Genomic DNA, 191,278 nt, shown 5'->3' with positions numbered 1-191,278 from the left:
ATCTGGCGTTGATTTTTGGCACGCTGTTGAGTTCTCAAGGAACGGACGCTTCCTTTGTACTCACCCTCTCGGGCTTTCCTCCGGGCTTCCCTTCGTGTTTCCAACCTTACCAGATCCTTTTCCGTACCGTTTCCGGTTCGGATTTTGTTTCTGGTGGCCCGTTGGCTGCCTTTCGCCTCTCGGCGTGGTCACTACTTTAGCTGATTTCCTCGGTGGCTCATAATCGAGCCATTCGAATGCGAATTCCGGGCATGCCGAAATAAGCCCCTGCTGGGGATTCATCTTGAGTAGTGGGTGGCAGCTGCGGGGTGCTTGAACAAGCAGGCCCGTGTCCAACTGCTCGGGCTACGTTAGGCGGTCGATCGCCCTGAGTCAAGGGGACGTTTCCGAGGCGTGTGGGGTCGGTAGGGACTGACCGTCGGATCGTCCGTGATCCAGAAGCGCCAGGGGTGCGGGGCGCCGTCGCCGCTCACCCCCGTACGAGGGCCGCTACTGATCCGTTCCTGGGCGGGTGGGGTGCCGGTGAGGACGGCGAGCGGGGCCTCGGGGCCGGCGCAGGTGTCGGTGCCGTTCAGGGAGCGGCCGATGTCGAGGGCCGTGGCCAGCCGGGCCGGGCCCTTGGCCAGCTCGTGGTCGGAGCGGGCCGAGCGGCGGCGGGGGCGGGCGTGGTCGGCGCCCCGGAGGATCTCCCCCGCGCGGAGCAGGACCCCGCTCGCCTCGCCCTCGGGGCCGCACACCAGGTTGAGGCAGTGCCACATGCCGTAGGTGAAGTAGACGTACGCGTGTCCCGGCGGGCCGAACATGACGGCGTTGCGTGCCGTCCGCCCCCGGAAGGCGTGGGAACCGGGGTCGATGGCCCCGGCGTACGCCTCCACCTCCGTGAGGCGCAGTTCCATCAGTCCTTCGGGTGAACGACGTACAAGCGTGCGGCCCAGCAGATCGGGGGCGACCTCCAGGACCGGGCGGTCGAAGAAGGCGCGCGGGAGCGGCGTACGGTCGGGGGTCTCGATCATGGCGCCCGAGCGTAGTGGGGTCCGGTGGGGAACCGGCTACGGTCGTCGCGCGTATGTAGGGGTCAGGACTGAGAAGGAGTGAAGGTCATGGGATTCAAGAAGCTGCTCGCGAGCCTGGGTGCCGGCGGGGCCACCGTGGAGACGGTGCTCACCGAGGAGAACGTGGTCCCGGGCGGGGTCGTCCAGGGCGAGGTGCGGATCCAGGGCGGCAGCGTCGACCAGCAGATCGAGGGGCTCTCCGTCGGGCTGCAGGCGCGGGTCGAGGTCGAGGGCGGTGACCAGGAGCACAAGCAGGACATCGAGTTCGTCAAGGTCCGTCTCGGCGGTGCGTTCGAGGTGAAGGCCGGCGCGGTGCACGTGGTGCCGTTCGGTCTGGAGATCCCGTGGGAGACGCCGGTGACCTCGGTCGCCGGGCAGCAGCTGCGTGGCATGAACATCGGGGTGACGACCGAGCTGGAGATCGCGCGCGCGGTGGACTCCGGGGACCTTGACCCGATCAACGTGCACCCGCTGCCGGCGCAGCAGGCGATCCTGGACGCCTTCCTCCAGCTGGGCTTCCGCTTCAAGAGCGCGGACATGGAGCGCGGGCACATCCGGGGGACGCGGCAGAAGCTGCCCTTCTACCAGGAGATCGAGTTCTTCGCGCCGCAGCAGTACCGGGGCCTGAACCAGGTCGAGGTCAGCTTCGTCGCAGACGACCGTGAGATGGACGTCGTGCTGGAGATGGACAAGAAGCCGGGTCTGTTCGGTGAGGGCAGCGACTCGTTCCGCGCGTTCAAGGTGGGGCTGCACGACTTCCACGCCACCGACTGGGCGGCATATCTGAACCAGTGGCTCGCCGAGGTCGGCGGCCGTCGCAACTGGCTCTAGGCTCGGCCCCGTAAAGGCTGCTGAGGCAGTACGGGCGATCCGGAGGTTTCGACGTGTCCGAGGGCAAGAGGGCGCCGCTCCCCCACGACTTCCATCCGCCGGTGGCGGCGTTCACCGTGGTGAGCGACGACATCGCGCCGGGCGGGGTCCTGAAGGACGCGCAGGTGTACGCGGCGGGGAACACCTCGCCGCAGCTGCGCTGGGAGGGGTTCCCGGCGGAGACGAAGAGCTTCGCCGTGACCTGCTTCGATCCGGACGCCCCCACGGGCAGCGGGTTCTGGCACTGGGTGCTGTTCGACATCCCGGCCTCGGTGACGGAGCTTCCCACCGGTGCCGGGTCGGGGTCGTTCGAGGGGCTGCCGGCCGGGGCCGTGCACGTCCGGAACGACTACGGCTCCCGGGACTTCGGTGGTGCCGCTCCCCCGGCGGGGGACCCGGCGCACCGCTATGTGTTCACGGTGTACGCGGTGGACAGCGAGAAGCTCGGTCCCGACGGTGACGCGTCGCCGGCGGCGATCGGTTTCAATCTGCGCTTCCACACGCTGGGACGTGCCCAGTTGATCGGCGAGTACGCGGCTCCCGCGACCGGCTGATCGTTCGTTTGTTGTTTGCCCGCTTCTGGTCTTGGAGAGATCAGAAGCGGGCATCTTTTGTTGCGCGGGAAAATTGCGTTGTCCGACCCGGGCCGGTCCGGCCATCGTTGGTCCAGGCTCCATCGCCCCGTCCGGGGCCGGGCCTGCACACGGGAGGTGGGCACAATGCGGGACACGCTGGTACTCAACGCGAGCTTCGAGCCGCTTTCGACGGTCACTCTCAACCGTGCGGTGGTGCTGGTCCTGACGGACAAGGCCGTCGTCGAGCACGCCCATCCCGATCTTCGTGTGCGGGGCGCCGCCGTCGACCTCCCGGTGCCGCGGGTGATCAGACTCTGCCGGTACGTACGGGTGCCGTTCCGAAGACAGGCGCCGTGGTCGAGACGGGGGGTGCTGGTGCGGGACCAGCACCGGTGCGCGTACTGCGGGCGGCGGGCGACGACCGTCGACCACGTGGTGCCGCGCGCCCAGGGCGGCGGGGACAGCTGGCTGAACACGGTGGCCTCCTGCGCCGAGGACAACCACCACAAGGCCGACCGGACGCCGGAGCAGGCGGGGATGCCACTGCTGCACCAGCCGTTCGAGCCGACGCCGGCGGACGCGATGCTGCTCGCGATGCGGGCGAGCGAGCGGTCCGCGCTGCCGGAGTGGCTGGCGAAGGCTGCCGCGTAACGTCGTTCCGTAGGTGAGGGCCCGTCTCCCCCGTGTGGGGAGGCGGGCCCTCGCGGTCGTACGGGCGCACGTGCCTGCCCGCGTACCCGCTACTTGAGGGTCAGCTGGAGGATCGCGACGACGCCGACCGCGATGATCACTCCGCGCAGCACCGAGGGCGGCAGCCTGCGGCCGACCTTGGCGCCGATCTGGCCGCCGATGGTGGAGCCGACGGCGATCAGCAGGACGGCCGTCCAGTCGAAGTCGGCGACGAAGAGGAAGAAGACGGCCGCGACGCCGTTGACGAGGGCGCCGAGGACGTTCTTGACGGCGTTGATCCGCTGCAGGCTGTCGTGGAGCAGCAGCCCCATCAGCGACAGATAGAGCACGCCCTGCGCGGCGCCGAAGTACCCGCCGTACATGCTGGCGAGGAAGAGGCCGACGAGGAGGACGGGGCCTCCGTCGGGGTGGGCCTCGGTGCCGGTCTGCTCGCGGCGGCGCTTGACGGCGGCGGCGATGCGGGGCTGGAGGAGGACCAGGACGAGCGCGAGGCCGATGAGCACGGGGACGATCGCGTCGAAGGCGTCCGACGGCAGGGCCAGGAGCAGGATCGCGCCGATCAGGCCGCCGAGGAGGGCCACCCCGCCGAGGCGGATGATGCGCGACTTCTGCCCCTTGAGCTCGCGGCGGTAGCCGATGGCTCCGCTGACGGAACCGGGGACCAGTCCCAGGGCGTTGGAGACGTTCGCGGTGATCGGCGGAAGTCCGGTCGCCAGAAGGACCGGGAACGTGATGAGCGTTCCCGATCCGACGATGGTGTTGATGGTGCCGGCGCCGATGCCGGCGGCGAAGACCGCCAGGGCTTCCCAGATGGACAACGCCATCTCCTTACATGGCCAGTGAGTCGCCTCCCCGCCCTGAGATCATCAGGGTCGAGGGGCTCGCACCGATCATGCACGAGGCTTACGTGTACGTGTCAGTCGACCGGCGGTTCGTCTCGCCTTTCGGTCCCGCCGCCCTTGGTGTTGAAGCCGGGGGCTCCGGAGCCGTTGTTCCCGAAGGCTCCCGAGAGGCCCTTGAGGGCGTCGCCGATCTCGCTCGGCACGATCCAGAGCTTGTTGGCGTCGCCCTCGGCGATCTTCGGGAGCATCTGGAGGTACTGGTACGAGAGCAGCTTCTGGTCGGGGTCGCCGGCGTGGATGGCCTCGAAGACCGTACGGACGGCCTGGGCCTCGCCCTCGGCGCGCAGCGCGGCGGCCTTGGACTCGCCCTCGGCGCGCAGGATCGCCGACTGCTTCTCGCCCTCGGCGGTGAGGATGGCGGACTGGCGGGTGCCCTCCGCGGTGAGGATCGCGGCGCGCTTGTCCCGCTCGGCGCGCATCTGCTTCTCCATCGAGTCCTGGATGGAGGTCGGCGGCTCGATCGCCTTGAGCTCGACGCGGTTGACGCGGATGCCCCACTTGCCGGTGGCCTCGTCGAGGACGCCGCGCAGGGCCGCGTTGATCTCCTCGCGGGAGGTCAGGGTCCGCTCCAGGTCCATGCCACCGATGATGTTGCGGAGGGTGGTGACGGTGAGCTGCTCAATGGCCTGGATGTAGCTGGCGACCTCGTAGGTCGCGGCACGCGCGTCGGTCACCTGGTAGTAGATGACCGTGTCGATGTTGACGACGAGGTTGTCCTGCGTGATCACCGGCTGCGGCGGGAACGGGACGACCTGCTCGCGGAGGTCGATCCGGTTGCGGATCGAGTCGATGAACGGCACGACGATGTTCAGTCCGGCGTTGAGCGTCCGGGTGTAGCGGCCGAACCGCTCCACGATCGCCGCGCTCGCCTGCGGAATGACCTGGATCGTCTTGATCAGGGCGATGAAGACGAGCACCACCAGAATGATCAGGACGATGATGACTGCTGACATCGTGTTCCCCGTGCCCTTCGCTGCCGGTTGACTGCCGGGTGGCCTTCGATGATCGATTTTCGCAGACGCCGGAACCTCATGGGCGAGGTTCGGTCACATGACGACTGCGGTTGCCCCGTCGATGTCGACGACGTCGACCTGTTCGCCCGGTTCGAAGGTCTGTCCCGTGTCGAGTGCGCGAGCCGACCAGATCTCCCCCGCGAGCTTGATACGGCCCGCGCCGCTGCCGTCGACCCGTTCCAGGACGACGGCCTGACGCCCCCTGAGGGCGTCGACGCCGCTGGCCAGCTGCGGTCTGCCGTCGCGGTGGCGGGCCGCGATCGGGCGGACCACCGCCACCAGGCCCACCGAGACGACCACGAAGACGATCACCTGAGGGACGATGCCGAAGCCCAGGGCCGCGGTCACCGCCCCCGCGACCGCTCCGACCGAGAACATGCCGAACTCGGGCATCGCGGTCAGGACCAGCGGAATGCCGAGCCCCACCGCGCCGATCAGCCACCAGACCCACGCGTCGATGTCCACATGGTCATGGTAGGGGCGGTGGGGTGCTCGGGGACAGTGCGCGGGCGGCTGTGCGGGACGCCGGCGCTCCGTTCCGCTACTTCAGGGGCAGGCCGTGGGCGGTCCAGCGGTCTCCGACGCGCTCGACGACGAGCGGCAGTCCGAAGCAGCGGGAGAGGTTGCGGGAGGTCAGCTCCATCTCCACGGGGCCCGCGGCGAGGACCTTGCCCTGACGGATCATCAGGACGTGGGTGAAGCCGGGGGCGATCTCCTCGACGTGGTGCGTGACCATGATCATGGAGGGGGCGTACGGGTCGCGGGCCAGGCGGCCGAGACGCCGGACGAGGTCCTCGCGGCCGCCGAGGTCGAGGCCGGCGGCGGGCTCGTCGAGGAGGAGGAGCTCGGGGTCGGTCATCATCGCGCGGGCGATCAGGGTGCGCTTGCGCTCGCCCTCGGAGAGGGTGCCGAACTTCCGGTCCAGGTAGTCGTTCATGCCGAGGCGGTCGAGGAAGGCCCTCGCGCGCTCCTCGTCGACCGGGTCGTAGTCCTCGTGCCAGGTGGCGGTCATGCCGTACGCGGCGGTGAGGACGGTCTGCAGCACGGTCTGGCGCTTGGGGAGCTTCTCCGCCATGGCGATGCCGGCCATACCGATGCGGGGGCGGAGCTCGAACACGTCGGTGCCGACGCCGCCGAGCCGCTCGCCCAGGATGTCGGCGGTGCCCTTGGTGGGGAAGAGGTAGCTGGAGGCGATGTTCAGAAGGGTGGTCTTGCCGGCGCCGTTGGGTCCGAGGATCACCCAGCGCTCGCCCTCCTTGACCGACCAGGAGACCTCGTCCACCAGAGCCCGTCCGTCGCGGACCACGGATACGTCCACCAGCTCCAGTACATCGCTCATGAGCGCGTTGTCTCCCCTTGCGGTCGAGTCGTCGCCTTGCGCCGGTGGGCGCGGCGTCCAGGGGAAAACCTACGTTATCGACGGACCGGGCCGGTCCCTAGGGCTTCCTTCGCGCCACCCTAGGCGCCCTAGTCTTGGGGGATGCTTTCGGAACCACGCTCAGGACGCCTGGCCGCCTGGGGCAATGCCCTGCTGGCCGGGGCGGTGTCGCCGGACGAGGCGGCGCTGGCCATTGTCGGGGAGGACGCGGTGCACCGCGTGGAGGGGCTGCCGGGTGAGGCGCGGCCGGTGGGGCTGACGCTGGCGCTCGGCCGGCTGCGGCGGCTCGGGGTGACCGGGTGGCGGGTGGCGCTGCCCGCGCCGGGTCATCCGCTGGGGCTGAGCGGGCCGCCGGACTTCAACGCGCGCGCGTTGGACGCGGAGGAGGCGGTGGTGGGCTTCGGCGCGCCGTACGGCCTCGTGCCCGAGGTCTCGGAGGCGGGGCCCGCGGGTGATGTGCGCGTGGAGGTGGTCTGGCGCTGTCTGGCGGTCCGGGAGGCGCCGCCGGCGGACGTGCCCTCGCTCGGGGAGGCGGAGCGGGAGCTCGCGGAGGCGCTGCGGGACGCGACGTCGGTGCTGACCCGGCTGGATGTCGCGGCCTCGGGCCCGGCGGCGGACGCGGCGCGGGAGGCGTACCGGGCGCGGGCGGAGGTGGGGCGTGAGGTCCTGGCCCCCGGGTATCCGCCGCGGGCGGTGCGGGTCCTGGAGCTGGCGCAGCGGGTGGGGCTCCTGGTGGACCTGGCGTACGACCACGGCCACGGGGGCGCGGTGAGCGCGTCGGAGATGGCGGCGCGGGGGGATGCGCTGCGGCCGGTGGAGCGGGTGGCCAGGCGGGCCCAGGTCGCCGCGTACAACGCGTATGTGGAGGAGAGGGAGCGGGAGCGGGGGTTCTGACCCCCCCCTGGCTCCGACACGCCCGTACCGGACTCCGTCCGCCGGATCCGGCGGACGGAGTCCGGTACGGCGGGCCGAAGGCCGGGAGGCGCCCCCGGCGCCGCGCGGTGCGGGGGCCGCGTCGAGAGAGGAGACCGGCCCCCGGGGGGATCGTCCTGGGGACCGGTCGGTCTCGGGGTGGCTCAGCCGTTGGAGGCGCCGTTGCCGAAGGCCGGGTTGAGCAGGCCGATCACGTTGACCGTGTTGCCGGAGACGTTCACGGGGACGTGGACCGGGACCTGCACCAGGTTGCCGGAGGCGACGCCCGGCGAGTTGAGGGCCTTGCCCGTGGCCTCGGCGCCGTGCGCGGAGGCGGCACCCGCACCGGCGGCGAGGATGCCGCCCGCGACGATGGTGACGGCGGCGGCCTTCTTGAGGTTCTTCACTTGGTACATCCTCCTGGTCATCGCTGCGGCCGGTCAGCCGCAGCACGCCCTGGAGAACGCCCCCCCGTCCGGCAGGTTGCGCCGAACGGGGGACATCCACACGACGGTATGAAGGACTGAACGGTCGTGCGCCCCGGCGCATGGGGGGCGCGCGTCAGTCGGTGAGGCCGTGGCGGACGGCCCAGAGGGCTGCCTGGGTGCGGTCCGCGAGGTCGAGTTTCATCAGGATGTTCGAGACGTGCGTCTTGACCGTCTTCTCCGACAGGACGAGCGCGCGGGCGATCTCCCGGTTGGAGCGGCCGTCCGCGATCAGGCCGAGGACCTCGCGCTCCCGCTCCGTGAGGGTCGAGCCGCGTCCCGTACCTCCCGGGGAGTCCTCCTGGGCGAGGAGCGCGCCCGCCACCTCGGGCTGGAGCAGCACGTGCCCGGCGTGGACGGAGCGGATCGCACCGGCCAGTGCGTCGGGATCGATGTCCTTGTAGACGTACCCGGCGGCGCCGGCGCGGAGCGCGGGGACCACCGTGCGCTGTTCGGTGAAGCTGGTGACGACGAGGACCCTGGCGGGGTTGTCGAGGGCGCGGAGCCGCTTCAGCGCCTCGATGCCGTCGGTACCGGGCATCTTCACGTCCATGAGGACCACGTCCGGCCGGAGCTCCTCGGCCCTGGCGACGCCCTCGGCGCCGTCGGAGGCCTCTCCCACCACCTCGATGTCGTCCTGGATCTCCAGGAAGGTGCGCAGCCCTCTGCGCACGACCTGGTGGTCGTCGACCAGCAGGACACGGATCTGCTTGTCAGCCACCGGGAACCTCCATCTCGATCGTGGTGCCCTCGCCCCGGGCCGAGGTCACGGTGAGCGATCCGCCGACGCCGCCGGCCCGGTCCCGCATGGAGACGAGGCCGAGGTGGCGGCCGGCGCTGCGGACCGTACCGGGGTCGAAGCCCTTGCCGTCGTCGGTGACGGTCAGCCGCGCGCCCTGGCCGGCGCGGGCGAGGGAGACGGTGACGAGTCCGGCGTCCGCGTGCCTGAGGGCGTTGTGCAGGGCCTCCTGGGCGACCCGGAGGACGGCTTCCTCCTGGGCGGCGGGCAGGGCGCGGGCCCCGGCGCTCTCGAAGGTGACCCGGGCGCTGTGGGCACGGTCCAGGACCTGGATCTGGGTACGGAGGGTGTGGACGAGGCCGTCCTCGTCGAGGGCCGCGGGGCGGAGCTCGACGACGGCGGCGCGCAGTTCGTCGGCGGCTTCCGCGGCGAGCGCGGCGACCTGCTGGAGCTCTCCCTTGGCGCGGGCGGGGTCGCGGTCGACGAGGGCGGCGGCGGCCTGGGCGGTGAGCCGGAGGGAGAAGAGCTTCTGGCTGACGGCGTCGTGCAGCTCGTGGGCGAGGCGGGAGCGCTCCTCGGCGATGGTGAGCTCGCGGCTGCGCTCGTACAGGCGGGCGTTGGTGAGGGCGATGGCGGCGTGCTGGGCGAGGATCGAGAGGAGTTCCTCGTCCTCGGCGGTGAAGCCGCAGCCGCCGGTCTCCTTCGGGCAGCGCTTGTTGGCGAGGAAGAGGGCGCCGAGGGTCTCGTCGCCGTCCCTGACGGGGAGGCCGAGGAAGTCGGACATCTCGGGGTGGGCGTCGGGCCAGCCCTCGAAGCGGGGGTCCTCGCGGACGTCGGCGAGCCGTTCGGGCTCGGCCTTGTGGAGCATCGCGGCCAGGATGCCGTGCTGCCGGGGCAGCGGGCCGATCGCCTTCCACTGTTCGTCGCTGACGCCGTCGACGACGAACTGGGCGAAGCCACCGTGGTCGTCGGGGACGCCCAGGGCGGCGTACTCGGCGTCGAGGAGCTCGCGGGCGGAGGCCACGATCGTCTTGAGGACGTCGCGGACCTCCAGATGGCGGCTCATCGCCAGGAGTGCGGTGCTCACGGCGGCCAGGCCGGAGCTCGGTCGATGGCTCATGTGTTCACCGTACCGGCGGGCCGTGACGGTGCGTATCCGTCCGTGGACCGCGGTGGAGGGGACCGGGGACCTAGGTCGTAGTGCCCGGGGGCCGCGCTCATCCCCGAGGAGTACGGGGCTCACTGTGAGCGTTGCTCACGCAACGGGCGGTGAGTTCGCCGGGGGGCCTGTGTGAGCCCGCGCATAGGACCCACATCACTTACGAAGCTCGCTAGTGGACCTCCAGATGGGGGGTCAGAGTGGGGTGAGCCAGACATCAGGGGCTTCTGTGGTCCCTACACGGGCCCCTGATCCACTACCCGGGATCGTACGTCACACCTTTGCCACGGGATTTTGCTGCCGCTAAGAATTGCCCCCGTCGCCGCCGAGTTGGCGAGACACCGCCCCGGTGGAGCGACCCCACTGCGATTCGAAGAGGTAGTCCGTTATGTCTGCGAACACCCCTGGCCACAGTCGTGGTCTGAAGAAGACCCACAAGGCCACGATCGCCGGCGTCGCCGCTCTGGGCGTCGCAGCCATCACCCTCTCCCTCGTGCCGGGCCACGGCAGCACCGAGACCGAGCCGCAGGCTCTCTCCGGTACGCAGCAGGTGGCCTGGTCGTACGACGCGAACAGCCCTCAGGCGAAGGCGCTGGCCGCCAGCATCGACAACCAGCAGACCACCATCGGCCTGAAGGCCAAGCAGGAGGCCGACGCGAAGGCCAAGGCCGCCGCGAAGGCGAAGGCGGACGCGAAGGCCAAGGCCGACGCCAAGGCGAAGGCCGCCGCGAAGGCCAAGGCCGACGCCAGGGCCAAGGCCGCCGCGAAGGCCAAGGCGAGCAAGCGCGCAGCCGAGAAGGCCGCCGCGAGCCGTTCCGTCGCCCGTACCCCGGTCTTCGCGAACAACCTCGACGGCTGGATCCGCGAGGCGCTGTTCATCATGGACAAGCACGACATCCCGGGCAGCTACAACGGCCTGCACAAGAACATCATGCGCGAGTCCAGCGGCAACCCGCGGGCCATCAACAACTGGGACATCAACGCCATCAACGGCATCCCGTCCAAGGGTCTGCTCCAGGTCATCTACCCGACCTTCAAGACCTACCACGTGCCCGGCACCGCGTTCGACCAGTACGACCCGGTCGCCAACATCGTCGCCGCCGCCAACTACGCGGCCGACCGCTACGGCTCCATCGACAACGTCAACAGCGCGTACTGATCCCGGTACCCGGTCCGCTGTCGTACGCCGAAGGGCGGCACCCCCTGTGTGGGGTGCCGCCCTTCGGCGTACCGGTGCGTCCCATGGCTACTTGCGCATGACCTCGGGCTCGTGGCGGCGGAGCAGCCGCGCCACGACGACGCAGCAGACGACCGCCATGAGGAGCTGGATGCCGAGGTCCAGGCCCCACTGGCCGACCGAGTGCTCCCAGAGCGGGTCGGTGTTGGTGGGGTTCTTCGGGTCCCACGGCGGCATGAGGCGGGCCAGGTCCAGGGTGGTGCCGGCGCCGGCGATGCCCCAGCGGGAGGGCATCAGCCAGGCGAACTGCTCCAGGCCCGGCGAGCCGTACACCTGGAAGAGGATGCCGGTGAACACGACCTGGATGATCGCGAACATGACCAGCAGGGGCATGGTCTTCTCGGCGGTCTTCACGAGCGCGGAGATGACCAGGCCGAACATCATCGAGGTCAGGCCGAGGGCGATGACCTGGACGCACAGCTCGACCGCCGGCGGCATGAACAGGCCCTCCTCGGGCAGCGCCCGGGTGGAGAAGCCGATGCCGCAGATGATGACGCCCTGGAAGGCCGTGATCACGCCGAGCACGATGACCTTGGACATCAGGTACGCCGAGCGGGACAGGCCGGTGGCCCGCTCCCGTTCGTAGATGACCCGTTCCTTGATCAGTTCACGGACCGAGTTGGCCGCGCCGCTGAAGCACATGCCGACCGCGAGGATGAGCATGATCGTGCCTGCGTCGCCGTTGAAGCGGGACGGCGCCTTCGGCGAGCCGAGGCCGAAGTCGGCCGGGATGACCACCGAGACCGCGCCGAGGACGGCGGGCAGGATGACCATCAGGCCCAGGAAGCCCTTGTCGGAGGCGATGACGGAGACGTAGCGGCGGATCAGGGTCCACAGCTGGGAGCCCCAGCCCTGCGGCTTCGGCGGCCTGGACATCGCCTGCTGCGGCATCTGGACCGGCTGCGCGGCGACGGAGTCGATGTCCGCGGCGTACATCTGGTAGTGCTGCGAGCCCTTCCAGCGGCCCGCCCAGTCGTAGTCGCGGTAGTTCTCGAAGGCGGAGAAGACATCGGCCCAGGTGGAGTAGCCGAAGAAGTTCAGCGCCTCCTCCGGCGGGCCGAAGTACGCCACCGAACCACCGGGGGCCATCACCAGGAGCTTGTCGCAGAGACCCAGCTCGGCCACCGAGTGGGTGACGACGAGGACCGTGCGGCCGTCGTCGGCGAGGCCGCGGAGCAGCTGCATGACATCGCGGTCCATGCCCGGGTCGAGACCGGAGGTCGGCTCGTCCAGGAAGATCAGCGAGGGCTTGGTGAGGAGCTCCAGGGCGACCGAGACGCGCTTGCGCTGACCACCGGAGAGGGAGGTGACCTTCTTCTCCTTGTGGATGTCGAGCTTCAGCTCGCGCAGCACCTCGTCGATCCGGGCCTCACGCTCGGCCGGGGCGGTGTCGCCGGGGAAGCGGAGCTTGGCCGCGTAGCGCAGCGCCTTCTGGACGGTCAGCTCCTTGTGCAGGATGTCGTCCTGCGGGACCAGACCGATGCGCTGGCGCAGCTCGGCGAACTGCTTGTAGAGGCTTCGGTTGTCGTAGAGGACGTCGCCCTCGTTGGCCGGGCGGTAACCGGTCAGCGCCTTGAGCAGCGTGGACTTTCCGGAGCCGGACGGGCCGATGACACCGATCAGCGACTTCTCCGGGACGCCGAAGGAGACGTCCTTGAGGATCTGCTTGCCGCCGTCGACCGTGACCGTGAGGTGGCGGGCCGAGAAGGAGACCGAGCCGGTGTCGACGAACTCTTCGAGCTGGCCGCCGACGATCCGGAACGTCGAGTGGCCGACGCCGACGATGTCGTTGGGGCCGAGCAGGGCGCTGCCGCCCTTGGTGATCGGCTGGCCGTTGACGTACGTGCCGTTGTGCGAGCCGAGGTCACGGATCTCCATGCGGCCGTCGGGCGTCGCGTGGAACTCGGCGTGGTGCCGCGAGACCTGGAGGTCGGAGACGACCAGCTGGTTCTCTAGGGCACGGCCGATCCGCATGACGTGACCGAGGGCCAGCTGGTGGAACGTGGTGGGGCTGCGGTCGGCATAGGCCGACGACGCCCCCGCGGCGGCGCCGGGCTGACCGTGTCCCTGCTGCGCGGGCACGTGCGGCTGCGCCGGGGGCTGCTGCCAGCCGTCGTTCGGCTGCGGGGCCTGGTGCTGCGGCGGGGCCTGGTGCTGCGGGGGCTGGTGAGTGATCCACTCGGCCTGCTCGGCGCTCTGGTGGGCCGGGACGGGCTGGGCCACCGGGGCCTGGGCCGACGGCTGGTGGGCCTGCGGGGCCTGGGCGTGCGGGGCCTGGGCCTGCGGGGCTCCCTGGGCTCCGGCGGCGAGATTCAGCCGCGGGCCGTCGGTCGCGTTGCCCAGGTGGACGGCCGAACCCGGGCCGATCTCCATCTGGTGGATCCGCTGCCCCTGCAGGAACGTGCCGTTGGTGGAGCCGTGGTCCTCGATGACCCAACTCCGGCCGCCCCAGCTGATGGTGGCGTGGCGCCACGAGACCCTGGCGTCGTCGATGACCAGGTCACCCTGCGGGTCGCGGCCCAGGGTGTACGACCTGGACGGATCGAGCGTCCAGGTCCTTCCGTTCAATTCCAGTACGAGTTCTGGCACTCCATGCCCCACTACTTGTCCCCCGATGTACCCCCGTCGCGGGGAGTCCAGGGATGGCGAATCATCCGGGGGGAACTATTTCAGGCCCGGTCCCCTCTCCGAAAGTCGGGCCGCGTGAAGACCCGGCAGAGGCTCCGCCCGGACCACCCGGGAGACTCCCCCGGGCTCCCCCCGACTCCTACCGGAGGCGCCCGCGTGTACCGTACGGGCCGCTTCGCGGCATGTGCGCGACCACTCGGGTGTCCGCAGGGCGGGACGGGGGGCCGGGTGGCACGCGGTGCCCGATACGGTGGAAGCACCATGAGCGCATCGCAGACCTCAGACGTTCCCACCCTTCTCGTCAAGATCTTCGGGAAGGACCGTCCCGGGATCACCGCCGGACTCTTCGACACCCTCGCCGCCTACTCCGTCGACGTCGTGGACATCGAGCAGGTCGTCTCCCGCGGCCGCCTCGTCCTGTGCGCGCTCGTCACCGAGCCGACCGTCGCCTCCCAGGGCGAGCTCCGGGCCACCGTGCACAGCTGGGCCGAGTCGCTGAGGCTCCAGGCCGAGATCATCTCCGGCACGGGCGACAACCGTCCCCGGGGCGAGGGGCGCTCGCACGTCACCGTCCTGGGCAACCCGCTGACCGCGGAGCGGACGGCGGCCATAGCGGCCAGGATCGCCGAGTCCGGCGGCAACATCGACCGTATCTTCCGGCTGGCGAAGTACCCCGTCACGGCGGTCGAGTTCGCCGTCTCCGGCTGCGAGACCGAGCCGCTGCGGACCGCGCTCGCCACCGAGGCCCACTCCATCGGCGTCGACGTGGCCGTGGTCTCGGCCGGGCTGCACCGGCGGGCCCAGCGGCTGGTCGTCATGGACGTCGACTCGACGCTGATCCAGGACGAGGTGATCGAGCTCTTCGCGGCGCACGCCGGCTGCGAGGACGAGGTCGCCGAGGTGACGGCGGCGGCGATGCGCGGCGAGCTGGACTTCGAGCAGTCGCTGCACGCGCGCGTGGAGCTGCTCGCCGGTCTCGACGCCTCGGTGGTGGACAAGGTCCGCGCCGAGGTGCGGCTGACGCCCGGGGCGCGGACCCTGATCCGTACGCTCAAGCGGCTCGGCTACCAGGTGGGTGTCGTCTCCGGCGGGTTCACGCAGGTCACGGACGATCTGAAGGAGCGGCTGGGGCTGGACTTCGCCTCCGCCAACACCCTGGAGATCGTGGACGGCAAGCTGACCGGGCGGGTCACCGGCGAGATCGTGGACAGGGCGGGCAAGGCGCGGCTGCTGCGCCGGTTCGCGCGGGAGGCGGGTGTGCCGCTGGCGCAGACCGTGGCGATCGGTGACGGGGCGAACGACCTGGACATGCTGAACGCGGCCGGGCTCGGCGTCGCGTTCAACGCGAAGCCGGTGGTGCGCCGGGCCGCGGACACGGCGGTGAACGTGCCCTTCCTGGACACCGTGCTGTACCTGCTGGGAATCACCCGCGAAGAGGTCGAGGCCGCGGACGGCGACGAGGATCTGCTGCACTGACCGGTACGCGAAGGGGCCCGGCCGTCGTCCGACGGCCGGGCCCCTTCGCGTACCGGTTCGGGCGGGTGGATCAGGCGTGCGGGGTCCAGAAGTCGACGAGCCGGGCGGTGCCGAGCTCCAGGGACTTCCAGGAGCCGTTGAAGACGAGGACGGCGAAGGCGGAGGTCGGGAAGCCGCTCCGGTTCATCCGGGCCGGGGCGTCGCCCTCGGCCTCGCCCGCCAGGGCGTCGGCGAGTGCGTGCATCCCGGGGTTGTGGCCGATGACCAGCAGGTCGGAGACGTCGTCCGAGGTCTCGTTGAGCAGGGCGATGAGCTCGCCGAGGGAGGCCTCGTACAGCCGGTCCTCGTACACGGTCCTGGGGCGCTCCGGCAGTTCCTGCACGGCCAGCTTCCAGGTCTCGCGGGTCCTGGTGGCGGTCGAGCAGAGGGCCACGTCGAAGGTGAGGCCGCTCGCGGCGAGCCTGCGGCCGGCGACGGGGGCGTCCGCGCGGCCTCGCTCGGCGAGGGGGCGCTCGTGGTCGGACTCCTGGTTCCAGTCCGCCTTAGCGTGTCGGAGCAGCACGATCCTGCGGGGTGTGTCGACGCTCATGGTCCTCAGCTTCGCACGAAACGGCTCACGCCGACTCAGAGAGAGAGCGTTTGCTGGATCCTCTCCAGGACCCCGCCGATCCCGGCGGCACCGAGGGGCTCGTGCACCTCGCCCGGCCCTGCCATCAGCAGCAGGAGGGCGACGAAGGCGGCTGCCGGGAGGGCGAGGGCCCACCAGGGCAGCCGGGTGTCGACGCCGCTCGTCGTGGGCCGGACCCGGGTGTACGTGTGGGCCGACATGACCGCCTCCGTGAGTGAGTGCTCCGCTTTCCCTGTTGTCTCCAACCTAGGGATCGCGGGCCCCTCGGCCCATCCGGTGATCCACCCACTTCACCCTGACACCCACCCCCTAGGGGATGCGGGGGTTACCCCCACCTCCGGGCGGGACGAACCGGTCTCACGGGGAGGCGACCGAGGCGATGACGGCGATCACGACCGTGATGCCGAGCATCGCGCCGAGCACGATGAGCAGCTTCTTCTGGCCGTTCTTGGGGTTGGGTTCGAGGACTGGCATGCGAACAGTCTCGCATCTCAGCCTTCGTCCTCGACCGTCCGGTCCCTGCCCGCCAGGGTTCCGACGATCATCTGCGGGATCATCAGTCCGCCCATGAGGACGATCGGCAGTCCCCAGCCGCCGCTGTGCTGGTAGAGCACGCCGACGAGGAGGGGGCCGGGGATCGAGATGAGGTAGCCGACGCTCTGTGCGAAGGCGGAGAGGCGGACGACGCCCGCCCCGGTGCGCGAGCGGAGGCCGATCATGGTGAGGGCCAGCGGGAACGAGCAGTTGGAGATGCCGAGCAGTACCGCCCAGACCCAGGCCCCGGCGGACGGGGCGAGGAAGAGGCCGGTGTAGCCGGTGAGGCCGCAGAGGCCGAGCGCGACGACGACCGGACCCTGGTTCTTCATCCGGGTCGCGAGCCGCGGGATGACGAAGGCGAGCGGCACGCCCATGACCATGGTGACGGCGAGGAGCACGCCCGCGGTGGAGGCGGAGACGCCGGCGTCGCGGAAGATCTGCGGCATCCAGCCCATGGTGATGTAGGCGCCGGTCGCCTGGAGGCCGAAGAACACGCCGAGGGCCCAGGCGGTACGGCTGCGGGTGATGCGCGAGCCGGAGGCGGTGGCGGCGGTCGCCGTCGGGGCCGCGGCGGCCGTCGCCTTCCCGGGACCGCTCTCCACGGGCGTGCCGGTACGGTTCCGGTCGCGCAGGAGCGGTATCCAGGGCAGGACGGCGAGGGCGGCGACGGCCGCCCAGACGCCGAGTCCGAGGCGCCAGTCCCCGCCGAGGGCCTCGGTCATCGGGACGGTCGCGGCGGCCGCGACGGAGGTGCCGAGGGCCAGCGCCATGGAGTAGAGGCCGGTCACGCTGCCGATGCGGTCGGGGAAGTACCGCTTGACGATGACGGGCATCAGGACGTTGCTGACGGCGATGCCCATGAGGGCGAGGGCGCTGGCGGCGAGGAAGCCGGCGGTGCCGGTGGCGAAGGGGCGCAGGAGGAGGCCCGCGAAGATCGCGGCCATGCCGGCGCAGACGACGGCGGCGGGGCCGAAGCGGCGGGCGAGGCGCGGGGCCGTGATGCCGAAGACCGCGAAGCAGAGCGGCGGTACGGAGGTGAGGACGCCGGCGACGCTGCCGCTCATGTGGAGGCCTTCGCTGACCTCTTCGAGGAGGGCGCCGAGGCTGGTGATGGCGGGGCGCAGGTTCAACGCGGCGAGGACGAGGCCGACGGTGACGAGGCCGAGGGTCCAGCGGTGCGCCGGGGCGGGTGCGGAAGAATCCGCGGCAGTGGTGGCCGCTCCGGACGCCGTCGTGAAAGCGCCCGGTGTGCCGGTGGCCGTCGTCGCGGCTCCGCCCTGAGCGGTGGTTCCGGCCGGTCGTGCGGCGGGGGCGAGGGTCTTCGGCTCGTCAGGCATGAGGTCATCATAGAATCATGGGATGATTGATTGTCCAATCTCGAACGAATGGGACGGTGCTCCATGGCCCTCGGCCACCCGCGGCGCGCAGGCCTCTCCGATCAGGTGATCGCCGAGCTGCGGAACCAGATCACCTCCGGCGAGTGGCCGGTGGGTTCACGCATCCCGACCGAACCCGAGCTGGTCGAGCAGCTGGGAGTGGCCCGCAACACCGTGCGCGAGGCCGTCCGGGCGCTCGCCCACAACGGTCTGCTCGACATCCGCCAGGGCTCGGGAACGTATGTCATCGCCACCAGCGAACTGGCGGGTGTGATGCACCGGCGCTTCGCCGGCTCCGACCCCCGGCACGTCGCCGAACTGCGCTCGACCCTGGAGTCCGCCGCGGCGCGGTTCGCAGCCGGGCGGCGCACCGAGCGCGACCTGAAGCAGCTCGACGCACTCCTCGTACGACGCGAGGAGGCCTGGGAGTCCGGGGACGCGGAGCGGTTCGTGACCGTCGACGCGGCCTTCCACCACGCGGTCGTCGCCGCCTCGGGCAACGAGGTGCTCACCGAGCTGTACGCGGACCTGGGCGATCTGCTGCGGGACTGGCTGCGCGGTGACGTGGGGCAGGTGCTGCGGCCGGAGAACCACATGGACCACGGGCGCCTGGTGGACGCGATCCGGGACGGTGAGGCCGAGCTGGCCGGCACGGAGGCGGCCGGCTACCCCTTCATGTGCCTCAGGAGCCCCGTACCGGAGCCGGCTCCGGAGCCCGGTCCGCCGGCTGGTGCGTGACCCAGGCCGACCGGACCTCCTTCCAGCACCGGCCGCTGACCTGCGCGTAGTCGGCGGGTCCGACCTCCACGGGGGCGCTGTCGGTGTCGACGTCCCACCAGCGGTCGCACTCGACGTGGAGGCGGACCCGGTCGGTACGGGGGTACGGGTTCTGACAGTGGGCGGTGACGCGGGAGCCCTGGACGACGGTGTGGCAGGAGGCGCCGAAGTCCTCCGGCTCCTCGGCCGCCGGAGTGGTGACGGCGATGTCCTCGGCCGGGGCGGGAGCGGCCCGCACCTCGGCGGCGAGGGCTGTCCCGGCGATCAGTACGGCGACGGTGGCGAACGCGCCGAACCCGTGACCTGTCGCGCGCATGCCCGCACCTCCTCCCCGTCAGCAGCAGGAACCTCACGCTCTGCCCCAGTCTGGGGTGATTCGCGCTACTTTTCGAGTCGGGCAGGAGTTGCACGACGAGAAGGGCCGTGCGTTCGCCCCGGAGGGCGGGCACACGGCCCTTCTGCTGCTGTACGAAGCGGTTAGGCGCCGATCGCGTGCAGACCGCCGTCGACGTGGATGATCTCGCCGGTGGTCTTCGGGAACCAGTCGGAGAGCAGTGCCACGATGCCGCGGCCCGCGGGCTCCGGGTCGGCCAGGTTCCACTCCAGCGGGGAGCGGCTGTCCCAGACGGCGGCCAGCTCGCTGAAGCCCGGGATGGACTTGGCGGCCATGGAGCCCAGCGGACCCGCCGAGACCAGGTTGCAGCGGATGTTCTGCTTGCCCAGGTCACGGGCCATGTAACGGCTGGTGGCCTCCAGCGCGGCCTTGGTCGGGCCCATCCAGTCGTACTGCGGCCAGGCGAACTGCGCGTCGAAGGTGAGGCCCACGACCGAGCCGCCCTCGGACATCAGCGGCAGCAGCGCCATCGTCAGCGACTTCAGGGAGAAGGCGGAGACGTGCATGGCGGTGGCCACGGACTCGAACGGCGTGTTCAGGAAGTTGCCGCCGAGCGCGTCCTGCGGCGCGAAGCCGATGGAGTGCACGACGCCGTCGAGACGGTCGCCGAACTGCTCGCGGACCTGGCCCTCGAGACGGGCGAGGTGCTCGTCGTTGGAGACGTCGAGCTCAAGGACCTTGACGTCCTCGGGCCGGGGCAGCTTCTTGGCGATGCGCTCGGTCAGCGTCGGCCGCGGCCAGGCGGTGAGGATGATCTCCGCACCCTGCTCCTGGGCCAGCTTCGCGGCGTGGAAGGCGATGGAGGACTCCATCAGCACACCCGTGATCAGGATGCGCTTGCCCTCGAGAATTCCGCTCATGGTGATCAGTGACCCATGCCCAATCCGCCGTCAACCGGGATGACGGCTCCAGTGATGTACGAGGCGTCGTCGGAGGCGAGGAACTTCACCGCGGCGGCGATCTCCTCCGGCTGGGCGTAGCGACCCAGCGGCACCTGGGACACGATGCCCGCGCGCTGCTCGTCGGTGAGCACCGCCGTCATGTCGGTGTCGACGAAACCAGGGGCGACGACGTTGAAAGTGAGGTTGCGGGAGCCCAGCTCACGCGCGAGGGAGCGGGCGAAGCCGACCAGGCCCGCCTTGGAGGCGGCGTAGTTGGCCTGACCCGCCGAGCCCAGCAGACCGACGACCGAGGAGATCAGGACGACGCGGCCCTTCTTGGCGCGCAGCATCCCGCGGTTGGCACGCTTGACGACCCGGAAGGTGCCGGTGAGGTTGGTGTCGACGACGGACGTGAAGTCCTCCTCCGACATGCGCATCAGGAGCTGGTCCTTCGTCACGCCGGCGTTGGCCACGAGGACCTCCACCGGACCGTGCTTCTCCTCGATCTCCTTGTACGCCTGCTCCACCTGCTCGCCATCGGTGATGTCGCACTTCACCGCGAGGCAGCCCAGTTCGGTGAGCGCCGCCGGCGGCTCGCCGGAGCGGTACGTGATCGCGACCTTGTCGCCGGCTTCGGCGAACGCGCGGGCGATGGCGAGGCCGATGCCCCGGTTTCCTCCGGTGACGAGAACCGAGCGGCTCAACGGATCACCCTTTCGATAGCGGTCTGGTAGCCGAAAACCTATCGGTATCGCCCCCGACATGAGGAATCGACCTCCGACAGTGGCGTACCGGTGTCACTGTCGGGTCCCTACAGCTCGGGGGCCCCCGGTCGGTAATGCGCCAACCCGGCGGTCCGTCCCGTGATTGACTTCCCGGACAGCTCAACACCGCCGTCCGATCACCGAGAGCGAGGCCGCTCGTGGTCCATCAGATCGACCCTTCGTTCGTCGCGTTGCCCCTGCGGGCACTCGCCGACGCGGCGCTCGCCCGAGCGCGTGCGCTCGGCGCCGAGCACGCCGACTTCCGTCTGGAGCGGGTGCGCAGCGCCTCCTGGCGGCTGCGCGACGCCAAACCGTCCGGTTCCTCGGACACCACCGACCTCGGATACGCGGTGCGGGTGGTGCACGGCGGGTCCTGGGGGTTCGCGTCCGGTGTCGACCTGACCATGGACGGGGCCGCGCGGGTCGCCTCGCAGGCGGTCGCCATGGCGAAGCTGTCGGCGAAGGTGATCGCGGCGGCGGGTTCGGACGAGCGGGTGGAGCTGGCCGCCGAGCCGGTGCACGAGGAGCGGACCTGGATCTCCTCGTACGAGATCGACCCCTTCTCCGTCCCCGCCGAGGAGAAGAGCGCGCTGCTCGCCGACTGGAGCGCGCGGCTGCTGCGGGCGGAGGGTGTGGCGCACGTGGATGCCTCACTGCTCACCGTCCACGAGAACAAGTTCTACGCGGACACCGCCGGCACCGTCACCACCCAGCAGCGGGTCCGGCTGCACCCGCAGCTCACGGCGGTCGCCGTCGACGAGACGACCGGTGAGTTCGACTCGATGCGGACGATCGCGCCGCCGGCCGGGCGGGGCTGGGAGTACCTGACGGGCACCGGCTGGGACTGGGACAAGGAGCTCGACGAGATCCCGGGGCTGCTCGCCGAGAAGATGCGGGCGCCGAGCGTGGAGGCGGGCCGGTACGACCTGGTCGTGGACCCGTCGAACCTGTGGCTGACGATCCACGAGTCGATCGGGCACGCCACCGAGCTGGACCGGGCGCTCGGCTACGAGGCGGCGTACGCGGGCACCTCCTTCGCCACGTTCGACCAGCTGGGCAAGCTGGCGTACGGCTCCTCGATCATGAACGTGACGGGTGACCGGACCACCGAGCACGGGCTCGCGACGATCGGGTACGACGACGAGGGTGTCCAGGCCCAGAGCTGGGACCTGGTCAAGGACGGCACGCTCGTCGGCTACCAGATGGACCGGCGGATCGCGAAGCTCACCGGCCAGGGCCGGTCCAACGGCTGCGCCTTCGCCGACTCCCCCGCGCACGTGCCGGTGCAGCGGATGGCGAACGTCTCGCTGCGGCCGGACCCGGGCGGTCTGTCCACCGAGGACCTGATCGGCGGCGTGGAGCGCGGGATCTACGTGGTCGGCGACCGGTCCTGGTCGATCGACATGCAGCGCTACAACTTCCAGTTCACCGGGCAGCGCTTCTTCCGCATCGAGAACGGACGGCTCGCCGGGCAGCTGCGGGACGTGGCCTACCAGGCGACGACCACCGACTTCTGGGGCTCGATGGAGCAGGTCGGCGGCCCGCAGACATACGTCCTCGGCGGCGCCTTCAACTGCGGCAAGGCCCAGCCGGGCCAGGTCGCCGCGGTCTCCCACGGCTGCCCCTCCGCCCTCTTCCGGGGCGTCAACATTCTGAACACGACGCAGGAGGCCGGACGATGAGCCGCGTCAGCAAGCCGTACGAGATCGTCGAGCGGGCCCTTGAGCTGTCCCGTGCCGACGGGTGTGTCGTCATCGCCGACGAGGAGTCCTCGGCCAATCTGCGCTGGGCGGGCAACACGCTCACGACCAACGGCGTCACCCGCGGCCGTACGCTCACGGTGATCGCGACCGTCGACGGCTCCCAGGGCACCGCCTCCGGTGTCGTCTCCCGCTCCGCGGTGACCGCCGACGACCTGGAGCCCCTGGTCCGGGCCGCCGAGGCCGCCGCCCGTGCCGCGGGGCCCGCCGAGGACGCCCAGCCGCTGGTACGGGACGTGCCCTCGTCGCCCGACTTCACGGACGCGCCGGCGGAGACCTCCTCCGGCGTGTTCGCCGACTTCGCCCCGGCGCTCGGCGAGGCCTTCGCCCGTGCCCGATCCGGCGGCCGTGAGCTGTACGGCTTCGCCAACCACGAGCTGACCTCCACCTACCTGGGTGCGTCGACGGGCCTGCGGCTCCGCCACGACCAGCCCAACGGGACCCTGGAGCTGAACGCCAAGTCCCCCGACCGCTCGCGCTCCGCCTGGGCCGGGCGCTCGACGCGGGACTTCAAGGACGTCGATCCGGCGGCGCTCGACGCCGAGCTGGCGACCCGGCTCGGCTGGGCGGAGCGGCGGATCGAGCTGCCCGCCGGGCGGTACGAGACGCTGCTGCCGCCGACGGCGGTGGCCGACCTGCTGATCTACCAGCTGTGGTCGTCCACGGCCCGGGACGCGGTGGAGGGCCGTACGGTCTTCTCCAAGCCCGGCGGCGGCACCCGGATCGGCGAGACCCTGTCGCCGCTGCCCCTGACACTGCGCAGCGACCCGAACGAGCCGGGCCTGGAGTCCGCGCCGTTCGTGATCGCGCACTCCTCGGGCGACGACTCGTCGGTCTTCGACAACGGTCTGCCGATCGCGGCGACGGACTGGGTGCGGGACGGGAAGCTGGACCGGCTGATCACCACCCGGCACACGGCGGGACTTACTCAGTTGCCCGTGGCGCCCGGAGCCGGGAACCTGATCCTGGACGGCGGCGGCGAGCGCTCCCTGGAGGAGATGGTCGCCTCGACCGAGCGCGGTCTGCTGCTGACCTGCCTCTGGTACATCCGCGAGGTCGATCCGGCGACGCTGCTGCTCACCGGTCTGACCCGGGACGGCGTCTACCTCGTCGAGAACGGCGAGGTGGTCGGCGAGGTGAACAACTTCCGGTTCAACGAGTCGCCGGTGGACCTGCTGTCGCGGGCCTCGGAGGCGGGCCGGACGGAGAAGACGCTGCCGCGCGAGTGGAGCGACTGGTTCACCCGGGCCGCGATGCCCGCCCTGCGGGTGCCCGACTTCAACATGAGCTCGGTCAGCAAGGGGGTCTGACCCACCTAGACTGGGCCGTGGCACCACCCCAATCGATCAAGGAGACGGACGACCGTGACGGACATCGTCGACGAGCTGAAGTGGCGTGGGCTCTTCGCCCAGTCCACCGATGAGGACGCACTGCGCAAGGCTCTCGCGGACGGTCCCGTCACGTTCTATTGCGGGTTCGACCCGACCGCGGCCAGTCTCCACGTCGGCCATCTGGTCCAGGTCCTCACCGTCCGCCGGCTCCAGCAGGCCGGGCACCGGCCGCTGGCGCTGGTCGGCGGGGCCACCGGCCAGATCGGTGACCCGCGGCCGACGGCCGAGCGCACCCTGAACGACCCCGAGACGGTCGCGAACTGGGTGAACCGGCTGCGCACCCAGATCGAGCCCTTCCTCTCCTTCGAGGGGGAGAACGCGGCGGTCATGGTGAACAACCTGGACTGGACCGCCGGCCTGTCGGCGATCGAGTTCCTGCGGGACATCGGCAAGCACTTCCGGGTCAACAAGATGCTGACCAAGGACTCCGTCGCCCGCCGTCTGGAGTCCGAGCAGGGCATCAGCTACACGGAGTTCAGCTACCAGCTGCTCCAGGGCATGGACTTCCTGGAGCTGTACCGCCGCTACGGCTGCACGCTCCAGCAGGGCGGCTCGGACCAGTGGGGCAACCTGGTGGCCGGACTCGACCTGATCCACCGCCTGGAGCCGGGGGCGCAGGCGCACGCGCTGGCGACCCCGCTGATGGTCAAGGCGGACGGCACCAAGTTCGGCAAGTCCGAGAGCGGGGCCGTCTGGCTGGACGCGGAGATGACCACGCCGTACGCGTTCTACCAGTTCTGGCTGAACGTGGACGACCGGGACATCTCGACGTACATGCGCATCCTGTCCTTCAAGTCCCGCGCGGAGCTGGAGGAGCTGGAGGCGCAGACCGCCGAGCGGCCGCAGGCGCGGGCCGCGCAGCGCGCGCTGGCCGAGGAGCTCACCACCCTGGTGCACGGCGCCGACCAGTGCGCGGCTGTCATCAACGCCTCCAAGGCGCTGTTCGGGCAGGGCGACCTGGCCGAGCTGGACGAGGCGACGCTCGCCGCCGCCCTGTCCGAGCTGCCGCACGCGCGGGTGACCGAACTGGGCCAGGTCGTGGACCTGTTCACCGAGGTCGGGCTCGCGGCGAGCAAGTCGGCGGCGCGGCGCACGGTGAAGGAGGGCGGGGCCTACGTGAACAACGTGAAGGTGACCGCCGAGGACGCCGAGGTGGCGGCGGACGAGCTGCTGCACGGCCGCTGGCTGGTGCTGCGGCGCGGCAAGAAGAACCTGGCGGCGATCGAGTTCGCCGGCTGAGCGGCGTACGACCGAGCTGCGTAGAACCGGGAGGCCCGGGTACGGCATGTGGTGTGCCGTACCCGGGCCTCCCGGTCTTCGTGTCTCCGGAGGGGCGCGCTAGGTGCGCTGCCGGGTTCCCTTCATGGAGGTCCAGAGCATGTCGCCGACCCCGACCACGGCGACGGCGCCGATCAGCTGGAGCAGGTGGCGGGTCCAGTCGATGCCCTTGGTGTCGTTGACGCCGATCCAGGTCGCGACCGCGTTGCCGAGCACGCTGCCGAGAATCCCGAACACGGTCGTCAGCCAGAGCGGGATCTGCTGCTTCCCCGGCAGGATCGCCTTCGCGATCAGGCCGAGGACGAATCCCACGATGATCGCCCACAACCAACTCATCGTCGCCTCCTTGTACGCATGTGCGCCCAGTCTCGGTCCCTCGGCCATACGGCGCATGTCGGACAGCGCCATCCGTGCCCCGGTCTCGTCGGCGCGGAAGGGCGGGCGTACGGTGGAAAGAGGTCCGGACCGGGGAGGGTCCGGCGCGACCGGTGGGTGGTGGACGGCGATGCCGAAGAGTGGCGGATCCGAGGTCTTCCGGATCACAGGAGCCCGGCAGGGGCTCGCCGACGACGTCCGGGGACGGCAGCGGCGCTACATCATCTCGATGACGGTCCGGACGCTCTCCGTGATCGCGGCGGCGGTGCTGTGGAACGTCGAGCGGCACGTGGCCGTCGTCGCGCTCGCCCTGGGCATCCTGCTCCCCTATATCGCCGTGGTCATCGCGAACGCGGGCCGCGAGTCGACTCCGCCCCTTCCCTCCACCTTCGTACCGACTCCGGCGCGGCCCGCACTGGATGCCAGGGAGGCTTCCGGCGACACGGACGGGGAGCAACCGTACGGCCAGAAGTGATCACGGAGAGTGGCCGGAAACCTCAGGAAAAGCTCAGATCAATCATGTGGTTCCAGTGCACCCGACCCCACGTGCCGTGACATACTGCCTACGCGCTCCGCATCCCCCGTCGGAGCGACAGACCGATGCCGGGCAGCTCCCCCCGTGGCTGCTCGGCATCGCCTTTGCTGGACAATGATCGGGTGAACGAAGAGAAGCCGATCTGTTCCGCCAAGGCCTGCCGCGCCGACGCCGTCTGGGTCCTCGCGTGGAACAACCCCAAGCTGCACACGCCCGAGCGTCGCAAGACCTGGCTCGCGTGCGAGGAGCACCGCGAACACCTCTCGCAGTTCCTGGGCGTACGGGGCTTCCTCAAGGACGTCGTCCCCCTCGTGGACTGGGAGTCCGAGTCCGGTTCCGAGGGCAGTCCCTAGGGACTCCGGCCGGCGTCAGCCGCCGATCGCCGACATCGGGCGCTCGGGCTGGAGGAAGCCGGGGTCGTCGAGGCCGGAGCCGGCCTTCTTGCCCCACATCGCCTTCTTCCACAGCTCGGCGACCTCCCCGTCCCCGGCGTCCGACCGGAGGGCGGCCCGCAGGTCCGTCTCCTCGGTGGCGAACAGACAGGTCCGCACCTGTCCGTCGGCGGTGAGCCGGGTCCGGTCGCAGGCCCGGCAGAACGGGCGGGTGACGGAGGCGATGACGCCGACCGTGTGCGGTCCGCCGTCGACGGTCCACCGCTCGGCGGGGGCCGAGCCGCGCTCGTCGGCGCCCTCGGCGGTCAGCGTGAAGCGCGTGCGCAGGGACTCCAGGATGTCCCCGGCGGTGATCATGCCGTCGCGCTTCCAGCCGTGCTGGGCGTCCAGCGGCATCTGCTCGATGAAGCGGAGCTCGTAACCCTCGGTGATCGCCCAGGCGAGGAGGTCGGGGGCCTCGTCGGCGTTGAGCCCAGGCATCAGGACGGCGTTGACCTTGACCGGAGTGAGTCCGGCGTCCCGGGCGGCGGCCATGCCGTCGAGGACGTCCCGGTGGCGGTCACGCCGGGTGAGGGTCTTGAAGACCTCGGGGCGCAGGGTGTCCAGGGAGACGTTGACCCGGTCGAGGCCCGCGGCCTCAAGGGCGGCGGCGGTGCGCTTCAGCCCGATGCCGTTGGTGGTGAGGGACATCCGGGGGCGGGGCTCCAGGGCCGCGCAGCGCTCGACGATGCCCACGATGCCGGGGCGGAGCAGCGGCTCGCCGCCGGTGAAGCGGACCTCGGTGACGCCGAGGTCGGTGACCGCGATACGGATCAGCCGGACGATCTCGTCATCGGTGAGGAGATCCGGCTTGGCGAGCCACTGGAGGCCCTCCTCCGGCATGCAGTACGTGCAGCGCAGGTTGCACCGGTCCGTCAGCGAGACTCGCAGGTCGGTGGCGACTCGGCCAAAGGTGTCGATGAGCACTGTCGGCCCCCTCCCCGTCTTGTGGTTGCGTGTGTTCCGAGCCTACGTGAGCACACCGGCGACGAGCAGGGCAGATTGTCACGAGGACCGGCGCGGTCGCGTCGTAGAACTCTACGACGCGGCCGTCCGATCACTGCGGAACGTATACGACCGGTCGCGTTCCGGTCAGTGCTTGACCGCCGCGGCGACCCCGACCCCGGTGAGGGACTTGACCTCCAGCTCCGCGTACTTGCCGGCATCCGGCTCCTCCTTGGAGAGAAGCGAGCCGAGCCAGCCGAGGAGGAAGCCGAGCGGGATCGAGACGAGGCCGGGGTTCTCCAGCGGGAACCAGTGGAAGTCCACGCCCTTGAACATCGAGGCCGGTCCGCCGGAGACCACCGGCGAGAAGAGGACGAGGACCACGGAGGAGATCAGTCCGCCGTAGATCGACCAGAGGGCGCCCCGGGTGGTGAACCTCTTCCAGAAGAGCGAGTAGAGGATCGTCGGCAGGTTGGCCGAGGCGGCGACCGCGAAGGCGAGGGCGACCAGGCCGGCGACGTTGAGGTCGCGGGCGAGGGCGCCGAGCGCGATCGACACGATGCCGATGAGGACGGTGGACCAGCGGGCGGCCCGCATCTCCTCCTTCTCGGTGGCTTTGCCGCGCTTGATCACGTTCGCGTAGATGTCGTGCGCGAAGGACGAGGACGAGGCCAGGGTCAGACCGGCGACCACCGCGAGGATGGTGGCGAAGGCGACGGCGGAGATGACGGCGAGGAGGATCGCGCCGCCGGTGGATCCGGCGCCGCCGCCGACCTCCAGGGCGGTGAGCGGGGCCGCCGTGTTGCCCGCCTTGTTGGACGCCTTGATGGTGTCGCCGCTGAGCAGGGCGGCGGCGCCGAAGCCGAGGACGATCGTCATCAGGTAGAAGGCGCCGATGATGCCGATGGCCCAGTTGACCGACTTCCGGGCGGCCTTGGCGGTCGGCACCGTGTAGAAGCGGATCAGGATGTGCGGGAGGCCTGCCGTGCCGAGGACGAGCGCGATGCCGAGCGAGAGGAAGTCCAGCTTCGACAGGGCGGTGGCGCCGTACTTGAGGCCGGGCTCCAGGAAGGCGTCGCCCTTGCCGCTGTTGGTGGCGGCGGCGCCGAGCAGGTCCGAGATGTTGAAGTCGAACTTGAGCAGGATGAGGAAGGTGATCAGGAGCGTGCCCGCGATGAGCAGGACCGCCTTGACCATCTGCACCCAGGTGGTGCCCTTCATGCCGCCGATGGTCACGTACACGATCATCAGGAGGCCGACGAGGGCGACGATCGCGATCTTGCCACCGTCGCTGGTGATGCCGAGCAGCAGCGAGACGAGGACACCCGCGCCCGCCATCTGCGCGAGCAGGTAGAAGATCGAGACGACGATGGTGGAGGTGCCGGCGGCGGTCCTGACGGGCCGCTGGCGCATCCGGTAGGCGAGGACGTCGCCCATCGTGAACCGGCCGGAGTTGCGCAGCGGTTCGGCGACCAGGAGCAGGGCGACGAGCCATGCGACCAGGAAGCCGATCGAGTAGAGGAAGCCGTCGTAGCCGTAGAGGGCGATGGCGCCGCTGATGCCGAGGAAGGACGCGGCGGACATGTAGTCGCCGGAGATCGCGAGGCCGTTCTGGAAGCCGGTGAACTGGCCTCCGCCGGCGTAGAAGTCGGCGGCGCTGCGGGTCTGGCGGCCTGCCCAGACGGTGATGACCAGGGTCGCGAGGACGAAGGCGCCGAAGAGGGCGATGATCAGCGGCCGGTGCTCGCTGGTGGCGTTGCCCGCCGCGAGCAGGACGGGGGTGCTCATACGTCGCCCTCCATACGGGTTCTGATGGCCTCGGCCTTGGGGTCGAGCCGGTTCGCCGCGTGCCGCGAGTAGAGCCAGGCGATGAGGAAGGTGGTGAGGAACTGGCCGAGGCCCAGGACCAGCGCCACGTTGATGTTGCCGAAGACCTTGGTGCCCATGAAGCCGCCCGCGTAGTTGGAGAGCAGCACGTACAGCAGGTACCAGGCGATGAAGGCCAGGGTGAGCGGGAAGGCGAACGAGCGGTACGTGCGGCGCAGTTCGCCGAACTCCTCGCCCTGCTGCACCTCGACGAACTCCTCCGTCGTGGGCTGTACGGGACCGGCGACGGTCGCCGTCCCGTCTCTGGGCGGCGGCGGTGCTTCGGTAGCCACGGATTCTCCTCGTGACGCGGGGGCGGGCGGCATGGTCAAAGGGGGCCTCACCTGGAGGGCGGACGCGGGACTCCGAGCGGAGCTCCTCCCCTGTCCAACGGCACGGAGCGGGAAGCGAAGCGGTTCACGCCGTGGATTTCTTTGAACAGATCTTCATGAAAACTTCTCAACTCATTGAAGCTTCGGGAAGATCAGCGATAGCTTCACTCGTCATGCACCTGTCCGCGCGTAAACCCGCGCGTGGACAGTACATACGGATGATGTGGAGAACCCATGGCTCATCTGGGATCGAGGCGCGGTCGAGCTCTCGCTCTGCCGGTTGGTCTCGCGCTCACGGCCTCGCTCGGCTTCCTTGCGCCCGGCGCCGCCTCCGCCGCGGAACTGAGTGACGCTCCGGCCGCCGTCGCGACGAACGGCCCGAAGCTCTCGTACGTCGTCAACGTCGACGGTGGCCGCTGGACCGCCGCCTCGGTGAAGAAGGCCATCGCCGCCGCCGGTGGCGAGGTCGTCGTCTCGTACGACCAGATAGGCGTCATAGTCGTCCACTCGCAGAACCCCGAGTTCGCGAAGACGATCCGTCAGGCGCGTGGTGTGGTGTCGGCCGGTTCGACCCGCACCGCCCCGCTGACCGTCCAGTCCGACGACGCCGTCGACGAGGGCGCGCAGACGCTGTCCGCCGCCGAGGCGAAGGCCGCCGCCGAGCGCGCGACGGACGAGCAGGACCCGCTGGAGCCCCTGCAGTGGGACCTCCCGGCGATCAAGGCCGACAAGGCCCACCAGAAGACCCTCGGCAGCAAGCGGGTCACGGTCGGCATCATCGACACCGGTGTCGACGACACCCACCCGGACCTGGCGCCGAACTTCGACGCCGCCAAGTCCGCCAACTGCGTGTCCGGCAAGCCGGACACCACCGCCGGCTCGTGGCGTCCGAACGTGGGCGAGAGCGACCACGGCACGCACGTCGCCGGCACCATCGGCGCCGCCAAGAACGGCATCGGCGTCACCGGTGTCGCGCCGGGCGTGAAGCTCGCCGGCATCAAGGTGTCCACCCCGGACGGCTTCTTCTACACCGAGGCCGTGGTCTGTGGCTTCGTGTGGGCGGCCGAGCACGGCGTCGACATCACGAACAACAGCTACTACACCGACCCGTGGATGTTCGCGTGCAAGAACGACGCGGACCAGAAGGCCCTGATCGAGGCCGTCACCCGCGCGACCCGCTACGCGGAGCGCCGGGGCACGGTCAACGTCGCGGCGGCGGGCAACTCGAAGTTCGACCTCGCGGCCGACTCGATCCTCGACAACAGCAGCCCGAACGACACCACTCCGGGTGACCGGGTCATCGACCCGAAGGAGTGCTTCGACTACCCGGCGATGCTGCCGGGCGTCGTGACGGTCTCCGCGACCGGAGCCAAGGGCCTCAAGGCGTCCTACTCCAACTACGGTCTCGGTGTCATCGACGTCTCCGCCCCCGGTGGCGACAGCACCGTCTACCAGGCCCCGGACGCCCCGGCGGTCAACGGCCGCATCCTGTCGACCACGGTCAACGGCGGCTACAACTACAAGGCCGGTACGTCGATGGCCTCGCCGCACGTGGCGGGTGTCCTGGCGCTCATCAAGTCGACGCACCCCCACGCGAGCCCGGCGGCGCTGAAGGCGCTGCTGTACGCGCAGGCCGACGACCGCGCCTGCACCAACCCGTACGACATCGACAACGACGGCAAGATCGACGCCGTCTGCGAGGGTGGCAAGAACAAGAACGGCTTCTACGGGGCCGGTCTGATCGACGCGCTGGACGCCGTCCGCCGCTAAGGCCGGACAGCTTCTCCTGGTCGCGGAGACCGAGTGAGGAAGGGGCCCTGGTGTGGTGAGCCACACCGGGGCCCTTTCGCGTGGCACCGAGTGCCATAGTGCCGCCATGGACAACACAGTGCGTTCCGGTACGGAGTTGCTGTGGTCGGCCCTCGGCGGCGATCCCGCCCTGGTCGACCTGGTGGAGTACGGCGGGGTGTCCGGGCTGCTGCCCGCGCGGCTGCCGGTGATGGATCTGGCGCGGGCGACGGTCGCCGTCGCCGGGCTCGCCGCGGTGGAACACGCGGGGAGTGCGGGTCCGGTGCGGGTGGACGACGGGGCCGTCGCCACCGCCTTCGTCAGTGAGCGTCATCTGCGGGTCGACGGGCGGGCCCCGGTGAACTTCGCGCCGCTGTCGCGGTTCTGGCGGGCGGCCGACGGCTGGGTCCGCACCCACGCCAACTACCCGCACCACCGGGCGGCGTTGCTCACCGCGCTCGGTGTGCGGGGGGAGTCGGTGGAGGCCGTCGCCGCGGCGGTCGGCGAGCGGAGGGCCGTCGAGGTCGAGACGGCGGTGTACGCGGCCGGAGGCCTGGCCGTCGCCCTGCGCCCGCCCGGGGAGTGGGTGGCGCATCCGCAGGGCCGGGAGGTGGCGGCAAGGCCGCTGCTGACCCGGGAGCGGCTCGACGAGGCTCCGCCCCGGCGCCGTTCGGGGCCGCTGCGGGTCCTGGATCTGACCCGGGTGATCGCCGGGCCGGTCGCGACCAGGACGCTGGCGCTGCTGGGGGCGGACGTGCTGCGGATCGACCCGCCGGGCAACCCCGAACTGCCGGACCAGCACGCGGAGACGGACGTCGGGAAGCGGACCGCCGCGCTCGATCTGGACCGTCCTTCGGACCGGCGTACCTTCGGTGAACTCCTCGACTCCGCCGATGTGTTGGTGACCGGTTACCGGCCGGGTGCGCTCGACCGGTTCGACCTGGGGCGGCCGGGGCTGGTGACCGCCCGGCTCTCCGCCTGGGGTGACTACGGGCCGTGGTGCGGGCGGCGCGGCTTCGACAGCCTGGTCCAGGTGGCGACCGGGATCGCGGTCGCCGAAGGCTCGGCGGAGGAGCCGGGGGCGCTGCCGGCGCAGGCCCTGGACCACGGCACGGGCTATCTGTTGGCGGCGGCGGTGCTGCGGTCGCTGACCGAGCAGCGCGCGGAGGGCGGCAGCCGTCTCGTCCGGCTCGCGCTGGCGCAGACGGGGCACTGGCTGACGGGAACGCTGCCTCGGTACGAGCCGGAGCGGTATCTCGCTGAGTCGGAGGGGCCGTTGGGGCGGCTGCGGCACGCGCTGTCGCCGGTGTCGTACGAGGGCGGTCCGGCGGGGTGGTCCCGGCCACCGGGCGTCGCGGGGGCGGACGCGCCGGAATGGCTGCGGGACTGACGGGGTGCGGTCCGGCCGGGTTGGTCGGGCCCGGCCGGACCGTAAGGTCCGGGGGCGCCGTTACGGCTTGACCAGGACCTTCAGGGACGTGCGCTCGTCCATCGCCTTGTAGCCGCCGGGGACGCCGTCCAGGCCGACGGTGAGGTCGAAGACCGGGGACGGGTCGATGGTGCCGTCGAGGACGTCGGGGAGCAGTTCCGGGATGTACGCGCGCACGGGGGCGACGCCGCCGCGCAGCGCGATGTTCCGGTCGAACATGACGGACAGGTCGAGGCCGGTGCCGCTGCCGTGCGGGACGCCGACGTAGCCGATGGAGCCGCCGTCGCGGGCGATGGCGACGGCGGTCCGCATGGACTGCTCGGTGCCGACGGCCTCGATGACGCCGTGGGCGCCCTGGCCGCCGGTGAGCTCGCGGACGGCGGCCTCGGCGGCCTCGCCGCGCTCGGCGACGACGTCGGTGGCGCCGAAGAGCCGGGCGATGTCGGTACGGGCGGTGTGGCGGCCCAGCGCGATGATCCGCTCGGCGCCGAGCCGCTTGGCGGCGAGGACACCGCAGAGGCCGACCGCGCCGTCACCGACGACGGCGACGGTGGAGCCGGGCTTCACGCCCGCGCCGAGGGCGGCGTGGTGGCCGGTGCCCATGACGTCGGAGAGCGCGAGGAGCGCGGTCAGCAGGTGGTCGTCGGAGGCGGCGTCGGCGGGCAGCTTGACGAGGGTGCCGTCGGCGAAGGGCACCCGGACGGCCTCGCCCTGGCCGCCGTCGGAGCCGGCCGAGCCCCAGAAGCCGCCCCGCGGGCAGGAGGTCTGGAGGCCCTCGGCGCAGTAGTCGCAGGTGCCGTCGGACCAGACGAAGGGGGCGACGACGAGGTCGCCGGCGGTGAAGCCGGTGACCTCGGAGCCGGCCGCCTCGACGATGCCGAGGAACTCGTGGCCGATGCGCTGGCCGGGCTGCCGGGCGGACTCGCCGCGGTAGGCCCAGAGGTCGCTGCCGCAGATGCAGGCGCGCAGGACCCGCAGGACGACGTCCGTGGGGTCCTGGACCACCGGGTCGGGCACGTCCTCCACGCGCATGTCGAACGGGGCATGGATGGTGGTGGCGCGCATGACGGACGGTCCTTGCTGTCAGACAGTTGTACGACGTTCACCGTACATCGCGCCGAGTGCTCCCGTCGTCAGCAGGTACTGCGCCGCGATGTAGGTCAGCATGACCCAGAAGTCGGGCGCGGGCAGCTGGGGCCATTCGGCGACGCCGGTGGCGATGAGGGTGTCGGACAGCAGGAACAGCGCGCCGCCGACCCCCGCGAGCAGCCCGAGGGCGCTCGCGCGGTAGGCCATGGCGGCGAGGAGCAGGGAGTACGCGGCGACCGGGATCCGCAGGTCGGCGGGGAGGTCGGGCCACAGGAGCACGAGGGTGCCGGCGAGGGCGACCGCGTACAGGACACCGAGCTGCGGGGACGTACGCCGGCGTCCGAAGAGGACCAGGTAGCAGACGTGCCCAGCGGCGAAGGAGCCCATGCCGACGAGGAAGGCCCAGTCGGCGTCGGAGAGCAGGAAGAGGTCGCCGCCCCAGCCGAAGAGGAGTGCGGCGGTCAGCAGCTTCGGGGCGCCCAGGGTGACGGCGTACGCGGCGAGCAGCGGCATCAGGAGGGGCTTGGCGATCTGGTGGCCGAGCTCGGCGCCGGCGAGCAGGGAGACCAGGTCGACGGCTGCGGCGAGCCCGAAGGCGGCGAGCAGGACGTGGGAGGAGGTCTTCACGCGGTCACCTCGGGGGCGGTGGTGGGGGCGGTCGTGTCCGCCGGAGCGGGGGTGGCCGTGCCCGCGGTGGTGGCGGCCGGCTGCCAGCCGGGGCCCCGGAAGACCCGGCCCGCCCGTTCGCGCCAGTCGTTCGCGGCGCGGAGGTCGCGGGCGATGGCGGCGTACTCGTGGGTGGCGACGCGGAGCGGGTTGTAGGTCTCGATGTTCTTGGTGAGCCCGTACACGGGCCGGTCGGTCTCGGGGACCCAGGAGCCGAACATCCGGTCCCAGACGATGAGGATGCCGCCGAAGTTCCGGTCGAGGTAGCCGCCCTGGGAGGCGTGGTGGACGCGGTGGTGCGAGGGCGTGTTGAGGACGTACTCGAAGGGCCGGGGCAGCTTGTCGACCCGCTCGGTGTGGATCCAGAACTGGTAGACGAGGTTGATCGAGTAGCAGAACGCGACGGCCGCCGGGTGCACGCCGAGGGCGATCATCGGCAGGTAGAACGGCCAGCCCGTCACGCTGGTCCACGGCTGGCGCAGGGCGGTGGTGAGGTTGAACTTGCGGCTGCTGTGGTGGACGACGTGACAGGCCCAGAGGACCCGGATGACGTGGTGTCCCCGGTGCTGCCAGTAGTACAGGAAGTCCTGCGCGAGCAGCATGAGCGGGATCGTCCACCAGAGGACGGGGACGCGGAGCGGGGTCAGCTCGTAGACGGCGGTGTAGATCGCGACGACCGGGATCTTCCACAGCGCGTCGAAGGCGAGGCTCCCGATCCCCATGCCGAGGCTGGTGGCGGCGTCCTTGGTCTCGTACCCGGCGGCGTCCTCGTCGGGGTGGATCCGGTGGCTGACCATCTCCAGGACGGTGAGCAGGACGAACGCCGGTATGGACCAGAGAACGACATCGGGCAGGTTCGGCATGCCGTCGACGGTAGAGGCGTGGGCGGGGGTGCGGCTAGACGTGGTTACCAACAAGTATGCGAGACGGCTTGTCAGCAAGCTTTGGCACCTTCTGACAAGTTCTGATCAGGGCCTTACGGTGAAGGGCTGCCCGCGCCCCCGTCAGACCCCCGAGACGTCCAGCAGGGAGCCCGCTCCGTAGGTGACCGCCATCGCCAGGGCGCCGCCCGCCACGTTGCGCAGGACCGCGCGGCCCGCGGGGGCGTCGCCGAGACGGGCGCTCCCCCAGCCGGTGAGGGTCAGGGCCGCCAGGACGGAGACGACCGTGATCCAGAGCCGCACGGAGGCCGGCGGCAGGACGATCGCGAGGAGCGGCAGCAGGGCTCCGACGGTGAAGGCGAGGAAGCTGGCGCCCGCCGCGTGCCAGGGGTTGGTGAGGTCGTCGGGGTCGATGCCCAGCTCCACGCGCGCGTGGGCCCGCAGGGCGTCGCGGGCGGTGAGCTGTTCGGCGGCCTCGCGGGCCACCTCGCGGGAGAGGCCGTGGGTGGCCAGGAGGCCGGTCAGTTCGTCGAGCTCGGCCTCCGGCCGCTCGCGCAGTTCGCGCTTCTCCTGGGCGAGCGCCGCCCGCTCGGAGTCGCGCTGGGTGGAGACCGAGACGTACTCCCCCGCCGCCATCGACATCGACCCGGCGAGCAGCCCGGCCAGGCCTGCCGTGAGCAGCGCGGCCTGGGACCCGGTGGCGCCGGCCACGCCGACGACGAGGCCGGCGGTGGAGACGACTCCGTCGTTGGCTCCGAGCACGGCGGCCCGGAGCCAGTTGAGGCGGGAGCCGAGGACGCCGTGGGCCTCGACGTGTGCGTCGTCCGGTACTAGGGGTGCGGTCACGTCAGGAGGGTCGCACCCGGCGGCTCACCAGACGCGGACCGACCCGCCGGGGGCGAAGGCGGGGCTGGTGACGCCCGCCGGGATCTCCTTCAGGGGTTCGGCGATCTCCTCGACGGTCGGGCCGTGGACGGCGGCCACGGCGTCGAGCAGGTCGAGGTCGAAGCCGTAGACGCGGGCCGCGTTGCCGCCGACCATCGCCGCGACCTCCTCCTGGGGCAGTCCCGCGTAGGCGATCCGGAGGCCTTCCCGGGAGTACGGGGTGGTGCCCTCGTCGTGCGGGTAGTCGCTGCCCCACATGATCTTGTCGAGGCCGATCCGCTCGCGCAGCGGCACCTCGTGGGGGCGCATGAAGCTCGCCCCGACGAAGCAGTTCTCCCGCCAGACCTCGCTGGGCCCCCGGCCCATCGACTCCGCGAGCCCGGCACCGAACTTCGACTCGGCGGTGCTCGCCCGGGTCGAGGCCGCGACCAGCCGGCCGTGGTAGTAGTCCAGCATGTCGAGCACGCCCGGGATCCAGCCGGAGCCCTGCTCGGTGAGGACCAGCTTGAGCCCCGGGTGGCGCCGGAAGGCGCCGCCGAAGACCAGGTGCCACAGCGCCCGGTGCGAGAACCAGGTGGTCTCCACCATGAAGACGGCCCGCGCGGCCGGTTCGTCGCCCAGCGGCGGCGAGGCCGAGCCGCCGTGGTGGTTGACGGGGACGTCGAGCTCGGCGCAGACGGCCCAGATCGGGTCGTACGCCTCCGAGTACAGCTCGGGCACGGGCGAACCCGGCGGCACCCCGGGGAGCAGGATGCCGCCGGTGAGCCCCGCCTCGCGGGTGCGGCGGATCTCCGCCACCGCCGCGTCCACGTCGTTGAGGAGGATCTGCGCCACGCCCGCCCTGCGCCCCGGCGCGTCCGCGCAGAAGTCGGCCAGCCAGCGGTTGTGCGCCTGGAGCCCGGCCCAGCGCCGCTCGTACTCGGCGGCGGTGGGCGGCTGGGCCATCAGGGAGGCCTTGGGGAAGAACGGCGGGATGGTGTTCGGGAAGACGACCTCGGCGACGATGCCGTCCGCCTCCAGCTCGCGCAGCCGGCGCTGCGAGTTCCAGTTGCGGTCGGCGGTGTCGGCGAGCAGGTCCTCGTACGGGTTGACGTAGGCCGCCGCCCAGGCGTCGAAGTCCTCGTGGTGCTTCTTCTCCAGGTACGGCCGGTAGTCGAGGAGGTCCCCGCCCGCGTGGCAGTCGGCGGAGATCACCGTGTAGCGGTCGGTCATGGCGTGGCTCCCAGCGTCGGGAAGTCGTGGTCCGTGAGCCAGTGGCGGCCGACCTCGCGGGAGCGTGCCCAGGAGGCCTCCACGGCGGCCTGGTCGGCGGGCTGGCCGAGGTCGGCCGGGGTGGGGCCGATGCGTCGGGCGATCGGATCCAATATGCGAATATCGAATCCGAAGACCTCCGCCGCCGCGAGCCCCAGCATCCGGCGGGTCTCCGTCACCGGGATGTCGTGGAAGGTCTTCCGGAGCCACGCGCGCGTGTCGGGCCAGGTGCCTTCGGGGTGCGGGAAGTCCGAGCCCCACAGGATGTTGTCGACGCCGATCTCGTACCGCTGGGCGAGTTCCCGCCGTTTGGTGTTGGTGGCGCAGACGAAGACCTGCCGGTCCAGGTACTCGCTGGGCGGGCGCTTCAGCTCGGCGAACGGGGACAGCTTCTTGCCGCCGTGCGCGCCGAGGTAGAGCCGGTCCATGAACCACAGCAGGTTGGGCAGCCACCAGCAGCCGGACTCCGCGATGCCGAACCGCAGGCCGGGGTGGCGCTCGAAGACCCCGGACCAGAGCAGGAACCAGAGCGGCCTGGCCGGCCAGAAGGTGACCTCGGAGACGTAGATGCCGAGGTGGTCGCCGTACTCCTCGCGCGGCGCGGCCCCCGAGTGGGTGACCAGCGGCATCCCGGTCTCGGCGGCGGCGGCCCAGACCGGGTCGTAGCGCCGGTCGTGGTACGGCGCCTTGTCGACCCACATGGAGGGGATCATCAGCGCGCCGAGCCCGGACTCCTTGGCGCGGTGTATCTCGGCGACGACCTTCGACGGCTCGGCGGTGATCGGCAGCAGCGCCACCCCGCAGTGCCGCTCGGGGTTCTGTCCGACGAACTCGGCGAGCCACCGGTTGTGCGCCTGCGCCCCCGCCATGCCCAGCTCGGGGTCCTGGTCGCCGGAGAGCCCCAGGCCGACGCCGAAGGGGGCGGCGGTCTGGCTGTCGACGGCGTCCGCGTCGGGGAAGACGACCTCCGCCGCCACCCCGTCGCCGTCGAGCTCCTTGAGCCGCTGCACGGGGTCCCAGCCGCCGCGCAGCCCCTCCTCGTTGTCGTGGAACCAGCGGTCGGCGAAGGCCTCGTTGCGCACCCCGAGCCGGGTCATGGCTTCCCGGCGGGCCTCCCGGCCGGCCAGGAAGTCGTCGAACTCGCGGTGGAAGCGGGGGTCGAGATAGGGCCGGTACTCCTCGGTGGGCAGCCCGGCGTGGCAGTCGGAGGAGATGATCAGGTACGGGTCTTCAGGACTCATCGGGTACCCCTCAGTCGAGGATGAAGCTCTCCAGGTACGACGGGTTGGCGCGGTCGAGCATCGAGGTCGAGCGCGCACGGATCTGCCGGTCGCTGTGCTCGCTCTCCGGGAGCATCCAGAAGCGGTCGGCGCGGATGCCGTCGACGACGTGCTCGGCGACCTCCTCCACCGGGGTGAAGGCCACCTCGTGCCCGGCCTCCTTCATCGCGGCCTCCCACTGGTCGAGGCTGCGGTAGGGGGTCCGGCGGGGCCGCTGCTTGGCGTATCGGTCGGGCCGGTTGCGGTGCGACTCCCAGAGCCCGGTGCGGAGCATGTGCGGTCCGGGGAAGAGCACGGAGGCGCCCACGCGCGCGTGCTCCGCCTTGAGGTGGGCGTAGAGCGACTCGGTCATGGTGACGACGGCCGCCTTGGTGACCGCGTACACGGAGGCGGTGGGCAGCGGGGCGATGCCGCCGTCGCCGGAGGAGGTGTTGACGACATGGCCGGGTTCGCCGCCCGCGATCATGCGCGGGACGAAGGCCTGGATGCCGTGGAAGACGCCCCAGACGTTGACGGAGAAGGCCCACTTCCAGTCGTTGGGCTCGTGCTCCCACATGCGGCCCTCGGCTCCCGAGCCGACGCCCGCGTTGTTGCAGAGGACGTGGACGGCGCCGAAGGTGTCGTACGCGGCGTCCGCGAACGCCCGGACGTCGTCGGGGTCGGAGACGTCGACGGTCCGGGCGAGCACCTGGGCGCCGCCCTCCATCAGCTCGTCGGTGGCCTCCGCGAGCGCGCCCGCCTCGACGTCGCCGAGGACGACGGCCATGCCCTCGGCGGCGAAGCGGCGGGCCATGGCGAGCCCGATGCCGCTCGCCGCGCCGGTGACGACGGCGACCTGCCCCTCGCGCAGTTCCATCAGACGCTTCCTTCCGGGGGGCCGTCGAGGATGTGCAGCGGGTCGTCGTAGCGCTGGTGCACGTAGGGCAGCAGGGCGCGCGCGGAGACGCGTTCGGCGACCGTGCCCTTCTGGTCGGTGGTCTTCTCGCCGAGGGTGATCTCGACGAGCCGGCGGACGGGCAGGTCGGCGATCGGGTCGTACATGGACTCGCGCAGGATCACGTCGCCGGTGACCCGCTCCAGCTTCCGCACCTTCTCGTTGCGGACGCAGTGGACGAGGACGGGGTCGGCGTCGAAGCCCGTGCCGTCCACGCCGGGCAGGAACTTGAAGTAGAAGTCGGTCTTCTCGACGGGCGCCGGCAGCGGAAGCGGTCCGGAGACGGCGCCGCGGACCTCCACGAACGCGATGCCGTGCCGGGCGAGGGCCGCGCGGACGACGAGCCCCTCGCGCTCGACCGTGACCTCGCCCAGCTTCTTGGGTTCGCCGAAGACCTCGCGTCCGCCGACCAGGGCCCGTTCATGGGTCATCGGCATGACCAGCGGGTACCAGCCCTCCTTGTCGCCGTGGGCGGCGGCGACCGCCACCGAGCCGGCGCCGAGCGGATAGCCGGGCAGGTCGACCTTGCTGATGTTGGCGCGCACCAGGGGACGCGCGGTGGGTTTCAGCGGGGGCGGCAGGACCGCCGCGACGACGTCCGGGTCGGTCTCCCAGACGGCGACCACTCCGGTGGACCAGATGTCGGGGAGCTTGGCGCTCCGTTCGCGTGCCGCCGCCGCCTCGGCGTCGGTGCGCGCCCCGTACCGTACTCGTGCCATGACGTACCACCTCTCGGGATCGTCAGCCTGTAACACAGTTACACCGAGGCCCCCGAAGGGTAAAGAGCCGTGCACGCAGAGGAATTGGGGGAACGGATGACACGCTCCGCGAGGAGGTGGGGAAACCGGTGGCACGCACCGCGCTGACCCGCGACGAAGTCCTGGACACCGCCGCCGCCCTGGTCCGGGAGCACGGCCCCGCCGCCCTGACCATGCGCAGGCTCGCAGCCGAACTCTCCACCGCGGTCACCTCGATCTACTGGCACGTCGGCAACCGCGAGTCGCTGCTCGACGCGCTCGTCGCACGCACGGTCGCCGACCTCGGCACGATCCACCCCCGGGGCACGACCCCCGCCGAGCGGATCGTGTCGGTCGCCCGCGCGCTGCGCCGCGCCCTGCGCGAGCGCCCGCACCTGGTGGCGATGGTCCATGAACGGGGCCTGACGGAGAGCATGTTCCTGCCGGCCCAGCGCGCCCTGGTGCACGAGGCGCACGCCGCCGGGCTGCGCGGGGCGCACGCGGCGCGCGCCGTCCGCGCGGTGCAGTTCCAGGTCGTCGGGTACGTGCTCGTGGAGCGCAACCGCGAGCGCTCGCCCGCCCAGTCGCCCGCCGAGGAGGAGCTGTGGAGCGGTGAGGACGCGGAGGCCGACGGGCCGCTGGCGCGCGCCCTGGCCGCCCCGGTCGACACCGAGCGCCTGTTCGTCGACTCCGTACGCGCCCTGGTCGAGGGACTGCTCGCCGGGGTGTCCGGGGACACCGGGGACGGAGTTGTCGGTCGCGGGCCGTATTCTCAGTGACCGTGCTTGACGACCGTACGACCGCAGAGACGTGGCCGGCCGCCTACCCGCAGGGGTACGCGGTCGTCGACGTGGAGACCACCGGACTCGCCCGCGACGACCGGATAGTCTCCGCTGCCGTCTACCGGCTGGACGCCCGGGGGAACGTCGAGGACCACTGGTACACCCTCGTCAACCCCGAGCGCGATCCGGGCCCGGTCTGGATCCACGGGCTGACCACCGACGTCCTGGAGGGCGCGCCGCTCTTCCCGGAGATCGCGGCGGAGTTCGCCGCCCGGCTCGACGGGCGGGTGCTCGTCGCGCACAACGCGATGTTCGACTGGCAGATGATCGCCCGGGAGTACGCGCGCGCGGAGTCCGCCGCGCCCGTGCGCCAGCGGCTGTGCACGATCGCGCTCGCCAAGGAGCTGGCGCTGCCGCTGCCCAACCACAAGCTGGAGTCGCTGGCCGCGCACTTCGGCGTGGTGCAGCAGCGCGCGCACAACGCGCTCGACGACGCCCGGGTGCTGGCCGAGGCCTTCCGTCCGAGCCTGCACGCGGCGGCCGGGCGGAACGTACGGCTGCCGCTCCTGGAGTGCCGGCCGCTGACCGAGTGGGCCGCGTCCCCGGCGCAGCCCCGGATCGGCCAGCAGGCCTCGGCCTCCCCGTACCCGTCCTCGTACCGGGCGGGCAGCTGGCGCCCCTCGCGGAAGCGACCGCCGTGCCCGTACCCCAACCCGGGCCGATACGAGACGGACAAACCTCTCAAGCAGGGCATGCGGATCGCCTTCTCGGGTGACACCTCCGTCGACCGGGAACTCCTGGAGGACCGCACCGTCGACGCCGGGCTCCATGTCGCCGGCAGCGTCTCCCGGCTGACCAGCCTGCTGGTCACCAACGACCCGGACGCCGCCACCTCCAAGACGGTCAAGGCCAAGTCCTTCGGCACGCCGATCGTCGACGAGGCCGCGTACACCCAGCTGCTGCGGGATGTGACCCCGGCAGACGGGTGACACCCCCGCCCCTGCGGGCGTGCCGTGCCGGGCGCGCCCGCAGGGAGACTCCACCCTGTGGCGCATGGCACGTTGTGAGGTCTGCGGAAACGATTACGGAATGTCGTTCGAGGTGCACGCACAGGGCGCGGTGCACGTCTTCGACTGCTTCGCCTGCGCCATTCACCGCATGGCGCCCATCTGCGAGCACTGCCGGGTCCAGGTCATCGGACAGGGCGTCGAGGTCGACGGCAACTGGTACTGCGGCGGCCACTGCGCCCGCGCGGAGGGAAAGGTGGGCATCGTCGACAGGGTCTGAGCAGAAACGATCCTCGGCCCGCCCCCGGGCGAGCCGAACCCCCCTGCGTGCACCCCGTGACCCCCGCTGTACGGTCATGGGGTGTACCGCTTCCTGTTGTCCCGGCAGTGGGTGATCCTCACCCTCGTCGCCCTCGTCCTCATCCCCACGATGATCGAGCTGGGCTTCTGGCAGTTCCACCGCCACGAACGGCGGGTCGCCCAGAACACCCTGATCGCGGACAACGTCGCGGCGAAGCCGGCGGCCGTCGAGGACCTCACCTCCCCCGGCCACACCGTGCCCCGCGAGGACTACTGGCGGACCGTCACCGCCACCGGCACCTTCGACACCGCCCACGAGGTGGTGGTCCGCCGCCGCACCTCCTCCGACGACCGGGTCGGCGTGCACGTCCTCACCCCGCTGGTCCTCCGGGACGGCGCGGTCGTCCTGGTCAACCGCGGCTGGATCCCGGCCGCCGCCGACCAGCACTCCTTCCCGCCGGTGCCGCCCGCCCCCAAGGGCGAGGTCACCGTCACCGGCCGGCTCAAGGCCGACGAGACGACCGGCGCCAGCGGCATCAAGGACCTGAAGGGCCTGCCCGACCGGCAGGTCATGCTCATCAGCAGCCGGCAGCAGGCCGAACTCATCGGCCGCGAGGTGCTCGGCGGCTACCTCGAACAGGTCACGCCCGCCCCCGCCGGGAACACCCCCGAACTCATCGCCGAACCCGACCACGACTCGATCGGCCCCCATATGGCGTACGCCGTGCAGTGGTGGCTCTTCGCGGGCGGGGTACCCGTCGGCTGGGTGATCCTGGTCCGCCGGGAGAAGCGCGACCGGGAGGCCGCGGCCGTCACCGGCACCGCCGTGGACCCGGAACTCGACACCGACGCGATCCAGGCCACGCCGTCCCGCTGATTGGCCGCCGCCGCTTCCGGGAACAGCCCAAAGCGTGACGCAACGTATCGACGACTACGCCCTCATCGGCGATCTCCAGACGGCCGCGCTCGTCGGCCGCGACGGATCGGTCGACTGGCTGTGTCTGCCCCGCTTCGACTCGGCCGCCTGCTTCGCCGCGATCCTCGGCGACGAGGAGAACGGCCAATGGCGGATCGCCCCCAAGGGCGCCACGACCTGCACCACCCGGCGCTACGCCGAGGACTCCCTCGTCCTGGAGACCTACTGGGAGACCCGTACCGGCACCGTCAAGGTCATCGACTTCATGCCGCAGCGGGACAGGGCCCCCGACCTGATGCGGATCGTGGAGGGCGTCAGCGGCACCGTCGAGATGAGCGCCGTCCTGCGGCTGCGCTTCGACTACGGCTCGATCGTGCCCTGGATGCGCCGCGCCGACGGCCACCGGGTCGCCGTCGCGGGACCCGACGCGGTCTGGCTGCGCAGTGAGCCGCAGGTGAAGACCTGGGGCCACCAGTTCTCCACCTGCTCCTCCTTCACCGTGGCCGCCGGGGAGCAGGTCGCGTTCGTCCTCACCTGGCACCCCTCCCACGAGCCGCGGCCCGAGCTGGTCGACCCCCACGAGGCCCTGGAGCAGTCCCTCGCGGACTGGCGCGACTGGGCGGCCCGCTGCACCTACCGGGGCCCGTACCGGGACGCGGTACTGCGCTCACTGATCACCCTCAAGGCACTCACCTACGCCCCGACCGGCGGGATCGTGGCCGCCCCCACCACCTCCCTGCCCGAGGAGCTCGGCGGCGTACGGAACTGGGACTACCGCGCCTGCTGGCTGCGCGACTCCTCCCTCACCCTCGGCGCGCTGCTCGCCAGCGGATACGTCGACGAGGCCGCCGCCTGGCGGGACTGGCTCCTGCGCTCGGTCGCCGGCGACCCGGCCGACCTTCAGATCATGTACGGGCCCGCGGGCGAGCGCCGGCTCCCCGAGACGACGCTGCCGTGGCTGCGGGGCTACGGCGACTCGGCGCCGGTGCGCACCGGGAACGCGGCCGTCGACCAGTTCCAGCTCGATGTGTACGGCGAGGTCATGGACTCCCTCCACCTCGCGCGCGAGGCGGGCATCCCGGCGGTGCGGCACGCCTGGAACCTCCAGCTGAGCCTGCTCGGCTTCCTGGAGTCGACCTGGCGGGAACCCGATGAGGGGCTGTGGGAGGTCCGCGGGCCGCGCCGCCACTTCACCCATTCCAAGGTGATGGCCTGGGTGGCCGCGGACCGCGCCGTCCGCACCCTGGAGGCGGACCCCTCGCTGCCCGGCGACGTGGCGCGCTGGCGGACCATGCGGGACGAGATCCACGCCCAGGTGTGCTCCCGGGGCTACGACCCCGCCAGGAACACCTTCACCCAGTCCTACGGCTCCCTCGAACTGGACGCCGCGACGCTGCTCATCCCCCGGGTCGGCTTCCTGCCGCCGGACGACCCCCGGGTGGTGGGGACGGTCGACGCGGTACGGGCGGAGCTGCTGCACGGCGGGTACGTACGCCGCTACAGCACCGGCTCCGGGGCGATCGACGGGCTGCCCGGCCAGGAGGGCACCTTCCTGGTCTGCTCGTTCTGGCTGGCGGACGCCCTCCGGCTGACCGGCAGGACGGAGGAGGCCCGCGAACTCTTCGAACGGCTCGTGGCGCTCGCCAACGACGTCGGCCTCCTCGCGGAGGAGTACGACCCCGTGTCCGAACGCCAGCTGGGCAACTTCCCGCAGGCCTTCAGCCACATCGGCCTGGTGGGCACGGCGCTCGCGCTGGCCGGGGACGATCTGGACCCGGCAGGATAGGCCGCATGGATCTGGGACTGAAGGACCGTGTGTACGTGGTGACCGGGGCGACGCGGGGGCTCGGGCGGGCCTCCGCCGAGGCGCTGCTCGCCGAGGGCGCCAAGGTGCTGATCACCGGGCGCGAGGAGAAGAACGTCGCCGAGGCCGTGGCCGAGCTGGGGGCGGGTGCGGCGGGCGTCGCCGCCGACAACACCGACGCGGGGACCCCAGCGCGGCTGATCGCCGAGGCACGGGCCCGGTTCGGCGGCTTCGACGGCATCCTGATCAGCGTGGGCGGCCCCGCGCCCGGCTTCGCCGCGGACAACACCGACGAGCAGTGGGCGGCGGCCTTCGACACCGTCTTCCTCGGGGCGGTCCGGCTGGCCCGCGCCGCCGCCGAGACGCTCGGCGAGGGCGGGGTCATCGGCTTCGTGCTGTCCGGTTCCGTCCACGAGCCGATCCCCGGCCTCACCATCTCCAACGGACTGCGCCCGGGGCTCGCCGGCTTCGCGAAGTCCCTCTCCAACGACCTGGGCCCGCGCGGGGTGCGGGTCGTCGGGCTGCTGCCGAGCCGTATCGACACGGACCGGGTGCGGTCCCTGGACGCGCTCTCCGGCGACGCGGACGCGGCCCGCACGGCCAACGAGGCCACCATCCCGCTGCGCCGCTACGGCACCCCGGAGGAGTTCGGCCGGACGGCCGCCTTCCTCCTGTCACCGGCCGCCTCCTATCTGACGGGCCTGATGATCCCGGTGGACGGCGGGGCCCGCGGCGGGTTCTGAGCACCGCGCCCCGGGCCCGCCGGTCAGGACACCCGGCGGGCCCGGTGCTTGACGGCCCGCAGGCGCGCCTCGGTGGGCAGTGCGGCGAGGCCCGCGGACGTACGGGCGTGGGCGAGCGCCTCGGTGCTGAGGGTGGTCAGGGTGTCCCCCGGGGAGGCGTACGGCTCCAGGAGCAGGGCGACCCGGGTGCGGGGGGCGCCCCGGCGGCCCGTGAGGGACACCTTGGCCCGTGCCACACCCTCCTGGGCCCCGGCGTCCGCCTCCAGGACGCCTTCCAGGGCCCGGCCGCGCAGCACCGCCTCCTCGCCGTCGCCGCTGTCGACGAGCACCTCGGCGAGCCGCGCCCGCCGGAACTGGACGAGCAGCCACCACAGGGCGAGCAGGACGATCAGTCCGAGGATGGCGATGACCACGGGCCACCACCAGCCCTCGTTCCGCCAGCGCTGCCGTGCGGCGGTGGAGAGCAGCACGTCGGAGGAGCCCGACCAGGGCCACCAGGACGGTACGGACAGGTCGAGGGCGGCGGCGAGGACCGCGCCGCCGACGACGACGAGGAGCAGCCCGGCGAGGCCGAGCAGGGCGCGGTTGACGCGCCGGAGGACGACCGTCACCGGGTCACCCCTTCCTGGGCGGCCTGGCCACCCGTACCGTCAGCGCGGGCGGGTGGGCGAGGCCCAGTTCGGCGATGCCGGCGGTGAGCGTCTGCTCCACCTCGGCCCGTACCTCGTCGAGCGCGCGGAAGTGCGAGGCCGCCCGGACGCCCACCTTGGCGCGGCCGACGCGGACCCGTACGGACTGCACCCCGGAGACCTCCATGGCCCGGTCCCGCAGGGCGAGGGCCGCCGCCTTCCGGTCGAGTCCGGCCCGTACGTCGGCGTGCTCGCGGCGCATGGGCAGGACGGCGCGCAGACCGGGGGTCGCGGCCAGGACGATCAGCCAGACGCCGAGGGCACAGGCGAGCGCGGCGCCGAGGACGACCGCGGTGTCGTCGAGCGGCCGGGTCGCGAGGCCGTCGGCGAGCTTCCGCCGCCAGGCCATGGCGGAGCGGTCGGCCCGGACGGCGGCCACGTCGTAGAGGAGCAGCCCGGCCCCGCCGAGGACGACGGCGGCGAGCAGGGCGGCGGGGATGCGGCGCACGGACCAGAAGCGGCGGACGCGGGACGCGGTGGCGTCACCGAGCACGGGGGCGGCGTCGGGGGCGGGGGGCGCCCCGGAGGCGGCTCCGGAGCCGGAGGCCGCGCCGCCGTCGACGTGGCCGCGGTCCGGAGCGTCCTCGTCCCGCCGGGATGGTGGCGTCGTCATGACACGCGGTCCCTCCGTGTGGCCTGCCGGGTCAGGGGCGAGTGGAGCCGCTCCACGTGGACGGTGACCTCGTGGACCTCCATGCCCACCAGGTCCTCCACGCGGGAGCGGACCCGGCCCCGTACGGCCCCGCAGCGGCGGCCGACGTCCGAGGGGTAGGCGAGTTCGAGGCTCACCGCGACCCGGGCGACGTCCCGGTGGACGACGACCGAGGCATGGGGCCTGGAGCCCCCCTCGGGGACCGGGCCCGCCGCCTCCCGTGCCGCCTGGGCGGCGATCTTCGCGACGACCCGGTCGGCGATCCTGGTCGCTCCCCGGCCACGGACCGGGGAGCGAGCCGGCTCGACTGCCACCCCGCGTCACCTCCGCCGGTCGCCGCGGTCGCGGCCCCGGAACAGATCGCCCGGTTCGAGGTCGCCGTCGAGGAAGCGGCCGACCACGAAGCCGACCGCCCCCAAGGCCGCGACCAGCAGAAACGCTCCGAAGCCGCCGAAGTATCCGGCGAATCCGAGTGCCATGCCGGCCACCAGGCCGACCACCGCCATGCTCATTCCTGACCCCTTTCCGAGTCCTCCTGAGCCCCCTGTACGCAACCGTCAGCGCTCACTGGAGCCGGGGTTCCGACTCGTCCTCCTCCTCGTCGGGCAGCTTCACGTCGCTGACGGCGATGTTGACCTCGACGACCTCGAGACCGGTCATCCGCTCCACGGCGGCGATGACGTTCTCGCGGACGTCGCCCGCCACGTCGGCGATGGAGACGCCGTAGTCGACCACGATCTCCAGGTCGAGCGCGGTCTGCACCTCGCCGACCTCGGCCTTCACCCCTCGGGTGACGGCCGACTTGCCGCCGCCCCCGCCGGGCACCCGGTCGCGCACGGCGCCGAAGGTGCGGGAGAGGCCGCTGCCCATCGCGTGGACGCCGTCGACGTCACGGGCGGCGAGTCCGGCGATCTTCTCGACGACGCCGTCCGCGATCGTCGTCCGGCCGCGGGTGGCGGGAGCGCCGCCGCCCCGCTTGGTCACCGAGGTGCGGCGCGGGTCGTCGCCCGTCGGCTCGTTGGAATGCGTGGTGTCCGTCATCACGTTTCGCCCCTTCTGGGATATTTCGGGGTTCTTCGCCCACATTAAGGGCGCTTACCCGCTACCGCCCCGGGAATACGGCAGGCTGGGGCAATGACGACGGCTGAGGGTTGGACGGCTGCGGTACGGGACCGGCTCGCCCCGGGCAGGCTGCTGCCGCTCGGAACGGCGGCGGACGGCGCCTGGATCACCGAGCGGACGGTACGTGACCTTCTCGGCGCGGCCGGAGCGGCCGTACGGGGGGTGGTGCCCGGTGTTCTGCGGATCGGCCCGGCCCACGAGGACGAGGAGGACGGGCCGACCGCGGCGCCGGGGTCCGTACGGATCACGGCGGCGTTCGCGGCGGTGACCGGTCGGCCACTGCCCGAGCTGGCCGAGGGGCTGCGCGCGGTCCTGCTCGCGGCGGCCGAGGACGCGATCGGTCTGGTGGTGGCGTCCGTGGACCTGCGCGTGACGGAGCTGCTCGACGCCCACCCACCGGCGGCGGCACCCGCCGCTCCCCCGCCGGGCCGGACCTCTCCGGCGACGGACGATCCCCTGGCGCTGGTGGCGCTCGGGGTGCCGGGAGTCGCCGGGGTGACGGACGCGCTGGGCCCGCCGGTGCGCCGGCACGGGGACGACGTACGGCTGGAGCTGGCGGTGACGGCCGGCCGCCGGCCCCTGGACGTGGCACGTTCGGTGCGTACGGCCGTGACCGCGGCCGCCCCGGAGGGCGCCGCGGTCACGGTGGTGGTGTCGGAGCTGCGCTAGCGCGCGGGCGGGACGTCAGTCGCCGAGACCCGCGAGGTCGCGCAGCCGGCGGGCCTGGGCGGCGCGCTCGGCGGCGCGCTGCTCCTCGTACGAGCGGCCGGAGACGCCCTGGAGGAGCGCCTTGGTCTCGGTGAGGGCGTCGCGGGGCGCCGCGAGCAGGGCGGCGCCGAGGTCCCGTACCGCCGCATCGAGTTCGCCTGCGGGCACGGACAGGTTGGCGAGACCGATGCGCTCGGCCTCCTCGGCGTGGACGAAGCGGCCGGTGGCGCAGATCTCCAGCGCGCGGGCGTAGCCGACGAGCGAGACGAGCGGGTGGGTCCCGGTCAGGTCCGGGACGAGACCCAGGCTGGTCTCGCGCATGGCGAACTGCACATCCTCGGTGACGACCCGCAGGTCACAGGCGAGGGCGAGCTGGAAGCCCGCGCCGATGGCATGGCCCTGGACGGCCGCGATCGACACGAGGTCGCTCCGGCGCCACCAGGTGAACGCCTCCTGGTACTCGGCGATGACCGCGTCGAGTTCCTGGTCGGAACCGCGCGCGAGATCGATGAAGGACGGCTCTCCGTCGAAGCCCTCGGGCGTGAACGCCTGCCGGTCGAGTCCGGCGGAGAAGGACGTGCCCTCGCCGCGCAGAACGACGACCCGCACGCTGCCGGGCAATGACCGGCCGGCCTCTGTCAACGCCCGCCACAGAGCGGGAGACTGAGCGTTGCGCTTCGCCGGATTGGTCAGGGTCACCGTGGCAACGGCGTCCTCGACGGTGAGCCGTACACCGTCCTTGTCGAATACGAGCTCAGAGTCGTCGAGCGTAGTCATGGGGCGCCTCCGGTTCCGGTGCAGCACTGCATCCGATGCTAAGTGACTGCACAGTAACCACCGGGTCGGTCCGGGGACCGACCGGGTGGCCACCGGGAGACCCGGTGGCCCGGTCGAGCCGCCCCGATGTCAGGCCGAGGCCGCCTTCTTGCCCCGGGTCGCTCCGCCGCGTCCACGCAGCGTGACTCCGGACTCGCTGAGCATCCGGTGGACGAATCCGTAGGAGCGGCCCGTTTCCTCGGCCAGCGCCCGGATGCTCGCACCGGAGTCGTACTTCTTCTTCAGGTCTGCCGCGAGCTTGTCGCGCGCGGCGCCGGTCACCCGGCTGCCCTTCTTCAGAGTCTCGGCCACCCGTGCCTCCTCATGGGAAGTGCGCTCTGGACTTCTCATGATCACCCCTCCCGTCCGTCCTGGCCACCCATTCGACAAGGTCCGTGCCGCCGGATTTGTGGACGAGCGCTCCGTCGTCACAATCGGAGGCTCGAATTCCGATGGGCCGGAAACCACCGCTCGCGCCACGGGGCGCGGGAAGTGCCAGGTCAAGGACGCGGGGGGAACACGCGTACGGCGCGGGCCCGCCGGAAGGATCCGACAGAGCACCGCGCCGGGAGGTACGAGACGCCCTCACTCAGATGAAGGATCTCCCATGAGCCGAATGATCCAGCCCGGGATGATCACTCCCGGCCGCTCCGGCCCGTTTCCGGGCCGCTCGCGGCCGTCGTGGGTCAGGCCAGGGTGACCAGGTCCGCGTAGTCCGGGCCCCACAGGTCCTCGACGCCGTCCGGGAGCAGGATGATCCGCTCCGGCTCCAGCGCGTCCACCGCGCCCTCGTCGTGGGTGACCAGGACGACGGCGCCCTTGTAGGTGCGCAGGGCCCCGAGGATCTCCTCGCGGCTGGCCGGGTCCAGGTTGTTGGTCGGCTCGTCCAGGAGCAGCACGTTCGCCGAGGAGACGACCAGGGTGGCCAGGGCCAGCCGGGTCTTCTCGCCGCCGGAGAGGACCCCGGCCGGCTTGTCGACGTCGTCGCCGGAGAACAGGAAGGAGCCGAGCGTCTTGCGGACCTGGACGAGGTCGAGGTCGGGCGCGGCCGAGCGCATGTTCTCCAGGACGCTGCGCTCGGGGTCGAGCGTCTCGTGCTCCTGGGCGTAGTAGCCGAGCTTGAGGCCGTGGCCCGGAGTGACCTCGCCGGTGTCGGGCTTCTCCGCCCCGGCGAGGAGCCGCAGCAGCGTGGTCTTGCCCGCGCCGTTGAGGCCGAGGATGACGACGCGGGAGCCCTTGTCGATGGCGAGGTCCACATCGGTGAAGATCTCCAGCGAACCGTAGGACTTGGAGAGTCCCTCGGCCGTCAGCGGGGTCTTGCCGCAGGGCGCCGGCTCGGGGAAGCGGAGCTTGGCGACCTTGTCGGAGGCGCGCACCGCCTCCAGGCCGGAGAGCAGCCGCTCGGCGCGCTTCGCCATGTTCTGCGCGGCCACGGTCTTGGTGGCCTTGGCGCGCATCTTGTCGGCCTGCGAGTTGAGCGCGGCGGCCTTCTTCTCGGCGTTCTGGCGCTCGCGCTTGCGGCGCTTCTCGTCGGCCTCGCGCTGCTGCTGGTAGAGCTTCCAGCCCATGTTGTAGACGTCGATCGTGGAGCGGTTGGCGTCCAGGTAGAAGACCTTGTTGACCACGGTCTCGACGAGGTCGACGTCGTGGGAGATGACGATGAAGCCGCCGCGGTAGGTCTTCAGGTAGTCGCGCAGCCAGACGATGGAGTCGGCGTCGAGGTGGTTCGTGGGCTCGTCGAGGAGGAGGGTGTCGGCGTCCGAGAAGAGGATCCGGGCCAGCTCGACGCGGCGGCGCTGACCACCGGAGAGGGTGTGCAGCGGCTGACCCATGACGCGGTCGGGCAGACCGAGGGCGGCGGCGATGGTGGAGGCCTCGGCCTCGGCCGCGTAGCCGCCCTTGGTGAGGAACTCGGTCTCCTGGCGCTCGTACTGCCGCATCGCCTTGTCGCGGGTGCCGCCGGAGCCGGTGGCGATGCGCTCCTCGTTCATCCGCATCTTCTTGATGAGGACGTCGAGGCCGCGGGCGGAAAGGATGCGGTCGCGGGCCAGGACGTCGAGGTCACCGGTGCGCGGGTCCTGCGGCAGATAGCCGACCTCGCCGGAGCGGGCGATGGCGCCGGCGGCCGGCTGGCCCTCGCCCGCGAGGCACTTGGTGAGGGTGGTCTTGCCCGCTCCGTTGCGGCCGACGAGGCCGATGCGGTCGCCCTTGGCGACACGGAAGGAAGCGGATTCGATGAGGACACGGGCGCCGGCGCGCAGCTCGACGCCGGATGCGGTGATCACGGACAGACTCCAGGGCGATGGGGAAAAGGGCGGAAGGACGACTGGTGGCGGGCTTCGACGCCGCTAATGCACCCAAAGGAGAATGGCCATACAGCCAGTCTAACGGGCATCTGCAACTGCTTTTCGGCCATGCGGGGTCCGGAGTACGCACACGAATTCTTCTCACATTCCCGCCTGCGAGCCGCAAAAGAAGCGACATATCGGAGATCGTCTGATACTCGGCACAGGGCGGCGGCCACCGCCGCGGCAGTGACGCGGAGGGTGGTGGACCGTGCGGTTCGACGACGACGCCGACCTGGACACCTCGGAGGTGCGGGACGTCCGGGGCAGCCGCATCCCCGGGGGCAAGGCGACCGTCGGCGGCGGTGTCATCGGCCTCATCGCCCTGATCCTGGGCGTGCTCTTCGGGGTGGGACCGGACCAGCTCGGGCTCTCCGGGGGCGGCGACGAGCCGGTGGCCGGCGCCTCGTCGGTGGCCCGGGTCGACCAGAGCTGCACGAAGGGGTCCGACGCGAACGCCCGCGAGGACTGCCGGATCGTCGCCGTCGTCAACAGCCTCCAGGACTACTGGCGGACCGAGTACGCCCGCAGGGGCGGCACCTACGGACCCGCGAAGACGGTGATGTTCAGCCGGCGGGTGGGGACCGCGTGCGGCTCCGCGACCTCGGCGGTGGGGCCGTTCTACTGCCCCGGCGACCGGCAGGTCTATCTGGACCTGGGCTTCTTCGACGAGCTGCGGACCACGTTCGGGTCGAGCGGCGGACCCTTCGCACAGGCGTACGTGGTGGCGCACGAGTACGGCCATCACATCCAGAACCTGATGGGGACGCTGAGCCGCGCCCAGGACGGGCGGACCGGCGCGAACTCCAACGCCGTACGGGTCGAGCTCCAGGCCGACTGCTACGCGGGCGTCTGGGCGCGGCACGCGACGAGCAGTCCCGACGACCGGACGGGCCGGCCGCTCCTGACCACGCTCACCGACGCGGACATCCGGAACGGCCTGGACGCGGCGGCGGCGGTGGGCGACGACCGGATCCAGGAGAAGTTCCAGGGCCGGGTGACCCCGGAGACCTGGACGCACGGCTCGGCGGCCCAGCGGCAGCAGTGGTTCCACGAGGGCTACCGGACCGGCGACATGGCCCGCTGCAACACCTTCCGCTGAGTTGTCGGTGGGGGCTGCCAGACTGAGACTCAGGTCACATTCGACGGCATCGAGAGGGAGTGATCGGGATGGCCGAGGCACCCCAGGTCTGTCCGACACTGACGTACGACGACGCCAAGGCGGCGATCAAGCAGCTCACGGAGGGCTTCGGTTTCACCGCGACCGCGGTGTACGAGGCCGAGGACGGGCGGGTCGCGCACGCCGAGCTGGCGTACGGGAACGGCATGGTGATGCTGGGCAGCAAGGGCACCGGCAGCGAGTTCGACAAGCTGATGGCCCGCGGCGGCCCGGTGGGCGTCTTCGTCCACGTGGCCGACGTCGACGAGCACCACGCGCGCGCCGCCGCCCACGGCATCGAGATCGTGATGCCGCCCAAGGACCAGGACTACGGCTCCCGGGACTACATGGCCCGGGACGCCGAGGGGAACATCTGGAGCTTCGGGACGTACACCCCCGGCGCCGCGGAGTAGCCGGACGCCGGGGACGCGGTCCTCGTCACGCTCCCCCGGTGTGGACCTGGAAGGCGGCCCTGCGGACCGCCTTCGCCAGGGCCGGGTCGGGGTGGGCGGCGGCGAGGGCGACCAGGACCTGGACGGTACGCGGGTGGCCGACGGCCCGGACCTCGTCGAGCAGTGCCGGGACGGTGCCCTGCACGGCGGATTCGAGGTGCCGGACGAGCAGCGCGCTCTCGCCGTGGTCGGCGACGGCCGCCGCCGTGTCCACCCACAGCCAGGTGGCTTCCTCGCGGGTGAGGACCTCCTGGGCGTCGTCGGGGTCGGCGCCCTCGTACTCGGCGATCCAGAGCAGGGCGTACGGCCGGAGCGACGGTTCGGCGACGGTGGCGCGCACCTCGGCCTCGGCGGGGGCGCCGACGACCCGGAGCGCCTCGAAGGCGAGGCCGCGCAGCAGGGCGTCCTCGCCCCGGGCGACGGCGAGGAGCTCGGCCACCGCGCTGGAGAGCGTGCGGGCCGCGAGCCAGGCGCGGTACTCGGCGCGGGCCGGTCCCGGGGTGAGCCGGGCACAGCCGCGGAGCATGTCCTCGGCGGACTGCTCGATGTTGCCCGCGGGGCTCTGCGCGGCGACGCAGATCTGTTCCAGCTTGACCCAGACCGCCCAGTTGCCGAGCGGAGTCAGGGTGGCGTGACGCCCTTCCGCACCGGGGTCGAGGGTGAGCGCGCCGACGGCCGCGAGGCCTTCGAGGGCCCAGTCGAGGAGGGCCGGGAGTCCGACGGCGGCGTGGTTCGCGGCCGGGGTGCCCGCGGTCTCGGCGGCGGGGCCCGCGGCCGGGACCTCGCAGCGTTCCTCGCGCAGTTCCTCGACGCGCTGGCCGAGGAGGTCGAGGAGGGCGGGGACGAGGACCGGGCCCTGGGAGAGCTGGAGCAGCGAGAGGACCTGGGGGACGGCCTCGACGACCTCGGCGACGGCGCTCGGCGCGACCCCCTCGGAGGCCGGGTGCACCAGGGACCAGGCGTCGAAGAGCGCGACCCAGCCGCGCAGGACGGCGGAGTCGTCCCGGTCCCAGGCGTGCAGCCGCCAGCCGGGGCGGACGGTGCCGCCGTGGAGTTCGACGAGTCCGGCGAGCCGCGCGCGGTCCCAGCCGGCCCGGATCTGGCCGGGCGTCAGGTCCAGTGCGGCGGCGGCCCTTTCCTCGGCGAGGACCGCGGCGGGGACGGTGGCCGGGGCCGTGCCGGGACCGGGACGGGGGGGCGTGTCGGCGCCGCGCTCGACCGCGGCCCAGCGGGCGATCCGTACGGCGTCGGCGAGGACCTGCCGGGCCTGGCGGGCGAGTTCCGCGCGGGGCGGAGTGCCCTCGGGCGGCCGTGGCGCCGGCCGGGTGCGCCGGGTCGTCACGGCCCGTCGGGCGGTGGCCAGCGCCCGGGGGCGGACGAGTCGGAGTCTGGAGTTGCGCGCCAATGGTTCATCGGGCTTTCGAGACGTCACGGGGGCAGTCTTCCCGCTGACGGCCCGAAAGCCCAATCGGAATCGGCCACCCCGTCATGACGGGCGCGCGGACGGGCCCGGGAACAGGCGCGGCAGGCCCGGGCAGAACAGGCGCGGACGGCCTCGGCGGAACGGGTGCGGCGGCCTCAGACGAGGGGAGTGAGGAAGCGCCGGAGGGCTTCCTCGTAGCGGACCGGGTCGGCGTTCCACATCGCGGCGTGCGGGGCGTGCCGCACGGTCTTGAGGGTGACCAGGTCGGGACGGCGCGCGGCCAGCTCGACGGAGGGCTCCCAGGGGGCGACGGTGTCGTCGGGGCCGTGCATGAGGAGGACCGGGACGCGCAGGGCCTCGGGCTGGGAGGCGGCCATGAGCAGGTCGCCGTGGACTCCGGTCCTGCTCCGGGCGGAGCGGACGGCGAGCGGGAGCAGCGGTCCGGGGAGGTGGTGGGCCGAGACGAGGTTGCGGAGGGTGGCCTCCCAGTCGAGGACCGGGGAGTCGAGGACGAGGCCGCCGATCCGGTCGCGCATCCCGGACTCGGCGGCGGCGCGCAGCGCCATCGAGGCCCCGGTCCCCCAGCCGTGCAGGACGACCTTGCGGGCGCCGCGGCGGACGGCGTACCGGATGGCGGCGTCGACGTCGCGCCATTCGGAGTCGCCGAGGTGGGCGAGGCCGTCGGGGGAGGCGGGTGCTCCCTCGTCGCCCCGGTAGGCGGGGACGAGGACGGGGATCTTGCGCCGGTTGAAGAAGGGGACGAGGTTGAGCGGGTGCTCGCGCGTGGTGCCGAGGCCGTGCAGGGCGATGACCCAGGTGGTGCGGGGGGCGGCGACCAGCCAGGCGGGCAGCGGGCCGAGTTCGCCGGGGATCTCGACGTCCTCCTGGGCGAGCCCGAGGGCGGTGATCGGTGTGCCTCGGTGCAGCTGGGGGGTGAACCGGACGCGGGCGCCGGGGCCGAACACCCCGAGTTCGACCCGTTCCAGGCGCCGGACGACGGTGTCCGCGGTGTGCGGGACCCGGTCGAGGACGGGGCCGACGACGGCGTGCAGGCCGTGGCCCTCGATCCCGTAGGTGCCGGGGCGCAGCGAGGCGAGGCTGCGGGTGAGGGTGATCCGTTCGGGGTCCGTGGCGTGCACGGTCAGTCTGGGGTCCCCGGGCAGGGGTCGTCCGGACGGCGCCCTGAGGGCGACGTCGCTGGCGTACCGGCCGGCCGCGATCGCGACCGCGCCGACACCGATCAGAGTGGTGACGGCCGCTGCCGTCGCTGTAGCCGGGCGCACGCTCCCAGTCTCGGCACGGTGGGGGCGGGCTGCCACCGGACGGACCCGGCCGGGGGGTGGGGCGGGGGCCGGGGCGTCCCGGGGAGGCCCCCCGGGGAGTGACATGGGTCTCCTCGGTCGGGGTCCCCCGTCCGGATGACGCGGTCCGGGGAGCGGAACCGGGTGGCGGGGGGCGAACCGGGTCAGGTCGCATGTGCCCGGTGTCCGCCCGGATTACCCGGGGTTGCGGGGTGCCCGCATCGTGGACGGCCGGTACGCCGGAGCCGTAAGCGGAATGCCTTGACACCGGATGGAGACACCGCAGCGCCCGACCCAGTTCACCTTCCGTTCACCCAGGTTGCCTACGTTCGACTGGCCACTGACGCCAAACGATTGCCTGGGTAAATGGAACACATCACGCTGCTGCTCGCCATTGTGGTCGTGACAGCTCTCGTGTTCGATTTCACGAACGGTTTCCACGACACCGCCAACGCGATGGCCACGACCATCTCGACCGGTGCGCTGAAGCCCAAGACGGCGGTGGCCATGTCCGCCGTGCTCAACCTCGTCGGCGCGTTCCTGTCCGTGGAGGTCGCCAAGACGATCTCCGGCGGGATCATCAACGAAGAGGGCATCCGCACAGAGGTGATCTTCGCCGCGCTGGTCGGCGCCATCCTGTGGAACCTGCTGACCTGGCTGCTCGGACTGCCGTCCAGCTCCTCCCACGCCCTCTTCGGCGGTCTCATCGGCGCCGCGGTCATGTCGGCCGGCTGGTCGGCCGTGAACGGCCCGACGATCGTCACCAAGGTCCTCATCCCGGCCGTCGCCGCGCCGATCGTGGCCGGTCTCGCCGCGATGCTGGCCACCCGGCTGACGTACCGGATCGGCGCGAAGACCGACGAGAAGCACACCGCCAAGGGCTACCGGGTCGGCCAGATCGCCTCCGCCGGTCTCGTCTCCCTCGCCCACGGCACCAACGACGCCCAGAAGACGATGGGCATCATCACCCTGGCCCTGGTCACCCAGGGCGTCGTCGCCCCCGGCGCCAACCCGCCGCTCTGGGTCGTCGTCTCCGCCGGCATCGCGATCGCCCTCGGCACCTACCTCGGTGGCTGGCGCATCATCCGCACCATGGGCAAGGGCCTCACCGACCTCCGGCCGCAGCAGGGCTTCGCCGCCCAGACCAGCGCCGCGACGGTCATCCTGGCCTCCTCGCACCTCGGCTTCTCCCTCTCCACCACCCAGTCCTGCTCGGGTGCCGTGATGGGCGCCGGTCTCGGCCGCAAGGGCGGTGTCGTCCGCTGGTCGACCGCGACCCGGATGTTCGTCGCCTGGGGTCTGACCCTGCCCGCCGCGGCCCTGGTCGGCGCCGGTGCCGAGTTCCTCACCAAGCAGGGCCCCTGGGGCATCGCCGCCGTCGCGGTCCTGCTGATCGCCGGCTCCGGCGTCATCTGGTCGCTGTCCCGCCGCAAGCCGGTCGACCAGCACAACGTCACCGCCGACGACCTCGACGCCGAGACCGAGCCCGCGGGTGTGGTGACCACCGCCATCGCGGCCGTCATCCCGCCGCCGCCGGCCGGTTCCGTCGCCGCCGTCAGCGACGAGGACCTCAAGACCACCATCCCCGCGCCGGCCCCGACCGACCCGAGCGCTCCCCCGGCCCCCGCCGCAGCGGTGTAAGGAACGAACGACATGAAGATCGACTGGGCAGCCCTCGGCTCCGTCTTCGGAGTCAGCCTCGTGGCGACCGTCGCCCTGGTGGGCCTCTTCACCCTCGGCATCATCGGCCTCTCCAAGCAGGAGCGGGCCGCCGCTCAGGGAGGCTCCGCCGCCCTGGCCCGCACCGGCGCCTACGCCTGCTTCGCCCTGTGCCTCGCGGCCGTGGCGTACGGCATCTACCTGATCGTCGCCTGACGGTCCGCAAAACACGACGGCCGGGCGGTCCGCACCTCGCGTGCGGGCCGCCCGGCTGTCGTGTTTGTGGCGCTTCGCACAGTGACGCGATGCAGGTCAAGGGTGAGTTGACGGCTGTTCTCGGGCCGTGGTGGACTGCCGAGGCCATTACGGAGGCAGTAGAGGAAGTCCGGTGCGAATCCGGCGCGGTCCCGCCACTGTGACCGGATCCGAAGGGTCCGGGAGTCAGGAACTCTCGCCGCCGGTCACGTCGATCCAGGGCGCGGACCCTGAGTGAGGACACAGCGCCATGCCCGGCCGCAGCCCCAGACCTTCCAGCGCCACCGCCGTCTTCGCGTACGGCGCCGCCGCGGGCCTCGCCCTCGACCTGCTCGTCGGCGACCCCCGCCGCGGCCATCCCGTCGCCGCGTTCGGCCGGGCCGCCGCCGGGGTCGAACGGGCCCTGTGGCACGACCACCGCGGCTGGGGCGCCCTGCACACCGCCGTCTGCGCCGGCTCCACCGCCGCCCTCGGCGCGCTCGCCGCCCGGACCGTACGGAACCGGCCGGCCGCTTCGATCGCCCTCACCGCCGCCTCCGTCTGGGCCGCCGTCGGCGGTACGACCCTGGGGCGGGAGGCCCGCGCGATCGGCGGCGCCCTCGCCGCCGGGGACCTGGAGGTGGCCCGGGAACGGCTGCCCCACCTGTGCGGGCGCGACCCGCACTCCCTGGACGGACCGGCGATGGCCCGCGCGGTCGTCGAGTCGGTCGCCGAGAACACCTCCGACGCCGTGGTCGGCGCCCTCTTCTGGGGCGCGGTCGCGGGCGTGCCGGGCCTCGTCGCCTTCCGGGCCGTCAACACCCTCGACGCCATGGTCGGCCACAAGTCCCCCCGCCACCGCCGCTTCGGCTGGGCCTCCGCCCGCCTCGACGACCTGGCCGGCTGGCCCGGCGCCCGGCTGACGGCCGTGGCCGCGACGCTCGCCGGAGGGGACCCGCGCGGGGCCGCACGGGCCTGGCGGGCGGACGCGGCGAAGCACCCGAGCCCCAACGCGGGCCCCGTCGAGGCCTCCTTCGCGGGCGCGCTCGGCGTACGGCTCGGCGGGACCCTCTCGTACGCCGGAAGGACCGAGCACCGGCCCGTCCTGAACGGGCGGGGGCGGCCCGTCGAGGTCACCGACATCGACCGGGCGGTCCGGCTGTCCCGCCGGGTCACCGGACTGACCCTGGCCGCCTGTGTGGGCGGCCGGATGATCGCGAGCGCGCTGAAGCGGAGGAACGCATGAGGGGTGGGGGGCTGCTCGTCGCCGGGACCACGTCCGACGCCGGCAAGAGCGTCGTGACGGCCGGCATCTGCCGCTGGCTGGTCCGGCGGGGAATCAAGGTCGCGCCGTTCAAGGGACAGAACATGTCCCTGAACTCCTTCGTGACGCGCGAGGGCGCCGAGATCGGGCGGGCGCAGGCCATGCAGGCACAGGCCGCCCGCGTCGAGCCGACCGCGCTGATGAACCCGGTGCTGCTCAAGCCGGGCGGCGACCGCTCCAGCCAGGTCGTCCTGATGGGCAAACCGGTGGGGGAGATGAGCGCCCGCGGCTACCACGGGGGACGCCAGCAGACCCTCTTCGAGCCGGTGATGGCGTGCCTGGAGGAGCTCCGGGGCACCTATGACGCAGTGATCTGCGAGGGGGCGGGCAGTCCGGCCGAGATCAATCTGCGGCGCACCGACATCGTGAACATGGGCATCGCACGGGCCGCGAAGCTGCCCGTGGTCGTCGTCGGGGACATCGACCGGGGCGGGGTCTTCGCCCAGTTCTTCGGGACGACGGCGCTGCTCTCGCCCGAGGACCAGTCGCTGGTCGCGGGCTATCTCGTGAACAAGTTCCGGGGTGACGTCACCCTCCTGGAACCGGGGCTCGACATGCTGCACGGGCTCACCGGGCGCCGGGCCCTCGGCGTCCTGCCGTACGCGCACGGGCTCGGCATCGACGAGGAGGACGGCCTGCGGGTGTCGCTGCGCGGCACCGTCCGCGAGTCGGTCGTCGCACCGCCGGTCGGTGAGGACGTGCTGCGGGTCGCCGTCTGCGCCGTTCCGCTGATGTCCAACTTCACGGACGTGGACGCGCTGGCCGCCGAGCCGGGTGTCGTCGTGCGGTTCGTGGACCGGGCGGAGGAGCTCGTCGACGCGGACCTGGTCGTCGTGCCGGGGACCCGGGGGACGGTGAAGGCGCTCGCGTGGCTGCGCGAGCGGGGGCTCGCGGACGCCCTCGTCCGGCGCGCGGCCGAGGGCCGGCCGGTGCTCGGCATCTGCGGCGGTTTCCAGGCCCTGGGCGAGCGCATCGAGGACGAGGTCGAGTCGAGGGCCGGTGTGGTCGACGGGATCGGCCTGCTTCCCGTACGGGTGCGGTTCGGGGTCGAGAAGACCCTCGCCCGGCCGGTCGGCGAGGCCCTCGGGGAGCGGGTCGAGGGGTACGAGATCCACCACGGCGTCGCGGACGTGCTGGGCGGTGAGCCGTTCCTGGACGGCTGCCGGGTCGGCTCCGTGTGGGGCACCCACTGGCACGGCTCGCTGGAGGGCGACGGGTTCCGGCGGGCGTTCCTGCGGGAGGTCGCGACGGCGGCGGGGCGGCGGTTCGTCCCGGCTCCCGACACGTCGTTCGGGACGCTGCGGGAGGAGCAGCTCGACCGGCTCGGCGACCTGATCGAGGAACACGCGGACACGGACGCGTTGCTGCGGCTGATCGAGGAGGGGGCCCCGTCGGGGCTGCCGTTCGTGCCGCCGGGTGCGCCGTGAGGACCCCAGGACCCGCAGACACACCGAGCGAAGGAGCGATCACCCGATGAGCACCCGCTATCCGTTCACCGCCGTCGTCGGCATGGACGACCTGCGGCTGGCGCTGCTGCTGAACGCCGTCAGTCCCGCGGTGGGCGGTGTCCTCGTGCGCGGCGAGAAGGGCACCGCCAAGTCCACGGCCGTCCGCGCGCTCGCCGAACTGCTGCCCGTCGTTCCGGTGGTCGCGGGCTGCCGGTTCAGCTGTGACCCGGCCTCGCCCGACCCGGCGTGCCCGGACGGGCCGCACGACGACGCGCCCGGGGCCGAGCGGCCCGCGCGGATGGTCGAGCTGCCCGTCGGCGCCTCCGAGGACCGGCTCGTCGGCGCGCTCGACATCGAGAAGGCGCTCGCCGAGGGCGTGAAGGCTTTCGAGCCGGGGCTGCTCGCCGCCGCGCACCGGGGGATCCTCTACGTCGACGAGGTCAACCTGCTCTCGGACCACCTCATCGACCATCTCCTCGACGCCGCCGCCATGGGGGCCTCCCACGTCGAGCGCGAGGGTGTCTCCGTACGGCATGCCGCCCGCTTCCTGCTCGTCGGGACCATGAACCCCGAGGAGGGCGAGCTGCGACCGCAGCTGCTCGACCGGTTCGGGCTGACCGTCGAGGTCGCCGCGTCACGCGACCCGCAGCAGCGGGTCGAGGTCGTCCGGCGGCGGCTCGCCTTCGAGGACGACGCGACCGGCTTCGCCGCCCGCTGGGCCGGCGAGGAGACCGCGCTGCGCGAACGGATCGTCGCCGCCCGGCAGTTGCTGTCCCGGGTGACCCTCGGGGACGCTGCGCTGCTCCAGATCGCCGCGACCTGCGCCGCCTTCGAGGTGGACGGCATGCGCGCCGACATCGTCATGGCCCGGACGGCGACCGCACTCGCCGCCTGGGCGGGGCGGACCGAGGTGACCTCCGAGGACGTACGGCAGGCCGCCCTCCTCGCGCTCCCCCACCGCCGCCGCCGCAACCCCTTCGACGCGCCCGGCATCGACGAGGACAAGCTCGACGAGACCCTGGAGCAGTTCAAGGGCCAGGACCAGGAGCCGGACGAGGACCCCGAGCCCGACGGTCCCGGCGACGGCGGTCCCGACGGGGACGGCCCCGGGGACGGCGGCCCTGGTGGCGGTCCGGACGGCGGGGGTGTTCCGCCGCAGAGCGACGCGCCCGCCGCCGAGAACTCCGCCGAGAACGCCCCCGCGTCCGAGGGCTCCTCCGTGCCCGAGGACTCCCCCGCACCCGAGCCCGCTCCCCAGCACGCCGGGGCGGGTGCCGGTGCCGGTGAGCGCGCCGCCGTGAAGGCCGCCGAGCCCTTCCGTACGCGGATGCTCAGCGTGCCCGGTCTCGGCGAGGGCGCGGCCGGGCGCCGCTCCCGGGCCCGTACCGAACACGGCCGTACCACCGGCTCCGTACGCCCCCGGGGCGCGCTGACCAAGCTGCACCTGGCGGCGACCGTGCAGGCCGCCGCCCCGTACCAGCGGGCGCGCGGGCGCTCCGGTCCGGGACTGGTCCTGCGCCGGGACGACCTGCGGCAGGCGACACGGGAGGGACGGGAGGGGAACCTCGTGCTCTTCGCCGTGGACGCCTCCGGTTCGATGGCCGCGCGACAGCGGATGAGCGCCGTCAAGGGCGCCGTCCTCTCCCTGCTGCTCGACGCCTACCAGCGGCGCGACAAGGTCGGCCTGGTCACCTTCCGGGGCCGGGACGCCGAGGTGGCGCTGCCGCCGACCTCGTCCGTGGACGCCGCCGCCGCCCGCCTCGAACAGCTCCCGACCGGCGGCCGTACGCCGCTGTCGGCCGGCCTCCTCAAGGCCCACGACGTGCTGCGGATCGAGCGGCTGCGGGACCCCTCGCGCCGCCCGCTGCTGGTCGTCGTGACCGACGGACGCGCCACCGGCGGGCGGTCGGCCGGCGACCCGGTGGCGCTCGCCGCCCGCGCGGCCCGGCTGCACGCCGCCGAGGGCACCGCCTCCGTCGTCGTGGACTGTGAGACCGGCCCGGTGCGGCTCGGGCTCGCCCGGGAACTCGCCCGCGAACTCGGCGGCACCGCCGTCACCTTGGACGAGCTGCGCGCCGACTCGATCGCGGGACTCGTGAAGGACGTACAGGCAGCAGCACACGTGACCAGGAGGGCCGCTTAATGCCGCAGGGACAGCCGACCGTCGTACCCGACGACGGTCTCACCACCCGTCAGCGCCGCAACCGGGCCCTGGTGATGGTGCACACGGGCGTCGGCAAGGGGAAGTCGACCGCCGCGTTCGGCATGGCGCTGCGCGCCTGGAACCAGGGCTGGCCGATCGGGGTGTTCCAGTTCGTCAAGTCCGCCAAGTGGAAGGTCGGCGAGGAGAACGCCCTCAAGGCCCTCGGCGAGACCGGCAAGGGCGGCACGGTCACCTGGAACAAGATGGGCGAGGGCTGGTCCTGGATCCAGCGCGAGGTCGCCGAGGGCGAGCAGTCCCACGAGGACAAGGCCCGGGAGGGCTGGGAGCAGGTCAAGCGGGACCTCGCGGAGGAGAAGTACCGGTTCTACGTCCTCGACGAGTTCGCCTATCTGCTGCACTGGGGCTGGATCGACGTCAAGGAGGTCGTCGAGGTGCTGCGTGACCGCCCGGGGCAGCAGCACGTCGTCATCACCGGCCGCAACGCCCCGCAGGAGCTCGTCGACTTCGCGGATCTCGTCACCGACATGTCCAAGGTCAAGCACCCGATGGACGCCGGTCAGAAGGGCCAGCGGGGCATCGAGTGGTAGCACGTCTCGTCATCGCCGCGCCCTCCTCGGGCGCGGGCAAGACCACGGTCGCGACCGGTCTGATGGCCGCGTTCGCCGGCCGTGGTCTGGCCGTCTCCCCGCACAAGGTCGGCCCCGACTACATCGACCCCGGCTACCACGCCCTCGCGACCGGCCGTCCCGGCCGCAACCTCGACGCGTACATGTGCGGTACGGGGCTGGTCGCGCCGCTCTTCGCGCACGGCGCACGCGGCTGCGACCTGGCCGTGGTCGAGGGGGTGATGGGCCTGTACGACGGCGCCGCCGACCAGGGCGAACTGGCCTCCACCGCACAGGTGTCGAAACTCCTCAAGGCGCCGGTGGTGCTCGTCGTCGACGCGTCCTCGCAGTCGCGGTCGGTGGCGGCGCTGGTGCACGGGTTCGCGTCCTGGGACCCGGAGGTGCGGATCGGGGGTGTGATCCTCAACAAGGTCGCGACCGACCGGCACGAGCATCTGCTGCGGGAGGCGCTCGGGGAGTCGGGGGTGCCGGTGCTCGGTGTGCTGCGGCGGGCGCCGGCGGTGGCTACGCCTTCTCGGCATCTGGGGCTGGTGCCGGTTGCGGAGCGGCAGGCGGCGGCGGTGGCTGCGGTTGCCGCGCAGGCGGAGCAGGTGCGCCAGGGGTGTGACCTCGAGGCACTGCTCGCGCTTGCGCGCAGTGCGCCGGAGTTGCACGCGGAGGCATGGGATCCGGGGGTTGTCGGGCGACTGCACGCCGGTGGTCCCGTGGGGCCCACCCTCCCCCGGACTCCGTCCGGGGGGACCCCCGTCGCCCTGCGGGACGATCGCCCACCAAGGCTCGCCGTCGCCGGCGGTGCCGCGTTCACGTTCTCCTACGCCGAGCACACCGAGCTGCTGCGGGCCGCCGGGGCCGAGGTCGTCGTCTTTGATCCGTTGCGGGACGAAGCGCTGCCCGAGGGGACTTCCGGGCTTGTCATCGGGGGCGGGTTTCCCGAGGTGTACGGGGCCGAGCTGTCCGCCAACGAGCCCCTGCGGAAGGCTGTGGCGGCGCTCGCCGCGTCCGGGGCGCCGATCGCCGCCGAGTGCGCCGGGCTGCTCTACCTGGCGCGGTCGCTGGACGGCAAGCCCATGTGCGGCGTGCTCGACGCGGACGCGCGGATGTCCTCGCGCCTCACCCTCGGTTACCGGGACGCCGTCGCCGTGAACGACAGCGTGCTCGCGCCCGCCGGGGCGCGGATGCGGGGCCACGAGTTCCACCGGACCGTGATCGAGCCGGGGGCCGGGGCCCTCGCCGCCTGGGGGCTGCGGCAGCCGGAGCGGCGGATGGAGGGCTTCGTGCAGGGCGGGGTGCACGCCAGTTACGTGCACACCCATTGGGCGGGCTCCCCCGAGGTCGCCGCACGGTTCGTGGAGCGCTGCGCGGGCGGTCCGGTCGCGTGAGGTCAGCTGCCGGAGAGGCCCACCACCAGCCAGATGAAGCCCACGCCGGCCACCGTGCACAGCAGGGTGGAGCGGGCGGGGTGGTCGTGGTGGGCCTCCGGCAGGATCTCGGCGGCGGCCAGGTAGAGCAGGGCGCCCCCGAAGAATCCGAGATAGCCGCCGAGCAGTTCCTCCGGAAGGGTGAACAGCAGGGTGGACGCGGCCCCGACCAGCGGGGCGAGGGCGTCCGCGACGAGCATCCCGAGGGCCTTGCGGCGCTCGTTCCCGTAGAGGCTCGTGATCGTGTACGTGTTGAAGCCGTCCGCGAAGTCATGGGTGATGACGGCGAGGGCGACGGTGGCGCCCATGCCGCCGCCGACCTGGAAGGCCGCGCCGATCGCGATGCCGTCCATGAGGCTGTGGCCGACCATCGCGGCGGCGGCCGTCAGCCCGACCTGGGGGACCCGCTCGTCGGCGCCGACGCCGTGCCCCGCCCGGCGTACGGCGAGGAGGCGTTCCACCGCGTGGGCGAGGAGGAAGCCGCCGACGAAGAGCAGCAGTGCCTCGGGGACGCCGAAGACGTCGTTCCCCGCCGCCTCCAGGGACTCCGGCAGCAGGTCGAGTCCGACGACGCCGAGCATGAGTCCGCCGGCCAGGCCGAGGACGAGGTGGCGGCGGTCGGTGACGCGCTGCGCGACCCAGCCGCCGAAGAGCGTCATGAGGAACGCGCCGAGCGCGACGACTACAGCCATGGGCCTTTGGTATCGGATGGGGTGCCGTACGCGCACCTCGGCGTCGGGGCGCGGCCGGGGGTCCCCGCGGACGAGGTGCTGGCCCTGGTCGGGGCGGTGCTGCGGGCGGCCGGGCTGACGTCCGCGCACGTCCGCTCGCTCGCCACGCTCGACGCGCGGGCGGCAGAGCCGGGGGTCGTGGGGGCGGCGGCGGCGCTGGGTGTGCCGGTGCGGGGGTACGCGGCCGAGCGGCTGGCGGCCGTCCGCGTACCGCATCCGTCGGCGCTGCCGCTGGCCGCGACGGGCACCCCGTCGGTGGCGGAGGCGGCGGCGCTGCTCGCGGCGTGCGACGACGCGGGGCTCCGTGACGTGGGGGCGGACGGCGGAGGAAGGCCTTCCGCCGTCGGGGCGGGGCTTCCCGCGGAGGGGGCGGCGCGTCCGGGGGCCGGTGGCGTCCTGCTCGTACCCAAGCGGAAATCGCGGCGCGTAACGTGCGCTCTCGCCACTTTCGTCCCGGTTCGACCGAACGAAGATGCCCCAGACGTACGGTTGTTGCCCCGGGCGTACGGGTACATCGCTGGCGAGCCTGGCTCACCCCCCACCATCCCCACCCCCCACACGACGGCGGCCATGGACACCTACACGGACAGCGACACACACGACCTGCGGCACCACGGTGACGCCGAGGTCCAGGACGAGAAGCTCATCGATCTGGCGGTGAACGTCCGGACGAACACCCCGCCGGACTGGCTGCGCGAGCGCATCGCCGACTCCCTCACCGGGCTCGCGGCCTACCCCGACGGCCGGGCCGCGCGGGCGGCCGTCGCCGAGCGGCACGATCTGCCGCCGAACCGGGCGCTGCTCACGGCGGGCGCCGCGGAGGCGTTCGTGCTGCTCGCGCGGGCGCTGCCGGTGCGCAGACCCGTCGTGGTGCATCCGCAGTTCACCGAGCCGGAGGCGGCGCTGCGCGACGCCGGGCACGAGGTGGGCCGGGTGCTGCTGCGCGAGGAGGACGGGTTCCGGCTGGATCCGTCGGCGGTCCCCGAGGACGCGGACCTGGTGGTGATCGGGAACCCCACGAACCCGACCTCCGTGCTGCATCCCGCCGCCACGATCACCGCGCTCGCGCGCCCCGGCCGGATCCTGGTGGTCGACGAGGCCTTCATGGACGCGGTGCCGGGCGAGCGCGAGTCGCTGGCCGGGCGGACGGACGTGCCGGGGCTGGTGGTGCTGCGCAGCCTCACCAAGACGTGGGGGCTCGCCGGGCTGCGGATCGGGTACGTGCTGGCGGAGCCGGAGACGGTCGCCGCGCTCGAACGGACGCAGCCGCTGTGGCCGGTGTCGACGCCGGCGCTGGTGGCGGCGGAGGCCTGCATGTCGCGCGGGGCGCTGGCGGAGGCCGAGCACGCGGCGCACCGGATCGGTGTGGAGCGGGCCCATCTGCTGGCCGGCCTGGCGGAGTTCGACGAGGTGCGGACGGTGGCGGGGGCGGAGGGCCCCTTCGTGCTGCTGCGGACCGACGGGGCGGACGCGGTGCGCGAGCGGTTGCGGTCGCTGGGCTTCGCGGTCCGCCGGGGCGACACCTTCCCCGGTCTCGACCGGAACTGGCTGCGGCTGGCGGTCCGGGACCGGGTGACGACGAACCGCTTCCTCCAGGCACTCGACCAGGCACTGCTGATCGGCGGCTGACCGGGAGCGGGCGGCTGACAGGCCGCTGGTCCGCCCTGACCCGCGGCTGATCGGCCACCTCGGGAACGCGCGCGGGTCCGGAGAGGGCGGCGTCGTCACCGCCGCCCTCCCCGGACGCGTGTTCCCCCTCCGGCCCCCCGGCGCGTCCCCCTCGGGCCGTCAGCCTCGGGAGCGGGCGCGCGAGCGGGTCAGCGCGAGGGCGCCGCCGCCGGCGACGAGGAGGGCGAGCGCCCCGCCCGCGATGTACGAGGTGGCGGAGCTGCCGCCGGTCTCCGCGAGGTTCTCGGTGGGCGTGGTGCCGCCGTTGTCGGTCTTGATGCCGCCGGCGTCGCTCGGCTTGGCCGAGGGCTGCTGCGTGGGCTGCTCGGAGGGCCGGTCCGTGGGCTGCCCGGTCGGCTGCTCGGTGGGCCGCTCCGTGGGCCGCTCGGTCGGGGCCGCGCCCTCGGGCGTCTCGCAGGTCGCCTCGGCGAGGGTGACGGTGCCGTCGACCTTGGCCACGCCGAGATCCAGCGGGTTGACCTTCACCCTGAGTTCGAGGGCGGTCGCCGCCGCCGTACGGGAGGTGGTGGAGGTACGGGAGAGGTCCAGGGTGACCTGGCCGACGCCCGGCACGGTGACCTGGGTCCGGCCGCCCGCGGAGAGGGTGGTCTTCTTGCCGAAGACCGTCACGTGACCGAGGACGTTGGAGGTGGCGACGGGCTTCTTCCCCACCTCGCACAGCGCCTTGGAGGTGACCTTCTCGACCTCGATGAGGGAGAGCAGCGGGATTCCTGGGACGTGGACCTGCGCCTTGACGAGGTTCACGTACCCCTCGGCCTTCTCCTCGTCCACGGTGGCCTTCGAGGTGGCGACGTCGGCGGCGAGGATGTCGATCGGCTTCCCCTCCTCGGCACCCTGCACCTTCACGGTGAGCGCGGTCTCGCTCTCGGTCTCCGGCGCCTTGACCTCGTTGAGGGAGGCCCGCAGCGGCACCTGGACCGTCTTGCCGAGGAGGGAGATGTCGAGACCGGTCCGCAGGACGACGGCGGTGGCGCGCCCTTCGCCGCCCGTGGCCTGCGCCGCCGGCGCCGCGAGGAGGACGGGGCCGACGGTGAGTGCGGCGACGGTCGCGGCGGCGGCGGTACGGCGTACGGGCATGCGGAAGGTGTTGCTGTTCAAGATGGTGGAACCCCCACAGGAGACATGGCGTCGCCGTGCCGCTCACCACGGGGACGGTGGGTCGGCGCGGCCTCGGCGACTTGAGACACCGGAATCTTTACGCACGGAGAGTGAACCGGCAGTCGCCTGACGTGAGTTCACTCCAAAGGGGGGTTTCCGTGTTCATTTTCGATTTTTTTCGACACAACCGTTCCCGGGCGTCCCGCGTCTTTCGCACGCGCGGGTATTCAAAGGCACGCGCGAGAAGAGTGAGAACGATCCGCTCCACACCGAAGTAACGGATCGTCAATCTGGCACCGGCTCCGCGCCGACCCCGCCCCGCCGCGATCCCACCCCCGGACTCCCTGTAGATTCACTTAGGTCAGGCTAACCTAAGAATTCGCGAACGATACGGACGGGATCGGGGTCTCCGTGAGCATCGAGGTCTACCGGGACGCCTGGGGCGTCCCCCATCTGCGCGCCGCGGACCCGGACGAACTCGCCTTCGCCCAGGGCCGGGTCACCGCCCGCGACCGGGCCTGGCAGCTGGAGGTCGAGCGGCACCGGGCCCAGGGCACCACGGCCGCGTTCCTCGGCGCCGCCGAGCTGGACTGGGACGTGTTCGCCCGGCGGTCCAGGCTCGCCGACACCGCCCGCCGCTGCTACGAACGGCTCGCCCGCGAGGACGCCCCGACGGCCGCGTGGGTGCGCGCGTACGTGGACGGGGTCAACGACGGGCTCGCGGAAGGGGCGCGGCGCGCACCCGAGTTCGCCGCGACCGGCCTCGCGGCCGGGCGGTGGGAGCCCTGGACCCCGCTCGCCGTCTGGCTGTCCACGCACATCCTGTTCGCCGGCTTCCCCACCAAGCTGTGGCGCGAGGAGGTCGCCCGGCGGCTGGGTGAGGAGTGGACCGGGCTCTTCGCGACCGACGGGCCAGGCACCGCGGGCTCCAACGGCTGGGTGGTCGCCGGCGGGCGGACCGCGAGCGGGGCGGCGCTGGTCGCCGGGGACCCGCACCGGTTCATCGAGGCGCCCGGCGTCTACCAGCAGATCCGCCTCGCCTGCCCCGCGTACGACGTGGTGGGCCTCGCCGTGCCCGGCGTCCCCGGACTCGCGCACTTCGGCCACACCGGCCCGGTGGCCTGGGCGATCACCAACGCGATGGCGGACTACCAGGACCTTTACCGGGAGCGGCTGCGACGGCTCCCCGACGGCGGGGTGGAGGCGTACGGCCCCGAGGGCTGGCGCCGGGCCACCGCCCACACGGAGACGATCGAGGTCGCGGGCGGGGAGCCGGTCGTGATCGAGGTGGTGGAGACGGACCGGGGGCCGGTGATCATCGGCGGGACGGCGGACGAGGGCGACGTCGGGGGCGGTCTCGGGGACGGTTCCGCTGCGGCCTCGGCCGTCGGGCACTCCCCCGTCCCGGAGGCCGTCAGTCTGCGGTACCCGCCCCGCGTCACCTCCGCGCTCGGTTTCGGTGTGCTGCCCGCGCTGCTCCGCGCCCGGACCGTCGGGGACGTGGACGCAGCGCTCGACGGCTGGGTCGAGCCGGTGAACGTCGTCCAGGCCGCCGACACCCGGGGCGGTCTGCTGCACCGGGTGGCCGGCCACGTACCCGTACGGCACCGGTCCAACCCCCTTCGTCTCGTGCCCGCCTGGGACCCGGCGCACGCCTGGGAGGACGCCCCCGCGCCGCTGCCCCGCGCCGAGGTCGACGGCCACGCCGTGATGGCGAACGCCCGGGGGCTTGCCGCGCCCCTCGGCGTCGAGTTCGCGCCGCCGCACCGGGCGGACCGGATCGACGCGCTGCTCGGCGCCTCGGCCGACTGGACCCCCGAGTCGACGGCAGCCGTCCACACCGACACCGACAACCCCTCGGCGGCCCGTCTCCTCGCCGCCGTGGAGCGGGCGACGTCCCTCTCCCCCGCCGCCTCGGCCGTACGGGACCGGCTGCTCGCCTGGGACCGGCGGATGGACGCCGGGAGCACCGACGCCGGTCTCTACGCCGCCGTGCGCGGGGCGGTGGTACGCCGACTCGCCGCGCACGAGGCCTTCGCGGCGCTGCGCGAACCCGCCCCGTACCCCGCCCTGTTCCGCCCCTGGCTGGCGCTCGGCCCGCGCGTCGCCTTCGCCCTGGAGACGCTGCTCGCGGCCGGCCCCGTACCCGCCGCGGACCTCGGCCGGATCGTGCGCGAGGCGCTCGCCGAGGTCGCGGCGGGAGAGCCACCCGCCGCCTGGGGCGTGACGCACCGGCTCGCGCCCTGGCAGGCGCTGCCCGACCCCGACGACGCGTACCGGCCGGGGCTCGGCGGGGACCACGACTGTGTGCTCTCCACGTCCAGCGTGCCCGGCTGGACCGACCTCAGCGCCCGCGCCTCCGCCGCCCGCTACGTCTGGGACCTCGCCGACCGGGGGCGGAGCCGCTGGATCGTGCCGTTCGGCGCGTCCGGAGTCCCCGGCGACCCGCACCACCTCGACCAACTCCCCCTGTGGCTGCGGGGCGAGCTCGCCCCGGTCACCACCGACTGGCAGTACCTCACCAAGGAGCGGGGATGACCACCGCCGTCTACGTCCACCACGTCGAGGAACTCGGCACCGTCACGGTCCGGCCGGTCGAGCCCGACCTCGACGCGCCCCTGCTGCACCGCTGGGTCAACGAGGAGCGCTCCCGCTTCTGGGGCATGCTCGGGACCACCGTCGAGCAGGTCCGGGACGTCTACGCGCACCTCGACTCGCTCACCACCCACCACGGCTTCCTGGTGAGCCTGGACGACGAGCCCGTGGCCCTCTTCCAGACGTACGACCCCGGGGCCGACCGGGTCGGCGAGTGCTACGAGGTGCTGCCCGGGGACATCGGCGTGCATCTGCTGGTCGCCCCGGGCGCGGCCCCCCGGCCCGGGTACACCGGCGGCCTGCTCTCGGCGCTGATCGCCTTCTCGCTGCGGGACCACAGCCGGATCGTGGTCGATCCGGACGCCGCCAACGAGAAGGCGGTCGCCCGCATGCTGCGGGCCGGGTTCGAGGCGGGCCCGGAGGTCGTACTGCCGGAGGTGGACCTGCCGGAGGTCTTCATCCCGGAGAAGAGGGCACGGCTCGCGTTCCTGACCCGGCGCTGAGCCGGATCCGAGCCGCCGCTGCCCCGTTGCTGAGCCGCCGACGGGACCACAAGACCCCGGCCTCGTGGGCGACCAGGGCCTGTCCGGTCGATCACGTGCGGAGCCGGATGACGAGGGCCGCGGCAGTCGCGGTTCCGAGGAAGCTCCGTGCCGCTCCTCCCGGCCGGCGGCCGGAAGGATGCGGTCGGCGGGGAACCGTTGCGCGGAAGCGAGCTCGCGCGGGGTGAGCATGCTGAGCGCGCAGTCGTCGACGCTCGGGGCCACCGACGCCGAAGCGCCGTCGACGAGCCGCCTGTTGCAGCCACACCCGCCCGCGGGCCGACGCCGTTCGTCGCCCGTACGTGGCGCAATTAGGACGAGTCTACGCGCAGAGAATTACACATGCGCCCAAAGCGGACGACATCCGCGCCAGGGGCTACCCGCCGGTATCTCCGCCCTGCTAGAAGTGTCGCGTTCAATCAACTCACCCCCCACGCTCTGGATTTGAGGCTGAACGCCATGCTCTGGCGAAGAATCGCGCTGTCCGCATCAACCGCGCTCGCAGTGGCCTCCACGGCCCTCGGAATCGCCCAGCCGGCCAGCGCCGCCGGCCACCGCTACGTGGCCCTCGGCGACTCGTACTCCGCCGGCGTGGGCGCCGGCAGCTACCTCTCGGACAGCGGCGACTGCCGTCGCAGCACCAACTCGTACCCCTACCTGTGGACGGCTGCCAACTCCCCCTCCTCGTTCTCCTTCACCGCATGCTCCGGTGCGACCACCGGATCCGTCCGCAGCGGCCAGCTCGGCCCCCTGAACTCGACCACGACCCTCGTCAGCGTCACAGCGGGCGGCAACGACGTCGGGTTCGCGGACATCATGCAGACATGCGTGCTCAACAGCGAGGCCACCTGCGTCGCGGCCGTCAACACCGCCATCACGAAGATGAACGGCACGCTTCCCGGCGGCCTCTCCGCCCTCTACGGGGACATCCGCAGCCGCGCACCCCAGGCGCGCGTGGTGGTCCTCGGGTACCCCAGGTTCTACAAGCTGTCCGGAAGCTGCGTCGCCGGACTCAGCGAGACCGAGCGAGCGGCGATCAATCGGGGTTCCGACACCCTGAACGGTGTTCTGGCGAAGCAGGCGGCGAACGCGGGATTCACCTTCTCCAGTGTCGTCGACGAGTTCACCGGCCACGAGATCTGTTCCGCGGACTCCTGGCTGCACAGCCTGTCCGTTCCGGTCTACAACTCCTACCACCCCAAGGCCGCTGGACAGTCGGGCGGATACCTGCCCGCCTTCCGTTCGGCCGTCTGACCCCTGCCCGCGGCTGCTCCCGGCGAGGTACGGCGTGCTGGCCCGGACACTCGGGGACCGGGACGATCCGTGCCGCGCGACGTCGCCGAGGCGGACCGGACCGGCGGCGCCCTGCACGAAGGGACCGGACCGGCGGCGCCCTGCACGAAGGGACCGGACCGGCGGCGCCCTGCACGAAGGGACCGGACCGGCCGCTCTGCGGCTCGGTCCGGTCCCGTGTCACATCGAGGTCGGATCAGCGCGCGGTCTCCTTCCCGGGCCGCTTCGCGGTCTTGTCGCGGCCATCGCCATAGCCGTCCTCATGTTCGCCCGCTTCGCAGCCGGCGTCGCCGTAGCCGTAACCCTTGGGCGGGCAGGCGGCGGGGATGCGGAGCCGGACCGGGGGGCTCTCGACGGTGGCGCCGTCGGGATCGGTGCCGGTGGCCTTGGCCGTGTTGGTGACGTGGCCGGCGAGGGCGTCCTCCTCGGTGACCGTGTACGTGGCGCGGCAGGTGGCGTGGGCGCCGGGTGCCAGCGTCGTCGGCTCACAGACGACGTCCGCGGCACGGTCGTCGGTGACGGCGATGTGTTCGAGGGAGGTCGAGCCCTCGTTGACCACGTTGTACGTGTAGGTGATCCGGTCACCGGGCTTGACCGGTCCGGCCGTGTCGGCCTTCTTGGTCACGGTCAGCTTCGAGACGCCGACGACGTTCAGGGTGACCTCTGCGAACGGGCTGACGACAGTCTCGTCGCGCGGGTCGGTCGCGGTGGCCCGGGCCTGGTTGGTGAGGTGGCCGAGCGCGAGGTCGGCCTCGGTCACCCGGTAGGCGGCCCGACAGGTGGTGTGCTCGCCGGCGGCCAGGGTGGTGGCTTCACAGGTGACGTCGGGGGCGTGGTCGTCCTGGACGGCGAGGTGGTCCAGGGCCGTCCGGCCGGTGTTGGTCACGGTGTACGTGTAGCTGACAGTCTGTCCGACACGGACCGGGCCCGCCGTGTCGGCCTTCTTGGTGAAGCCGAGGGAGGAGGTGCCGACGACGGTGACGGTGGCCTCGGTCGGCGGGGACTCGATCGGCCGGCCGTCGGAGGTACCGGTGGCCTTGGCCGTGTTGGTGACGTGTCCGGTCTCGGCGTCGGCGGCGGTCACCGTGTAGGTGCCGCGGCACGTGGTGCTGTCGCCGGGGCTGCCAGCCGGGGCCAGGGTGGCGGAGTCGCAGGTGATGCCCGTGACGCGGTTGTCGGTGATGGCAAGGCCGGTGATCTCGGTGCCGCCCTCGTTGGTGACCACGTAGCTGTACGGCACGGTGTCGCCGATGTCGAAGGGTCCGGCGGCGCCGACGCTCTTGACGACGGTCATGCCGGGGGCGCCTCGATGGGCACCTTGACGGTGGAGTCGGGGGAGGTGACCGGGTCGCCGCCGGAGGTGCCGGTGGCGCGCGCGGTGTTGGTGACGTGACCCCGGGCCACGTCCGCCGCGGTGATCAGGTAGGTGCCGGTGCAGGTGATCGTCCGACCCGGTTCGAGGACGGTGACCGGGCAGTCGATGTCGCCGACCGTAGGATCGTGGACCGCGATGTCGTTGATCGGCGTGTTGCCGGCGTTGGTGACGACGAAGTCGTACGCGACGGGGGTGCCGACGACGAGTTCGCCCGGCCTCGGCTCGTGGACCTGCTTGACCAGGTTGAGTTCGGGCAGCGGCTGTTCGGTGCTGACCGAGACGTTGCGGATCAGGTGCACGTCGGTGAACAGGCCCGTCGACGCGGCGAAGCCGAACTTGTAGGTCGACGGCACCGGCTCGGGGGCCTGGGTCTGGAGGACCTGGCGCATGCCCTGGCCGTCGTTGAAGTCGACCGAGACGGTGAGAACCGGGGAGGGGGCCGGGGTGAGGTGCACGTTCACCCGGCGCCGCGAGGGTTCGAGCAGGGCCTCCGCCTGCTGCGGCGTCACATCGGCCGGCAGGGTGGTGAGCGGGCCCTGGAGGGAGCCGGGCAGAGTGGACGGCCACGGCGCGGTGGTCGTGAAGTTACTGGTCGTCGCGGTCAGGAAGCAGTATCCGACGGTGCCGTCACCGGGGCCGCGGACGGTGACCATGTTCCGGCCGGGCCCGGGGACGCGGAAGCTGGTGCCGGCGGGGGAGCGGGTCGGACAGCCGTTGCCCCGCTGCTCCCAGTCGCCGAAGTAGTTCCCGAGGACGTCGAGGCCGACGCCGAGGTAGCCGCGGTCGACGCCGGGCAGGAACTCGAGGTTGGGGTTGTCGTCGGGGAGCTTCTGGGCGTAGCCGAGGCTGCCACCGAAGGCTCCGGGGTGGTCGAGGGAGACATCGCCGTTCACCAGGAAGAAGGAGATGCCGTCGGCCGGGGTGTTGGGCGTGGTGCTGCCGTACTGCCACTGGTCGAAGGTGACGTCGAGGCCGTTGCCGGCCGGGAGCGCCTGGTCGAAGAGGACGGCGCCGCTCTTGTCGTTCCCGGCGTCGGTCAGCCGCAGATAGCCGTGGGGGGCGCCGTTCTGCGGGGCACCGGGCCGGTGCCGGGGGTAGGGCAGCCGGTGAGCGGATGGTTGCCGGAGCCGCCGGGGGCGGGGGCGGCGCCGGTGAGGCAGGCGACGCCGACGGCGGTGAACCGGGAGTCCGCGGTGGCCCCGGTGAAGGTCTCGTCGAGCAGCGGGGCACCCGCACGGGGGGTGGGGGCCACAGGGCGGTCGGCGAGGCCCGAGGCGTGAGCGAGGGAGCCGGCCAGTCCGCTGCCCAGCAGCCCGAGGATCGCCGCCGCCGCCACGACCCGGGGCGTCCGGGTACGCGGCCCCGGGGGTCCGTAGTTGCTTCTAGTCATGACATGACTATGGACACCGAGCGTAGCGATCTATCACATAATGCTACTGTTTAGGCCATATTTACTTCTTGCCGACGCCCGCGGCGGCTCCCCCTCCGGGAACAGCCAGAAGTGGGGGGTGCGCTGCTCCCGCATGACCCGCGGACCGGCGCACACCGACGCGCGTCCCCGGGCCGCTGCGGCGAGGATGGGAGTTCCCGCGCGCAAGGAGCACGGAGAGATGAGCGACGCAGCCTCCGACGCCGTCACCGAGGCGCTGGAGGAACTGCGGCAACGGCTCCAGGACCTGGACCGGGGCGCGGTCGCCGGCTACATCCCGCAACTGGCCCAGGCCGACCCCGACTGCTTCGGGCTCGCCCTGGTGAGCATGGACGGGCACCGCTACCGGGCCGGCCGCTGCGACACGGAGTTCCCGCTCCAGTCGGTGGCCAAGCCCTTCGTCCTGGCCCTGGCCCTGGCCCTGGCCGAGCTGGGCCCGGAGGCGATGGACCGCCGGGTCGCCACCGAGCCCAGCGGCGAGGCCTTCAACGCCATCAGCCTGGCCCCGGCGACCGGCCGCCCGGCCGCCCGGCCGCCCGGCCAATCCGATGATCAGCGCGGGCGCCATCGCGGTCACCGCCCTGGGCCCCGCCGCCGATCCGGCCCAGCGCTTCGCCCGCATCCTGGACTGCCTGGGCCGCTTCGCCGGATGCCCGCCGACGGTGGACGGGGCGGTCTACCGCTCGGAGGCGGAGACCGGCGACCGCAACCGGGCGCCGGCCTACCTGATACGTGGGACCGGCGCCCTGGCCGGCGACCCGGCCGAGGCGGTGGAGACCTCTTTCCGCCAGTGCGCGGTGCTGGCCACCGTGGAGGACCTCGCGGTCATGGCGGCCACTCCGGCCAACGGCGGGGTGAACCCGGTGACCGGCGCGCCGGTGGTGCCCGAGCCGGTGGTGGTCCGGGTGCTGGCACTGATGGCCACCTGCGGGATGTACGACGCGTCAGGCGACTGGATGGTACGGGTCGGGCTGCCGGCCAAGAGTGGGGTCTCCGACGGCCTGGTCGCGGCCGGACCGGCCCGCTTCGGCATCGCCGCGCACAGCCCGCCGCTGGACGCCGTCGGCAACCCGGTCCGAGGCGTGGCGGCGCTGCGCGAGCTCTCCGAGCGCTTCGGCCTGCACCTGATGCACAACCCCGCCACGGCCGCCGCCACTGTGGTCCCGCTGCGCAAGGACGAGCACGGCGCGGCGGTGCAGGGCGCGCTGGACTTCACCGCGGCCGAGCGGGTGCTGTTCGCCCTGTATGAGTGCGCCCCGGACACCCCCGGCGCGGTGCTGCTCGACCTGGACCGGGTGACCGCGGTGGACGCCGCGGCCGAGGCGATGCTCCGCCGGGCCCTCGCCCTGCTGTCCGAACAGGGCCACACGGTCACCGTCACCGGCCTCCCGCGCGCGAGCTGGAAGCAACGCCGTTCGGTTTGACGACGGGCTCAGACCGCCCAGACCGCGCCCACTGCGCGTCGGTCAACGGCACGCCCAGACCAGCGATCCGATGATCGGAAGGAAACGCCCTAGCTAGGGCCTGTCGTCAACCTCCCGTCGTCGCCCGTGGGGCAGGCGGGAGTTCGACTACAAGGCCCAGCTGTTCTGTCCACGGAGGTTGGTGACAGCAATCACGGCTGGGTGATCTTGAACGAGTGAGGGCCTTCCGGGTTCGGTGTGGATTGCGACATCTGCACGAACGACCAGAAGGCCCTCATGCCCCACCGCAATGCACCCCTGACCGAGACCGGACGTCTGCGTCTGGCCCTCTGCGTCGTAGAGGACGGCTGGCCGCTGCGGCGGGCCGCTGAACGCTTCCAGGTCTCGCCAACCACGGCCCAGCGGTGGTCGGCCCGCTACCGCGAGCGGGGCGAGGCCGGGATGACCGACCGCTCCTCCCGGCCCCACCACAGCCCGCTCCGGACACCGACGCGGACCGAGCGGCGGATCATCAAGATCCGCGTCCTGCGCCGCTGGGGCCCGCCCGCATCGCCTACCTGCGCACCCGCCCTTACCGGCCGCAGACGAACGGGAAGGTGGAGCGGTTCAACCGGACCCTGCTGGAGGAGTGGACCTACGCGAAGCTCTACCGAACCGAGGCCGAGCGACGGGACGCCTACCCGCAGTGGCCGCACACCTACAATCACCACCGCGGACACACCGCGCTCAAGGGCCGACCACCCGCCAGCCGCGTCCCCAACCTCACAGGGCAGTACACCTAGCCCCAATGCCGGTGACGCGATGTGCCTGTTCTTCGGGCAGGGATACGAAGAAGTCGCCAAGTCACCGGCATTGCACCTAGCCCAGCACCCGCCCGTTCACGACGACCCTGCGCGGCGCCGCCAGGACGCGGACGTCCGCGCGCGGGTCCTCGCCGTAGACGACGAGGTCGGCCGGGGCGCCCTCCTCCAGGGAAGGACGGCCCAGCCAGGCCCTGGCCCCCCACGCGGTGGCCGCGAGCGCGTCGACCGGCGGGATGCCCGCCCGGGTCAGTTCCTCGACCTCCTCGGCGACGAGTCCGTGGGCGAGGGAGCCGCCCGCGTCGGTGCCGACGAAGACGGGGATGCCCGCGTCGAAGGCGGCGCGGACGGTGTCGTAGCGCCGCTCGTGCAGCCTGCGCATGTGCGCCGACCAGCGGGGGAACTTCTCCTCGCCGCCGTCCGCGAGGTGCGGGAAGGTCGCGATGTTCACCAGGGTGGGGACGATGGCGACGCCCCGCTCGGCGAAGAGCGGGATGGTGTCCTCGGTGAGGCCGGTGGCGTGCTCGACGCAGTCGATGCCCGCCTCGACGAGGTCGCGGAGCGAGTCCTCCGCGAAGCAGTGCGCGGTGACGCGGGCGCCGAGCCGGTGCGCCTCCGCGATGGCCGCCTCGACCTCGGCGCGCGGCCAGCAGGCCGTGAGGTCGCCCGCCTCGCGGTCGATCCAGTCGCCGACGAGCTTGACCCAGCCGTCCCCGCGCCGGGCCTCGCGGCCGACGTACGCCACGAGGTCGACGGGCTCGATCTCATGGGCGTAGTTGCGGATGTAGCGGCGGGTCCGGGCGATGTGCCGGCCGGCGCGGATGATCTTCGGCAGGTCCTCGCGGTCGTCGATCCAGCGGGTGTCGGACGGCGAGCCCGCGTCGCGGATGAGCAGGGTGCCCGCGTCCCGGTCGGTGAGGGCCTGCTTCTCGCTGGTGGTCTCGTCTACGGGGCCGTGCCGGTCGAGGCCGACGTGGCAGTGGGCGTCGACGAGTCCGGGCAGCACCCAGCCCTCGACGGTGACCGCCTCGGCGGCGGGCCGGTCGAAGGTGATCCGCCCGTCGACGCACCACAGTTCGTCCCGTACGTCCTCGGGGCCGACGAGCACCCGCCCCTTCACGTGCAGCACCGTGTGATCGCTCATGTCTGCACTGTACGAGGGCGGGTGCCGGGCCGGGACCCCCGATCGGGGGCCACTCGTCGATGGCTGCCCCGTAGCGGGCGTCGAGGGCCGGGGGCCGGGCCCGTGCCCGGTCCGGCGCCCTGTTGGACAGCTGATGTCCCAGGACGGTTGCACGGGAACGAAGATCCCTCTTGTACAGGTGGGCCAAGGGCGCCCCGGGGGTGCCTCGGTACCCTGATCCGGAGTTCCGCCCGCACCGCACCGAGTCGAAGAAGGCACCGCCGTGACCGTGACACATCCGCTCCTGGACCTGGCCCCGCTGACCGCCGCGCATTTCGCGTCGATCGAGCGGCGGGTGGCCGCGCTGCTCTCCACGGAGCAGGACGTGGTGATCACCCAGGGCGAGGCGCTGCTTCCCCTGGAGGGCTGCATCCGCAGTGGGGCGCGGGCGGGTTCGACCGCGCTGAACGTGGTCACGGGACCGTACGGGCAGACCTTCGGCAACTGGCTGCGGGACTGCGGCGCGACCGTGGTCGACCTGGAGGTGCCCTTCCACACGGCGGTGACGGCCGCGCAGGTGGAGCAGGCGCTCGCCGCGCACCCCGAGATCGACTTCGTGTCGCTGGTGCACGCGGAGGCGGCGACCGGCAACACCAACCCGGTGGCGGAGATCGGCGAGGTCGTTCGGGCGCACGGCGCGCTGTTCTACCTGGACGCGGTGGCCTCGATCGGCGCGGAGCCGGTGCTGCCGGACGCGTGGGGCGTGGACATGTGCGTCATCGGCGCGCAGAAGGCGATGGGCGGGCCCGCCGGGGTGTCGGCGGTGTCGGTGAGCGCCCGCGCCTGGGAGCGGTTCGCCGCCAACCCGGCCGCCCCGCGCCGCTCGTACCTCTCCCTCCTGGACTGGAAGGAGCGCTGGATCGACGGTGGCCGCAAGGCGCTGCTGCACGCGCCCGCGCAGTTGGAGATGCTGGCCCTCGAAGCGTGTGTGGAGCGGATCGAGGCGGAGGGTCTGGACGCGCTGATGGCGCGGCACGCCTCGGCGGCGGCGGCGACCCGGGCGGGGGCGCTGGCGCTGGGCGGCGGTCTGGAGCCGTATGTGCACGAGGCGCGGGACGCGGCCCCGGTGGCGACGACGCTGCGCGCGCCGGCCGGGGTGGACGCCTCGGAGCTGGTCGCGAAGGCGCTCTCCGCCGATCCGTCGCTGCCGCTGATCGCGGGCGGCGGTGCGCTGGCCAAGGAGATGATCCGGGTCAATCACTACGGGGTGGACGCGACGCCGGGCGCCGTGCAGTCCTCGCTGGCGGCGCTGGGCGCGGTGCTCGGCGAGACGGGCCGGTCGGTGGACCTGGAGGGGGCGCGCCGGGCGGTCACCGAGGCCTGGTAGCGGTTCGTGCGGGGAGGGGCGCGGGTCCGGTCGTCCGAGCCCCCGCCCCTCCCCGTACCCGGGGACTACAGCGCCGGGTAGTCGATGTAGCCCTCGGCGCCGCCGGAGTACATGGTGGCGGGGTTCGGGCTGGTGTAGGGGCCGTCGGCGGCCAGGCGGGCGGGCAGGTCGGGGTTGGCGATGAAGAGCCTGCCGTAGGCGACGAGGTCGGTGATGCCGTCCTCGATCAGGGCCAGGGACTCGGCGCCGGTCGGGTCGGCGCCGGTGGACGGGTTGAGGATGAAGGTGCCGGCGAACCGCTTGCGCAGGTCGAGGACGAGCGGGCGGCGCTCGGGGCCGGTCTCCAGGACGTGGAGGTAGGCGATGCCGACGGGCTCGATCGCGGTGAGGAGCCGGGTGTAGATCTCCTCGGTGTCGGTCTCGCTGATGTCGTTGAGGGTGTTGGCAGGGGAGATGCGCAGTCCGGTGCGCTCGGGGCCGATCTCGGCGGCTACGGCCTTCACGACCTCGACGGCGAGGCGGATGCGGTTCTCGACGGGGCCGCCCCACTCGTCGGTGCGGTGGTTGGAGCCGGTGGCCAGGAACTGCTGGATGAGGTAGCCGTTGGCGCCGTGGATCTCGACGCCGTCGAAGCCGGCCTCGACGGCGTTGCGGGCGGCGGAGGCGAAGCCGGCGACGGCCTCGTGCACCTGGTCGGAGGTCAGCTCGCGCGGGGTGACGAAGTCCTTGGGGCCCTCGTGGGTGTAGACCTGGCCGACGGCGGCGACGGGCGAGGGGCCGACGGGGTGGAGGTCGCCGTCGAGGAGGTCGGGGTGGCCGATCCGTCCGGAGTGCATGAGCTGGGCGAAGATCCGGCCGCCGCGCTCGTGGACGGCGGTGGTGACCTCGCGCCAGGCGGCGATCTGCTCGCGGCTGTGGAGGCCGGGGGTGTTGGGGTAGCCCTGGCCCTCGGGGACGGGCTGGACGCCCTCGCTGATGATCAGCCCGGCGGAGGCGCGCTGGGCGTAGTACTCGGCGACGATCGCCGGAGGGGTGCCGTCCTCGCCGTTGGCCCGGCTGCGGGTCATGGGGGCCATCGCGATGCGGTTGGCGAGACGTGTTCCGGCGAGGTCGATGGGGTCGAATGCAGTGGTCACGGCTGTCCCTCACATGAATATGTGGTCGGCCAACTAATCGGGCCGTCGTCACTGTAACCCATTCATTGGCCGACCAAGGTAATCTTGTGGGCAAGAGCCGTCCCGAGGAGTCCGCATGTCAGGAACCGACCCCGTCTGTACCGAGTCGGTGCCGTCCGCCTGCCCGGAGAAAGCGCCGTCGGCCGCCCGCTTCGGGCCCGTCAGCATCGCCCTGGCGACGGTGGCCCGCATGCACCGGATCGCCGCCGGGCGGCGGCTCAAGGAGCTCGGCCTCTACCCGGGCCAGGAGATGATGATGATGCGGCTCTGGGACTGCGGGCCGGTCCGCCAGTCCGAGCTGATCCAGTCCCTGGGCCTCGACGCCTCGACGGTGACGAAGATGCTCCAGCGCCTCGAACAGTGCGGCCACGTCCGCCGCGGCCCCGACCCGGCCGACCGCCGCGCGGTCCTGGTCGAGGCGACGGACGAGGGACGGGCGCTGCGCTCCGGCGTCGAGGGCGTATGGAAGGACCTGGAGGCACTGTCCCTCGACGGGCTCGGCCCGGCCGACCGGACGGAACTGGCCCGGCTCCTCGGCCTGGTGGCGGACAACCTGCGCGAGGAGGCGGGCGAGGGGGCCGAGTGCCCGACCCCGCCGGACCGCTGCTGAGACGACGGTACGGGCCCGGATCCCGGCGCGCGGCGCCGAGCGGGCGCTCCGGGGGTACGCACGCTCCGGAGCGTACGTACCCCGCAGGGCCGGTACGGGGCTCAGCCCGCCAGGACGTCCAGGGCCCGGTCCACGTCCGCGGCCGTGTTGTACAGGTGGAACGAGGCCCGCAGGTTGCCCGCGCGGGCCGAGAGCAGGACGCCGGCCTCGCGCAGCGCGTCGGCGCGGTCCCCGATACCCGGGACGGCGACGACGGTCGAGTCGTCCATGACCGGCGTGTGGCCGAGGCCGAGGAGTCCGGAGCGGAAGCGGGCCGCGAGCCCCTTGTCGTGGGCCTCGATCCGCTCGACGCCGATCTCCTCCAGGAGGGCGAGCGAGCGGGCCGCCCCGTGGTACGAGAGGAAGGCCGCGGGCTCGTCGAAGCGGCGTGCGGAGCGGGCCAGTTCACGGACCGGGCCGTAGCTGTTCACCCACAGCTCCTCCCCGGTGACCCAGTTGGCGTGGATCGCGAGCAGCGAGTCCTGCGCCTCCTCGGTGACGGTGAGGAAGGACGCCCCGCGCGGGCAGAGCAGGTACTTGTAGCCGCCGGCGACCGTGTAGTCCCAGTCCCCCGCGCGCAGCGGCAGCCAGCCGGCCGACTGTGTGGCGTCGAGGAGGGTGCGGGCGCCGTGGGCGGACGCCGCGGCCCGTACCGCAGCCAGGTCGGCCGTACGGCCGTCCGCCGACTGCACGGCCGAGAAGGCGACGAGCGCGGTCTCCGGGCGGACGGACTCGGCGAGCTGTTCCAGGGGCACGAACCGGGTCTTGAGGTCGCCGCGGATCGTGAAGGGCGTGATGACGGAGGAGAAGTCGCCCTCGGGGAAGAGGATCTCGGACCCGGCGGGCATCGACTGGGCGATCATCCCGCAGTGCACGGCGACCGAGCTGCCGACGGCGACCCGCTCGTGCGGGACGCCCACCAGGCGGCCGAAGGCGGCGCGGGCCTCCTCGACGACCGCGAAGTCCCCTGCGCCGTCGGCGCGGCCGTCGGCGGTCTCCTCCGCGAGGAGGGTGACCGCGTCGACGGTCCGGCGGGGCAGCAGCCCGCACGTGGAGGTGTTCAGGTAGGTCTTCTTGGGCGCGAACTCGGCGCCGCCGAGCGGCTGGTCAAGGGAATCCATGTCCCCCACCCTGGGTTCCCCACGATCACCCGTCAATGGCGATTCGACCGTGGGGGGACCCAAGCCGCGCTTATCCGTGCAGGTCAGACTCTGTGCAGGTCAGACGCCGCGCAGGCCGTTCGGTCAGGCCTGCGGGACCTCGCAGGCGCCGTCCGGGCCGCAGACCGCCGCGTCCTCGCCGACGGGCTGGAGGACCCGGCCCTGCCAGGCCTGTTCGAGGGCCTGGGTGAAGACCTCGGCGGGCTGGCCGCCGGAGATGCCGTAGCGGCGGTCGAGGACGAAGAACGGCACGCCGTTGGCGCCGAGTTCGGCGGCCTCGCGCTCGTCCTCGCGGACGGCCTCGGCGTAGGCGGAGGGGTCGGCGAGGACGGCCCGGACCTCGGTCTCGTCGAGACCGGCCTCGACGCCGAGCGCCACCAGGGTCTCCGCGTCGAAGACGGAGCGCTCCTCGGCGAAGTTGGCGCGGTAGGCCAGGTCGAGCAGCTCGCTCTGGCGGCCGTGCGCCTTGGCGAGGTGGAGCAGCCGGTGGATGTCGAAGGTGTTGCCGTGGTCGCGGCCGTCGGTCAGGTAGCCGAGGCCCTCGGAGTGCGCGTTGGAGGCGACGTGCGCCTCCATGGCGCGGGCCTCGTCGAGGGTGCGGCCGTACTTCTTCGCCAGCATGTCCAGGACGGGGGCGCGGTCGCCCTTGGGGCTGTTCGGGTCGAGCTCGAAGGAGCGGTGCACGACCTCGACGTCGTCGCGGTGGGCGAAGGCCGCGAGCCCCTTCTCGAAGCGTGCCTTGCCGATGTAGCACCAGGGGCAGGCGATGTCGCTCCAGATCTCGACGCGCATGTGACTTCTCTCCGGGGTTCGGCGGTGGCGGTGTACTCCGGGGCAACGCCTCCGCCGGTCCGGATCATTCCGTTTCGGGCCCCAGTGTGAGCCGGAGCACGAGGTGGTCGCCGTCGCGGGGGTTCTCCGGGTCGGGGGTCCAGCCGTGGGCCGCGTAGAAGGCCTGGGCCCGTTCGTTCTTGTCGAAGACCTCCAGGCGGGCGGTGGCGACCCCGGCGGCGCGCCAGATCCCGACGCAGGCGGTGTGCAGCTCACCGCCGACGCCGGCGCGCCAGCGGGCGGGGAGGACGTGGAGCTGGGTGAGGTGCATGACCCCCTCGCGCTCCCCGTAGGCGGCGATGCCCGCGACCTCGCCGTCCCGTACCGCGCAGAGCACGGTCCCCCGGCCGACGGCGGCGGCCCAGCCGGCCCGGGAGCGGGCGACCTCCTCGGGACCGAGGAAGTCGGCGTCGGGGAGGTGGCCCCGGTAGTAGGTGGCGCGGGCCTCGGTGTGGAGGGCGACGACGGCGTCGAGGTCGTCGGCGGTGGCGAGTCGGATCATGCATGCTCATGACGCGGGAGAGCCGGGAACGGTTGCGGGGGGGCGTTTCAGAGGGGGCGGTTGCGGGATGCGCCTCAGGGGGGGGCGGCTTCTCGGAGGCGCGACTGCGTGATTGGCAGGTTCCCCGCAAGACGGTCTTCTGTGTCTTCACGGATCAGGGCAACATCGCCCGGGTCGTGATCGTCGACTTCATCGGCGGAGAAGAAGACGAGAACGAGGCATTCGCCCTGCCTCCAGATCAGATCACTCTCAAGGTCACCCTCTGGAAGCCGAGCGCCTGACCCTCGGGTTGGGCCAGTACCGCGACCGTCCCTGACGGTCGCGGCGCTACCTCCGTTGCCCTGTTCTCGTGGCTCCGCAACTCACTCCCGGAGCCGTGGCGGAGCACCACGAAGCCGCCGTCGGCCTGGGCCTGCTCGCCGACGAGGACACCCCGGTGGACGCCTTCGGAGACACCGCCCACACCACCGGGACGCCCGCCAAGCCTCACAAGATCTTCATCAGTCTTCCAGACCAGGGTGTCTTGCCGATCAGTGCGGGCTCAGCGCCTCGGCAGGCCCAGGGGGTTGCCGTCGCGGAGTTCCGGCGGGAGGAGCCGGGCGGGGGCCGACTGGTAGGTGACCGGGCGCAGCCAGCGCTCGATCGCGGTCGCCCCGACCGAGGTGGAGGTGGAGGTGGTGGCCGGGTAGGGGCCGCCGTGGTGCTGGGCGGCGGCGACGGCGACTCCGGTGGGCCAGCCGTTGACGAGGACGCGGCCCGCGAGCGGGGTGAGCGCGGCGAGGAACGGTGCGGCGTCCTCGTCGTCGGCCGCGTCGGCGATGTGCAGGGTGGCGGTGAGGTTGCCGGGCAGCCCGGCGAGGACCTCGGTGACCTGCGCCCGGGAGTCGTAGCGGGCGACGACGGTGACGGGGCCGAAGCACTCCTCCAGGAGGAGATGGTGGTCGCCGCTCCCGCCCTCGCTGCCGCCTTCGCGGCCGGTGAGTCGCGCGGCGTCGACGGTGAGGACGCCCGCGCCGACCGTGTGGGCGTCGCCCGCGCCGGGGGTCACGGGGGTGCGTACCCCCGTGAGCGCGGCGCGTGCGGCGACCCCGGCGACGAAGGCCTCGCGCATCCGGTGGTCGAGCAGCACGGCGGGGCCGGTCGCGGCGACTCCGGCGGCGAGCGCGTCGAGGAAGCGGTCGCCCGCCTCGCCCGAGGGGGCGAGGACGAAGCCGGGCTTGGTGCAGAACTGGCCCGCGCCCAGGGTCATGGAGCCGGCCAGACCGGCGCCGATCTCCTCGGCGCGCTCCTCGACGGCGGTCGGGGTGAGCACGACCGGGTTGAGGGAACCGAGTTCGCCGTGGAAGGGGATCGGGGCGGGGCGGGCCGCCGCCGCGTCGAAGAGGGCCCGCCCGCCGCGTACCGAACCGGTGAAGCCGGCCGCCGCGACGAGCGGGTGGCGGACGAGTTCCACCCCCGCGTCGAAGCCGTGGACGAGGACGACGACGTCCTCGGGGAGGCCGGCCTTGGCGGCGGCCCCGCGCAGCAGTCCGGCGCAGAGTTCGGAGGTCGCCGGGTGGTCCGGGTGGGCCTTGATCACCACGGGGCAGCCGGCCGCGAGGGCGCTCGCGGTGTCGCCGCCGGGGACGGAGAAGGCGAGCGGGAAGTTGCTGGCGGCGTAGACGGCGACGACGCCCAGCGGGATCTTCCAGCGGCGCATGTCGGGCCGGGGCGGGGTGGCCCCGGGATCGGGAAGGTCGATCCGGATGTCGAGGAAGGAGCCCTCCTCGACCACCTCGGCGAAGGCCCGCAACTGCGCGGTGGTACGCGCGAGTTCGCCGGTGAGCCGGACCGGCCCGAGGGCGGTCTCGGCGTCGGCGGTCGCCACGATCCGCTCGCGCGCCCCGTCGAGGAGGTCGGCCGCGGTACGGAGGAAGGCGGCCCGCCCGGTCCGGTCGGCGAGGCTCTCACGGACCTCGTGGGCGGCCCGTACGGACCGGTCCACGTCCTCGGTCGTGGCCTCCACCGCGACCCGCTCACGCGGCTTCCCCGTCCGGGGGTCCACACTCCACACTGGTTCTGCCGCCACCGCTACGCCCCTGTTCGCTATTCTGAACGCTGTTCTCGTAGATGAACGCATCTGTACGGGACTCTAGGGACGGCGCGACCGTCTCCACAAGGGGCCCCTTCGGCCAGGTGGCCACGGGACGACCATACGAGCGAGCGGGCGGCCGGACGCGGGGACGACCGGACCACCGGCGACCGGACGACGAAAAGGGGCGAGGGTCATGGCGACTGCCGACGCGGGCGGAGCGCAGGTGAAGTCCGCGGTGCGGACCGTGGAGCTGCTCGAGTACTTCGCCGGGCGCCCCGGGATGCACTCGCTCGCCGCCGTCCAGGAGGCCGTCGGCTACCCCAAGTCCAGCCTGTACATGCTGCTGCGCACTCTGGTCGAGCTGGGCTGGGTGGAGACCGACGCGACCGGCACCCGGTACGGCATCGGGGTGCGGGCGCTGCTCGTCGGCACCTCGTACATCGACGGCGACGAGGTGGTGGCCGCCTCCCGGCCCACCCTGGACAGGCTCTCCGACGACACCACCGAGACCATCCACCTGGCGCGGCTCGACGGCACCAACGTGGTCTACCTGGCGACCCGTCAGTCCCAGCACTATCTGAGGCCGTTCACCCGGGTCGGGCGCCGGCTGCCCGCGCACTCGACCTCGCTCGGCAAGGCACTGCTGGCCACCCACACCGACGAGCAGGTCCGCAAGCTGCTCCCGGAGACCCTTCCGGCGCTGACCGAGCACACGATCACCGACCGCGAGGAGCTCATCGGGGAGCTGCGGGTCATCCGCGAACAGGGCCTCGCGGTGGACCGCGAGGAGAACACGCTCGGGCTGCGCTGCTTCGGTGTCGCGATCCCCTACCGGACCCCGGCGCGGGACGCCATCAGCTGCTCGGTGCCGGTGGCCCGGCTGACCCCGGCCCATGAGCAGATGATCAAGGACGCGCTCCTCGACGCGCGGGACCGGCTGACGCTGGCGACCCGCCGCCTCTGACCGCGTGATCACGCACGGTCGGCGAGGGCCTTCCGCCAGACCGGGCTGTCCACGTAGTGGTTGTCGTACCGCTCCGAGGACGCCTTGATCTCCTCGAAGCTCGCCTCGCCCCGCATGACCCGGCCGAGCAGGCGCAGGTAGTCGAAGCGGGCCATGCCCGGCGTGAAGACGAAGAGGACGTCGGCCTCGGCGCCGGGCGCCGCCGCGAAGGCGTGCGGGGTGTGCGGCGGGACGAGCAGGAAGTCGCCCTGCTCCAGGACGGTCAGCTCCTGGTCCACCAGGACCTGGAGCGAGCCGCCGAGCACGAAGAACATCTCCGAGGCCTTGGTGTGGAAGTGGGCCGGGGCCCCGACGGCGCCCTTCGCGAAGGAGGACCGGTAGCTGGTGAGCTGTCCGCCGGTGGTGCCGGAGTCGGCGAGGAGGGTCATCACGCTGCTGGGGTCGGCCGTGGTCTCGGCGGTGGCGGCGCGGGTGAGGAGCGGGGCGAAGGTCTCGATCTCGTTCATGATCACTACTTTAGAGAGTCATTGACCTGCGAGACAGGGTCAATCGATCATCTGAATGATGGGTCAATCCGGCTTCGGGTGACGGCGGGGAGGAGGGCGTCTCCCCCGTGCGGCGGAGGCGGTTCACCGCTCGGCAGGAGGTGGCGGCGGGGGCCCGCGCGGGAGCGTGGGGCCATGACACAGACCGCGCCTCCCACGGCCCCGGCTCCCGCCGCCCTCGATCACCGCCCGAGCCCCGCCCGCCGGGCGCTGCGCGCCCTCGCGATCCTCGCCTGCTTCCCGTACATCTCGCTCAAGGCCGTCTGGGTGGCGGGCGGCGAGCTCGGCATCCCGGCCGGAAGCGCACTCCTGGAGCGCCGGGAGATGATGCTGGTCGCCAACTCGGTCTCGGTGATCGCCGACGTCCTCGTCGTGGTCCTCGCCCTGCTGCTCACCCAGGCCTGGGGCAGACGCTTCCCCGCCTGGCTGCTCGCCCTCCCCATGTGGGCGGCGACCGGGCTGCTCACCCCGATCATGACCGGCTACCCGGCGCAGCTCGCGGTCGCCCTGGTCACCGGCGACGAGCAGGCCGCCGCTCCCCGCGAACCCTTCCTCGACGACTGGGTCTTCACCGTCGTCTACAGCGGGTTCATCCTCCAGGGCCTCGCCCTCGGCACCCTCTTCGTCCTCTACGCCCGGGACCGCTGGGGCGGCCTCTGGCGGGGCCGGCTCGGCGAGCTGTCCGTCCGTACGTCCGGGCCCGGTGCGCGGGCCCTCGCCCTGGCCGGCGCGGTCGCCGCGCTCGTACCCGCCGTGCTCCATCTGCTGTGGGCGGCCGGCTCGACCACGGGCCTGTCCGCCCGCCGCATCACCGAACGCGACGCCGACTTCTACGTCCTCGAGGCCGAGCGGCTCGGCTTCCTCGCCCTCGCCGTCGTCCTCACCCTCTTCCTGGTCCTGCGCCGGCCCGCCGGGCTCCGGGTCCGCACCACGCTCGCCCTGGCCTGGACGGCCTCGGCCGCCGTCGGCTGCTGGGGCGCCTACATGTCGCTCGTCGCGCTGCTGCCGGAGCCGGATCCGAGCAAGCACGTCCCCGGGCTCGTACAGCTGTCCTACGCTGGCGACATGATCACCGGGTTCCTGCTCGCCGCCTGCGTGGCGCTGTTCCTGCGGCGGCGGAGCGCCGGGGCGTGAGACGGTTCGCGACCGCCCTGCTCGGGCAGCGGGCCAGACGCCGGTGGCTCCATCTGATCGTGGGCGGCGCGCTGTTCATGCCGTACTGGATGGTCGGCACCCTGGTCATGGGGCCGCTGCTCGACGAGGGCGGGATGTTCACCGGCGGGCTCGGGGTGCAGTTCGGGGCGTACGGGGTGGCGCTGCCGCTCGTCGCGGTGACCGCGCTGTTCCCGCTGGCCCGGCCGATGTCGGTGGCGGCGGCGCGGGCGCTCTGCGGGGTGCCGGCGGACCGGTTCGCGGACGGCCCGGCGCGGGGCCGGGAGGCGAGGGCCCGGACGGCCGGCTGGTTCACGCTGCATCTGGGCGCGGGGGCGCTGATCAGCGGGGCGACCCTGGCCCTGCCGCCGTTCGCGGCGGCGGTGCTCGCGCTGCCGTTCTCGCCGTCGCTGCGGGATTCGGAGCTCGGCGCGTTCTGGGGACTCGACCGGCCCGGCTGGGGCTGGGCGGCGCTCCCGGCGGGACTCCTGATGCTGCTCGCGCTCGTCGCCGTGGTCGCCGCGACCGGGGCGCTGCTGGCCCGGCAGGCGCCCCGGCTGCTCGGGCCCAGCCCGGCGGACCGGCTCGCGGCGGCCGAGCGGCGCGCGGCGGAGGCCGAGTCCCGCAACCGGCTGGCCCGGGAGCTGCACGACTCGGTCGGTCACGCGCTGAGTGCGGTCACCCTCCAGGCGGGCGCGGCCCGCCGGGTCCTGGACGGCGGCGAAGGGGCGGACCTGGAGTTCGTACGGGAGGCGCTGACGGCGATCGAGGAGACCACCCGGCGCACGGTCGGCGAGCTGGACGGGGTGCTCGGCCTGCTGCGGCGCGGCGAGGGGGCCGAGGAGGGCGTCGGCCCGGGGCTCGACGCCCTGGCGGCGCTGGTGCGGGGCGCGGGGCCGGGGGTGGCGCTGACCGTGACCGGCGACCTCGCCCTCGTACCGGAGACGGTGTCCCGTGAGGCGTACCGGATCGTCCAGGAGGGGCTGACGAACGCGGCCCGGCACGCGGGCGGCGCGCCCGTCACCGTACGGCTCGACGCCCGTACCGAGGACTTGGAGATCACCATGGAGAACCCCCTGCCCGACCGTCCCCCGGTCACCCGGCCCGGCGGCGGGCGCGGGCTGCGCGGGATCGCGGAGCGGGCCCGGCTGCTCGGCGGCGCCGCCGGGGCGGGCCCGGCGGACGGCGTGTGGCGCCTCACGGCGAGGATCCCCCGATGAGCGCGCAGACGGCCGGGGCCGTGATCAGGGTGGTCGTCGCCGACGACGAGCGGATGGTGCGGACGGCCCTGCGGGTCATCCTGGACGCGGAGCCCGACCTGAGGGTCGTCGGCGAGGCCTCCACCGGCGCCGAGGCGGTGTCGGTGGTGCGGGCCGAGCGGCCCGACGTCGTCCTCATGGACGTACGGATGCCGGAGATCGACGGCATCCGGGCCACCGAGCAGATCCTCGCGGGAATGGCGGAGCCGCCCCGGATCGTGGTGGTGACCACCTTCGAGAACGACGCCTACGTGTACGACGCGCTGCGCGTCGGCGCGGCCGGGTTCCTGCTGAAGCGGGCGGCGGCCGAGGAGCTGGTGGGCGCGGTCCGGCTGGTCGCGCGGAGCGATTCGCTGCTCTACCCGGCGGCGGTCCGGGGCCTGGCCGCCGAGCACGCCCGCCACCGGGCGCCGGCGGCGCCCCCGTGGGTGGCGCGGCTCACCGAACGGGAGGCGGAGGTGCTGCGCCTGGTGGCGACGGGTCTGACGAACGCGGAGATCGCGGGCCGGATGGGCGTGGGCGCGGCGACGGTGAAGACGCATGTGGCGGCGGTGCTGGCGAAATCGGGCGCCAGGGACCGCACGCAGGCGGTGATCCTCGCGTACGAGTCGGGGTTCGTGCGGGCGGGGTGAGGGGGCCCTGCGACGGGGGCGGGGGTCGGGGCAGGGTCGGGGGTCGGGGCGCGGGTCGGGGCGGGGGTCGGGGCGACGGAGGCAGGAGGTGCCGGATCGGACCGGGCCGGCCGGCCGGCTCCGGGACACCGGCCGGCGGGTGTCTTCGACATGAAGATCCCCTGAGAAACCGGACACATCCGGAACGACCCCCACCGGCCCGTTCGTCCCCACAGGTGCGATGAACAAGACGATCAGGCGCACCTCTGTCTTCGTGCTGATCCTGGTGCTCGCCCTGCTGGGCCGGGCCACCTGGGTGCAGGCGTACCAGGGCAAGGCGCTCGCGGACGACCAGAAGAACCGGCGGAAGACCATCGCGCAGTACGCGCAGCCGCTCGGGAACATCGTCGTGGCCGGCTCGCCGGTCACCGGCTCGGAGAGGACGGAGGGAACGGACCTCGCGTACCGGCGCACGTACACGGACGGCGAGCTGTACGCGGCGGTCACCGGCTACAGCTCGCAGGCGTACGGTGCGACCCAGCTGGAGGGCATCTACTCCGACGTCCTCGACGGCACCGACGACCGGCTGAAGAACCCGGTCGACGCCGTCACCCGCAAGCAGCAGCAACCGGGCACGGTCGTCACCACGATCGACCCGGACGTGCAGAAGGCCGCCTACCGGGCGCTCGGGAACAAGAAGGGCGCGGCGGTCGCCGTCGACCCGGCGAGCGGGCGGATCCTCGCCCTCGCCTCCACCCCGTCCTACGACCCGTCGAAGATCACCGGCACCTCGGACGGCGCCGCCTGGCAGGCGCTGCTCGCCGACGAGGACAAGCCGATGGTCAACCGGGCGCTGCGGCAGCCGCTGCCGCCCGGCTCCACCTTCAAGCTGGTGGTCGCTGCGTCGGCCCTGGAGGACGGTCTGTACGGCTCGGTGGACACGGCGACGAAGAGCCCCGACCCGTACACCCTGCCGGGCACCCGGACCGTGCTGAAGAACGAGAACGCGTCCGCGCCCTGCGAGAACGCCACGATCCGCACCGCGCTCCGCTACTCCTGCAACAACGTCTTCGCGAAGATGGCCGCCGACCTGGGTCAGGACAAGGTGAAGGCGACGGCGGAGAAGTTCGGTTTCAACGACGCCGGGCTGGACGTGCCGGTCCGCGCCTACCCGAGCGTGTACCCCTCCGGGATGGACAAGGCGCAGACGGCGCTGACCGGCATCGGGCAGTTCGACGTGACCGCCACCCCGCTCCAGATGGCGATGGTGTCGGCGGCGATCGCCAACGACGGTGTCCTCGCCGCCCCGCACATGGTGTCGGAGGTCGTCGACTCCGACGGCGACCCGCTCACGAGCTTCGCGGACGGGGACGGGAAGCGGATCGTGTCCTCGTCGACGGCGGAGCAGCTGCGCAGCGCGATGCGGACGGTCGTGGAGGAGGGCACGGGCACCAACGCGGCGATCCCCGGGGCCGAGGTCGGCGGAAAGACGGGTACGGCGCAGCACGGCGAGAACAACAGCAAGACGCCGTACGCCTGGTTCACCTCGTACGCGAAGGACCCCTCGACCGGGAAGCAGGTCGCCGTCGCGGTGATGATCGAGGACTCGGGCGCGGCCCGCTCCGAGGTGAGCGGCAACGGTCTGGCGGCCCCGGTGGCGCAGAAGATGATGGCGGCGGCGCTGAAATGAGGTGAGGCGAGCGGGGCGACGAGGTGATCGACGCGGGGCGCTGAAGCGAGGTGCGGCGGCGTTCGAAGTGGCGTGGGCAGGGCCCCGATTGGCCGTCGGGGCCCGTCACACGATATGCAGGGTCACGCTCGTGTCGATCACGTATTCGAGCGACTGATCCTGCTCTCATCTCGCGGAGGACCGCCGTGCGCCTGCCCCGTTCCCTCTCCGGCTGGACCATCGCGGTCTTCGGGGTGCTCGCCGCCTCGCTGGGGGTCGTCGGCCTGGTCGTCCCGGACGCGCTGATCACGGTGATGGGCTTCGAGCCGGTGCCCGAAGGCGCGCGCGCGGACGGCGACCACACCCTCGTCTTCCTCACGGCCTCCTCGATGGCCGCGCTGAACATGGGCGTCTACTACGTGGGCGTCGCGCTCGCCGACTGGAAGCCCTTCTTCCGCTGGACGGTTCCCTTCCGCCTCCTCACCTGCGCGGTCTTCACCCTCGCGGTCGTCACCGGCCGCGCCCCGGCCGGCTTCCTGGGCGTGGGCCTGTGGGAGGGACTCGGCGCGGTGGTGACGGGGGCGGCGCTGCTCCACGAGAAGCGGACCGCCGCCAAGTCACTGGCGGCGTGACGGACGGCGTCACCGGCGCGGTCCGGCCGCTCGCGGCGAAAACGGGGTGCGCCGCGCCGGCGGGGGCAGCAGACTCGCGCGCATGACCGCTGAGATCACGCGTATCAACCCCCCCGAACTGCATCCGACTCCCGGGTACCACCACATCACCGTCGTGGAGGCGGGCCGGACGGCCTTCCTCGCGGGGCAGTGCCCGCTCGACCCCTCGGGGACGCTGGTGGGGGAAGGGGATCTCGACGCCCAGATCGACCAGGTGGTGGCCAACTCGATCGTCGCGCTGGAGGCGGTGGGCGCCCGGCCCGAGCATGTCGTCCGCTCGGTGATCTACGTGGCCGGCGACGACGTGAACGCGCTCGGCGCCACCTGGTGGCGGCTCACCGACTCGGCCCTCGGCCCGGCGCTGACCACCGCGAGCACGCTACTCGGTGTGACCCGGCTCGGCTTCTCCGGGCAACTGGTCGAGCTCGACCTGACGGCGGCGCTGCCGGGAGGGACCGGGGCCGACGGGCGGCGGTGACGGCGGTCCCGTCCCGATGGCCGCCGGCCGACTCCCCTCGCGAGAGCGCTCCGGTCCCGGTGACGGCCTTACCCGCCCCCGGCGGCAGCGGGCCTGACCAGGTGAATCACTAGGGCAGGTGCCCGATCCGCCCCTGCCTCCTCAGACACCAGCCTGTGGCCCATGCGCTGGTATCTGACAGGTGTCGTCGTGTCCGGGTTCGGGACGACGGCGATGTGGCTGGTCTCCGGGATCTGGGTCAAGTCCCTGACGGGGTCCGACAGTCTGGCGGCCCTGGCCGCCTTCGCCCTCTGGGCCCCGGTCCTCCTCGGACCGCTGCTCGGCACGCTCGCGGACCGGGTGCGGCGGCGGCCCCTCCTGGTCGTGCTCGACCTGGCGATGGCCGCACTGCTCCCGCTGCTCCTGTGGGTGGAGTCGGCGGACCGGGTGTGGCTGCTCTTCGCGATGCTCGTGCTGTACGGGGCGCAGGGCGCCGTGCACGACGCCGCGGAACAGGCCCTCGTCGCCACCGTCCTGGACGAGGGACGGCTCGGCGCCTTCAACGGGCTGCGGATGACCGCGAACGAGTCGACGAAGCTGATCGCCCCGCTGGTCGCCGCCGGGCTCTTCGCACGGTACGGGGGCGGGCCCGTCGCCCTCCTCGACGCGGCCAGCTTCGCGCTCGCGGCGGGCGTGTTCGCGCTGATGCGGGTCAAGGAGCCGCGCCCCGCCCGGTCCGCGTCCCGGAACTGGTGGCGGGAGACCGGCGAGGGCGTACGGCTGCTCCGGGCCTCGCCCGTACTGCGGCCACTCGTCGCGACGGGCGGGTTCACCATGCTGCTCGCCGGGGTGAACGGCGCGGCGATCTACGCCGTCGTGGACCGGGGGCTCGGGCACTCCCCCGCGTACGCCGGAGTGCTCTACGCCGTCCAGGGCGCGGGCTCGGTCCTCGCGGGCCTGGTCACCGGCCCGCTGCTCCGCCGCATGCCGGAACGCACGCTCGCGGCCGTCGGCCTCGCGCTGTTCGCGCTCGCGGTGGGCGTACGGGCGCTGCCGTACGGGCCGACGGCCCTGGCGGCGAGCGCGGTGATCGGCCTGGGCCTCCCGTGGGTCCTCGTCGCGGTGACGACTGCGGTGCAGAAGGCGGCGCCGCCGGGGGCGCTCGGCCGGGTCGCGGCGACCGCGAACACCCTGATCCTCGCACCGAACGCGCTGGCCATCGCCCTGGGCGCGGGTCTGATCGCGCTGGTCGACGTACGCGTCGTGCTCCCGCTGCTCGCCCTGGCGGGGCTGGCCTGGGCGGCGTTCCTGGCGGTACGGGGCGGCGGGAGCCCGGCGCCGACGGCTCGCGGTGCGGTGGGCCCGGGGGGCGGGGAGCATGGAAGCAAGCGTGGTCACGGTGGGAGGAGGGCAGTGTGACGGCCGGTTCCTTCCCGGGGACGACGGGGCGGGCGGGTGTCCCCCTGGACGGCACGGGGCTCCTCGACGTGCTCGGGGTCGCCGCCGTGGTCATCGACGCCCAGGGCCGGATCGTGCTGTGGAGCCCGCAGGCCGAGGCCCTCTTCGGCTTCCGCGCCGATGAGGCCCTCGGCCGGTACGTGGCCCGGCTGATCGTCGGCACGGAGCACCGGGAGGAGGCCATGCGCCTCTTCGGCCAGGTGCTGCGCGACGGCACGGCCTGGGCGGGCACCTTCCCCGTGCGGCACAAGGACGGCACCGTCCGGCAGGTGGAGTTCCGCAACATGCGGCTCACCGACGACCTGGGCGGCCTGTACGCGCTGGGGATCGCCGCCGACCGCGCCGCCGTCGAGCGGATCGAGACCGAGCTCGCCCTCTCCGACCGGCTCGTCTCCCAGTCCCCGATCGGCCTCGCCGTCCTCGACACCGAGCTGCGCTACGTCCTGGTGAACCCCGCCCTGGAGCGTATCCACGGCGTGCCCGCCCCCCTGCACCTCGGCCGGCGGATCGGCGACATGCTGTCGCAGGCCGACGCCCCCGGCCTGGAGGCCGCGCTGCGCACCGTCCTGGCCACGGGCACCCCGCTGCTCGACCATCCCCTCGTCGGCCGGACCCCGGCGGACCCCGACCACGACCACGCCTGGTCGCTGTCCTTCTACCGGCTGGAGGGCGCCGAGGACCGGGTCCTGGGCGTCGCGGCCTCCGTGATCGACGTGACCGAGCGGCACCGGGCGGACGCGGAGGCGAACCGGTCCCGGCGCCGCCTCGCGCTCATCGCGGACGCCTCCGCCCGGGTCGGCACCACCCTGGAGGTGGAGCGCACGGCCGACGAGCTGGCCTCGGTGGTGGTGCCGGTGCTCGCGGACATCGCGGCGGTCGACGTCCTCGACTCCGTCCTGACGCTCCGCCGACCGGGCGCCCCCGAGGAGGGCCCCGAACTGTTCCGGGCGCTCGCGCTGAAGACCTCGGGCCGCACGGACGCGCTGCCGGCGGCGGACCCGCCCGGGGAGGTGGCGATGTACGGGGCGGACCGGCTCGTCACCCGGTGCGTGCACACCGGTCTGCCTGTCCTCGTCGAGCACGTCGGCCCCGGTGACCTCGCCCGGATCGCCCGCAGCCCCGAGGCGGCGGAACTCCTCGCACGCGCGGGCGTGCACTCCTACCTCGCCGTGCCGCTGATCGCGCGTGGCGAGGTGCTCGGCGCGCTCGACCTCAAGCGGGACCGCAACGCGCTCCCCTTCGACGGCGACGACGTCCTGCTCGCCACCGAGCTGGCCTCCCGCGCGGCCGTGAGCATCGACAACGCCCGCTGGTACCAGAGCGTCCGGAACTCGGCGGTGACCCTCCAGCGCAGCCTGCTGCCGGGCACGCCGCCGGAGCGGGCCGGACTCGAGATCGCGGCCCGCTACCAGCCGGCGCAGGCGTCGAGCGAGGTCGGCGGCGACTGGTACGACGTGATCCCGCTGCCCGACGGCAAGACCGCCCTCGTCGTCGGGGACGTGATGGGCAGCGGCATCGACGCGGCGGCGACGATGGGCCGGCTGCGGACCGCGACCTGCGCGTTCGCGGACCTCGATCTGCCGCCCGACCAGGTCCTCACGCACCTGGACCGGATCACCGCGGGCCTGGAGCACTACATCGCGACCTGTCTCTTCGCGGTGTACGACCCGGTCCGCGGCGGGTGCCGGATCGCGAACGCCGGCCATCTGCCGCCGGTACGGGTCCCCGCGCACGGACCTGCCGAGCTGGTGGACGTGCCGCCGGGAGTGCCCCTCGGGGTCGGCGGCGGGACGTTCCGTACGACCCGGGTGCCGTTTCTTCCCGGGGACCGGCTCGTGCTCTACACGGACGGTCTGATCGAGACCCGCCACGACGCGATCGACGAGCGGATGGCCCTGCTGGTGGGCCTCCTCGACGAGGCGCGCGGCCCTCTTGAGGAGACCTGCGACCACCTGCTCCGGGCGCTGCGGCGGCCGGGCGCGGCGGACGACGTGGCGCTCCTCATCGCCCGGAGCACGGGATGACGGCCGCGGACCGGGGCGGAGCCCGGGACCGGGGCGGAGCCCGGGACCGGGGCGGAGCCCGGGACCGGGGCGGAGCCCGGGACCGGGGCGGGGGGCGGGGACGGGGCGGGGGGCGGGGACGGGGCTCGCAGCCGACGGCGGGTACGGGTCCGGGTACGGGTGCGCAGGCGGGCCCCGGCACCGGCTCCGCGAAAGGCACCGGCTCCGCGAAGAGCTCCGGCTCCGCGAAACGCTCTCGCTCCGGGGAGCGCGGGACCGGGCTCCGGAGCGTCGCCGGCCAGGTGTTCGTCCTGGAGGCGCTCATCGCGCTCCTGGTGATCGCGGCGGCCGTGTTCGTGACCTTCCACCAGGCCCAGAGTGCCGCCGACCGGGACGCCCGGGTGCGTTCGCTCGCCGTCGCGGAGGCCTTCGCGCACGCGCCCGGCATCGACGAGGCCCTGTCCTCCCCCAACCCGACGGCGGTGCTCCAGTCGCGCTCGGAGGCCACCCGCCAGGCGACGGGGGTGGACTTCATCTCCGTACTGAGCCCGGCCGGCGTGCGGTACACCGACTCCCTGCAGACGCTGATCGGCCACAAGGCGAGCGGGGACTTCACCCGCGCGACGGTGGACGGCAAATCCTTCACCGAGCACTTCCGGGGCGCTCCCCACGACGCCGTGCGGGCCGTGGTGCCGGTCGTGGACCAGCACGGCCGGACGATCGGCCTGGTCACCAGCGGCATCGAGGTGGAGAGCATCACGCACGCGGTGGAGAGCAGGCTGCCACTGCTCGCCGGTGCGGCGGCGGCCGCGCTGGTGCTGGCCGTGGGCGGTGCCGGCCTGGTGAGCCGACGGCTGCGGCGGCAGACGCACGGCCTCGGCCCCACCGAGATGACGCGGATGAAGGAGCACCACGAGGCGGTGCTGCACGCGGTCCGCGAAGGGGTGCTGATCGTGGGCGCGGACCAGCGGCTGCTGCTCGCCAACGACGAGGCGCGCCGGCTGCTCGGCCTGGACGCCGACGCGGAGCGGCGGCACGTCTCGGAGCTGGGTCTCGATCCCCGTACGGTCGAACTCCTGGTGTCGGGGCGGTCCGCGACGGACGAGGTGCACCGGGCGGGCGACCGGCTGCTCGCGGTGAGCGTGCGGCCGACGGCCCCGGACGGTTCCGAGTCCGGCAGCGTGATGACGATGCGGGACACCACCGAACTGGCCGCCGTGACGGGCCGGGCCGCGGTGGCCCGTGGCCGGCTCCAGCTGCTGTACGAGGCGGGCGTGCGGATCGGGACGACGCTGGAGGTCGTCCGGACGGCGGAGGAGCTGGCGGAGGTCGCGGTGCCGAGGTTCGCGGACTTCGCGACGGTGGAGCTGCTTGAGCCGGTGCTGCGCGGGGAGGAGCCGCCGGGGTCGGCGGCGGCGGCCACCGAGATGCGGCGGACGGCGCTGAGCGGGCTGCGGCCCGACCAGCCGCTCCAGCCGGTCGGTGACACCGTGCGGTTCGATGTGTCCGACACCCCGATGGCGAAGGCCCTGGGGGCGGGGCACGCGGTGGTGCAGGCGGAGCTGGCGGCGGCGGAGGGCTGGCGGGCGCAGGACCCCGAGGGGGCGGCGCAGGCGCTGGCGTACGGGATGCACTCGCTGCTCACGGTGCCGCTGCTGGCCCGTGGGGTGGTCCTGGGGATGGCCAACTTCTGGCGCGCGGACACCCCGGAGCCGTTCGGGGAGGAGGACCTGTCGTTCGCGGAGGAGCTGGCCGCGCGGGCGGCGGTCGCCATCGACAACGCGCGCCGGTTCACGCGGGAGCACGCGATGGCGGTGACGCTCCAGCGGAGCCTGCTGCCCCGGGTGCTGCCCGACCTGAGCGCGGTGGAGGTGGCGTACCGCTATCTCCCGGCGAAGGCGGGCGTGGGCGGCGACTGGTTCGATGTGATCCCGCTGCCCGGGGCGCGGGTGGCGCTGGTCGTCGGGGACGTGGTGGGGCACGGGCTGCACGCGGCGGCCACCATGGGGCGGCTGCGGACGGCGGTGCACAACTTCTCGACGCTGGACGTGCCGCCGGACGAGTTGCTCGGGCACCTGGACGAGCTGACGGGCCGGATCGACGACCGGGAGTCGGAGGGGCCGGACGGCGAGGCGCGTCGGCGGGACGAGGGCATCACCGGCGCGACCTGTCTGTACGCGATCTACGACCCGGCGTCCGGGCTGTGCACGGTGGCGAGCGCCGGGCATCCCGGTCCGGCCCTGGTGGGCCCGGACGGGCGGGTCGAGTTCCCGGACCTGCCACGGGGGATGCCGCTCGGGCTGGGTCTGGGCGACGTGCCGTTCGAGACGGCGGAGCTGCGGCTGCCGGAGGGCAGCAAGCTGGTGCTGTTCACTGACGGTCTCCTGGAGGACCGGGGCCGGGACCTCGACACGGGGCTCGACCTGCTGGGTTCCACGCTCGCCCAGCGGGACCGGACTCCGGAACAGACCTGTGCGGACGTGCTCGCGACGCTGCTCTCGCCGTCGCCGCGCGACGACATCGCGCTGCTGGTCGCGCGGACCCGGCTGCTCGACCAGGACCGGATCGCGGAGTGGGAGGTGGCGCGCGATCCGGCGGCGGTGTCGCCGATACGGAACGCGGCGGCGGCGAAGCTGTCGGAGTGGGGGCTCGACGGACTGGCGTTCACGGCGGAGCTGATCCTCAGCGAGCTGATCACGAACGCGGTGCGGTACGGGGCGGATCCGGTACGGGTCCGGCTGCTGCACGACCGGACGCTGATCTGCGAGGTGTCGGACGGCAGCAGCACCTCGCCGCACCTGCGGCACGCGGCGACGACGGACGAGGGCGGGCGCGGGCTGTATCTGGTGGCGCAGTACGCGGAGCGCTGGGGCACGCGGTACGCGCGGCGCGGCAAGACGATCTGGGCGGAGCTGCGGGTGGGCTCGGACGGCCCGGAGCCGGTGGCGGTGCCGGACCTGGACGCGCTGGAGGACCTGGCGTGGTGAGCCCGTTGTGGGCATGCGTTCCGCCGGGGCGGAACGGGCGGGCACGACGGACGGCGCGCTCACGCCGCGCCCAGGCTCCCGCGCCCTGACCCGCAGCGCGGGTGCGCCGCACGAAGCTCGTGGTATACCAAATAGGGCATCAGCCGACCCGTACCCGAGGAGCGCCCCGTGACCCCGCCGCCACTCCCCACCGCCACCCTCTTCCACGACGTACGGCCCTTCGGCGGGCCGGCCCGCCGAAGGGCCGTACGTCGTGGACGGACTCCTGGTGGCGGAGGCGCCGTCGGACGCCGTCGTCGAGCGGGTCGACGGCGGCGGCCGGCTGGCGCTGCCGACCCTGGTCGACGCGCACATCCACCCGGACAAGACCTCCTGGGGCGAGCCCTGGCACAGCCGTCGCCCCGCGCACGGCATCGCCGAGTACGTCGCCGGTGACGTGGAGCTGTCCCGCGCCCTGCCGGCCCCGGTGGGCGAGCGGGCGCTGCGGCTGATGTCGCACGCGGCGGCGCAGGGCACCCGGGCGATGCGCGCCCACGCGGACGTCGCCCCGGCCTACGGGCTCGCCGGGATCGAGGGGGTCGCGGAGGCGGCCCGGAAGCTCGCCGGGATCGTCGACGTGGAGCTGGTGGCCTTCCCGCAGCACGGGGTGGTCCGGACGCCGGGGGTGGCCGGGCTTCTGGCGGAGGCCGCCGAGAGCGGGCTCGTCACCCACATCGGCGGCATCGACCCGGCCGGCTTCGACGCGGACGGCGGCCACGGGGGCGACCAGCTGGGCACGGTCTTCGCGCTCGCGGAGAAGCACGGTCTGGGGCTCGACATCCACCTCCACGACCGGGGCGAGCAGGGCCTCGCGCCGCTGCGGGACATCGCGGCCCGCACCCGGGCGCTCGGTCTCCAGGGCCGGGTGAGCGTGGCGCACGCCTTCGCGGTCGCCGGTCTCCCGGACGCGGAGCTGGACGAGACGGCGGACCTGCTCGCGGACGCGGGGATCGCGCTGACGACGGTGGCCCTGTCGGTGACGACGATCCTGCCGTTCCGGCGGCTCGCCGAGCGCGGGGTCAGGGTCGGGCTCGGCTCGGACGGCGTCCGGGACAACTGGAGCCCGTTCGGCAACGCCGACATGCTGCACCGCGCCTGGCTGGCCGCCTGGGCCCTGGACCTGCGGCTCGACGAGGAGCTGGAGGCCTGCTTCCGACTGGCCGCCGACGGGGGCGCGGACCTCCTCGGCCTCCCGAAGGCGGATCTCCGCCCGGGTTCCCCGGCCGACTTCATGCTGGTCGACGGCGAGTGCCTGCCGCAGGCGGTGGTGGACCTGCCGCGCCGTGACCTGGTGGTCCGCGCCGGCCGGGTGGTGGCCCGGGACGGCCGCCTGGTCTGAGGGACGCCGTACGGGGGTGGAGCCGGGCCCCACCCCCGTACCGGATCAGTCGCGTTCGACGTCCACCGTCGTCAGGGAGGCGTACCGCTCCGGGTCCGTGCGGCGGATACGGAGGGCGACCAGTCGCCGTCCGGCGTTGCGGACGTACGGGCTCATCGCGGTGAACCCGGCGGCGAAGAGGGCGAGCAGGACGCCGGAGACGAGGTAGGCGAGCGGGGCGCCGGGGCCGCCGATGCCGATCGCGAAGGGGGCGACCCCGGCGAGGACGGTGAGCGGGGCCGCGGCGGCCACGACGAAGAAGACCAGGTCGAAGGTGCCGATGCGGCCGGCGGCGAGCTTCCCCGCCTCGGGGGCCGCCGGAGCCGTACGGGAGGTGGTGTCGGCGCTCATCCGGTTCCTCCGGCGGACGGGACGGTCACGGGGTAGGTGTCGTCGGCGAAGGGGCCGACGATCCGCCCGGCGTGCAGCACGAGCAGTCGGCGCGGGTGGGAGGCGACGGCCTCCGCGACGGACCCGGCGGCGACGGCGACGAGGTCGGCGCGGCTGCCGGGGGTGAGGCCGTGGCCGTCGAGGCCGAGGGCGGCGGCGGCCTCGTCGGTGACGAGGGAGGCGGCGGCGGCCAGTTCGGCGTCGGTCATGAGCCCCGCCCGCAGGCCGATCACGGTGGCGCGTTCGAGCATGTCGGCGGTGCCGTAGGGCCACCAGGTGTCGCGGATGTTGTCGGAGCCGGCGAAGACCCGGACGCCGTGCTCGCGCAGCCGCAGGACGGGGGGCACCGGGCCGCTGGGGCCGTTGGTCATGATGGCGACCCCGGCGGCGGCGAGGGCCGTACAGGTGCGGTCGAGTTCGCTGTCGTCGACGTCCCCGAGGGCGTAGGCGTGGCTGACGGCGACCTTGCCGCCGAGGCCGAGCGCGGCGGTGCGGGCGGCGATGTTCCGCAGCTGGGCGGTGCCGCTCTCGCCGCCGTCGTGGAGGTGCAGGTCGATGCCCTTGCCGTGGCGTTCGGCGAGGCCGAAGACGATGTCGAGCTGGCCGTCGGCGTCGCCGTCGAAGCCCACCGGGTCGAGTCCGCCGATCAGGTCGGCGCCGTCGGCGAGGGCCGCGTCGAGGAGGCCGGCGACACCGGGGGCGGTGACGACCCCGCTCTGGGGGAAGGCGACGAGCTGGATGCCGAGCCGGTCGCTGAACTCCTCGCGGACGCCGAGGAGGGCGTGCAGATGACGGAGGCCGGTGTCCGGGTCGACGTCGACGTGGGAGCGGACGTGGCCGGTGCCGAGGGAGACCATCCGGCGGGCGAGGGCGGCGGCCCGTACGGCGACGGGCACCTCCTCGGTGTGGCGGGAGGCGCGCTCGGCCTCGATCCGCTCGCGCAGGGTGGCGGTGGCGCGGTGCGGGCGCCAGGGGGCGCCGAGGAGGGTCTTGTCGAGGTGGGCGTGGCCGTCGACGAGGGCGGGCAGCAGGAGCGCGCCGCCGAGGTGGAGGGCGCCGGGCGGGGTGGGGCGGCCGGGGGCGTGGTCCTCGACGGCGCTCACGCGGCCGTCCTTCAGGTGGACGTCGGCGGTGCGGCCGTCGGGGAGCGTGACCCCGGTGAGGGCGGTGGGTTCGCCCATGACTTCTCCTTCACGGTTCGCGGGTCTCGAAGGGGCCGTGCTGGACATCCCCTGGTGAGCGCGGTGCGGCGCCAACGTAGCTGGTATACCGAATACCGATCAACGCTTTACGGGGACTGAATTCCGCGGGCCGCCGCCGCACCCGGCCGGGCGGCTCGCGCGCCGGCGGGTCTGCGAAGATCGAGGGAGTACGAGCCCGTCGCGACCGTCGGCCCGTCCGACCCGCCGCCTCACCCCTCCCGCCCGACTGGAGCCGCCCCCATGACCGTCCAGCGCCCCGCCGTCCGCGGCACCGCCATCGGGGACACCCATGTGTCCCTGCGGGAGCGGGTCTACGTGGAGCTGCGCGAACGGATCATCGAGGCGGAGTACCCGGCCGGCATGCGGCTCGTGGAGCGCGAGATCGCCGACGAGCTGCGGGTCTCACGGGTGCCGGTGCGCGAGGCGATGCAGCGCCTGGAGTCGGAGGGCTTCCTGTCGGTGCAGCCGCGCCGGGGTTCGGTGGTGGCGGACTTCGGCCCGGAGGACGCCGAGTACCTCTTCGACGTACGGGAGAACCTGGAGGGCCTGGCCGCGCGGCTGGCCGCCCGGCACGCGGACCCGGCACGGCTGCGGGACCTGGAGCGGCTGCTGGCGCGGGCCAGGAAGGCGGCGGAGTCCGGACGGCTCCGCGAGGCCGTCTCCCTCAACGCCGACTTCCACCGCCGGATCGTCGAACTCTCCGGCAACCCGCTCCTGATGGACCTGATGACCCCGCTCGACTCCCGGCTGCGCCGCCTCTTCCGGCTCACCTCGGCGCAGTCGGACGGCGAGCCGATGTGCGGGGCCCACGAGCGGCTCTACGAGGCCGTCCGCGACGGCGACGAGGACACCGCGGAGACACTGGCCCGCGCCCATGTCGCCGACACCCGCGCCTCGACCGCCCGCCTGCTGGCGGCGCTCAGGGACGCGCCGGACGGGCCCTGAGGGCCGCCCGGCGAATGATCTTCGGACCGGGTGGCCGCCCCCACGCGGAGGCGGCCGTCCCGGCATGCGCCGTCACCCCCGGCCGAGCTTCCGCAGGGCCGTGCGGACCGCCGACAGGTCTCCCTCCGCCGCCAGACCGGCGTGGTAGAGCCGTAGTTCCGTCGCGCCCGCCGCGCGCGCCGTGTCGGCGTCCTCGGCCAGCCGGTCCGGGGCTCCGCCCATACCGGTGACGACGGAGAGGTTCGCGGCGAGGACGGAGTCCGGGCCGGCGTGGGCCGCGAAGTCCGCGACCCGGGGCGGCCGGGCGACCACCCCGTCCGCGAGGCCCAGGACGTGTGCCGGGTGGGTGCCGGTGTCGGCGCCGCAGCGGTACGGGTCGGGGTCGGCGTGCAGCAGGACCCGGAAGCCGGGCGGGGCGGCGGCCCGTACGGCGGCCACCGCGGCCTCCTGGAAGGTACGGGCGGTCCCTGCGCGCCAGGCCAGGGCCGGGGCCCCCAGGGCGCCGAGTCCGCCCGCGGGTCCCGTCCCGGCCCATACGGGTGCCAGGGCGGCCCGCACGGCGGCGGCCAGCTCCTCGGGGTCGGCACCCCCGGCCCCGTACCCCTCCCGGCAGGAGGGGCAGAAGCAGAGCGACATCAGGAGCTGCTCGCGCTCGCCCAGGGCGACGCCGCCGGTCTTGTCGTGGGCGTGCAGATGAGCGAGGCCGTACCAGCCGCAGGACTCCAGTTCGGTGCCGGCCGCGCCGGGCCGTACGGCGGCCTCGGCGGCCAGACCGACGAGCAGTTCACGGACCTCGGGGCGGCCGACGCAGGGCGCCCAGGGGTAGCGGTCGCCGTAGGCGTTGACGACGGAGGTGTCCGGATGCTCGGCGCCGAGGCGGGAGTTGTGGGCGAGGACGACCCAGCTGTGCACCTCCAGGCCCGTGCCGGTGAGCGCGTCGGCGGCCCGCCCGAAGGCGTCGCCGGGGGCCCACTCCCCCGCCGGGTACGGGCGCAGCCGGCGGCCCGCCCAGCGGTCCGGGTCCGGCGGGTAGAGCACGGCGGCGTGTTCGGCGGTGACGACCCGGTGGGCCGGGTGGCGGGGGGTCAGCGCGCGGGTGGAGTGGTAGGCGGCGGCGAGGGTGACCTGCGCGAGGCCGAGGCCTGCGAGGAGTCCGGGAGCCTCGGGGTCTCCGTCGATGTCCCAGGGGTAGACGAAGGCTCCGGTCCTCACGCGCCGGCCTCCTTGAGGAGGGCGCGGGCGCGCTCGACGAGCAGGACGAGTTCCTCGATGTGCTCGGGGGCGGGTTCGCTCAGCGGCGGCCGTACCTCGCCCACCTCCAGGCCTCCCCTCCGCACCGCCGCCTTGACGAGCGAGACGGCGTATCCCCGGCCCCGGTCGCGGAGTTCGACCAGGGGCCGGTAGAAGACGTCGACGAGCAGGTTCACGGTGGTGTCGTCGCCGGCGGCGAGGGCGCGGTGGTAGGTGAGGGCGATGTCGGGGGCGAAGCAGAAGACGGCGGAGGAGTAGAGGGAGACACCGATGCCCCGGTAGGCGGCGCCGGTGAGTTCGGCGGTCGGCAGGCCGTTGAAGTAGAGGAGGTCGAGGCCTTCGGCGCGGACGGCGCTGACGATCCGCTGCATGAGGCCGAGGTCGCCGAGGCCGTCCTTGATGCCGATGACGCCGTCGGTGCGGGCGAGGGCGACGGCGGTGGCGGGGGTGAGGACCGCGTTGTCGCGCTGGTAGACGATGACGTCGAGCGAGGTGGCGGCGGCGAGTTCGGTGTAGTGGCGGAGCAGTCCGGCCTGGTCGGCGACGACGAGGTACGGGGGCATGGCGAGGAGTCCGTCGGCGCCGGCCTCCTCGGCGAGGCGGGCGTACCGGATCGCGAGCGCGGTGCCGTATCCGGCGCCGGCGACGACGGGGACGCGGCCCTCGGCCGCCTCCACGGCGGCGGCGACGCAGTCCCGGAACTCCTCGGGGGTGAGGGCGTGGAACTCTCCGGTGCCGCAGCAGGCGAAGACGGCGGCGGCGCCCGCGTCCACGCCCGCGCGTACATGGGCGCGGAGGACGTCGAGGTCGACGGAGCCGTCGGGCGCGAAGGCGGTGACGGGGAAGAACAGCAGGCCGTCGAGCCGGCCGGCGAGCGGGGCAGTGGTCACGGGCGCTCCCTGGGAAGTCCGTCGTGCACAGCCGCTGTGCACAATTATGACTGTCGTCCATATTCTTGAACGATTCCGTCACGCACGCTAGATCAGCCCGGAACAGGGGTCAAGGAGAGAACCCGTCGCGCGGCCGACCCTTGACGCTCCGTCGGACGGCTCCCTAGCGTGTCCACGGTTGTGAATGCCACTCAACGGAGGAGATGCGTTCCCATGTCCGTCCCCCGCACCGTCCTGCTCACCGGCGCCGCCGGGGGCGTCGGCACGCTGATGCGGGAGCTGCTGCCCCCGTACGGCTACGAGCTCCGCCTCCTGGACGTCGCCCCCGTGCCGGGGGCGCCCGACGCGATCGTGGCCGACCTCGCGGACCGCGCGGCGCTGCGCGAGGCGGTCCGGGGCGTCGACGCGATCGTGCATCTCGCGGGCATCTCCCTGGAGTCGACCTTCGACAAGATCATGGCCGCCAACATCGCGGGGACGTACCGCCTGTACGAGGCCGCGCGCGAGGAGGGCGTGCGGCGCGTGGTCCTCGCCTCCAGCAACCACGCCGTCGGCTTCACCCGGCGGCCCCGCGAGGGCGAGCCGCTCGTCCCGGTCGACACCCCGCACCGCCCCGACACCTTCTACGGCCTCTCCAAGTGCTTCGGGGAGGACCTGGCGCAGCTCTACTGGGACCTGCACGGCATCGAGACCGTCTCGATCCGCATCGGCTCCTGCTTCCCGGAGCCCACCTCGGTCCGGATGCTGTCGATGTGGCTCAGCCCCGCCGACTGCGCCCGGCTGCTGCACGCCACCCTCACCGCCGAGGACGTGGCCCACACGGTGGTGTACGGCTCCTCCGCCAACACGCGCGCGTGGTGGGACCTCTCCACGGCGCGGGCGCTCGGCTTCGACCCGCAGGACGACTCTGAGCCGTACGCGGAGAAGGTCGTCGCGGAGAAGGGCTTCCCCCCGGAGGGGAGCGCCGACGACCTCTACCTGGGCGGCCACTTCTGTGTGACGCCGCCTCAGTGGCCGCACTGAACCGCGGCGGACCACCGCGGTGACCGCACACAGGCCCTGGCGGTGCGAAGTACACAGGACCCGGCCGGACTGATACGGGGGAGCCGGCCGGGGCCCGGGTCGCGGGTGCGACTGGCGCACCGGACCTGCTCACCGTAGGCCCGGACGAAGATCATCGCGAGCCGCGGAACGCGGCACCTGTCCGGAATGCGCGGCGGGTTGGCTCAAAGAAGCGCCCCCGGCGCGCGTGCCCCCGACCCCCGGCTCCGGCTCCGGCTCCGACCTCCGGCCCGGCTCCGACGCCGGCTCAGCGGGAGGCGCGCAGGGTGCAGGACGGCGACTCGCCGAACTTCTCCCGGTAGCGGGCCGCGAACCGCCCCTGATGGGCGAAGCCCCAGCGCCAGGCGACCTCGCTCACGCTCACCCCGTCCGGCGCCGCCGCCCGCAGCTCCTCGCGGACCCGGTCGAGGCGGACCTCACGGACGTACGCCATCGGGGACATCCCCACGTACTCCCGGAACGACTCCTGGAGGCGGCGCACGCTCACCCGGGCCAGGACGGCGAGTTCGGTGGTCGTGAACGGGTGCTCGGGGCGCTCCCGCACCGCGTCCATCACGCGTTTGACCGGGGCCGGGCGCCGCGGCTCCCCCGGGTGGGCCAGCGCCTCGCGCCAGGGGTGCTCGGCAGCCAGCAGCAGGCCGTTGAGCAGCGCCTCCTGGAGGGGTGCGGCCACCAGCTCGTGCCGGGCCAGACCCTCCCCCGCGAGCGCCTCGGCCGCGACCTGGCGGGCGAAGCGCACCCAGCTGAGACCGGGCCCGCGCGTGATGTCCAGGACGGGGCCCAGGATCAGCGGGCCCCGGGGCGGCCGGCCGATCAGCTGTTCCAGCCGGTCGCGCAGGGCGGCGGCCCCGATCTTCACCGCGAGGGTCCGGCAGTCCCCGCTCCAGCGGTCGAGGAAGGTGTCACCGGCCGGGTCGAGCAGCACGGCCTCGCCCGGTGTCGCGACGAGTGGGGAGCCGCCCTGGCGCATCTCCATCATGCCGCTGAGCGGCGCGTTCAGGTGGTACGCGCCCAGCTCCCCGAAGGTCATCCGCACATCGGCCCCGCAGCTCAGGTCGCCGATCACCAGCGGACCGAGCGCGACGGTGTCGAAGCGGGCCACGAAGGGGCGCCGCTCGCGGTCGACGACGGCCATGCGGTTCGCGTAGTAGCGGGCGTCCAGCTCGCCGCGCGCCTCGTCCACGTCCCGTGTCCGGAAACAGCTCCCACCCACCGGGTCCGCCGCGTCCACACCGCCCCCTGCCCCCACCGGTACCACCGGCCCCTCCACCCCCACTGCACCCATGGGTCGAAAGAATATTCATATGACGGATCTGACCGGGAACGGCAGGATGCCCGGCATGCCACGACCTCATGGATTCACGTACGAGCGGCGCCGGGACGGCTCCGTCGTCCTCACCCACCTGGGGCGGGCCGCCGGCGTCCTGCGCGGCGGGCGCGCCGAGAAGTTCCTCGCGGAGGTCGGGTCGGGCGACGCCCAGCTGGTCATGGCCCGCTGGACGGGCTCGTACCGCTTCGGAAACGAGCGGCAGGCGAGGAACCACCCGCGCAACCAGGGCGGCCGGTGACCGAGCCGGCCTCTGCCGCCGGCGGCCGTTCGAGGCTGGCCGGTAATCAAGGTGGCCGAACCGGCGGAGGGTAAGGGAACGGCAAAGGCGCCCGGCTCGTTACCCCAGGCATGACCGCTATGACCCCCGGCTCGAACATCCCTCTCACCGTCGCACGCGTGGCGGTGGACGTCGCCGCCCCGGTGCGGCTCGACGTCTCGGGCCTGCTGCTCGGCGCCAACGGCAAGGTGCGCTCGGACGACGACTTCATCTTCTACAACCAGCCGTCCGGCCCCGGCGTCACCTACCGCTCCGGGGGCGGCGCCGCCCCCGACGCGATCCTGGTCGACACCGGCGCCGTCCCGGCCGGCGTCGAGAGGATCGTCGTCACCGCGAGCCCGGACGCCGCGGGCCAGACCTTCCAGGGCATCGAGCCCACGGCCACCGTGCGCAACGCCGACGACGGCACCGTCCTCGCCACCTTCACCCCGCCGCAGCTCTCCACCGAGACCGCGCTCGTCGTCGTGGAGATCTATCTGCGCAACGGCGCGTGGAAGGCCCGCGCCGTCGGCCAGGGCTATGCGAACGGGCTGGCCGGCATCGCCACGGACTTCGGCGTCTCGGTGGACGAGGAGCCCGCCGCCACCCCGGCCGCGCCCGTCGCCCCGGCCGCGCCCGTCGCCCCGGCCGCGCCCGTCGCCCCGCCCGCCCCGGTCGCGCCCCCGGCCCCGCCACTCGCCCCCGCGGTGCCGCCCGTCGATCCCCGGATCGTCGCCGCCACGCCGCCGCCCGCTCCCCCGGCCGCCCCCGTCTCCACCGGCAAGATCAACCTCGACAAGGGCCGCGTCAGCCTCCAGAAGAACCAGACGGTGTCCCTGGTCAAGGGCGGCCGTCCGCTGCTCTCCCAGGTCAAGATGGGCCTCGGCTGGGAGCCCGCGTACCGGGGCAAGGACATCGACCTGGACGCCTCCGTCATCGCGTACGGCCCGCAGCGCAACCACCAGGACAGCTGCTACTTCGGCAAGCTGTCCATCCTCAACGGCTCGGTGAAGCACTCCGGCGACAACCTCACCGGCGAGGGCGCGGGCGACGACGAGGTGATCGTCGTCGACCTCGGCCGGCTGCCGGCCGACACCACCGGTCTGGTCTTCACGGTCAACTCCTTCTCCGGCCAGAAGTTCACCGAGGTCGCCAAGGCCTACTGCCGGCTGATCGACGCGGCGACGGGCGAGGAGCTGGTCCGCTTCGACCTGACCACCGCCGAGCCGCAGACCGGCGTGATGATGGCCAAGCTGATCAAGCAGTTCTCCGGCGAGTGGGAGATGACGGCGATGGGCGAGTTCGTGAAGTCCCGGACCGTCCGGGGCATGGTGAAGCCGGCCGCCCAGGCGCTCTGAGCGGCCGGACACGGTGGAACCGGCCGCCCCGGGCACCCCGGGCGGCCGGTTCCCGCGGCCCTACGAGAACAGGGCGCTGTAGGCGTTGAGGGCGGGCTGGCCGCCGAGGTGGGCGTAGAGCACGGTCGACTCCCGGCCGATCTCTCCCCGGTCCACCAGGTCGACCAGACCCGCCATCGACTTCCCCTCGTACACCGGGTCGGTGACCATGCCCTCGGTGCGGGCGGCCAGCCGCATCGCGTCGAGGGTCGTCTCGTCCGGGAGGCCGTACACCCCGGCGTGGTAGCGCTCGTCCAGCTCGACGTCGGCCGCCGTCACCGGGCGCTCCACCCCGATCAGGGCGGCGGTGTCCCGGGCGATCCGGGTGATCTGCTCGTGCGTCGGGCCGGGCTTCGCGGAGGCGTCGATCCCGAGGATCCGGCGGGCCGGCCCGCCCTCCTCGGCCAGCGCGGCGAAGCCCGCGACCATGCCGGCCTGGGTGGAGCCGGTCACCGAGCAGACGACGATCGTGTCGAAGAGGACACCGAGCTCGCGCTCCTGCTCCGCCACCTCGTACGCCCAGTTCGCGAAGCCGAGGCCGCCGAGCCGGTGGTCGGAGGCGCCGGCCGGGATCGCGTACGGCTTGCCGCCGCCCTCCTCGACCTCCCGCAGCGCCTGCTCCCAGCTCTCCTTGAAGCCGATGCCGAAGCCGGCCTTCACCAGCCGTACGTCGGCGCCCGCGAGGCGGCTGATCAGGATGTTGCCGACCTTGTCGTAGACGGAGTCCGGCCAGTCCACCCAGCTCTCCTGGATCAGGACGCACTTGAGTCCGGCGCGGGCGGCGACGGCGGCGACCTGACGGGTGTGGTTGGACTGGACCCCGCCGATGGAGACGAGGGTGTCGCAGCCCTGCGCGAGGGCGTCCGCCACCAGGTACTCCAGCTTGCGGGTCTTGTTCCCGCCGTACGCGACACCGGAGTTGCAGTCCTCGCGCTTGGCCCACAGGGTGGCGCCGCCGAGGTGGTGGGTGAGCCGTTCGAGGGGGTGGACCGGCGAGGGCCCGAAGAGGAGCGGGTAGCGTTCGAAATCGGTGATCGGCAAAGCGGCTCCCGGTGAGTGACGGCTGCTGGTCGACGTTCCAGGACGCGCTACGGCGCGGGGGGTTCGGCGGACCGCCCGCCCGGCGCCGGGATGCCCGTGACCTCGGCGACCTCGATGGCGTCGTCCGCGAGCTGTTCGAGGGCGGCCCATATCTCCGTGGTGACCCGTACCGCCTCCGCCGGGTCCCCCGCCTCGCACGCGCCGATGAGCCGGGCGTGCAGCTCGGCCGAGCCGCAGCTTCCGGCGTCGCCGAAGAGCCGACGCTCGACGCGGCGGATCAGGGGGGTGTAGCGCGCGATGGTGGCGGCGACGGCGTGGTTGCCGCTGGCGACGACGAGCACCTGGTGCAGTGCGTCGTCGGCGGCGAGGGCGGCCTCCACGTCGGAGGCGCGGACGGCCTCCGCGAAGCGCTCGTTGGCCTCGCGCATGGCCCGGATGCCCTCGGGCCCCAGCAGCGGAACGCCGGTCCTCGCGGCGAGTTCGTGCATCACCCGCACCACGGAGGCGGCGTCCCTGACGACCCGGCTGACCGGCCGGGTGACCCGGGTGTAGCTCTGCGGCTTGGACTCGACGAGCCCCTCGTCGCCGAGCCGGACCAGGGCCTCGCGCACGGGTGCGCGCGAGAGCCCGAGCCGTTCGGCGAGGTCGGCGTCCTTGAGCGGGGCGCCGGGGGCGAGGTCGCCGCGCACGATGGCCTCGCGCAGCGCCTCGTACGCCCGGTCACGCAACAGGGTCCGGCCCACGGGCCGTAGTGCGTCCATGGGCTGACATGTTAGATGTCAGCCCATGGAACTGACCAGGGGTCAGCGGCGGGGCTGGCGGCGCCAGGGGCCGGTGATCGCGACCATGATGCCCGGGGTCTGGATGTTGGCGAACAGCGTGTCGCCGTCGGGCGAGAAGGTCACGCCGGTGAACTCGCTGTCGTTCAGGTCGTTGCGGGCGATCGGGTAGGTGCGGCCCGAGTCGGTCGCGCCGAAGAGGTGCTGGACGCCCTCGCCGTCCTCGGCGATGACGAGCCCGCCGTACGGGGAGACGGTGATGTTGTCGGGGCCGTCGAAGGCGCCGTCCGCGTCCGGGTCGGCGTTCACACCGAGCAGCACCTTGAGGGTGAGCGTGCGGCGCTTGGGGTCGTAGAACCAGACCTGGCCGTCGTGCGCGGCGCCGGGGCTCTCCTCACGGGCGTACGAGGAGACGAAGTAGGTGCCGCCGTCGGCCCACCACATGCCCTCCAGCTTGCGGGCGCGGGTGACCTGGCCGGCCGCGAACTGCTTGCGGACGGGGGTGGTGCGGCCGTCGCGGTCGGGGACGTCGACCCAGTCGACGCCGTAGACGGTGCCGATCCGGGTCGCCCGGGAGAGGTCGTCCACGAAGACCCCGGAGGAGTCGATGCACTTGAAGGCCTGGAGCACACCGGCGTCGTCGGCGAGGGTACGGAGCTTCCCGCGGCCGTGCTCGAAGCCCTGCGGCGGCACCCAGCGGAAGAGCAGCCCGTTGGGGCCGGAGGCGTCCTCGGTGAGGTAGGCGTGGCCGCGCTTGGGGTCGACGACGACGGCCTCGTGGGCGTAGCGGCCGAAGGCCTTGACGGGCTTCGGGGCGCGGTTGGCGCGGCGGTCGCGCGGGTCGACCTCGAAGATGTAGCCGTGGTCCTTGGTCATGCCGTTCTTGCCGGCCAGGTCCTCGGTCTCCTCGCCGGTCAGCCAGGTGCCCCAGGAGGTCCGGCCGCCCGCGCAGTTGGTGGAGGTGCCGGCGAGGCCGACCCACTCGGCGACGGTGCCGTCGCGGTGCACCTCGACGACCGTGCAGCCACCGGCCGCGGCGGGGTCGTAGACGAGGCCCTCGGTCAGCGGGACGGGGTGCTCCCACTTGTCGCGGGTGCCCTTGAGCTCGTGGTTGTTGACCAGGTACGTGGTGCCGCGCGGGCCGTCGAAGGCGGCGGTGCCGTCGTGGTTGGAGGGCGTGAACTCGCCGGACTCCAGGCGGGTCACACCGCTGTGGGTGACGACGCGGTACGAGAACCCGGCCGGCAGGGCCAGCATGCCCTCGGGGTCGGCGACGAGCGCGCCGTACCCGAGGCCGTGGTCGTGTCCGTGGCCGTGCCCATGGCCGTGGTCGTGCCCGGAGCCGTACGCCTCGGGCTCGTCGGAGGCGAGCGCCTCGGGCGCGGTGGCGAGAGCCCCCACGACACCGGTGAGGGCGAGCCCCGCACCGGCGACGGCGGACTGCTTGGTGAACTCTCTGCGGTTGAGGGGCATGGTGTGGCGTTCTCCCTGTGGTGGCCGGATCTCGCGGGCCACCCTCCCGTGCCGCCACGAACACCGCCTGAACACCACGGGAACACCGCTGGGCGCGCCGCGACGCGGTATGACGGACGGGGGCGTGCGCGGCGCGGCCGGAGGGCCCGGGCGCCACGCCGGTAGGGCCCGGGCGCCACGCCGGTAGGGCCCGGGCGCCACGCCGGAGGCCCGGGCGCCACGCCGGAGGGCCCGGGCGCCACGCCGACCACCGTCCGCCGCCCGGAAGGGCCCGGCCCGTCAGCCCCGGCCGACCGTCCCCCCTACCCTCAGCCCCCCGACCGCGACCGCGCCTTGAACGCCGCCTTGCGGGCTTCCTTCGCCACCGTCTTGTCCCGGTGCAGGCGGCCCATCGCCTCCAGGACCTCCCCCGTCGCCGGGTGCTCCACCCGCCACGCCGCCTCGAAGAAGCCGCTGTGGCGGCCCGTCAGGCCCTCGATCAGCTCCTGGAGCTCCTCCAGGTCGCCGTCCGCGTCGAGCTGCGCCGCGATCGTGTCGATCGCCAGCCAGAAGATCATCGACTCCGGCGGGGCGGGCACGTCCGCCGCGCCGCGCTCGGCGAGCCAGACGCGCGCCAGGCCGCCGAGTTCCGCGTCGTCCAGGACCTCCCGCACGGCGGGCTCCGCCTCGGGGCCGACCAGGGACAGGGTCTGCTGGCAGTGGAGGCGACGGAGCGGCGAGCCGGCGTCCGTGCCGCGCGCGGCGCTCAGCAGCTCCCGGGCGGCGCCGAGCGCGTCCCGCCCGGACAGCCAGGCGGCGGTCTCCTCGCGGGCCGCGGCCTCCGGGTAGCCGGAGATCCCGTCGAGGAGGGCGCCGGCGCCCTTGTCCGCGAGGTCGCCGACGGCGGGCGCGTCCAGACCGGCGTCCATCATCCGGGCCCGGATGCCGTAGAGACCGAGGGGGGTGAGCCGGACCATGCCGTAGCGGGTGACGTCCTCGTCGTCGACGGGCGGCGCGGGCTCCTCGCCCTCCTCGGCCATCAGGGCCTCGTCGACGGGCTGGTAGTCGACGAGGCCGATCGGTTCGAGCAGCCGGAACTGCTCGTCGAGGCGCATCATCGCGTCGGAGACCTGCTCGAGGACGTCGTCGGTGGGTTCGCCCATGTCGTCGGGGACGACCATCGACGCGGCGAGCGCGGGCAGCGGTACGGGGCCGTCGCCGGGCCCGGCGTCGCTGACGGTCAGGAGGTAGAGGTTGCCGAGGACGCCCTCCAGGAACTCGGCCTCCGCCTCGGGGTCCCAGTCGAGCGCCTCGATGTCGATCTCGCCGTCCTCGCCGACGATCGCGTCGAGGTCGTCGATGACGGGGGCGAGGGCGTCGCCGAAGACCGCGTCGAAGCCGTCCAGCCAGAGCGCGAGGACGTCCTGCGGCGAACCGCCGGTGACGAGCGCGAGGTTCTCGCCGGGCGCGGCCCGCCCCGCGGTGTCGCCGCCATCGTCCCCGGCACCCTCGGTGCCGTCCTGGACGTCCACCAGGCCGGTGTCGACCGCGAGCCGCCAGGCGTCGCCCGCCCACAGCTCGCCGTCCTCGTCCTCGGTGAGGCCCAGCAGCTCGACGGCCTCGGGGAGCTGCTCGTCGACGAGTTCGCCGCCCGCGTCGACCCGGGTGTCGGGCCCGGCCCAGCGGGCGAGCCGCACCGCGTGCGCGAGGAGGGGGGCGGCCAGGGCGTCCCGCGCCAGCTCCGCGTCCGCACGCAGCCGAACGGGGGGAAGGGTGGGGTGCTCCGCTGACATCTGGGGGGTCTCCTCGACGCGTGCGTGGGTGAAGGGTGATGGGGCTCGGAGAAGGCTCGAAGCGCGGCTCTCAGCGTAGACGCATCCGGGAGGGGGTCCGGCGGTTCACGCGTCCGTCAGCCTTCGTACACTCGTCGACTCTTGACAAGTCCACCGCTCTGCCAAGAGATTGACGCGCGTAGATTCATCTGCCCTTCCTCCAAGCACCCTCGGAGTCCCCTGATGCCTTCGTCCATACCGGGATCTGCCCGCCGCACCCTCGCACGGTCCGCCGCGGTCTCCGCCGTGGTCGCCTCCGCCCTCGCCGCCGGTCTGCTCGCCGGTTCGTCGAGCGCCGCCGCCGACGACGCCGCGGCCGGTGTCCGCATCCACGACATCCAGGGCACCACCCGCGTCTCCCCGCTCGTCGGCAAGCAGGTCACGGGCGTCACGGGCATCGTGACCGGCGTCCGTACCTACGGCTCGCGCGGCTTCTGGATCCAGGACCCCGAGGCGGACGCGAACCCGGCCACCAGCGAGGGCGTCTTCGTCTTCACCAGCTCCGTCCCGACGGTCGCCGTCGGCGACGCGGTCAGCCTGAACGGCACGGTCACCGAGTACGTCCCGGGCGGCCTGAACTCCGGCAACCAGTCGCTGACCCAGATCTCGAAGCCGGTCGTGACCGTGCTCTCGAAGGGCAACCCGGTCCCGGCCCCGGTGACCGTCTCCGCCTGGTCCGTGCCCGACGCGTACGCCCCCGAGGGCGACCCGGCCGCCGGCGGCTCGGTCAACGGCCTGCCCCTCGACCCGGAGACGTACGCCCTGGACTACTACGAGTCCCTGGAGGGCACCAACGTCCGCGTCGACTCCTCGCGGATCGTCGGCGCCACCGACGCGTACGCGGAGCTGTGGGTGACGGTGAAGCCCTGGGAGAACCGCAACCTGCGCGGCGGCACGGTCTACGGCTCGTACGAGTCCCAGAACACGGGCCGGCTCCAGATCCAGTCGCTGACCCCGCTCGCCCAGCAGCCCTTCCCCAAGGCGAACGTCGGCGACCGGCTGACCGGCACCACCGAGGGCCCCCTCGACTTCAACCAGTTCGGCGGCTACACGCTGACCGCCCGCACCCTGGGCACGGTCGTCGACGCGGGCCTGGAGCGCGAGACCACGGACAAGCAGCACAAGAACGAGCTGGCCGTGGCCACGTACAACGTGGAGAACCTCGACCCGAGCGACCCGCAGGAGAAGTTCGACGCGCTCGCGAAGGCGGTCGTCGAGAACCTCGCCTCGCCCGACATCCTCGCCCTGGAGGAGATCCAGGACAACACCGGCGCCAAGAACGACGGCACGGTCGCCGCCGACCTGACGGTGAAGAAGTTCACGGACGCGATCGTGGCGGCCGGCGGCCCGGCGTACGAGTGGCGCTCGGTCGACCCGGAGAACAACAAGGACGGCGGCGAGCCCGGCGGCAATATCCGTCAGGTCTTCCTCTTCAACCCCGAGCGGGTCTCCTTCACGGACCGCGCGGGCGGCGACGCGACCACCGGCACCGCCGTGACGGGCAGCGAGGGCCGCGCCGCCCTGACCCTCTCCCCCGGCCGTGTCGACCCGGCGAACACCGCCTGGGAGAGCAGCCGCAAGCCGCTCGCGGGCGAGTTCGTCTTCCGCGGCCGTACGGTCTTCGTCATCGCCAACCACTTCGGCTCGAAGGGCGGCGACGAGTCGATCGTCTCGCACCACCAGCCGCCGAACCGTTCCTCCGAGGCGAAGCGCCTGCGGCAGGCGCAGGCGGTCAACGCCTTCGTGAAGGACATCGTCGCGGTCGAGAAGCAGGCCGACGTCCTCGTCGTCGGTGACATCAACGACTTCGAGTTCTCCGGCACGACGCAGGCGCTGACCGACGGCGGCGCGCTGTACCCGGCCGTGAAGTCGCTGCCGCGCAGCGAGCGCTACTCGTACGTCTACCAGGGCAACAGCCAGGTCCTCGACCAGATCCTGACCAGCCCGGGTGTGCACCACTTCGAGTACGACAGCGTGCACATCAACGCCGAGTTCGCCGACCAGGACAGCGACCACGACCCGCAGGTCCTGCGCTTCCGCCCGTAGTTCCCTGAGCCGGACGTCCGGTCACACGCCCGCGCTCAGACTGAGCCCGGGCGTGTACCGCCGCACCCGGCTGCCGGCGAGTCCGGGGTGGTGGAGCACCCGCCCCCACGCCTTGCTCAGCGGGGCGTACTCCGCCTGCCACTCGATGTGGGCCTGCTCGCTCTCCCACTCGGCGAGGTTCAGCACGCGGGTGCCGTCGGTGGACAGATGGAAGTGCGCGCCGATCCCGCCGCGCGCCGGCCGCTTCCCCGCGTCGTCGCCCATGGCCGTGAACACGGCCTCCACCCAGGCCTCCTGGCGCCCGGCGTCCGGTCCGTCGAAGTCGACCTCGACGACCGCGACGGCCCCGGGCAGCGCCCCGGCGCTCTCCTCGCCGAGGACGGCGGAGCGGTACGGCGGAGCGTAGCGGTGGAGCACCACCCGCTCGATGCCGGGGACGGCCGCGTCGATCTCGGCGTTCCGCTCGTCGCGGTGGGTCCGGACGAAGTCCTCGTACGCCCGCTCGCCGGTCCACTGCGAGTAGTGCATCAGCGTGTCGCCGTCCGTCCCGATGTAGACGGTGTACGAGAGCAGCCCCGGGTCCGGCCATTCCCGGCTCTCCCAGGCCCCGCGGATCGCCTCGACGGCGGCGCGCTGGCGCTCGGGGGTGCCGACCCGCCAGGTACTGGCCAGGACGGCGCCGACTCCGGGGCGGTGCAGGTCGGGGCGGGCGTCGGGGTGCGCGACGGCGTTCATGGGGAGTCTCCTTCGGTCCGGTGTGCGGTACGGATGACTCCACCGTCCATCCTCAACTTTGCTTGAGGTCAAGGGCCGCGCCCGTGCGAGACTTCGCGCCATGATCCTTCGCGACCTGACCCTGCGCCCCGCGACCCGCGACGAACTCCCGGCGGTCCTCGCCCTCCTGGCCGACGAGGACAAGGTCGTGGACCCGGCCTCGGTCACCGTCACCGAGGCCTACGAACGGGCCTTCGCGGACATCGCGGCCGATCCGCGCAACGAGATGCTGGTCCTGACGGACGAAGACGGCCTGGTCCTCGGCTGCCTCCAGGCCACGTACGTCCCGGGCCTGGGCAAGGGCGGCGCCGAACGCGCCCTGATCGAGGCGGTCCGGATCAGGGCCGACCGGCGCGGCGACGGCCTAGGCCGGGAACTGATGGAGCGTGCCGTGGCACGGGCCGGGGAACGCGGCTGCGCACTGGTCCAGCTGACGAGCGACAAGCGACGGACGAACGCCCACCGCTTCTACGCCTCCCTGGGCTTCACCCGCACCCACGACGGCTTCAAGCTGCCCCTCTGAGCCCAGAACCGTTCAGCTCCTCTTATCTCTTGACCCAAGAAGATCTAAGTGGACCTTCAGCGTCCGGTGCGCCCAGACTTCCAGGATGAGCACTGCACGCCCTTTCGGCCGCGCCCTGTGCGCGATGGTCACCCCGTTCACGCCCGCCGGCGCACTCGACCTCGACGCGGCAGGTGAGCTGGCCGTCCGGCTCGTCGGCGGGGGCTGTGACGGTCTGGTCCTCAACGGCACCACCGGCGAGTCCCCCACCACCTCCGACGCCGAGAAGGCCGCGCTCGTCCGCGCCGTCCGGACCGCCGTCGGACCGGGCCCCTCGGTCGTCGCGGGGGTCGGCACCGCCGACACCCGGCACACCGCCGAACTGGGCCGGCAGGCCGAGGAGGCGGGGGCGGACGGGCTGCTCGTGGTCACCCCGTACTACAGCCGCCCGCCCCAGGCGGCCGTCGAGGCGCACTTCCTGAAGGTCGCCGACGCGACCGGGCTGCCGGTCATGGTCTACGACATCCCGGGCCGCACCGGCACCCGGGTCGAACCGGCGACGATGCTCCGGCTCGCCGGGCACCCCCGGATCGTGGCGGTCAAGGACTGCGCGTACGACCTGCTCGGCTCGGCCCGGGTGATCGCGGAGACGGGGCTCGCGTACTACTCGGGCTGCGAGGAGCTGAACCTGCCGCTGTACGCGGTCGGCGGCGCCGGGTACGTCAGCACGGTGGCCAATGTGGCACCCCGTCAGCTCCGCGCCGTCCTGGACGCCTTCGACGCGGGCGACACCGCGGAGGCGGCCCGGCTGAACGCCGCACTCCTGCCGCTCGCCGAACTCATGATGGCCTCGGGTCTGCCCGGCACGGTGACGGCCAAGGCGCTGCTCGGCGGGCCGGTGCGCGAACCGCTCCAGCCGGCCGGCCGGGAGACGGCCGACGGGCTGCGCGCGGCGCTCGAAGCGCTGGTCCGCCGGGGCCGGGCGGCGGACTCACCGGCCCGCCTCGATCAGGCGGAGTCGCTGGTGTAGGTCCGGCCGAGGATCGCCGCGTGCTCCAGGACGTCCTCCAGGGGGTCGTCGATCTGCCCGGTGGAGATCAGGGAGACGTTCGGCCCGTTGTGCGAGTGACTGTGCGTCTCGTCGGCCGCGGCCGTCCCCGTCGGCAGCAGGACCGCCGCCATCGTGAGCACCCCGGCGACCGTGGGCTTCGTCCTCATGTCGACTCCTCGCCTCGTCTGCTTCTCGGAACCTTGCGCTCCGACCTGTTAACGCAGCGTCACCTCTTCGGTTGCCGTGTGACAGGAGTTTCACGACGCTGTCCCCGTTGCGTACCGCCCCCGGGTGTCGCGCCGGTCCGCGGCTAGCCTGGGCGCGCCCCGGGCCCCGATGACGGCCCGACGGCGTGAACCGGAACGGGAAGTGGGGATCAGGCGGATGCGGATACACGGGGGACGCGTGGCCGGAACACCGGGCGCCGAGGGTGTCGAGGGGCCCGCGCCGTCCCGCAGACGACTGCTGAGGCTGGCCGGAACCGGAATCGGGCTGGCGGCCCTGGGCGCGGGCGCGTGGGGCTGCGGCCCCGTGGAGGACCCTGCCTCCTCGCCGACCCCGCCCCCGGGGAAGGGCGCCACGCCCGGCGCGGGCGGGGACGCCTTCACCACCCCTCCGCGGGGCACCGCCCCGGGCCCGCTGTGGCAGGAACCGGCCGCCTCCGGCGCGCTGGGCGCCCTGGACGCGCTCGCCGTCGCCGGTGACGTGGTCCTGGTCTCGGGCGACCCGCTGGTCGGCCGGAACGTCGTGACCGGCAAGGTGGTGTGGTCGCGCGAGGGCGTCGCCGTGCCGGGCGCGAAGCTGCTCGTGAGCGGCGGGACGCTGTATCTCGCGAGCGCCGAGTACGACGGGGACGTGGTCGGCCTGGACCCGGCGACGGGCCGGGAGACCTGGCGCAGCCGACTGGGCAAGCGCTTCTCCCAACCCCGTACGATCGCCGCCGACGAGCGTCACGTCTATGTCCTCGCGGGCATCCTGGAGAAGGACTTCAGCACCCCGAACAACGTGATCGCGGCCATCGACACCAGCTCCGGGAAGGTGGTGTGGCAGGAGCGGCGCGACGCGGGCACGGAGGAGTACGGCATCACGGCGGCGGTCGTCGGCCGGCACCTCGTCTACACCGACTACCGCGAGAACGTGACGGTCCGCGACACGGCCACCGGCCGCCAGCTCTGGACGAAGAAGGTCGGCCGGTCCAACAGCGGCCGGTTCGCCGTCCACGCGGACCTCGTGGTCGTCGCGGACGGACAGCGGCTGCGGGCCTTCGCCCTGGCGGACGGCAGGGAGCGCTGGTCGCTCGCGTCCGAGGAGTTCACCCGCTTCCACGACCCTGCGGTCCTGGACGGGGTGCTGTACGCCGCCGACTCCAGCCATGTCCTGCGCGCGGTCGACCCGGCGAAGGGCGCCACGCTCTGGCGGAACGACGACCTGCTGAAGGTGGCGTACCCCTGGCAGTTCACCAAGGTCGGCGGGACCCTCTACGCGGCGACGGAGCTGGACGACAAGGGCGGTGTCCTCGCCTTCGACGCCCGCGACGGAAAGCACCGCTGGACGTACAACGACGGCACGGGCTCGCTGGAGAAGTGGTACGTCACCTCCGCGGGGAAGCGGCTGGTCGCCCTCCACGGAAGGCGACTGACCGCCCTGCCGGCCGTCTGAGACGGGGCGGGGCGGTCAGCGGCCGGACGGACCGGCGCGGCAGGCGTCGACCTGCCGGTGGGTCAGTTGTGGCTGTGCAGGATGTCGTTCAGTCCGCCCCAGACCGCGTTGTTCGGGCGGGCCTCGACGGCGCCGGTGACCGAGTTGCGGCGGAACAGGATGTTCGAGGCGCCGGACAGCTCGCGGGCCTTCACGACCTGGCCGTCGGGCATCGTCACCCGGGTACCGGCGGTGACGTACAGACCGGCCTCGACGACGCACTCGTCGCCGAGGGCGATGCCGACGCCCGCCTCGGCGCCGATGAGGCAGCGCTCGCCGATCGCGATGACGACGTTGCCGCCGCCCGAGAGGGTGCCCATGGTGGAGGCGCCGCCGCCGATGTCGGAGCCGTCGCCGACGACGACACCGGCGGAGATCCGGCCCTCGACCATGGAGGTGCCGAGGGTCCCGGCGTTGAAGTTGACGAAGCCCTCGTGCATGACGGTGGTGCCGGCGGCGAGGTGGGCGCCGAGGCGGACCCGGTCGGCGTCGGCGACACGGATCCCGGCGGGGACGACGTAGTCGGTCATACGGGGGAACTTGTCGATCGAGGTCACCTGGAGGTGCAGGCCCTCGGCGCGGGCGTTGAGCCGCACCTTCTCGATGTCGTCGACGGCGACCGGACCGAGCGAGGTCCAGGCGACGTTGGCGAGCAGGCCGAACACGCCGTCGAGGGACTGGCCGTGCGGCCTGACCAGGCGGTGGCTGAGCAGGTGCAGCCGCAGGTAGGCGTCGTGGGCGTCGAGCGGCTTCTCGTCGAGCGAGGCGATGACGGTGCGGACGGCGACCACCTCGACGCCCCGGCGGGCGTCCACGCCGAGGGCCTTGGCGGCGCCTTCGCCGAGGACGTTGACGGCCTCGTCGGGCGTGAGCCGCTCGGTGCCGGCGGGGCCGGGCGCCTCGGTCAGCTCGGGGGCGGGGAACCAGGTGTCGAGAACGGTGCCGTCGCCGGCGATGGTGGCGAGGCCGGCGGCGACGGCGCCGGTGGTGCGAGGAGCAGTGGTCATGACGGAAAACCTAACCGGCGGGGCCCCGCGCGGGCCAACCGGTCTCAGGTGTCGGTCGAGTTCCCCGGCGGTTCCGACGAGCCGCCGACGGGCGGTTTCGGCACTTCCTTCAGGCCCCGGTGTCCAGGATCCGCGCCAGCATGAGCCGCCCGTACCCCTCGTCGTACGCGGTACCGGTCAGCAGGCACTGGAGGCAGATGCCGTCCATCAGGGCGACCAGGGCGCGCGCGGTGACCGGGTCCGTGCGGTGGGCGAGGACGGCGACGACGGTCTGCGTCCATTCGGCGGCGACCGGCCGGAGCGCGGGGCGGCGCAGCGCGGCGAGGTACAGCTCGTACTCCAGCTGCACCCGGGCGCGGTCGCCGCTCATCCACTCCCCGAGCAGCCGGGCCAGCGCGGCGGCGAGGTCGGTGTCGGGGGCGGCGAGGGCGGGGCTGTCGCGGAGCAGCCGCCCGAAGCCCTCGTTGGCCTTGCGGAGCGCCGCGACGAGGAGTTCGTCGAGGGAGGCGAAGTGGTACGTGGTCGAGCCGAGCGGTACGTCGGCCTCCGCGGCCACCGTGCGGTGGCTGAGCCCGGAGAGGCCGGAGCGTCCGACGACCCGGAGGGCGGCGTCGACGATCCGCTCCCGCCGTTCGGGGTCGTGGCGGCGGGGCCGGGCCATCAGTGGGCGCCGCCGAGGTTGAGGACGGCGACCCCCGCGATGATGAGGACGATCCCGGCGACCTTGGCGAGGTTGAGGGTCTCGCCGAGGAAGAGGATGCCGATGGTGGCGACGGCCGCGGTGCCGATGCCGGACCAGATGGCGTACGCGGTGCCGACCTGGAGGGTCTTGAGCGCCTGGGCGAGGAGCGCGAAGGCGATGAGGTAGCCCGCGCCGGTGACGACCGAGGGCCAGAGCCTGGTGAAGCCCTCGCTGTACTTCATGGAGGTGGTGGCGAGTATCTCCGCGGCGATGGCGCCGGCGAGCAGTCCGTAACCCATGTGTACGAGCGTACACAACGGGACCGCTACGGTGTCCCGCATGACGTTTCCCCCAGGGCCGCCGTACGGCTACGGCTACCCACCTCCGCCCCCGCCGCCCAAGCCCGGCGTGATACCCCTGGCGCCGCTCGGCTTCAGCGCGATCCTGACCGGCGCCTTCGCGGCCTTGGGCCGCTACTGGAAGCAACTCCTCGGGGTCGCCTCGGTCGCGCACCTCGGCGCACTGGTGTTCGTCGGGGCGGCGCTCGGCATCGCGTACGCGGCGGTCCACGACCGCTTCCCCGCCGTGTTCGACCTGCCCTCCGGCCAGGAACCGCGGTGGGACGACGTCCGGCCGCTGCTGATCGCCTTCGCCTGTGTCTGGCTGGTCGGCATGATCGCGTTCGTCTGTGCCGGCGCCGTGGTGGCGGCGGCCTGTCCGGCCGTCGTCCAGGAGGCGGTCCTCGGCCGGCCGACGACCTTCGGCGCGATCTGGCGGCAGTCCTGGGCCCGGATGCCGGCCGTCTTCGGCACGGTGCTGCTGACGAGCCTGGCGCTGCTGATCCCGCTGATCCTCTTCCTCGTGGCCTTCTTCTGGATGTTCGCGACGTTGTTCGCGGCCTCGGTCGACTCCTCGGGCGACCCGGGGAGCGGTCTGTGGGTCGTCCCCCTGGTCGCGGTGGTCGCCGCGCTGCTCGTCACCCCGTTCGCCTTCTGGATCTGGGTGAAGTTCAGCCTGGCCCCGGCGGCGGCGGTGATGGAGCGGCAGGGCGCGATGGCCTCGATGCGGCGCTCCTCGCACCTGGTCCGCGGCTCCTGGTGGCGCGTCTTCGGCGGCCTCCTGGCGGCCGGGATCATGGCGTCCGTCGTGGGCATGCTGATCCAGCAGGTCCTGTCCCTGCTGGTCTCGGCCCCGCTGGCGGCCACCGACTTCTCGGGCGACGACTCCGCCGCCGTGGTGGCCTCCCTGGTGGTCGTCGTCACCTTCGTGGCCCTCGGCCAGCTGGTCAGCCAGGTGGTCGTCTCGGTCTTCCCGCCGCTGGTCACCGCCCTGCTCTACGTCGACCAGCGCATCCGCAAGGAGAACCTGGCCCCGGACCTGGCCCGCGCGGCGGGGCTCCTCTAGACGCGCGACCGGACACACGGGAACGGCCGTGCCCCGAAGGGCACGGCCGTTCTCGCTGTCATCCGCGACCGGACCGGTCAGACGTTGAACCCGAGCGCGCGCAGCTGCTCGCGGCCGTCGTCCGTGATCTTGTCCGGGCCCCACGGGGGCATCCAGACCCAGTTGATCTTCAGTTCGTTGACGATGCCGTCCGTCGCGGACTTCGCCTGGTCCTCGATCACATCGGTCAGCGGGCAGGCCGCCGACGTCAGGGTCATGTCCAGCGTCGCGACGTTCGAGTCGTCGATGTGGATGCCGTAGATCAGGCCCAGGTTGACGACGTCGATGCCCAGCTCGGGGTCGACGACGTCGTACAGCGCCTCACGGACTTCTTCCTCGGAGGCCGGCTTCATGGTGGCCTCGGCGTTCTCGGTCATGCCGACTTCCTCACAGACTTCTGGTCGTCCCCGAGCGCCTGGGCGGTCGCGTCCTTCCACGCCATCCAGCTGAGCAGGGCGCACTTCACACGGGCCGGATACTTGGAGACCCCCGCGAACGCGACGGCGTCCTCGAGGATCTCCTCCATCGCGTCGTCCGGCTCCAGCCGGCCCTTGGACTGCATCAGTTCCAGGAAGGTGCCCTGGATCTTCTGCGCCTCGGCCAGCTCCTTGCCGACGAGCAGCTCGTTGAGCACGGACGCCGAGGCCTGGCTGATGGAGCAGCCCTGGCCCTCGTACGACACGTCCTCGATGCGCGTGCCGTCGTACTTCACACGGAGCGTGATCTCGTCGCCGCACGTCGGGTTGACGTGGTGCACCTCCGCGTCGCCGTCCCGAAGACCGCGCCCGTGCGGGTGCTTGTAGTGGTCCAGGATGACGTCCTGGTACATCGAATCCAGCTTCACGACATCCCCTAGCCGAAGAAGTTCCGTACGTGCTCCAGACCCGCGACCAGGGCGTCGACCTCGGCCGGCGTGGAGTACAGATAGAACGACGCTCGCGTGGTCGCAGGAATTCCGTAACGGAGGCAGACCGGCCGCGCGCAGTGGTGGCCGACCCGGACCGCGATGCCCTCCTCGTCGAGGACCTGGCCCACGTCGTGCGGGTGGATGTCACCGAGCGTGAAGGAGATCGCCGCGCCGCGGTCCTCGGCCGTGGTGGGGCCGATGATCCGCAGGTCCGGGACCTCCTGGAGGCGCCGGACGGCGTACTCGGTGATCGCGTGCTCGTGGCGCGCGATGTTCTCCATGCCGATCGCCGACAGGTAGTCCACGGCCGCGCCGAGGCCGACGGCCTGGGCGATCGGGGGCGTACCCGCCTCGAACTTGTGCGGGGCCGGCGCGTACGTCGAGGAGTGCATCGACACGGTCTCGATCATCTCGCCGCCGCCGAGGAACGGGGGCAGGTCCTCCAGGAGTTCCTGCCGTCCCCACAGCACGCCGATGCCGGTCGGACCGCACATCTTGTGGCCGGTGAAGGCCACGAAGTCGGCCTGGAGCGCCTGCACGTCCACGACCATGTGCGGGGCCGCCTGGGAGGCGTCGATGCAGACGAGGGCACCGACCTCCTGGGCGCGACGGATGATCGTCTCCACCGGGTTGATCGTGCCCAGCAGGTTCGAGACCAGCGTGAACGAGACGATCTTGGTCTTCTCGGTGATGACCTCCTCGATGTTCGAGAGGTCGAGACGGCCGTCGTCGGTGAGACCGAACCACTTCAGCTTCGCGCCCGTGCGCTGCGAGAGCAGCTGCCACGGCACGATGTTGGAGTGGTGCTCCATCTCCGTGATGGCGATCTCGGTCTCGTGGTCCACGCGGTAGGGCTCGTCGGCCCAGCCCAGCATGTTGGCCACGAGGTTGAGCGACTCGGAGGCGTTCTTGGTGAAGATCACCTCGTCGCGGCTCGGCGCGTTGATGAAGGCCGCGACCTTGTCACGGGCGCCCTCGTACAGCGCCGTCGCCTCCTCGGCGACCGTGTAGACGCCACGGTGCACATTGGCGTTGTGACGCTCGTAGTACGTGGTGAGCGCGTCGAGGACCTGCCGCGGCTTCTGCGAGGTCGCCGCGGAGTCGAGGTACACGATCTTCTTGCCGTCGTGGACCACGCGATCCAGGAGCGGGAAGTCCTTGCGGATCGCCTCGGTGTCGAGGAGGCCGGAGAGCCCCTGATGGGCAGAAGTCACGCGGACGCGCCACCCTTCACGTACTTGTCGTAGCCCTCGTTCTCCAGCTGGTCGGCCAGCTCGGCGCCGCCGGACTCGACGATGCGGCCGTTCGCGAAGACGTGCACGAAGTCGGGCTTGATGTAGCGGAGGATCCGCGTGTAGTGCGTGATCAGCAGGGTGCCGACCTCGCCGCCCTCGCGGACGCGGTTGACGCCCTCGGAGACGACGCGCAGGGCGTCGACGTCGAGGCCGGAGTCGGTCTCGTCGAGGATCGCGATCTTCGGCTTGAGGAGCTCCAGCTGGAGGATCTCGTGGCGCTTCTTCTCACCGCCGGAGAAGCCCTCGTTGACGTTGCGCTCGGCGAAGGCCGGGTCCATCTGGAGCTGCTCCATCGCGGACTTGACCTCCTTCACCCAGGTGCGCAGCTTGGGCGCCTCGCCGCGGACGGCGGTGGCGGAGGTGCGCAGGAAGTTGGAGACCGAGACACCGGGGACCTCGACCGGGTACTGCATGGCGAGGAAGACGCCGGCACGGGCGCGCTCGTCGACCGACATCTCCAGGACGTCCTCACCGTCGAGGGTGACGGTGCCGCCGGTGATCGAGTACTTCGGGTGACCGGCGAGGGAGTAGGCCAGGGTCGACTTGCCGGAGCCGTTGGGGCCCATGACGGCGTGGGTCTCGCCCTGCTTGATGGTCAGGTCGACGCCCTTGAGGATCTCGCGGGGGCCGTTCTCCGCCTCGACGGAGACGTGCAGGTCGTGGATTTCAAGCGTTGCCATGGGTGACTCAGGACTCCTGGGTGACGGAGACGAGCACATCGTCCCCTTCGATCTTTACGGGGTATACGGGGACGGGACGCGTCGCGGGAAGGCCGGAGGGCTTGCCGCTGCGCAGGTCGAAGCTGGAGCCGTGCAGCCAGCACTCGATCGCGCAGTCCTCGACCTCGCCCTCCGAGAGGGAGACGTTCGCGTGCGAGCAGATGTCGTTGATCGCGAACACCTCGCCCTCGGTGTGCACGACCGACACCGGCGTGCCGTCGACCTCGACCCGCTTCGGGGTGTCGGCCTCCAGCTCGCTCAGCGCGCAGACTCGGACGAAGGCCATCAGACGGAGGCCTCCAGCTCGGCCTCGATCTTGGCGAGGAGTCGCTCCTGTACGTCCGGCAGACCGATCTGCTGGACGAGTTCCGCGAAGAAGCCGCGGACGACGAGGCGGCGGGCCTCGGTCTCCGGGATGCCGCGGGACATCAGGTAGAAGAGCTGCTCGTCGTCGAAACGGCCGGTGGCCGAGGCGTGACCGGCACCGGCGATCTCGCCGGTCTCGATCTCCAGGTTCGGTACGGAGTCGACCCGGGCGCCGTCCGTGAGGACCAGGTTCCGGTTGAGCTCGTACGTGTCGGTGCCCTCGGCGGCGGCCTGGATGAGCACGTCGCCGATCCAGACGGCGTGCGCGTCCTGGCCCTGCAGCGCGCCCTTGTAGGCCACGTTGGACTTGCAGTGCGGAGTGTTGTGGTCGACCAGGAGGCGGTGCTCCTGGTGCTGGCCGGCGTCCGTGAAGTACAGGCCGAACAGCTCCGCCTCGCCGCCGGGGGCCGCGTACGACACCCGGGGGTGGAGGCGGACGACGTCGCCGCCGAAGGTGACGACGACGGACTTGAAGGAGGCGTCGCGGCCGACCAGGGCGTTGTGCTGGGCGACGTGGACGGCCTTCTCGTCCCAGTCCTGGACGGAGACGACGGTCAGCTTGGCGCCGTCGCCGAGGACGTAGTCGACGTTGGCGGCGAGCACGGCGTCACCGGTGTGGTCCATGACCACGACGGCCTCGGCGAAGGCGCCGAGCTCGATCACCTGGTGGCCGAAGGCGGTGCCGCCCTGGCCGTGCACGGTGATGCGGATCGGCTCCGCGAGGACGGCCTCCTTGGCGACGGTGACGACCGAGGCCTTCTCGAAGGAGGAGTACGCCTGCGCGGCGACGCGGTCGACGGGCGTGCCGGCCTTGCCGAGGCGCTCGTCCTCGCGGCCGACGGTCTCCACGGTGACGCCCTCGGGGGCCTCGATCTCGACCTTGACGCCCTCGCCGGAGGCGACGGCGGTGCCGTCGTGGAGGCCGCGGAGACGGGCGAGCGGGGTGAACCGCCACTCCTCCTCACGGCCGTGCGGGACGGGGAAGTCCGCGACGTCGAAGGACGGGGGCGCGCTCATGCGCGTGGCGACGGTGGACTCGGCGGCCACCGCGATCGAGCCCGCGGTGGTGGAGCCCGCGGGTGGGGGTCCCCCATGCCCGAGCGGAGTCGAGGGCTTGGGGGAGTTCTGAGCCTCAGCCATGGCTGTCGTGTTGCTCTCTTCCTGCGTACGTGTGAGTCGGTCGCTGCTGGTGCGGTGGCTGTTAGCCGACCGCGCCTTCCATCTGCAGCTCGATCAGCCGGTTGAGCTCCAGGGCGTACTCCATCGGGAGTTCCTTGGCGATGGGCTCGACGAAGCCGCGGACGATCATCGCCATGGCCTCGAACTCGGTGAGGCCGCGGCTCATCAGGTAGAAGAGCTGGTCCTCGGAGACCTTGGAGACGGTGGCCTCGTGGCCCATGGAGACGTCGTCCTCGCGCACGTCCACGTAGGGGTACGTGTCCGAGCGGGAGATCGTGTCGACGAGCAGCGCGTCGCAGAGCACGTTGGACTTGGCGCCCGGGGCACCCTCGCCGATCTCGATGAGACCGCGGTAGGAGGTGCGGCCGCCGCCTCGCGCCACCGACTTGGAGACGATGTTGGAGGAGGTGTTCGGGGCCATGTGGACCATCTTGGCGCCGGCGTCCTGGTGCTGGCCCTCGCCCGCGAAGGCGATGGACAGGGTCTCGCCCTTGGCGTGCTCGCCCATGAGGTAGACGGCCGGGTACTTCATGGTGACCTTGGAGCCGATGTTGCCGTCGACCCACTCCATGGTGGCGCCCTCGTAGGCGACGGCGCGCTTGGTCACCAGGTTGTAGACGTTGTTCGACCAGTTCTGGATGGTCGTGTAGCGGCAGCGGCCGCCCTTCTTGACGATGATCTCGACGACGGCGCTGTGCAGCGAGTCCGAGGAGTAGATCGGGGCGGTGCAGCCCTCGACGTAGTGGACGTAGGCGTCCTCGTCGACGATGATCAGCGTCCGCTCGAACTGGCCCATGTTCTCCGTGTTGATACGGAAGTAGGCCTGGAGCGGGATCTCGACGTGCACGCCCTTCGGCACGTAGATGAACGAGCCGCCGGACCAGACGGCCGTGTTCAGGGAGGCGAACTTGTTGTCGCCGACCGGGATGACCGTGCCGAAGTACTCGCGGAAGAGCTCCTCGTGCTCCTTCAGCGCGGTGTCGGTGTCGACGAAGATGACGCCCTGCTCCTCCAGGTCCTCACGGATCTGGTGGTAGACGACCTCGGATTCGTACTGGGCGGCGACACCGGCGACGAGGCGCTGCTTCTCGGCCTCGGGGATGCCGAGCCTGTCGTACGTGTTCTTGATGTCCTCCGGCAGGTCCTCCCAGGACTCGGCCTGCTTCTCGGTGGACCGCACGAAGTACTTGATGTTGTCGAAGTCGATGCCGGAGAGGTCCGAGCCCCAGGTGGGCATGGGCTTCTTGCCGAAGAGCCGCAGACCCTTGAGACGCAGCTTCAGCATCCACTCGGGCTCGTTCTTCTTCGAGGAGATGTCGCGGACGACGTCCTCGTTCAGACCGCGCTTGGCGGTGGCACCGGCGGTGTCGGAGTCGGCCCAGCCGTACTCGTACCGACCCAGGCCCTCGAGCTCGGGGTGGCTGATCTCGGTGGTCATGCGGGGTTCCTCCCGGCCGTGCTTGCGGATGCTGATTCGGTGGTCTGTGGAGCACTGTGCGGGATGAACGTGGTGCAGACGCCGTCACCATGCGCGATGGTGGCCAGACGCTGGACGTGCGTTCCCAGGAGGCGGGAGAAGAACTCCGTCTCCGCCTCGCACAGCTGTGGGTACTGCTCGGCGACGTGGGCCACCGGGCAGTGGTGCTGGCAGAGCTGCTCGCCGACCGGCGCGTTCCGCGCAGTGGCAGCGTACCCGTCCGCGCTCAGGGCCTTGGCGAGCGCCTCGGCCCGCCGCTCGGGCTCGGCCGCGTCGACGGCCTCGCGGTAGGCCTCGGACTGGGACTCGATGCGGTCGCGGGCGAAGGCGGCCACGGCCGCCTCCCCTCCGGCGTTGCGCTCGATCCAGCGCAGCGCCTCGACGGCGAGCGAGTCGTAGGACTGGTCGAAGGCGTCCCGGCCGCAGTCGGTGAGCGCGAAGACCTTGGCGGGGCGGCCACGGGTACGGGTCCCGTAGACACGCTTCTCGCGGGCCTCCACGACCGTGTCGGCGACGAGCGAGTCGAGGTGGCGGCGGACGGCGGCCTGGGTGAGGCCAAGCCGCCCGGCCAGATCGGCGACGGTCGAGGGACCGTGGTCCAGGATCGACCGCGCGACCCGGTTGCGCGTCGAACGCTCTCGGGTCGCGAGTTCCTCCACGGGAGCCGCGCCAACGTTTTTCACAACGCCATTGTTGCGTAATTAATCTCGGACTGACAAGCCGCACCACCCGGGTGGGCGGTGCCGTGCATCACTCAGGCAAGGCTTACCTGACCTGCGGAAACGATCATTCATAGGACGAATCAGCGCTCCGGACGCCCTCCCCGGCACCGGATCCGGCCGTCCCGTGAACCAGTACGCGCAGGCCACCAGGGCTCCGCCGCCCACGATGTCGCCCGGCACCGTGAAGAACGGACTCCGCCCCAGATCGCCGAAACCGGCCGTCCCGTCGAGGATCGCCAACGAGTACAGCGCCATGTTCGCCACACAGTGCTCGAAGGCCACCGCGACGAACACCAGCACCGGCAGCCACAGCACGAAGACCTTCACCCCGTCGCCCCGGGCCCGCTGGAACATCCAGATCCCGAGGCAGACCAGCATGTTGCACAGCACCGCCCGCCAGAACAGCCGACCGCCGCCCAGCGCCTCCTTGCCGGCCACCAGCTCCGCCAGCATCGCCGAGACCGCGTACCTGCCGGGCCGGGCCAGGTCATGGGCCTTGTGCTCGGCCTGCCCGATCGCCTCCCGAAGGTTCTCCGCGACGCTGATCACCCTGTCGACGCCAGGCCCGCGCGCCGGGGCGGAGCGCACGTGAAGGTCCCGAACCCAGGGACCCGGGCCCCGCGCCGGAAGGACCTCCGCCCCCTCTCTAGACTTCCCCCATGCGCGGGACCCAGCACAACGACTCCGACTCCGCCTCCGCCGTCCAGGTCCGTGGCCTGGTCAAGCGGTACGGAAGCAAGACCGCCGTCGACGGCCTCGACCTCGACGTGCGGGCGGCCACCGTCACCGCCGTCCTCGGCCCCAACGGAGCCGGCAAGACCACCACCATCGAGACCTGCGAGGGCTACCGCAGGCCCGACGCCGGCACCGTCCGCGTCCTCGGCCTCGACCCGGTCGCCGACGCGGTCGCCCTGCGCCCCCGGATCGGTGTGATGCTCCAGTCCGGCGGCGTCTACTCCGGCGCCCGCGCCGACGAGATGCTCCGCCACATGGCGAAGCTCCACGCCCACCCCCTCGATGTGGACGCCCTGATCGAGCGCCTCGGCCTCGGCTCCTGCGGGCGCACCACCTACCGGCGCCTCTCCGGCGGCCAGCAGCAGCGCCTCGCGCTCGCCATGGCCGTCGTCGGCCGCCCCGAGCTGGTCTTCCTCGACGAGCCCACCGCCGGACTCGACCCGCAGGCCCGCCGCGCCACCTGGGACCTCGTGCGCGAGCTGCGCGCCGACGGCGTGACCGTGGTCCTCACCACCCACTTCATGCAGGAGGCGGAGGAACTCGCCGACGACGTCGCCATCGTCGACGCCGGCCGGGTCGCCGCCCAGGGCAGCCCCGAGCAGCTGTGCCGGGGCGGCGCCGAGAACACCCTGCGCTTCACCGGACGCCCCGGACTCGACCTGGGCTCCCTCCTCAAGGCGCTCCCCGACGGCTCCGCCGCGGCGGAGCCGCTCCCGGGCACGTACCGGATCAGCGGCACGGTCGACCCGCAGCTGCTCGCCACGGTCACCAGCTGGTGCGCCCAGCACGGGGTCATGCCCGAAGGCATCGCCGTCGAGCGCCACACCCTCGAAGACGTTTTTCTTGAGCTCACGGGCAAGGAGTTGCGCGGATGACGCCGGTCGACATGGTGATTCGCCGGGGGTCCGGGGGTCGCCCCCCGGGTCGGCACGGCCTCGAACTGACGGGCAAGGAACTGCGGTCGTGAGCACTGGTACCTACGCGCCGAAGCCCGGCGCCGCCCCCGTCGGCCGGATGATCGCGGCGCAGACGGCGCTGGAGACCCGGATGCTGCTGCGCAACGGCGAGCAGCTGCTGCTGACCGTGATCATCCCCTCGCTGCTGCTCGTGCTGTTCTCCACGGTCGACATCGTGGACACCGGCGCCGACAAGGCCGTGGACTTCCTCGCCCCCGGCGTCCTCGCGCTCGCCGTCCTGTCGACCGCCTTCACCGGCCAGGCCATCGCCACCGGCTTCGAGCGGCGGTACGGGGTGCTCAAGCGCCTCGGCGCCTCACCGCTCCCCCGCTGGGCGCTGATGACCTCCAAGACGCTCGCGGTCCTGGTCACCGAGGTCCTCCAGATCGCCCTGCTCACGGTGATCGCCCTGGCCCTGGGCTGGTCCCCGCACGGCGACCCGTTCTCCGTAGCGCTGCTCCTGGTCCTCGGCACGGCCGCGTTCTCGGGGCTCGGCCTGCTGATGGCGGGCACGCTGAAGGCGGAGGCCACGCTGGCCGCCGCCAACCTGGTGTTCCTGCTGCTCCTGGTGGGCGGCGGGGTCATCGTCCCGCTGGACAGGTTCCCGGACGCGGCCCGCTCGGTCCTGGAGCTGCTGCCGATCTCCGCCCTCTCCGACGGCCTGCGCGCGGTCCTCCAGGACGGCGCGTCGCTGCCCTGGGGCGACGCCCTGACCCTGGCGGTCTGGGCGGTGCTGGGGCTCGGCGCGGCGGCGAAGTTCTTCCGCTGGGAGTAGCCGAGGGGTCCCAGAGGGTGACGTTTCCCGACAAGGCACCCCTCGTGAAAGCGTGCACAAGCCCCGGCCTACGATAGGGCGCGTGCTGACCCCCCTCGCCTCCATCGCCCGGCGCTGGACCCCGTCCCCCCGGACGCTCCGGCGCGCCGCGCTCTCCGCCGTCGTGATGAGCGTCCTCATCATCGTCACGGGTGGCGCGGTCCGGCTGACCGGTTCCGGTCTGGGCTGCGACACCTGGCCCAAGTGCACCGACGACAGTCTGATCGTGACGCCCGAGCAGGGCTACCGCGGCCTGATCGAGTTCGGCAACCGGATGCTGACGTACGTCCTGTCGGCCGCCGTCGGCTGGGCGATCATCGCGGCCCGGTCCACCAAGCCGTGGCGGCGCGGGCTGACGCGGCTCGGCTGGGCCCAGTTCTGGATCGTGATGAGCAACGCCGTCATCGGCGGCATCACGGTGTGGATGGGCCTCAACCCGTGGACGGTGGCCGGCCACTTCCTCGCCGCGAACTCGCTGCTCACGGTCGCCGTCATCACCTGGCACCGGACCGGCGAGGGCGACACCCCCTCCCGTCCGCGCGTGCCGCGCCCGGTGCGGAAGCTCTCCTGGGCGATCACGATCGTCTCGGCGCTGCTCATCGTGCTCGGGACGACGGTGACCGGCGCCGGCAAGCACGCCGGTGACAGCAGCGACGTCCCGCGCATGCCCTGGGACTGGACGAACGCCGCGCACGTCCACGCCATCGCCGCCTGGGTCGTCTGCGCCCTGGCGGTCGCCATGTGGCTGGTGCTGCGTGTGGTGGACGCCCCGCTCGACACCCGGGCCCGCGCACGCGACCTGCTGATCGTGCTGCTCGCGCAGGGGGCCGTGGGCTATGTGCAGTACTTCACGGGCGTGCCCGAGCTCCTGGTCGCCGCTCATATGCTCGGCTCCTCGCTGATGTGGATCGCCGTGCTGCGGCTCGCCCTGAGCCTGCGCGAGCGCCCGGTGCCCACCGCCGGCATCCCGGCCCAGGCCGACGCGGAGCTGGCGAAGGCCTGAGCCCCGGCCACCCCACCGACCCGACGGGTCTACCGGCTCCCCGCCAGCCGGTAGACCCGTCGCGCGTTCTCCGCCGCGATCATCCCCGCCACCCGCTGCGCGTCGGTACGGGACCAGGCGCCGTCCATGACCGGCGAGAGGTTCGAGGCGGACGACCTGATGGGCCTCGGCGGCGCCCGCGGCGGCCGGCTCGGCGGGGCCCGTGAGGTCGCCGGGGAGTCCGGTGGCGACCAGGTAGGTGGTGATCCCGGAGGCCCGCAGCAGCCGGCGGCCCGCCTCCGCGACCGCGAGTTCGCGCCGGCGCGCGAGGTAGCGGGCGGGCGGGCAGTGCGGTTCGAGCCCGAGGACCGGCGGGCACCAGCGGCGCACGGCGAAACCGGTCTGTGTGTCGAGGAAGGTGGTGCCCGGGGCGGGCAGCGCGCCGCTCTCGCCGAGCTGGGCGCCGAGGTGGGCCTCGAAGGTGCCGAGGCCCAGCTCCGTGCGGAGCACCCCGTGGCAGTACTGGTCCACCAGGTTCGGCGTGTCGATCATCTCGGGGGGCTCCCTGCGTGGACGTGTCACGTCTCCACGCGTCCTGACGGGTGAGCCCCGCACGAGGTGGTCGCCTCAGCTGTTGGAGGGTCCGCCGATCTGGATACCGGCCATCCGGGTCCACTCGTACGGGCCGGTGGTGACCTTGGCGGCGAACTCGCCGTCGAACTCCTCGTGGAGGGTCAGTCCGGCCTTCTCGACGGCCTGGCGGGCGATCTCCCGAGTCGGCGCGACGAGGTCGCCCCAGCCGCCGTCGGTGCCGACCAGGACGATGCGGGTGCCCGCCTGGCCGATGTGCGCGAGGTGTCCCTCGGAGCCGCCGTGCTCCTCGGAGAAGGCCTTGATCTGCTTGGCGAGCCGGGCCGCCTTGCGCTCTTCCTGCTTCGTTTCTGCCATGAAAGGGATGCTACCGAGCGGTAGATCCAACGGCGACGGCCGGGCCGTGTGGGCTGTCCCACGTGACCCGGCCGTCGGCCGTACCCCTGGTGCGAGCGGGGCTCGCTAGCGGAGGAAGGGGTCCACCGCTACCGCCACGAAGAGCAGCGACACATAGGTGATGGACCAGTGGAAGAGGCGCATCTCCTTGAGCTTCGCACCGGTCGCGCCCGCCTTGGCGCGGTTGAGCAGCGCGTGCGCCTCCCAGAGCCACCAGCCGCCGGTGACCAGCGCCACGGCGGTGTAGAGCCAGCCGGTGTAGCCCAGAGGGGTGAGCAGCAGCGAGACCGCGACCATCACCCAGCTGTAGAGGACGATCTGCTTGGCGACGACCTTGTTGGAGGCCAGCACCGGGAGCATGGGCACGCCGGCCCGGGCGTAGTCGTCCTTCACCTTCATCGACAGCGGCCAGTAGTGCGGCGGCGTCCAGAAGAAGATGACGAGGAAGAGGATGACCGCGGCCCAGGACATCGAGTTCGTCACGGCCGACCAGCCGATGAGCACCGGAAGGCAGCCGGCGATGCCGCCCCAGACGATGTTCTGCGCGGTGCGCCGCTTCAGGATCATCGTGTAGACCACGACGTAGAAGAGGAGCGCGCCGAGCGAGAGCGCGGCGGACAGCCAGTTGACGAGCAGGCCGAACCAGAGCGTGGAGACCACGGCGAGGCTGAGGCCGAAGACCAGGCCCTCGCGGGGGGTCAGCACGCCGGTGACCAGCGGACGCTGGGAGGTGCGGTCCATCAGCGCGTCGATGTCGCGGTCGATGTACATGTTCAGCGCGTTGGCGCCGCCCGCCGACAGATAGCCGCCGAAGCAGGTGGCGAGCACCAGCCACAGGTCCGGCACGCCCTGCTCGGCGAGGAACATCACCGGCACGGTGGTGATGAGCAGCAGCTCGATGATCCGCGGCTTGGTCAGCGCCACGAATGCCTTGACGCGGGCCCCGAACGGCCGATGGCCCCCCGGGCTGGGAGTCAAGACGACCCCTGCGGGTCGGGACTCGACGGCCGTCACGCACACCCCTGACAGAGAAATTCCCAGCAAGCTCCCCGGATGAAGACGGGGTAGAGCTTGCGCGTACCACGCCACTGTAGACGTTGCCCAGACGCCGATCTTCGCGGGGGTGGGGTCGTGTTGAGGCGGTGTGTCCCAAGGCGTGGACGCGCTTCGGGAGGCGAAGTCACACGGGCGGCGGCAGTCTTGCTGTGTCCGCTCATTTGAGGGGCATGCACACGAAAAGAGGGGCGTTCCGGCGGGGGTAGGCTCGACAACGCCGGTACACCCTCAGTCACCGGCCCAAGCCATGTGGAGAGGAGCCCTGACCCAGGGTGAGCACTAAGCCGACCACCACAGACCTCGAGTGGACCGAGTTGGACCAGCGGGCCGTCGACACCGCCCGCATCCTGGCCGCGGACGCCGTACAGAAGGTCGGCAACGGCCATCCCGGTACGGCGATGAGCCTGGCGCCCGCCGCGTACACCCTCTTCCAGAAGGTGATGCGGCACGACCCGGCCGACCCCGAGTGGGTCGGGCGCGACCGGTTCGTCCTCTCCGCCGGCCACTCGTCCCTGACCCTCTACACCCAGCTGTACCTGGGTGGTTTCGGGCTCGAACTGGACGACCTCAAGTCCTTCCGCACCTGGGGCTCGAAGACCCCCGGTCACCCGGAGTACGGCCACACCGCCGCCGTCGAGACGACGACGGGCCCGCTGGGCCAGGGTGTCGCCAACGCGGTGGGCATGGCGATGGCCGCCCGCTTCGAGCGCGGTCTGTTCGACCCGGAGGCCGCTGTCGGCGCTTCTCCGTTCGACCACCGGATCTACGCGATCGCCGGTGACGGCTGCCTGCAGGAGGGCATCTCCGCGGAGGCGTCCTCGCTCGCCGGCCACCAGAAGCTCGGCAACCTGATCCTGCTGTGGGACGACAACCACATCTCGATCGAGGGCGACACCGAGACGGCCGTGTCCGAGGACACGATGAAGCGGTACGAGGCGTACGGCTGGCACGTCCAGCGCGTCGAGCCGCAGGCCAACGGCGACCTGGACCCGGCCGGGCTGTACGCGGCGATCAGGGCCGCCGAGGCCGAGACCGGGCGCCCGTCGTTCATCGCGATGCGTTCGATCATCGCCTGGCCCGCGCCGAACGCGCAGAACACCGAGGCCGCGCACGGCTCGGCGCTCGGCGACGAGGAGATCGCGGCCACCAAGCGCGTCCTGGGCTTCGACCCGGAGCAGGCCTTCGAGGTCTCGGACGAGGTCATCGCGCACACCCGCTCGCTCGGCGACCGCGGCCGTGAGGCCCGCGCCGCCTGGGAGAAGCAGCTCGCGGAGTGGCGTACGGCCAGCCCGGAGCGCGCGGCCGAGTTCGACCGCATCCAGGCCAACGAGCTGCCGGCCGGCTGGGCCGAGAAGCTCCCGGTCTTCGAGCCGGGCAAGGGTGTCGCCACCCGTGCCGCCTCGGGCCAGGTCCTCAAGGCGCTCGGCGCGGTCGTCCCGGAGCTGTGGGGCGGCTCGGCCGACCTCGCCGGCTCGAACAACACGACGATCGACAAGGACTCGTCGTTCCTCCCCGAGGGCAACCCGCTCCCGGAGGCCGACAAGTACGGCCGCACGATCCACTTCGGCATCCGCGAGCACTCCATGGCCGCGGAGATGAACGGCATCGCGCTGCACGGCAACACGCGCATCTACGGCGGCACCTTCCTGGTGTTCTCCGACTACATGCGCAACGCCGTGCGTCTGTCGGCCCTGATGCACCTGCCGGTGACCTACGTCTGGACCCATGACTCGATCGGTCTGGGCGAGGACGGCCCGACGCACCAGCCGGTGGAGCACCTGGCCTCGCTGCGCGCGATCCCGGGTCTCAACGTGGTCCGTCCGGCCGACGCCAACGAGACGGCGATCGCCTGGCGCGAGATCATGCGGCGCCACACCAAGGTCTTCGGCAAGGGCGCCCCGCACGGTCTGGCGCTGACCCGCCAGGGCGTGCCGACGTACGCGCCGAACGAGGACACGGTCAAGGGCGGCTACGTGCTGTTCGAGGCCGAAGGGCCCTCCGGGCAGCACACAGAGGCCCAGGTCGTGCTGATCGGCACGGGCTCCGAGGTGCACCTGGCCGTCGAGGCCCGTGAGCAGCTCCAGGCGGCCGGTGTCCCGGCCCGGGTGGTCTCGATGCCGTCCGTGGAGTGGTTCGAGGAGCAGGACCAGGAGTACAAGGACTCGGTCCTGCCGCCGTCGGTCAAGGCCCGTGTCGCGGTCGAGGCCGGTATCGGTCTCACCTGGCACCGGTACGTCGGGGACGCCGGCCGGATCGTCTCGCTGGAGCACTTCGGTGCGTCGGCGGACGCGAAGGTCCTGTTCCGCGAGTTCGGGTTCACGCCGGAGGCCATCGTCGCCGCCGCCCGGGAATCGATCGCCGCCGCCGCGCGCTGACGCGGATACGTACGACTTAATGGAGATGCAATTCTCATGACAGACGCTCTCAAGCGCCTCTCCGACGAAGGCGTCGCGATCTGGCTGGACGACCTCTCGCGCAAGCGGATCACGTCCGGCAACCTGGCCGAGCTCATCGACCAGAGCCATGTGGTCGGTGTGACCACCAACCCGTCGATCTTCCAGAAGGCCATCTCGCACGGTGACGGTTACGAGCAGCAGCTCGCCGACCTCGCCGCCCGCAAGGTGACCGTCGACGAGGCCATCCGCATGATCACGACGGCGGACGTCCGCGACGCCGCCGACATCCTGCGGCCGGTCTTCGAGGCGACCGACGGCCAGGACGGCCGCGTCTCCATCGAGGTCGACCCCCGTCTCGCCCACGAGACGACCGCCACCGTCGCCGAGGCCAAGCAGCTGGCCTGGCTGGTGGACCGCCCGAACACGCTCATCAAGATCCCGGCCACCAAGGCGGGTCTGCCGGCGATCACCGAGGTCATCGGCCTCGGTATCAGCGTCAACGTGACGCTGATCTTCTCGCTGGAGCGCTACCGCGCGGTCATGGACGCCTACCTGGCGGGTCTGGAGAAGGCCCGCGAGCGCGGCCTCGACCTCTCCAAGATCCACTCGGTGGCCTCCTTCTTCGTGTCCCGGGTGGACTCGGAGATCGACAAGCGCCTGGACGGCATCGGCACCGACGAGGCCAAGGCCCTCAAGGGCAAGGCCGCGCTGGCCAACGCCCGCCTCGCCTACGAGGCGTACGAGGAGGTCTTCTCCTCGGAGCGCTGGGCCGCCCTCGACAAGGCGCAGGCCAACAAGCAGCGTCCGCTGTGGGCCTCGACCGGCGTCAAGGACCCGGCGTACAAGGACACCCTGTACGTCGTGGACCTGGTCGCCCCCGGCACGGTCAACACCATGCCGGAGGCCACCCTGGAGGCCACCGCCGACCACGGCGTCGTCTCCGGTGACACCGTGCGCGGCACGTACGACCAGTCGCGCGCGGAGCTGGCCGCCGTCGAGAAGCTGGGCATCGCCTACGACGACGTCGTCCAGCTCCTGGAGGACGAGGGCGTCGAGAAGTTCGAGGCGTCCTGGAACGACCTGCTCAAGTCCACCGAGGCGGAGCTCTCGCGCCTCGCACCTTCGGAGGCGTAAGCACTTTGAGCGCAGTCCACGGAGCCAACCCGCTCCGTGACGCCGCAGACCGACGGCTCCCGCGCATCGCGGGGCCGTCGGGTCTGGTGATCTTCGGCGTCACGGGCGATTTGTCCCGTAAGAAGCTGATGCCTGCCGTCTACGACCTGGCCAACCGCGGCCTGCTGCCGCCGGGCTTCTCGCTCATCGGCTTCGCCCGGCGCGAGTGGCAGGACGAGGACTTCGCGCAGGAGGTCCACGACGCCGTCGAGCAGCACGCGCGCACCCCGTTCCGCGAGGAGGTGTGGCAGCAGCTGATCCAGGGGATGCGTTTCGTCCAGGGCGACTTCGACGACGACGAGGCCTTCGAGCAGCTCAAGGCCACCATCGAGGAGCTGGACAAGGCACAGGGCACCGGGGGCAACTTCGCCTTCTACCTGTCCGTGCCGCCGAAGTTCTTCCCCAAGGTCGTCCAGCAGCTCAAGAAGCACGGGCTCGCCGACCAGAAGGACGGCTCCTGGCGCCGCGCGGTCATCGAGAAGCCCTTCGGCCACGACCTGGTCTCCGCCAAGGAGCTGAACGAGGTCGTCCACGAGGTCTTTCCGCCCGACGAGGTCTTCCGGATCGACCACTACCTCGGCAAGGAGACCGTCCAGAACATCCTGGCGCTCCGCTTCGCCAACACCCTCTTCGAGCCGATCTGGAACCGGTCGTACGTCGACCACGTGCAGATCACCATGGCCGAGGACATCGGCATCGGTGGCCGCGCCGGCTACTACGACGGTATCGGCGCCGCCCGTGACGTCATCCAGAACCACCTTCTCCAGCTGCTCGCGCTGACCGCGATGGAGGAGCCCGCCTCCTTCGACGCCGACGCGCTCGCCGCCGAGAAGACCAAGGTCCTCGGCGCGGTGAAGCTGCCCAAGGACCTGGGCGAGTCCACGGTCCGCGGCCAGTACGCGGCCGGGTGGCAGGGCGGCGCGAAGGCCGTCGGCTACCTGGAGGAGGACGGCATCGACCCCCAGTCGAAGACCGACACCTACGCGGCCGTGAAGCTGGAGATCGACAACCGCCGCTGGGCGGGCGTCCCCTTCTACCTGCGCACCGGCAAGCGGCTCGGCCGCCGCGTCACCGAGATCGCGGTGGTCTTCCAGCGCGCCCCGCACTCCATCTTCGACCACACCGCGACCGAGGAACTCGGCCGCAACGCCATCGTCATCCGGGTCCAGCCGGACGAGGGCGTGACGATGCGGTTCGGCTCCAAGGTGCCCGGCACCCAGATGGAGATCCGGGACGTGTCGATGGACTTCGCGTACGGCGAGTCCTTCACGGAGTCCAGCCCCGAGGCGTACGAGCGGCTCATCCTCGACGTCCTGCTCGGCGACTCCAACCTCTTCCCGCGCGTCGAGGAGGTCGAGCTGTCCTGGAAGATCCTCGACCCGATCGAGCAGTTCTGGGACAAGCACGGCAAGCCCGCGCAGTACCAGTCCGGGACCTGGGGTCCGGTCGAGGCGGACGAGATGCTCGCACGAGACGGACGGAGCTGGCGCCGGCCATGAAGACCGACCTGACGGACACCACGTCCTCCAAGATCAACAAGGCGCTGGTGCTCGGGCGGCGGGCGATCGGCACCCCGGCCGTCGGCATGGTGCTCACCCTCGTCATCGTCACCGACGAGGAGAACGCCTACGACGCGCTGAAGGCGGCCAACGAGGCGTCCCGCGAGCACCCCTCGCGGACCCTCGTCGTCATCAAGCGGGTCTCGCGCTCCCCGCGGGACCGTTCCCAGGCGCGGCTCGACGCCGAGGTCCGCCTCGGCGCCGACGCCAGCACCGGCGAGACGGTGGTCCTCCGGCTGTACGGCGAGGTCGGCGACCACGCCCAGTCGGTGGTCCTGCCGCTGCTCCTGCCGGACGCGCCGGTCGTCGTCTGGTGGCCGGTGAACGCGCCGAGCGACCCGGCGAAGGACCCGCTGGGCGCGCTCGCCCAGCGCCGGGTCACCGACACGTACGCCGCCGAGCAGCCGATCCACGAGCTGACCGCGCGCGCGGACGCGTACACCCCGGGCGACACGGACCTCGCGTGGACCCGGATCACCCCGTGGCGCTCCATGCTGGCCGCCGCGCTCGACCAGGTCGTGTGCGAGGTGACCTCCGCCGAGGTGGAGGGCGAGGAGTTCAACCCCAGCGTCGAGCTGCTCGCGATGTGGCTCGCGGACCGGCTGAGGATTCCCGTGCGGCGCGCGAAGTCGGCGGGCCCCGGTCTCACCTCCGTACGGATGGAGACCAGCTCCGGCCCGATCGTGCTCGACCGGCCGGACGGCTCGCTCGCGACGCTCTCCATCCAGGGGCAGCCGGACCGTGCCGTGGCGCTCAAGCGCCGCGAGACGGCCGAGCTGATCGCGGAGGAGCTGCGCCGGCTCGACCCGGACGACACCTACGCGACGGCGCTCAGGTTCGGTCTCGAACGACTGGACGAGGAGGCGGCGTTGACCGCTCCCGAGTCCGAGGCGGTCGTCGAGGCGGCCGAGGAGTCGGCCCCCGCGCCCGCCAAGCCCGCCGCGAAGAAGGCCACGGCCAAGAAGGCGGCGGCCAAGTGAGCACCCCTCAGCTGGTCGTCCACCGCGACAAGGAACTGATGGCCGAGGCCGCCGCGGCCCGGCTGATCACGAGGATCGTGGACGCCCAGGCCGTCCGCGGCTCCGCCTCGGTGGTCCTCACCGGCGGCCGCAACGGCAACGGCCTGCTCAAGGCGCTCGGTTCGACGCCCGCCAGGGACGCGATCGACTGGTCGCGGCTCGACCTCTGGTGGGGCGACGAGCGCTACCTGCCCGAGGGAGACCCCGAGCGGAACGTCACCCAGGCCCGGGAGGCGCTGCTCGACCGGGTGCCGCTCGACCCGGCCCGGGTGCACGCCATGCCGGCCTCGGACGGCCCGTACGGCGCCGATGTCGACGCCGCCGCGGCCTCGTACGCTGCGGAGCTGGCCGCCGCCGGGGACGGCGCGGTGCCGGCCTTCGACGTCCTGATGCTGGGCGTCGGCCCGGACACCCATGTGGCCTCGCTCTTCCCGGAGCTGCCCGCTGTCCGCGAGACCGAGCGGACGGTCGTCGGCGTGCGCGGCGCGCCCAAGCCGCCGCCGGTCCGGATCTCGCTGACCCTTCCGGCGATCCGGTCGGCCAAGGAGGTCTGGCTGCTCGCGGCCGGTGAGGACAAGGCGAAGGCCGCGGCCATCGCGCTCTCGGGCGCGGGCGAGGTGCAGGCCCCGGCGGCGGGCGCCTACGGCCGCTCGCGCACGCTGTGGCTGCTCGACGCGGCTGCGGCCTCGGAGCTGCCGCGGAGTCTGTACCCGCCGGCGTCGGCCTGACCCCACGCCCCGGAGGCCCGGTTCACCCCTCGGTGGACCGGGCCTTCCGCACGTATACGGGATCCGGCACGTGCTCCGACACGAGGTCCGGTACGGGTTCCAGGAAGGGCGCCAGAAGGTCCGGTACGGCCTCGGCGGCGAAGCTCAGGCCCTGGCTCCGGCCGGCGTCGAGGATGTCGTACGCCCCCGCCCCTGCCGCCGTGGTGGCGGTGAGCGTGAGGATGTCGGCGCGCCGCTGGAAGTACGACTGCTTGACGGTCCAGCCGATGACCCCGGAGCGCTGGAGGGCGACCGTGGCGCGCCGGACCGTACCCGAACGGGTCACCAGATAGCCGCCGCTGACGCCGTGTCCGAGGCCGCGGTAGGCGTCCAGGGCGAACAGCACGGCGACCGGGGTGCCGAGGAGCGCGCAGCCCGCCGCCACGTACAGCAGGACCGGGGTGAGGAGCAGTCCGAGGAGGACGAGGACCGCGACGGGCCCGAGGACGCTCCACAGCGCCCAACGCACCCTGCGGTCGCGGGCCGCCCGGGGGTGGGCGGCGAGGGGCGCCCCGGTGGGCGGTTCCGGCTCGCGCAGGACCTGGGCGGCGACCCGGTCGGCGAGGTCCCGCTCCACGGGCGGCAGCAGGTTCTTGAGGTCGGCGTGCTTGTCGCCGTCGTCCTGGGCGAGGCCGGTGGCGACGGCGTCGACGCGGGCCGCCCCGAACAGCCGGACGCCGAGCGGCTGGACCAGCTCGACCCCGCGCAGTCGGCGCTCCTCCAGGGAGACCGAGCGGGCGGTGAAGAGACCGCGCGAGACCCGGAGGGTGCCGCCGGGCTCGCGCTCCAGGCGGTAGTTCCACCACATCTCGACCCAGAGGCCGAGGGCTCCGACGGCGCCGACGAGGGTGGCGAGGAGGAGCAGGTCGACGATCGTCCAGGCGAGGGAGACGTCCTCGAAGCGGTCCCCTATCCAGTGGATGACCTTCCCCTGGGCGCCGAACCACTCGCTGACCTGCATGAGGGCGCCGACGGCCGCGCCGCCGAGGGCGGGGGCCAGGAAGGAGACGGGGGCGAAGCGGATCCAGCGCGGGTCGAGGGTGGCGAGGGCGTTGTCGTGGTCCGGTTCCCCGGTGGGTGCGGCGGCGCGGGCGAGCAGCTCGTGCCGGAGCCGCTCGCCCTCGGACCGGGTGACCAGGTCGAGTTCGAGGGTGGACTCGCCGCCGGTGTGCTCGCCGGTGCCGACCCGGACCTTGACGAGGCCGAAGACGCGCTGGAGGGGGTTGGCGCTGAGGTCGGCGCTGCGGACGCGCTCACGGGCGAGGGAGCGGCGCTGGACGACGAGGAGGCCGGTGTGCAGCTCGACCCGCTCGGGTCCGACGCGGTAGCGGGTGCGGCGGTAGCGGACCGTCTCGGCGACGGCGGTGGCGCCGAGGACGAGTGCGAAGCCCGCGGCGACCCAGGCGAAGGCCTGCCACAGCGGGCGGTGCCCGGCCAGACCGAAGGCGACGGGCAGGGCGGCGCCGCCGAGGACCCCGGCGAAGAGGGTGACCCGGACGAGGACGGTACGGGGGTCGAGGCGCAGCCAGTCCTCGGCGGCGCCCGTCCCCTCGCTCATGTGGCGTCCCCGGGGGTCGCCTGGGTGATCAGCGTCAGCCGTTCGGCGAGGCCGGCGGCCAGCTCGTGGTCGAGGCCCTCGATCCGGATGGCGCCCTTGGAGGAGGCGGTGGTCACCGTCACGGTGGCCAGCCGGAACAGCTGTTCCAGCGGCCCCCGCGATGTGTCGACGGTCTGGATCCGTGACATCGGCGCGATCCGCCACTCCTGCCAGAAGGCCCCCGTGCGGACGTAGACGGCGTCCTCGGTGATCTCCCAGCGGTGTACGCGCAACCACCAGGCGGGGAGGAACGCGGTGCAGCCGAGGCCGACGGCCGCGACGACTCCGGCCGACAGGAGCAGCCAGAACCTGGCCGGCCCGATCAGGGCGCCGAGGACGGCGAGGACCAGCACCGGTACGGCGCTGGCCGCCAGGAGCCGGCTGCGCCACCAGGTGACGGCCCGCTCGTCCACGGCGTTCCTGGGCGGCCGCAGCCGCACCGCGTTCTCCCCCGTCATGTGTCTACCGTCCGCGCAGCGAGCGGTAGGCGGCAACCAGTCCGGCGGTGGAGCTGTCGAGCTGCTCCCCGCCCTCTCCCCCGGTCAGCACCGGCTCGATCCGCTTGGCGAGGACCTTGCCGAGTTCGACGCCCCACTGGTCGAAGGAGTCGATGTTCCAGACGGCGCCCTGGACGAAGACCTTGTGTTCGTACAGGGCGATCAGCTGGCCGAGGACGGACGGGGTGAGCGCGTCGGCGAGGACGGTGGTGGTGGGATGGTTGCCCTGGAAGGTCTTGTGCGGGACCAGTTCCTCGGGGACGCCCTCGGCCCGTACCTCGTCGGCGGTCTTGCCGAAGGCCAGCGCCTGGGTCTGGGCGAAGAAGTTGGCCATGAGCAGGTCGTGCTGGCCGACCAGACCGGGCAGCAGGTCGTCGACGGGCCGGGCGAAGCCGATGAAGTCGGCGGGGATGACCTTGGTGCCCTGGTGGATCAACTGGTAGTACGCGTGCTGCCCGTTGGTGCCCGGGGTGCCCCAGACGACGGGTCCGGTCTGCCAGTCGACCGGGTTGCCCTGGCGGTCCACCGACTTGCCGTTGGACTCCATGTCCAGCTGCTGGAGGTAGGCGGTGAACTTGGACAGGTAGTGGGAGTACGGCAGCACCGCGTGCGACTGGGCGTCGAAGAAGGCGCCGTACCAGACACCGAGGAGGCCGAGCAGCAGCGGCGCGTTCTCCTCGGGCGGGGCGGTGCGGAAGTGCTCGTCGACGAGGTGGAAGCCGTCGAGCATCTCGCGGAAGCGCTCCGGTCCGATGGCGATCATCAGGGAGAGGCCGATGGCGGAGTCGTAGGAGTAGCGGCCACCGACCCAGTCCCAGAACTCGAACATGTTCGCGGTGTCGATGCCGAACTCCTCGACCTTCTCGGCGTTGGTCGAGAGGGCGACGAAGTGCTTGGCCACGGCGTCCTGGTCGGCCCGGAGGCCGGTGAGGAGCCAGTCGCGCGCGGAGGTGGCGTTGGTGATCGTCTCGATGGTGGTGAAGGTCTTCGAGGCGACGATGAACAGCGTCTCGGCGGGGTCGAGGTCACGGACGGCCTCGTGGAGGTCGGCGCCGTCGACGTTGGAGACGAAACGGAACGTCAGATCCCGCTGGGTGAAGGAGCGCAGGACCTCGTAGGCCATGGCGGGGCCGAGGTCGGAGCCGCCGATGCCGATGTTGACGACGTTCCGGATCGGGCGGCCGGTGTGGCCGGTCCACTCGCCGGAGCGGACCCCGTCGGCGAAGACGCCCATCCTGTCGAGGACGGCGTGCACGCCGGGGACGACGTTCTCCCCGTCGACCTCGATCACGGCGTCCCGGGGGGCGCGCAGCGCGGTGTGGAGGACCGCGCGGTCCTCGGTGGTGTTGATCTTCTCGCCGCGGAACATCGCGTCGCGCAGCTCGGCGACGCCGGTGACGGCGGCCAGTTCGCGCAGCAGGGTCAGCGTCTCGTCGGTGACGAGCTGCTTGGAGTAGTCCAGGTAGAGGTCGCCGACGCGCAGGGCGTACGACGTGCCCCGCTCCGGGTCGGCGGCGAACAGTTCGCGCAGCCGGGTGTCGCCCAGCTGCTCACGGTGCTTGCCGAGGGCCGCCCACTCGGGCAGCCGGTTGAGCCTGGTGCGGCCTTGGTTGTTCATCTCGGACATCGCCCATTTCTTCTCGTCCTGCTTGTCTGCCCCGCTGCACCCCCAAACCTAATTGATCAGAGGGACGGGCGACGTGAAGGCGAGGGCGAACGGCGAACGGGCCCCGCCCGCGAACCGAGTTCGCGGGCGGGGCCCGTTCGTCACACCGTCACACCATGTTTCAGATCTCGCCGCGCAGCTTGGCGAGCGCCTCGGCGAGGATCGCCTCGCCGTCCGCGTCGCTGCGTCGCTCACGCACATAGGCGAGGTGGGTCTTGTACGGCTCCGTGCGCGGCGGGTCCGGCGGGTTGTCCCGGTCCTGACCTGCCGGGAAGCCGCAGCGCGGGCAGTCCCAGGTCTCCGGGACCGCCGCGTCGCTGGCGAAGCTCGGCTGCGTCTCGTGCCCGTTCGAGCACCAGAAGGAGATGCGGGCGCGCGGCGCCGATTCGCCCCGCTCGGCCTCGCCCATCGGCCCCGCTCCGACCCGGCTTCCCCGGATCGCGTTGCCACTTGCCACGGTCGTAACTCCCTGCGTGATGGTGCTCGAAGATGCCCCAGTCTACGTAAGGCCCAACGCGCGTCCAGTGTTCGGAGTTACCCGTCCAACTTCATCAGCAGACCAAGTACCACAATGCAGGCGAACCAGAGCAGACCGATCACGACGGTGATCCGGTCCAGGTTGCGCTCGGCGACCGAGGAGCCACCCACGGAGGACTGCATACCGCCACCGAACATGTCGGAGAGGCCGCCACCCTTCCCCTTGTGCATCAGCACGAGCAGCATCAGCAGCGCGCTGAAGACGATCAGGGCGATCGAGAACCCCATAACCACGGCTGGACCAACTTCCTCGGACTTATACGGACGGGGGCCGGGCACCTGCCCGACCCCCGCAAGGGTACGACGGATTCTATGGCTCGGCTCCGCTACCGCATACTCACTGGTCGCGGAAGCGGGCGATCTTGACGAACTCGTCGGCGTCCAGCGCCGCGCCGCCCACCAGGGCGCCGTCGACGTCCGGCTGTGCCATGATCGCGGCGACGTTCCCGGACTTGACCGAGCCGCCGTACTGGATGCGGACCTTGTCGGCCAGCTCCTGCGAGTACAGCTCCGCGAGTCGGCCGCGGATCGCACCGCAGACCTCCTGCGCGTCCTCCGGGGTCGCGACCTCGCCGGTGCCGATGGCCCACACCGGCTCGTAGGCGATCACGATCGACTCGGCCTGCTCGGCCGGGACGTCCTTGAGGCCGCCGTCGAGCTGGGCGAGGGTGTACTCGACCTGCTGGCCGGCCTTGCGGATGTCGAGGCCCTCGCCGACGCAGAGGATCGGGGTCACGCCGTGCTTGAAGGCGGCCTTCACCTTGGCGTTGCAGACCTCGTCGTTCTCGGCGTGGTACTGGCGGCGCTCGGAGTGGCCGACGGCCACGTAGGCACACTTCAGCTTGGACAGCATCAGGCCCGAGATCTCGCCGGTGTAGGCACCGGAGTCGTGCGCCGAGATGTCCTGGGCACCGTACTTGATCTTGAGCTTGTCGCCGTCGATCAGGGTCTGGACGGACCGCAGGTCGGTGAAGGGGACCAGGACCGCGACCTCACAGGCGTCGTGGTCCTTGTCGGTCAGGGCGAAGGCGAGCTTCTGGACGTGGGCGATGGCCTCGAGGTGGTTGAGGTTCATCTTCCAGTTGCCCGCCATCAGCGGGGTACGGGTACTCATGGAAAGGATCAGTCCTCCAGTGCGGCGAGGCCGGGAAGCGTCTTGCCCTCGAGGTATTCGAGGGAGGCGCCGCCGCCGGTCGAAATGTGGCCGAATGCCTTCTCGTCGAAGCCCAGGATGCGCACGGCGGCGGCGGAGTCGCCACCACCGACCACGGTGAAGGCCGGGGAGTCGACGAGCGCCTGGGCGACGGCCCGGGTGCCCTCGGCGTAGTCGGGGTGCTCGAAGACGCCCATCGGACCGTTCCAGAAGACGGTGGCCGCGTCGGCGAGCTTCGAGGCGTAGAGCTTACGGGTCTCGGGACCGATGTCCAGACCCATCCGGCCGGCCGGCATCGCGTCCCAGGCAACGGTCTCCGGGTGGGCCGGGGCCTTGGTCCTCATGTCCGGGAACTCGGCCGAGACCAGGACGTCGACGGGGAGCACGAACTCCACGCCGCGCTCCTTCGCACGCGCCAGGTACTCCTGGACCACCGGGATCTGGTCCTCCTGGAGCAGCGAGGTGCCGACCTCGTGGCCCAGGGCCTTGAGGAAGGTGAAGACCATGCCGCCGCCGACGAGGATGCGGTCGGCCTTCTCCAGGAGGTGGTCGATCACGCCGAGCTTGTCGGAGACCTTGGAGCCGCCGAGCACGACCGCGTACGGTCGCTGGACGTCCTCCGTGAGCTTCTTCAGAACGCCGACCTCGGTGGCGATGAGGTGGCCGGCGGCGTGCGGGAGGCGCGCCGGCAGGTCGAAGACCGAGGCGTGCTTGCGGTGCACGGCGCCGAAGCCGTCGCCGACGTACAGGTCGGCGAGGGCCGCGAGCTGATCGGCGAAGGCGCCGCGCTCGGCGTCGTCCTTCGAGGTCTCGCCGGCGTTGAAGCGGAGGTTCTCGATGACGGCCACCTGGCCGTCGCCGAGCCCGGCGACCGCGGCGGTGGCGGACTCGCCGACCGTGTCGGTCGCGAAGGCCACCTCGGCGCCGAGCAGTTCACCGAGGCGCGCGGCGGCCGGGGCGAGCGAGAACGTCGGGTCCGGGGCACCCTTGGGGCGGCCCAGGTGCGAGGCGACCACGACACGGGCACCCGCGTCGGCGAGCGCCTTGACCGTGGGGACGACGGCGCGGATGCGGCCGTCGTCGGTGATGGTGGTGCCGTCGAGCGGCACGTTGAGGTCGGCGCGGACGAACACGCGCTTTCCTTCGACGCCCTCGTGGAGAAGCTCGTCGATCGTCTTCATCTGTTAACAGACTCCTTGGTACGCGGTGGAGCACACAAACAGGGCTCGCACAGCGCGGCGTTGCGCTGCCCGAGCCCTGCTCACATCGAAAGCCCGCCCTGAAGTTTAGAGCTGGCCGCCGACGAAGACGGTGAGGTCGACGAGTCGGTTGGAGTAGCCCCACTCGTTGTCGTACCAGCCGAGGATCTTCACCGTCCTGCCGTCCTGGACCATGGTCAGGGAGGCGTCGAAGGTGCAGGAGGCCGGGTCGCTGACGATGTCCGAGGACACGATCGGGTCCTCGGTGTAGAACAGGAAGCCCTTGAGGTCGCCGTCGTCGGCGGCCTTCTTGAACGCGGCGTTGACCTCGTCCTTGGTGACCTCGCGGTCGAGGGTCACGACCAGGTCGGTCGCGGAGCCGGTCGGGACCGGGACGCGCATGGCGATGCCGTCCAGCTTGCCCTTGAGCTGCGGGAGGACCAGGGCGGTGGCCTTCGCGGCACCCGTCGTGGTCGGGATGATGTTCTCCGCGGCGGCGCGGGCGCGGCGCAGGTCCTTGTGCGGGAAGTCCAGGATGCGCTGGTCGTTGGTGTACGCGTGGACCGTGGTCATCAGGCCCTTGACGATGCCGAAGTTCTCGTCGAGAACCTTGGCCATCGGCGCGACACAGTTGGTGGTGCACGACGCGTTCGAGATGATGTCGTGCCGCGCCGGCTCGTACTTGTCCTGGTTGACACCCATGACGATGGTGATGTCCTCGTCGGTGGCCGGAGCCGAGATGAGGACCTTCTTGGCGCCGCCGGCGAGGTGCTTCGCGGCGTCGGCCTTCTTGGTGAAGAGGCCGGTCGACTCGATGACGATGTCGACGCCCAGCTCGCCCCAGGGGATGTCGGCCGGGTCGCGCTCGGAGAGCACCTTGATGGTGTGGCCGTCGACGGTGATGGTGTCGGCGGTGTGGGTGACCTCTGCCTTGAGGCGGCCCAGGATGGTGTCGTACTTCAGAAGGTGGGCCGTGGTCGCGGTGTCGCCCAGGTCGTTGACAGCCACGATCTCGATGTCCGCACCCTGCTCAAGGAGCGCACGGAAGTAGTTCCGGCCGATGCGGCCAAAGCCGTTGATGCCTACGCGGATCGTCACGAACCGATCTCCTCGTCAGGTACGCCGGTGTGCTCGACGCCGGCGAGATTTTTGTTTTCTGGGATGTCCCCGACCGCTTACGACCCTACCCCCCCGGGCGTGCGGGAGTGACATCGAGCGCATCCGTACGTGCCCGGAAAGTGAGGAAGAACGGCCGACGGCCCGCACCTACCAACAGGTACGGGCCGTCGTGGGACCTTTGTCCCCACTACTCTCCGTCAGCGTCGGAGCACCCCGAGGGCGCGTCCGACGAGCCGTGCGCGCTCGGCCGCGCCGGGCACGTGCTCCAGGCCGTAGCCGAGGAGGACGGTGTCCCGGGTGACGACCGCGGCCTGCGAGTGGAAGAGCGCGGCGGAGCGCGTCCAGTCGGAGCCGTTGCCGGGGCTGCCGGCGGGCGCGCCCGGGACGGTCCAGGCGCCGAGGGCGGTCTCGAAGCCCTCCTTCTCGGTGGTGGTCCCGGTGACGAGGCGGGTGTCGTCGACGAAGGCGCCCATCTCGCCCGTACCGGGGTCGGAGATGTACGAGACGGAGAGCTCGACCTGCTTGCCGGCCCAGGCGCTCAGGTCGACGGAGGCCTGCCGCCAGCCGTTGGAGGGGCCGGTGAAGGCGTTCCAGGCGCCGGTGGTGCCGGTGGCGGCGCAGCCGTCCTCGCCGACGGTGAGGTAGTGGGCGAGGAAGGGGTGGCCCTGGACGTAGTAGCCCTCGCCGCAGTCGGCGGGCGGCTCGGTGGAGGTGCCGCCGTTGGTGTCGGGCAGCGTCGTCCAGTCGTCCTGGCCGACGGTGTGGGCCTCGACGACGAGGTTGTCGTAGCCGGGCTCGGTGTCGTAGCTGACCTGGAAGTCCAGCCGGGGTCCGGCCGCCGCCGCGACGCCGGTGAGGTCGACGGTCCTGCTGAGCCGGGCCCAGGTGTCGTCGGCGTGCTTGACGGCCATGAAGCTCGCGCCCTCGGCGGGCTCGAAGGGGGTGCGGATGCCCGGGTAGTCACCGGCGGACGCGCTGCTGGCGAACTGCGGGAAGTCCTTCGGCTTGAGGGTGTCCGAGGTGACGGTGTACGCGCCCGCGTTGTCGAGCGGGTTGTCGGCGGCGGAACCGAGGGTGGCTCCGACGCCCGCGAAGGCGCCGCCGCCCGCGAAGGCGGGCGGGTTCTTGAGTCCGGCGCGGTGGTAGGCGCCGAGGTAGTACTGGGCGAAGTCGTTGGACTCGGCGAGGCCGATCCGGGTGAGTCCGCCGGACTTCTCGCCGGCGTTGATCAGCTTCCCGCCCTCGTTGAGGAAGGCGCGGACGGCGAGCTGGGTGGTCCCGGAGGGCCTCTCGGCGCCGGTGTACCAGACGACGGTACGGAAGTGGGAGAGGACGCCGAGGGCGTCGGGGGCGCCCTGGGTGGCGACGTCCCAGACGGCGGCCCTGCGGCCGTTGTCGGCGAGCGCCTTCACGTACTCGGCGGTGTGCTCGGCGGCGGTGGTGCCGCCCTCGTCGGCGAGGACGAGGACGTCGCCGCGGGGGCGCTCGGCCACCTTGTAGGTGAAGGGGGCGGAGGCGGTGGCCCGGCCCTCGCGGGTGCGGGCGGCGAACCAGACCTCGACGGAGTCGCCGGGATCGGCGCCCTCGACCTCGGCGCGGTACTCGTCGAAGTAGAGGTTGTCCTCGCCGCCGTAGGTCTCGCCGCCCTTCCACGCGTCGAGCTGCTCGCTGTGGGTGCGACCGCCGTTGATCCGGTACTTCAGGGTCTTGCCGCGCAGCGACTTGCGCGCGGTGACGGCGACCTCCTGGTCCTCGCCGCGGGCGTAGGAGGCGGTGAAGGACTTCGGGGTGAAGTCGGGGGCGTCGATGCCGACCGGGGAGACCGGCCGGTCCGGGTGGGCGGCGGTCTCGGCGACGGCGAGCGCGAAGGGGATGTTCTTGGCGAACTCGGCCTGGATCAGCTTCTCGTCGTCCGGGAAGGTGAAGACGGAGGCGCAGTCGGCCGGGTTCCAGGCGTCGTTCGGGTCGATCCGGGAGGCGGTGGCGCAGGTCGACATCTCCGGGGTGAACATCTGCATCCCGTTGACGTTGGCGGCGTGTCCGTCCGCCTCGCCGTTGGTGATGTACAGCTCGGAGGAGACCTGGGGCCGGTAGCCGGGGACGGCCGATTTCTGCGGGGTGCCGGCGAGGGCCTTGAGGGCCACGTCGTCGGGGGTGTCCGTGGCGATCTGCCAGCCCACGCCGTACAGCAGGAGCTGGGCGGCCGAGTGGTAGTTGATGCCGTACGTGAAGCCGATGCGCTTCTGGAAGGCGTCGAGGGCCTTGGTCTCGGGCTCCGACATGGGGCCCTTGCCGCGGAAGGTCTCGTCGGCCGGGTCGGGTGACGAGCCCTCGTTGTCGTAACCCCACTTGTAGGCGAAGTTGCGGTTGAGGTCGACGCCGTCGGCGGCCGTGAAGCGGCCGTCGCCGTCGTTGTCGCGGAGGTTCTTGCGCCACTGCCGGTTGGCGGGGTCGGCGTGCGTGTAGTCGTAGCCGTCCGGGTTGGCGGAGAGCACGAACCACAGCTCGGTGGAGTCGACGATCCGGGTGATCCGCTCGTCCTTGCCGTAGCCGTCGAGGTAGTGGTGAAGCAGCCGCCGGGTCATCTCGGGGGTGATCCACTCGCGCGCGTGCTGGTTGGACATGTAGAGCGTGGCGGGCTTCGAGCCGTCCTTGGCGCGCTGGGCGCCCTTGCTCACCTTGAGGGCGAGGATGTCCTGGCCCTTGAGGGTCTTGCCGATGGAGACGACCTTGGTGAGGCCGGGGTTGGCCCGCGCGGTGTCCAGGATCTCCTGCTTGAGGCCGTTCGGGCCTCCGTACGGGCGGAACACGCCGTCGCCCGCGGCGGCGACCCGCTTCTCGGCCTGGGCGGACAGGTTGTGCTCGGCGAGCTCGACGCCCTTGCCGCGCAGCCGCCCGGCCTGCCGGCCGGTGAGGAAGAGCTCGACCGTCGCGGAGCCCTTCGCGGGCACCTGCTCGGTCAGTTCATGGGCGTCTGCACCGGCTTCGAGGAGCAGCGGTACCTGCTCCGCGGTGACCTCGGCACGCCATACGGAGAGGGCGTCACCGCCGTCCCGGTCGTTCGGCTGCGCCCCGGCGACGGGTGCCGCCGCCACTCCCGCGATCAGCAGTGAAGCCGCGGCGAGGACCGATCTCGCTCTGCGTCTCATGAGCCCCCCTTGCTGTTGTCTGCCCCGAAGGTGAACAGACGCCAGGCTCATGGGTGCCCAGGGGACTGTCAAGGGTGCCTGTCGGCGCGTCGCGGCAGCCGGGAAACGGAACTGCCGGTACCTCGGAAAGGCACCGGCAGTTCACAGTTGACGCGGGGAGGAGGTCAGCCGACCAGGCTGTCGTCGAGCTCCTCGGTCAGGTTGGACTCGGTCCCGGGAATGCCCAGGTCCTGCGCCCGCTTGTCGGCCATCGCGAGCAGCCGGCGGATCCGCCCGGCCACCGCGTCCTTCGTCAGCGGCGGGTCGGCGAGCGCGCCCAGCTCCTCCAGGGAGGCCTGCTTGTGCTCCATGCGGAGCCGGCCGGCCGCCGCGAGGTGCTCGGGCACCTCCTCGGCGAGGATCTCCAGCGCGCGCTGCACCCGGGCCCCGGCGGCCACCGCGGCGCGGGCCGAGCGGCGCAGGTTGGCGTCGTCGAAGTTGGCCAGGCGGTTGGCGGTGGCGCGGACCTCGCGCCGCATCCGCCGCTCCTCCCAGGCGAGCACCGACTCGTGCGCGCCGAGCCGGGTGAGGAGGGCGCCGATCGCGTCGCCGTCGCGGACGACGACCCGGTCCACCCCCCGCACCTCACGGGCCTTCGCCGCGATGGAGAGCCGGCGCGCCGCGCCGACCAGGGCGAGCGCGGCCTCCGGGCCGGGGCAGGTCACCTCAAGGGAGGAGGACCGGCCGGGCTCGGTCAGCGAACCGTGGGCGAGGAACGCACCCCGCCAGGCCGCCTCCGCGTCGCAGGTGGCCCCGGAGACCACCTGCGGGGGAAGGCCCCGGATGGGGCGCCCCCGGCCGTCGACCAGTCCCGTCTGCCGGGCCAGCTGGTCTCCCCCGGCCACCACCCGCACCACGAAGCGCGAACCGCGCCGCAGACCGCCGGGGGCCATCACGATCAGCTCCGAGCTGTGCCCGAAGATCTCCAGGATGTCCCGCTTGAGGCGGCGGGCCGCCATCGCGGTGTCGAGCTCCGCCTCGATCACGATGCGGCCGCTCACCAGGTGCAGACCGCCCGCGAACCGCAGGATCGACGAGACCTCTGCCTTCCTGCAGCAGGTCCGGGTGACGGGAAGCCGGGAGATCTCGTCCTTCACCGCTGCCGTCATCGCCATGGGCCGATCCTTCCATGCATCCGAAAAATACGGTCGTACGCGGCGGCCAACAGCTCCGGGTCATGCTTCGCGGAGCCGTCGGGCCCGGCCACCGGCGCCAGCTCGACCGCGGCGCCGAGCCGCTTGGCGGCATCGGCGAGGGATTCGCGGTCGGGCACGGCGGCCTCGTCGGCCAGCACCACGTCCAGGGCGAGTTTAGGGGCGTGTCGTCCCAAAACCTCCAAATGACGCTGCGGGGAGAAGCCCTCGGTTTCTCCGGGCTGCGGCGCGAGGTTCAGCGAGAGCACCTTCCGGGCCCTCGTCTCGGCCAGGGCGTCCAGCAGTTCGGGGACGAGCAGATGCGGGATCACCGAGGAGAACCAGGAGCCGGGACCGAGGACCACCCAGTCCGCGTCGAGGACCGCCTCGACCGCCTCGGGCACCGCCGGCGGGTCGTGCGGCACGAGGTGCACCGACTGCACCTCGCCCGGCGTGAGGGCCACGGTCGCCTGCCCGCACACGGTGTCCACGTCCTCCGGCCGCTCCGGGTCGTGCCCCTTGACCAGGGCCTGGAGCTCCAGGGGTACGGCGGACATGGGCAGCACCCGGCCCTGGGCGCCGAGCAGCCGGCCGACCAGGTCCAGGGCCTGCACGGGGTCGCCGAGCTGCTCCCAGAGGGCGACGATCAGCAGGTTGCCGACGGCGTGGCCGTTGATCTCGCCCTTGGACTGGAAGCGGTGCTGGATGACCCGGGCCCAGGTCTGACCCCAGTCGTCGTCCCCGCAGAGCGCGGCGAGCGCCTTGCGCAGGTCACCGGGGGGCAGCACGCCCAGCTCCTCGCGGAGCCGGCCGCTGGAGCCCCCGTCGTCGGCCACGGTGACGACGGCCGTGAGGTCGCCGGTGATCCGGCGGAGGGCGGCGAGGGAGGCCGACAGGCCCATGCCGCCGCCCAGTGCGACCACCTTGGGCTGGGCGCCGCGTCTGCGGAGCGCGCGCCGCACCGTGAGGGTGGAGCCACGCCGACGGGTCGGCCTCACTCGCGCCCCATGTCCCGGTGCACGACGACGGTCTCGACCCCTTCGGCGGCGATGCGGGCGGCGAGCCGCTCGGCGGTGGCCACGGAGCGGTGCTTGCCGCCGGTGCAGCCCACGGCGATGGTCACGTACCGCTTGCCCTCGCGGCGGTAGCCCGCGGCGATCAGCTGGAGCAGCTCGGTGTAGCGGTCGAGGAACTCCTTGGCGCCGGGCTGGTTGTAGACGTAGTTCGACACCTCCTCATTGAGGCCGGTGAAGGGGCGCAGCTCGGGGACCCAGTGCGGGTTGGGCAGGAAGCGCATGTCGACGACGAGGTCGGCGTCGACCGGCAGGCCGTACTTGAAGCCGAAGGACATGACGGTGGCCCGCAGCTCGGGCTCCTCGTCGCCGGCGAACTGGGCGTCCATCTTGGCGCGCAGCTCGTGGACGTTGAGGCTGGAGGTGTCGATGACCAGGTCGGCGTCGCCGCGCAGCTCGCGCAGCAGGTCGCGCTCGGCGGCGATGCCGTCGGTGATGCGGCCGTCGCCCTGGAGCGGGTGCGGCCTGCGGACCGACTCGAAGCGCCGGACGAGGGCGTCGTCGGACGACTCCAGGAAGACGATCCGGCGGGTGACCTGCTTGGCGTCCAGGTCGGCGAGGGACTCGCGGAGGTTGTCGAAGAACTGCCGGCCGCGGACGTCGACGACGACCGCGATCCGGGCGACATTGCCCTGGGAGCGGGCGCCGAGCTCCACCATGGTGGGGATCAGCGCGGGCGGCAGGTTGTCGACGACGAACCAGCCGAGGTCCTCCAGGCACTTCGCCGCGGTGGACCGGCCCGCTCCGGACATGCCGGAGATGATCACCAGCTCGGGAATGGCCGCCTCGGCGCCGTTGTCGCCGGGGGTCTCCTTCGTGCCCGTACTCACGTGTCCTGCTCCGTCTTCTCGGTCGTGCTCGTGGTGCTCGTCCCGCGGGTCCTTCCGGTCCTGCTGGTCGTGCGGGTCCTGCTGTCCGTGCGCGGTCATGCCGTGCCGCCCCCGTCGTCTTCCATGATCTCTCCTGTCGCCGTGTTCACGGCGGGTGCCGCCGGGCCCGCCTGGGCGAGGGCCACGACGACCGCCTCCGCGGTCTTCCGGCCCATGCCGGGGACCTCGCAGATCTGCTCGATTGTCGCCTGCCGGAGCCGCTTCACCGAGCCGAAATGCTTGACCAACGCCTGTTTCCGTGTCTCGCCCAGTCCGGGGACGGCGTCGAGAGGGCTGGTCCGGATACGTTTCGTCCGCTTGGACCGCTGGTAGCGGATGGCGAAGTCGTGAGCCGTGTCACGTACCCGCTGGAGGAGGTACAGGCCCTCGCTGGAGCGGGGCAGCACCACCGGGTCGTCATCGCCGGGCAGCCAGACCTCCTCCAGGCGTTTGGCGAGCCCGCAGACCGCGATGTCGTCGATCCCCAACTCGTCGAGGGCCCGCCGGGCCGCCGCGACCTGCGGCTGCCCGCCGTCGACCACGACGAGCTGCGGCGGGTACGCGAAGCGCCGGGGCCGCCCGGCCTCGTCCGGGTCCTCGACGACGCCCTCGGCGTCCCACTCCCCCGTCTTCTCCTTCTCCAGGAGATAGCGGCGGAAGCGGCGGCTGATCACCTCGTGCATGGACCGGACGTCGTCCTGCCCCTCGCCGTGCCAGACCTGTGTGTCTCCGACCCGGCCCTTGATCTGGAAGCGGCGGTACTCGCTCTTGCGGGGCAGCCCGTCCTCGAAGACCACCATCGAGGCCACCACGTCCTCGCCCTGGAGGTGCGAGATGTCGAAGCACTCGATCCGCAGCGGCGCCGAGTCCAGGTCCAGGGCCTCGGCGATCTCCTCCAGGGCCCGGGAGCGGGTGGTCAGGTCGCTGGCGCGCTTCGTCTTGTGCAGCACGAGCGCCTGCTGGGCGTTGCGCGCGACGGTCTCCATCAGGTCCTTCTTGTCGCCGCGCTGCGGGATCCGCAGCGAGACGCCGGACCCGCGGCGGCCGGCCAGCCAGGCGCTCACGGACTCCGCGTCCTCGGGCAGCGCGGGGACCAGGACCTCCTTGGGGACCGTGTCGCCGGTCTCCTCGCCGTACAACTGCTGGAGGGCGTGCTCGACGAGCCCGGCGGTGTCGACGGCCTCGACCTTGTCGGTGACCCAGCCGCGCTGGCCCCGGACGCGTCCACCGCGCACGTGGAAGATCTGCACGGCGGCCTCCAGCTCGTCCTCGGCGAGGGCGATCAGGTCGGCGTCCGTGGCGTCGGCCAGCACCACCGCGTTCTTCTCCATCGCGCGGCGCAGGGCCTCTATGTCGTCGCGGAGCCGGGCCGCCTTCTCGTACTCCATGTCCTCGGCCGCGAGCATCATCTGCTTCTCCAGCCGGCGGATGTACGTCCCGGTGCGGCCGGCCATGAAGTCGCTGAACTCCTCGGCCAGTTCGCGGTGCTCCTCCGGGGTGACCCGGCCGACGCAGGGCGCCGAGCACTTGCCGATGTAGCCGAGGAGGCAGGGGCGGCCGGCCGACGCGGCGTTCCTGAAGACGCCCGCGGAGCAGGTCCGCACCGGGAAGACCCGCAGCATCAGGTCGACGGTCTCGCGGATCGCCCACGCGTGCGCGTACGGCCCGAAGTAGCGGACGCCCTTCTTCTTGTGGCCGCGCATGACCTGGACGCGGGGGAACTCCTCGTTCATGGTCACCGCGAGGTACGGGTAGCTCTTGTCGTCCCGGTACTTGACGTTGAACCGGGGGTCGTACTCCTTGATCCAGGAGTACTCCAGCTGGAGCGCCTCGACCTCGGTCGACACGACGGTCCACTCCACCGAGGCGGCCGTGGTCACCATGGTCGCCGTGCGCGGGTGCAGGCTCGTGAGCGGCTGGAAGTAGTTCGCCAGCCGCTGACGCAGGGACTTCGCCTTCCCCACGTAGATCACCCGGCGGTGCTCGTCGCGGAACTTGTAGACCCCCGGGGAGTCGGGGATCTGACCCGGCTTGGGGCGGTAGCTGGAGGGGTCTGCCATGCTCCCCACCCTACTTGCGGGCACCGACACTCCAGCCTCGCGCGCTCGTTGGCGAAGCATGGCGAATCAGGTGACAGGACGGCTGGCGGACCGGGTGTGTGTGATCACGGGCGCGGCGAGCGGGATCGGGCGGGCGACGGCGGAACGGTTCCTCGGCGAGGGGGCGCGGGTCGTCGCCGCCGACCTCGACGGGGAGCGGCTCGCGACACTGGAAGGGGTGGTACCGGTCGTCGGCGACGTCTCCCGGGAGGACGACGCACGGCGGATGATCTCCACGGCGGTGGACCGCTTCGGGCGGCTGGACGTCCTGGTGGCGAACGCGGGGGTGATCCCGCTGCTCTCCGTCACGGAGGCGGAGGCGTCGGACTTCGACGCGGTGATGGCCGTGGACGGCCGTGGCATGTTCCTGACCTGCAAGTACGCGATCGAGGCGATGCTCGTCTCCGGTGGCGGCTCGATCGTGTGCACCTCGTCGATCTCGGGCGTGGCCGGACAGGCCCGGCAGGCGGTCCACGGCCCCGCGAAGTTCGTGGCCACCGGGCTGACGAAGCACCTGGCGGTGGAGTGGGCGGAGCACGGGATCCGGGTGAACGCGGTGGCGCCGGGCACGATCGAGACGGAACGCGTCGCCGCGGCGCGCGAGGAGCCCGGCGGCCCGGAGTACCTGGCGGAGATCGTCCGCGCCCACCCGATGGGCCGCTTCGGCACACCGGGGGAGGTGGCGTCGGCGATCCTCTTCCTGTCGTCCCCGGAAGCGTCCTTCATCACGGGCACGATCCTGCCGGTGGACGGCGGGTACTTGGCCCGCTGACCGGGCGGGCAGCGGGGGGCTGGGCCCGACGGCCGGTGCGGGCCGCCCCCGCCCACCGCCGTGTGCCCTGGCGGGGGGCGCGGCCCACAACGGGGCGGGGAGCAGCCCGCGACGCGGCGTCCGCGGTGCGGCGGGGGCGGGCCGCAGACGCCGCCCGCTCAGTTCGCCCTGCGTCTCCGTATCGTCGCCGTCGCCCCGAGACCGAGCACCAGCACCGCCCCGGCCCCGGCCCCGGCCACCGTCGCCGTGTTCATGACCGCCGGCCGCTCATCCCCGGCCGTCACCACACCCGGCCGAGGCCCCGCGCCCCGCTCCCCCGGCGCATACCCGCCCGCCGCCCCCTTCCTCGCGTAGGCCGAGCCCGGGAGCTTGTCGCCGTACGCCCGGGCGACCCGCTCCCGGTACGCGCCGAGGCTCGTCCCGCTCCGCCCGACCGCCCGTACCGCGTCCTCGTCCAGCGGCAGCACCTTCGCTCCCTTCTGGACGTACCACGCGTCGATCTGCGGCTCGCGGAACACCAGCCCGCCGCCGCCCATCTCCGCGTAGCGGACCTCGTCGTCGCCGGTGGCGATGTTCACCACCTGCCAGCCGCCGCCCGGCTGCTTCACCGTCCACAGCGAGGCCTTCTGCCCGTCCGAGGACACGGCCCGGCTGGCCCGGAACTCGACGCGGGCGACCGGCGCCCCCGCCTTCCCGGCGACGAAGTCCGGGGAGAGGATCCGTACCGGCACCGAGGCGCCCTCGACGCGCGGCGCAGCCGCCGAGCGGGCGACGGCCCCGTCGCGGGCGAAGAACCGGGACAGCGTGTCCAGGGTCCCCGGCGCGGAGGCGGCCCGTTCGGGGGTGGCCGCCGACGGCAGCGCCTCGGCCGCGTCGGCGGGCAGCGCCCCGAGGAGGACGAGGGCGGCGGTGGCGAGGAGCCCCGCTCCCATGGCACGTGCGTTCATCGTCGTCACGCCCCGATCCGGTAGAGCGAGTGGGTCCAGGAGAAGGAGCTGTTGTTGACGTACCAGGCGTGCGAGGCCCAGTTGTAGCGGTTGCTGGAGGGCCAGGGGTCGCCCCAGTAGACCCAGCTGTTCGCGTCGTCGTAGCCGTGGATCACATGCATGTGGCCGCCGCCGGCGGCCCACTGGATGCGGGTCTCGACGGGCCGGTCGGCGTTGATCTCGGTCTGGAGCGTCGCGTACCGCAGCCAGCCGGTCACGTACGAGCCCGGGCTGACGCCCGCCCAGCTCAGCCCGGTCTGGACGTTGCCGAGGGTGGCCTGGTCGTTGGGGCACTCGTAGCCCTGCTGCCGGTTGAAGGCGGCGTTGCAGAACTGGTTCTGGCTGTAGTTCCGGCCGAACCAGGTGGCGATCGTGTTGCCGCCGGCGGCCCAGCACCAGTTGGTCTTCTGCTGGGCCTGCATGGTGATGTTCAGCCGCTTGGAGCCGAGCGCGGCGGCGTCCTCGCCGGCGGGTGCGGCGGAGGCGGAGGTGGTGGGGACGAGGAAGAGGGCGGCTGCGGCGAGTGCCGCGAGGTTCAGCCTTCTGGTGCGCATCGCGTTCCTCCCTGGGACGGGGGGTGTGGGGATGTGGGGAGTGGGGGGGTGGGGGGTGGGGGGGTGGGGTGGAGGAGCGCGTCCGGACGCTGGTCAGGAGCATCTGCCGTTGTCCGTATCCGGTCAACACGCTTCAATGCGGGGTGACATCGGACTGTGAACGGTGTGTCCCGGGTGTGAACGGACGCCCTCGGCCCACCTGCCCGCCCACCCCGCGCGGTGCGACGGTCCGCGCCCCCGTCGTGAACGTTCACTGAGGAGTCCTCGTGAGCCACACCGAGGCCGATCTCGTGCAGCTGCTGCACACCGGCCCCTTCCATCTGGCGCTGCGCACCGCGCTCGCCGTGCGCGGGCTGCCGCTCCAGCGGGTCCAGCACCATCTGGCGCACCGGGGCGTCAAGGTCGGGGTGACGAGTCTGAGCTACTGGCAGCAGGGCGCCCGCCGCCCGCAGCGCCCGGAGTCCCTGAAGGCGGTCCGCGCCCTGGAGGAGGTGCTCCAACTGCCCGGGAACTCGCTGCTGCGGCTGCTCACGGAGGACGCCTCCGCACGGTCCGAGGTGGAGCGCCCGGCGGCCCGCTCGTACCGCTCCCTCGTGGAGGCCTCCGGCTCGGTCGAGGAGCTGCTCGCGGACCTGGAGTCACCGACGGACGGCGGGCTGCACACGGTGGGGCACCACGAGCGGGTACGGATCGGGGCGGGCCGGGAGCTGGTGGAGCGCGAGTCGCAGCACGTGGTGCGGGCGCACCGGGACGGGGTGGACCGCTATCTGGCCATCCACCACGGGGACCCGGGCTGCGACCCGTCGCGGGTGGCGGTGCGGGCGCTGGAGAACTGTCGTACCGGGCGGGTGCGGTGGCACACGGGGACGGGGGTGCTGGTCGCGGAGCTGCTCTTCGACGCGCGGCTGCGGGCCGGGGACACGTACCTCTTCTCGTACGGGTTCGAGGACGGTACGGCGGGCCCGAGCGGGGAGTACGTGCGCGGGTTCAGCTTCGCGGGCGGGCAGTACGTGCTGCAGGTGCGCTTCGACGAGGCGGCGCTGCCGGTACGGTGCCGGCGGTTCGCTCAGGCCTCGGCGGGTGCGCCGCGCGGCGGCCGTGCGGAGCTGACGCTGAGCGGCCGGCACCGCACGGTGCACCTCGTGGAACAGGGCGTACGCCCGGGAATCCTGGGGGTCGACTGGGACTGGACCTGAGCCGGGCCCGTCCCGAAGGGTCCCGGCTCGGGCGGGCCGGGGGTCCCGGCTCGGCCCGGGGCCCCGTCTCAGGCCTTGGGCGCGGCCTCCGGGCCGGCGACCAGCTTGCCGCCCTCGACGCGGATCGGGACCTCGGGGAGCGGAACGGTGGCCGGGCCGCGGAGCGCCTTGCCGGTCGTCACGTCGAAGCGGCTGCCGTGGCAGGGGCAGTTGCCCTCGTTCTCCTCGACCTTGTCCAGGACGCAGCCGGCGTGGGTGCACTGGGCGCTGAACGCCTTGTACTGGCCCTTGGCCGGGCAGCTCACCACGAGGCGCTGCTCACGGTAGAGCTTGGAGCCGCCGACCGGGATCTCGTCCGGGGCGCCGAGAGCGACCGGCGCGGTCGGGGTCGGCACCCCGGCGTGGCCGAGCTTGGACTCGGTGGAGCAGGCGGCGACTCCCAGCCCGGCCGCACCTGCGAGGGCGGCGCCTTTCAGGACGGTACGGCGGCTGGACTGGCCGGACATGTGCGCTCCACGGTGGATCGGGGCAAGGCGTGACCGAACCGACGATACCGGCGCGGCTTCCGACACCGACCTCCGGGCCCGGGCTGGATACCCGGGGTGGGGCCGGAGGCGGGGCCCCGGCCGGACGGCAGGCCCCCGGAGTTCCGGTCGGGCCCGGACGGCAGGCCCCCCTCCCGGGGGCCCTGCCGTCGACGTCAGGCCTTGCGGGCCCGGGTCGTCGCCTTCTTCGCGGCGGCCTTCGTCGCGGTCGCCTTCGTGGCCGTCCTCTTCGCCGGAGTGGCGGCCTTGGTCGCGGCCTTGGTGGCGGCGGCCTTCTTGGCCGGGGCCGTCTTCCTCGCCGCCGCCTTCTTCGCCCCGCGCGCCGCCGGTACCGCCCCGCCCGCGTCGCTGACCCGGTCCGCGTCCAGGATCTCGCGGAGGAACTTGCCGGTGTGGCTGGTCGAGACCGAGGCGACCTCCTCGGGCGTGCCCTCGGCGACGACCAGGCCGCCGCCGTTGCCGCCCTCGGGGCCCATGTCGATGAGCCAGTCGGCGGTCTTGATGACATCGAGGTTGTGCTCGATGACGATCACCGAGTTGCCCTTGTCGACCAGACCGGAGAGGACCTTGATCAGCTTCGAGATGTCGTCGAAGTGCAGACCGGTGGTCGGCTCGTCCAGGACGTAGACCGTGCGGCCCGTCGACCGCTTCTGGAGCTCGGAGGCCAGCTTGACGCGCTGCGCCTCACCTCCGGAGAGCGTCGGCGCGGACTGCCCGAGCCGTACGTACCCGAGTCCGACCTCGTTGAGCGTGCGCAGATGGCGCGCGATGGTCGGGACGGCCTCGAAGAAGTCGAGGGCCTCCTCGATCGGCATGTTCAGGACTTCGGCGATGGACTTGCCCTTGTAGTGGACCTCCAGGGTCTCCCGGTTGTACCGGTCGCCGTGGCAGACCTCGCACGGGACGTAGACGTCCGGGAGGAAGTTCATCTCGATCTTGATCGTGCCGTCGCCGGAGCAGTTCTCGCAGCGTCCGCCCTTCACGTTGAAGGAGAACCGGCCGGGCAGGTAGCCCCGGACCTTGGCCTCCATCGTCTCGGCGAAGAGCTTGCGGACGTGGTCGAAGACGCCGGTGTACGTCGCCGGGTTCGACCGGGGGGTGCGGCCGATCGGGGACTGGTCGACGTGCACGACCTTGTCGACGAGGTCGTCGCCGGCCACCCGCGTGTGCCGGCCGGGCACCGACTTGGCGCCGTTCAGCTCGCGCGCCAGGTGGGTGTAGAGGATGTCGTTGACCAGGGTCGACTTGCCGGAGCCGGAGACGCCGGTGACGGCGGTGAGGACGCCCAGCGGGAAGGACACGTCGATGTCCCGCAGGTTGTTCTCGCGCGCCCCGTGCACGGTGAGCCGGCGTCCGGGGTCGACCGGGCGGCGGATGTCCGGGGTGGGGATCGCGCGGCGGCCGGACAGGTACTGCCCGGTGATCGACTCCTCGTTGGCGAGGAGCTCCTTCATCGTGCCGGAGTGGACGACCCTGCCGCCGTGCTCACCGGCGCCGGGGCCGATGTCGACGACCCAGTCGGCGACCTTGATGGTGTCCTCGTCGTGCTCGACGACGATGAGCGTGTTGCCCATGTCCCGGAGCCGTACGAGGGTCTCGATGAGCCGGTGGTTGTCGCGCTGGTGGAGGCCGATGGACGGCTCGTCCAGCACGTACAGCACGCCGACCAGGCCGGAGCCGATCTGGGTGGCGAGCCGGATGCGCTGGGCCTCGCCGCCGGAGAGGGTGCCGGCCGCGCGGTTGAGCGAGAGGTAGTCGAGGCCGACGTCGACGAGGAAGCGCAGCCGCTCGTTGACCTCCTTGAGGACCCGCTCGGCGATCTGCTTGTCCCGGGCGTTGAGCGTGAGGCGGGAGAGGAACTCGGCGCAGTCGCTGATGGACATCGCGGAGACCTCGGCGATGGACCGGTCCATGACCGTGACCGCGAGGACGATCGGCTTGAGGCGGGTGCCCTCGCAGGTGGGGCAGGGCACCTCCCGCATGTAGCCCTCGAAGCGCTCGCGGCTGGAGTCGCTCTCGGCCTCGGTGTGGCGCCGCTTGACGAAGGAGACGGCGCCTTCGAAGGCCGGGGTGGTGTACGCCCGCTCCCGTCCGTACCGGTTGCGGTAGCGGACCTCGACCTGGGTCTTGTGGCCGTGCATCAGCGCCTTCTTGGCGCGCTGCGGAAGTCCCGCGTACGGGATGTCCGTGCGGAAGCCGAGGGCCTGGGAGAGGCCGCCGATGAGCCGGCCGAAGTACTCCTTGGTGTGGCCGTGCGACCAGGGGTGGATGGCGCCCTCGTCGAGCGACTTGTCCTCGTCGGGGACGATCAGCTCGGGGTCGACCTCCATGCGGGTGCCGATGCCGGTGCAGTCGGGGCAGGCGCCGAAGGGCGAGTTGAAGGAGAAGGAGCGCGGTTCCAGCTCCTCGAAGGACAGGTCGTCGTACGGGCAGTAGAGGTGCTCCGAGTACATCCGCTCGCGCTCGGGGTCGTCCTCGGGGAGGTCGACGAAGTCGAGCACGACCATGCCGCCTGAGAGTCCGAGGGCGGTCTCGACGGAGTCGGTGAGCCGGCGCTTGGCGCCGTCCTTCACGGTCAGGCGGTCGACGACCACCTCGATCGTGTGCTTCTCCTGCTTCTTCAGCGTCGGCGGTTCGCTCAGCTGTACGGTCACGCCGTCGACGCGGGCACGGCTGTAGCCCTTGGTCTGGAGGTCGGCGAAGAGGTCGACGAACTCTCCCTTGCGCTCGCGCACCAGCGGGGACAGCACCTGGAAGCGACTGCCCTCGGGGAGCTCCAGGACCTTGTCGACGATGGCTTGCGGGGACTGGCGGGAGATCGGTCGGCGGCACTCGGGACAGTGCGGCTTGCCGATGCGGGCGAAGAGCAGCCGGAGGTAGTCGTAGACCTCCGTGATGGTGCCGACCGTGGAGCGCGGGTTGCGCGAGGTCGACTTCTGGTCGATGGAGACGGCGGGCGACAGACCTTCGATGAAGTCGACGTCCGGCTTGTCCATCTGGCCGAGGAACTGCCGGGCGTAGGAGGAGAGCGACTCGACGTAGCGGCGCTGCCCCTCGGCGAAGATCGTGTCGAACGCGAGGGAGGACTTGCCCGACCCCGAGAGCCCGGTGAAGACGATCAGGGAGTCGCGCGGAAGGTCGAGCGAGACGTTCTTGAGGTTGTGCTCACGAGCGCCACGGACGATGAGACGGTCGGCCACGCCGGTCCGCACCTTTCTTCAGAGAGCGGATGTGCCTGAACACCCAACAACTCAAGGATGCCGGATGCTTCCATCGAGCCTATAGCACGCACATTCGATTTCCGGCGTCCCGGAGACCTCTTCACCCGGACGAGTGGCGACTCCCCGGCTGGCACTAGGGTCGGCGCCATGATCGACCACGAAAGCGACCTCGCCCACGTCCACGAGGCGACCGCACGACTGCTGAACGCCGCCGCTTCCCTTGACAACGCGGCGGTGGCCGAGCCGTCACGGCTGCCCGGCTGGACACGTGGCCATGTGCTCGCCCACGTCGCCCGCAACGCCGACGCCCTCGTGAACGTCCTCAAGGGCCTCCCCATGTACCCCGACGCCGCGACCCGCGACTCCGACATCGAGCGCGACTCCGGCCGCCCGCTCGACGTCCAGCTCGCCGACGTGCGCGCGACCGCCGACCGCTTCGCGGCCGTGGGCGCCGAGCCCGCCGACTGGAGCCGCACGGTCGAGCTCCGCAACGGCGTCACCGACAGCGCCTCCCGCATCCCCTTCCGCCGCTGGGTGGAGGTCGACCTGCACCACGTCGACCTGGGCGTCGGCTACGAGCTGGAGGACCTGCCGGAGGAGTTCGTACAGCGCGAGATCGACTTCCTCACCGAGCGCTTCGCCGGCCTGGAGAGCGTCCCGGAGACCGTCCTGCGGGCCACCGACGGGCGGGGCTGGACGACCGGCGGCACGTCCGGCGGCGTCGCCGTCATGGGCCCGGCCACCGAGCTGCTCGGCTGGCTCTCCGGGCGCCGTGACGGCTCCGCCCTCACCACCGAGGGCGGCCCGCTGCCGGTGCTCCCCGCGCTGTAGCCCCCGCTGTCACTCCCCGGGGCTAGTCTGAGCCCATGACGTACAGCGGAGTGGTGAAGGTCGGCGGACCTGCGGACGTGCACGAGCTGACGGACCTGATGATCTCGAAGGTCGCGGTCGGCCCGATGGACAACAACGCGTACCTGCTGCGCTGCCGGGCCACCGGCGAGCAGCTGCTGATCGACGCCGCCAACGACGCGGCCACGCTCCTCACGCTGATCGGTGACGACGGCATCAAGGCCGTCGTCACCACCCACCGGCACGGCGACCACTGGCAGGCGCTCGCCGAGGTCGTCGCCGCGACCGGCGCCGTGACCTACGCCGGCGCGTACGACATGGAGGGCATCCCGGTGGCGACCGACGTGTCCGTCGAGGACGGCGACACGATCCGGGTGGGGCGCGTCGAGCTGACCGCACGCCGTCTGGTGGGGCACACCCCGGGCTCGATCGCCCTCGTCTACGACGACCCGCACGGCCACCCCCACGTCTTCACCGGCGACTGCCTGTTCCCGGGCGGCGTGGGCAACACCTGGAAGGACCCGGAGGCCTTCGCGAGCCTGATCCACGACGTGGAGACCAAGCTCTTCGCGGTCCTGCCCGACGAGTCCTGGGTCTACCCCGGCCACGGCAAGGACACCACGCTCGGTGACGAGCGCCCGTCGCTCGCGGGATGGCGCGAGCGCGGCTGGTGACGGCCGGCGCGCGGCCCCGGAGCTGCGCACCTCCGCACGCCCCCGTAACCGGGACGGCGGCGGGGTAGTTGGCGCGACATGCGCCAAAGTCACCCTCCGTCGCCGCCCGGGACCCCCTCGATGGTCCGGCTCGCCGCCGCCTCGCTCGTCGGCACCGCCATCGAGTTCTTCGACTTCTTCGTCTACGGGACCGCCGCCGCCCTCGTCCTGGGGCCGCTCTTCTTCCCGACCTTCTCCCCGCTCGCCGGGACCCTGGCGGCCTTCGGCACCTTCGCCGCCGGATTCCTGGCCCGTCCGCTGGGCTCGGTCCTCTTCGGTCACATCGGCGACCGGTACGGCCGGCGGCCGGTGCTCTTCGCCTCGCTGCTCCTGACCGGCTGTGCCACGGTCGCGGTCGGCTGCGTCCCCACGTACGCCACGCTCGGCATGGCCGCCCCCGTGCTTCTGCTGCTGCTCCGCTTCCTCCAGGGCCTGGGCCTCGGCGGCGAGTGGGGCGGCGCCGTCCTGCTGACCGCCGAACACGCCCCCGCGCACCGTCGCGCGCTGTGGTCGAGCTTCCCCCAGATCGGCCCGGCGATCGGCTTCCTCCTGGCGAACGGGGTGATGCTGGCTCTCACCGCCGGTCTGAGCGACGCGGAGTTCCGCTCCTGGGGCTGGCGGGTGCCGTTCTGGGCGGCGGGCCTGCTGGCGGCGGCCGGGCTGCTGCTGCGGTCCTCGCTGGCGGAGACCCCGCAGTTCGAGGAGTTGTCCGCGTCCGGCGAGCGCGCGGGCGCCCCGCTGGCCGAGGTCGCCCGCGACCACTGGCGGCTCGTCCTGCTCACGGCGGGGGCGCTGGCCGTCGGGTACGCCATCTTCTACACGGTCTCCACCTGGGCCCTGGCGTACGGCACCGAGCATCTCGGGGTGAGCAGCACGGTGATGCTGACCTGTGTGATGGCGGCGGTGGCGATCAAGGGCGCCGCCACCCCCTTCGTGGCGCTGCTGGCCGACCGCTGGGGCCGCCGGCCGCTCTGCCTCGCGGGATGCGCGGCCTCGGCGCTGTGGATGTTCCCGATGGTGGCGCTGCTGTACACGGCGCGACCGCTGCTGATGTTCCTCGGGTTCCTGGGCTCACTGCTCGCGTTCATCACGATGTTCGCGGTGGTGGCCGCGTATCTGCCGGAGCTGTACGAGCCCCGCGTCCGCTGCACGGGCGCGGCCGTCGGCTACAACCTGGCCGGTGTGCTGGGCGGCGCCCTGACCCCGATCGTCGCGACGACCCTGTCCGACGGCGTCTCCGGTCCACCCTGGGGGGTCGCGGCCTATCTGACCCTGGTCGCGCTCGTCAGCCTCGGCTGCTTCGCGCTGCTCCCGGAGACCCTTCCGGAGCGCCGGGGCGCGGACACGAAGGAGGCGGTGACGGCCTGAGGGCGGGAACGGCGACGGCCGGCCGGGGGAAGTCCCCCGGCCGGCCGTCGCCGTGTGTGCCGCGTCAGGCGCCGATGCTGTCCTTCTCGGCACCGTCGGCGTCGGCCACGCTCTCGGCGGCAGCTCGCTCGGACTGCCTCTTGGAAGCGATCAGGCTGGTGATCGTGGTGACGATCAGGACACCGCCGATGACCGCGAGCGAGAACGGGATGGAGATCTCGGGGACGTGCACCCCGGACTCGTGCAGGGCGTGCAGCACGAGCTTCACACCGATGAATCCGAGGATCACCGACAGGCCGTAGCTGAGGTGGACCAGCTTCCTGAGCAGGCCGCCGATCAGGAAGTACAGCTGACGCAGACCCATGAGGGCGAAGGCGTTGGCCGTGAAGACGATGTACGGGTCCTGGGTGAGGCCGAAGATCGCCGGGATGGAGTCGAGGGCGAAGAGGATGTCGGTGGTGCCGATGGCGAGCATGACGACCATCAGCGGGGTCATGATCCGCTTGCCGTTGTTCCGGATGAACAGCTTGGTGCCGTGGTACCGGTCGGCGACGCCGAACCTCTTCTCGACGGTCTTGAGGAGGCGGTTCTCCTCCCAGTCCTCCTCGTCGTCGTCGGAGCGCGCCTCCTGGATGAGCTTCCAGGCGGTGTAGATCAGGAACGCGCCGAAGATGTAGAAGACCCACGAGAAGCTCGCGATGATCGCGGCGCCGGCGGCGATGAAGATCGCGCGAAGCACCAGGGCGATCAGCACGCCCACGAGCAGCACGCGCTGCTGGAGGTGGGAGGGCACCGAGAACTTCGCCATGATCAGGACGAAGACGAAGAGGTTGTCGACACTCAGCGACTTCTCGGTGATGTAGCCGGCGAAGAACTCTCCGGAGGCCTGGCTGTTGCCGAAGAGCAGCAGGCCGAGCCCGAAGAGGGCGGCGAGCACGATCCAGACGATCGTCCAGATTCCGGCTTCCTTCACCGACACGACATGGGGTTTGCGCCCGATGAAGAAGTCGGCTCCGATGAGGGCACCCAGACCGAGAATGGTCAGCACCCACAGGGTCATTGAAACGTCCACTGCGCCTCCGGCGTCGTACGGCTACTGATCAGCGTCGTCGCTGCCGGAGGTCTCTTCCACCCGGTGACGGACGATCATCGCCGGGCCGACGCCCCGGGATCGGATCACCGAGGATCCGTCCGTATTGACGGGTACGCCGCGCATGGGGAGTACTCCCCTCCGCAGGAAGAAGAGTACCCGAAAGACCAAGAGGAGGTAAAGGAATGGGTAAAGGGCCACCAAAAGCGCTGGTCAGAGCCTCTTTCCGGAGGGCGAGGCCGCCACCTGCGCGAGCACCTGCCGCAGGATCCCGCTGCCCGGCGGCAGCGTCGGCGGCTCGTACGACCAGGAGTGGCCCACCCAGGGATCGGCGAGATGGTCGTCGGCCACGGGCGTCAGGCGCAGCAGCGAGCGCCACAGCGGGTCGAGCAGCGGCCCGTACGCGGCGGCGTCCTCCCGGTCCGCGACCATCAGGAGGTGGACGCCGACCGAGGGGCCCTCGTCGGCCAGGTACCGCAGCCGGGTCACCGCCCGGTCGTCGAAGCCGTGCGGGAAGTCGTGCACGAGCAACAGCTGCCTGGACGCGTCCAGGCCCGGCGGCAGGGAGTCGGCCGCGCCGTTCCGCAGGGCCATCTGCAACAGGTCGACCCGCTCGGTGAGCTGCTCGAGGACGGCCGTGACCCCGGCCGCGCCCCGGGCCGGCGGGGCGGCGAGCACCCCCGTCTCCACCAGCGGCGCGAGCGCGGCAGCGCCCGCACCCGCCGCGTCGACGGCATGAAGGGTGAACTGGCCGGCCGGGTGCGCCGCGAGCAGTCGCGCCGCGTGCGCGACGGCGCTGTCCAGCGCGAGCCGCCGCAGCTCGGTCCCGTCGAGCAGGGAGGCGGCCTCGGAATGACCCCGCCCGCTGTCCACCCACAGCCCGCGCTCCAGCGGCAGCCTGATCAGCATGGGGATGCGCAGATCCGTGCGCTCGGGGAGGTGGAGATCGCCCAGGCGGACGGCCATCGGTTCCTCGGCCGGGACGCGGTAGGCGTGCCAGACGGGGTTGTCCCAGCGGGCGTAGGCGGGCGGCAGGGCCGGTTCGACGACCTCGGACTCCGCCGCGAGCTGCGCGAGGTCCCGGTCCAGGACCACCCGGGCCCGCTCGACGAGCTCGTCGTGCCGGGCGCGGGCTGCGGCCCGCGCGGCGTCGTTCGCGCCCCCGACCCGGGAGCGGTAGTCGGAGAGCGACTGGTCGAGTTCGCGGTCGAGCCGGGACTCGGCGAAGTCGCAGGCGCTGCGGTAGGCGGCGGCGGTCCGGGCCAGATCCTCGAACATGCCCCACACCTGGTTGTACAGGCGCTCGTCCATGGACCAGCCCGAGGCGTCCCCGGCGACCGGCGCGGGCGGCGCCTGCCGCGGCTCGGAGGCGGCGGAGGCGGCGGCGGAAGCGGGAGCCGAAGCGGGGGGCGGCGGCGCCTGGCGGCGGGGGTGGGAGTAGTTGATGGGGCCACCGGCGGGGGTCCCCATGGCGGGGGTGGGCCCGGGGACGGACGCACCCGTGCTGTTCCCCGTCGACGGGGTGGACGGCGACGGGGTGGACGGAGGCGGGGTGGACGGCGGCGGTACCACCGGCCCGCTCGACATCGGCGTGGGCGTGGGTGTCGGCGGGGCCGTGGTCGGCGGCGGGGCGGTGGTGCCCGCCTGGCTCGCCGTCGGGGTCTGCGCGGCCGTCGGGTCCGAGGTGGTCACCGGCGCCGTGTGGCGTACGCGCTCCGCCTCGGGAGCGCGCTGCTGCGGCGCGGTCACCGGGACGGCGCCGGGCATCGCCGTCTCCAGGATGGCCGCGGCCAGCTCGGCGGGGCGCTCCAGGCCCTGGTCGCCGAGGAGCGCGGCCAGCCCGCCCTCGTACCCCTGGCCCATGGCGCGGACCTTCCAGGTGCCCTGGCGCCGGTACAGCTCCAGGGCGACGACGGCGGACTCGCGGTCCAGGCCGGTGATGGTGTAGCTGGCGACGTCCGTGCCGTCGGGGCCGGCGACGGCGACGAAGGGCGCGGCGACGGTTCCGAACCGGGTGGCGGCGACGGGCAGCGCGAGGAGGACCGAGACGCGGTGGACGGCCTCGGGGACGGCCGCCAGGTCGACGGTGACGCGGTGGTCGGCGGCGGTCCTTCCGGGGACGTCGACGCCGGGGAGCGAGGGGGAGCCGGGGTGCGCGATCCACTCCATGCCGGGGACCCGGCCCCGCTCGTCGCCGAGGGTGGCGCCGGCCAGGACGGGATGACCGGCCGACACCCGGATCTCCAGTCGGGTGTCGGGCAGGGGGTGGTTCTGTCCCCGGACCAGCTCGGCCGTCATCGGCTCTGTCCCCTCAGCGTTGCTCGGCTCGGTTGGAGCACGTCGTCTGGTTCATGCGGGACAGCTCCCGGGGGCGTCCGCCGCCTCCGGGAGCTGTGGGTGTCCGCCGCGCGGGCCTGCCTACAGGTGCGGCAGGATCGACGGCATCAGGTCCTGGAAGGTGCGGCCGTTGGCCGGGTTGCCCAGGGCGGTCATCTGCCAGCCGGTACCGACGCGGTGCACCTTCGCCATGATCTGCGCGGTGTAGTTGCCGCCGCCGTCGAGGGTGTAGCGCGCGAGCTCCTGGCCGTTCGTCTCGTCGACGATGCGGCAGAACGCGTTCTGCACCTCCTGGAACGTCTGGCCGGTGAAGGAGTTCACCGTGAAGACGATCTGGTCGATGTGGACCGGGACCCGCTCCAGGTCGACGAGGATCGCCTCGTCGTCGCCGCCCTGGCCGGCGCCGCCCACGAGGTTGTCACCGGTGTGCTTGACCGAGCCGTCGTCGCTGACCAGGTGGCGGAAGAACACCACGTCGACCGGCTGCTTCTCGGCGAAGAGGACGGCCGAGGCGTCCAGGTCGATCTCCCGGGTGCGCGAGCCGAAGAGACCGCGGCGCGGCGCGGCCTGCCAACCGAGGCCCATCCGCACCTGGGTGAGGTTGCCCCCGCCCTTCTTCTCCAGGCTGATGGCCTGACCCTTGGTCATGTTGACCGACACGCGTCTGCCCCTCTCGTTGGCGTTCCCCGCGACCGCTGTTCCCGTGCGTGCGGTTGTCCAGCACCCTACGCAGCGCCACTGACAGCGCGGAGGCGCGGTCCGGTTTTGTGTCGGTCTTGCAACACATCGGACCGCCCGTCCTTCGGCGCCCGTCCCCGCCCGGTCAGGCGAGTCCGGCCTCCTTCATCTGGCGCAGTTCCTTCTTCAGCTCCCCCACCTCGTCGCGGAGCCTGGCCGCCACCTCGAACTGCAGGTCGGCGGCGGCGGCGCGCATCCGGTCGGTCATCTCCTCGATGATCGAGGCGAGTTCGGCGGCGGGCCGGTCGCCGAGGTCCAGCGTCGTTCCGGCCTTGCCGGCCTTGGCCTTGGTCTTGCCCTTGGTGCCGTGCGCGGCGAGCGCGGGGACGGGTGCCTTGGCGCCCTTGCCCTCCTTGCTCTGGCGGTAGCCGGAGCCGAGCAGTTCCTCGGTGTCGATCTCCTCGCGCGCGATAGTCGCGACGATGTCGTTGATCTTCTTGCGGAGCGGCTGCGGGTCGATGCCGTGCTCCGTGTTGTACGCGATCTGCTTCTCGCGGCGGCGGTTGGTCTCGTCGATGGCCTGCTCCATCGCGGGGGTGATCCGGTCCGCATACATGTGGACCTGTCCCGAGACGTTTCGGGCGGCGCGGCCGATCGTCTGGATCAGGGAGGTCCCGGAGCGCAGGAAGCCCTGCTTGTCGGCGTCGAGGATGGCGACGAGGGACACCTCGGGCAGGTCGAGGCCCTCGCGGAGGAGGTTGATGCCGACCAGGACGTCGTACTCCCCGGCGCGCAGCTCGCGCAGCAGCTCGATGCGGCGGAGGGTGTCGACGTCGCTGTGCAGGTAGCGCACCTGGATGCCGAGCTCCAGGAAGTAGTCGGTGAGGTCCTCGGACATCTTCTTGGTGAGCGTGGTGACGAGGACCCGCTCGTCGCGCTCGGTGCGCAGCCGGATCTCGTGGACCAGGTCGTCGATCTGGCCCTCGGTGGGCTTGACGACGACCTCGGGGTCGACGAGGCCGGTGGGACGGATGATCTGCTCGACGAAGCCGTCGCCGCGGGACAGTTCGTACGTGCCCGGGGTCGCGGAGAGGTAGACGGTCTGGCCGATCCGCTCCTGGAACTCCTCCCACTTCAGCGGGCGGTTGTCGAGCGCGGACGGGAGCCGGAAGCCGTGGTCGACGAGGGTCCGCTTGCGGGAGGCGTCGCCCTCGTACATGGCGCCGATCTGCGGCACGGTCACGTGCGACTCGTCGATGACGAGCAGGAAGTCCTCGGGAAAGTAGTCGATGAGGGTGTTGGGGGCGGAGCCGGGCTCGCGGCCGTCGAAGTGCATCGAGTAGTTCTCGATGCCGGAGCAGGAACCGATCTGCCGCATCATCTCGATGTCGTACGTGGTCCGCATCCGCAGGCGCTGGGACTCCAGGTGCTTGCCCTGCTTGTCGAGTTCGGCGAGGCGCACCTCCAGCTCCCGCTCGATGTCGTTGACCGCGCGCTCCATGCGCTCGGGGCCCGCGACGTAGTGGCTGGCGGGGAACACGTACAGCTCGCGGTCCTCGCTGATGATCTCGCCGGTGAGCGGGTGGAGGGTGGAGAGGGCCTCGATCTCGTCGCCGAACATCTCGATGCGGACGGCGAGCTCCTCGTACACCGGGAAGATCTCGATGGTGTCGCCGCGGACGCGGAAGGTGCCTCGGGTGAACGCCAGGTCGTTGCGCGTGTACTGGATGTCGACGAAGCGGCGCAGCAGCTGGTCGCGGTCGATCTCCTCGCCGACCTTGAGCGGGACCATCCGGTCCACGTACTCCTGGGGCGTGCCGAGGCCGTAGATGCAGGAGACGGAGGCGACCACGATGACGTCCCTGCGGGTGAGCAGGGAGTTCGTCGCGGAGTGGCGGAGCCGCTCCACCTCCTCGTTGATGGAGGAGTCCTTCTCGATGTACGTGTCCGACTGCGGGACGTACGCCTCGGGCTGGTAGTAGTCGTAGTACGAGACGAAGTACTCCACCGCGTTGTTCGGGAGGAGCTCCCGGAACTCGTTCGCCAGCTGGGCGGCCAGCGTCTTGTTCGGCGCCATCACCAGGGTGGGGCGCTGGAGCTTCTCGATCATCCAGGCGGTGGTGGCCGACTTGCCGGTACCGGTGGCGCCGAGGAGCACGACGTCCTTCTCGCCCGCGCGGATACGCCGCTCCAGGTCGGCGATGGCCGCCGGCTGGTCACCGCTGGGCTGGTACTCGCTGACGACCTCGAAGGGCGCCACCGAACGTTCGATCTTGGAAACGGGCCGCATGGAACCACCGTACGACCCGGCACTGACAGTCGGGGGCTGATCACCAGTCCTGGGAGCGGTGGCCACCCCGGGGGACGGCTCTGCGGGCGCCGCGGGTACGGGGGCGGGCCGTCCAGTTCGCGGGCTCGCCGTACGACGGCACATGGCGCGGGGCGGGCACGCCCGGCCGGTGCACGGCCCGGGGGGACCCCTGCCAGTCGGGGTCGCCCATCACCAGGAGCGGGTCGAACATGACGACGACGGCGGCGAGGATGAGGAAGACCGCCGGGCCGATCAGCATCGGCAGGAGCAGCGAGCCGCCGTTGTCGCCGGTGGAGGTCGAGGCCGTGGTGCCGTGCAGGTGGACGCTGACCGCCGTCATGGCGGTGTAGTGCATACCACTGACGGCGACGCCCATCACCAGGCTCGCACCGAGGCTGGCCAGAAACCCATGGATGGAGACGGCCGCCCAGAGGGCCGCTGTCGCGGCCACGACGGCTATCACCACGGACAGGGCGACGGTGAGGGTGTCGTACTCGATACGGCCCTGGAGACGCATCCCGGCCATGCCCAGGTAGTGCATGGTGGCGACGCCGAGGCCGGTGATGGTGCCGCCGGTGACCAGGGTGAGCGCGGTCGCGCCCCGGTAGCCGACGATGAAGATGCCGATGCCGACCATGAGGACGGCGACGCCCAGGCTGGCGAAGGTGATGGGGCGGTCGTAGTCGATGGGCGCCTGCTGGACGGAGAAGCCCATCATCGCGATGAAGTGCATGGTCCAGATGCCGGTGCCGATCGAGGTGGCGCCGAGGGCGAGCCAGCCCGCCTTGAAGCTGTCGCGGTGGCGGAGCGACCTCGTGGTGCACCTCAGTCCGAGCGCGCCGCCGAGGCAGGCCATGAGAAAGGCGGCCACCGGCGTGACGAGCCCGTAGCTGAATCCGTCGACCGTGCCCTGCATGAGCGTGTGTCCTCCACCCCTGGTGCAACGTCGTCCGAAAACAGTCGGTACCGCTGGGTAGTGCTACCGGGGCGAGATTATGGCGCGCCGGGGGCCCCGCGACCACGTGCCCGGGGATTTGGCGGTCGCGAGACCGGAGCGAGACCGGTCCGTGATCTTGGAGGGCGTCCCGGGGCCGTTTCCGACCGGGTTGTCGGTGGCGGGTCGTACCGTGGGCGGCATGGACATCGAAGCGGGGGCGACGGGCGGCGGGCGGGCCGTGCCGGTGGAGTGGACGGTCATGGAGAGCGGCATCGGGCCGCTGTTCCTCGCGGCCACCGAGCAGGGGCTCGTGCGGGTCGAGTTCCACGCCGACGCGGCGCGGCGCGAGCGGATGCTCGCCCGCCTGGCGGGCCGGCTCGGCGCGGAGCCGGTGGAGCGCGCCTCGGGACTGCTCGCGGGGGCGATACGCAGGCTCGACCGGTACTTCGAGGGCGAGCCGGGCGACATCGGCCTGCCCCTGGACTGGAGCCTCTCGGCCGGGTTCAACCGGCAGGTGCTGCGCGAGCTGGCGGCGACCGTCCCGTACGGCACGGTCGTCGGGTACGGGGAGCTGGCCAGACGCGTGGGGCAGCCGGGGGCGGCGCAGGCGGTGGGAGCGGCGATGGGTTCCAACCCGCTGCCGGTGGTGGTGCCGTGCCACCGGGTGGTGGAGAGCGACGGCGGTCTCGGCGGGTTCGGGGGCGGCCTGGAGACCAAGCGGCAGCTGCTCGCACTGGAGGGGGTGCTGCCGGAACCGCTGTTCTGACGGGGGACGGTCGCCGGGGGACGAGGGAGTCCGGGCTCTCGGAGAGGGGCGGCCGTGCCCGTCGCGGACAGGGGTGACGTGCCCGTCGGGGACAGGTGGCGTGCCTGTCCCGGACAGGTGGCGGGCCCCTCGCGGACAGGTGACCAGTCCGTACGAGATGGGTGGCCGTTCCCATCAGATGGGACGGCTGGCACACTCACGTAAGTGACCAACACCCCCGATGCCCCTGACTCGACCCTGCCCGCACCCCTCGCCGCCCCCCTCGACGAGGCGGAGCTGCCGACGCTGCGGCGTCGCGTCCAGGCCGTGCTGATCGCCACCCAGATCCTCGGCGGCCTCGGCATCGCCACCGGTGTCGCGCTCGCCGCCGTCCTCGCCAGGGACGTCAGCGGCTCCGAGGCGCTGTCGGGGCTCGCGTCCACGGCGACCGTGGCCGGTCCCGCGCTGCTCGCCATGCCGCTGGCCTCCCTGATGGCCTCGCGGGGGCGCCGGGCCGGTCTGGTCCTCGCGTACCTGATCGGGGCGCTCGGCGCCGGTGTCGCGGTGCTCGGGGCCGTCGCGGACAGCTTCCCCCTGCTCCTCCTCGGGCTCGTCTGCTTCGGCGCCGGTTCCTCCGCGAACCTCGCGGCCCGGTTCGCCGCCGCCGACCTCGCCGAACCGGACCGCAGGGCCAGGGCCATCTCCACGGTCGTGTGGGCGACCACGATCGGCGCGGTGCTCGGCCCGAACATCGCCGCGCCCGCCGGGCGGAGCGTCTCGGGCCTGGGCATACCGGCCACGGCGGGCCCGTTCGTGTGGGCCGCCGGTGTCTTCGTGATCGCGGCGGTCGTCGTGGCCGTCCTGCTGCGCCCCGACCCGCTCCTGACCGCGCGGGCACTGGCCGACGCCCGGACGCCGGGCGAAGCGGCGGAGGACCGCTCCCTGAAGGCCGGGATGCGGGCCGTACGGGAGTCCCCCCGGGCCCGCCTCGCCCTGGTCACCGTCGCCGGTTCGCACACCGCCATGGTGTCGATCATGTCGATGACTCCGGTGGCACTCACCCACCACGGCGCGGACATCCAGCTGATCGGGCTCGTGATCAGCGGACACATCGCGGGCATGTACGCCTTCTCTCCACTGATGGGCTGGCTGTCCGACCGGCTGGGAAGGCTGTCGGTGATCGGGCTCGCGGTCGGGCTCATCGGCGCGGCGGCCCTCATCGCGGGCACGGCGGGAGCCAGCCACGGCCGGACCGCACTGGGCCTGTTCGTGCTGGGCCTGGGCTGGTCGGCGGGGCTGGTGTCCGGCTCGGCGCTGCTCACGGACTCGGTGCCGCAGGCCGCGCGTGCGGCGGTCCAGGGCGTCTCCGACTTCGTGATGAACACCGCCGCCGGTGTCGGCGGTCTCGCCGCCGGCCTGATCGTCTCCCAGCTGGGCTACGGCCCGCTCAACGCCATCGCCGCCCTTCTTCTGCTGCCGATGGCGGCGCTGGCGGTCCGCGGCTCGCTGCGGAAGACCGTCTGACGCGGAGGCGGTCCTCCGCCGGGCTTCGCCGGAATGCGCGCGGTCAGTTCGTCACCGTCGGGGAGGAGGCGCCGCGGGCCAGTCGGCGTGGGGCTCCCGTCCCGTCGGCCGGGACCGACCACACGTCTCCCCCGTACCCGTACGCGAGGGTCTCCCGGTCCGTCCACAGCGCCTGGTCGTCGATGCCGTGCGGCTCGGCGACCGCGTGTTCGCGCCCGGTGGCCAGGTCGTACACGTACAGCCGCCACGGCTCGCTCGGGCCGTCGGACACCCGCTTCTTGAAGGCGATCCTGGTGCCGTCCGGGGAGAGCGACGGGCATTCGACGTTCTCGCGGAGGGTCCTGGCCGACCAGTTCCGCATGTCCCCCTCGACGAGGTGGGTACGGCCGCCGGTCGCGACGGTGGCGTAGAAGCGGTTGTCGTCGGCGGCGAAGCTGACGCCCCAGTAGTTGACGTCGGGGGCGTGGTAGCGGCGCCCGCCGAGGGTGAGCGGGAGCTGCTCGATGTTCTTGACCAGATAGCCGGTGCGCAGGTCGAGGATCGAGGTGCGGGTGGAGAACGCCGAGCGGGCGTAGGAGTCGCCGGTGGCGAACATCGTCCAGGCCAGCATGTTCCCCGAGGCGGAGACCCGGGCCCGGCTGGGGATGCCCGGCAGCCCGATCCGGCGCACCTCGCGCAGCCGCCGGTCGAGCACCAGGGCGTACGAGCGGGCCGGCACGCCCGGCCTGCGCTGGAGGCAGAGCGCGGTGCCGCCGGCCGCGTGGAAGCGGTCGCAGGCGGGACCGCCCGCCACCCGCCCGCCGGGTGCGGCCGGGTCCACGCGCGCGACGCGCCCGCTCGTGGTGTCCCGGGCGTAGAGCGTGCCGGCGCCGTCGTCGAGGGTGAAGCCGGGATCGGCGGTGCCGGTGGCCGCGGCCTCGCGTCCGGAGGCGGCACGGAGGGTGTAGGCGGTGGCTCCGCCGCCGAGCAGCAGCAGCGCGAGGACGATGATCCACGCGCGCGTACGGGTGGACGGGCGGGCGCCGTTCAGTGCGGGCATGGGTCAGTCGGTCCTCTCGGAGGGCTCGGGGACGGGGCGCCCCGAGGGGGCGGGAAGACCCCTGGGCAGCAGGCGCGCGGAACAGCCGACGGCCACCGCGAGGGCCAGGAGCGCCGCGACGAGCGCGGTCTCGGGCCCGCTCGCGGTCCAGACGGCGCCGAAGGCGACGGCGGCTCCGAGCCGGGCGAGCGCCTGGGCGGTCTGGACGAGGGCGAGGCCGCCCGCCTGCCGCCCCTCGGTCAGGAAGGGGCCGGTCAGGGCCATGAGGACGCCGTCGGTGGTGGCGTAGAAGATCCCGAGCAGGGCGAGGACGCCCAGCAGGACCACCGGGTCGGGCAGGGAGGTCAGGAGCAGTCCGTAGGCGAGGAGCAGGGCCCCGTGGCCGTACAGGAGGGGTCCGCGTCGGCCCACGCGGTCGGCGAGGCGGCCGGCCGGGACGGCGAGCAGCAGATAGACGCCGGCGGCGCCGAGCGGCAGGAACGGGAACCAGGTGGCGTCGAAGTCGAGCCGTCGCTGGAGCAGCAGGTAGAGGAAGGAGTCGCCGACGGTGGCGGCCCCGAGGAGTCCGGCGCAGAGCACGATCCGGCGGTACGCGGGCGAGCGCAGCCCGGCGAAGAGCCCGCCACGCGCGCGTGGCGCCGCCTGGACGTCCGGCCGCGCCCGGTCGGGGAGCGCTCGTGCGCCCCCGTCCGCGCGGGCACGGCCGGGGACGAGCAGCACCCACAGGAGGACGCCGAACGCTCCGACGCAGAAGCTGACGGCGAAGACCGCGTCGTACGCGTCGGCCGTCGCCCACAGCAGGGCGAAGGCGGCCAGCGGGCCGAGGAGGGCGCCGGTGGTGTCCATGGCGCGGTGCGTGCCGAAGGCGCGGCCCAGGTCCTCGGGCGGGCTGTGCAGCGTGATGAGGGCGTCGCGCGGGGCGGTGCGGACGCCTTTGCCGAGCCGGTCGGCGGTGATCGCGCCGGCGATCCAGCCGGTCGCGCCGCCGGCGAGGAGGAGGCCGAGGCGGGAGCAGGCGGAGAGGGCGTAGCCGAGCCCGCCGACCTGCTTGTGTCGGCCGTCGCGGTCGGCGGTGGCGCCGCCGAGGAGCCGTACGAGCGCGGTGGCGCCGGTCGAGAGGCCGTCGAGCAGCCCGAACTGGAGGGGGGACAGGCCGAGTCCGAGGACCAGGTAGAGCGGCAGGACGGCCGTCACCATCTCCGAGGAGACGTCGGTGACGAGGCTGACCGCGCCGAGGGCGAGGACGGTCCCCGGGACGCGCCGCCGGACCCCCGAGGGGGCGGGCGGCGCGTCCCGGCGACCGGTGGTCGCGAGGTACATCAGTGGCAGGTGTAGGTCGGGCCGGAGTCCTTGACCTGGTCGTCGGTGCCGACGTACTGCCAGGTGTAGGTGGTGTCGGTGAGGTCCAGCTTCAGGACGCCGTAGGTGCCGCTGATCCTCTTCTGGCTGTTGGGCTGGACCGTCTCGATGTCGTACGGCTCGGCGCCGCCCATGCCGCCGACGATCTCGACGATGCCGTCCGCGGTGGCCTGGCCGCTCGGGTTCTGCGGGGCGAAGCGCTCGTAGTGGTGGTCGTGGCCGTTGAGCACGAGGTCGGCCTTGGCCCCGTAGAGGATCTGCCAGACGGGCTTGGAGACGGGGTCGTTGCCGTGGCCGCCGGAGGAGTACAGCGGGTGGTGGAAGTAGGCGGCGATACAGCCCTTGGTGTTCCGTGCGAGGTCGTCCTTGAGCCACTGGATCTGCGCGGCGTCGTCGAAGGAGTTGGAGTCGAGGGCGACGAAGTGCCAGTTGCCCTGGTCGTAGCTGTAGTACGACTTGCCCTGCGGGTAGGCGATGGCGCCGAAGTACGACTTGTAGCCGGCGAGCGCGCCTGCCGGGTCGTAGGTCTCGTGGTTGCCGGGGACGGGCCGGGTCTTGGCCTTGAAGGCGCCCCAGCTCTTGTCGTAGTAGTTACGGAAGTCGGAGAGCAGGGCGTCGTCGTACTGGTTGTCGCCCATCGTCAGATAGAAGGACGGCGCGATCCGCTGGGCGAGGGCCGCGGTCTTGGGGTGCGCGCAGGAGCTGCTGGAGGCGGTGCACTGGGCGGCGATGTCACCGGCCGCGACGACCGTGAAGGAACCGGTGGGCGGGGTGGTGGTGCCGCCGGTGGTGCCGTAGACCTCGACCGAGTAGAGGGAGTAGCCGTACGAGGTGCCGCGGGCGGTCCCGTACACGCGCAGGTAGCGGCCCTGGCCGGTGAGTCCGGTCCAGTCGTCCGTGGCGCCGTTGCCCGCGGTCTCGTTGGCGAGGGCGGTCCAGGTGGTGCCGTCGACGGAGATCTCGACGCGGTAGGCCTTGGCGTAGGCGGCCTCCCAGACGAGCTTGACGCGGGAGACGGTCGCCGAGGGGCCGAGGTCGACCTTGATCCATTGCGGGTCGACGCCCTCGGCGCTGGCCCAACGGGTGGTGGAGACGCCGTCGAAGGCCTTCTCCGGGCCGAAGGTGCCGTCCTCGACGGAGGAGGCGGTCGCCGGGCGGCCTTGTGAGATGAGTACGTCGGCGGCGGCTCCGGCCCGTTCCGGGAGGGCGAGCAGAAGCCCTCCGACGAGCAGCAGCACGGCGGCGAGGACGAAGGGGAGAGGGGTGGTGGTGCGGTGTGGTGGGGCGGAGACGTTCAGGCGCATACCTGGCTCCCTGGCCTGTGGGGTGGGCTAGAGCTGGACACCGGTGCGGCGCACCACGGACCGGGCACGCGGCACGGACCGGGCCGCCCGTGCCGCGGGGTCGCGGACACGGACGACCGGCCGCGCGACGATTCGGGGCGCCGCGCGGCGCGGTGGTGCTGGCGGCCGGGTCAGAGCTCTCACTGAGCGCGTCACGCCCCGGGGACGGGCCGCCGCGCCAAGCCGCTGCCGGGGATGCTAGCGGATAGGAAGGTTTCCTACCAGACTCCCAACGGGTGACCGGAACCAGGGAGTTCGGGGTTGCGCCCGGGGCCTTCCGGGGTTTGCCGGGGGTTCTCCTGGAGGTCCCCTCCGGGCCTCAGAGGCTGATGTGGTACGCCTTGCGCAGGGTCTCGTGCACGGTCCAGGTCGTCCGGTCGCCCTCGCGCAGCACACAGGCGTCCCCCGGGCCGATCTCCAGGGTCTCGCCGCCCTCGACGGCGACGGTCGCGCGCCCGGACACCACCACGAAGAGCTCGTTGGCCTCGGTGTCGGTGACGACGCCGGGGGTGATCTGCCAGATGCCGCGCAGCTGCTTGCCGTCGGCCGACTCCCACAGCACCTTGCCCGTCACCTCGGGCGTACCGGAGACGATCTGGGCGGGGTCGAGGGGGTCCGCCTCGAGCTCGGCGTCGGGAATGCGGACGGCGAAGGAAGGCTGGTCATGTGTGGTCATGGGCGGTGACTGTAGCCGGGCTCCGGGACCGACCCGAGGCCGGGACCGGCTGGAATGACCTCGTCCGCTTCGCCTCCCACCAGGCGTGATAGCCGAATTGACCGACGGCGACGAAATCCGCACCACCCCTCCGGCGCGACGCCGGACGGGTGGCGCGCCCCGCTCGGGGCCGCACCCGGCGCTCGGGGACGGATTCCGCAGGGGCACCCACCGTGTGGCAGGTGGTCGCCAACGAGGTTTGCGGGGCCCGTGGCCGCGCCAGGAATGGGACATGTCCACACAGGTGTCCGAAGAGGTACGGGAGGCCCTCCACGAGGGGCGGCCCGTCGTCGCTCTGGAATCGACGATCATCGCCCACGGTCTGCCGCGCCCGCGCAACCTGGCCGTGGCCGTGGAGCTGGAAGAGCTGGTACGGGCCGGGGGCGGCGTGCCCGCCACGATCGCGGTGGTCGACGGCACGGCCAGAGTCGGCCTGGACGGCGCGGCGCTGACCCGTATCGCCGAGGACCCGGCCGTACGCAAGCTGGGGCACCGCGACCTCGCGCCGGCCCTGGCGGCCGGAGCGACCGGAGCGACCACCGTCTCGGCCACGGCATGGCTCGCGGACGCGGCGGGCATACGGGTGTTCGCGACCGGCGGCCTCGGCGGGGTGCACCGGGAGTGGAGCGAGACGCAGGACGAGTCCGCCGATCTGCGACTGCTCTCCCGGGTCGGCGTCACCGTCGTGTGCGCCGGGGTCAAGTCGATCCTCGACGTGCCAGCGACGCTCCAGCGCCTGGAAACGCTGGGGGTGACGGTCGTCGGGTACGGCACCGAGCACTTCCCCGGCTTCTACCTCGCCTCGTCGGGGCAGCCCGTGGACTGGACCCTGCGGACCCCCGGGGAGGTCGCGGAGGTGATACGGGCGCAGGACCGCCTCGGCGGACCGCGCGCGGCGCTGGTCGTGGCCAACCCGGTGCCGGTGGCGGAGCAGCTGGATCCGGCGCTGCACGACCGGGTGCTCGCGGGGGGCCTGGCGGCGGCGAGGGAGAAGGGGATCGCGGGACAGGCGGTGACACCGTTCCTGCTGGAGTACCTGACGACGCATACGGAAGGGGCGTCGCTGGAGGCCAATCTGGCGGCGGTACGGGGCAACGTACGGCTCGCGGCGAGCATCGCGGGGGCGTACGCGAGGGAGGCCGGCGGCGCGGGAGCGGGTCCTGAGACGGGCGCGGGTCCCGACACGGGCGCGGGTCCCGACACGGGCGCGGCGCCCGGCGCGGGCGGCCGGTGACGCGGGCCCCGGGTGCGCTGCTCGTCGTCGGGGACGTGGTGACGGACGTCGTCGCCCTGCACCGGACCCCGCTCGCCACGGCCACGGACACGGCGGCGCGCATCCGTACCCTCCCGGGCGGCGCCGGGGCCAACGCCGCCTGCTGGGCGGCGCGTTCCTGGCCCGGGGAGGTACGACTCCTCGGCCGGGTCGGCACCGACACGGCGGGCTGGCACGACCGGGCGCTGCGGCGCGCGGGCGTGCGCCCCCTGCTCGTCCCCGACCCGGAGGCGGCGACGGCCACCGTGATCGCACTGGTGGACCCCTCGGCGGAGCGCACGTTCCTGACCGACAGCGGCGCCGCCCTGCGCCTCTCCCCCGACGACTGGTCCGCCCGGCTGCTCGACGGCGTGGCCCGGCTGCACCTGTCCGGCTATCTGTACTTCTCCGGTACGAGCCGGGCGACGGCCCGGCGGGCGCTGCGGGACGCGCGGGAGGCGGGGATTCCGGTGAGCGTGGACCCGGCTTCGGCGGGCTTCCTGACGGAGCTGGGGCCGGATCGGTTCCTGGCGGCCACGGAGGGCGCGGAGATCCTGCTGCCCAACGCGGACGAGGCCCGGCTGCTCACCGGCCACACCGAACCGGAGCCCGCGGCGGCGGAGTTGAGCCGCCGGTTCCCGTCGGTCGTGGTCACCCTGGGGGCGGCCGGCGCGCTGGTCGCCCGGGGCGGCGAAATCACCGCACGCGTGACCGCGCCCCGGGTGCGGCCGATGGACTCGACGGGCGCGGGGGACGCGTTCACGGGGGCGTTCCTGGCGGCCCTGCTCGCGGGCGCGGACCCGGCACACGCCGCCGAGGCGGGCTGCCGCGCCGGCGCGGAGGCGGTCACCGTGATGGGCGGCAGACCACCGGACGGACGCGCCGTCCGGATCTGAGCTACCCCCGCAGTCCCGTCCAGGCCGGGTGGCGCGGGTCGTCCGCCCGTACGACGACGTCCGCCGCCCCGGCCGGGTCGACCTCCGTGTCGTAGCGGGCGAAGGCCGGCAGGGTCCAGGCTTCCTCGGTGCGCCGGGCGAGCGCGGCGGGCGAGAGTCTCAGGTGCGTGGTGAGGTCGAAGGGGAACCAGTGGCCGAGCAGGAAGGGCCCGTGCACCACGAGGACCGCGCCCGGCGGCAGCGTCACGTACGGGCTGCGGGTCGCGCGGTCCCGCACCGGGTCCCACAGATCGGGCAGCACGCGGCCGGTGCCGCCGGGTTCCAGCGGGCCGAAGACCTCCCGCCACAGGGCCTTGATGTCGGTCCACCCGTCGTAGTACGCGTCCGGGTCCCGCTTCCCGTACTCGTACCGGAGGGACGCGGGCCGCAGGAACCCACGGGTCCCCACGACGTGGGCGGAGCGTCCGCGCGTCCGCAGTGCCTCGGCGAGCAGCCCGGCCAGTTCGCCGCCGGGTGCGGCGGGCGGCCCGTCGATGCCGACCTTGAGCCACTCGCCGCCGTCACCGGGGGTGGCCGCGTCGACGTGTCCGGCGAGCGTCTCGGCCAGCCGTTCCCAGGTGATCGCCTCGTATCGCATCCCGCTCATCCTGCCCGTCGCTCCCCTGACGTGTACCGGCCGACACCCCCGGCACTGCGGCGACCCGGCCGCGCGGCTCACCGGGCTTGGGCGTCACGGTGACGTGGGACGACGACTTCCCGGGCCACCGGCGCCTCTGCACCACGGACTGCCACGGGAGCCGGATCGAATTCTTCTGCCCCGGTGGACCCGCCCGGCCACGGCTTGACCTTGTCACTGGCGTCACTGTTTCACCATCGGTCCCATGGTCAAGGAATGCACGGACACCACCACACCCACCAGGGTCGTCGTCACGGGCGCGGGCACCGGCATCGGCCGGGCCACCGCCCGCGCCTTCGCCGGGCAGGGGGCGACGGTCGTCGCCGTCGGCCGTCGGCCCGAGCCGCTGCGGGAGACGGCCGAGGGGCACCCCACGATCCATCCGTTCGCCGCCGACATCACGGCGGAGGACGCGGCCGAGGAGATCGTCCACGCCGCCCTGACCGGTCACGGCCGCCTCGACGTGCTCGTCAACAACGCCGGGATCTCCGCGGGCGGCCCGCTCGGCGGCCTCGACCGCTCCGTGATCACCCCGCTCCTGGAGACGAACCTCGTCGCCCCGATACTGCTCACCCAGGCCGCGGTCCCGGCGCTCCGGGAGTCCCGGGGCGTCGTGGTGAACGTGACCACGACGATCGGTCAGCGCGGCTGGCCCGCCAACTCCGTCTATCCGGCGACCAAGAGCGCCCTGGAGACCCTGACCCGCTGCTGGGCGGTGGAGCTCGCACCGGACGGCGTACGGGTGGTGGCGGTCGCGCCCGGTGCGGTCGAGACCCCGATCGCGGACCACATGGGCCTCTCCCCCCAGCAGTCGAAGGCACTGCGGGCCTGGCAGCTGGCGCACACCCCGCTGGGCCGGATCGGTAGGCCCGAGGAGGTCGCCTGGGCGATCACCTCGCTCGCCGCGCCGGACGCCTCCTTCCTGACCGGCACCGTACTGCCCGTCGACGGGGGCGCACTGGTCGCATGAGCCGGAGGCCGGGCGCACCGCTCGCCCGAGCCGACGGGTGCGCGCCGCTCGCGTGATAGGACTGCGCGAGGAGGTGGCGGCCGTGCGGATCGGTGAACTGGCGCGGCGGACCGGGGTGTCGCCCCGGGCGCTGCGCCACTACGAGACGGCCGGGCTGATCGCGTCGGCCCGTGCGGAGAACGGCTACCGGGTGTACGGCGAGGGCGCGGCCACCCGGGTGGCGAACATCCGGTACCTCCTCGACGCGGGGCTCACGCTGGACGACGTGTCCGCGTTCCGTTCCTGTCTGGACGGGGACATGCCCTCGGCCCCGCCGTCCGCCCGGGGCCTGGAGATCGCCCGCGAGCGGCTGGCCGTGCTCGACGCGCGCATCGCGGCGCAGACCGAGGCCCGGGACCGGCTGGCACGCGCCCTGTCGGCGCGGTCAGTGGGCCCCGGCGGCCCGTAGCGTCCTGTCCAGCGCCGCGCGCCCCGACGCGACCGCCTCGGCCAGCGTCAGTTCCCCGCCCGCGAGGGCCCGGCAGGTCGCCGCGTCCGTCCGCAGCCTTGCGTCGGGCAGCTCCGTCGTACCGTCGCCATAGACGCCGTCCCCGTACGCCACGCTTCCGTCCGCTCCGACGCGTACGTGGAACTCGCCCTCGTCCAGGGTCACCTGGACGACCCCGGCACCCAGCCCGGCCAGCGCGCCGAGCAGCGGGATCGCGTACCAGTGCGCGCGGACGGCGTCGGTGGGGCGCGGTTCGCCCAGCTCCGGCGCCCCCCAGGCGGCGAGGCTGCGCAGCACGGGCAGCAGCTCGCGTCCGCGCGCGGTGAGCTCGTAGACGAACGCCGAGGCGGGCGGGGGCAGTCGGCGGCGGGTGACCAGCTCGGCCGCCTCCATGTCCTTGAGGCGGCCGGCGAGCATGTCCGTGCTGACGCCGGGGAGGTCGGCGTGGAGGTCGGTGTAGCGGCGCGGTCCGGCGAGGAGTTCGCGGACGACGAGCAGGGTCCAGCGGTCGCCGACGAGGTCGAGGGCGCGCGCGGCGGCGCAGTGCTGGTCGTAGCTGCGGCGGCGTGGCTGACGTGGCATGCGACGCAGTCTAGACATGTTGTTGGACTTTCCAAGCTCGGACTTGGTAAAACCAAGCAACACGCACCACTGATTCCGGGGACCTGGGGAGGTCGGACATGGAGTTCCGGCAGTCGAGCAAGCTGAGCGAGGTCTGTTACGAGATCCGGGGCCCGGTCATCGAGCACGCCAACGCGCTGGAGGAGGCGGGCCACAGCGTCCTGCGCCTCAACACCGGCAATCCGGCGCTCTTCGGCTTCGAGGCGCCCGAGGAGATCGTCCAGGACATGATCCGGATGCTCCCCAGGGCCCATGGCTACACCGACTCGCGCGGCATCCTCTCCGCCCGCCGCGCGGTCGCCCAGCGCTACCAGTCCATGGGCCTGCCGGACGTGGACGTCGACGACATCTTCCTCGGCAACGGCGTGTCCGAGCTGATCTCGATGGCCGTGCAGGCCCTCCTGGAGGACGGTGACGAGGTCCTCGTACCCGCCCCGGACTACCCGCTGTGGACGGCGGTGGTCACGCTCGCCGGCGGCAAGCCCGTGCACTACCTGTGCGACGAGTCCGCCGACTGGTACCCGGACCTCGACGACATGGCGTCGAAGATCACCGACCGCACCAAGGCCATCGTCGTCATCAACCCCAACAACCCCACGGGCGCCGTCTACCCGAAGGAGATCCTGGAGGGAATCTTCGAACTCGCCCGGCGCCACGGCCTGATGGTCCTCGCCGACGAGATCTACGACCAGATCGTCTACGACGGGGCCGTCCACCACCCGGCCGCCTCCCTCGCCCCCGACCTGGTCGTCCTCACCTTCGGCGGGCTCTCCAAGACCTACCGGGTGGCGGGCTTCCGCTCCGGCTGGCTGGTCGTCACCGGCCCGAAGCAGCACGCCAGGAACTATCTGGAGGGCCTCACCATGCTGGCCTCCATGCGGCTCTGCCCCAACGCCCCCGCCCAGTACGCCATCCAGGCCGCGCTAGGCGGCCGGCAGTCCATCCACGAGCTGACCGCCCCCGGCGGCCGGCTGCGCGAACAGCGCGACCGGGCCTGGGAGAAGCTCAACGAGATCCCGGGCGTCTCCTGCGTGAAACCGAAGGGCGCGCTGTACGCCTTCCCGCGCCTCGACCCGAAGGTGCACAAGATCCACGACGACGAGAAGTTCGTCCTCGACCTGCTTCTGCGCGAGAAGATCCAGGTCGTCCAGGGAACCGGCTTCAACTGGCCGCGCCCCGACCACTTCCGCATCCTGACCCTGCCGTACGCCGACGACCTCGACGCCGCCATCAGCCGCATCGGCCGCTTCCTGAGCGGCTACCGGCAGTGACGTGACACCCCGTCTGCTGTCATGATCTGAGAGTCCGAAGATCCTTCGGACCGACGAACGGACGGA

General features: G+C 72.4%; 182 protein-coding genes, 3 pseudogenes and 1 riboswitch. Of the genes and pseudogenes, 81 read left to right on the top strand and 104 right to left on the bottom strand.

From position 1 onward, the window contains the following. A partial coding sequence (locus ABT154_RS07900; RefSeq protein WP_351854211.1) for a hypothetical protein occupies window positions 1-200 on the top strand: 200 nt, incomplete at its 5' end. A 150-nt stretch (window positions 201-350) separates the two neighbouring features. Here ABT154_RS07900 and ABT154_RS07895 read toward each other — a convergent pair. Next, window positions 351-1,013, bottom strand: a complete 663-nt coding sequence (locus ABT154_RS07895) for a DNA-3-methyladenine glycosylase (RefSeq protein WP_351854209.1) — start codon at window positions 1,011-1,013, stop codon at window positions 351-353. Between the two features lie 87 nt (window positions 1,014-1,100). On the opposite strand from ABT154_RS07895, the gene ABT154_RS07890 reads away from it, so the two are divergent. The 3 genes from ABT154_RS07890 to ABT154_RS07880 all read left to right on the top strand — a co-directional run bounded on the left by ABT154_RS07890 (window position 1,101) and on the right by ABT154_RS07880 (window position 3,148). Continuing rightward, window positions 1,101-1,883, top strand: a complete 783-nt coding sequence (locus ABT154_RS07890) for a sporulation protein (RefSeq protein ID WP_332434316.1) — start codon at window positions 1,101-1,103, stop codon at window positions 1,881-1,883. 53 nt (window positions 1,884-1,936) lie between these two features. Beyond that, complete coding sequence (locus tag ABT154_RS07885; protein WP_351854206.1) at window positions 1,937-2,476, top strand: YbhB/YbcL family Raf kinase inhibitor-like protein; 540 nt, start codon at window positions 1,937-1,939, stop codon at window positions 2,474-2,476. 165 nt (window positions 2,477-2,641) lie between these two features. Further along, window positions 2,642-3,148, top strand: a complete 507-nt coding sequence (locus ABT154_RS07880; protein WP_351854202.1) for an HNH endonuclease — start codon at window positions 2,642-2,644, stop codon at window positions 3,146-3,148. 89 nt (window positions 3,149-3,237) lie between these two features. On the opposite strand, the gene ABT154_RS07875 is transcribed toward ABT154_RS07880, so the two are convergent. The 4 genes from ABT154_RS07875 to ABT154_RS07860 all read right to left on the bottom strand — a co-directional run bounded on the left by ABT154_RS07875 (window position 3,238) and on the right by ABT154_RS07860 (window position 6,441). Then, window positions 3,238-4,011, bottom strand: a complete 774-nt coding sequence (locus ABT154_RS07875; RefSeq protein ID WP_351854199.1) for a sulfite exporter TauE/SafE family protein — start codon at window positions 4,009-4,011, stop codon at window positions 3,238-3,240. Window positions 4,012-4,103: 92 nt separating this feature from the next. After that, on the bottom strand, window positions 4,104-5,042 hold the full coding sequence (locus tag ABT154_RS07870; protein WP_317876211.1) for an SPFH domain-containing protein: 939 nt from the start codon (window positions 5,040-5,042) through the stop codon (window positions 4,104-4,106). A gap of 93 nt (window positions 5,043-5,135) precedes the next feature. Continuing rightward, complete coding sequence (locus ABT154_RS07865) at window positions 5,136-5,567, bottom strand: NfeD family protein (RefSeq protein ID WP_351854196.1); 432 nt, start codon at window positions 5,565-5,567, stop codon at window positions 5,136-5,138. A 76-nt stretch (window positions 5,568-5,643) separates the two neighbouring features. Then, a complete protein-coding gene (locus tag ABT154_RS07860) occupies window positions 5,644-6,441 on the bottom strand; it encodes an ABC transporter ATP-binding protein (protein WP_332434318.1) in 798 nt (265 codons plus the stop codon). Between the two features lie 141 nt (window positions 6,442-6,582). Between ABT154_RS07860 and ABT154_RS07855 the strand changes: the two genes are divergently transcribed. After that, complete coding sequence (locus ABT154_RS07855) at window positions 6,583-7,374, top strand: Rv1486c family protein (protein ID WP_351854192.1); 792 nt, start codon at window positions 6,583-6,585, stop codon at window positions 7,372-7,374. 182 nt (window positions 7,375-7,556) lie between these two features. Here the strand turns inward: ABT154_RS07855 and ABT154_RS07850 are convergent, their stop codons facing one another. The 3 genes from ABT154_RS07850 to ABT154_RS07840 form a co-directional block, all read right to left on the bottom strand. Then, a complete protein-coding gene (locus ABT154_RS07850; RefSeq protein ID WP_351854191.1) occupies window positions 7,557-7,799 on the bottom strand; it encodes a chaplin in 243 nt (80 codons plus the stop codon). A gap of 154 nt (window positions 7,800-7,953) precedes the next feature. After that, window positions 7,954-8,598 (bottom strand): response regulator, encoded by a 645-nt coding sequence (locus ABT154_RS07845; protein ID WP_317876216.1) that lies wholly within the window; start codon window positions 8,596-8,598, stop codon window positions 7,954-7,956. Further along, window positions 8,591-9,736, bottom strand: coding sequence for a GAF domain-containing sensor histidine kinase (locus tag ABT154_RS07840; protein WP_317876217.1), 1,146 nt, complete (start codon window positions 9,734-9,736; stop codon window positions 8,591-8,593). Before ABT154_RS07840 ends, ABT154_RS07845 begins: the two co-directional genes overlap by 8 nt. 427 nt (window positions 9,737-10,163) lie before the next feature. Here ABT154_RS07840 and ABT154_RS07835 point away from each other — a divergent pair, with 427 nt between their 5' ends. After that, window positions 10,164-10,934: a transglycosylase SLT domain-containing protein gene (locus tag ABT154_RS07835; RefSeq protein ID WP_351854187.1), complete on the top strand. Its 771-nt coding sequence runs from the start codon at window positions 10,164-10,166 to the stop codon at window positions 10,932-10,934. A gap of 87 nt (window positions 10,935-11,021) precedes the next feature. On the opposite strand, the gene ABT154_RS07830 is transcribed toward ABT154_RS07835, so the two are convergent. Continuing rightward, window positions 11,022-13,613 (bottom strand): ABC transporter ATP-binding protein/permease, encoded by a 2,592-nt coding sequence (locus ABT154_RS07830; protein ID WP_351854185.1) that lies wholly within the window; start codon window positions 13,611-13,613, stop codon window positions 11,022-11,024. 288 nt (window positions 13,614-13,901) lie between these two features. Between ABT154_RS07830 and serB the strand changes: the two genes are divergently transcribed. Continuing rightward, entirely contained in the window at window positions 13,902-15,116 is a 1,215-nt protein-coding gene (serB, locus tag ABT154_RS07825; RefSeq protein WP_351854183.1) for a phosphoserine phosphatase SerB, read from the top strand. A 70-nt stretch (window positions 15,117-15,186) separates the two neighbouring features. Here serB and ABT154_RS07820 read toward each other — a convergent pair whose 3' ends face one another. The 4 genes from ABT154_RS07820 to ABT154_RS07805 form a co-directional block, all read right to left on the bottom strand. Further along, window positions 15,187-15,705, bottom strand: coding sequence for a SixA phosphatase family protein (locus tag ABT154_RS07820; RefSeq protein ID WP_351854181.1), 519 nt, complete (start codon window positions 15,703-15,705; stop codon window positions 15,187-15,189). 35 nt (window positions 15,706-15,740) lie between these two features. Next, window positions 15,741-15,944: a hypothetical protein gene (locus tag ABT154_RS07815; protein ID WP_317874768.1), complete on the bottom strand. Its 204-nt coding sequence runs from the start codon at window positions 15,942-15,944 to the stop codon at window positions 15,741-15,743. A gap of 157 nt (window positions 15,945-16,101) precedes the next feature. Further along, on the bottom strand, window positions 16,102-16,218 hold the full coding sequence (locus tag ABT154_RS07810; protein WP_317874769.1) for an SGM_5486 family transporter-associated protein: 117 nt from the start codon (window positions 16,216-16,218) through the stop codon (window positions 16,102-16,104). Between the two features lie 17 nt (window positions 16,219-16,235). Next, window positions 16,236-17,618 carry a CynX/NimT family MFS transporter gene (locus ABT154_RS07805; RefSeq protein WP_351854178.1) on the bottom strand — a complete coding sequence of 461 codons (1,383 nt, stop codon included), beginning with the start codon at window positions 17,616-17,618 and terminating at the stop codon, window positions 16,236-16,238. A 63-nt stretch (window positions 17,619-17,681) separates the two neighbouring features. Between ABT154_RS07805 and ABT154_RS07800 the strand changes: the two genes are divergently transcribed. Next, window positions 17,682-18,395 (top strand): FadR/GntR family transcriptional regulator, encoded by a 714-nt coding sequence (locus tag ABT154_RS07800; protein ID WP_351854266.1) that lies wholly within the window; start codon window positions 17,682-17,684, stop codon window positions 18,393-18,395. Here the strand turns inward: ABT154_RS07800 and ABT154_RS07795 are convergent. The 3 genes from ABT154_RS07795 to fabG all read right to left on the bottom strand — a co-directional run bounded on the left by ABT154_RS07795 (window position 18,340) and on the right by fabG (window position 20,413). Further along, window positions 18,340-18,750, bottom strand: a complete 411-nt coding sequence (locus ABT154_RS07795; protein WP_351854176.1) for a hypothetical protein — start codon at window positions 18,748-18,750, stop codon at window positions 18,340-18,342. The two genes, ABT154_RS07800 and ABT154_RS07795, sit on opposite strands and share 56 nt — an antisense overlap. Window positions 18,751-18,911: 161 nt before the next feature. After that, the gene (fabI, locus tag ABT154_RS07790; RefSeq protein ID WP_317874773.1) at window positions 18,912-19,688 is read right to left on the bottom strand and encodes an enoyl-ACP reductase FabI; all 777 of its coding nucleotides are present in this window, start codon (window positions 19,686-19,688) and stop codon (window positions 18,912-18,914) included. Window positions 19,689-19,693: 5 nt separating this feature from the next. After that, window positions 19,694-20,413, bottom strand: coding sequence for a 3-oxoacyl-[acyl-carrier-protein] reductase (gene fabG, locus ABT154_RS07785; protein WP_317874774.1), 720 nt, complete (start codon window positions 20,411-20,413; stop codon window positions 19,694-19,696). Window positions 20,414-20,631: 218 nt separating this feature from the next. Here fabG and ABT154_RS07780 point away from each other — a divergent pair, with 218 nt between their 5' ends. From ABT154_RS07780 to tyrS, 3 genes are read left to right on the top strand one after another with little or no spacing between them, the layout of a single operon-like run. Next, on the top strand, window positions 20,632-22,155 hold the full coding sequence (locus ABT154_RS07780) for a TldD/PmbA family protein (protein ID WP_351854172.1): 1,524 nt from the start codon (window positions 20,632-20,634) through the stop codon (window positions 22,153-22,155). After that, window positions 22,152-23,543, top strand: a complete 1,392-nt coding sequence (locus ABT154_RS07775) for a metallopeptidase TldD-related protein (protein WP_351854169.1) — start codon at window positions 22,152-22,154, stop codon at window positions 23,541-23,543. Before ABT154_RS07780 ends, ABT154_RS07775 begins: the two co-directional genes overlap by 4 nt. Before the next feature lie 54 nt (window positions 23,544-23,597). Continuing rightward, window positions 23,598-24,863, top strand: a complete 1,266-nt coding sequence (gene tyrS, locus ABT154_RS07770) for a tyrosine--tRNA ligase (RefSeq protein ID WP_317874777.1) — start codon at window positions 23,598-23,600, stop codon at window positions 24,861-24,863. Window positions 24,864-24,962: 99 nt separating this feature from the next. Here tyrS and ABT154_RS07765 read toward each other — a convergent pair whose 3' ends face one another. After that, entirely contained in the window at window positions 24,963-25,238 is a 276-nt protein-coding gene (locus tag ABT154_RS07765) for a GlsB/YeaQ/YmgE family stress response membrane protein (RefSeq protein ID WP_351854167.1), read from the bottom strand. A gap of 169 nt (window positions 25,239-25,407) precedes the next feature. On the opposite strand from ABT154_RS07765, the gene ABT154_RS07760 reads away from it, so the two are divergent. Both ABT154_RS07760 and ABT154_RS07755 read left to right on the top strand, forming a co-directional pair. Beyond that, the gene (locus ABT154_RS07760; protein WP_351854164.1) at window positions 25,408-25,752 is read left to right on the top strand and encodes a DUF3099 domain-containing protein; all 345 of its coding nucleotides are present in this window, start codon (window positions 25,408-25,410) and stop codon (window positions 25,750-25,752) included. A gap of 182 nt (window positions 25,753-25,934) precedes the next feature. Then, complete coding sequence (locus tag ABT154_RS07755) at window positions 25,935-26,165, top strand: hypothetical protein (RefSeq protein WP_351854161.1); 231 nt, start codon at window positions 25,935-25,937, stop codon at window positions 26,163-26,165. 15 nt (window positions 26,166-26,180) lie between these two features. Here ABT154_RS07755 and moaA read toward each other — a convergent pair whose 3' ends face one another. The 3 genes from moaA to ABT154_RS07740 form a co-directional block, all read right to left on the bottom strand. Beyond that, the gene (gene moaA, locus ABT154_RS07750; protein ID WP_351854158.1) at window positions 26,181-27,170 is read right to left on the bottom strand and encodes a GTP 3',8-cyclase MoaA; all 990 of its coding nucleotides are present in this window, start codon (window positions 27,168-27,170) and stop codon (window positions 26,181-26,183) included. 165 nt (window positions 27,171-27,335) lie between these two features. After that, complete coding sequence (locus ABT154_RS07745) at window positions 27,336-28,976, bottom strand: monocarboxylic acid transporter (RefSeq protein WP_317874782.1); 1,641 nt, start codon at window positions 28,974-28,976, stop codon at window positions 27,336-27,338. Further along, a complete protein-coding gene (locus ABT154_RS07740) occupies window positions 28,973-29,347 on the bottom strand; it encodes a DUF485 domain-containing protein (RefSeq protein ID WP_351854155.1) in 375 nt (124 codons plus the stop codon). The genes ABT154_RS07745 and ABT154_RS07740 overlap by 4 nt, the downstream gene beginning before the upstream one ends. Window positions 29,348-29,620: 273 nt before the next feature. Between ABT154_RS07740 and ABT154_RS07735 the strand changes: the two genes are divergently transcribed. Both ABT154_RS07735 and ABT154_RS07730 read left to right on the top strand, forming a co-directional pair. Then, window positions 29,621-31,156, top strand: coding sequence for a S8 family peptidase (locus ABT154_RS07735; protein WP_351854152.1), 1,536 nt, complete (start codon window positions 29,621-29,623; stop codon window positions 31,154-31,156). Between the two features lie 106 nt (window positions 31,157-31,262). Further along, entirely contained in the window at window positions 31,263-32,564 is a 1,302-nt protein-coding gene (locus ABT154_RS07730; RefSeq protein WP_351854149.1) for a CoA transferase, read from the top strand. 60 nt (window positions 32,565-32,624) lie between these two features. Here the strand turns inward: ABT154_RS07730 and ABT154_RS07725 are convergent, their stop codons facing one another. The 8 genes from ABT154_RS07725 to ABT154_RS07690 all read right to left on the bottom strand — a co-directional run bounded on the left by ABT154_RS07725 (window position 32,625) and on the right by ABT154_RS07690 (window position 40,308). Beyond that, on the bottom strand, window positions 32,625-33,668 hold the full coding sequence (locus ABT154_RS07725) for a zinc-dependent alcohol dehydrogenase family protein (protein WP_351854147.1): 1,044 nt from the start codon (window positions 33,666-33,668) through the stop codon (window positions 32,625-32,627). A gap of 18 nt (window positions 33,669-33,686) precedes the next feature. Continuing rightward, the gene (locus ABT154_RS07720) at window positions 33,687-34,319 is read right to left on the bottom strand and encodes a lysoplasmalogenase (protein ID WP_351854144.1); all 633 of its coding nucleotides are present in this window, start codon (window positions 34,317-34,319) and stop codon (window positions 33,687-33,689) included. Further along, window positions 34,316-35,221, bottom strand: a complete 906-nt coding sequence (locus tag ABT154_RS07715; RefSeq protein ID WP_351854141.1) for a sterol desaturase family protein — start codon at window positions 35,219-35,221, stop codon at window positions 34,316-34,318. Before ABT154_RS07715 ends, ABT154_RS07720 begins: the two co-directional genes overlap by 4 nt. A 141-nt stretch (window positions 35,222-35,362) precedes the next feature. Then, window positions 35,363-36,085 carry a VIT1/CCC1 transporter family protein gene (locus tag ABT154_RS07710; RefSeq protein ID WP_351854138.1) on the bottom strand — a complete coding sequence of 241 codons (723 nt, stop codon included), beginning with the start codon at window positions 36,083-36,085 and terminating at the stop codon, window positions 35,363-35,365. A 24-nt stretch (window positions 36,086-36,109) separates the two neighbouring features. After that, window positions 36,110-37,336: an amidohydrolase family protein gene (locus tag ABT154_RS07705; protein ID WP_351854135.1), complete on the bottom strand. Its 1,227-nt coding sequence runs from the start codon at window positions 37,334-37,336 to the stop codon at window positions 36,110-36,112. Then, complete coding sequence (locus ABT154_RS07700) at window positions 37,333-38,616, bottom strand: amidohydrolase family protein (RefSeq protein ID WP_351854132.1); 1,284 nt, start codon at window positions 38,614-38,616, stop codon at window positions 37,333-37,335. The genes ABT154_RS07705 and ABT154_RS07700 overlap by 4 nt, the downstream gene beginning before the upstream one ends. A 10-nt stretch (window positions 38,617-38,626) precedes the next feature. Next, window positions 38,627-39,511 carry an SDR family NAD(P)-dependent oxidoreductase gene (locus ABT154_RS07695; RefSeq protein ID WP_351854129.1) on the bottom strand — a complete coding sequence of 295 codons (885 nt, stop codon included), beginning with the start codon at window positions 39,509-39,511 and terminating at the stop codon, window positions 38,627-38,629. Further along, window positions 39,511-40,308 (bottom strand): acetoacetate decarboxylase family protein, encoded by a 798-nt coding sequence (locus ABT154_RS07690; RefSeq protein ID WP_351854126.1) that lies wholly within the window; start codon window positions 40,306-40,308, stop codon window positions 39,511-39,513. Before ABT154_RS07690 ends, ABT154_RS07695 begins: the two co-directional genes overlap by 1 nt. A 128-nt stretch (window positions 40,309-40,436) precedes the next feature. Here ABT154_RS07690 and ABT154_RS07685 point away from each other — a divergent pair, with 128 nt between their 5' ends. The 6 genes from ABT154_RS07685 (at window position 40,437) to ABT154_RS07660 (ending at window position 45,878) form a co-directional block, all read left to right on the top strand. Beyond that, window positions 40,437-41,105, top strand: a complete 669-nt coding sequence (locus ABT154_RS07685; RefSeq protein WP_351854123.1) for a TetR/AcrR family transcriptional regulator — start codon at window positions 40,437-40,439, stop codon at window positions 41,103-41,105. Then, the gene (locus ABT154_RS07680; RefSeq protein ID WP_351854120.1) at window positions 41,102-42,097 is read left to right on the top strand and encodes a DEDDh family exonuclease; all 996 of its coding nucleotides are present in this window, start codon (window positions 41,102-41,104) and stop codon (window positions 42,095-42,097) included. The genes ABT154_RS07685 and ABT154_RS07680 overlap by 4 nt, the downstream gene beginning before the upstream one ends. Window positions 42,098-42,161: 64 nt before the next feature. Further along, window positions 42,162-42,395 (top strand): metallothionein, encoded by a 234-nt coding sequence (locus tag ABT154_RS07675; RefSeq protein WP_351854118.1) that lies wholly within the window; start codon window positions 42,162-42,164, stop codon window positions 42,393-42,395. An 81-nt stretch (window positions 42,396-42,476) separates the two neighbouring features. Beyond that, window positions 42,477-43,292, top strand: a complete 816-nt coding sequence (locus tag ABT154_RS07670; RefSeq protein WP_351854115.1) for an SURF1 family cytochrome oxidase biogenesis protein — start codon at window positions 42,477-42,479, stop codon at window positions 43,290-43,292. Between the two features lie 34 nt (window positions 43,293-43,326). Then, window positions 43,327-45,117, top strand: a complete 1,791-nt coding sequence (locus ABT154_RS07665) for a glycoside hydrolase family 15 protein (protein ID WP_351854112.1) — start codon at window positions 43,327-43,329, stop codon at window positions 45,115-45,117. Window positions 45,118-45,122: 5 nt separating this feature from the next. Next, window positions 45,123-45,878, top strand: coding sequence for an SDR family oxidoreductase (locus ABT154_RS07660; protein WP_351854109.1), 756 nt, complete (start codon window positions 45,123-45,125; stop codon window positions 45,876-45,878). A gap of 23 nt (window positions 45,879-45,901) precedes the next feature. Here ABT154_RS07660 and amaP read toward each other — a convergent pair whose 3' ends face one another. From amaP to ABT154_RS07635, 5 genes are read right to left on the bottom strand one after another with little or no spacing between them, the layout of a single operon-like run. Next, on the bottom strand, window positions 45,902-46,489 hold the full coding sequence (gene amaP, locus ABT154_RS07655; RefSeq protein WP_351854106.1) for an alkaline shock response membrane anchor protein AmaP: 588 nt from the start codon (window positions 46,487-46,489) through the stop codon (window positions 45,902-45,904). 4 nt (window positions 46,490-46,493) lie between these two features. Continuing rightward, a complete protein-coding gene (locus ABT154_RS07650) occupies window positions 46,494-47,180 on the bottom strand; it encodes a DUF6286 domain-containing protein (RefSeq protein ID WP_351854103.1) in 687 nt (228 codons plus the stop codon). After that, window positions 47,177-47,533: an Asp23/Gls24 family envelope stress response protein gene (locus ABT154_RS07645; RefSeq protein WP_351854100.1), complete on the bottom strand. Its 357-nt coding sequence runs from the start codon at window positions 47,531-47,533 to the stop codon at window positions 47,177-47,179. Before ABT154_RS07645 ends, ABT154_RS07650 begins: the two co-directional genes overlap by 4 nt. Window positions 47,534-47,539: 6 nt before the next feature. Further along, the gene (locus ABT154_RS07640) at window positions 47,540-47,731 is read right to left on the bottom strand and encodes a hypothetical protein (protein WP_351854098.1); all 192 of its coding nucleotides are present in this window, start codon (window positions 47,729-47,731) and stop codon (window positions 47,540-47,542) included. A gap of 52 nt (window positions 47,732-47,783) precedes the next feature. Beyond that, a complete protein-coding gene (locus ABT154_RS07635; RefSeq protein ID WP_351854095.1) occupies window positions 47,784-48,260 on the bottom strand; it encodes an Asp23/Gls24 family envelope stress response protein in 477 nt (158 codons plus the stop codon). A 93-nt stretch (window positions 48,261-48,353) separates the two neighbouring features. On the opposite strand from ABT154_RS07635, the gene ABT154_RS07630 reads away from it, so the two are divergent. After that, entirely contained in the window at window positions 48,354-49,010 is a 657-nt protein-coding gene (locus ABT154_RS07630; protein ID WP_351854092.1) for a hypothetical protein, read from the top strand. Window positions 49,011-49,025: 15 nt separating this feature from the next. Here ABT154_RS07630 and ABT154_RS07625 read toward each other — a convergent pair whose 3' ends face one another. The 3 genes from ABT154_RS07625 to ABT154_RS07615 form a co-directional block, all read right to left on the bottom strand. Next, on the bottom strand, window positions 49,026-49,826 hold the full coding sequence (locus tag ABT154_RS07625) for an enoyl-CoA hydratase/isomerase family protein (RefSeq protein ID WP_351854089.1): 801 nt from the start codon (window positions 49,824-49,826) through the stop codon (window positions 49,026-49,028). Between the two features lie 129 nt (window positions 49,827-49,955). Further along, window positions 49,956-50,177, bottom strand: coding sequence for a helix-turn-helix domain-containing protein (locus ABT154_RS07620; RefSeq protein ID WP_006123601.1), 222 nt, complete (start codon window positions 50,175-50,177; stop codon window positions 49,956-49,958). A gap of 374 nt (window positions 50,178-50,551) precedes the next feature. After that, window positions 50,552-52,150, bottom strand: coding sequence for an ABC-F family ATP-binding cassette domain-containing protein (locus tag ABT154_RS07615; protein WP_351854087.1), 1,599 nt, complete (start codon window positions 52,148-52,150; stop codon window positions 50,552-50,554). A gap of 271 nt (window positions 52,151-52,421) precedes the next feature. Here ABT154_RS07615 and ypfJ point away from each other — a divergent pair, with 271 nt between their 5' ends. After that, window positions 52,422-53,312 carry a KPN_02809 family neutral zinc metallopeptidase gene (gene ypfJ / locus ABT154_RS07610; protein WP_351854084.1) on the top strand — a complete coding sequence of 297 codons (891 nt, stop codon included), beginning with the start codon at window positions 52,422-52,424 and terminating at the stop codon, window positions 53,310-53,312. A gap of 68 nt (window positions 53,313-53,380) precedes the next feature. Next, window positions 53,381-53,782 (top strand): VOC family protein, encoded by a 402-nt coding sequence (locus tag ABT154_RS07605; RefSeq protein ID WP_351854082.1) that lies wholly within the window; start codon window positions 53,381-53,383, stop codon window positions 53,780-53,782. A gap of 25 nt (window positions 53,783-53,807) precedes the next feature. Here the strand turns inward: ABT154_RS07605 and ABT154_RS07600 are convergent, their stop codons facing one another. Then, a complete protein-coding gene (locus tag ABT154_RS07600; RefSeq protein ID WP_502969462.1) occupies window positions 53,808-55,253 on the bottom strand; it encodes a hypothetical protein in 1,446 nt (481 codons plus the stop codon). 146 nt (window positions 55,254-55,399) lie between these two features. Continuing rightward, the gene (locus tag ABT154_RS07595; protein WP_351854079.1) at window positions 55,400-56,527 is read right to left on the bottom strand and encodes an alpha/beta hydrolase; all 1,128 of its coding nucleotides are present in this window, start codon (window positions 56,525-56,527) and stop codon (window positions 55,400-55,402) included. Between the two features lie 384 nt (window positions 56,528-56,911). Between ABT154_RS07595 and ABT154_RS07590 the strand changes: the two genes are divergently transcribed. From ABT154_RS07590 to ABT154_RS07560, 7 genes are all read left to right on the top strand, one after another. Further along, entirely contained in the window at window positions 56,912-58,186 is a 1,275-nt protein-coding gene (locus ABT154_RS07590) for an inorganic phosphate transporter (RefSeq protein WP_351854076.1), read from the top strand. A gap of 12 nt (window positions 58,187-58,198) precedes the next feature. After that, the gene (locus ABT154_RS07585; protein WP_351854073.1) at window positions 58,199-58,420 is read left to right on the top strand and encodes a hypothetical protein; all 222 of its coding nucleotides are present in this window, start codon (window positions 58,199-58,201) and stop codon (window positions 58,418-58,420) included. 114 nt (window positions 58,421-58,534) lie between these two features. Then, window positions 58,535-58,674: riboswitch (cobalamin riboswitch) on the top strand. 35 nt (window positions 58,675-58,709) lie between these two features. Then, a complete protein-coding gene (locus tag ABT154_RS07580) occupies window positions 58,710-59,684 on the top strand; it encodes a cobalamin biosynthesis protein (RefSeq protein ID WP_351854071.1) in 975 nt (324 codons plus the stop codon). Next, window positions 59,681-61,189 (top strand): cobyric acid synthase, encoded by a 1,509-nt coding sequence (locus tag ABT154_RS07575; protein ID WP_351854068.1) that lies wholly within the window; start codon window positions 59,681-59,683, stop codon window positions 61,187-61,189. The genes ABT154_RS07580 and ABT154_RS07575 overlap by 4 nt, the downstream gene beginning before the upstream one ends. Before the next feature lie 46 nt (window positions 61,190-61,235). Continuing rightward, on the top strand, window positions 61,236-63,353 hold the full coding sequence (locus ABT154_RS07570; protein WP_351854065.1) for a putative cobaltochelatase: 2,118 nt from the start codon (window positions 61,236-61,238) through the stop codon (window positions 63,351-63,353). Beyond that, window positions 63,353-63,961: a cob(I)yrinic acid a,c-diamide adenosyltransferase gene (gene cobO, locus ABT154_RS07565; RefSeq protein WP_056561183.1), complete on the top strand. Its 609-nt coding sequence runs from the start codon at window positions 63,353-63,355 to the stop codon at window positions 63,959-63,961. Before ABT154_RS07570 ends, cobO begins: the two co-directional genes overlap by 1 nt. Then, entirely contained in the window at window positions 63,955-65,379 is a 1,425-nt protein-coding gene (locus ABT154_RS07560; RefSeq protein WP_351854063.1) for a cobyrinic acid a,c-diamide synthase CobB, read from the top strand. Before cobO ends, ABT154_RS07560 begins: the two co-directional genes overlap by 7 nt. 2 nt (window positions 65,380-65,381) lie before the next feature. Here the strand turns inward: ABT154_RS07560 and ABT154_RS07555 are convergent, their stop codons facing one another. After that, window positions 65,382-66,110, bottom strand: coding sequence for a ZIP family metal transporter (locus ABT154_RS07555; protein WP_351854060.1), 729 nt, complete (start codon window positions 66,108-66,110; stop codon window positions 65,382-65,384). Between the two features lie 21 nt (window positions 66,111-66,131). Here ABT154_RS07555 and cobC point away from each other — a divergent pair, with 21 nt between their 5' ends. Continuing rightward, window positions 66,132-67,778: an Rv2231c family histidinol phosphate aminotransferase CobC gene (gene cobC / locus ABT154_RS07550; RefSeq protein WP_351854058.1), complete on the top strand. Its 1,647-nt coding sequence runs from the start codon at window positions 66,132-66,134 to the stop codon at window positions 67,776-67,778. A 159-nt stretch (window positions 67,779-67,937) separates the two neighbouring features. Here the strand turns inward: cobC and ABT154_RS07545 are convergent, their stop codons facing one another. After that, window positions 67,938-68,936 (bottom strand): SCO1860 family LAETG-anchored protein, encoded by a 999-nt coding sequence (locus tag ABT154_RS07545; protein WP_351854055.1) that lies wholly within the window; start codon window positions 68,934-68,936, stop codon window positions 67,938-67,940. A 411-nt stretch (window positions 68,937-69,347) separates the two neighbouring features. Between ABT154_RS07545 and ABT154_RS07540 the strand changes: the two genes are divergently transcribed. The 3 genes from ABT154_RS07540 (at window position 69,348) to ABT154_RS07530 (ending at window position 73,327) form a co-directional block, all read left to right on the top strand. Further along, window positions 69,348-71,474: a penicillin acylase family protein gene (locus tag ABT154_RS07540; RefSeq protein ID WP_351854053.1), complete on the top strand. Its 2,127-nt coding sequence runs from the start codon at window positions 69,348-69,350 to the stop codon at window positions 71,472-71,474. Further along, window positions 71,471-72,034 (top strand): GNAT family N-acetyltransferase, encoded by a 564-nt coding sequence (locus ABT154_RS07535; RefSeq protein ID WP_351854051.1) that lies wholly within the window; start codon window positions 71,471-71,473, stop codon window positions 72,032-72,034. The genes ABT154_RS07540 and ABT154_RS07535 overlap by 4 nt, the downstream gene beginning before the upstream one ends. A 498-nt stretch (window positions 72,035-72,532) precedes the next feature. Then, window positions 72,533-73,327: an SGNH/GDSL hydrolase family protein gene (locus tag ABT154_RS07530; RefSeq protein WP_351854049.1), complete on the top strand. Its 795-nt coding sequence runs from the start codon at window positions 72,533-72,535 to the stop codon at window positions 73,325-73,327. 235 nt (window positions 73,328-73,562) lie between these two features. Here the strand turns inward: ABT154_RS07530 and ABT154_RS07525 are convergent, their stop codons facing one another. The 3 genes from ABT154_RS07525 to ABT154_RS07515 form a co-directional block, all read right to left on the bottom strand. Next, window positions 73,563-74,660: a CLIPPER-2 domain-containing protein gene (locus ABT154_RS07525; RefSeq protein WP_351854046.1), complete on the bottom strand. Its 1,098-nt coding sequence runs from the start codon at window positions 74,658-74,660 to the stop codon at window positions 73,563-73,565. Continuing rightward, window positions 74,657-75,634 (bottom strand): CLIPPER-2 domain-containing protein, encoded by a 978-nt coding sequence (locus ABT154_RS07520; protein ID WP_502969461.1) that lies wholly within the window; start codon window positions 75,632-75,634, stop codon window positions 74,657-74,659. The genes ABT154_RS07525 and ABT154_RS07520 overlap by 4 nt, the downstream gene beginning before the upstream one ends. 143 nt (window positions 75,635-75,777) lie before the next feature. Further along, window positions 75,778-76,131, bottom strand: coding sequence for a hypothetical protein (locus ABT154_RS07515; protein WP_351854043.1), 354 nt, complete (start codon window positions 76,129-76,131; stop codon window positions 75,778-75,780). Between the two features lie 40 nt (window positions 76,132-76,171). Between ABT154_RS07515 and ABT154_RS07510 the strand changes: the two are divergent. The 3 genes and pseudogenes from ABT154_RS07510 to ABT154_RS07500 form a co-directional block, all read left to right on the top strand. Further along, a pseudogene (locus ABT154_RS07510) lies at window positions 76,172-76,633 on the top strand (glutaminase); the annotation flags it as partial. 85 nt (window positions 76,634-76,718) lie between these two features. Then, on the top strand, window positions 76,719-77,594 hold the full coding sequence (locus tag ABT154_RS07505; protein WP_351854040.1) for a glutaminase: 876 nt from the start codon (window positions 76,719-76,721) through the stop codon (window positions 77,592-77,594). A 276-nt stretch (window positions 77,595-77,870) separates the two neighbouring features. Beyond that, a pseudogene (locus ABT154_RS07500) lies at window positions 77,871-78,376 on the top strand (integrase core domain-containing protein). A gap of 76 nt (window positions 78,377-78,452) precedes the next feature. Here ABT154_RS07500 and ABT154_RS07495 read toward each other — a convergent pair. Continuing rightward, window positions 78,453-79,538, bottom strand: a complete 1,086-nt coding sequence (locus ABT154_RS07495; protein ID WP_351854037.1) for an amidohydrolase family protein — start codon at window positions 79,536-79,538, stop codon at window positions 78,453-78,455. A gap of 268 nt (window positions 79,539-79,806) precedes the next feature. Here ABT154_RS07495 and ABT154_RS07490 point away from each other — a divergent pair, with 268 nt between their 5' ends. Next, window positions 79,807-80,904 (top strand): pyridoxal-phosphate-dependent aminotransferase family protein, encoded by a 1,098-nt coding sequence (locus ABT154_RS07490; protein ID WP_351854259.1) that lies wholly within the window; start codon window positions 79,807-79,809, stop codon window positions 80,902-80,904. Window positions 80,905-80,969: 65 nt separating this feature from the next. Here the strand turns inward: ABT154_RS07490 and ABT154_RS07485 are convergent, their stop codons facing one another. Further along, a complete protein-coding gene (locus ABT154_RS07485) occupies window positions 80,970-82,040 on the bottom strand; it encodes an alkene reductase (RefSeq protein WP_351854034.1) in 1,071 nt (356 codons plus the stop codon). 115 nt (window positions 82,041-82,155) lie between these two features. Here ABT154_RS07485 and ABT154_RS07480 point away from each other — a divergent pair, with 115 nt between their 5' ends. Next, complete coding sequence (locus ABT154_RS07480) at window positions 82,156-82,689, top strand: MarR family winged helix-turn-helix transcriptional regulator (RefSeq protein WP_351854032.1); 534 nt, start codon at window positions 82,156-82,158, stop codon at window positions 82,687-82,689. A gap of 101 nt (window positions 82,690-82,790) precedes the next feature. Here the strand turns inward: ABT154_RS07480 and ABT154_RS07475 are convergent, their stop codons facing one another. The 3 genes from ABT154_RS07475 to ABT154_RS07465 form a co-directional block, all read right to left on the bottom strand. Then, on the bottom strand, window positions 82,791-83,849 hold the full coding sequence (locus ABT154_RS07475; RefSeq protein WP_351854029.1) for an aminotransferase class V-fold PLP-dependent enzyme: 1,059 nt from the start codon (window positions 83,847-83,849) through the stop codon (window positions 82,791-82,793). 123 nt (window positions 83,850-83,972) lie between these two features. Continuing rightward, entirely contained in the window at window positions 83,973-84,680 is a 708-nt protein-coding gene (locus tag ABT154_RS07470) for a DsbA family oxidoreductase (protein ID WP_332434360.1), read from the bottom strand. Window positions 84,681-84,744: 64 nt separating this feature from the next. Beyond that, window positions 84,745-85,221, bottom strand: coding sequence for a GNAT family N-acetyltransferase (locus ABT154_RS07465; RefSeq protein ID WP_351854026.1), 477 nt, complete (start codon window positions 85,219-85,221; stop codon window positions 84,745-84,747). 8 nt (window positions 85,222-85,229) lie between these two features. Between ABT154_RS07465 and ABT154_RS07460 the strand changes: the two genes are divergently transcribed. After that, a complete protein-coding gene (locus tag ABT154_RS07460) occupies window positions 85,230-85,502 on the top strand; it encodes a hypothetical protein (RefSeq protein ID WP_351854023.1) in 273 nt (90 codons plus the stop codon). A gap of 260 nt (window positions 85,503-85,762) precedes the next feature. Here the strand turns inward: ABT154_RS07460 and ABT154_RS07455 are convergent, their stop codons facing one another. Beyond that, on the bottom strand, window positions 85,763-87,289 hold the full coding sequence (locus ABT154_RS07455) for an aldehyde dehydrogenase (NADP(+)) (protein WP_351854020.1): 1,527 nt from the start codon (window positions 87,287-87,289) through the stop codon (window positions 85,763-85,765). Between the two features lie 199 nt (window positions 87,290-87,488). Between ABT154_RS07455 and ABT154_RS07450 the strand changes: the two genes are divergently transcribed. Next, on the top strand, window positions 87,489-88,259 hold the full coding sequence (locus ABT154_RS07450; RefSeq protein ID WP_351854017.1) for an IclR family transcriptional regulator: 771 nt from the start codon (window positions 87,489-87,491) through the stop codon (window positions 88,257-88,259). A gap of 8 nt (window positions 88,260-88,267) precedes the next feature. Here the strand turns inward: ABT154_RS07450 and ABT154_RS07445 are convergent, their stop codons facing one another. Then, window positions 88,268-88,765, bottom strand: coding sequence for a cupin domain-containing protein (locus tag ABT154_RS07445; RefSeq protein ID WP_351854014.1), 498 nt, complete (start codon window positions 88,763-88,765; stop codon window positions 88,268-88,270). 174 nt (window positions 88,766-88,939) lie between these two features. On the opposite strand from ABT154_RS07445, the gene ABT154_RS07440 reads away from it, so the two are divergent. The 10 genes from ABT154_RS07440 (at window position 88,940) to ABT154_RS07395 (ending at window position 102,449) form a co-directional block, all read left to right on the top strand. Continuing rightward, the gene (locus ABT154_RS07440; protein WP_351854011.1) at window positions 88,940-89,938 is read left to right on the top strand and encodes a hypothetical protein; all 999 of its coding nucleotides are present in this window, start codon (window positions 88,940-88,942) and stop codon (window positions 89,936-89,938) included. Continuing rightward, window positions 89,935-91,176 (top strand): sensor histidine kinase, encoded by a 1,242-nt coding sequence (locus tag ABT154_RS07435; protein WP_351854008.1) that lies wholly within the window; start codon window positions 89,935-89,937, stop codon window positions 91,174-91,176. Before ABT154_RS07440 ends, ABT154_RS07435 begins: the two co-directional genes overlap by 4 nt. After that, window positions 91,173-91,847 (top strand): response regulator transcription factor, encoded by a 675-nt coding sequence (locus ABT154_RS07430; RefSeq protein WP_351854005.1) that lies wholly within the window; start codon window positions 91,173-91,175, stop codon window positions 91,845-91,847. The genes ABT154_RS07435 and ABT154_RS07430 overlap by 4 nt, the downstream gene beginning before the upstream one ends. A gap of 220 nt (window positions 91,848-92,067) precedes the next feature. After that, complete coding sequence (locus ABT154_RS07425; protein WP_351854002.1) at window positions 92,068-93,516, top strand: peptidoglycan D,D-transpeptidase FtsI family protein; 1,449 nt, start codon at window positions 92,068-92,070, stop codon at window positions 93,514-93,516. Window positions 93,517-93,701: 185 nt separating this feature from the next. Next, entirely contained in the window at window positions 93,702-94,127 is a 426-nt protein-coding gene (locus ABT154_RS07420) for a hypothetical protein (protein ID WP_351854000.1), read from the top strand. An 82-nt stretch (window positions 94,128-94,209) separates the two neighbouring features. Beyond that, window positions 94,210-94,644: a RidA family protein gene (locus ABT154_RS07415; protein ID WP_351853997.1), complete on the top strand. Its 435-nt coding sequence runs from the start codon at window positions 94,210-94,212 to the stop codon at window positions 94,642-94,644. Window positions 94,645-94,806: 162 nt separating this feature from the next. Next, window positions 94,807-96,042, top strand: coding sequence for an MFS transporter (locus ABT154_RS07410; protein ID WP_351853994.1), 1,236 nt, complete (start codon window positions 94,807-94,809; stop codon window positions 96,040-96,042). Continuing rightward, the gene (locus ABT154_RS07405) at window positions 96,039-98,105 is read left to right on the top strand and encodes a SpoIIE family protein phosphatase (protein WP_351853992.1); all 2,067 of its coding nucleotides are present in this window, start codon (window positions 96,039-96,041) and stop codon (window positions 98,103-98,105) included. The genes ABT154_RS07410 and ABT154_RS07405 overlap by 4 nt, the downstream gene beginning before the upstream one ends. A gap of 281 nt (window positions 98,106-98,386) precedes the next feature. Beyond that, on the top strand, window positions 98,387-101,071 hold the full coding sequence (locus ABT154_RS07400) for a SpoIIE family protein phosphatase (RefSeq protein WP_351853989.1): 2,685 nt from the start codon (window positions 98,387-98,389) through the stop codon (window positions 101,069-101,071). Between the two features lie 253 nt (window positions 101,072-101,324). Further along, the gene (locus ABT154_RS07395) at window positions 101,325-102,449 is read left to right on the top strand and encodes an amidohydrolase (protein ID WP_502969460.1); all 1,125 of its coding nucleotides are present in this window, start codon (window positions 101,325-101,327) and stop codon (window positions 102,447-102,449) included. Between the two features lie 45 nt (window positions 102,450-102,494). Here the strand turns inward: ABT154_RS07395 and ABT154_RS07390 are convergent, their stop codons facing one another. Next, window positions 102,495-102,839, bottom strand: coding sequence for a hypothetical protein (locus tag ABT154_RS07390; RefSeq protein WP_502969459.1), 345 nt, complete (start codon window positions 102,837-102,839; stop codon window positions 102,495-102,497). Beyond that, window positions 102,836-104,059, bottom strand: a complete 1,224-nt coding sequence (locus ABT154_RS07385) for an amidohydrolase family protein (protein ID WP_351853986.1) — start codon at window positions 104,057-104,059, stop codon at window positions 102,836-102,838. The genes ABT154_RS07390 and ABT154_RS07385 overlap by 4 nt, the downstream gene beginning before the upstream one ends. 261 nt (window positions 104,060-104,320) lie before the next feature. On the opposite strand from ABT154_RS07385, the gene ABT154_RS07380 reads away from it, so the two are divergent. Then, window positions 104,321-105,025 (top strand): GntR family transcriptional regulator, encoded by a 705-nt coding sequence (locus ABT154_RS07380; RefSeq protein WP_351853984.1) that lies wholly within the window; start codon window positions 104,321-104,323, stop codon window positions 105,023-105,025. A gap of 72 nt (window positions 105,026-105,097) precedes the next feature. On the opposite strand, the gene ABT154_RS07375 is transcribed toward ABT154_RS07380, so the two are convergent. Beyond that, a complete protein-coding gene (locus ABT154_RS07375; protein WP_351853981.1) occupies window positions 105,098-106,237 on the bottom strand; it encodes a hypothetical protein in 1,140 nt (379 codons plus the stop codon). Then, entirely contained in the window at window positions 106,234-107,166 is a 933-nt protein-coding gene (locus tag ABT154_RS07370) for a 5-dehydro-4-deoxyglucarate dehydratase (RefSeq protein ID WP_351853978.1), read from the bottom strand. Before ABT154_RS07370 ends, ABT154_RS07375 begins: the two co-directional genes overlap by 4 nt. 213 nt (window positions 107,167-107,379) lie before the next feature. Between ABT154_RS07370 and ABT154_RS07365 the strand changes: the two genes are divergently transcribed. Continuing rightward, window positions 107,380-108,189: an NAD-dependent epimerase/dehydratase family protein gene (locus ABT154_RS07365; RefSeq protein WP_351853975.1), complete on the top strand. Its 810-nt coding sequence runs from the start codon at window positions 107,380-107,382 to the stop codon at window positions 108,187-108,189. Window positions 108,190-108,475: 286 nt separating this feature from the next. On the opposite strand, the gene ABT154_RS07360 is transcribed toward ABT154_RS07365, so the two are convergent. Next, window positions 108,476-109,513 carry an AraC family transcriptional regulator gene (locus ABT154_RS07360; protein WP_351853973.1) on the bottom strand — a complete coding sequence of 346 codons (1,038 nt, stop codon included), beginning with the start codon at window positions 109,511-109,513 and terminating at the stop codon, window positions 108,476-108,478. A 55-nt stretch (window positions 109,514-109,568) separates the two neighbouring features. On the opposite strand from ABT154_RS07360, the gene ABT154_RS07355 reads away from it, so the two are divergent. Both ABT154_RS07355 and ABT154_RS07350 read left to right on the top strand, forming a co-directional pair. Then, the gene (locus ABT154_RS07355) at window positions 109,569-109,796 is read left to right on the top strand and encodes a hypothetical protein (RefSeq protein WP_351853971.1); all 228 of its coding nucleotides are present in this window, start codon (window positions 109,569-109,571) and stop codon (window positions 109,794-109,796) included. 110 nt (window positions 109,797-109,906) lie between these two features. Continuing rightward, a complete protein-coding gene (locus ABT154_RS07350; protein WP_351853970.1) occupies window positions 109,907-111,172 on the top strand; it encodes a TerD family protein in 1,266 nt (421 codons plus the stop codon). Between the two features lie 60 nt (window positions 111,173-111,232). Here ABT154_RS07350 and ABT154_RS07345 read toward each other — a convergent pair whose 3' ends face one another. The 4 genes from ABT154_RS07345 to ABT154_RS07330 form a co-directional block, all read right to left on the bottom strand. After that, entirely contained in the window at window positions 111,233-112,252 is a 1,020-nt protein-coding gene (locus tag ABT154_RS07345) for a 1-aminocyclopropane-1-carboxylate deaminase (protein WP_351853967.1), read from the bottom strand. Window positions 112,253-112,299: 47 nt separating this feature from the next. Beyond that, window positions 112,300-113,013: a GntR family transcriptional regulator gene (locus tag ABT154_RS07340; RefSeq protein ID WP_351853965.1), complete on the bottom strand. Its 714-nt coding sequence runs from the start codon at window positions 113,011-113,013 to the stop codon at window positions 112,300-112,302. A 42-nt stretch (window positions 113,014-113,055) separates the two neighbouring features. Next, entirely contained in the window at window positions 113,056-114,504 is a 1,449-nt protein-coding gene (locus tag ABT154_RS07335) for an alkaline phosphatase PhoX (protein ID WP_351853962.1), read from the bottom strand. A 308-nt stretch (window positions 114,505-114,812) separates the two neighbouring features. Further along, window positions 114,813-116,276: a hypothetical protein gene (locus ABT154_RS07330; RefSeq protein ID WP_351853960.1), complete on the bottom strand. Its 1,464-nt coding sequence runs from the start codon at window positions 116,274-116,276 to the stop codon at window positions 114,813-114,815. Window positions 116,277-116,498: 222 nt separating this feature from the next. On the opposite strand from ABT154_RS07330, the gene ABT154_RS07325 reads away from it, so the two are divergent. Continuing rightward, window positions 116,499-118,361: a DUF8508 domain-containing protein gene (locus ABT154_RS07325; protein ID WP_351853957.1), complete on the top strand. Its 1,863-nt coding sequence runs from the start codon at window positions 116,499-116,501 to the stop codon at window positions 118,359-118,361. Between the two features lie 21 nt (window positions 118,362-118,382). Here the strand turns inward: ABT154_RS07325 and ABT154_RS07320 are convergent, their stop codons facing one another. Further along, the gene (locus ABT154_RS07320; RefSeq protein ID WP_351853955.1) at window positions 118,383-119,096 is read right to left on the bottom strand and encodes an antibiotic biosynthesis monooxygenase; all 714 of its coding nucleotides are present in this window, start codon (window positions 119,094-119,096) and stop codon (window positions 118,383-118,385) included. 100 nt (window positions 119,097-119,196) lie between these two features. Here ABT154_RS07320 and ABT154_RS07315 point away from each other — a divergent pair, with 100 nt between their 5' ends. After that, window positions 119,197-119,658 (top strand): GNAT family N-acetyltransferase, encoded by a 462-nt coding sequence (locus tag ABT154_RS07315; protein ID WP_351853952.1) that lies wholly within the window; start codon window positions 119,197-119,199, stop codon window positions 119,656-119,658. Between the two features lie 85 nt (window positions 119,659-119,743). Then, entirely contained in the window at window positions 119,744-120,667 is a 924-nt protein-coding gene (gene dapA, locus ABT154_RS07310) for a 4-hydroxy-tetrahydrodipicolinate synthase (protein ID WP_351853949.1), read from the top strand. Here dapA and ABT154_RS07305 read toward each other — a convergent pair. After that, window positions 120,646-120,855 carry a hypothetical protein gene (locus ABT154_RS07305; RefSeq protein WP_351853946.1) on the bottom strand — a complete coding sequence of 70 codons (210 nt, stop codon included), beginning with the start codon at window positions 120,853-120,855 and terminating at the stop codon, window positions 120,646-120,648. The genes dapA and ABT154_RS07305 overlap by 22 nt on opposite strands. Window positions 120,856-121,072: 217 nt before the next feature. Between ABT154_RS07305 and ABT154_RS07300 the strand changes: the two genes are divergently transcribed. Then, a complete protein-coding gene (locus tag ABT154_RS07300; RefSeq protein WP_502969458.1) occupies window positions 121,073-122,347 on the top strand; it encodes an outer membrane protein assembly factor BamB family protein in 1,275 nt (424 codons plus the stop codon). 62 nt (window positions 122,348-122,409) lie between these two features. Here ABT154_RS07300 and dapD read toward each other — a convergent pair whose 3' ends face one another. The 3 genes from dapD to ABT154_RS07285 all read right to left on the bottom strand — a co-directional run bounded on the left by dapD (window position 122,410) and on the right by ABT154_RS07285 (window position 124,374). Continuing rightward, window positions 122,410-123,393, bottom strand: a complete 984-nt coding sequence (gene dapD, locus ABT154_RS07295) for a 2,3,4,5-tetrahydropyridine-2,6-dicarboxylate N-succinyltransferase (RefSeq protein ID WP_351853940.1) — start codon at window positions 123,391-123,393, stop codon at window positions 122,410-122,412. A 109-nt stretch (window positions 123,394-123,502) separates the two neighbouring features. After that, the gene (locus ABT154_RS07290) at window positions 123,503-124,054 is read right to left on the bottom strand and encodes a TetR/AcrR family transcriptional regulator (protein ID WP_351853937.1); all 552 of its coding nucleotides are present in this window, start codon (window positions 124,052-124,054) and stop codon (window positions 123,503-123,505) included. Further along, complete coding sequence (locus ABT154_RS07285) at window positions 124,054-124,374, bottom strand: DMT family transporter (RefSeq protein WP_351853934.1); 321 nt, start codon at window positions 124,372-124,374, stop codon at window positions 124,054-124,056. The genes ABT154_RS07290 and ABT154_RS07285 overlap by 1 nt, the downstream gene beginning before the upstream one ends. Window positions 124,375-124,414: 40 nt before the next feature. Between ABT154_RS07285 and ABT154_RS07280 the strand changes: the two genes are divergently transcribed. Continuing rightward, entirely contained in the window at window positions 124,415-125,479 is a 1,065-nt protein-coding gene (locus ABT154_RS07280; protein ID WP_351853931.1) for an oxidoreductase, read from the top strand. 77 nt (window positions 125,480-125,556) lie between these two features. On the opposite strand, the gene ABT154_RS07275 is transcribed toward ABT154_RS07280, so the two are convergent. The 9 genes from ABT154_RS07275 to ABT154_RS07235 form a co-directional block, all read right to left on the bottom strand. Beyond that, entirely contained in the window at window positions 125,557-125,895 is a 339-nt protein-coding gene (locus tag ABT154_RS07275) for a metal-sulfur cluster assembly factor (protein ID WP_017238620.1), read from the bottom strand. Then, window positions 125,892-126,362: a Fe-S cluster assembly sulfur transfer protein SufU gene (sufU, locus tag ABT154_RS07270; protein WP_317873212.1), complete on the bottom strand. Its 471-nt coding sequence runs from the start codon at window positions 126,360-126,362 to the stop codon at window positions 125,892-125,894. The genes ABT154_RS07275 and sufU overlap by 4 nt, the downstream gene beginning before the upstream one ends. An 8-nt stretch (window positions 126,363-126,370) precedes the next feature. Then, window positions 126,371-127,639, bottom strand: a complete 1,269-nt coding sequence (locus tag ABT154_RS07265) for a cysteine desulfurase (protein WP_351853926.1) — start codon at window positions 127,637-127,639, stop codon at window positions 126,371-126,373. Next, complete coding sequence (sufC, locus tag ABT154_RS07260) at window positions 127,636-128,400, bottom strand: Fe-S cluster assembly ATPase SufC (protein WP_351853923.1); 765 nt, start codon at window positions 128,398-128,400, stop codon at window positions 127,636-127,638. The genes ABT154_RS07265 and sufC overlap by 4 nt, the downstream gene beginning before the upstream one ends. Before the next feature lie 7 nt (window positions 128,401-128,407). Further along, window positions 128,408-128,725: a bifunctional 3-phenylpropionate/cinnamic acid dioxygenase ferredoxin subunit gene (locus tag ABT154_RS07255; protein WP_024757173.1), complete on the bottom strand. Its 318-nt coding sequence runs from the start codon at window positions 128,723-128,725 to the stop codon at window positions 128,408-128,410. Further along, entirely contained in the window at window positions 128,725-129,945 is a 1,221-nt protein-coding gene (sufD, locus tag ABT154_RS07250) for a Fe-S cluster assembly protein SufD (RefSeq protein WP_351853920.1), read from the bottom strand. The genes ABT154_RS07255 and sufD overlap by 1 nt, the downstream gene beginning before the upstream one ends. Before the next feature lie 61 nt (window positions 129,946-130,006). Next, window positions 130,007-131,422, bottom strand: coding sequence for a Fe-S cluster assembly protein SufB (sufB, locus tag ABT154_RS07245; protein ID WP_317873216.1), 1,416 nt, complete (start codon window positions 131,420-131,422; stop codon window positions 130,007-130,009). Beyond that, window positions 131,419-132,144 carry a helix-turn-helix transcriptional regulator gene (locus ABT154_RS07240; RefSeq protein ID WP_317873217.1) on the bottom strand — a complete coding sequence of 242 codons (726 nt, stop codon included), beginning with the start codon at window positions 132,142-132,144 and terminating at the stop codon, window positions 131,419-131,421. Before ABT154_RS07240 ends, sufB begins: the two co-directional genes overlap by 4 nt. Window positions 132,145-132,162: 18 nt before the next feature. Continuing rightward, the gene (locus ABT154_RS07235) at window positions 132,163-132,732 is read right to left on the bottom strand and encodes a formate/nitrite transporter family protein (protein ID WP_351853916.1); all 570 of its coding nucleotides are present in this window, start codon (window positions 132,730-132,732) and stop codon (window positions 132,163-132,165) included. Window positions 132,733-132,842: 110 nt separating this feature from the next. Between ABT154_RS07235 and ABT154_RS07230 the strand changes: the two genes are divergently transcribed. The 3 genes from ABT154_RS07230 to ABT154_RS07220 all read left to right on the top strand — a co-directional run bounded on the left by ABT154_RS07230 (window position 132,843) and on the right by ABT154_RS07220 (window position 135,691). Continuing rightward, window positions 132,843-133,793 carry an ABC transporter ATP-binding protein gene (locus ABT154_RS07230; protein WP_351853913.1) on the top strand — a complete coding sequence of 317 codons (951 nt, stop codon included), beginning with the start codon at window positions 132,843-132,845 and terminating at the stop codon, window positions 133,791-133,793. A 139-nt stretch (window positions 133,794-133,932) separates the two neighbouring features. After that, on the top strand, window positions 133,933-134,649 hold the full coding sequence (locus ABT154_RS07225) for an ABC transporter permease (protein ID WP_351854256.1): 717 nt from the start codon (window positions 133,933-133,935) through the stop codon (window positions 134,647-134,649). Window positions 134,650-134,701: 52 nt separating this feature from the next. Next, on the top strand, window positions 134,702-135,691 hold the full coding sequence (locus ABT154_RS07220) for a COX15/CtaA family protein (RefSeq protein WP_502969457.1): 990 nt from the start codon (window positions 134,702-134,704) through the stop codon (window positions 135,689-135,691). Between the two features lie 132 nt (window positions 135,692-135,823). Here ABT154_RS07220 and ABT154_RS07215 read toward each other — a convergent pair. The 3 genes and pseudogenes from ABT154_RS07215 to ABT154_RS07205 all read right to left on the bottom strand — a co-directional run. Then, window positions 135,824-136,222: pseudogene (locus ABT154_RS07215) on the bottom strand (amidohydrolase); the annotation flags it as partial. A 75-nt stretch (window positions 136,223-136,297) separates the two neighbouring features. Beyond that, window positions 136,298-136,618, bottom strand: a complete 321-nt coding sequence (locus ABT154_RS07210) for a hypothetical protein (protein ID WP_351853910.1) — start codon at window positions 136,616-136,618, stop codon at window positions 136,298-136,300. 105 nt (window positions 136,619-136,723) lie between these two features. After that, complete coding sequence (locus ABT154_RS07205; protein ID WP_351853908.1) at window positions 136,724-137,671, bottom strand: heme o synthase; 948 nt, start codon at window positions 137,669-137,671, stop codon at window positions 136,724-136,726. A gap of 314 nt (window positions 137,672-137,985) precedes the next feature. Here ABT154_RS07205 and tkt point away from each other — a divergent pair, with 314 nt between their 5' ends. From tkt to pgl, 5 genes are read left to right on the top strand one after another with little or no spacing between them, the layout of a single operon-like run. Next, window positions 137,986-140,088, top strand: coding sequence for a transketolase (gene tkt / locus ABT154_RS07200; protein WP_351853905.1), 2,103 nt, complete (start codon window positions 137,986-137,988; stop codon window positions 140,086-140,088). Window positions 140,089-140,124: 36 nt separating this feature from the next. Then, window positions 140,125-141,243, top strand: a complete 1,119-nt coding sequence (gene tal / locus ABT154_RS07195) for a transaldolase (protein ID WP_317873223.1) — start codon at window positions 140,125-140,127, stop codon at window positions 141,241-141,243. 5 nt (window positions 141,244-141,248) lie between these two features. Further along, a complete protein-coding gene (gene zwf, locus ABT154_RS07190; protein ID WP_317873224.1) occupies window positions 141,249-142,781 on the top strand; it encodes a glucose-6-phosphate dehydrogenase in 1,533 nt (510 codons plus the stop codon). Then, window positions 142,778-143,821, top strand: a complete 1,044-nt coding sequence (gene opcA / locus ABT154_RS07185; RefSeq protein ID WP_351853900.1) for a glucose-6-phosphate dehydrogenase assembly protein OpcA — start codon at window positions 142,778-142,780, stop codon at window positions 143,819-143,821. The genes zwf and opcA overlap by 4 nt, the downstream gene beginning before the upstream one ends. Beyond that, window positions 143,818-144,588, top strand: coding sequence for a 6-phosphogluconolactonase (gene pgl, locus ABT154_RS07180; protein ID WP_351853898.1), 771 nt, complete (start codon window positions 143,818-143,820; stop codon window positions 144,586-144,588). The genes opcA and pgl overlap by 4 nt, the downstream gene beginning before the upstream one ends. Before the next feature lie 22 nt (window positions 144,589-144,610). Here pgl and ABT154_RS07175 read toward each other — a convergent pair whose 3' ends face one another. The 13 genes from ABT154_RS07175 to uvrC form a co-directional block, all read right to left on the bottom strand. Further along, window positions 144,611-146,185: a PH domain-containing protein gene (locus tag ABT154_RS07175; protein WP_351853895.1), complete on the bottom strand. Its 1,575-nt coding sequence runs from the start codon at window positions 146,183-146,185 to the stop codon at window positions 144,611-144,613. Beyond that, a complete protein-coding gene (locus tag ABT154_RS07170) occupies window positions 146,182-146,682 on the bottom strand; it encodes a PH domain-containing protein (RefSeq protein ID WP_351853892.1) in 501 nt (166 codons plus the stop codon). Before ABT154_RS07170 ends, ABT154_RS07175 begins: the two co-directional genes overlap by 4 nt. Window positions 146,683-146,686: 4 nt before the next feature. Next, window positions 146,687-148,339 carry a glucose-6-phosphate isomerase gene (pgi, locus tag ABT154_RS07165; RefSeq protein WP_351854251.1) on the bottom strand — a complete coding sequence of 551 codons (1,653 nt, stop codon included), beginning with the start codon at window positions 148,337-148,339 and terminating at the stop codon, window positions 146,687-146,689. 169 nt (window positions 148,340-148,508) lie between these two features. Next, on the bottom strand, window positions 148,509-148,844 hold the full coding sequence (locus ABT154_RS07160) for an RNA polymerase-binding protein RbpA (RefSeq protein WP_189505794.1): 336 nt from the start codon (window positions 148,842-148,844) through the stop codon (window positions 148,509-148,511). Between the two features lie 77 nt (window positions 148,845-148,921). Then, window positions 148,922-149,152: a preprotein translocase subunit SecG gene (gene secG, locus ABT154_RS07155; RefSeq protein WP_056561581.1), complete on the bottom strand. Its 231-nt coding sequence runs from the start codon at window positions 149,150-149,152 to the stop codon at window positions 148,922-148,924. A gap of 109 nt (window positions 149,153-149,261) precedes the next feature. Then, a complete protein-coding gene (gene tpiA / locus ABT154_RS07150; RefSeq protein WP_351853889.1) occupies window positions 149,262-150,038 on the bottom strand; it encodes a triose-phosphate isomerase in 777 nt (258 codons plus the stop codon). Window positions 150,039-150,046: 8 nt separating this feature from the next. Continuing rightward, complete coding sequence (locus ABT154_RS07145) at window positions 150,047-151,258, bottom strand: phosphoglycerate kinase (protein WP_351853887.1); 1,212 nt, start codon at window positions 151,256-151,258, stop codon at window positions 150,047-150,049. 105 nt (window positions 151,259-151,363) lie between these two features. Then, window positions 151,364-152,374, bottom strand: a complete 1,011-nt coding sequence (gene gap / locus ABT154_RS07140) for a type I glyceraldehyde-3-phosphate dehydrogenase (protein ID WP_351853884.1) — start codon at window positions 152,372-152,374, stop codon at window positions 151,364-151,366. A gap of 218 nt (window positions 152,375-152,592) precedes the next feature. Next, complete coding sequence (locus ABT154_RS07135) at window positions 152,593-155,544, bottom strand: M14 family metallopeptidase (protein ID WP_351853882.1); 2,952 nt, start codon at window positions 155,542-155,544, stop codon at window positions 152,593-152,595. Window positions 155,545-155,708: 164 nt separating this feature from the next. Then, entirely contained in the window at window positions 155,709-156,698 is a 990-nt protein-coding gene (whiA, locus tag ABT154_RS07130) for a DNA-binding protein WhiA (RefSeq protein ID WP_017238652.1), read from the bottom strand. After that, window positions 156,689-157,714 carry a gluconeogenesis factor YvcK family protein gene (locus tag ABT154_RS07125; RefSeq protein WP_317873769.1) on the bottom strand — a complete coding sequence of 342 codons (1,026 nt, stop codon included), beginning with the start codon at window positions 157,712-157,714 and terminating at the stop codon, window positions 156,689-156,691. The genes whiA and ABT154_RS07125 overlap by 10 nt, the downstream gene beginning before the upstream one ends. Then, window positions 157,711-158,718 (bottom strand): RNase adapter RapZ, encoded by a 1,008-nt coding sequence (gene rapZ / locus ABT154_RS07120; protein WP_351853879.1) that lies wholly within the window; start codon window positions 158,716-158,718, stop codon window positions 157,711-157,713. Before rapZ ends, ABT154_RS07125 begins: the two co-directional genes overlap by 4 nt. After that, the gene (gene uvrC, locus ABT154_RS07115) at window positions 158,715-160,718 is read right to left on the bottom strand and encodes an excinuclease ABC subunit UvrC (RefSeq protein ID WP_351853878.1); all 2,004 of its coding nucleotides are present in this window, start codon (window positions 160,716-160,718) and stop codon (window positions 158,715-158,717) included. Before uvrC ends, rapZ begins: the two co-directional genes overlap by 4 nt. A 58-nt stretch (window positions 160,719-160,776) precedes the next feature. On the opposite strand from uvrC, the gene ABT154_RS07110 reads away from it, so the two are divergent. Further along, window positions 160,777-161,529: an SDR family NAD(P)-dependent oxidoreductase gene (locus tag ABT154_RS07110; protein ID WP_351853875.1), complete on the top strand. Its 753-nt coding sequence runs from the start codon at window positions 160,777-160,779 to the stop codon at window positions 161,527-161,529. A 158-nt stretch (window positions 161,530-161,687) separates the two neighbouring features. Here the strand turns inward: ABT154_RS07110 and ABT154_RS07105 are convergent, their stop codons facing one another. Beyond that, window positions 161,688-162,476 (bottom strand): hypothetical protein, encoded by a 789-nt coding sequence (locus ABT154_RS07105; RefSeq protein ID WP_502969464.1) that lies wholly within the window; start codon window positions 162,474-162,476, stop codon window positions 161,688-161,690. A 5-nt stretch (window positions 162,477-162,481) separates the two neighbouring features. Then, a complete protein-coding gene (locus ABT154_RS07100; RefSeq protein WP_351853870.1) occupies window positions 162,482-163,069 on the bottom strand; it encodes a papain-like cysteine protease family protein in 588 nt (195 codons plus the stop codon). A 266-nt stretch (window positions 163,070-163,335) separates the two neighbouring features. Between ABT154_RS07100 and ABT154_RS07095 the strand changes: the two genes are divergently transcribed. Then, window positions 163,336-164,265 (top strand): hypothetical protein, encoded by a 930-nt coding sequence (locus ABT154_RS07095; protein ID WP_351853868.1) that lies wholly within the window; start codon window positions 163,336-163,338, stop codon window positions 164,263-164,265. 68 nt (window positions 164,266-164,333) lie between these two features. Here the strand turns inward: ABT154_RS07095 and ABT154_RS07090 are convergent, their stop codons facing one another. Both ABT154_RS07090 and uvrA read right to left on the bottom strand, forming a co-directional pair. Next, window positions 164,334-164,771: a Rieske (2Fe-2S) protein gene (locus tag ABT154_RS07090; protein WP_351853866.1), complete on the bottom strand. Its 438-nt coding sequence runs from the start codon at window positions 164,769-164,771 to the stop codon at window positions 164,334-164,336. Between the two features lie 194 nt (window positions 164,772-164,965). Next, window positions 164,966-168,010, bottom strand: coding sequence for an excinuclease ABC subunit UvrA (gene uvrA, locus ABT154_RS07085; RefSeq protein ID WP_351853863.1), 3,045 nt, complete (start codon window positions 168,008-168,010; stop codon window positions 164,966-164,968). Window positions 168,011-168,178: 168 nt separating this feature from the next. Here uvrA and ABT154_RS07080 point away from each other — a divergent pair, with 168 nt between their 5' ends. The 3 genes from ABT154_RS07080 to ABT154_RS07070 all read left to right on the top strand — a co-directional run bounded on the left by ABT154_RS07080 (window position 168,179) and on the right by ABT154_RS07070 (window position 170,961). Beyond that, a complete protein-coding gene (locus ABT154_RS07080; RefSeq protein WP_351853861.1) occupies window positions 168,179-168,862 on the top strand; it encodes a maleylpyruvate isomerase family mycothiol-dependent enzyme in 684 nt (227 codons plus the stop codon). A gap of 35 nt (window positions 168,863-168,897) precedes the next feature. Then, entirely contained in the window at window positions 168,898-169,554 is a 657-nt protein-coding gene (locus tag ABT154_RS07075; protein WP_351853858.1) for an MBL fold metallo-hydrolase, read from the top strand. Between the two features lie 120 nt (window positions 169,555-169,674). After that, window positions 169,675-170,961: an MFS transporter gene (locus ABT154_RS07070; RefSeq protein ID WP_351853855.1), complete on the top strand. Its 1,287-nt coding sequence runs from the start codon at window positions 169,675-169,677 to the stop codon at window positions 170,959-170,961. A gap of 64 nt (window positions 170,962-171,025) precedes the next feature. Here ABT154_RS07070 and ABT154_RS07065 read toward each other — a convergent pair whose 3' ends face one another. From ABT154_RS07065 to ABT154_RS07045, 5 genes are all read right to left on the bottom strand, one after another. Next, window positions 171,026-172,033 carry a TerC/Alx family metal homeostasis membrane protein gene (locus ABT154_RS07065; RefSeq protein ID WP_351853853.1) on the bottom strand — a complete coding sequence of 336 codons (1,008 nt, stop codon included), beginning with the start codon at window positions 172,031-172,033 and terminating at the stop codon, window positions 171,026-171,028. Between the two features lie 231 nt (window positions 172,034-172,264). Beyond that, window positions 172,265-174,349 carry a TerD family protein gene (locus ABT154_RS07060; RefSeq protein WP_351853851.1) on the bottom strand — a complete coding sequence of 695 codons (2,085 nt, stop codon included), beginning with the start codon at window positions 174,347-174,349 and terminating at the stop codon, window positions 172,265-172,267. 120 nt (window positions 174,350-174,469) lie between these two features. Further along, window positions 174,470-175,048, bottom strand: a complete 579-nt coding sequence (locus ABT154_RS07055; RefSeq protein WP_317877610.1) for a TerD family protein — start codon at window positions 175,046-175,048, stop codon at window positions 174,470-174,472. A gap of 163 nt (window positions 175,049-175,211) precedes the next feature. Further along, the gene (gene uvrB / locus ABT154_RS07050; protein ID WP_351853848.1) at window positions 175,212-177,356 is read right to left on the bottom strand and encodes an excinuclease ABC subunit UvrB; all 2,145 of its coding nucleotides are present in this window, start codon (window positions 177,354-177,356) and stop codon (window positions 175,212-175,214) included. 40 nt (window positions 177,357-177,396) lie between these two features. After that, on the bottom strand, window positions 177,397-178,293 hold the full coding sequence (locus ABT154_RS07045) for an MHYT domain-containing protein (RefSeq protein ID WP_351853845.1): 897 nt from the start codon (window positions 178,291-178,293) through the stop codon (window positions 177,397-177,399). Window positions 178,294-178,513: 220 nt separating this feature from the next. Here ABT154_RS07045 and ABT154_RS07040 point away from each other — a divergent pair, with 220 nt between their 5' ends. Continuing rightward, on the top strand, window positions 178,514-179,080 hold the full coding sequence (locus ABT154_RS07040) for a methylated-DNA--[protein]-cysteine S-methyltransferase (protein ID WP_351853842.1): 567 nt from the start codon (window positions 178,514-178,516) through the stop codon (window positions 179,078-179,080). Window positions 179,081-179,284: 204 nt separating this feature from the next. Further along, window positions 179,285-180,583, top strand: coding sequence for an MFS transporter (locus tag ABT154_RS07035; protein WP_351853840.1), 1,299 nt, complete (start codon window positions 179,285-179,287; stop codon window positions 180,581-180,583). A 43-nt stretch (window positions 180,584-180,626) separates the two neighbouring features. Here the strand turns inward: ABT154_RS07035 and ABT154_RS07030 are convergent, their stop codons facing one another. The 4 genes from ABT154_RS07030 to ABT154_RS07015 all read right to left on the bottom strand — a co-directional run bounded on the left by ABT154_RS07030 (window position 180,627) and on the right by ABT154_RS07015 (window position 185,000). After that, the gene (locus ABT154_RS07030) at window positions 180,627-181,622 is read right to left on the bottom strand and encodes a TolB-like translocation protein (protein WP_351853837.1); all 996 of its coding nucleotides are present in this window, start codon (window positions 181,620-181,622) and stop codon (window positions 180,627-180,629) included. Between the two features lie 3 nt (window positions 181,623-181,625). Then, window positions 181,626-182,942: an MFS transporter gene (locus tag ABT154_RS07025; RefSeq protein WP_351853834.1), complete on the bottom strand. Its 1,317-nt coding sequence runs from the start codon at window positions 182,940-182,942 to the stop codon at window positions 181,626-181,628. Beyond that, window positions 182,942-184,285 (bottom strand): discoidin domain-containing protein, encoded by a 1,344-nt coding sequence (locus ABT154_RS07020; protein WP_351853831.1) that lies wholly within the window; start codon window positions 184,283-184,285, stop codon window positions 182,942-182,944. Before ABT154_RS07020 ends, ABT154_RS07025 begins: the two co-directional genes overlap by 1 nt. 358 nt (window positions 184,286-184,643) lie before the next feature. Beyond that, a complete protein-coding gene (locus tag ABT154_RS07015; RefSeq protein WP_351853828.1) occupies window positions 184,644-185,000 on the bottom strand; it encodes a cupin domain-containing protein in 357 nt (118 codons plus the stop codon). A gap of 271 nt (window positions 185,001-185,271) precedes the next feature. On the opposite strand from ABT154_RS07015, the gene ABT154_RS07010 reads away from it, so the two are divergent. Further along, window positions 185,272-186,273, top strand: a complete 1,002-nt coding sequence (locus tag ABT154_RS07010) for a pseudouridine-5'-phosphate glycosidase (RefSeq protein WP_351853825.1) — start codon at window positions 185,272-185,274, stop codon at window positions 186,271-186,273. Continuing rightward, window positions 186,270-187,187, top strand: a complete 918-nt coding sequence (locus tag ABT154_RS07005) for a carbohydrate kinase family protein (RefSeq protein ID WP_351853822.1) — start codon at window positions 186,270-186,272, stop codon at window positions 187,185-187,187. The genes ABT154_RS07010 and ABT154_RS07005 overlap by 4 nt, the downstream gene beginning before the upstream one ends. Before the next feature lies 1 nt (window position 187,188). On the opposite strand, the gene ABT154_RS07000 is transcribed toward ABT154_RS07005, so the two are convergent. Continuing rightward, window positions 187,189-187,824 carry a nucleoside/nucleotide kinase family protein gene (locus ABT154_RS07000; RefSeq protein WP_351854248.1) on the bottom strand — a complete coding sequence of 212 codons (636 nt, stop codon included), beginning with the start codon at window positions 187,822-187,824 and terminating at the stop codon, window positions 187,189-187,191. A gap of 244 nt (window positions 187,825-188,068) precedes the next feature. On the opposite strand from ABT154_RS07000, the gene ABT154_RS06995 reads away from it, so the two are divergent. Further along, complete coding sequence (locus ABT154_RS06995; RefSeq protein ID WP_351853820.1) at window positions 188,069-188,833, top strand: SDR family NAD(P)-dependent oxidoreductase; 765 nt, start codon at window positions 188,069-188,071, stop codon at window positions 188,831-188,833. 52 nt (window positions 188,834-188,885) lie between these two features. Next, complete coding sequence (locus ABT154_RS06990; protein ID WP_502969456.1) at window positions 188,886-189,281, top strand: MerR family transcriptional regulator; 396 nt, start codon at window positions 188,886-188,888, stop codon at window positions 189,279-189,281. Here ABT154_RS06990 and ABT154_RS06985 read toward each other — a convergent pair. After that, complete coding sequence (locus ABT154_RS06985; protein WP_351853819.1) at window positions 189,258-189,902, bottom strand: winged helix-turn-helix transcriptional regulator; 645 nt, start codon at window positions 189,900-189,902, stop codon at window positions 189,258-189,260. The genes ABT154_RS06990 and ABT154_RS06985 overlap by 24 nt on opposite strands. Before the next feature lie 98 nt (window positions 189,903-190,000). Here ABT154_RS06985 and ABT154_RS06980 point away from each other — a divergent pair, with 98 nt between their 5' ends. Then, window positions 190,001-191,212 (top strand): pyridoxal phosphate-dependent aminotransferase, encoded by a 1,212-nt coding sequence (locus tag ABT154_RS06980; RefSeq protein WP_351853816.1) that lies wholly within the window; start codon window positions 190,001-190,003, stop codon window positions 191,210-191,212. Window positions 191,213-191,278: the final 66 nt, after the last annotated feature.

This window comes from Streptomyces sp. NPDC001728 (assembly GCF_040297565.1).
Classification (GTDB): Bacteria; Actinomycetota; Actinomycetes; order Streptomycetales; family Streptomycetaceae; genus Streptomyces.
Note: the sequence above shows the minus strand (reverse complement) of the source record. Positions and strands in the feature narration are given on the sequence as shown.

Excerpts from the sequence above, each read along its gene's own strand:
- ABT154_RS07255 (WP_024757173.1), bottom strand. The coding sequence starts at position 128,725 with ATGGCCTTCGTCCGAGTCTGCGCGCTGAGCGAGCTGGAGGCCGACACC.
- ABT154_RS07690 (WP_351854126.1), bottom strand. The coding sequence starts at position 40,308 with ATGGCACGAGTACGGTACGGGGCGCGCACCGACGCCGAGGCGGCGGCG.
- ABT154_RS07210 (WP_351853910.1), bottom strand. The coding sequence starts at position 136,618 with ATGGCAGAAACGAAGCAGGAAGAGCGCAAGGCGGCCCGGCTCGCCAAG.
- sufB (WP_317873216.1), bottom strand. The coding sequence starts at position 131,422 with ATGACCACCGAGATCAGCCACCCCGAGCTCGAGGGCCTGGGTCGGTAC.
- ABT154_RS07135 (WP_351853882.1), bottom strand. The coding sequence starts at position 155,544 with ATGAGACGCAGAGCGAGATCGGTCCTCGCCGCGGCTTCACTGCTGATC.
- ABT154_RS07730 (WP_351854149.1), top strand. The coding sequence starts at position 31,263 with ATGGACAACACAGTGCGTTCCGGTACGGAGTTGCTGTGGTCGGCCCTC.
- ABT154_RS07835 (WP_351854187.1), top strand. The coding sequence starts at position 10,164 with ATGTCTGCGAACACCCCTGGCCACAGTCGTGGTCTGAAGAAGACCCAC.
- ABT154_RS07360 (WP_351853973.1), bottom strand. The coding sequence starts at position 109,513 with ATGGGTGCAGTGGGGGTGGAGGGGCCGGTGGTACCGGTGGGGGCAGGG.
- ABT154_RS07415 (WP_351853997.1), top strand. The coding sequence starts at position 94,210 with ATGACCGCTGAGATCACGCGTATCAACCCCCCCGAACTGCATCCGACT.
- ABT154_RS07475 (WP_351854029.1), bottom strand. The coding sequence starts at position 83,849 with ATGGATTCCCTTGACCAGCCGCTCGGCGGCGCCGAGTTCGCGCCCAAG.
- ABT154_RS07460 (WP_351854023.1), top strand. The coding sequence starts at position 85,230 with ATGACGCGGGAGAGCCGGGAACGGTTGCGGGGGGGCGTTTCAGAGGGG.
- ABT154_RS07470 (WP_332434360.1), bottom strand. The coding sequence starts at position 84,680 with ATGCGCGTCGAGATCTGGAGCGACATCGCCTGCCCCTGGTGCTACATC.
- ABT154_RS07285 (WP_351853934.1), bottom strand. The coding sequence starts at position 124,374 with ATGGGTTACGGACTGCTCGCCGGCGCCATCGCCGCGGAGATACTCGCC.
- ABT154_RS07570 (WP_351854065.1), top strand. The coding sequence starts at position 61,236 with ATGAGCACCCGCTATCCGTTCACCGCCGTCGTCGGCATGGACGACCTG.
- sufD (WP_351853920.1), bottom strand. The coding sequence starts at position 129,945 with ATGGCTGAGGCTCAGAACTCCCCCAAGCCCTCGACTCCGCTCGGGCAT.
- uvrB (WP_351853848.1), bottom strand. The coding sequence starts at position 177,356 with ATGCGGCCCGTTTCCAAGATCGAACGTTCGGTGGCGCCCTTCGAGGTC.
- ABT154_RS07410 (WP_351853994.1), top strand. The coding sequence starts at position 94,807 with ATGCGCTGGTATCTGACAGGTGTCGTCGTGTCCGGGTTCGGGACGACG.
- ABT154_RS07070 (WP_351853855.1), top strand. The coding sequence starts at position 169,675 with ATGGTCCGGCTCGCCGCCGCCTCGCTCGTCGGCACCGCCATCGAGTTC.
- ABT154_RS07840 (WP_317876217.1), bottom strand. The coding sequence starts at position 9,736 with ATGAGCCATCGACCGAGCTCCGGCCTGGCCGCCGTGAGCACCGCACTC.
- ABT154_RS07660 (WP_351854109.1), top strand. The coding sequence starts at position 45,123 with ATGGATCTGGGACTGAAGGACCGTGTGTACGTGGTGACCGGGGCGACG.
- ABT154_RS07640 (WP_351854098.1), bottom strand. The coding sequence starts at position 47,731 with ATGAGCATGGCGGTGGTCGGCCTGGTGGCCGGCATGGCACTCGGATTC.
- ABT154_RS07715 (WP_351854141.1), bottom strand. The coding sequence starts at position 35,221 with ATGCCGAACCTGCCCGATGTCGTTCTCTGGTCCATACCGGCGTTCGTC.
- ABT154_RS07025 (WP_351853834.1), bottom strand. The coding sequence starts at position 182,942 with ATGTACCTCGCGACCACCGGTCGCCGGGACGCGCCGCCCGCCCCCTCG.
- ABT154_RS07030 (WP_351853837.1), bottom strand. The coding sequence starts at position 181,622 with ATGCCCGCACTGAACGGCGCCCGCCCGTCCACCCGTACGCGCGCGTGG.
- ABT154_RS07855 (WP_351854192.1), top strand. The coding sequence starts at position 6,583 with ATGCTTTCGGAACCACGCTCAGGACGCCTGGCCGCCTGGGGCAATGCC.
- ABT154_RS07890 (WP_332434316.1), top strand. The coding sequence starts at position 1,101 with ATGGGATTCAAGAAGCTGCTCGCGAGCCTGGGTGCCGGCGGGGCCACC.
- whiA (WP_017238652.1), bottom strand. The coding sequence starts at position 156,698 with ATGGCGATGACGGCAGCGGTGAAGGACGAGATCTCCCGGCTTCCCGTC.
- ABT154_RS07175 (WP_351853895.1), bottom strand. The coding sequence starts at position 146,185 with ATGAGCGAGGGGACGGGCGCCGCCGAGGACTGGCTGCGCCTCGACCCC.
- ABT154_RS07350 (WP_351853970.1), top strand. The coding sequence starts at position 109,907 with ATGACCGCTATGACCCCCGGCTCGAACATCCCTCTCACCGTCGCACGC.
- ABT154_RS07300 (WP_502969458.1), top strand. The coding sequence starts at position 121,073 with ATGCGGATACACGGGGGACGCGTGGCCGGAACACCGGGCGCCGAGGGT.
- ABT154_RS07280 (WP_351853931.1), top strand. The coding sequence starts at position 124,415 with ATGACGTTTCCCCCAGGGCCGCCGTACGGCTACGGCTACCCACCTCCG.
- ABT154_RS07275 (WP_017238620.1), bottom strand. The coding sequence starts at position 125,895 with ATGACCGAGAACGCCGAGGCCACCATGAAGCCGGCCTCCGAGGAAGAA.
- ABT154_RS07390 (WP_502969459.1), bottom strand. The coding sequence starts at position 102,839 with ATGAGCGCCGACACCACCTCCCGTACGGCTCCGGCGGCCCCCGAGGCG.
- ABT154_RS07040 (WP_351853842.1), top strand. The coding sequence starts at position 178,514 with ATGGACATCGAAGCGGGGGCGACGGGCGGCGGGCGGGCCGTGCCGGTG.
- ABT154_RS07090 (WP_351853866.1), bottom strand. The coding sequence starts at position 164,771 with ATGTCCGGCCAGTCCAGCCGCCGTACCGTCCTGAAAGGCGCCGCCCTC.
- ABT154_RS07145 (WP_351853887.1), bottom strand. The coding sequence starts at position 151,258 with ATGAAGACGATCGACGAGCTTCTCCACGAGGGCGTCGAAGGAAAGCGC.
- ABT154_RS07895 (WP_351854209.1), bottom strand. The coding sequence starts at position 1,013 with ATGATCGAGACCCCCGACCGTACGCCGCTCCCGCGCGCCTTCTTCGAC.
- rapZ (WP_351853879.1), bottom strand. The coding sequence starts at position 158,718 with ATGACCGCGCACGGACAGCAGGACCCGCACGACCAGCAGGACCGGAAG.
- ABT154_RS07795 (WP_351854176.1), bottom strand. The coding sequence starts at position 18,750 with ATGCGCGCGACAGGTCACGGGTTCGGCGCGTTCGCCACCGTCGCCGTA.
- ABT154_RS07045 (WP_351853845.1), bottom strand. The coding sequence starts at position 178,293 with ATGCAGGGCACGGTCGACGGATTCAGCTACGGGCTCGTCACGCCGGTG.
- dapD (WP_351853940.1), bottom strand. The coding sequence starts at position 123,393 with ATGACCACTGCTCCTCGCACCACCGGCGCCGTCGCCGCCGGCCTCGCC.
- pgi (WP_351854251.1), bottom strand. The coding sequence starts at position 148,339 with ATGAACAACCAAGGCCGCACCAGGCTCAACCGGCTGCCCGAGTGGGCG.
- cobO (WP_056561183.1), top strand. The coding sequence starts at position 63,353 with ATGCCGCAGGGACAGCCGACCGTCGTACCCGACGACGGTCTCACCACC.
- ABT154_RS07870 (WP_317876211.1), bottom strand. The coding sequence starts at position 5,042 with ATGTCAGCAGTCATCATCGTCCTGATCATTCTGGTGGTGCTCGTCTTC.
- ABT154_RS07480 (WP_351854032.1), top strand. The coding sequence starts at position 82,156 with ATGTCAGGAACCGACCCCGTCTGTACCGAGTCGGTGCCGTCCGCCTGC.
- ABT154_RS07430 (WP_351854005.1), top strand. The coding sequence starts at position 91,173 with ATGAGCGCGCAGACGGCCGGGGCCGTGATCAGGGTGGTCGTCGCCGAC.
- uvrC (WP_351853878.1), bottom strand. The coding sequence starts at position 160,718 with ATGGCAGACCCCTCCAGCTACCGCCCCAAGCCGGGTCAGATCCCCGAC.
- ABT154_RS07335 (WP_351853962.1), bottom strand. The coding sequence starts at position 114,504 with ATGCCCCTCAACCGCAGAGAGTTCACCAAGCAGTCCGCCGTCGCCGGT.
- ABT154_RS07080 (WP_351853861.1), top strand. The coding sequence starts at position 168,179 with ATGATCGACCACGAAAGCGACCTCGCCCACGTCCACGAGGCGACCGCA.
- ABT154_RS07170 (WP_351853892.1), bottom strand. The coding sequence starts at position 146,682 with ATGACGGGGGAGAACGCGGTGCGGCTGCGGCCGCCCAGGAACGCCGTG.
- ABT154_RS07705 (WP_351854135.1), bottom strand. The coding sequence starts at position 37,336 with ATGACCGACCGCTACACGGTGATCTCCGCCGACTGCCACGCGGGCGGG.
- ABT154_RS07445 (WP_351854014.1), bottom strand. The coding sequence starts at position 88,765 with ATGAACGAGATCGAGACCTTCGCCCCGCTCCTCACCCGCGCCGCCACC.
- ABT154_RS07630 (WP_351854092.1), top strand. The coding sequence starts at position 48,354 with ATGACGACGGCTGAGGGTTGGACGGCTGCGGTACGGGACCGGCTCGCC.
- ABT154_RS07760 (WP_351854164.1), top strand. The coding sequence starts at position 25,408 with ATGCCGAAGAGTGGCGGATCCGAGGTCTTCCGGATCACAGGAGCCCGG.
- ABT154_RS07340 (WP_351853965.1), bottom strand. The coding sequence starts at position 113,013 with ATGGACGCACTACGGCCCGTGGGCCGGACCCTGTTGCGTGACCGGGCG.
- ABT154_RS07860 (WP_332434318.1), bottom strand. The coding sequence starts at position 6,441 with ATGAGCGATGTACTGGAGCTGGTGGACGTATCCGTGGTCCGCGACGGA.
- opcA (WP_351853900.1), top strand. The coding sequence starts at position 142,778 with ATGAAGACCGACCTGACGGACACCACGTCCTCCAAGATCAACAAGGCG.
- ABT154_RS07425 (WP_351854002.1), top strand. The coding sequence starts at position 92,068 with ATGAACAAGACGATCAGGCGCACCTCTGTCTTCGTGCTGATCCTGGTG.
- ABT154_RS07810 (WP_317874769.1), bottom strand. The coding sequence starts at position 16,218 with ATGCCAGTCCTCGAACCCAACCCCAAGAACGGCCAGAAGAAGCTGCTC.
- ABT154_RS07365 (WP_351853975.1), top strand. The coding sequence starts at position 107,380 with ATGTCCGTCCCCCGCACCGTCCTGCTCACCGGCGCCGCCGGGGGCGTC.
- ABT154_RS07575 (WP_351854068.1), top strand. The coding sequence starts at position 59,681 with ATGAGGGGTGGGGGGCTGCTCGTCGCCGGGACCACGTCCGACGCCGGC.
- ABT154_RS07380 (WP_351853984.1), top strand. The coding sequence starts at position 104,321 with ATGACCGTCCAGCGCCCCGCCGTCCGCGGCACCGCCATCGGGGACACC.
- ABT154_RS07800 (WP_351854266.1), top strand. The coding sequence starts at position 17,682 with ATGGCCCTCGGCCACCCGCGGCGCGCAGGCCTCTCCGATCAGGTGATC.
- ABT154_RS07695 (WP_351854129.1), bottom strand. The coding sequence starts at position 39,511 with ATGGAACTGCGCGAGGGGCAGGTCGCCGTCGTCACCGGCGCGGCGAGC.
- ABT154_RS07590 (WP_351854076.1), top strand. The coding sequence starts at position 56,912 with ATGGAACACATCACGCTGCTGCTCGCCATTGTGGTCGTGACAGCTCTC.
- ABT154_RS07700 (WP_351854132.1), bottom strand. The coding sequence starts at position 38,616 with ATGAGTCCTGAAGACCCGTACCTGATCATCTCCTCCGACTGCCACGCC.
- ABT154_RS07105 (WP_502969464.1), bottom strand. The coding sequence starts at position 162,476 with ATGAACGCACGTGCCATGGGAGCGGGGCTCCTCGCCACCGCCGCCCTC.
- ABT154_RS07535 (WP_351854051.1), top strand. The coding sequence starts at position 71,471 with ATGACCACCGCCGTCTACGTCCACCACGTCGAGGAACTCGGCACCGTC.
- ABT154_RS06980 (WP_351853816.1), top strand. The coding sequence starts at position 190,001 with ATGGAGTTCCGGCAGTCGAGCAAGCTGAGCGAGGTCTGTTACGAGATC.
- ABT154_RS06995 (WP_351853820.1), top strand. The coding sequence starts at position 188,069 with ATGGTCAAGGAATGCACGGACACCACCACACCCACCAGGGTCGTCGTC.
- ABT154_RS07650 (WP_351854103.1), bottom strand. The coding sequence starts at position 47,180 with ATGACGACGCCACCATCCCGGCGGGACGAGGACGCTCCGGACCGCGGC.
- ABT154_RS07505 (WP_351854040.1), top strand. The coding sequence starts at position 76,719 with ATGATCAGCGCGGGCGCCATCGCGGTCACCGCCCTGGGCCCCGCCGCC.
- tpiA (WP_351853889.1), bottom strand. The coding sequence starts at position 150,038 with ATGAGTACCCGTACCCCGCTGATGGCGGGCAACTGGAAGATGAACCTC.
- ABT154_RS07745 (WP_317874782.1), bottom strand. The coding sequence starts at position 28,976 with ATGAGCACCCCCGTCCTGCTCGCGGCGGGCAACGCCACCAGCGAGCAC.
- ABT154_RS07450 (WP_351854017.1), top strand. The coding sequence starts at position 87,489 with ATGGCGACTGCCGACGCGGGCGGAGCGCAGGTGAAGTCCGCGGTGCGG.
- ABT154_RS07320 (WP_351853955.1), bottom strand. The coding sequence starts at position 119,096 with ATGAACGCCGTCGCGCACCCCGACGCCCGCCCCGACCTGCACCGCCCC.
- ABT154_RS07735 (WP_351854152.1), top strand. The coding sequence starts at position 29,621 with ATGGCTCATCTGGGATCGAGGCGCGGTCGAGCTCTCGCTCTGCCGGTT.
- ABT154_RS07355 (WP_351853971.1), top strand. The coding sequence starts at position 109,569 with ATGCCACGACCTCATGGATTCACGTACGAGCGGCGCCGGGACGGCTCC.
- ABT154_RS07580 (WP_351854071.1), top strand. The coding sequence starts at position 58,710 with ATGCCCGGCCGCAGCCCCAGACCTTCCAGCGCCACCGCCGTCTTCGCG.
- ABT154_RS07555 (WP_351854060.1), bottom strand. The coding sequence starts at position 66,110 with ATGGCTGTAGTCGTCGCGCTCGGCGCGTTCCTCATGACGCTCTTCGGC.
- ABT154_RS07075 (WP_351853858.1), top strand. The coding sequence starts at position 168,898 with ATGACGTACAGCGGAGTGGTGAAGGTCGGCGGACCTGCGGACGTGCAC.
- ABT154_RS07440 (WP_351854011.1), top strand. The coding sequence starts at position 88,940 with ATGACACAGACCGCGCCTCCCACGGCCCCGGCTCCCGCCGCCCTCGAT.
- sufC (WP_351853923.1), bottom strand. The coding sequence starts at position 128,400 with ATGGCAACGCTTGAAATCCACGACCTGCACGTCTCCGTCGAGGCGGAG.
- ABT154_RS07765 (WP_351854167.1), bottom strand. The coding sequence starts at position 25,238 with ATGAGTTGGTTGTGGGCGATCATCGTGGGATTCGTCCTCGGCCTGATC.
- ABT154_RS07725 (WP_351854147.1), bottom strand. The coding sequence starts at position 33,668 with ATGCGCGCCACCACCATCCATGCCCCGTTCGACATGCGCGTGGAGGAC.
- ABT154_RS07605 (WP_351854082.1), top strand. The coding sequence starts at position 53,381 with ATGGCCGAGGCACCCCAGGTCTGTCCGACACTGACGTACGACGACGCC.
- ABT154_RS07315 (WP_351853952.1), top strand. The coding sequence starts at position 119,197 with ATGATCCTTCGCGACCTGACCCTGCGCCCCGCGACCCGCGACGAACTC.
- ABT154_RS07225 (WP_351854256.1), top strand. The coding sequence starts at position 133,933 with ATGATCGCGGCGCAGACGGCGCTGGAGACCCGGATGCTGCTGCGCAAC.
- ABT154_RS07820 (WP_351854181.1), bottom strand. The coding sequence starts at position 15,705 with ATGAGCGTCGACACACCCCGCAGGATCGTGCTGCTCCGACACGCTAAG.
- fabI (WP_317874773.1), bottom strand. The coding sequence starts at position 19,688 with ATGAGCGGAATTCTCGAGGGCAAGCGCATCCTGATCACGGGTGTGCTG.
- ABT154_RS07585 (WP_351854073.1), top strand. The coding sequence starts at position 58,199 with ATGAAGATCGACTGGGCAGCCCTCGGCTCCGTCTTCGGAGTCAGCCTC.
- secG (WP_056561581.1), bottom strand. The coding sequence starts at position 149,152 with ATGGGGTTCTCGATCGCCCTGATCGTCTTCAGCGCGCTGCTGATGCTG.
- ABT154_RS07625 (WP_351854089.1), bottom strand. The coding sequence starts at position 49,826 with ATGACTACGCTCGACGACTCTGAGCTCGTATTCGACAAGGACGGTGTA.
- ABT154_RS07000 (WP_351854248.1), bottom strand. The coding sequence starts at position 187,824 with ATGCGATACGAGGCGATCACCTGGGAACGGCTGGCCGAGACGCTCGCC.
- ABT154_RS07495 (WP_351854037.1), bottom strand. The coding sequence starts at position 79,538 with ATGAGCGATCACACGGTGCTGCACGTGAAGGGGCGGGTGCTCGTCGGC.
- ABT154_RS07515 (WP_351854043.1), bottom strand. The coding sequence starts at position 76,131 with ATGACTAGAAGCAACTACGGACCCCCGGGGCCGCGTACCCGGACGCCC.
- ABT154_RS07010 (WP_351853825.1), top strand. The coding sequence starts at position 185,272 with ATGTCCACACAGGTGTCCGAAGAGGTACGGGAGGCCCTCCACGAGGGG.
- ABT154_RS07020 (WP_351853831.1), bottom strand. The coding sequence starts at position 184,285 with ATGCGCCTGAACGTCTCCGCCCCACCACACCGCACCACCACCCCTCTC.
- ABT154_RS07325 (WP_351853957.1), top strand. The coding sequence starts at position 116,499 with ATGCCTTCGTCCATACCGGGATCTGCCCGCCGCACCCTCGCACGGTCC.
- serB (WP_351854183.1), top strand. The coding sequence starts at position 13,902 with ATGAGCGCATCGCAGACCTCAGACGTTCCCACCCTTCTCGTCAAGATC.
- ABT154_RS07385 (WP_351853986.1), bottom strand. The coding sequence starts at position 104,059 with ATGGGCGAACCCACCGCCCTCACCGGGGTCACGCTCCCCGACGGCCGC.
- ABT154_RS07675 (WP_351854118.1), top strand. The coding sequence starts at position 42,162 with ATGGCACGTTGTGAGGTCTGCGGAAACGATTACGGAATGTCGTTCGAG.
- ABT154_RS07015 (WP_351853828.1), bottom strand. The coding sequence starts at position 185,000 with ATGACCACACATGACCAGCCTTCCTTCGCCGTCCGCATTCCCGACGCC.
- ABT154_RS07290 (WP_351853937.1), bottom strand. The coding sequence starts at position 124,054 with ATGGCCCGGCCCCGCCGCCACGACCCCGAACGGCGGGAGCGGATCGTC.
- dapA (WP_351853949.1), top strand. The coding sequence starts at position 119,744 with ATGAGCACTGCACGCCCTTTCGGCCGCGCCCTGTGCGCGATGGTCACC.
- ABT154_RS07305 (WP_351853946.1), bottom strand. The coding sequence starts at position 120,855 with ATGAGGACGAAGCCCACGGTCGCCGGGGTGCTCACGATGGCGGCGGTC.
- ABT154_RS07525 (WP_351854046.1), bottom strand. The coding sequence starts at position 74,660 with ATGACCGTCGTCAAGAGCGTCGGCGCCGCCGGACCCTTCGACATCGGC.
- ABT154_RS07875 (WP_351854199.1), bottom strand. The coding sequence starts at position 4,011 with ATGGCGTTGTCCATCTGGGAAGCCCTGGCGGTCTTCGCCGCCGGCATC.
- ABT154_RS07100 (WP_351853870.1), bottom strand. The coding sequence starts at position 163,069 with ATGCGCACCAGAAGGCTGAACCTCGCGGCACTCGCCGCAGCCGCCCTC.
- ABT154_RS07230 (WP_351853913.1), top strand. The coding sequence starts at position 132,843 with ATGCGCGGGACCCAGCACAACGACTCCGACTCCGCCTCCGCCGTCCAG.
- ABT154_RS07805 (WP_351854178.1), bottom strand. The coding sequence starts at position 17,618 with ATGCCTGACGAGCCGAAGACCCTCGCCCCCGCCGCACGACCGGCCGGA.
- ABT154_RS06985 (WP_351853819.1), bottom strand. The coding sequence starts at position 189,902 with ATGCCACGTCAGCCACGCCGCCGCAGCTACGACCAGCACTGCGCCGCC.
- ABT154_RS07635 (WP_351854095.1), bottom strand. The coding sequence starts at position 48,260 with ATGACGGACACCACGCATTCCAACGAGCCGACGGGCGACGACCCGCGC.
- ABT154_RS07815 (WP_317874768.1), bottom strand. The coding sequence starts at position 15,944 with ATGTCGGCCCACACGTACACCCGGGTCCGGCCCACGACGAGCGGCGTC.
- ABT154_RS07775 (WP_351854169.1), top strand. The coding sequence starts at position 22,152 with ATGAGCCGCGTCAGCAAGCCGTACGAGATCGTCGAGCGGGCCCTTGAG.
- ABT154_RS07880 (WP_351854202.1), top strand. The coding sequence starts at position 2,642 with ATGCGGGACACGCTGGTACTCAACGCGAGCTTCGAGCCGCTTTCGACG.
- ABT154_RS07330 (WP_351853960.1), bottom strand. The coding sequence starts at position 116,276 with ATGTCAGCGGAGCACCCCACCCTTCCCCCCGTTCGGCTGCGTGCGGAC.
- ABT154_RS07110 (WP_351853875.1), top strand. The coding sequence starts at position 160,777 with ATGGCGAATCAGGTGACAGGACGGCTGGCGGACCGGGTGTGTGTGATC.
- ABT154_RS07060 (WP_351853851.1), bottom strand. The coding sequence starts at position 174,349 with ATGACGGCCGAGCTGGTCCGGGGACAGAACCACCCCCTGCCCGACACC.
- ABT154_RS07465 (WP_351854026.1), bottom strand. The coding sequence starts at position 85,221 with ATGATCCGACTCGCCACCGCCGACGACCTCGACGCCGTCGTCGCCCTC.
- tal (WP_317873223.1), top strand. The coding sequence starts at position 140,125 with ATGACAGACGCTCTCAAGCGCCTCTCCGACGAAGGCGTCGCGATCTGG.
- ABT154_RS07530 (WP_351854049.1), top strand. The coding sequence starts at position 72,533 with ATGCTCTGGCGAAGAATCGCGCTGTCCGCATCAACCGCGCTCGCAGTG.